We start from the raw sequence: 167,555 nt of genomic DNA on the forward strand, positions 1-167,555 counted from the left end.
CCGCAGCGCGGGTTGGTGTGATCGGCGGCGGGGCTGCGGGTGCCGAACTGGTGCTGGCGCTGGCGCATCGCTGGCGTGACAGCCGCCCTGCCCCGATCCTGATCGAACGCTCGGGCCTGCGGCTTGACCGGATTGCAGCCGCCGCGCGCAGGCCGTTGCGCCGCCATCTGGCGCGCGCGGGCATTGCCGTGCATACCCCCGACACGGCACCCGATCTGGCGCTGGCGATCAATGCGGCGGGTGCGGCACCGCCGGGCTGGTTGGCGCAGACCGGCCTTGCGCGCAATGCGCTTGGCTATCTGGCGATCGGCCCGAGCTTGCAGGTCACGGGGCAGGATCGCATCTTTGCCAGCGGCGATGTGGCCAGCATGGCCGATCATCCGCGCGCCAAGGCCGGTGTTTTCGCCGTCCGGCAGGGACCGGTGCTGTTTGCGAACCTGCAACGCGCGCTGGCGGGGGAACCCTTGCTGGCGCATCGCCCGCAGACCGACTGGCTGAGCCTGATCGGCACCGGCCCCAAACATGCCATCGCCACGCGCAACGGGATCGCGCTGCAAGGGCGCTGGGTCTGGCGGATCAAGGATATCAACGACCGCAGCTATCTGGCGCGCTACCGCGACATTGTGGAAAAGGACAGCCCATGACCACCCCAGACCCCGCCCCGCCCCGCAAAAACCGGTTGCTGCGCTTTGCGCCCGTTGCGGCGATCCTTGCAGCCCTTGGCGCGATGTATGCGGCAGGCTTGCAGGATATCTTCAACCTTGACTGGCTGGCTGCCCAGCGCGACACCCTGCGCGCGCTGATCGCAGATCATTATGCGCTCAGCCTGATCAGTTTCGCGCTGATCTATGTGCTGGCGGTGGCCACGGCGTTTCCGGCGGCATCCATGTTGACGATCAGCGGCGGGTTTTTGTTTGGCTGGCTGGTGGGCGGCAGCGTTGTGGTTATCAGCGCGACCTGTGGTGCGTCGCTGTTGTTTCTGGCGGCGCGCACTTCCTTTGGGGCGGGCCTGCGCGCGATCGCGGGGCCACGGGTGAACCGTCTGGCAGAGGCGTTCGAGAACAACGCCTTTTCCACGCTGATCGTGCTGCGGCTTGCGCCGGTCTTTCCGTTCTTTGCGATGAATATCGCGCCTGCGCTGTTTCGTGTACCGCTATCGACCTATGTGCCTGCGACGCTGATCGGCATCGCACCCGGCACCTTTGCCTTTGCCTATCTGGGGTCGGGCATCGACAGCGTGCTGGCCAGCGCCGAGGCCGCGGGCCAAAGCGTGCAGATCGGTGATCTGGTCACGCCCGAACTGACCATCGCCTTTGGTGCGCTGGCGCTGGTCGCGGCGATCCCGCCGGTGATCCGCAAGCTGTATCCAAAGCGCACGCCAAAGGCGTGACGCTAGCTGATCCGCCCTTCTTGCACGGCATGACAGGCAACACCGCCCAGAACCTGCGGCACGTCACGCTTGCAGCGGTCATTGGCAAAAGGACAGCGCGGATGGAACGCACAGCCAGACGGCGGATCAATGGGCGATGGAATCTCGCCTTCGACCTGTTTGCGCCGCCGGCCCGTCATTTCGATATCGGGCACCGCATCCAGCAACATGCGGGTATAGGGGTGTTTGGGCGCATCGAACAGCGCGCCCGCCTCGGCCACTTCGGCCAGACGGCCCAAGTAGAGCACGCCGATATCATTGGCCATGTGCCGCACGACCTGCAGGTTATGCGAGATGAACACATAGGTCAGGCCAAAATCTTTTTGCAAATCCTTCATCAGGTTCAGGATCTGCGCCTGCACCGACACATCCAGCGCCGAAGTCGGTTCGTCACAGACGATGAAATCAGGGTTGGCAGCCAGCGCGCGCGCGATGGCGATCCGCTGGCGCTGGCCACCCGAAAACTGATGCGGGAATTTCACGCCGTCTTCGGGGGCAAGGCCCACAAGCGTCAGCAACTCGCCCACGCGCAACCGCTGGTCACGGTTGCTCATCGCGCGTTCGAACACGCGCAGCGGTTCGGCCACGATATCAACCACCCGCCAGCGCGGGTTCAGGCTGGCCAGAGGGTCTTGAAAGATCATCTGGAACCGGCGGCGCAAGGCCCGCGCCTTGGCCCCGTTCAACCCATCCTTAAGAGAGGTGCCGTCAAACACGATATCGCCGCCGCTGGGTTTGAGCAGGCCCACAATCAGCCGCGCGATGGTGGATTTGCCCGACCCGCTTTCGCCGACAAGGGCAAAGGTTTCGCCCTGTTTGACGGTAAAGCTGACGTCATCGACGGCATTGACATAAAGCTTGCCGGTGCCTTCGATCTTGCGGTTCAGCCAGGGCTGCGACACGTCAAAGCGGCGCGACAGGCCGCGGACATCAAGAAGAACCTTGGTCATTGCGCGCTCTGCCTTTCTGTATTTGCGCCGGTGCCATCCTGCGGCGGATAAAGCCAGCAGGCCACACGGCGGCCAGGGGCGGTTTGTACGGCCTGCGGCTGGTCGATGTGGCATTTGTCCATCACATGCGGGCAACGCGGGTTAAAGGCGCAACCGCGCGGAATGGCCGACAGGCGCGGCATTGATCCGGGGATCTGGGTCAGACGGTCAAGGTTCGCACCCAGACGCGGGATCGCGCCCATCAGCCCCGATGAATAGGGATGTTGCGCATCCTTGATCACATCGCGCACGGGGCCGATTTCCGCGATACGGCCCGCATACATCACGGCTACACGGTCGGCGGTTTCAGCGATCACGCCCATGTCATGCGTGACCAGCATGATCGAGGCGCCATTTTCCGCGCAAAGCCGTTTCATGACATCAATGATCTGCGCCTGCACCGAGACATCAAGCGCGGTCGTCGGTTCATCCGCGATCACCAGATCAGGCCCCGCGCAAAGTGCCAGCGCGATCACCACGCGCTGGCGCATCCCGCCCGAAAACTGGTGCGGATAATCGTCGATCCGGCGGCTGGCATCGGGGATGCCCACGTCATCGAGCAGGCCAATGGCCTTTTTGCGAGCCTGTGCTTCGGACAGCGGCAGATGGGTGCGGATCGTCTCGATCAGCTGTTCGGAAATCCGGTACAGCGGGTTCAGCGATGTCAGCGGGTCCTGAAAGATCATCCCGATCTTGCGGCCCCGGATCTTGCGCATCTCGGCATCGGGCAAATTGTCGATGCGGCGGCCTTGCAAGATCACCTCGCCCTGCGCGATCCGGCCGGGGCGGTCGATCAGCCCCATGATGGCAGACCCGGTCATCGACTTGCCAGCGCCGGATTCTCCCACAACGCCCAGCACTTCGCCGGGCATGATGTCGAATGAGATATCCTGCACGGCGGTCAGGACGCCGCGGCGCGTGGGGAATTCTACCGTCAGGTTGCGGACGGACAAAAGCGGTTCGGTCATAAAACGTCCTATCGCAATTTGGGGTTCAGCGCATCGCGCAGCCAGTCACCCAACAGGTTGACCGACAGCGCCAGCGCGATCAGCGTGACGGCGGGAAAGAACAAGATCCACCATTCGCCGGAAAACAGGAATTGCTGCCCGATCCGGATCAGCGTGCCCAGGCTTGGCTGCGTCGGCGGCACACCCACGCCAAGAAATGACAAGGTCGCCTCTTCGATAATGGCCAAAGCCAGCGAAATCGTCCCGATCACAAGCACCGGACCCAGCACATTGGGCAGCACATGGCGCAAAAGGATCAGGATCGGATGCACGCCCATGATGCGCGCGGCGGAAACGTAATCTTTCTGCCGTTCGACCATCGTGGCCCCCCGCACTGTGCGCGCAAACTGCGCCCAATTCGACAGGCCGATGGCCAGAATCAACACCCAGACCGCCATGCTTTCCTGCTGGTTGGCAGGGATCAGGCCCCGCGCAATCCCGAAGATCAGCAGCGCGATCAGGATCGCGGGAAACGACAGCTGGATATCGGTGACGCGCATGATGACAGCATCAATCGTGCCACCATTATAGCCCGCGATCAGCCCCAGCGACACACCCAGCGTCATCGCGAACAGCGTGGCAAGGATACCCACGAACAGCGACACGCGGCTGCCGTACATGATCGTGGAAAGCACATCGCGGCCCTGATTATCGGCGCCCATCAGGAAATAATTGTCGGTGAATGCCCCTGTGCTGGCGGGCGGCGTGAACCCGTCCATCAGGTTCAAACTGGCAGGGTTGAACGGGTTATAGGGCGCGATCAGCGGCGCAAAGACCGCCAACAGGATCAGCGACAGGGCAACAAAAGTCGCCACAACCGTCACCGGCGATGTGCGCCAGGAATAGAAAATATCGCTATCCAGCGCGCGGGCCAGCCGCCCTTGGGCGCGGACCGGCACGATCAGATCCTCGGCGGGGATGTCTTTGACGAGTTTGCGGTTTTCCATGGTTTACTTCCCTGCCCCGCCATCAACGCGCAGGCGCGGATCGACGACGTAATACAGAATATCGACGACAAGATTGATCAGCACGAACACCAGCGCGATGAACATCAGATACGCGGCCATCACAGGCACATCCACGACCTGCACCGACACGATGAAAAGCGAGCCGACACCCGGCCATTGGAACACGGTTTCCGTCACGATGGCAAAGGCGATGACCGAGCCGAGTTGCAAGCCCGTGATCGTGATCACCGGCACCATGGTGTTTTTCAGCGCATGGCCGAAATTGATCGCACGCTGGCTTAGCCCGCGGGCCTTGGCGAAACGGATATATTCGGTGCGCAACACTTCGAGCATTTCCGCGCGCACCAGCCGCATGATCAGCGTCAACTGGAACAGCGACAGCGTGATCGCGGGCAGGATCAGCGATTTCAGCCCGCTTTCGGTCAGAAACCCCGTGCGCCACCAACCCAGATCGACGACATCACCCCGCCCGAAGGACGGCAGCCAGCCCAATTCGACCGCGAAAATATAGATCAGCCCGATCCCGATCAGGAATGTCGGCAGGCTGACACCCACCAGCGACAGCGCCATGATCCCCGCCGAAGACCATGCCTTGGGCCGCAGCGCGGTATAGACGCCAAAGATCACGCCAAAGACCAGCGCGATCGTGGCCGACACCAGCGCCAGTTCGATGGTCGCGGGCAGACGGCTGAGGATCAATTCGGTCACAGGTTGTTGCAGACGGTAGGAAATGCCGAATTCGCCCTGCATCGCATTGCCGATAAAGCGCAGGAACTGCACGATCACGCTGTCGTTCAGCCCAAGCCTTTCGCGCATGATTTCCTGATCTTCCAGCCGCGTGTCGACACCGACCATGCTGGCGATCGGATCACCCACATAGCGGAATACGACAAACGCGATCAGCGCCACAAACAGCATGACGACAACAGATTGCGCAAGCCGTCGGATGATGAAGGCCAGCATCAGGCGACCCTTTCGTGAATAAAAGAACCGCCTTGCGTCGGTAACCCGAGACAAGGCGGTTCATGGTAACGTAACGGATCAGTCTGCGAAAGTGACGCTGGTCATCAGCGGCTGGTTCTCAGGGTGAACCGGCAGGGTGATACGGTCGTTCATCGCATATGCCAAAACCTGATTGTGGATTGGCAGCAGCACGCGGTCCGCCTTGACCACCTCCCAGATTTCCGCAACCGTCGCAGCGCGGGCCTCAAGGTCGGTCTCGGTGCCCAGCGATTTGATCATCGCGTCAAGTGCGGGGTTGGAATAAAGCCCGCCGTTATAGGCACCATAGCTGCCTTCTTTCGAATGCACCAAGTCATTGAAAACATAGGCAGAATCAAAAGTAGGCACACCCCAGCCCAGCATGTAGAAATCGGTTTCGTTGGCGGTCACCAATGGCGAATGCTGTGCGACAGGGCGCGACGCCAGGGTCACGTTGATCCCGATCCGGCCCAGCATCCCGACAACGGCCTGGCTGATCGCCTCGTCGTTGACATAGCGGTTGTTGGGTGTGTCCAGCGTGACGCTGAACCCGTCGGGGTAACCTGCCTCGGCCAAGAGCGCCTTTGCACGGTCCAGATCGACGGCAGGATAGGCATCCAGCTCTGGGGTCCAGCCTGCGACGAAAGGCGGGTTGGGAATGCCGGTCGGGAACGACTGGCCGCGCATCACGACCGCCTTGATCGCATCACGGTCGATGGCCAATTCCATTGCTTCACGCACAGCGGGGTGGTTGAACGGGTTGCTATCCGTGATGTTGGACGAGGCCAAAGGTGCATCGCCGAACTTGTAGCCGAAATAGATCACACGGTTTTCTGCACCCGTTTCGACCTTGATCCCGTCGGTTCCGCTCAGGCGTTCGATATCCTGCACCGGCACGTCCTGCACGACGTCCACTTCACCCGACAGCAGGGCTGCAACGCGGGTCGCGGCATCGGAAATCGGCAGATAGATGATCTCGGTCACTTCAGGCTTTGTTTCGGCCCAATGGTTGTCGTTCACCGTCAGCACAGAGCGCACATCGACTTCACGCGATTGCAGGATATACGGGCCGGTGCCGTTGGTGTTGCGCACGGCGAAATTGTCTTCACCTGCGGCGTAATCCTGCACTTCGACGACGTTGTTCGCCTCGGACCAATCCTTGTCCATCATGAAGGTGTTGGTCAGGTTGTTGGGATAAAGCGGCGACGGGCCGGTCATGCGGACTTCGACGGTGTAATCATCCACGGCTGTGACTTCGGCCACATCGACATGCAACTGACGCATGTTGGATTTTTCCGACCGCGCACGGTCGAGCGAGAATACAACGTCTTCGGCGGTAAAGGCCGCACCATCATGGAAGGTCACACCTTCGCGCAGGGTGAATACCCAAGTGTCCGGCGCACCGTCCTTGATCGCCCATGATGTCGCCAGACGTGGCGTCAACGTGCCTTCAGCGTCGCGATCCATCAGCGTTTCATAGACATGATGGGCAAAGTTGTGGGTCACGCCCTGGTTTTGCGAATGCGGGTCCAGCGTCAGCGCATCGGACGCACGCGCCCAGCGGATCGTTTCTGCCGATGCCTGCGACACGATCAATGTCGAAGACAGCAGCATCGCAGAAAGACTAAGAATTTGTCGGGTCATTTGGGGAACTCCATTACTTGTTTTCCGGGCATGCATCTTTGGTGCATGGCGTCCTGCAGCGTAAAAGAAATGATTCATCCGCCTTTTGCAATGGCCAAGACGTGGACCGCCCGACATCGGGGCGATCCGGGGCCGTGCCTTTGAAGGAGCGGCGCTATTGCACAAAACCTGTGCGCTGTGTGGATGATCTTGCCTGATCCGCCGTGTCAGGGACGCCCCAAGAATTCAAAGCTGAATGCCATCTGCGCCCCTGCGGGCGGGGCGGGAAAGGGGGCGGCGCGGCGGATATGGTCCAGCGCCAGCCGGTCCAGCGCCGCTGAGCCGGAGGATTGCGCCACGCTCAGATCGGCCAGCGCGCCCGATGCGGCAATCGCAAAGCGCACAAGCACAGAGCCCCGCGCCGGTGCGCGTTGCGCGCGCAGCCGCGTGATCTGGCGCAGTACCTGACCGGGATAGGCCGCTGCCGCCGCCTGCCCGCCCGTGCTGTCGGGGGCCGCTGCCGCCCCCGCCGCCGCGGCCTGCCCCTGCGCCTGCGCCTGCGTGCTGCCGCGCGCGGCGTCCGTGTCGGCATTGCCTGCGGGGCGCGGCGGGGCTGCGGGTTGCGCAGTTTGGGACGCGGGTCTTGCTATGGGGCGCAGCGATGTCGCGGGCGCGGTGTCAGGCAAGGCGCTGGTTGTGTCGGGGGCGGGCTGCGGCGTGGTTTCCCGCGCAGTCACCGGGGTCGCGCCTGTGGCGACAGGGGCGCTGGCGGATGGGTCCGGCGTCACCGGCACCGCCAGATCGGCCACCGCAGATGCGGGCAGCGCAAGGCTGCGCTGTGCGGGCGCGGGTGCGACGGCGGGCTGTGCGGCGGGACTGACAGGTGACGCGCCTGCGACGAAATCCGCGAAGGCGGCGCCAATCGCGGCGATATCGGGCGTGCCGCCGCCTGCGACCTCGATGCGCTGCGGCGGCGCTGCGACAATCAGCAGGCCCGCCGCATGCAAGGCCCCCGACAGCGCCAGCGCCGCAATCGCGCCGCCACAGGCCCGCAGGCGGGTCATGGCGCAAGCCCCTGTCGGGTGACCAGCCGCACATCCTGACCGGTTTGCGCGCGCAGGGCGGCGGCAACGGCGATCAGGTCGCGCGCAGGCAGATAACGGTCCGGCAGGATGCGTAAGGCCCCCGTTTGATCCGGTTGGGCCGCGACGAAATCGGTTAGTGTTGTTGCCAGACCGTGCCAGATCAGCGTGCCATCCGCGCGCATCACCAGCGCATCGTCAGGCACCCGTGCCGCCATGCTATCGGCATCGACCAGCTGCACATCGCGGTCAAGCGGCTGGGCCACCTGCCCCGCGATCAGGAAAAACACCAGCATCAGAAAAACCACGTTGATCAGCGTAATCGTGGGTTCGGGCTTGGCGCGCGGAGATGGGGCAAGGCGCATCCGGTCACCCCCCGATCAGGCGCAGGCGAATGCCCGGCACGGTTTGGGCGGCGACCAGCACATCGACCAGCCGTTGCGCTGTCACCGCCTCGGACGGGGCGACCAGCACCAGCGCGCCATCCAGCGCGGCAATCGCATCCGGCAAAGTGGCCAAGCTTACCTCGGCCACGTTCAGCGTGATCGCATCGGCACTGATGCGCAAAAAGGCGGGCGGCGTGCCAGCCTGCGTCGCCCCGCCGGTGGCCGCGATGAACGGCAGATCCCCGAAACGGGTAAAGGTCGATGACAGCATGAAAAACAACAACAGCAGAAAGATCACATCGATCAGCGATGTCAGCGACAGCCGCCGTTTGCGCAGCGCGGGTCTAGCCATGGGCCAGACCGGGGCGCAGCGCGCCTTCGATCAACGCCTCGGCCATGCGCCGTTCATGCGCCATCCGGCCTTCAAGCCACGACAGGATCGCGCTTAGCGGCATCGCCACGGCCAGACCCGCCGCGGTGGTCATCAAGGCCACCCAGATCCCCCCCGCCAGCACGGATGGATCCACGCTTTGCCCTGCATCCTGCATCGCGCGAAACGCCGCGATCATGCCCAGCACGGTACCAAACAGCCCCAACAGCGGCGCGGTCTGCGCCACACCATCAAGCAGGCGAAACCCGGCCTCGAGCCGCGCCAGCCGCGCCTCGGCCAAGGTATAAAGCCGGTCACGCGCGTCGCGCGCCTGCAAGGCCAGCGCCAGAACCGGCGCCAGATGCGATGGTGCGGCTTCGGCCAAGGCCAGCGCGCGGGCCTGTTGGCCCGCATCGGACGCCGCCAAGGCTGCCAGCAAGGGCGCATGCCGCCCGACGCCTGCGGTATAAAACTGCGCCAGTTTCCACAGCACCACAGCCCCCGACAGCACCGACAGCGCGATGATCAGCGCCACAACCCAGCCACCAAGGTCGATAAAGGCGGCCAGCGCATCGCGCGCCTGATAAAGATGGATCATTGCAGCACCTCGACATCGTCAACCGACCCCGTGACGCGCAACGCCTGCGCACAGGTCGCGGGGGTGGTGCTGTCGCCTGTGCAGGCAGCGACACCATTGATCAGCACCTGTGCGACATCCGCGCAGGCAACCCCCGCCACATCGAATTGCCGCACGCGGCGCGACCCCTGCGGCAGGTCTGCGAAATCGAACAGGGTCAGCGCGGCAACCCGCCCCGCCTGATCGAACAGCACCGTTTCCAGCGCCAGCGCGGTCAAGGGGGCCAGCGCGTTCTGCGCGACAAAGGTCAGCCGGCAGGCATTGTCCGCAGGATCAAGCCGGTTCAGATCCACCGCGATCCCGCCGGTATCCTGTGCCGCCGCAGACCCTGCGACGACAAGCGCAAAAAGACTGGTCCTTACCATGTCAGCGTCCGCGCAAGGCTGACCTTGAAGCTGCGCCCGCGGCCTTGGTCCAGCGACAGGTTGTTGCGGTAGTCCGTGTCGAACAGGTTTTCGACCCCCAGCTGCACATCGAACCCGTCCAGCGCGCCGTTCTCGGGCCGCCAGGTCACAAACACATCCTGCGTGGTGTAGCCGTCAAAGGCAGTGTCGGTGACAACGCCGCTGGTCACGTTGCGGGTCGATGTCGTGATGTCATCGACAAAAGTACCGCGCCAGCCGAATTCCAGCCCCCGGCCGGGCAACCGCGCGCCCAAGGTCAGTGCCGCCTGATCTGCCGGTGTCGTCGACAAGGTATAGCCGAAATTACCGTCGGTGCCGCGCACGCGGGACAGGGCCAGCCGCGCGAACCAGCTTTCGGCTTCATAGCCGCCCTCGATCTCGGCGCCCTCGAAATCGGCCCGCGCCAGATTGCGGAAAAACACCGTATCGGTGGTGGGTGTCACCGTAACATAGCCGTCAATCCGGTTGCGAAACGCGGTCAGTTTCAGTTGCAGATTGTCAGCCGCCGCAAACAGGCCATCACGGTTATAAGTCAGCCCCAGTTCGATATTGGTGGCTTCTTCCTTGTCCAGATCAAGTGCTGCCGCCTTTGTCCCCGAGGTGGAATAAAGCTCGTCCAATGTCGGCAGCCGTTCGGTCCGCGCGACCGAGCCAAAGACCGACAGATCATCGGTGACGTCGTAAAGTGCCGCCAGCGTCAGCGCGGTGGCCTCATCGGTGACCGTCGCGCCGTTTGGCACGTCAGACCCCGGTTCACGTTCGGCAAAGTCGATGCGCGCGCCGGGGATGACCGTCAGCCGGTCGCCGATCACGACTTCGGATTGCGCATACAGGCCGATCTTGCGGTCGCTGCCTTCGGGGTGGAACCCAAGCGGACCGGCGCTGTCAGCCACGCGGTCCTGATAGGTTGTCTGCGCCCCGAAGGTCAGGAAATGGTTCCAGCCCGCGCCGCTGAAATCGGCGGTGTTTTCGGCCTTCAGCATCGTTGTGCTGTAGGCATAGGTCACATCGCAGAACACGTTGGCATTGGACGCTGTCGGCAGACAGGCTTGCGCCGCACCCGATGTGCTGCGCGCATTGGATTGGTCGACCGTCGTGTCGGAATAGGACAATTGCACGCGCGGATTGAACCAGCCACCACCGGCATGGTCCCATGTGACGTTGAACGTGTCATCCGTGACCGACCGGTCCACATTCCCAAAGGCGTTGGCGATCGCATCACCGCCCCCGGTTTGCGCCAGCGTCGTGTTATCGGCGTCCGACGAAAACCGTTGCGCCGACAGCCGCAGGGTCTGTGTGTCATTGATCTGGAACGTGCCTTTGAGCAGGGCAGAGGGTGCCTCGAACCCGCTGCCGGTCACCGCAGCACCTGCACCAGTTTCAAAGTCGTCGGACCGACGATAGCCCAGCGCAGCAAGGAATTCTGCCCCTTCGGCGGGGCGCGCGGCATAGATCACCGAGCCAAGCTGGCCGTTGCCATTGCTCTCATAGCCGTATTTCAGCCGCAGCGCGCCAGTGCCGCCATCGGGAATGAAATCGCCTGCATCCTTGGTTTCAAAACTGACCACACCGCCAATCGCACCCGAGCCATAAAGCGTGGCCGACCCCGGCCCGCGCAACACCTCGACCCGGCGGTAAAGTTCGGGGTCCGAAAAGAACGACCCCATGCGATATTGTTCATAGAATTTCGGCACGCCATCGACGTTGACGATGATCCGCGCTTCTGATGCGGATTGTTCGGTCGCCCCGATCCCGCGGATGTTGAACGCGAACCCAAATGGCCGGTCCGATCCAGCGGTCTGTACGCCCGGCACGTTGCGCAGGATCTGACCCACGTTCGCCGCCTGTTCACGGTCGATATCATCCTGATCCAGCACACTGACCGCCTGGGGTGTGTCGATGGCCACCTTTTGCTGGCCTGCGCCAAAGATCAGCCGCCCCAGAAAGGTGCTGCTGTCCAGTTGCGTCTGTTGGGCGCTGGCCATGCCTGCGGCAAGGATCGCTGTTGTTGTAAAAAGGCAGGCCAGGCCCAGCCTGCGGGGGCGCATGCGTAGCGTCATGTCCGATTCTCCATCCGGTTTTAAGGTTTCGGCTGGCTATACGGCTGGCATGCATCAAGGTGTCTTGACCCCCGACGAGCGGCGTTCTAGTTATTCCGACACAAACAGTCAAGTACTGCGCCTGATCTTCCAGCCATGCCCTTTGCGGCAACGCTAGATCCGGGACCTCGCGCGTCAACGCCCGCCAAAAGCAGGCCCAACGGAGGTCAACCTCATGATTCTATCCCCCGACCGCGTAGCGGCGATTGCGACCGCCCGCGCCGACAAACCCAAAATGCGCGAACGCGATCTGGCCAATGTGCTGAACATCCGCGAGGCCGAGATTCTGGCCGCCGAGCTTGGCCATGGCGTGCGCCGGATCGCGGCAGACCCTGACAGGCTGTTGGCGCGCATCCCGGCGCTTGGCGATGTGATGGCGCTGACGCGCAACGATTTTTGCGTACATGAACGGCGTGGGCAATATCTTGACTATCGCGCTGACGCGCATGCCGGCATGGTGCTGGGGCCGGATATCGACCTGCGCATTTTCCCCAGCCACTGGGTCCATGGTTTCGCGGTGGAACGCAGCGGGCCGGATGGCACAAGGCGCAGCTTGCAGGTGTTCGATGCCGCAGGCGATGCAGTTCACAAGATCTATCTGCAACCAGAGTCAGACCTTGCGGCCTATGACGCGCTGGTCGCCGATCTGGCCGTGGCCGATGACGCGCCTTTCGATCTTGCCCCGCGCGCCGTGCCAGAGCCTATCCGCGTGAACGAAGCCAAGTTTGACGAATTGCGCAGCGCCTGGCCAAAGATGACCGATACCCACCAGTTCCTTGCCATGACCAGCCGGTTGAAATTCGACCGTCTGGGGGCCTATCTGTCGATCGGGGCGCCTTGGGCGGTGCCGCTGCCGGTCAATGCGGTCGAACAGGCGCTGCGGCAGGCCGGCGCGCAGGCTGTGCCGATCATGGTCTTTGTCGGCAATCGCGGCTGCATCCAGATCCATTCGGGGCCTGTCGCACGGCTGGAACCGATGGGGCCGTGGTTCAACGTGCTGGACCCATATTTCAACCTGCATCTGCGCGCAGACAAGGTGGCGCAGGTCTGGTTGGTGCGCAAACCCACAAAACGCGGCGATGCGATCTCGGTCGAGGCGTTTGACAGGGACGGTCACCTGATCCTGCAGATTTTCGGCAAACGCGCCGAGGCCGCGACCGATACAGGTGCTTGGGATGCGATCGCCACAGGATTGGCTGCCGAGGTGATGGCATGATCCGCCAGATTGCAGCGGGCCTTGTTGTGGCGGTGGCACTTGCCCCCACAGCCTTTGCCGACACCCCGTCGCGTGTGATCGCGGCGGGCGGGTCTGTCGCGGAAATCATCCATGCTTTGGGGGCCGGTGACCGCCTGATCGCGCGCGATACCACGTCAACCTTTCCCCCCGCGCTCGAATCCTTGCCCGATATCGGCTATGTCCGCGCGCTGTCATCGGAAAACCTGATCGCGATGGCCCCCGACATTGTGATCGCCGAACATGACGCTGGCCCGCCCGAAGTGCTGGACGTGTTGCAGCGGTCGGGCATCGCGCTGGTGATGGCGCCACAAGCGCTCGACCCTGACGGTGTCGCCGCCAAGATCGACGCGGTGGCCACGGCGCTGAACCTGCCAGACGCCGGTGCCGCCCTGCAAGCCCGCGTGGCGGCACAGCTTGAACAGGCACGGATCGCAGGCGATGCTTTGCCCCGTTCCCCGCGGGTGATGTTTATCCTGTCGATGCAGGGCGGCCGGTTGCTGGTCGGCGGCGCAGGCACCTCTGCCGAGGCGATGATCCTGCTGGCCGGTGGCACCAATGCGGTGACTGCGCTGGACGGCTACAAGCCCCTGACCGACGAGGCCGCGATTGCTGCCGATCCCGATCTGATCCTGATGATGGACCGGGGCGGTGATCATGCCGTGGTCCTGGCCGATATCATCGCCCATCCGGCGCTGCGCCTGACCCGCGCGGCCATTGACCAGCGGATTGTCAGCATGGACGGGCTCTATCTGCTGGGCTTTGGCCCGCGCACCGGCGCTGCGGCGCTGGAGCTGAACACCCATCTGCGCCGCCTGACCGACGAGGTCAAAGGCTGATGGTCGCCCTTGCCGATACCCCCGTGCTGGCGGGCGACAGGTCGATCCGCGCGCGGCGCGTGGCCTTTGGGTTGGCGGGGCTTTTGCTGCTGACCAGCCTGCTGAGCCTGTCGCATGGCGCATCGGGCGTGCGGCTGGATCTTGTGCTGCAAAGCTGGCTGGCGGGACATGATGTTCCCGCGCGCGACTGGCTGATCTTGTGGGAAATCCGGCTGCCACGGATGCTGACCGGCGTGCTGGTCGGGGCATCGCTGGCCGTGGGGGGTGCGGTGATGCAGGGGCTGTTCCGCAATCCGCTGGCCGATCCGGGGCTGGTCGGGGTTGGCGCGGGGGCCGGTCTGGGCGCGGTGCTGGCCATCGTGCTGGGCGGACAGGCCCCAGCCTGGGTCGCGGCTTGGCTGGGCTGGAACATGGTGCCGGTTGCGGCCTTTATGGGGGGGTGGCTGTCCACCATGGTGCTTTACCGCGTCTCGACCCGCGCGGGGCGGACATCTACCGCGACAATGCTGCTGGCGGGGATCGCGCTTGGCGCGCTGGCGGGGGCGGCAACGGGGATTCTGGTCTATGTCGCCGATGATCGGCAATTGCGCGATCTGACCTTTTGGGGGCTGGGATCGCTGGGCGGGGCATCCTGGCCCAAGATCGCGGCGGCAGGCCCTGTGATGCTGCTTGCGCTGCTGGCCGCACCCTTTCTGGCGCGCGGGCTGAACGGGCTGTCGCTGGGCGAGGCTGCGGCCCATCACATCGGGCTGCCGGTACAAAGGGTCAAACATGTGGCCATCCTGACGGTCGCTGCTGCCACGGGGGCCGCTGTCGCGGTATCGGGCGGCATCGGGTTTATCGGGATCGTGGTGCCGCATCTGCTGCGGCTGGCGACGGGGCCGGACCACCGCTATCTGCTGGTGAATGCCGCCCTTTTGGGGGCGACGCTGTTGTTGCTGGCCGATCTGATCGCGCGCAGCATCATCGCCCCCGCCGAATTGCCGATCGGCATTGTCACGGCGGTGATCGGCGCGCCGGTGTTTCTCTGGATCCTGTTGCGCCGCCGTGGATTGGTGGATTTGTGATGCTGACCAATCGTTCCTTGCATGCGTCTTTGGGGCGCACCGCCGTGCTACACGGGATCACCACCAGTGCCGCCCCCGGCCGGATCGTCGCGGTGATCGGGCCGAACGGGTCTGGCAAAACCACGCTGTTGCGCGCCATTTCCGGCGATGTCGCCTATGACGGGCGGATCGCGCTGGACGGGGCCGATCTGGCCGATCTCAAACCATGGGAATTGGCGGCGCGGCGCGGCGTGCTGCCACAGGCCGCAACGCTGGCCTTTCCGTTCACCGTGGCCGAGGTCGTGCGCCTTGGGCTGACGTCGGGCACGCAGGCTGACCGGTCAGACCTGATCGGGCGCGCCTTGGCCGAGGTTGATCTGACCGGCTTTTCCGGGCGGTATTATCAGGAATTGTCAGGTGGTCAGCAAGCGCGGGTGCAACTGGCCCGCGTGCGCGCGCAGGTCTGGGACCCTGTCGTCGCGGGCCGCCCGCGCTGGCTGTTTCTGGACGAACCGGTGGCGGCACTGGATATCGCGCATCAGATCGGCGTGATGCGGGTGCTGCGCCGCTTTGCCGATGCCGGTGGCGGGGTAGTGATCGTGCTGCATGATCTGAACCTTGCCGCGATGGTGGCCGATGATGTCTGGCTGATCCATGACGGCCTGCTGTTGGATGCCGGATCGCCCGCGCGCGTCATCGGCGGGTCTGCCCTGGCCGAGGCTTATGGCTGCCCCATCGTGGCCAATCGGTTGCCCGGGCCGCAGGCGACCTTTGTGTTGCCGCATGGGTTATGGGCGGCGGCAGGATAAATTGTGCGCTAACGCTCTGTCAGGTAATCGGCCGAGACATAGCCCGTCACCCCCGGCGCATCGGCCAGCGTCACGCGGCACCAGCGCTGCCCCAGTTCGGTCACGCAATCCTGCCGCGTCAAGGCGGTGCCATCGGGCAGGCCCATGATGACATTGAACTCCAGCCCCGGCCCCGCCCGCAGTTTCAGCAGATCGTCAGGCCCCGCCCCGCTGACAAAAACATTGCCGCCGGTGCATCCGGCGATCAGGGTCAGGGCGATGACGGCAAGGGCGCTTGTGCGGGGCATGATCTGACCTTTATTGCGGGCGGTTGGCCTGTTTATGGCACCCGCATCTGCAGGGGTGAACCCCCAAAAACCCACGTGCTTACCAGCGCAGCACCCTTGGGCCACAAATGGCACCGGCCAGCGCGACCGACAGGATCGCCGTCCCGTAGGCGGGCAGCACGAAAAGCGCGGCATCCTGATCGCAATAAAACGCATAGATGGCGGCCGACGCCCCGCCTGCCGCCAGCCCCGCCACCGCCCCCGCCAGCCGTGGGCGCAGCACCGCCCCCGTTGAAAGCGACCACAAGATCGCCGCCAGAAACGGCAGGCCAAGCGCCGGCACGCTGGTCAGGCAGACCCAGAGGCTCGATATCGACAAAGCCTCGACCAGCCCTGACAGCCCGCCGCGCTGCAAATGAAAAACAAAGGTTGCGACCAACACTGCCGCAAAGACCGCAAGCACCGCCCAGCGCCTGCCCGCCATTTCCACCGGATGGGCCAAGGCGATAGCAACGGCACCGGCCAGACCGGCCAGCAGCACAGGCAGGATCATTTTCAGCACGGCCAGCGACGCAAGCGCCGCCCCAAGGTCCGGGCGCACCCCCCAAAAGGCGACAAAAGCCGCCACGCAGACCGCCAGCGCCACGGGCAGCGACCAGACAAGCCGCTGCGCGATGCCCGGTTGCGGCAATGTATCGGCGGCAAGCGCCGCGATCAGGTCGTCGGTGTTCATTCGATCATCCTTTCACGCAAGCGCGCCAGCGTCCGCAACGCGCGGTGCAAAGCCACGCGTACCGCCCCTTCGGTCATGCCCAGACGCGCCGCCGTATCCGCCGTGGTTTCACCGCGCAGACCAAAGCCGCGCACAATATCGGCAGCACGCGGATCAAGCGCGCCCAAAAGCTTTTCCATATCGCGCCCGTCCAGCGGGTCAGGCCCCTGGGGTGCTGCCAGCGCATCTGCAAAATCGTCAATCGCCAGCTCGATGCGCCGTCCACGGGCGCGGAATGCATCCACCACCTTGTGCCGCGCGATGGCATAAAGCCAGGGGCGCAGCGGCGCGTCCTGCCGCCATGTATGGCGTTTGGTGTGGATCGCCAGCAGCACATCCTGCAAGACATCCTCGCAGCTGTCCTGCCCCAGCCCGCCGCCCCGCGCCTGCACGACGCGGCGCAAAACAGGCTGATCGCCTGCAACAATTGGCGGTAGGCCGCCGTATCGCCGCCATTCGCTGCGCGCATCAGGTCATCCCAAGGGTCAATTATGTCCAAGTTCTGATCCCTGTTCGTCCCGTGTCGGGCAAATGTTACAGCTACAACCCCCGACTTGCCCAGAAACAAATGCGCTCGCCTTCAGCGGTTCACATGGGCGTGACCTGCGTAACACAAAGGCGCGGTGGCACGACCTGCTTGGCGGGACTGCACTGACGCAGCCCGCCACTAGGAGTGACCTTCATGACGACCAAAACGCTTTCGCTTACTCTTGCCGCTTCGCTGGCTTCTGCGCTGACCCTGTCCGCCGGGCAGATGCATGCACAAGAGGCCACGATGGAAAAATGTTTCGGCATTTCGCTGGCTGGTGCCAATGATTGCGCCGCCGGTCCCGGCACCACCTGCGCCGGCACATCCACCGTCGATTACCAGGGCAACGCCTGGACGCTGGTCGCCACCGGCACCTGCGCCGACATCGCACTGCCTGCCATGGCCGACGGCTCCGCGCGCATGGGCTCGCTGGCAGAACTGGACCGCGATCTGCCCCCTGCATGATCTGACATCAAGGGGCGGGGGTATCCCCCGCCCTCTATCCAAAAGGATTTTGCCATGCCCGCACTTCCCCGCACGACCGGTCTGGGTTTCAAGCCACAGCATTTCACCGATATGATGGCCACCGACACCATCGGGTTCATCGAGGTCCATGCCGAGAATTACATGGGCGATGGCGGCGCGCCGCACGCGATGCTGGCAGCTTTGCACGAGTGCCATGCCCTGTCGATCCACGGGGTCGGCCTGTCGATCGGCAGCGCGGGCGGGCTGGACCGCGACCACCTTGCGCGGCTGCGCAGATTGATTGACCGCTACCAACCCGAAAGCTTTTCCGAACATCTGGCCTGGTCCAGCCATGGGGCGGCCTGGCTGAATGATCTTTTGCCCCTGCCCTATACGCCCGAGACATTGGCCACGATCTGCGCCCATGTCGATCAGGTACAAGATACCTTGGGCCGCCGGATGCTGCTGGAAAATCCAGCGACCTATGTGACCTTCGCCAGCTCCACCCTGTCGGAAACCGATTTCCTGACCGAACTGGTCCAGCGCACGGGCTGCGGGCTGCTGTTGGATGTCAACAATGTCTTTGTTTCTGCCACCAACCACCGGTTCGATGCCCGTGCCTATCTGGCCGATTTCCCGCTGTTTGCTGTGGGTGAAATCCATCTGGCGGGGCATGATACCGAAGATTTGCCATCCGGTCCGCTGCTGATCGACAGCCATGGCGCGCCGGTGGCGGACCCTGTCTGGGCGCTCTACGCTGAGGTGCTGGCGCGTACCGGCCCCTTGCCCACGCTGATCGAATGGGACACTGACGTGCCGGATTTCGCCACCCTGCTGGCCGAGGCTGCCCGCGCAAACGCCATCCTGCGTGATGTGCAAAGGCCGCAGACCGATGCAGCCTGACAGCCACGCCGCCCAGCAACAGGCGTTTGAAGCCGCGCTTTGGCAGCAAGACCCGCCCGCAGGGCTGAGCGCGCCCGTGATGGCAGAGGTCGCACAGCGGTTTGCCGTTTACCGCAACAATGTGCAGCACAGCCTGACCCGCGCGCTGGCGGGGCGGTTTGCCGTCGTGGAACAATTGGTCGGCCCCACCTTTTTTACCGCCATGGCGCGGGTCCATATCGCGCAAGACCCGCCGCAAAGCCCGGTTTTGCTGGGCTGGGGCGCGACATTCGCGGATTTTCTGGATGGTTTCGCCCCGGTGGCGCATCTGCCGTTTCTGGGCGATGTGGCGCGGCTGGAATATGCGCGCGGGCTGGCCTATCACGCCGCCGACGCCATGCCGGTCGCAGCCGATGCGCTGGCCGTGGACGACCCCGCGACGCTGCGGCTCGGTCTGCACCCGTCGGTGCAGCTGTTCACATCACCGCACCCGGCGCTGCAAATCTGGCAAGCGCATCAGACAGGTGGCACGCGCGCCCCGCTGCGTGCCGGACCCGACCATGCGCTGATCGCGCGCGCGCCCGATTTCAGCATCGTGACGGCCCCGCTGGACGAAGACACATATGCCGTGCTGCGCGCCTTGGTGGCTGGCGACAGGCTGGGTGACGCTGCAACCCATGCCGAACCCACCACCGCCCTGGTGCTGCTTTTGCGCCACGGGCTGATCACCACGATAGATACAGGAGTTTCCCCATGACCCCCACCATAGACCTGCGCAACCGGATCGGGCAGATCAACAGGCTTGCCGATCATCTGCCCCACGATGTCGTGGCCTTTGCCGCGCGGCTTTTTCCGGCGATCGTGTTCTGGCAATCGGCGCGCACCAAGGTTGATGGGTTCACGATCAAGGATTCCACTTATTTCTTGTTCGAACAGGTCTATGCCTTGCCGGTCATCCCACCCGCAACCGCCGCCCAGCTTGCGACATTGGCTGAACATCTGCTGCCGGTCCTGCTGGTGCTTGGCCTGTTTGCGCGATTTTCCGCGCTGGGGCTGCTTGTCATGACAGCCGTGATACAAACCTTCGTGTTTCCAGAGGCTTGGGTCACCCATGGGCTTTGGGCCACGGCGCTGCTGGTGGTACTGGCGCAAGGGCCGGGGCGGGTGTCGCTGGATCACCTGATGGGGCTGGATCATGGCGGCGCGCGGCACAAACGGCGGCCCTGAGGTCAAAGCCGCACCATGCCCCAGGGGATTGACAGACAAGGGCAGATAGCACCTACGCTTGCAGCTGGACAACGGTCAGGGCGGGCGACGGAAAATGGCGATTTGGCAAAATAGTGCAGATCAGGCAAGGCCGCGCGCCGCGCCATGACCAGTTATCTGCACGAAGACCGCCTGCAGGCCGTGCTGGCCGCGATCAGCGCCAGCGGCGCGCGGCGCGTACTGGATCTGGGCTGCGGCGATGGCGATCTGTTCGTGCGGCTGGCCACGATGCCCGCGCTTGACGATCTGGTCGGGATCGACATCTGCGCCGCCTCGCTTGACCGGCTGCGCGCGCGATTGGCGCGGATCACCGTGACCGCAGGCAAGGTCGATGTGCGCCACGGGTCGATGACCGACCCCGCACGCGATCTGGCAGGCTATGATTGCGCGGTGCTGCTGGAAACCATCGAACATATCGACCCCGATCAATTGTCGCGGCTGGAACGCGCGCTGTTCACCGTGCTGCGTGCAAGCACTACTATCATCACGACCCCCAATGCCGAATTCAATCCGCTGTTGGGCGTGCCGGCACACCGGATGCGCCACCCCGACCACCGTTTCGAATGGGACCGCGCGCGATTTCGCACATGGTGCGCGCGCGCGGCCAAGACGGCCGGCTATGCCGCCGCCTTTCATGATATAGCGGGCACGCATCCCACCTTGGGCGGTGCCAGCCAGATGGCAGTTTTCACCCTACCTGCGGGCTAGGCAAGGGCTGCGCGCACCGCTTCCGCCAGCGGCGTGGTCGGACGGCCCAGCAACTGGCGCAGGGTGCCGGAATTGTCGGCCAGCCAACCTTCGCCCGCCTGCTGGTCCACATCGACCAGCACAGCGGCGAAACCGGCAGGCAGGCCAAAGCTTTCCAGAATGCCCTGATACACATCGGCGGGCAGATCGTTGTAGGGAATGTCCTTGCCGGTCTGGCGCGACACTTCGGCGGCGATATCAGCCAACGTGATGGCCGTATCGCCCCCCAGTTCATAGACCTGCCCCGCATGGGCATCGTCCGCCGCGACCACCGCCAGCGCCTGCGCGTAATCGGCGCGGGTTGCGGGGGTAAAGCGCGCATCGCCCGCAGCCCCGATCATCGCACCGGCGCTGATTGCTCCGGCAAGGCTGCTGGTCCAGTTTTCAGTATACCAGCCATTGCGCAGGATCGTAGCCGTCAGGCCCGCGTCATTGATCGCGGCTTCGGTGGCGCGGTGATCAAAGGCGATCAACATTGGCGAGCGATCGGCCTGCTGGATCGAGGTATAGACGATCCGGCCCACTCCCGCCGCCTTGGCTGCCGCAATCACATTGCGGTGCTGGCCGACGCGGTCGTTGAAATCGCTCGACGAAATCAGCACCAGCACATCGACGCCCTGCAATGCGGGGGCCATGGCCTGTGGCGCAGTATAGTCAAAGGCGCGGGCGGCAACGCCAAGATCAGCCGCCTTGGCCGGATCGCGCACAAGCGCAATGATTTGGGCAGGATCGGTCAGGGTCTTGAGATGGGCAATGGCCAGACGGCCCAGTTGGCCGGTGGCACCGGTGATGGCAATGGTCATGAAACGCTCCGTTCGTTGATGTTGACGGGGCACAGATAACGCTATACGCACGAAACGGAAGTACACACATTTTTGTAAGTATGAAAAAGATGGCGCATGATCTGACCCCCGATGTTCTGAACGACCGCTGCCCGTCGCGCGCGGTGCTGAACCATGTGACCAGCCGCTGGGGCGTGCTGATCCTGATCGCGTTGCAGGACGGCACTTTGCGGTTCAGCGCGCTGCGCCGTCGGATCGGCGGGGTGTCTGAGCGGATGCTGGCGCAATCTTTGCGCCTGCTGGAGGATGACGGCTTTGTCCGCCGCACGGCGCACCCCGTGGTGCCGCCGCATGTGGATTACGATCTGACGCCACTGGGCTATGAGGTCGCGGCAAAGGTGCATGCCCTGGCCAGCCTGATCGAAGGCAATCTGGGCCAGATCATCGCCCAGCGCAAAACCTAGTCTGATCCGGCGGTCAGCTGCGTTTGAGGATCAACAGCGCCAATAAGGCCGCCATCCCGATCCCCGCCGTCAGCCAGACCGCGTTGACGCCCCAGCCGGTCAGTGCCGCGCCAAAGATGAGCGGTGCCGCCGCCTGACTGACCCGCGCGGGCGCATTCAGCCAGCCCAGCCGCTGACCGTACCCTGCCGGACCAAACAGCGACAAAGGCAGCGTGCCTTTGGCGATGGTCATGATCCCGTTGCCCGCCCCGTGCAACAGCGCAAAAACATAGGCCGCAGGCCCGCCAAAGCCGATCAGCGCGACCGCCGCCACCGGATGCGCCGCCGCCGCCAGCCGGGTCGAAACCAGCGGATGAAACCGCTGCAACAGGCCGAATTCCAGCACCCGCGCCGCGACCTGCGCAGGCCCGATCAGCGCGCCTGCCGCGATGGCGACAGCGGTGCTGGCCCCCGCCGCCTGCAACAGCCCCGGCAGATGCGCGGCCATGGCGGTGGCGTTGAACCATGCCGCGGCAAAGACAAAGGCCAGCAGCCACAGCGCGCGGCGCGATGGCGGCGGGCCGACAGGCTCGGGGGTAGCGGGTTTGGGCAAAGCCTCGTTGCCGCTCGGCAGCCATGCGTTCAGCGGCAATGCCACCAGCAGATGGATCAGCGCCCAGCCCAGACAGGCCTCGCGCCAGCCCCATGTCGCCAGCATGATCCCCGACAAGGGCCACCCCAATGTGCTGGCAAAGCCCGCGATCAACGTGATGCCGGTGATCGGGCCACGCGCATCTTTGCCATAAATTCCCGCCAGCGTGGCGAACCCGGCCTCGTACAGTCCGATCCCCATGCCAAAGCCCACGACGGCCCAGCCAAGATAGAGCACCGCCGGCACCGGTGCCGCCGCCAGCAGGCACAGCCCCAGCGCAAAGACGATATTCGACAGCATCAGCACCCCGCGCCCGCCGAACCCGTCGATTCGCGCGCCCGCCCAAGGCCCGACGATGGCCGACACCACCAGCGCCATCGAAAACGCGCCGAACACCCAGACCGGCGACAGCCCGAAACTGTCCGCCATCGGGACCGCCAGCACCGCGGGGATGTAATAGCTTGACGCCCAGCCAACGGTCTGGGACGTGCCAAGGGCTGCAATGGTCAGGCCCCGCTTGCTGGCCGACAGTCTGGCGATCACGGGCCGACCCCTGTGCAACAATGTGATGTCAGAAACCCGACCAGCCGGTGCATGGCATCGAAATCGGCTCGATTGAACACCTCGCGCCCTTGCTTGTCCTGCACCACCAGCCCTGCATCCACCAAGGCCGACAGATGATGCGCCAAAGTCGACGGCGCAATCCCCAGATGATCGCCAATCTCGCCCACGCGCAGCCCGTCATGCCCCGCTTTCACCAGCAGGCGAAAGATCGACAGGCGAGCGTCATGGCCAAGGGCAGCCAGCGCACGGGCATGGAGATTCGTGTCGGACATGCAGGCAAAATAACTATAAAATTAGTTTTATAAAGATATATTTCCCGATGACAGCGCCCGCTATTACCGGGCCGCGAAAGGGATGTAGCGCTGTGCGCTCAATAAAGCGGTTTGGGTTTGTGCCATTGCTGCATCGTCTGTCGGGTAGCGATCAGACGACTATCGAGCACTGGGCAGAGATGGCCAATGCAAGGCAGCGAAAGCACAAGGGACATCAATTGCGCCGCAAAAATGTTGCAAGAAACATGTCGCGCCGCAGCGCCAAGCGCGTTAGGTTTGGACAAAATGCACCCAAAACCGACAGGCAAAGATTTGACGATCGAGACACGCCACGTCCATGAGCTGGCCGAGATGCTGCTGCAACGGGATGCGCCGCGCGTGATCATCGCGGTTGCCGGCGCGCCGGGATCGGGCAAATCGACCTTTGCCGCCGAATTGGCCCGCAGGCTTTCGGCGCGCGGCAAGCGCGGTGTCGTTGTGCCAATGGATGGCTTTCATCTGGATAATGCCGTGCTGGAGGCGCGCAGCCTGCTGCCGCGCAAAGGCGCGCCCGAAACCTTCGACGCGCAGGGTTTTGTCCGGCTGATCCGCGCAATCAAGGCGCAAGAGGATGTTTTCGCACCCAGCTTTGACCGCATGCGCGATCTGTCCGTCGCGGGGGCAATCGCTGTGCCTGCCGACGCTTCGTATGTCATTGCCGAAGGCAATTACCTGATGTTCGATGAAAGCCCGTGGTCGGAGCTTGCGGGCCTGTGGGATGTCTCGATCCGGCTGGACGTGCCGATGCCCGAACTGCGCGCGCGGCTGATCCAGCGGTGGCTGAGCCAGAACCTGTCACGCGCCGTCGCCACACGCCGCGCCGAAGGCAACGACATCCCCAATGCACAGCGTGTCATCGCCAAGGCGCTGCCTTGTGATTTCACCTTTGATGGACAACAAGCGCGGGCCTGACCCGCCGCCAAGAGGTATCCCATGCAAATCCGCGACATTGCCACAGCACCCATCCGTGGGCAGGCTCCGGGTACCTCTGGTCTGCGGCGCAAGACCCGCGCCTATATGGCGCCGCTGTTTTTGGAAAATTATGTGCAGGCTATTCTGGATGGCACCGGCGGGGCGGCGGGCAAGACCTATGTGCTAGGCGGCGACGGGCGCTATTTTAACGCCGCGGCGATCCAGATCATCCTGCGCATTCTGGCGGGCAATGGGGCGGCGCGGGTGATGGTCGGGCAAGGCGGGATTCTTTCCACCCCCGCCGCATCGCATCTGATCCGCAAGACCGGCGCGGATGGCGGGTTCATCCTGTCGGCCAGCCATAATCCGGGCGGTATCGACGCGGATTTCGGCCTGAAATACAATATGGGGAATGGCGGGCCTGCGACCGAAACCATGACCGCTGCCATCGTCGTCGCCAGCGAGTCCATCACCCGCATCCGCATGGCCGACAGCGCCGACATCAATCTTGACGCCTTGGGCGCGGCGGCGATCGGCCCGATGCAGGTTCAGATCATCGACCCTGTCACGGATTATCTGGCGCTGATGGAAGATCTGTTCGACCTTGACGCCATCGCCGCGCTGATCGCGGGCGGTTTCACCCTGCGGTTCGATGCGATGCATGCCGTGACCGGCCCCTATGCGCGCGCGCTGCTGGTGGACCGCTGCGGTGCCAGCCCCGACAGCGTGATGAATGCCATCCCCCTGCCCGATTTCGGCGGCGGCCATCCCGACCCCAACCCCGTCTGGGCGGCAGAGCTGATGGGGCTGATGATGAGCCCCGACGCCCCCGATTTCGGTGCCGCCAGCGATGGTGACGGGGACCGCAACATGATTGTCGGGCGCGGCTGCTATGTGACACCTTCCGACAGTCTGGCACTGATTGCGGACCGCGCGGATCTGGCCAAAGGCTATCGCCGCGGGCTGGCGGGGGTGGCGCGTTCGATGCCGACGTCGGGCGCGGTGGACAGGGTGGCAGCGGCCAAGGGGATCGCTTGTCACGAGACGCCGACAGGCTGGAAATTCTTTGGCAACCTGCTGGATACTGGCCAGATCACGCTGTGCGGCGAAGAAAGTGCCGGCACCGGATCGGACCATATCCGTGAAAAAGACGGGCTCTGGGCGGTGTTGATGTGGTTGAACATCATCGCCGTATCAGGGCAAAGCGTGGCCGATCTGATGGCCGCGCATTGGCGAAGCTATGGGCGCAATTATTATTCTCGGCACGATTACGAAGACGTGGACAGCGCTGTTGCCACCTTGCTGATGGCCGATCTGCGCGGGCGGCTGGACCGCTTGCCAGCGCAAAGCTTTGCAGGGCTGCGCGTCACAGCGGCGGATGATTTTGCCTATACCGATCCTGTGGATGGCAGCGTCAGCACCGGCCAAGGTCTGCGGCTGTTTTTCGAAGGCGGTGCGCGCGCGGTCCTGCGCCTGTCGGGCACCGGCACCAGCGGGGCGACCTTGCGGGTCTATCTCGAACAGCTGGTGACGGACGGGGACCTGCATCACGATGCCGGTGACGTGCTGGCCCCGCTGGCAGCGGCTGTCGATGCTATCGCGGGGATTTCGGCGCGGACGGGACGTACAGCGCCGGATGTGAAGACCTGAAAACTTTTATGCCTCCGGCGGGGATATTTGGGCTCCAACGATGATCAGATCAGGATCAGCGTGATGATCGGGAACATGAGCAGGATCACCACGCGGATGATGTCGGAGGCGACGAAAAACACGACGGCACGGTAGGTCGCAGTGATCTTGGTTTCGCGGTCCATGCTGTTGATGATGAAAAGATTCATCCCCACGGGTGGCGTGATCAGCCCAACCTCGACCACGATCAGCACGAGGATGCCGAACCAGATTGCAAGCTCGTCCGGCGTCATCCCGAAATCGAGGGTGGAGATCACCGGCCAGAAGATCGGCACCGTCAGCAGGATCATCGACAAGCTGTCCATCAAACAGCCGAGAATCAGATAGAAGACCAAAATAAGCACGATGATCATCATCGGGCTGAACCCCTGCCCCGCGACCCAGGTTGAGAGTTCTTGCGGCACCTGCGTCAGCGCGAGAAAACCGTTGTAAAAGGCCGCCCCGAGCACGATGAAAAAGATCATCCCCGTGCCGGTTGCGGTTTGCATCAGGCTGTCGCGTAAAGCCCCCCAGCCAAGCTTGCCCGCCGCCAGCGCGATCACCCCCGTGCCTGCCGCGCCCACCGCAGCCCCTTCGGTGGGCGTGAACCAGCCGCTATAGATGCCGCCGACCACCAGCCCAAAGACCAAGAGCACCGGCCAGACCGGCAGCAGGGCCTGCAAGCGGTCGCGCATCGGCAGGCGGTCTTGTGTGCCGGCCTGATCGGGGTAGAGCCGCACATAGATGGCAATGGTCAGCATATAGCCCAAGGCCGCCAGCAGGCCGGGGATGATGGCTGCGGCGAAAAGCTTGGCGATGTTTTGTTCGGTCAGGATCGCATAGATCACCAAGATCACCGAAGGCGGGATCAGGATGCCGAGCGTGCCACCCGCCGCCAGTGTCGCCGTGGCAAAGCCGCCCGCATAGCCCGACCGGCGCAATTCAGGCAGCGCGACCTTGCTCATCGTCGCGGCTGTCGCAAGCGATGAGCCGCAGATCGCCCCGAACCCCGCGCAGGCCCCGACAGCGGCCATGGCCATCCCGCCTTTGCGATGCCCCAGAAAGGCACCTGCTGCGCGAAACAAGGCCTGCGACATGCCCGAATGGGTGGCGAATTGCCCCATCAGCAAAAACAGCGGAATGATCGACAGGCTATAGCTGGAAAAGGTGGAATAGGTCTCGGACTTTAGCCGCGCCATGAAGACGGTTGTCCCGTCAGTGGCCAGCCACAGCCCGCCGATCCCGCAAATGAGCATGGCAAGGCCAATCGGCGCGCGCAGAAAGATAAGCCCCAGCAGGACAGGAAACGACAAAAACCCGAGGGCAAGATCGCTCATCCCGCGCGCTTTCCGCTCAGCCGCAGGGCCGCACAATAGAGGCTGACGATACAGGCGACGCAGGCGGCGGCAAGGCAGGCCGCATAGCCCCACCAGACCGGAAACTGCAACATAAAGGTGGTTTCGCCATAGCGCAATTTATCCTGCATCCCTGCGAACAGCCGCCATGTGATCAGCACGATCACCAGCGCCATCACCACCGACCAAAAGGCAGACAACGCTGCATTGATGCGCGCGCCCAGCCCGGCGGTAAAGATATCGACCCGCGCATGCGACTGCGTCAGCTGCGTCAACGGCAAAAAGCTGAACACGGCAAAGGCCATGCCCGCCTCGACCAGTTCGTAATCGCCCGTCACAGGGCCAAGACCCGCCCCGCGCACCAGATCGCCAAAACCCGCCATGATCGCCAGCGCGCCCAATTCGCGCCCCGCGATGCTGGCACAGACAAGACAGACCAGCCCGATCAAGACGGAGCCGCCCAGCAATGCCGTACCTTGGGCCAAACGCGTGATTAGCAGATGCAACAAAAGGCAACCTCGGGGATAAACGCCCCCGCTGTCTAGTCCTTGCCCGCGTGCTTGGCAATCAAGGCGGTAGCGGCAGCATAAAGCCCGGTGCCGTCGATGCCTGCGGCGTCAGCTTCGGCAATCCAGGCGGCGGTGGTGGCGGCGGCGGCCTCGCGCCAGGGGGCGGTCTGATCGGGCGTCAGGGTGATGATGCTATTGCCGGCAGCAACCGCCAGTGCGCGAGCATCCGCGTCACCGGCCTGCTGGGTGCGTCCGGCAAAGGCGGAAAACTCCAGGCCCGAATTGGCGTCGATCACAGCTTTCAGATCATCCGGCAAGGCGTTGTAACTGTTTGTATTCATCGCCAGAATAAAGGTTGCAGCATAAAGCGCGGCACCGTCGAATTCGGTATGGTTGGTGACCAGTTCCTGCACGCGGATCGAAGGGGCAACCTCCCACGGAATAACGGCACCATCAATCACGCCGCGCGACAAAGCCTCTGGCACGGCAGGCACGGGCATGCCGACAGCGGTGGCACCCAGATCGGTCAGCAGGTTGGTGATCACCCGGGTGGGTCCGCGCAGTTTCAGCCCTTCGAGGTCCGTGATCGCGGCGACGGGGCGGTTGGCGTGGATGATCCCAGGGCCATGCACCCACAGGCCCAAGGGCTTGAACGCAGCGAAATCGCTGTCCATCATTCGCGCTTCGGCCAGGTCCCAAAAGGCCCGCGATGTGACCTCGGCATCCGGCGAGATAAAGGGCAGCTCGAACACTTCAAGCTGCGGGAACCGGCCCGGCGTATAGCCCGGCAGCGTCCAGACAATATCGGCCACGCCGTCGATCACCTGATCAATCAGCTGCGGCGGTGTGCCACCCAACTGCATCGACGGAAACCGGTCGATCTTGATACGCCCGTTGCTGTCGGCCTCGACCCTGTCGGCCCAGACATCAAGGATATTGGCAGGCACATTGGCCTGCGCGGGCAGGAATTGGTGCAAGCGCAGCGTCACTTCCTGCGCGCTCGCGGCGGTCCCGATGGCAAAGGCCACAAGGCCAGCGAACAAAGTGCGGGTGATGATCATGGAAGCCTCCCTCGAAAAACTCACCGCAGCTTTGCGCCAACGCCCGTTGCGGCGCAAGGGCAATGACGCCACATCACCCGCGCCACCCCGAGGGCAGGACCACCGCATTGACGACATAATGGCAATGCCGCTTCACGCTTCGCCCAAGACTGGCGCGCGCCCCGCCCCGTTCACCCTTATCATCCTCCAAGCCCAAATATCCCCGCCGGAGGCCGCAACTGCGTCGCAGACGCAGGCAGCGCTGAAACCGACGGCCACAGGCAGACGACCCCAATAGGGCATGCGGGCTGTCCGGCATGTGCCGGACAAACCTTCAACCCACTTTCCACAAATTGCCGCAAGCGACATCAGCACGCACAATGATTGCGCTTTTAGGGTCTGTTTGCGCAACATGTCGGTTTTGTCTGAAAAAGGTGCCCTTTCGCGTTGCATCTCGGGGCTTGCGGCGCTTTAGTCATGGAAAATAAATAACCAAAACCGGGGAGGTTTGGGATTGCAACAAGTCAAGAACGACGAAGCTTTCGTCGCGTTCGAACGCGTGCAAAAAAGTTACGACGGTGAAACACTGGTCGTCAAAGATCTTAATCTGGCGATACCCAAGGGCGAATTTCTGACCCTGCTTGGCCCGTCGGGATCGGGCAAGACGACCTGCCTGATGATGCTGGCCGGGTTCGAAACCGCAACGCATGGCGATATCCGGCTCGACGGTGTCTCGGTCAACAACATCCCCCCACACAAGCGCGGGATCGGCATGGTGTTCCAGAATTACGCGTTGTTTCCGCATATGACGGTGGGGGAAAACCTGTCGTTTCCGCTCGAAGTCCGCAAGATGGGCAAATCCGAACGCGAGGCTAAGGTCAAACGCGCGCTGGACATGGTGCAGATGGGCGATTTCGCCGCCCGCCGTCCGGCACAGATGTCCGGCGGACAGCAGCAGCGGGTGGCACTCGCACGGGCGCTGGTGTTTGAACCCGAACTGGTGCTGATGGATGAACCCTTGGGCGCGCTGGACAAGCAATTGCGCGAAACCCTGCAATTCGAGATCACCAATCTGGCGCATCAACTGGGCATTACCGTGGTCTATGTGACCCATGACCAGACCGAGGCGCTGACAATGTCGGACCGCGTCGCGGTGTTCAACGATGGCCGCATCCAGCAACTGGCCACGCCCGACGATCTGTACGAGCGTCCGCAAAACAGTTTCGTGGCGCAATTCATCGGCGAAAACAACACGTTGACCGGTGTGGTGCAGGATATATCTGACAAAAGCTGCACCGTGCGGCTGGACAGCGGCGATGTGATCGACGCGATGCCGGTCAATGTTGGCGCCGTCGGCGACCGCACCAAAGTTTCGATCCGCCCCGAACGGGTCGAGATCGACAAGACCCGCCTGCAACCCGGCGCGCATACGCTCAAGGCCGAAGTGCTGGAATTCATCTATATGGGTGATATTTTCCGCACCCGTCTGCGTGTCGCGGGGATGGATGATTTCGTCATCAAGACCCGCAACGCCCCCGATCAGGTCCGGCTGACACCCGGCACCAAGATCGACATCGGCTGGTTGGCACAGGATTGCCGCGCGCTCGACGCGTGACGGCTTTTGCAGGGTCACCGCCGCCCGGTGGGTGACCCTCATGACAAGACGAACCGGGCGTGACAACGGGAGAAAAATAATGAAACTGACCAAAGCAATGATGGCAACGACAGCGCTGACGCTGGCCGGAACCTCCGCCTTTGCTGGCGGCCATATGGCCAATGACATGACAATCGTCAGCTGGGGCGGCGCCTATCAGGCGAGCCAGGATTCTGCCTATCTGCAACCCTATCTGGCGGCCAACCCTGACGTCCGCGCGTCTTGGGACGAAAGCTCGCCCGAGGCCGTGGCAAAGCTGCGCGCGATGGACGAAGCCGGCAACCTGACTTGGGACCTTGTCGATGTGGTGGCCGCCGATGCGATCCGCCTGTGCGACGAAGGTCTGGCGATGGAAATCGACCATGACGCCCTTCTGGCCGCTGCCCCTGATGGCACATCAGCGTCCGAGGATTTCGGCGACCTGATCGTGTCGGATTGTTTTATTCCGCAGATCGCCTATTCCACAACCAACGCGTATCGCACCGATGTGACCGCCTGGAACGGCGCAACACCCGGCGATATCTGCGCCTTGTTCGATCTGGAAACCTTCCCCGGCACCCGGACCCTGCAGCGTGTGCCGCTTGATAACCTTGAATGGGCGCTGATCTGTGATGGCGTGCCTTTCGTAGATGTTTATGACACGCTGGAAACGACAGAAGGTCAGGACCGCGCCTTTGCCAAGCTGGACACGATCAAGGACAGCACGATCTGGTGGACATCTGCCGCCGAAAGCATCCAGTCGCTGGCCGATGGCGAAGCCGTGATGGGCTCGTCCTACAATGGCCGCTTCTTCTCGGCGATCGTGGAACAGGACCAGCCATTGGCAATGCTCTGGGATGCACAGGTCTATGACCTTGACGGCTGGATCATCCCCACCGGCCTGCCCGAGGATCGTCTGGCCCGCGTGCTGGATTTCGTCTTCTTCGCGACAGACACACAGCGTCTGGCGGATCAGTCCAAGTTCATCTCTTATGGCCCAGCACGTGCATCATCGGCACCGCTGGTATCCACCCATGCAACTTTGGGCATCGAAATGGCACCACATATGCCAACCGATCCGGCAAACTCATCCAATGCCTTCGTGCAAAATTACATGTGGTGGGCGGATTACCGCGACGACCTGGATGCACGTTTCCAGGCCTGGCTGGCCCAGTAAATCACTGATTGCAGGGCGGGGATATCCCCGCCCTACGCCTGACACAAAGGCGCGGCCGCAGCGGTCGTGCTGAAAGGTAGGGCGGGGTTAACCCCGCCTTACGCCCCCAACCAAAGGTCCCGTCCCATGGCAGAACAGATGATGGCCGCCGATGGCCGCACGCTCAAATCAAGCTTGAACCGTGCCTTGCGCCGCCAGAAACTGCGCGCGCTGTTGCTGATCACGCCGCTGTTGCTGTTCATCCTGATCACCTTTGTCGTCCCCATCGGACAGATGTTGTTCCGGTCGGTGGAAAACCAGATTGTCGGCGACACCATCCCGCGCACCGTCGAGGCCCTTGCCGATTGGGACGCCGCGACCGACCCCGTGCCGGACGAAGACGTGTTCCGCGCCTTTGCCGCCGATATGATGGTTGCCGTCGAAGAACGCATTCACACCCGCCTTGGCTCACGGCTGAATTACGAAACCGCGGGGATCTCGTCGCAATTCCGCCGGTCTGGCCGCGATGTCGAGGATATGGGCGAAGAGCTGACCGCCCAGTTCACAGCCCTTGATCCGGCATGGCAAGATCCTGCGACATGGGTCGCGCTGATGGCCGACCCAGACTGGATTGCTGACAGCGCAACAGCGCAAACAGAACCCGCCTTCATTATCTCTGACGCCGCGCGCGACGCCCTGCCCCGCACCGCCGATATCTATGCCGATTTCGCCCGTGTGACACAGGTGATCAACACCGACAGCCCCACCGAAGAACAACCCTGGAACGTCGTCTATATCGCGCTGTACCAGGATCTGATCGCCAACCCCGCACCGCAGATCGCGGGCGCGCCCGATGGGTTACTGGGTGCCGCAGGCGCTGCGGTGGCTGGCTTTGTCGCCCCCGATATGCGGGCCGCCTTTGTCGACAGCGACGCTGGCTGGGGCAGCACAGCGACATGGCAGACGATCCAGACCTACAGCCCGGCCTATACCAGCAGCTATTTCTTGAATTCGGTCGACCTCAAACAGACCCCCGATGGCATCGAAATTGCCCCCGAGAACCAGCAGATCTATGTGAAATTGTTCATTCGCACGCTGATCATGTCGCTGACGATCATGGTGTCGTGCATTCTGCTGGGCTATCCTGTCGCCTGGATGCTGGCGAACCTGCCATCACGGCAGGCCAATCTGATGCTGATCCTCGTGCTGCTGCCATTCTGGACATCGCTTCTGGTGCGGACATCGGCGTGGAAGGTGCTGCTGCAACAGCAAGGCGTGATCAACGACCTGCTGGTCTGGGTCGGCTTGGTGGGCGATGAAAGCCGATTGACGATGATCAACAATGCCACCGGCACGATCATTGCGATGACGCATATCCTGCTGCCCTTCATGATCCTGCCGCTGTATTCGGTGATGAAAACCATCCCGCCGAGCTATCTGCGCGCAGCAAAATCCTTGGGCGCGACCAATTGGACCGCGTTCTGGCGGGTCTATTTCCCGCAATCGGTGCCTGGGATCGGGGCGGGGTCGATCCTCGTGTTCATCCTGTCGATCGGCTATTACATCACACCCGAAATCGTGGGTGGTACATCGGGGATCTTTATCTCGAACCGCATCGCCTATCACATTTCCAGCTCGCTGAACTGGGGGTTGGCGGCCGCGCTGGGGACAATCCTGCTGGCCGTCGTGCTGGCGCTCTACTGGGCCTATGACCGGATCGTCGGCATCGACAACGTGAAACTCGGAGGATAACGCCATGACGTCGCTGCCCATCTACGCCACCACGGGCCAGAAGATCTGGCATTACACCTTCCGCGTCATTGTCGGGTTGATCCTGTTCTTTCTGATCGCCCCGATCATCATCATCATCCCGCTGTCGTTCAATGCCGAAAGCTTTTTCACCTTCACGCCGGAAATGTTGGCGCTGGACCCCGCAGGCTATTCGCTGCGCCATTACCGCGACTTCTTTACCAATCCTGACTGGATCAGACCGCTGCAGAATTCGCTGATCATCGCGCCCTTTGCGACCGTCCTGTCGGTCAGTCTGGGCACGCTGGCCGCGATCGGGCTGTCGCAATCGCATGTGCCCTACCGGCGCGCGATCATGGCGATCCTGATTTCGCCGATGATCGTGCCATTGATCATTTCGGCCACCGGCATGTTCTTCTTCTACAGCCAGATGGGGCTGTGGATGGAAAACACGCTGGGGTTCTCGCGGTCGTTCACCGGCTATGTCAAGGTGATCCTGGCCCATGCGGCCCTTGGTATTCCCTTCGTGATCATCACGGTCACGGCGACGCTGGTAGGGTTTGACCATTCACTGACGCGCGCGGCCGCCAATATGGGGGCCACACCGACACAGACGTTTTTCAAGGTGCAGATGCCGCTGATCCTGCCCGGTGTGGTGTCAGGCGGGCTGTTTGCCTTTATCACATCTTTTGACGAGGTGGTCGTGGTCCTGTTCGTCGGTGCCGCCGCCCAGAAAACCCTGCCTTGGCAGATGTTTACCGGCCTGCGCGAACAGATCAGCCCGACGATCCTTGCGGCGGCGACGGTGCTTGTGGCTATCTCGATCGTGCTCTTGGCCACGGTGGAAATGCTGCGCCGCCGGTCCGAACGGCTGCGCGGCCTGTCGCCCAACTGACCACCGCATCGTCGCTTTGTTCAAAATACTCCCGCCAGAGGCGGACGGCCCGCATGGGCCGTTCCAGCTAAGGCAACACCGCAAGCCAGCCCCAGACCGTCAGTATCGACAGCCCCGTCGCCAACAAGACTGAGGATGCTGCGACCCGGCGCGCGCGGCCATACATATTGGCAAAGATATAGGCATTCACCCCGGGCGCCATTGCCGCTGTCAGCATGGCGGATCGCGTGCCGGCAATGCCCAGGCCACCCGCTTGCGCAAGCGCCCAAACCACCGCCGGATGCACCACCAACGACACCGCGACAACATAGATGATCGTGCGCATGTCGCCTTCAGGGCGGTAGCGATACAGCACCCCACCCAGCCCGAACAAGGCGGCAGGCAAAGCCGCGCGCGCAATCAGGTCGAGCGCATCCGTCAGCACCGCCGGCGCAGGAACCCCCGACAGGTTGACGACGAACCCCAAGGCGATCCCGATGATCAGCGCATTCTGAAACATCGCCCGCAGCACCTTGGCCGGCAAGGCGGTCAGCGCCGCACCCCGATTGCGTGCGATTTCCATCGCGGTGATACCGATACCATAGCAAAACGGCGAATGGATCGCGATAATCGCATAATTGGATTCCAATGCCGTGGCGCCGTAGGCGCGTTCGGTGATCGGCAGCCCCAGCAGCAAAGAGTTCGAGAACAGACAGCAAAACCCGATGGCGACGCTATCTTCCCAATCACGCCCGAAAATATACCGCGCGCCCAAAAGCCCGGCCAGAAACCCCGTGAAAGCCCCGGCATAGAAACTGCCCAGCAGCAACAAATCAAAATTCTGTTGCAGATCCAACGTCGAGATGGCGCGGAACAGCAGGCAGGGAATGGCGAAATTCTGGGTGAATTTCATCAGCCCGTCCACGCCGGCATCGCTGAAATAGCCTTTCCAGACCGCCAGATAGCCAAAGCCGATCACGAAGAAAACGGGCAGGATGACGTCGATCAGCGCGGCCATTGGCGGATTCCTTGGAAAACTTCTATGCCTCCGGCGGGGATATTCAGGCTCGGAAGCAGGGGAAAGTCAGCGTCAGCCCGTCATAGGCGGGCAGAACATGAGCGGGGGTTTCGGCGGCAATGGTGGCGTAGTCCAGATCGACATGCATATTGGTCAGAACGGCCTGACGCGGCGCGACCTTGGTGATCCAGCCCAGCGTCTTTTCCAGATGCGCATGGCTGGGGTGCGGTTTGCGGCGCAAGGCATCGACGATCCAGCAATCCAGCCCGGCAAGCGCAGGCCAGACAGCATCGGGGATGTCAGAGACGTCAGGCAGATAGGCCACAGCGCCAATCCGGAACCCCAGCGCGTCAATATTGCCATGCGCCACTTTGAAAGGTGTCAAGGTTACCGGCCCGCCTGCGCCCTCGATGGTCACATCGCCGTCGATCAGGTTCAAATCGCAGATCGGCGGATAATCCGATCCTGCGGGCTGCACAAAGGCATAGCCGAACCGCGCCAGCAAGGCATCACAGGTATCGCCATCAGCCCAGACCGGCAGCCTTTGCCGCGTCTGGAACACGATCATCCGCAGATCGTCGATCCCGTGGACATGATCGGCATGGGCATGGGTGTAAACGACAGCATCAACCGTGCTGACGCCTGCATCCAGCAACTGGCTGCGCATGTCGGGCGACGTGTCGATCAGCACGCGGGTCGTGCCATCCTTGCCCTGCCGCGTGATCAACAGTGAACAGCGCCGCCGTGCGTTGCGCGGATCGGTGGGATCGCAATCACCCCAATCATTGCCCAGCCGTGGCACCCCGCCGGACGACCCGCAGCCAAGGATGGTAAAGCTGATTGTGTCGCTCATGCTGCTGCTTTCCAGAAAAGCCGGTCGAAATTGGCATTGGTCGCGGCGGCGAAAGCGGCATAGTCGAGACCGAAAAGCGCCGCCCCCACAGCCGCGGTATGGGCGGTATAGGCCGGCTCGTTGCGCCGCCCGCGGTGCGGTGGCGGGGCCAGATAGGGGCTGTCGGTTTCCAGCAGCACCCGCTCTAGCGGCACATTGGCAAAGATGTCGCGCAATTGCTGGCTTTTGGGAAAGGCCGCAATACCCGACATCGACAGGTAGAACCCCAGATCAAGCGCCGCCTTGCCCAATGCCGCAGAGCTGGAAAAGCAATGCATCACGCAAGTGTACGCGCCGTTGCGGTATTCCTCGGCCAAGATCCGCGCCATGTCGTCATCGGCGTCGCGGGCATGGATGATCAACGGCAGGCCGGTTTCACGCGCCGCCGCGATATGGATGCGCAGGCTGGATTGCTGGATCGCCTTGCTGTCGGCGGTGTAATGGTAATCAAGGCCGGTTTCCCCGATGCCTACGAATTTTGGGTGCTGTGCCAGCGCGACAAGGTCATCCACCGTCACCGGCGGATGGTCTGCTGCCGACATCGGATGCACACCGGCGGCATAGAAAACCGAGGGATATTTTTCCGCGATAGCCCGCACAGCCGGTTCATTGTGCAGCTTTGTGCAGATCGTCACCATCCGCGTCACCCCTGCGGCCAGCGCGCGCGCGATCACTGCGTCGCGTTCACCCTCGAAATCGGGGAAATCAAGGTGGCAGTGGCTGTCGGTAATTGGGGTGGCGGCGATCGGGCTTTGGGTCATGGCGCGGCTTTCAGGCTGCGGCGACGCCTTGCGCCGTCTCTTCAATCTTGAAGATCATATCAAGGATCAGCGCGGCAGGGTCAAGGTTCACCGCGCGCCCGTGGCGCGACCTTTCGGACAGGTCCTGCTGCAATTGCGCCCACGCCTGTGCGGCGCGCGGGTCGGGGGCAAGTTTTGCAAGCAACAAAGCCTCGCCCGCAGCCCCTTGGGTGTCGGGTGCGCCCAGCAGGCCGGCACGCGCCACACGCGCCACAAACAAATCGATCAGGTCAAGCGTCAGTCCGAACCGCGCCTCGGCCCCGCGCCCGCTGCAGGCTTCGGCCAAGGCCAGCGCGGCCTGCCGGTCGATCCGTGGCAGCGCGCCGAACAGCCGGACCAGATCGGCGTAGAGCGCAAGGCCGCCACTGCCCAACAGCCGGATCGCATCCCCGACCGACCCGCCGGCAAGGGCGGCAAGGCCCGCTGCATTGTCGCTGCGATGCCCAGCTTGGGCCAGCGCGCGGGCCAGATCCTCGGGCGACAGCGGGCCACAGCGCAATTCGCGGCAGCGCGACCGGATCGTGGGCAACAGCCGTGACGGTTGATGCGCCACCAAAAGGATCACAGCACCTGCGGGCGGTTCTTCCAATTCCTTGAGGATGGCATTGGCGGCGTTGCGGTTCATTTCATCCGCGGCATCGACGATCACGACACGCCGCCCGCCATCGGTGGCTGACATCTGGAAGAAATGCTTGAGATTGCGCACCGCATCCACGGTGATTTCGCCGCGCAGCTTGGCTGTCTTTTCGTCCCAAGGGCGGCGGATCAGTGCAAGGCGCGGATGCGCGCCCGATTGCACCAGACGCGCATCAGGGTGATCGGGGGACACATTCAGCGTGACCTCGCCCAGCATGTCGGGCGGCGCATCGGCCAGCAGGAAGGTCGCGATTTTCCAGGCCAGCGTCGCCTTGCCCACGCCGCGCGGGCCGGTGATCAGCCAGCCTGAATGCATACGGCCTGCGGTGAAGGCGTCCAGAAACGCGGCTTCGGCGGCGTGTTGGCCGTAAAGCACGGGCGTTTCACGCGGATGCGGCGCGCCGTCCAGCCGGTCCGGTTCTGGGATGGTGTCATCGCTCATAGATGCGCCGCCACATCGCTGGCGATCTGGTCTGGCGTGCGGTTGCCGTCAATCAGCACGCAGCGTTGCGCTTCGGCGCGCGCGAGCGCCAGAAAACCGTGGCGCAGGGTTTCCTGAAACGGCAGGCCGAAATCCTCGAACCGGTCTTCGCCCGACCGGCGGGCAAGGCCGCGCTCAAGGGCGGTGGCGGGGTCCATGTCGATGACAAAGGTCAGATCGGGTTCACGCCCGATCATCAGCGCATGAAGTGCGTCAACCTTGGCGCGCAGATCGCCACGGGTGGCCCCTTGATAGACGCGGGTGCTGTCGGCGAAACGGTCGGACACCACAGTTTTTCCGGCGGCAAGCGCAGGCAGGATCGTTTTTTCCAGATGGTCACGGCGCGCGGCGGTGAACAGAAGGATTTCGGTTTCCGCCGACCAGCGGTCAGTATCGCCAGTCAGCAAAAGCTGGCGAATTTCCTCGGCGCCTTGGCTGCCGCCCGGTTCGCGGGTGAGGATCACGTCATGGCCCTGATCGCCCAGCCATTGCGCCAAGCGGCGCGCCTGTGTCGATTTGCCCGATCCGTCGATGCCTTCGAAGGTGATGAACCTTGGTCTGGTCATGCGCCGTCAGGCTCTGCGCCCGAGGTCAGGCCGTATTTGGCCCACAATACCTGTGCTGCGGTGCGCATCCTTATGCCGAACCCGCCCAAGGGCACATCGGCCTGCGTGACCAGCGGCACACGCTTTTCCGGCAGACCGTCAAGCGTGATAATCAGCTCGCCCACCTGTTGGCCCGCGCTCACCGGCGCTTGCAACGGGCCGTCAAAGATCACCTGCGCGTCAAGCGCGCCGTCATGCAGGACCGGCACCAGCAGGCGCAGGTCTTCGGCCACGGTCAGCCCCACGCTTGGCGCAGCCCCCATCCAGACATCGGCACTGGCGATCTGGGTTCCGGCCACAGCGAGATCGCGTTCGGCAAACTGGCGAAACGCCCAATTGACGATGCGTTCGGATTCCTCGGCCCTGTCGCGGGCCGTCTGCAGCCCGGTGACCACAAAGATCACACGGCGGTTGCCTTGCATGGCAGACCCCACCAGCCCATAGCCCGCCTCTTGGGTATGGCCGGTCTTGAGCCCGTCCGCCCCGATCCCCATCGCCAGGATCGGGTTGCGGTTTTGCGAATTGGACGGCACGCGGTTGTCAAAGGCGAATTCGGTTTCCGAAAACAGCGGATAGAAGGTCGGGAAATCGCTGATCAGGCGGCTGGACAGGATGCCCAGATCCTTGACCGACATCCGGTGCTCGGCCGCAGGCCAACCGCTGGCGTTGACAAAAAACGACTGCGTCATGCCCAGTTGGCGGGCGCGGTCGGTCATCATACGGCCAAATCCCGCCTCGGTGCCATCGGGCGACAAAGCCTCGGCCAGAACCACGCTGGCGTCATTGCCGGACAGAACGATCACACCGCGCAGCAAATCTTCGACGCGCACACGGTCGGTGGTGTCCAGAAACATCGACGAGCCGCCAAAACTGGCGGCATGGGCAGACACTGGCAGGACATCGTCTATCGACAGCCGGCCATCGGCGATCGCCTCGAAGGCCATGTAGATCGTCATCAGCTTCGACATAGAGGCCGGCGGCAGCGGTAGATCGGCATCCTTGGCCAGCAGGACCGTGCCGGTGGTCTGGTCATAGACATAAGCGGCGCGTGCGCTGGTTTCCAGCGCCTGCGCCTGCGCCGCGGTGGCGCAGATCATGATCAGACCGGCAATCAGGCCACGTGCTGTGTATTTCATCGGCTATCCTTTTGTCATTCGTCTGCCAGCACGAAGGCATCCACGAAGCCGAGCGCCCTGACCCGCGCCAGCGCCTGTTGATCCGCAACCGACCCCGCCACGACGCGCCAGACGCTGCGGCCACCGGCCTGCTGCTCGGTCACGCTCACCCCGAAACCCGCGGTTGTCAATGTGGCGGCGGCGGCATCGGCATTGGCGCGCACGCTGAACACGCCGATCTGCGCCAGAGGGCGTGCAGGCAGGGCTGTCGCGCCCGCCGGTGGCAAGGCAGCGACAGTGACCGGTGCGACAGCGGCGTCAGTGGTCATATCAGCGGTGGGTGCCACGGTGGTATCGGCGGCGGTTTCGGCAGCGGGATCAGCGGGCAGATCCGCGGGTGCGATAACGATCTCTTCGCGGCGTAACACGACGACGTTCAGATCGGTCGGCGCGCCTGCGAGAACGCCAAGTTCTTCGGCCGCGTCAGAGGATAATTGCAGCACCGGACCGGGATTTGCGCGTTCGCGCCGAAATAATGCACCGACCGTGGATTGTCCGTTCGTGGCATTGCGGATCACCACACGTTCAGGATCACGCACATCGGGATGCGCCACCCAGATCCCGCCCAACGATGGCCGGCCATCCCACAGGCCAGTGTCCGTCACCTCGAAGATATCTGGCCGTTCGACATCCTGTTCGGTGCGCAGAACGCCGGGCGCTGCGGCGGTTGCCAGCGCCCCGTCGCTTGCGCTGCCCGCCCGCTCCGGCGCGCAAGCAGCGAGCAGCAAGGCACAGCACAGCGCGCAAGACAGCCGTGACCCACGCCCGTATCCGTCAGGTTTGCCTGTCATGTTCAGCCCTCTCTTATCCACCTCTTGCGAGCAGATATCAGCCCCGATGCGGTATTCTGTGCGGATGGGTTGCGCGGTGCGGACCAGCCCCCGGCCCCGCGACACAACCCCCGCACGATTTTGCCGAAGGATAGCGGCCTGCGGCGGACAATGAAAGTGTCTAGGCCGGACGACACAATTTTTTCACCCCCACGGATCGCGCTTTTCGAATCGTTGCGCAGTCGCTAACAGGGCCAGGTCGGAGGAGTGGCAGAGTGGTTGAATGCACCGGTCTTGAAAACCGACGTAGGTGAAAGTCTACCGTGGGTTCGAATCCCACCTCCTCCGCCAGAATGACCACATCGAGACGAGTCTCATGGTCAGCATCTCGTTGATAAACCTTGGTAATTCCTGTCTCGTTTCTATGCGGGCTGCCAAATGGGTAGACTAAATTGCTGACCAATTCACCTCCCTTCACCTTCGTTCGTCGCGGCTATTTCTACTTCTCACGGCGTGTTCCTTTGTCCCTCCGGGGAAAGGGGGGGGGCGCTTGTCACCTGATTTGTGCAACAGGGCCAAGCGGCGGTGTCAGGTGCGCAAATAGGCTTGCGTGTGATCGAAAATAGCCTGCGCCACCGCTTGCGCGGATAATCCGGCCCTGTGTTCCAGCGGCACTTCGACCGCGATGGCGATATCTTGGGGCAATTGCGCCAGAATATCGCGCAGCGCGATCGCACCTTGGCCCGCGATCAAACGCGCCCCGCGCGCGGTGTGCAACAGCGCCTCTTGCGTATAGGGCGGATGCACCGGCGCATCGCACAAATGAATAAACGGCAGCAACGCCGGATCCGTCGCCGCCAGATCCGACAACAAACTGCCCGAGCGATCAAAATGCAGCGTATCCACCAGCACGCCGATATTGCTGGCCCCGCTGGCCTGCACAATCTGCAACGCGGTTTGAAAATCCGGCACATTGGTCCAAGGAAAGAACTCAAGCACCGGTTTTAGCCCGAAACCAGCCGCCAGATCGGCAAAGCCCGCCAGATTATCCGCCAATCGCCCCAGATCAGGGTCATAAGGTGCGGTGACGATATATTTCGCGCCCAATTCCGCCCCTGTTTGCAGAAAACCAATCAGCTTTTGGGGATCAAACGCTGGGGTCAGCCGGACAAATTCAATGTCATTGACCCGCAGTCCGGTTTGTTTGAGGGCGCGCAATGTGTCGCGCAGCATCTGTGGATCATCCATCAACGCATAGCCAGCAGTTGTCTCCGTCACCGCAATCAAACGCAGCCCGACCGCGTCAAACCCCGCCTGTGCCGCAACGCTAATGAACTCCGGCGGTGGCAATTCCAACAGCGTCAGATGCGCCAAGGATAACGCGCGCGTCATATCTGCCCCGCTGCATGTTTCGCCGCGACATACCCAAATGTCATGGCAGGGCCAATGTTGATCCCGCCCGCAGGATAATACCCGCCAAACACGCTCTTCATATCGGCACCAACGGCATAAAGCCCGTCAATCACGCGACCATCTTTGCATAGGGCTTGGGCATGGGCATTGGTCTTGATCCCCGCAAAGCTGCCAAAACTCCCCGGCACGACCCTGATCGCCAAAAAAGGCCCGCGCATGATCGGCGCAACACACGGGTTGGGCGTGATATTTGCGTCACCTTGCAGCCGGTTATAGGCGCTGCTGCCACGACCAAAGGCAGGGTCGTCGCCGCGCAGTGCAGCGGCGTTATAATCGCGCAAGCTGCGTTCCAGCCCCTCGGGATCAATGCCGCAAACCTGCGCCAAGGCGCGTATGCTGCGCGCTTGTTTGACATAGCCAGACCGCAGATGCGGCCCAAGCGGCAGAGGATTAGGCCGTGCATAACCGAACCCGTATTTGCGTTGAAAATCGCGGGTCGCAATCAGCCAAGATTCCGCAACATCGCCCTGTGGTGTCGCCGCAAGCAAGGCTGTGACGTAATCGTGGTATCCATTGCCTTCGTTGCAAAACCGTTTGCCATTTTTCAAAACCCCGATAATTCCGGGCTTGCCGCGTTCGATGATATGGGGAAACAGACTGGTCGTGCCATCGCGATGGGGGATTTCCGACACCGGACAATAGGCAAATGGGGCCGCCGCCGATCTGTCAAAGTCCGCGCCCGCAGCTTCGGCCAGTCGCGCGCCCGCGCCATCGCTGAACGTGGTCGCCAATGATCGTGGCGCTTGGGCTGGACCATCCGCAAACCGTGCCACATCATGCGATGCCCCGCCCGTGGCCAAGATCACACCGCAACGCGCGCCCAAAACGGCGGTCCCATCCGCTGTCTGCAAGGTGACACCCACAACCCTTTGGCCATCGCGCTGCAACGCGGTGACATTGGCCGATGTAACGATCTCGACCTGCGCATCAAGCGCCGAGCGCATCAACCGCGCGATCAGCGCATTGCCATTGCGCAGCTGCATCCCGCGCTGATGCCGGACCAAATCCCACAGATGCCGCCCGAAACGCCGCGCGACATAAACAAACGCCGAAGCCGATTTTGTCATCGCCATGAAGGCGCGCAAATCAGCGCCCGCTTGGATCGTCATGCCCATGAATGTCGTCGCAGGCAAAGGCAGGCGCAAGCGCGCGATCTGATCGCCCAAGGCGCGCCCGTCATAAGGGGCCGCAATCACCGACCGCCCGCCCTGCCCTGCACCAACCACATCGCTATACGTATCAGGAATGGCGCTGCCGCTTTGAAATGCCAGCGCCGTCTTGGTCGCAAAAAAGCCGACCATCTGTGGCGCATATGTCAAAAACGCATCCACCTTGCTTTCATCAAAATGATTGCCCAGAACATGACTAAGGTATTGTTTCGGCGCGTCTTTATCTTCGACAATCCCGTCAGCAATGGCCAAAGGATTGCACGGCGCCCAAATCCACCCCCCCGACCAAGCGGTCGTGCCGCCGATCACGGGGGCTTTTTCCACGACCATCACCGTCAGACCTGCATGCGCGGCTGTCACCGCCGCACTTAGCCCCGCAGCCCCAGACCCGATCACGACAAGATCATACTGCCTAGTCACTTTGGTCCGCGCCCCATGCAACAGGATCATAGCCAATCACCACCGCCGCCAAAACCATATCCGCGACCTGCGCCTTCAGCTGCTCTTGCGCGGGCCTGCCAAAAAGTGCGCCGCCAAAAGATGCTGAAAACGTCGCCTTATTGGACACGTTGTAAAAGCTGAACGCGCTGATCAACCAATGCAACTGCAACGCATTTGCGCCTTCGCGAAACTGCCCCGCCGCTTTGCCGCGCGCGCAGACTTCTTCCAGTTTGACAATGATCGACCGGTTTAATTGCGGCACGATTTCGGATTTGCGCAGGTAATCGGCGTTGTGGATGTTTTCGATCATCACCAGCCGGATGAAATGCGGCGCATTGGAATGGGCATCAAACGTCGCATGTACCAACCGCCGCAGCGCCGCGACAGGGTCCAGCCCTGCGACATTCAGCTTGTCTTCGCTGCTGCGCAACGACGCATAGACACGTTCTAGAACCTGACAATAAAGCCCCTCTTTATCGCCGAAGTAATAATAAATCATCCGCTTTGAGGTCTCGGTTTTCGCCGCGATCTCATTGATATTCGCCCCCGACAAGCCATGCGCAGCAAAGGCGATTGTCGCGACCTCTAAGATGTCTTCTTTGACCGCAGCGGGGTCTTTCTTCCAAGATGTCTTGCGCGTCTTGGGCGCGGGTTTTCCGCCTACATCCATGCACTTACCCTCCCTTATTGACGCTTCGATTCGCTGACTGATAGCATGAATTTAACCCACCGGTACATTTTCTTTGACAAATTAACCCCAAGGTACATACAACAGGGCGTGACCGACGATGCGAGGAGCGAATCGTTGGCTAAAAAACACCTAGGGAGGATACAGATGTCTTTTAAACTGATGGGCGCAGTCATGGCGCTGGGACTAAGCGCGACCATTGCCACCGCGCAGGATTACCCAAGCAAGGAAATTCAAGGCATCATCCAATGGGGTGCTGGCGGGTCGACCGATACGGTGATGCGCTCCGTGACCCCACATGCCGAAGCCGCCCTTGGTGGCACCGTGGTCATGCAAAACATGACCGGCGCTGTCGGCGCGATTGCGCTGAACTATGTCGTTGATGCCGATGCTGATGGCTATACCCTGTTGATGGGCGCCGAAAACCCGATGATTTATAAGGTGATGGGCCTTGGCGAAGAAGATTATTCCGCCTTCACACCGATCAACCTGCTGGCGCGCGGCACGGCGATGCTGGTGGCCAATAATGACGCCCCATTTGATGATTACGCCGGCATGTTGGCCTATATCGCCGCAAACCCTGGTGAATTAAAGCTGGGTGCCACAGGTCCTGGCGGTCTGCCATCGGTGATCACCGCGATGATGAACGCCGTCGAAGGCGATCTGGACGTCATCGCCGTGCCTTATGATGGCGACGGCCCTGCCCTGACCGCGTTGCAAGGCGGCGCAATTGACGTGATGCCCGCCGTGCTTGGCGCCGCAGTCGAGGCGATCCGCGCTGGCAGCATCAAGCCGATCCTGATTTTCGACACCCAGACCAATGCAACACTGCCCGATGTGCAGATCGCAACAGACGCCAATGCGGCCTATGCGACCTATCTGCCATGGGGTCCGTTCTTTGGCGTGTTTGCGAAAAATGGCACACCTGATGATGTGATCGCAAAATTGACGGCGGCTTATGCCACCGCTGCCGAACATCCTGATTTTGTTGCCTTGATGGACAGCCGCGGCTTTACCATGATGAACATCAGCGGTGCCGAAGCCGATGCTTTCTTGACCAAATGGCAGCAAGGCACCGCATGGTTGCTTGATGATGCCGGTCTGACCCAAGCATCGCCAACCGCGTTTGGCATCGCCCGTCCAAGCAACTAAGGTCCGACAGTGTCGGATGGCGGGTATCATGCCCGCCGGATCTTGGCGCCGCCCGCGCCGATACAGGCTGGGCGGCGCTTTGCGTTCCAAGACAGGCGCGCAATCTTTTCAGATGGAAAAGGGGGGGACAGATGATGCAACCTGATGTCACAGGCACGACAGATCACAACAGCAGCACAGCCCATGTGCAGCAAACCAATCATCCACTACAACGCAGACCAGGTGAATTGGGTTTTGCCATTTTCCTGACCCTTGCCAGCGTATTCCTGCTTTATAACGCTTACGGGATATCGGGGTTTCGGGCCTTGTCGGGTGCAGGCTCGGTCCCGATGGCCACAACATTGGTCATGACAATCACCGCCTTGATCGTCACCTTGCGCACCGCCCGCCTTGGCAGAATCGCGGGTGAAACGCTGGCCAAAGACATCCTGCCTGTCATGGTCATCGCCTTTATCGGGCTGTTGATCGTGTTTGGGCTGTTGTTGAAACCTTTGGGCTTTGTGCTGACAGCCGCGCTGTTTTTGATCTGCGCGATCAAGCTTTTATCACGCAAAGGCTGGGTCTACACCATTTCCATCGCGTTTTTATCCTTGGTGATCATCTGGGTGGTGTTCCGCGTCGTCTTTACCGTGCTGTTACCCGCAGGCATCCTGCCCGAGGCCGAATTCATCCAGTTTTTCCGTAACCTTTTCGCGGGGGGCGCATCGTAATGGACACCGTTTTGGCGATCCTGACCGTCTTTACCCAGCCACAGTTGTTGCTGTTGGTCGCTCTTGGGACATTTGCAGGCATTTATATCGGCGCGATCCCGGGTTTATCGGTGACAATGGCGGTGTCGATCCTGATCTCGTTCACCTTTTCATGGGATGTCTATCCGGCGATTTCGCTGATGGTGGGGATTTATATGGGCGGGGTCTATGGCGGGTCGCGCACGGCAATCTTGCTGAATATCCCCGGTTCTCCGTCTGCGATTGCCACCGCGATGGATGGCTATCCGATGGCGCAAAAAGGCCAAGCCGGCCAAGCCATTGGCGTCACCACCGTGATGTCGTTCTTTGGCGGGTTGATCGGCATTGTGGTGCTGGCACTTGCCGCCCCTTTCGTGTCGGCCTTTGCACTCAGCTTTCAGCCGCGTGATTATATGCTGCTGGCGATCTTGGGCATTTTGCTGGTCGGCTCTTTATCCAGCGGATCGCTGGTCAAAGGCATCTTTGCAGGCGCGTTTGGCATTGCCATTGGCGCGGTGGGCCGCGACCCATTGACCTTCGCGGAACGTTTCACCTTTGATCTGCGCCTGATGGAAGGCGGCATTTCCTTTATCGCCGTCATGATCGGCATGTTCGGCGTGTCCGAGGCGCTGCAACAATTGCATAATGTCGACAAACGCGCCGTGCGCCAAAAGATCGACAAGATCATTCCATCATTTAGCACGATCAAAACCTATCTGCCGTTATCGCTGCAAACCTCGTCAATCGGTGTGATCATCGGCGCTTTGCCCGGAACGGGCGGGGATATCGCGGCCTTGATGGCCTATGACCATGCCAAACGCGTTACCAAGAACCCCGAAATCCCCTTTGGCCAAGGTGCAATGGAAGGGCTGGTCGCCCCCGAAACCGCCAATAACGCCGCCGTCGGCGGGGCGTTCATCCCGATGATGACCTTGGGCATTCCCGGCGATGCGGTGACCGCGATCATGATCGGGGCTTTGTTTATTCACGGCCTGAACCCCGGCCCGATGCTGATGATCGATCAGCCCGATATGTTCTGGTTTATCGTCGGCGCTTTGTTGACGGCCAATGTGTTCATGCTGATCTTTGGCCTGACCGGTATCAAGATCTTTACCAAGATCGTCGAGATGCCGCGCTCTATCATCATTCCCCTGATCTTGCTGTTGTCGATTGTCGGGGCCTATGCGGTCAATAATGCGATCACCGATGTCTATTGGATGCTGGGCTTTGGGATCTTTGGCTATTTCATGCGCCATTACGGCTATCCGCTGGGGCCGGTGATTTTGGGCATCATCCTTTCGCGGATGCTGGATGATAACTGGCGCCGCGCGATCATTTCCGAACGCGAAGACCTTGGCCGCTTTTTCGAAGGCATCCTGACCAGCCCATTGTCCCTGACGCTGTTTGTGGCCGTGATCTTGATCTTTGTCAGCCAGACCCCGATCTGGCGCGCCGCAAAAACCCGCTTGCTTGGAAAGGCAACATCATGACCGCGCCCGTACCAGATGTGATCAAACTGGGCCTGATCGGCGATAATATTTCACGCTCCAAATCGCCCAAACTGCATCGCACGGCGGGGCAATTGGTCGGGCGAAATGTCACCTATGACCGGCTGATCCCCAAAGACCTGGCCCTGACCTTCGACCAGACCTTTGAAAAGGCACGCCTTGCCGGATTTCGCGGCATCAACGTGACCTATCCTTACAAAGAACTGGTTACCGCCAAAGTTACGGTGGATGATCCGTTGGTCGCGGCGATCGGGGCGGTCAACACGGTTGTTTTCACGCCCCAAGGGCCACGAGGCTATAACACTGATTACAGCGGGTTTATGGCGGCGTATCGCAGCGTGATGGGCGAAAAATCCCCCGGAACCGTGTGCCTGATCGGCACCGGCGGCGTTGGCAAGGCGGTGGCCTTTGGCTTGCTCGGGCTCAAGGCCGCGACCATTCGCTGTGTCGATCTGGATGCTGCCAAGGCCGCAGATCTGGCACAATCGCTGCGCGATGCGGGCACCGCGACCCAGATCGAAACTGCCACTGATGCGATTGCCGCCGCCCAAGGCGCAGATGGTATCATCAATTGCACCCCTTTGGGCATGGTCGGCATCGGCGGCACGCCGCTGCCGCAATCGGCCATGACAGGCGCGCAATGGGCGTTTGATGCCGTCTATACGCCCGTCCACACGCAATTTTTACAAGACGCCACCGCCGCAGGTCTTACTGTGATTTCAGGTTATGAATTGTTCTTTGGTCAAGGCATTGATGCATGGCGCATCTTTACCGGCCTTGATCTTGACACCACAGCCCTGCGCGCCGCCATCCAAGAGGATCAGCCATGAAAACCTCGATCGCGACTGTGTCGATTTCAGGAAACCTGCCTGAAAAGCTGGCGGCAATTGCTGCGGCAGGTTTTGACGGGATCGAAATCTTTGAACAAGATTTCATCGCCCATGACGGCAACCCGCGCGATGTCGGCGATCTGATCCGCGCCATGGGCTTGCAAATCACCCTGTTCCAGCCATTTCGCGATTTCGAAGGCTTGCCCGCCCCTTTGCGCGCCAAAGCCTTTGACCGCGCCGAACGCAAATTCGATCTGATGCAGGAACTTGGCACCGATCTGGTGCTGGTCTGTTCATCCTGCCACCCCGCAGCCCTTGGCGGCATCGACCGCGCCGCCGATGATTTTGCCGCTTTGGGTGAACGCGCGGCCAAACGCGGCTTGCGCGTCGGATACGAGGCGCTGGCATGGGGTCGTCACGTCAATGACCACCGCGACGCATGGGAAATCGTGCGCCGCGCCGATCACGCCAATGTCGGGCTGATCCTTGATAGCTTTCACACTTTGGCGCGCAAGATCGACCCTGACACCATCCGCCGCATCCCCGGTGACAAGATTTTCTTTGTGCAACTGGCCGATGCACCGCAGATCGACATGGACCTGTTGTATTGGTCACGCCATTTCCGCAACATGCCCGGCGAAGGCGACCTTGCCGTCACCGATTTCATGCGCGCCGTTGTGGCGACCGGATATGCCGGACCTGTCTCGCTTGAAATTTTCAACGACCAGTTTCGCGGCGGCAGCCCCAAAACAATCGCGCAAGACGGGCATCGCGCGCTGATTGCGCTGATGGATGACGTCAAGCGCCAAGAACCCGTCGCACGGCTGGACCTGCCCGTCATGCCCTCACGCGCCAGTGTCGCCGGTGTCGCCTTTGTCGAATTCGCAACCAAGGGCGATGATGCCACGACATTGGAAACCCTGCTTGCCACGATGGGTTTTGCCCGCGCCGGCCAGCATATTGCCAAAAAGCTCACCCTATGGACCCAAGGCGATATCCGCATCGTGGTGAACCGCGAAACCACCGGCTATGCCAGCAATGCCTATACGATGCATGGCACCACAGTCTGCGATATCGGGCTGGATGTGGATGATGCCGCCGCTGCGCTTGCCCGCGCCACAGCCTTGGGCGCGCAACCTTTTGCCCAACCCATCGGGCCGGGTGAAATCGACATCCCCGCCATTCGCGGCCTTAGCGGCAGTGTGCTGCATTTTCTTGATCAAACCAGTGGCCTGAACGATGTGTGGTCGGTGGAGTTCAAAGGCGCTGTCACCCCGCCGCAAAATGCCGGATTGCTGCGCATTGACCACCTTGCCCAAACCATGAGCTATGACGCCATGCTGAGCTGGTCGTTGTTTTACACAACGCTGTTTGACATGCAGAAATCACCGATGGTCGATGTTGTCGACCCTGACGGATTGGTGCGCAGCCAAGCGCTTGAAACCGCCGATGGCGCGTTTCGGATCACGTTGAACGGGGCCGAAACCCACCGCACGATGGCGGGGCATTTTCTGGCAGATAGTTTTGGTGCCTCGGTGCAGCATATCGCATTTGCCAGCGACGATATTTTCGCCACTGCCGATGCGATGGCCCAGCGCGGGTTTCAGCCTTTGGCGATGTCGGATAATTACTATGCCGATCTGACCGCGCGTTTCGATCTTGCGCCGGAATTTCTGGCGCAATTAAAGCGCGGCAATATTTTGTATGACGAAGATGCGCAGGGGGTTTTCTTACAATTTTACTCCCAGCCTTATGCGGGCGGGATGTTCTTTGAAATCGTCCAGCGCCGCAACACATACACAGGTTACGGCGCAGCCAATGCACCTTTCCGGATTGCTGCGCAAAAACGCCTGATGCGGCCCAAGGGTATGCCAAAATCATAAATTCCGCGCCAACGCGGCCAATCATGCAATACCGCAACCTACCGACAAAATGCGGTGCCGTGACAATAAAAACTTTTTGCCTCCGGCGGGGATATTTAGGCTCCAACGATGGGGGCAAATCAGCAAACGATGCGCGTGGACACGGTGTGGCCCTTTGCTCTGGCGTATACCTTTGGATTATCCCGCTACATTGCCAAATTTTACGACGCACATAATCCGTAGGCCAATAGCCAGTATCCATCGCAAGACCTTATTGAACGGCCATGACCAGCAGATCGCTGGCCTAACACATATAAGGAACGACCCGATGAAAAAGACCTTGCTTGCGGCAATCATGATGCTTGCTGCTGTTCCCGCCTTTGCAGAACCTTCCTGCAATCCTGGCGCAGAGCTTACGCCGATCTGGCAATCAATCAAAACGTTCGAAGACGAAGGCGGCGAAGTGATGTCGTTCAAAATCAACGGCGGTGGCTGCTATGAAATCTACGGCAAAGTCGATGGCGCCAATATGGAAGTCTTCTTTGACCCAAACACTGGTGAAGAGCTGGATCGCATCGAAGCCTAAGCCATAGAACAGGAGGCGCACCATGCAACATCACGCGAATATATCATCAACCGATCGTGTCAAAGTTTGGGATATCGGGGTGCGCCTTTTCCATTGGTCATTGGTTGGCACGGTTGTGTTGACCTATTTTCTGATTGATCCCCGACAAGTGCATCGGACCCTTGGCTATATCGTCATCGGGCTGATCGGATTTCGTCTTGTCTGGGGGTTGATCGGAACCCGCCATGCCCGATTTATCAATTTCATTCCTGCGCCAATGCGGCTGTTAAGCTATTTGCGGGATATGTTGCAGCGCCGTGAAGCGCGTTACCTGGGCCATAACCCTGCCGGATCAGTGATGGTGATCGTGTTGCTGATCACATTGTGCGCGGTGGGTGTCACGGGTTACATGATGGGTATGGATGCCTATTTCGGGCAGTCTTGGGTTGAAGACACACATAAACGGCTGGTGAACATTTTGATTATCTGTGTCCTGCTGCATTTGGCAGGGGTCATTTATGCAAGCTGGCGTCACCGTGAAAACCTTGTGCTGTCAATGATTACGGGTAAAAAAGATGGTGATTAAGAAAAGTCGCGCTGTTGAACAAACGACGATGGCGTGGCGTCGGAAACTTTTTGTTCTCGCAGCCGCGCTCCAAACGGGGTGCGGCATCATTTTCGCGATCGACGTTTTTAACGAACGCACTGAATTTACGACGCAGACATTGCTTGAACTTGTGGCGGTCATTGCCTTGTCGATCGGTGCGACGCTTTCGATCAGCCAGTATCGGGCGCTTTTGCGCCGCAATTCCAAGGTTCAGCGCGAACTTGATGCTGCAAGCGGCGCATTCCAAGACGTGATCGAACAATATTTCAAGATGTGGGGCCTGACCGAGGCGGAATGCGATGTCGCGCTATTGTCAATCAAGGGCGTTTCGATTGCCGATATTGCCGTCATGCGCAACACGCGTCAGGGGACTATCAAAGCGCAAAATTCTGCCATCTACCGCAAGGCTGGTATTTCGAGCCGCGCTGAACTGCTAGCGGTGATGGTTGAAGAGCTGATTGAAGGTTTAGAGGTCAAGTCACCGATCACAAGTCATTGAACTTTTTTATGGCGAGGTGTTTCGTCCGGCTTCTGGTAGATCGGATTTAAGATGGCCCTGCAATTGTTCGTGGTTGTCGTCGTGAAAGCGTTTGACGGTCGCGTCTTTGATCGTGCGGTTCATGCGCCCGACCTGGCCGTTGGTCCATGGGTGATCAGGTTTTGTGAGGCGATGATCGATACCGTTGGCCGCGCAGCTCAGAACCTTGCGAAACATCACCCAGGTAAAGCGAAAACAATGCGGGTGGAGATGATGTTGCCCTTTACGCCACAGCCCTGACACCGTGGCAGCCTCCGGCAGGGTCTTCAAGAGGTTCGCCACTGGAAGGCCAGCACAATGGCCGCCTATGGCTGATCGCTTGCTCATGGCGTCACCAGTGGATGGTAGGTCACCGTCCTGACGACACAACAAGAAATCAGCGATACCACTTAGGGCGGGTGCTTCGTGTCTGGGTGGGTGACACTCGTTCAGATCACTTTGTAAGTGTTGTTGCCAACCATCAGGCACTTCGGGCAGGTCGCTCTGGTACGGATCTCATGTGTGGTGGTGTTACCGTCAACTACCAGCAGCAGGTTTGCCACTTCATGTACAACCGTGTGCTGACATCCACCGCAGGTGATGCTGATCCTGGAATTGGGTATTGTTTCTAGCCTGCTAACCATAAACTTCGCGCACTCTCCAAAACGCCTATGACGCTAAAATGACGTATGCTTTGGCGATCAATGCAAACGCAATAACCGCGACAAATATTTTGTTGATATGCTTGTCCACGGTGCAGATTAATCCACGCTTATTTCGATAGGGAATTGTTGTCAGTATGGCAAAAACAAGGCGTCGGTACCAGTATATCAGATGAAATCGACCTCGAAAGTCTGGACGCCTGCCTGTCGTTTAAGGCACGCCATGTGAGAGCTTTATGGATGGCTGTTGCCCGACGCCCCCAAAAGTGGCTCAGGTTGATAGTGACCGGTATCTTTCAGTTTTGGCGTTCTCTTGGTCAGCCCACAGCCTGATGCACTTTTATGACATTGCCCTCAGGATCATGAAAGAACACCTGATGCCATTCGTTCGCAAAGGCTGAAGTATTGATCTGGTCCAGCGTGCTCGCGAAAGATCACAGAGCTAGCGCGGGCAAACGATTTTGTAATCTCTGCTTGACCTATCCTGTTTCGCGCGTTCAAGCTTGCACATGCGTCGTTTTCTTCCTCTACTGATAGCCTTTTTGGCTCAAAATGCTGCGGCTGACGGATGTCCCGTGGCGCCAGACCATTCGGTAGCGGTCGATAACATTTATACAGAGCTGCAACTTGCACCTAATCAGATGGTGGCCAGACCATATTCCAATCAATTGTGGGAGCTATGGCTGGAAGCACCCGACATGCCGTCACAGATGATGCTAGATGAGGGCCTGCGTGCAATGCGTGGTGGTGACTTGATAAGAGCTGTTGATCGGCTCAATGCGCTTGTGTCGTACTGCCCGTTCTATGCAGAGGGCTATAATCAGCGCGCTTTTGCGAATTTTCTACGCGAGGATTATCAGGCTGCCTTGCCCGACCTCGATCAGGCAATTTCATTGAACCCACGCCACACGGGAGCTTTGACTGGAAAGGCGCGGACCCTCATCGAACTTGGCGAAGATGATGAGGCGCAGGTCATACTTAAAAAGGCACTTGCCCTAAACCCATGGCTCGGTGAACGCGCACTTCTTAGATAAGTGACGCGAAAATACTGGAAGATGCGCAATCAGGACTGTTGCGCGTCAATAAAGCACGGTGAATCTGGGAATTACGAACCCCTTGACCGATTGGTATTGATCATAATTGAGAACTGACTTGCAATTTTCATGCAGATTTGACCCACCCAGTCGATATGAAAGAAGCCTATTGGCGTCGTCCAAATGTTGGCGCATGCCGTGGCTTTTGCGCCTCAGATGATTGAACTTGTTAAGTCGGGTCGATTCTATAGCCTGATCTTGGGAAATGGACGCAGACAATGCCCACGTCCGCAGCAACGCGTTCTATCACGACTGTTTCGGCATCTGCATAACGTATCTTACCTGCGACAGGCTGCTCGCCGCCATTGACGTCAGGTTTGATCGCCACGGATTGCCCAACCAAGAGCCCCTGCGGTTCATGCGCGGCCACACCAGCCACGGCCGTTGGCTCGCTATTTCTTGCAAGCATTATGGCGTCTTGCGGGTCCATGATGCGCGAAGTGCCATGACCGATCTCGCGGACATTATCCTCCCAACGGACAAGGTCTTCAAACTCGGACAGAAACGATGGACCATCGGCCCACCGCCCCCGCAAGAACCAGACAACATGGTAGAATTGTGCGTCTATCGCAGCCGGCTGGGGACCGAGCAAAAATGCACGCCCATCAGACAGTTGGGCGTTCAACCATGACAGGGGCGCGCGCAATTGTGACACAAGATGGGGCAGGTCGGCGTTCGCCTGTTTCAGCCCTGCGGCCCAGTCTTCCCCAAGGTAGAGCCGCCCACGGTCTGCGGCAAAGTCCTTGTCCAAACTATCACCTGCCGTACCCAAAACGAGCCGCACTGTTTGGTCAAACAAGGCCCCGTCCGTCCACCTACTCAGGCACCACATGAGACCCTGTTCGTTCGTGGGCATGACGGTCGGAGAAGGGTAACGCCTTTCGAGCTCGCGGATGATACATTGGCTGTCACAATAAATGTCCGCACCAATCTGCATCACTGGTGTGCGCCGGTACCCGCCGGTAAGCGCGGTGAGCATTGGTTTGGGTGGCAGGCGCGGAATTTCTACGCTGCGCCAAGCAAGTCCTTTGATGCCGAACACGACCCTGACTTTTTCTGCAACAGGGGATTGCGGGTAGGCATGGAAGATCACTTCGGACGTTGGATCAGACAAGTTACGTTCCTTTTCGAGCATTCGGCCCGTACATGGATGTTTCGTTTGGATATCACACCAAAAAAATCAGGTGGCGGCAATATTCTAGGGTGTCTGACTTTCACACTTATTCAACGACATCACAATTAGATATTGATCAAAACTGAACCGCTAAAATTGTCCGCCGTCATATAAAATCAGACATCAGAGCGGCTTGCGCATTGGACCCTGTGATTCGTCTGTGTCATTGATTATGCAGCGCGCGCGCTCGCAGCTGGCACCAGGACTTGCATCGGTCTTGCGTGATGATTGTATGAACACCAGCCAACAAATTGGCAGGTCTCGGCTTGCAGGTCATACCCCCCCCGGACGTGTATCAACCGCCTTTGCAGGACTTGCGCAAAGCGACTCTTCCCTCAACGAACCCTCTATGTTACGCCTGTCAGATTGAACGATCTGTAGTAACGATAGCACATTAGACAACTAGTTTGTTTCCATCATTAAGATATTAAGGCACCTTTAATTACAATGATAAAAAAATTACAGCTCTCTAATTTATTTTGGATTTCCTTGGCAATAAATTATCTGTTTGCCATTATGGTGGTATATGCTTTTCTGACTGTTCCTGATACCATTTTCGATATTGAAAATCCAGAACATGCGCTAGCAGCTTTCAAGTTAACATATGTTAGAGCTGTGATTGTCACATTTGTATTGATTGCGTATCCAATTGTTCTGTTCAAATCACGGAAATATATCACTTTGTTTACATTTGGATTAACTGCCTGGGTTGTTGCATTATACATTGATGATAACTTAGTTTTATATAGACTGATAGAATATCCTAGTCGAGGATTAGTCGTGTTCCTACAGGCCGTTCGTCCAATTGTGATTGCCTGCTTGATCTGGATGAGCTTTGAACTGACATTCAAGAATTACAAAAAACATTAGCATCATGTCAGACAACAGACTAAATGATAATGAAATCAGCGCATTGCTTCAAGCCTTTGATGAGGTCAACGAGACTAATGCATCCTCTCTCAAGCAAAGCACCACGTTCAAGGCGTTGCTGATCTCTATCAACATATACTTTTTTTCCTTCGTATCGATTTACTTTTTATCAGTAAACGGTCTGATCGATACGCCTGGTCAAGCATTGGAGAATGAAGGACTTCGCAGCGCTTTAAGTGCTCGGTCTCATGTAATTTTCTGGATTTTATCCATCCTAAATATAAGTGCATACTTTAACATTGGGTTCAGGACAGTTTGCCTGACAATGTTTATCTATGTGCTGAATACTGTGATTGATAATATAGTTCTTTTTTATGAATTATTAAGCTTTGAACACCGCCCATATGTCACAAGTTTCGTGTTTTCTTTACCACTGACTCTTGTTGGGGTCGTATGGATGGGAATAGTATTCCAAAATGGCGTTGATCGTGAGGAGACATAGATACTGAAATTGGGAATATCACAGGCTAATCAAGGGTCGGAACTGCTGATCAAAGCATGACGGTCGCGGCGCCGGGAATGTCGCCAGTCTTACGTGATGACCTTGCAGCAGAATTTTCAAACCGCAGTGCAGCGCTTTGTCCGCCTGTTTGGCAAGCTTTCTCGAACCCAATCAGGATATCTTAAACCGCTCGTAAAGACATGCCGCCGATCCAATCACTGAGCTTACAATGTTGCGGGGCGTCAGCAGCCTTTATCAGCCCCTAGGGCGCAGCAGATCCATAGCATTGTTCATATCGGTATCTTCTCTTGCAGCGCCCATCGCCGCATGAATTGCAAAAATCCAATGTCGATCATGCCACGCGCCCGCAGCTTATTCAGGCCGGGGCAAGGTTGCACAAAGGTCAATTTTCAATGACAATTTTTACTCTGGTCGGGTCGGTCCTCAGTCGCAATCAGCATCCGACACCCGCCCCTGCCATCACAAACACGCTGGCACGATGCGTCCTTCAGTGGCGCATTGTGCAGCACTTGGCTATTGGCTGACATAATAGGCAGCAAATGCGGAGCAACACACCATGACGGCGACGAACGAAGACAGCCCACGCGGCCTTGCTCTCGCTGTGACGGCCTATGTCATGTGGGGGTTCCTGCCGCTGTATATGAAAGCGCTGGCCCATGTGCCCCCGACCGAGGTGATTGCGCATCGCGTGATCTGGTCAGTGCCGATTGCCGCAGTGATCCTGCTTGCCATGGGGCGAACGGCCGATATTCGCGCGGCTGTCAGCAGCCCACGCACGCTGGGCATGGCGGCCGTGACAGCGGCACTGATCTCGGTCAATTGGGGGATTTACGTCTGGGCGATCGGGTCGGGGCATGCGCTTGATGCCGCACTTGGCTATTACATCAATCCGCTTTTCAGCGTCGCACTTGGCGCGCTGCTGCTTGGCGAAAGGCCGCGTGGGGCGCAGCTTTTTGCGATCGCGCTGGCGGCAATTGCCGTCGTGGTGCTGACGGTCGCCGCGGGCAAGATACCAATCGCGGCACTGGGGCTGACATTCAGTTGGGGCTTTTATGCCTATTTCAAGAAAAGCCTGCCTGTCGGCCCGGCACAGGGATTTTTCCTTGAGGTGCTGCTATTGACGCCGCTGGCGCTCGCGATCATCGCCTGGACGTTTGTGAATGGTCAAAGCCATTTCGCCAACGGATCAGCACCCGATACCTGGCTATTGCTCAGTGCGGGGCTGGTGACGGCGCTCCCGTTGATCATCTATGCCACGGGGGCCAAGCTGTTGCGCCTTTCGACCATCGGAGTCCTGCAATATATCGCGCCGACCATGATTTTTCTGACCGCGGTTTTTATCTTTGACGAACCCTTTGGCACTGCGCGGATGATCGCCTTTCCAATGATCTGGGCAGCACTTGTTATCTATACTGTTTCGCTCATTCGCCAGTCGCGCCGCAAACGCCACGCTGAAATCGCCGTACCTCATTCGGTCTAACGATGGGGTGACAGATTTCATCGTTAGACGACAAAGCGGCGTGATCACCGACAGCACTGCAAGACGTTCAATTGATATCGGACCACCAAATTCAACGCTTTGATGAATTGCATTGGCCTACGGCTCGGGTCACGGCCCATTCATCAGCCTAATCGGACCGACCATTGTACGCACCGCAAAGGTGCAAGCCTGCGGATGCCGGTTGGGTTTGCAAAGCCATACCAAACGGGAACCCAAGCCCTGCATCCTAGGTCGCAAATCCCGCAAAACGGGCGTCAGTGACGAAAAACGCCGTTTCGAATGCGCCTGACACCATCAAGGGTCGCGCGCAGGTCAGCAACGCGCAGGCCGACATCGTGCTTGCACCTCTGGGCATCGGCCCGCCCAATCCGAGACGCAAGATAGATCATGCCATAAACCAAAGCAGGTTGCGCGAACAAGATTTTCCAATATAGATAGGAGATGGTACGGCAAGTTCATGTTGAATTTTTCTAAGCATCATAGCAACTTATGCTTTTTAAGCGGCGATTTGATAGGCAACATGAATAAGGCGATACCGATAGATTGAATATGCCGTTTCACGGTTAAACGTTTTTGTACAAGCAACTAACAGTTTCCTAATTTAGCGCGGTATTGCGCATTGGCGACATCTGACTTATTGATGCCGCGTTATGAAAAACGATTGAAGATCCAATGATGTTAGAGATGACAAAACCAAAGATGTCTCGACCCTTTTGGGTGTCATTTTTCTTGGTTTATGCTATTGGATTTTTGGCTTTATATAGCATATTATTTACGCCAACAGGCTGGTTTGATACTGAAAATAGCATTGAGTATATAGCGGCACTCAAATTATCGACGATCCGCACTTTCGTGATTTCATTTTCTATGTTTACCTTCCCAATATTGCTTTTTACTTCGTTAAAATGGAGCAAGTATTTTGTTATTTCTGTCACCGCCTGGACCCTGGCAACATATATTGATGATTACTTGGTTCTGTATAGAATAATTGAATATCCTGAGAGAGGGCTGGTCGCGCTCCTTGTAGCAGTGCGGCCCCTGGGGGTTCTTGCGATGATATGGATGAGCTTTGAGTTGACTATGAAGCTAGCGGTAAAGGCGTGATATATGAAGCGCAGTAATATAACAAACGAGGAAATAGGCGCGCTTTTAGGGTCCTTTTCCGACCTGCGCAAAGAATTGTCTGCTGGCATCACGCAAGCTACCTCGTTCAAAGTAGCGCTAGCTATTTCCAACATTTATATCTTTATGTTTACTTGTTTGTTCTTTCTTATTCGCGGAAATATCGTACCTACGTTCACCCCAAATTTGATGGCCGAAGATTTTCTGGCTATCTTTGGTGGCAAAGCGATCGCTGCTTTCTGGATTTTTACCATTTTGAACATATCGCTGTATTTTAATTTCAGCTTCAATATCGTGTCATTATGTGCCACAATCTATATTGCTAGTAGTGTTTTCGATTTAGTAGCCTTGTTTCACGAAAGGATTTCTTTTCAAGAAACATTTTATTTAACACTTCTTATCACGACAAGCCCCGTGCTTATCTTTTCCATGGTGTTTATGGTTTTCACCCACAAAGCCTCTGTTGAAACTTTATAGATATTGTTATCGATTACACCGCCCCCTTGCGTGCCGACAGCACTGGCGAAATGAGCTTTTTACATCAATGATGGTGTAGTTGCCCCATCATTTGGACATATGCGTTGGCCTTCATCCAATGTGGATGGGACCTTTGGCTGTCATGTGCTGGATGGCTTTTGTCTTTTGACAACTCTGACCTGCCGCTAAGAATACGGGCCAGTCAAACGGATACCTTGTTCTCGTGACGTTGCCGTCGGTCGGAATTGTCAGATCAGAACACCCGCCGTCCCGCGCTATAGGTCTGTTGCACCATTGCGGTATCAGCAAGCAGGCTGAACACGACCAGATCGGCCCGTTGTCCGAGGGCCAGCCTGCCACGGTCCTGCAATCCGGCGGCCTGTGCGGGGGCGGTGGTAACGGTCGCCATCCCGCGCGCCAGATCGTCCCAGATCAGCCCCAACCGGACCGCTGCCAGCAACAGCGATGCAGGCACGTAATCGGATGATAAAATATCCAGCCGGTCGCGCGCCGCCAGATCAGAGGCCGCCACATTGCCCGAATGCGACCCGCCCCGGATCAGATTGGGCGCGCCCATGATCGTCGCGATACCATGCCCGTGGCAAGCCTCTGCCGCCGCCACGCTGGTGGGAAATTCCGCCAGCGTCACGCCGTGGCCATGGCTGGTTGCGACCTGAGCGGGGGTCGTGTCGTCATGGCTGGCCAGGACCGCGCCAAGCCGGTTTGCTGAGGCGACCGTCGCCGCCTCATGCGCCGCCCCGTATTGCGCCTGCAACCCGTAAAGAAAATCGACATAACCTGCGAATTCATCCGCGCTCAGGTTGTTCTTGCCGCGCACATAGGCCTCAAACTTGGTGATATCGGCAAATTGGCGTTGCCCCGGCGTGTGATCCATCATCGAAATGATGCCGATCCCGTCGCTGTCGCTGAATTCATCCAGTTCTGCAATCAGGGTTTCGGAACAGATTTCAGCCCGCAGATGCAGGTGGTGGCTGATCCGCAGATGGCCTGCCGCGCGCATCGCCAAAATCTCATCCGCCATCTGGCGCGCATATTTGCCGTATCGTTTGCCGCCGCCCGATATGATCGACCCGACCCTGATCGCGTCATAGACGGTGGTGATCCCGCAGCCCGCCAATTCGCGGTCATGCGCCATGATCGCGGCACGATAGGGCCAGTCGACCTTTGGCCGTGGCGACAGATGCCGCTCCAGATTGTCGGTATGCAATTCCACTAGACCGGGGGCCAGATAATCGCCCCCCAGATCAACCGCGCCCTTGGGCACGTCCGCCCCTTGGGCCATATCTGCGATGACACCATCCTTGATGGTCAGTGATCCGGTAACCACCTCGCCGTCAAGGATCAGGCGGGCGTTGGCAAGAATGATAGGCTCTGTCATGTCGGTGTCACGATACTTTTGCTAAAGGATTGGCATGTTCGAAAGATTTGCAATTTTTTACACAGCGACCGGCCCACTGGCCGATTTCGGCGCGGCGTGGCTGGGCTGGGACAATGCGGCAGGCCGGGTGGTGGCGCATCCCGATATTGCAGGGATCGACGTGGCACAGGTCACGGCGACACCGCGAAAATACGGGCTGCACGCCACGATGAAAGCGCCGTTCCGCCTGTCCGCCGACAGCGGCCCCGCCAGATTGCAAAGGGCGGTGGCCGATTTCGCCACCCGTCATGCGGCGGTGGATATCGGGCCTCTGGCCTTGGGGCATGATCATGGTTTTGTCGCCTTGCGCCCTGTCGCGCCGCCCGCGGCCCTGCACGATCTGGAACGCGCCATCGTGACCGAACTGGACGCCCACCGTGCGCCACTGACCCCGGCAGATATCGCCCGGCGTCGTAAGGCCCCGCTGACGCGCAGGCAGGACCAGCAGATGCTGGACTGGGGCTATCCTTACATCTTTGACGATTTCCATCTGCACCTGACGCTGAGCGGGCCATTGCCCGATGTGCAGGCCGCACGGGTCGTGGCGGGGTTGCAGCCGCTGGTCGCGCCGCTGATCGCAGCGCCCTGCACCATCGACGCGGTCACGCTGATGGGGCAGGATGGGGGCGGCATGTTTCACCAGATCCACCGTTATCCCCTGACCGGATAAAGCAGGCGCAGCACCGACCCTACAGTGGCGTCCAGATCGCCGCTATTGTCGATGCTCACGGCCGCAATCCCCGCAGGCAAGCCATGATCCGCACGATCAAGCCTGCGCGCGATGTCATCGGCCGCCTCGCGCCCGCGCGCGGCAAGGCGGGCGGCCAGCACATCGCGCCGCGCGGTCAATTGGATCACCATGAACGGGTCAAACTGCGCCTTGGCCGCAGGCAAGGCCGCGCGCGACAGGTTCGCCAGCATATCCCGCCCTGCCGCCAGATCAGCCAGCACAGTCGCAGGGATAGCATAATGCAGGCCATGCGCAGGCCAATGCAGCGCGAAATCGCCCTGTGCCGCGCGGGCGTGAAACGCATCCTCGGTGACGCCGTCAAAATCCTCGCCCCCCGCTGCGCTGGGGCGCGTAATGACACGGCGCACCAAGCGAAGGCGCGGATCACTGGCCGCCAGCGCGGCCATCACCGAATCCTTGCCGACGCCAGAGGCCCCGACAATGGCGATAAACCGGCCTGTCATGCGGCAAGACCGGGGGTAAAGCCGGTCACATCCACCTGCCGGTCGCACAAGGCCTCGCGCGCGGCATGGTCGTGGAAAATCCCGATGATCGCGGCACCGCGCGCCTTGGCCTCTTGCACCATCGCCAGCACGGTGGCGCGGTTGGTGGGGTCAAGGCTGGCCGTGGGTTCATCCAGCAACAGCGCGGGGTAAGCAAAGGCAAAGCCGCGCGCGATATTGACCCGCTGCTGTTCGCCACCCGAAAAGGTCGTGGGGCTAAGCCCCCACAGCCGTTCGGGGATGTTCAGCCGTGCCAGCAGTGTGGCGGCCTGCGCGCGGGCCTCATCCGCCCCCGTGCCGGTCAGCAGCAAAGGTTCGGCCACGACGTCGATCGTCGGCACCCGTGGCACCACCCGCAAGAACTGGCTGACATAGCCAAGCGTGCGGCGGCGCAGCGCGATCACCTCGCGCGGGGCGGCGCTGGCGACATCGGTATCACCCACCATGATCCGGCCCGATGCTGTCAGGTAATTGCCATAGATCATCCGCATGAGCGTGGATTTCCCCGCCCCCGATGCGCCGACCAACGCCACACATTCGCCCGCAGCCACATGCAGGCTGGCCCCCGCCATGACGGGAATGACGGTGCTGCCCTGATTGTGCAGGGTAAAGCTTTTCGACACGTTTTCGACAGAGATCATTTTCACACCTGCAAGACAGAGGACACGAGGAGTTGGGTATAGCCGTGCTGCGGATCATCCAGCACCTGATCGGTCAGGCCGGTTTCAACGACATGGCCGTCTTTCATCACCATCAGCCGGTCGGCCAACAGCCGCACGACGGCCAGATCATGGGTGACGATGATCGCACTTAGCCCCATGTCACGCACCAACCCGCGCAAAAGGTCCAGCAAACGCGCCTGCACCGACACATCCAGCCCCCCTGTCGGTTCATCCATGAACACCAGACGCGGCCCCGTGACCAGATTGCGCGCGATCTGCAAACGTTGCTGCATCCCGCCGGAAAAGGCGGTGGGGCGGTCGTCGATCCTGTCTTGGGTAATCTCGACCCGGCCCAGCCAATCAATGGCCTGATCGCGGATATCGCCGTAATGGCGCGCATTCACTGCCATCAGGCGTTCACCCACATTGCCGCCCGCGCTGACATTCATGCGCAGCCCGTCGCGGGCATGTTGATGCACAAAGGCCCAATCGGTACGCCCCAGCATCCGGCGTTCGGGTTCTGACATGGTGACGGTGTCACGCAACCCGTCACTGCGGGTGGCAAAGCGCACCGCGCCATGATCCGGTTTTAGATGGCCTGCCAGACAGTTCAGCAAGGTGGATTTACCCGACCCGCTTTCGCCGACGATGCCCATGACCTCGCCGGGGTAAAGATCAAAGGACACATCGGTGCAGCCGATGCGCGCCCCGTAATATTTGGCAAGGTTTTCGACCTGTAGCAGCGGGGTCATGCGGCATCCTCCACGCGGGTCGCGCAATAATCGGTATCTGAGCAGATGAACATACGCCCGCCCGCGTCATCGGTGATCAATTCATCCAGATAGCTGGTGGTCGATCCGCAAAGCGCGCAGGCGTGGTCGGCCTTGGTGGGCTGGAACGGATAATCGTCGAAATCAAGGCTGACGACCTTTGTATAGGGCGGCAGCGCATAAATGCGCTGTTCGCGGCCCGCGCCGAACAGCTGGATCGCCGCCATGTCGAGTTTGGGATTGTCGAATTTCGGGATCGGGGACGGGTCCATGACATAGCGCCCCTCGACCTTGACCGGATAGGCATAGGCGGTAGCGATATCGCCGTGCTGGCTGATATCCTCGTAAAGCTTTACATGCATCAGCCCGTAATCTTCCAGCGCGTGCATCTTGCGGGTTTCCACCTCAGAGGGTTCCAGAAACCGCAGGGGTTCGGGGATCGGCACCTGATAGACGATGATCTGCCCCTCGCGCAGCGCCTGTTCGGGAATCCGGTGGCGGGTCTGGATCACGCTGGCCTCGCCCGTTTTCTCGGTCACGTCGACACCGGCGGTGCGCTGGAAAAACCGGCGGATCGACACGGCATTTGTCGTATCATCCGCGCCCTGGTCGATCACCTTGAGCGTATCATCCGGCGTCAGTACGGCGGCTGACACCTGCACGCCGCCGGTCCCCCAGCCATAAGGCATCGGCATTTCGCGGCTGGCAAAAGGCACCTGATAGCCCGGGATGGCAAGGCCTTTCAGGATCGCGCGACGGATCATCCGTTTGGTCTGTTCATCCAGATAGGCGAAATTATACTCTTTCATTCTGCGGCCTCCTGCATTTGCTGCGCATCGCGGCGCAATTTGCGGATCAGTTCCAGTTCGGACTGGAAATCGACGTAATGCGGCAGCTTGATATGCTCCAGAAACCCCGTCGCCTGAATGTTGTCGCAATGATACAGCACGAATTCTTCGTCCTGCGCCGGCGCGCCAAGGTTATCCTCGCCCAGTTCTGCCCAACGCAACGCGCGGTCCACCAGCGCCATGGAAATCGCCTTGCGTTCGGTCATACCGAACACCAGCCCGTAACCGCGGGTGAATTGCGGGGGCTGGGTTTTCGACCCTTGAAACTGGTTGACGGTTTCGCATTCGGTCAGGGTGATTTCACCGATTTCGATACTGAACCCCAGTTCGGGGATCTCCATTTCCACGGCCACCGCCCCGATCCGCAGCTCTGCGACAAAGGCGTGGTTGCGCGCATAACCGCGCTGGGTGGAATAGGCCATGCCAAGGGTGAAGCCTTCGTCCGCACGGGTCAGCGCCTGCAAGCGCAGTGCGCGGCTGGCGGGCAGTTCCAGCGGTTCGCGGGTCAGATCAGGGGGCGTCGTCTCGCCCGCAGGTTCCGGCTGGATCAGGTTTTCACGGTCCAGAAACCCCATGATATGCGGGGTCGGGCCGTGCAGCGGGGCGGCCTCGGCCACCTGCCCTGCCTCGCCATCAGCGGCGAGCTTGAAATCCAGCAAACGATGCGTGTAATCAAAGGTCGGCCCCAGAACCTGCCCGCCCGGCGCATCCTTGAAGGTCGCCGATACCCGCCGGTCGCAGGCCATCGCCCCGGTATCCACAGGCAGCGATGCGCCGAAACGCGGCAGGGTGGTGCGATAGGCACGGATCAGGAAAATCGCCTCGATCAGATCGCCGCGCGCCTGTTTGATCGCCAGAGCAGCCAGATCAGGATCATAAAGCGAGCCTTCGGCCATCACGCGGTTGACGGCCAGCGCCATCTGTTCGCGGATTTGCGCGACAGTCAGTTCCGGCACCGCCAGATCGCCGCGCCGTTCCTCGGCCAGCCAGGCATGGGCATTGTCGATGGCTCGTTCGCCACCCTTGACGGCAACATACATTAGCCAACCCTCGTGCTGCGCGGCAAGGCAGCCAGCCGGTCGCCGCAAGTGAAGATAAAATCAAGCCCGCGCGGGAAAAGTGCCGCATTGCGCTGGAACATCGCAACATCTGGCAAGGACAGATGCGCCTGATCCTTGATCCCCGGTCCGCGCAACACAGCACCCGAATTGGTCAGTTCCGGCAATTCAACGATCAATGTGGCGGATCTATCGGGATATTCCGATGACCCCAGCGCAAAGCCGTCCAGCGGCAGGGCATCCCAAGTGCCATAGGCGAAATGGGCCAGACCGGCCGTCACGAAAGGTGCGCCACAGTGAAAGGTGATCCAGTCGCGAAAGCCCGGATTGTCCTGCGCCGCGCCCAGAAAAAGCGGCGTTTCGGGATCACACAAGGTCAACAGCGCGACACCGGCCGCGACGGATACCGGCGCAGGCGGCACCGCGCCCGCCAATGTGACAATCGTGCCGGGCTGCGCCATCGCCGTCATGATCGCGCGAAAGGCGTGGGCGGCATCTACGGGCGGCGTGGCGAACCCGCCATCTAGCGTCTGGATTTGCATCAATCCTCTCCTCTGACCATGGTGAAAAAATCGACCTTGGTGGCGGCGGCCTTGGCGGCGCGGGCTGTCTGGCGGTCGGCGGCGGCTGCGCGCAAAGGGGACAATATGGCGCGGTCAACCTGCCCTGCGGCATCGGTCTGCATCAGCGCGTCGATCAAGGCCGCGTGCAGCGCATGGGTCCGGTCGCGGCCCTGCACATAGCCATGCCCGATTGTCCCATCGGCCAGCCGGACCGAGGCACGTGTGACCGACATTTCGCCCAGATTGAACGCAGCCCCCACGGCACCTGCCCGCCCGCGCACCATGACTGCGCCGATTTCGGGCGCGCGCAGCACATGATGCGTGGGGGTAATGTTTGCTGCTGCCCAAAGCTGTGCCAGCTTTGCCGCCGGCGCCTTGGCCAGCAGGCCAAGCCAGCCCTTACGCGCCGCTTGAGAATCGATTGTCGCCTGCATCTAGACACCTGCCGTGCTTTACTATACAACTAGACAAATCATAGCTGAACCGCCCCGCCCTGCCAATCCCTACAAATGTGAAACTTCCATGACACGCACCCCGATCTGGCAAGCCATCGCCACCCGCCTGCGCGACGAAATCGCCGATGGCATCCACCGCCCGGGCGACAAACTCCCGACCGAGGCGGCGCTTGCCACACGCTTTGGCGTGAACCGGCACACGGTGCGGCAGGCGCTGGCGGCACTGGCGACCGAAGCTCTGGTGCGGCCACGGCGCGGAGCGGGCGTTTTCGTGACGGCGACCCCCACCGATTACCCCATCGGAGCGCGCGTGCGGTTTCACCAGAACCTGCGCGCCGCCGGTCGCAGCCCCGCAAAACAGGTGCTGGCGCTGGAAACCCGCGCGCCCAGCCCTGCGGAACGGGATGCGCTGGGGCTGACCGAAGGCCATGTCCATGTCTACGAAGGGCTGTCGCTGGCCGACGGGCAGGTGATTGCCTTGTTTCGCTCGGTGTTTCCAGCGGCGCGGTTTCCCGCGCTTTTGACCCATTTGCACAATGATCCATCCGTCACCGCCGCCCTGCGCACCTGCGGGATCAGCGATTACACCCGCGCCAGCACGCGCATCACCGCGAAACTGGCCAGTGTCACGCAGGCACTGCACCTGCAAATCAGCGAAGGCGCGCCGATCCTGCGCACCAGCAGCATCAACGTCGATGCAGACGGCACCCCCGTCGAAGCCGGGCTGACATGGTTCGCTGGCGATAAGGTCACGCTGACGTTATCGGATCATGAGACGTCATAAGCCTGACATACTCAGCCTGTATCGACAGCGAAACATTTCAGATTGAGCAGTAATATGGCACCCACGCACATGATGCGCCTTACCGGCGCGCAGGTTCTTTCCGACGGCGATTTTGCGCAAGACGATCTGTGGATCGACGGGACGCAGATCGCGCAACCCGCCGGTGCCGCCGACCGGCAGATCGACCTGTCGGGCTATCTGGTCCTGCCCGGCATCATCGACCTGCATGGCGATGCGTTTGAACGGCATCTGGCGCCACGCCCCTCTGCCCCGTTTCCGGCCGCGATTGGCTTGCAATCGGTGGACCGCGATGCCGCGTCCAGCGGTGTGACCACCGCCTGGATGGCGCAAAGCTGGGGTTGGGAAGGCGGCGCGCGCAGCCCCGATTTCGCGGTGCAATTCATGCGCGATCTGGCCGCTTACAAGCCCCGCGCGCTGACCGACCTGCGCATCCAGCTACGCTGCGAGACCTATACCGTCGATACCGCCGACCAGCTGATCGCTGCCGTACGCGACCACGGGATCGATTATGTCATCTTCAACGACCACCTTGGCGAAGCATTGGACATGATCAAGACCGATCCCGAGGCGCTGTCGGTCTGGGGCAAACGCGGTGGCCGCGATCTGGCGGAGTTCATCCGACTATTGCAAGACACCAAGGCCCTGTCGGCCCGCGTGCCACGCTATCTTTGCACGTTGGCGGCGGCCTTTGATGAACTGGGTGTCAAATATGGCAGCCATGACGACCATGACGCCGCAACCCGCGATTATTACGGCATGATCGGAGCCAAGGTCTGCGAATTCCCGACCCGTCATGCGCCCGCCAGCGTGGCAAGGGCCAACGGCGATCCGGTGCTGATGGGCGCGCCCAATGTCGTGCGCGGCGGGTCGCAATCGGGCAATATCGCCGCGACCGACCTGATCCGCGCGGGGCTGTGCGATGCGCTGGTGTCCGATTACCATTACCCGTCGCTGGCCAATGCAGCCTTTACGATGGCAGATACCGATATTCTGCCCCTGGGCCGCGCATGGGAGATGATTTCGACCAATCCGGCGCGGATCATGGGGCTGGACGATCGCGGCGTCATCGCGCCCGGCAAACGCGCCGATCTGGTGATCTGCAACGCCCAAACCCGCGCCATCGAAGGCACGCTGGCCGCAGGGCGCTGGTCGCATCTATGCGGTGATCTGGCCGACCGGATCAGCGCCGCCCCAATGCGCATGGCCCATGCGGCGGAATAACTATTCGTAACGTTCCAGGAAATCTTCGGCGCGCAGCTTGCGGAAATCATCCAAGGCTGCGCGCAACTGGTCGTGCGGCCAATCCCACCATGCCAGCGCCATCATCCGGTCCGCGACCGGTTCGCTGAACCGTGCGCGCAATGGCACCGCAGGAATGCCCGCGACAATCATGTAGGGGGCCACATCCTTGGTCACGATGGCTCCGCCCGCAACGACCGCGCCATGCCCGATGGTCACCTCTGGCCGGACCTGCGCGCCGTGGCCGATCCATGTGTCATGGCCGATCATTGTGCGGCGGGTGCGCCTGTGCATGAACCAGTCGGCATCATCAGCCGCATCGTCAAAATAGGACGCGGACCGATAGTGAAAGTGATGCAGGCTGGCCTTTTCCATCGGGTGGTCGGTGGCGCCGATCCGCACAAAGGCCGCGATATTGGCGAATTTGCCCACGGTGGTATTGGCAATGTCGGCAAAGCGGTCGCAATAGCTGTAGTCGCCGATGGTGCTATGGGCGATGCGGCTTCCCTGCCCGATCTCGACATAGGCCCCGAAATTGGCATCATCAATGCTGCACCCGTCATGGATGAACGGCGCATCTGCTGTCAGCCTTGCCATCAATGTCCCTCTCCGTCGCCCTTGATCAGCTTGCGCCGCAGCCAGCCGGACACCGTGTCCATCACCATCACCATGATCACGATCAGAATGATGTAATAGGTCACCTTTTCCCAATCGTTCTGGGTCTGCATCGCCTGCGTCAGAAACAACCCGATCCCGCCGCCCGTGATCGCGCCGATGATCGTCGCACTGCGGGTGTTGGATTCAAAGTAATAAAGAATCTGGGACAACAGGATCGGCGTGACTTGCGGGATCACCCCGAAACGGTAGCGCTGGATCGGTTTCGCCCCAGTCGATTGCACGCCTTCGATCTGCTTTTCATCCACGTTTTCCAAAGCCTCGGAAAAGCTTTTGCCAAAGCCGCCGACATCGGTGACCAAGATCGCCAAAGCGCCGGTCAAGGGGCCAGGCCCGAATGCGCGGCTCAGGATGATCGTCCAGATCAGCCCATCCACCCCGCGTACAAAGTCGAACACACGGCGCACGGCAAAGCGGACAGCCACAACAGGCGCAAAGTTCTTGGCGGCCAGAAAGGCCAGCGGCAAGGCAATGATCGCCGCACCAAAGGTGCCCAGAAACGCCATCAGCACGGTTTCGCCCAGCGCCCACATCACATCCGTATGCCGCCAGAGCGTATTGCCCCAGAAATCCTGCCAAGCGCCCACGATATTGCTGCGGCTGTCATCAAGCTGCGGACCAGCCAGGATATCGACCAGACCGGCCCCGTGATAGGGGCTGGCAAGGGTGAAAAAGAACAGCTCCCAGCCATTGGAATAACGGAACACCTCGGCCTTGGACCTTGTATAGGTCAGACGGCCCGCATCGGTGGTAATCGACACCCGCGTATCCGATGCATTGACCCAAGAAGGTGCAGGATCGGGCAGATTGGTGACGACGACATCATCGACCAATTGCAGGGTGATCGTGTCGAAATCGGGGCTTTCAAAGGTGACCAGCGTATCATCCAGATAGCGGACAAAGTTCCCGCCACCCAGATCGACCACCATATTGGTGCCATCAACGCTGACCCATTCAGGATATTCCCCTGCCGGATAGGTGCCGGCGCGCGACCCTTCGATGGCAAACAACAATTCCGCATCGCGGTTGTCGCGGGCGACATGGGTTTTATAGCTATAGGCATCGGCCACCAGCGTGCGCGCATTGTCCATCCGCGCGCGATCGGCCAGACCAGCCACATCAAAAGCGATGAAGACATAGACAAAATAGGCAAAGATCACGGCAGGGACGGCAAGTGCGATACGTTTCTTGCGGGTGAACATATCGGCGGTTTGCTGACGCAGATCACCGTTTGTCGATAGCATGGTCATGCGTGATACCCCTTGACCAGTTTGTTGCGGTAAAAGCTTGAAATCTGGTCGAAAAACACGATCGTCAGGAACAGCAGCACAAAGATCGCGGCGGCCAGATCGAACCGGCCCATGCCGAATGTCATCGCATTGCGCAATTCATAGCCGATACCGCCTGCGCCGACGAAGCCAAGGATGGCCGAGGCGCGGATGTTGATTTCAAACCGCATCAATGTGTAGCTCAGGTAATTTGGTGCCACCTGCGGGATCACCCCCAGCAGCATCCGCTGCGACCAGTTCGCCCCGACCGAGGCCAGACCTTCGACGGGTTTCAGGTCGGCGTTTTCGGCGACTTCGGAAAAGAGTTTGCCCAAGGCACCCGCGGTGTGGAACGCAATCGCGATCATCGCGGGGATCGGCCCGCCGCCAAGGATAAAGATCAGCACCAGCGCGATCACGATTTCGGGCAGCGCGCGCATGATATCCATGATCCGCCGGAACACCGGGATCAGGCGAGGCCATTTCGCAAGACCGCGTGTGGACAGCAGCGACAGCACCAGCCCCAGCAAAGCCCCGACAAGCGTAGATACCGCCGCGATATTGATCGTCTCGATCAGCGCGGGGAAAAACTGTGCCAGATTGGCGGGCATCCGGTCGATCCGGTCCCACGCTTCGGTGACGACACCGGCAGGAAAGTCAAAAATACGCGGCAGACCTTCCCAGAACCCGCCCGCGCTGCGCGCATCGACGGTCTGAAAGCCGGTTACCATCAAGACGACAAAGACCCCAAGGATGATGCCGCCATAAGCACGCTTGCGGCGTGTCATCGCCATATAGCTGTCGTGCATCGATTGCGTGCCGGTTCTGCCCGATACTGATAAATCCACCATTGCCCTGCCCTGTCACAAAAGAAATCGGGCCCGGCGTTTGCCGGACCCAATGTTTGGCTGAAATCGCCTTAGTTCATCTGGCTGCGGCGCACCGCGATGATGGTTTCATAAGCCTCGTGGCCGATGGGTGAAAAGCCAGCTGTTTCGCCAGCGGCCACACCATAGGCGCAATCGGCGTCAACGTTGATCAGGTTGGCAGTCAGGTCGATCATCGTCTGTTTGACATCAGCTGGCAGGGCTGTGCGCAGCACCACAGGGCCTTCGGGGATCGGCTTGGATTTCCAGATTTCGACCAGATCGTTCATATCGACCAGACCGGCGTCAGCGGCACGGCGCAAAGCACCTGAATTATAGCCGTCTTCCCAATCGCCCAAACCATCGGCCCATGTCACGCCACCGGCGATATCGCCATTGGCCACCGCCACGATGGTTTGCTCATGTCCGCCGGTGAACACCACGTCCGAAAAGAACGTACCTGGTTCCATCGAATAGCCTTCGGCAGGGATTTCAACCAGCGGGATCAGATAGCCCGAGGTGGAATTCGGATCGCCAAAGCCGAACACTTTGCCTGCCATATCATCCAGCGATGTGATGCCGCTGTCAGCGCGGGCAAAGCCGATGGAATGATAGGTGAATGACCCGTCAAGGTTGGTCTTGACCAGCACCGGCTCAACGACGGTCGGGTCTTCGACATAAACGGCAGCATAGGACGACGCGCCCAGCCAAGCCATATCCAGCGTGCCACCGATCAGGCCCTGAATGACGCCGTTGTAATCAGCGGCGGTGAACAGGCGGGTGAGGACGCCCAATGCTTCTTCGGTATAGGCGCGGAAACATTCGTTCTTTGCCATACGGTCCTGTGCGTTTTCGCCGCCCAACAGGCCGATGCGGAATTCAGTGATGCTGTCCTGCGCAAAGGCAGGGGCCACAAGGGCGGTCGTCATCAATGCGGTCGCGATGATCTTTTTCATGTCAGTCTCTCTTGGTTGAATGCTCCCCAGACGGGGCGCGGGGGAAAGGGTCAAAGGGCGGCGGCTTTTTCCATCATGGCGACAGCAGCGGCGCTTTGTTCGATCTGGGTCGATGTCATGCTTTCGGAAAAGCTGTCGTCGGCACCGTAAATGTCGCGGGCCACACCGGTGGTCAGCTGGTCGGGCGTGCCATCGAACACGATGCGCCCGTCGCGCATCCCGATCACGCGGTCGCAATAGCGGCGCGCCGTGTCCAGCGTGTGCAGGTTGGCAATCACCATGCGCCCGTCTTCTTCGTGGATGTCGCGCAGCGCCTGCATCACGACCTGCGCATTCATCGGGTCAAGCGACGCGATAGGCTCGTCCGCCAGAATGATGCGCGGGTCCTGCATCAGCGCGCGCGCAATCGCCACACGCTGTTGCTGGCCACCAGACAAGGCCTCGGCCCGTTTGGGGGCGTGAGCGGCCATGCCAAGACGGTCAAGGATGTCGATCGCCTTGTGAATATCGGGGGTTGGATAAAGGTTGAACATGGTGGCCAGCGTGGACTGGCGGTTCAGCGTGCCATGCAGCACGTTGGACACGACATCCATGCGCGGGACCAGATTGAACTGTTGGAAAATCATCGCGCATTGCGATTGCCAGCTGCGCTTGGCCGCGCCGCGCAGGGCGGTCACATCCAGCCCGTCAAAGGTGATCTGCCCCGATGTCGCATCCGACAGCCGGTTCAGGATACGCAATAGCGTTGATTTTCCCGCACCTGACCGGCCGATGATGCCGATCATCATGGGCTTGTCCACGGTGAAACTGGCCGCGCTGACAGCCGTGTTCGCACCAAAAGTTTTTGTGACTTTATCAAATTTCAGCATGGCCAACCCCTTGTGTCTGCGGGTCAGATAGCGGTGCTGAGATTCACATTTGTGTCGCTTTCACGAAGTTTATGTAACGCGGCATGCGTGTGCCTTTTGCAAAGAACGTTGCCCTTGGCGCGGCTTTGCCCGATGCTGCGGCCAGCAACCGCAGGTAAGCCCCGATGAAACGTATCACGATGACCCTGGACGACGATCTTTTGGCGGCGGTCGATGCGCATATGGATGCCTCTGGTGCCACCAACCGGTCAGAGGCGATCCGCGATCTGGTCGCGCGCGCGCTGGCACCACAGGCACCGTCCGATGCCGCCTGCTTTGGCATTGCCAGCTATACGGTCGAACCCGATATCCGCGATCTGGCCCGCAAGGTGCCACAGGTCCGGCAGGACCATCACGACCAGTTCGCCGCTGCCCTGTCGGTGCCGGTGGATCATGCCACATCGCTCGAAGTGGCTGTGCTGAAAGGATCAGTGGCCGAGGTGGAAACCATCGCCAATGCGCTGTTTCTGGAACGCGGTGTGCGGCATGGCCGTCTGGCGCTGGTGCCGGTGGTGGTCGAGGATCACAGCCACGCCCATGGCAACGGCGCACCGCACCGGCACGCCCGCGTCGTCAACCGGTTTGCGTGACCGACCGCTCCAGCCTGCCTGCAGCCAGCGCCGACAATGCCACCATCAACGTTGCTGCGCCCAGCATCAGCGCCAGCCCGCCCGCCTGATAGGTCAGCCCCGACAGCAAGGTGCCTGACAGCCGCCCCGCCGCATTGGCCATGTAATAAAACCCCACATCCATCGTGACCCGTTCGGCCTTGCTGAAGGACAGGATCAGATAGGAATGCAGCGCCGAATTGACCGCAAAGATCGCGCCGAACACCAACAGCCCCAGCACCAGCGTGACCGTCAGCCACAGCTGCGGACCCGTGGACAGCACCACCGCCGAGGTCAAGATCGCAGGCACCGCTGCAAGCCCCCAAGCCCATTGCCGCGCCGCCCCGATCAGCTCTGCCGCGGGCCGCGTGTCCGCGCGCAACAGCTTGGGCGCGGCCGCCTGCACGGCACCATAAAGGATGATCCAGACCGCCATAAAGGTCCCGATCATGAAAAACGCGGTCCGGTTGCCCGCGACGGTGCCATCCGACAGCACCGCATAGAAATAGATCGGGATGCCCACGACAAACCAGATGTCACGCGCACCGAACAGAAACACGCGCGCCGCACTTAGCCAGTTGACGTTATGGGATTTGGAAAAGACTTCGGTGAATTTGGCACCCTTGCGCCCTTTGGGCAGACCGGCGGGCATGAAGGCCAGCACCGCCAGCAAGATCACGGCCAGCACCGCAGCCATGGCCAGCACCGCCGCCGTGAAACCCAATGTCGCCAGCAGCACCGCCCCCAGCAAAAACCCAAGACCCTTGACCGCGTTTTTTGATCCGGTCAGCAAAGCCACCCAGCGGAACAGACCACCATCGGGGGCCAGTATCTTGACCGCGGATTTGGACGCCATCTTGGCCAGATCCTTGGCCACACCGCTGGCCCCCTGCACCAGCATGACGAAAACAACCGATGTACCGATGGCCCAAGTCGGGTCAAGCTGCGCCAGCGCCAGCAACGCCAGCACCTGCAACCCCAGCCCCAGATAAAGCGTCAGGGTCAACCCGAACCGTGCCGCGATCCAGCCTGCGGACAGGTTCGTCACGATCCCTGCGATTTCATACAGCACGAACAGATAGGCCAACTGCACCGGCGAAAAGCCCAAGCTGTGAAAGTGCAACAACACCAGCATCCGCAGCGCGCCATCGGTCAGCATGAACGCCCAATAGGATGCGGTGACCGCGATATAGGCGTTCATCCCTGCGGCGCGGGCCGTCACAGCGACGCCCCGACCATCAAGGCCACATCGACCAGCCGGTGCGCATAGCCCATTTCATTGTCATACCAGACGTAAAGCTTCACCTGCGTGCCGTTGACCACCATGGTGGACGGCGCATCCACGATCCCTGACCGCGTGTCATTGGTATAATCAGCGGAGACCAGCGGCCGTTCCTCATAGCCAAGGATGCCTTTCAGCGGGCCGTCGGCGGCGGCCTTCATCAACGCGTTGATTTCTTGCGCCGTGGTCGGACGTGGGACCTCGAACACGCAATCGGTCAATGATCCGTTCAGCAAGGGAACGCGCACGGCATGGCCGTTCAGCCTGCCGGCCAGTTCGGGATAGATCAGCGTGATCGCGGTCGCGCTGCCCGTGGTCGTCGGGATCAGCGAATTGAGCGCAGAGCGCGCACGGCGCAAATCCTTGGCAGGCCGGTCGACGATGGTCTGGGTGTTGGTGACGTTATGGATCGTCGTGATCGACCCATGCGTGATGCCGATCCCGTCCAGCAGCACCTTGACCACCGGCGCAAGGCAGTTCGTCGTACAGGACGCAGCCGTAACGATCTGGTGCAATTTCGGATCATAAGTCTCTGAATTGACGCCATAAACGATATTTGCTGTCGGCCCGTCCTTGACGGGTGCGGACACCACGACCTTTTTCACCCCCGCCGCGAAATAGGGAGCGAGTTTCGCTGCCGTCTTGAACACGCCGGTGCAGTCGATCACCACATCGACACCGTCCAGCGGCAAGGCGGCAATGTCCTTGGTCCCGATGAACGGCAGCCGCGTGCCATTGATCGTCAGGCTATCCGCGTCATGGGCGAAATCGGCATCCCAGCGGCCATGCACCGTGTCGAATTCCAGCAGATGCGCCTGCATCGCAGGATCGCCCACAGCATCATTGATCCATGCAATCCGCGCACCTTTTTCCAACAATGGTCTGAGCGCGAGCTTGCCAATCCGGCCAAGGCCGTTGATCGCATAGGTGGTCATGATCATATCTCCGACGGGGATTGCGCGATCTGATCGACCGCTTTTTGCAGCGACAACCGGTCAAGGCTGGCGATGGGCAGGGCTGTGAACAGCTTGATCCGGTTGGCCAAGGCCCCGTAGGCGCGCTGGAAGGCAAGGCTTTTCTCGGCATCCGTGCCGGTGGCCTTGACCGGATCGGGCATGCCCCAATGCGCGCTGACGGGCTGGCCGGACCATGCAGGGCATTCCTCGTTCGCGGCTTGGTCGCAGACGGTAAAGACAAAATCGAACACCGGTGCATCCAGCCCCATGAAGGCTCCGACATTCTTGGATTGCAGCAGGGTCACATCGTGGCCTTTTTGCTGCAAGACTGCCAGCGCGAAGGGGTTCAGTTCTGACCGGGGCAAAGTGCCTGCTGAATGGGCGATGAAACGATCACCCGCCTCTTTGCGCAGGATCGATTCGGCAAAGATCGAGCGGGCGGAATTCCCGGTGCAGATGAAAAGCACGTCATACTTTGTCCGTGTCATGCGATCATGTCCAAGTGGCGCGGGTGCGCAAAGGTCGGGCCTGCCCCGACAACAATCATTGAAAAGGTAATCAAAGGTCTGGTTCACCGCTGCCATAGCGATGGAATATTGCAGCGATGTGGCAGCTCGGTCCTGTGTAACAAGACCGGCCTGCATCAGCGCGGACAGATAGGCCGACAGGGTCGATGGCTTGATATCCAGTGCCTGCGCCAACTCGCCCGCTGGCACGCGGTCGGGATAGCGCCGCATCAACAGGCGGAACACGGCCAGCCGCTGGGGATGGCCAAGGGTCGTCAGGCGGGTGCTGATTTCTTTTTCCATATTTCACAAATATACGAAATATAAAACGCAGCAAGCCGCTTTGCGCGGTTTTACAAAAACTTCACAGGGCGGGCCTGTCAGGCGCGGTCCAGCACCCAATCGGCCATGGCGGGCAGCAGCGCATCCACCAGTGCCTGAAACCCCGCGACGATGGCGGCAGGGCTGTCACCGGCGACAGGCACCGACTGGCTGAACCGGCGCGAGCCGATCACCCGCTGGTCGCGGTCATTCAGCACGGTCAGGGTGATATCGATCGCAGCCACAGGCATGCGATCTGCACCAATGGTCACGTCGAACGCATCGACGCGGGTCAACAGCGCGCTGTCTGGCACAGGCCCGCCTTCCGCTGGTCCGACATAGCCGATCCGGCCCGTGCCAGAGATCGCCCGCACCAAAAGCGACTGCACCACACGGGGCAGTTCAGACGTCCAGCGCCCATCGGGCAGATAGGTGATCGCAGCCGCATCGGGCCGGACCAAGATCCGGTCCGTGCTGATCGCCGCGGTCGCATCTGGCAAGGCGACCAACAAGGTCCGCCGCGTCTGGCGCCCTGTCGTGCCGCCGCTGGGCGGGATCAGGTCATAGGTGTCCAGCGCGGTACCCGCCGCATTCAGCGCCGACACGGCACTGCATCCGCCCAGGGCCATAGCCCCACCGAACATGGCCAGTCTACGTGTCAGTTGGATTGGGGTCATGATGTCATCTCCGGTATTCGGGAACGCGGTTGTCGAGGATGAAGCCCGCAGGATCGTTTCCGATCCGCCGCGTCAGCGTGTTCAGCGTTGCAACAAGCCCGCGCGCCTCGGTGGCAAGGCGGCTGAGTTCGGTCAAGCCGCCAGTCGAGAAATCGCTGATCCCCGGCGCCGCTTGGGCGACGGCATCCTGCACCTGCACCATCACTTGATCGGCCCGCGCGATCAAGGCGCGCAGATCGGCAGCGATGGCCGGCACGTCGGCGGTCACATCCTCGACCGCGGTGCTGATCCGTTCGGCGGAGACGCGCAGATCGGACAGAACCGGCCCAAGGTCGGTCTGCAACACGTCATTGGCGGTATCAAAGGTTGTCTGCGCCGACCCCAGCGCGCCGTCCACCACGCCCAGCGTGGTATTCAGCGCCGCAAGGGATGTCTGCGCCTGCGCGATCAGATCGGTGGCGGCGGTCAATGCAGCCTGACCATCATCGGCCAAGGGCGTCAGCCGCCCGGTGAAACCTGTCACATCGGCGGCCACATCCTCGACCGCGACAGAGGCTGTCTGCACCGCGCGGCGCACATCGGCCACGATCAACGGCAGGTCGGTATTGACCACGGTTTCCACGGTGGCCACGGCGGCGCGCACTTCGGCGATCAAGGCGGCACCGTCGCCTTCGACCAGCACCTCCAGGCTTTCGGACGCAGTTGTGACGGCGTCAAAAGCAATCGTCGCATCGGCCAGCGTTGTTTCCAGCTCGACCAAGCGCGCGTTCAGCAGCGCCGCCGTTTCCCCAAACCCGTCCAGCGTCCGGCCCGTGCGGGTCTGAATATCCTGCACCGCCGCATTCGTTTGCAGCACAGTCTCGGACACCTGCGCAAGGATCATCGGGATCTGCTCACGCAGCAAGTTTTCCGCCAGCGTAAATGCCCCATCCGCACGGTCCAGCATCGGGCCGGTCGTGTTCAGCACCACATCGGCGGATACAAACGCCTGTTGCACGGCAACCAGCGCGCTGTCGGTGCTGCGCAAGGTGATTTCCACCGCCTCGCCGATTGTGTCCAGCCGTTCGGTGAACTGGGTGATCTGCGCGGTCGCATCCCGTACCGTGCCGCTGATTTCGGAAAAATCGCTGAGCGCCTGATCCAGCCGGCCCGTGGTGCGCGACAGGTTGCGCAGGATATCCGCGACCAACGCCTGATTTTCTGCACCCGCAAAGCCCTGCACCTGCTGCAACAAAAGCCGCGCCTCGGCCAGAAGGTTCGGCGCATCCTCGACCAGCGCCTGCACCGTGGACCGTTTGGAATCGATGATCGGCAGCCCGCCTGCGAATGTATCGATCGGCGCAGCCACGCCATCGGTCGCCGAAAGCGAAATAAAGGCGACCCCTGTCACCCCCTGCGATTGCAGCTGCGCGATCGTGGCGGTGCTGACCGGCGTGGCTGCGTCAACCTGAATGATGGTGAAAACCTTGGACGGATCATCCTCGAAGATGCGCAACCCGATCACAGACCCGACCGCGATCCCGTTATAGGTGACCGCACCCGCAGCATCCAGCCCGCTGACATCATCAAGCAAGATGCCATACGTCACGTATTGCCGGTCCAGCTGGACCGAGGCGAGCCAGATAAAAAACCCCAGCGTGCCAAGCATGGCCGCCAGCGTGAAAATCCCGATCAGGATGAAATTGGCACGGGTTTCCATCACTCAGTCTCTTTCGGCTTGGCCACCGGGGTGGCGGCCCTTGCGCGCGGGCCGTGGAAATATTCATGCACCCAAGGATGATCAAGGGCCAGCATCTCTTGCATCGTGCCGACGGCAAGCACTTTTTTATCGGCCAGCACCGCGATCCGGTCGCAGATCGCGTGCAGACTGTCCAGATCATGGGTCACCAGAAACACCGTCAGCCCCAGTGATAGCTGCAATTGCTTGATCAAGGTATCGAAAGCCGCGGCGCCAATCGGGTCAAGCCCCGCCGTCGGTTCATCCAGAAACACAATTTCGGGATCAAGTGCGATGGCGCGGGCAAAACCCGCCCTTTTGCGCATCCCCCCTGACAATTCAGACGGGTAATTGTCCTGCGCCTTGTTCGGTAGCCCGACCATCCGCACCTTGATGCCCGCCAGCAAGGCGCGCAGATCGTCATCAAGGTCCAGTTGTTCGCGCATCGGCGCTTCGACGTTCTGGCGCACGCTCAGCGATGAAAACAGCGCGCCATCCTGAAACATGACACCCCAGCGCCGCCGCAGCGCGCGGTAATCATCGGCATCGGTGTCGCGCACATTCTGGCCGAACACCTCGATCTGGCCTTCGGCGGGTTTGAGCAGCCCGACGATGGACCGCAACAGCACCGATTTGCCGGTCCCCGACCCGCCCACGACGCCGATAATCTCGCCGCGTTTGACATCAAGGTCCAGCCCGTCATGCACCACGGTCGTGCCAAAGCGCGTCACCAGCCCCCGCACACGGATGATCGGATCAATGTTGGGATCGCTTGGCATCACACCCCCACAATCGCGAAAAAGATCGAAAACAGCGCATCCGCCACGATCACCATGAAAATCGCCATGACCACTGATGCAGATGTCTGCCGCCCCAGGCTTTCGGCGTCGCCGCCCACCTTCATGCCTTGGTAACAGCCGATGATCCCGATGATGAGCGCAAAGACCGGCGCCTTGATCATGCCGACATTGAAGTGCCAGACATCGGTATTGCTGACCAAGCGTGCCTGAAACACCGCGGGCGACACGTCAAGTTCGATCCACGACATCAACGCGCCACCAAACAGCCCCGATACATTGGCGATCAGCCCCAGCGCGGGCAACATCAGCACCAGCGCCAAAACGCGCGGCACAACCAGAATCGCGACCGGATCAAGCCCGAGCGTGCGCATGGCGTCGATTTCCTCGCGCATTTTCATTGACCCGATGGCGGCGGTAAAGGCCGACCCCGACCGCCCCGCCACAATGATCGCGGTCAGCAGGATGCCCAATTCGCGCAGGATCGAAATGGCGATCAGGTCTACCACGAACACCTCGGCCCCGAACTGGCGCAATTGCGCAGAACCCTGGAACGCCAGCACGACCCCGATCAAAAACGCCATCAGCGCCACAATCGGCACAGCCTGCAGGCCGACCTGCTGGCAATGATGCACGACAGAGGTCAGCCGCAATGCGCGCGGATGCCGGATTACCCGCGCCATGGCGGCGATGACCTGGCCAAGAAACGACAGCATCTCCAGTGCGTGACTGCCCGCCAGCGCAACACGGCGCCCCAGCGTTTCAAAATGGTCCACCAGCCGCACCGCCGGCTTTGCGCCTGCAGCTTTCGGTGGCAGGTTGGTGCGCACGGCTTCGATCAGCAGGGTCTGCGCATCACTGGCCCCGGTGATCACCGACGCCGCACCGGCAGATGTCCGGCCTGCGAGATCCAGCAAGAACCACGCACCAGCCGTATCCATATGCGACAGCTGCGCGATATCGACCACCTCGGCCCGTGATGCCTGCTGCGCGATGACGTCGCGGTCCAGATGCTCAAAGCTGTCGATTGTCAGCCGCCCCTGCACCGACAGCCGCGCGCCATCGCTGTCAAAGCGGACTTGGCCGGACATATCCGGTGCGGTTTGCAATCGGGTGGCGGACATGTTTTCCTTGGATCACGGGGCGGGCGGCACTGCCCTTGGGTCGCATATCGCCACGAGCTGGGCAAGCGCGGGCTGCACTGCTGGTTGATTTGCGTCAAGGCAGCATCCCCGCCGATCTGCGATGCATAAAGAACGTGCGATAGTGTCGCGCGCTGCAACATAAAGGAAATCACCATGGACCGTTTGACAGCCCTGATCGTCGTCGATGCCACCTGTTCCGACGACCGCATCCGCCATTATATCACCAGCCTGCCCGCAGATGGCGTGCATCTGTCGGTGCTGGTGGTCGGTGCCGCCCCGTCCCTGCCGATGTGGGCCTATGGGTCCGCGCCTTACGGGCCGATCATCTTTCCCGAAAACTGGCACGAAACCTATCAGGCCGGCGGCAGCGAAGTCGCTGATCGCGCCGATGTGATCGAAAAACTGTTGCAGACGGCGGGTGTCGCCGGTGATGTCACGTCTGCCTATGGCGAAGCCTCGGTGTTGGATGACCAGATCGCGGCCCGCGCGGCGCTGTGCGATGTCGTGCTGATCGATCCGGCGCTGGCAGATGCAAGCCTGACATTCCAGCAAGCGCTGGAAGGGGTGCTGTTCAAAACGCCGGTTGCTGTCGCGCTGAACGCGGCGGGGGTCGATCGGGTGCTGCAGGCCAAGCACCCGATGCTGGCGTGGGACGGCAGCCTGCCTGCGCTGCGCGCATTGCACCGCGCCTTGCCGATCCTGCGGCAGGCCGCACAGGTCACCATCCTTGTCGTTGATCCCAACCCACATGGACCCGAAGGCCAGAACCCCGGCAGCGATGTCGCCACTTGGCTGACGCGGCATGGCTGCACCGTCACCTTGCAACAATCGCCCAGCGCGGGGCAGGATACCGGCAGCTGCATTCTGGCCCGCGCGGGTGAAATCGGCGCAGACCTGATCGTGATGGGCGCCTATGTCCATTCGCGCGCGCGCCAGCGTATTCTGGGTGGCACCACGCAGATCGTGATCAGCCAGACAGATCACGCCGTCCTGCTGTCGCATTGAGCGGGCAGCGCCGGGTCTTGGCGTCCGGCGCTGGTCCTTGGCAGGTCAGTCAGCGACGGGGTGCTGTTCTGCCGCCATTTTGCCGGTGATCGTGATCAGCTTGCCGGTTTCGGCCTGATACTGGTTAATCGCTTTTTGGATGAACGCGGCCTGCACATGCTGGGCCTCGGCCAGCGATTTGCAACGCAACAGGGCCTGCTGCAAGTCAAGATCTTCTTTGAAACGGGCCGTGACGAAGGTCGCAAGCGCGGTGCTGACCTGTGTCATGATCGCGATCCATGCGGGGTGCATCCAGGTTGCGGCAGGTGCCACGGCTGCCAGCGTGTCCAGCACGTCGGGCGCAAATCCGTCTTTGTTGGTGTCTTTGGTCATCGCGGGTCCTCCTTGGCGGTTGGGATGCGCGATGATGCCATGTATCGCGCGCCCTGCCCTTGACCTGCGTCAATCAGGAGGCGCGGGTGATCAGCACATCACCCCAGATCGGCAGATGGTCCGAGGCACGCAGGCTTTGCCGTGTCTGCACGACGCCACCATCGGTCAGCGTCAGGCCACGGCCCAGCGCGATCCGGTCCAATGCGGCCATCGGCATGGCGGCATGAAACGATTTGCCCGGCGCATGGACGGTAAAGTCGGCGCGCAACGGGTCCAACCCGCGCGTGGCCGACCATTCGTTGAAATCCCCCAAAACCGCCGTGGGCCGCCCGTCAGGGGCGACCGCGGCGCTGATCGCGGCCAGCTGGCGCTGGCGATGAAACCGGGTCAGGCCCAGATGGGTGGCGATCACGCTGAACGGCCCACCTGCATCCATGTCGATGCGCAAGGCCCCGCGCGGTTCCAACCCCGGCAGAATCAGGCGTTTGACATCCGTCACAAGACTGCCGCGCCGGACCAGCACCGCATTGCCGTGCCAGCCCAGACTGTCGCCCTGCGTGGTGACCGGAACCAGATCGTAATCCGTGTGTTGCCTGATCATATCAGGCGACAAGGCCCCGGGCCTCCCACGCCATCTGAAATCCGCCTCTTGCAAGGCGATGACATCGGCGTCGAGGCCCGCCAGAATATCTACGATCCGGCCCGGATCATAGCGCCCATCAACGCCTTTGGCCTTGCGGATGTTATAAGATGCCAGCCGCAAGGGGCGTGACTTGTGAGTGACGGGTAACATACCCATGATATAGGCACGCCCTGCGCGGATGAAAGAGACAGCAAAATGACCCAAGCGTCAGAGCATAACAACACACGCATGCGGCTGATGGCCCCGATCTGGGTCGCGCTGGCGCTGGCCGCGGTCTGGGCGGCATCGCAAGGCTGGTGGCCGCTGGCGGCGATGTCGACGCTGGCATTTTTCCTGTCGATGGCGCCGATCCTGCTGGCGTCGCAGTACAATATCGCGCTGCCGCTGCCGTTTCTGGTCGCCACGGTTGCTTTTATCATCGCCTCGCTGATCTTTGGCGAGGTTTTCGACATCTATTACCGGATTTGGTGGTGGGATATGGCGCTGCATGGGTCGTCCGCAGTGGCGCTGGGGATGATCGGCTTTTTGTTCATCTATATGCTGTTCGCCGGTGACAGGTTCGCCGCGCCGCCCGGTGCCATCGCCTTTTTGTCCTTTACCTTTGCGCTAAGCATCGGTGCGGTCTGGGAGATTTTCGAATATGGGATGGACCAATTATTTGGCATGAGCATGCAGAAAAGCGTCGATGACACGATGATTGACCTCATCACCGATGCCATCGGCGCGGTGATGAGCGCGCTGGCGGGCTATGCCTATCTCAAAGGGCGGTCAGCCGGCGTATTGGGGCGGCTGATCCGCGATTTTATCAAGCTGAACAGGCATCTTTATGCAAAAGGCCGGTCGCGCAACGACAAATAGACCCTTGCGCTAGATGTTGCTGCGATCCGCCCATCCTGCAAAGGTTTTTTCCAGCGCGACCACGATATAATACAGCAAGATCCCCAACAGCGCCAAGGCGATCAGCACAGCAAACATCAACGGATAGTCCGAATTGGTCTTGCCGCTGTCGAACAGCGCCCCCAGACCGCGCCCATGCGGCGACACGATTTCCATCAAATTGGTGCCAATAAAGGCCAGTGTGACCGATACTTTCAACGCGCCAAAGAATTCGGGCAGCGTCTTGGGCAGCGCAATTTTCCAGAAAATCGTCGATTGCGATGCACCCAAGGACCGCAGGATATCGCGGTATTCGGGTTCCAGCGTGGACAGCCCGATCGAGACCGACACCGCGATCGGGAAGAAACTGATCATGAAGGCGATCAGCACCGTGTTGAAATCGTGCCAGCCCACGAACATCAGCGCCACGATCGGCACCACAGTCGCCTTTGGCACCGCGTTGAAACCGACCAACAGCGGATAAAGCGCATCGCGCATGGTGCGTGAAAAGCCCATGACCATGCCCAGCGCCGTGCCGAACACGACCGCCAGCAACAACCCCGCCACCGTACGCCACAGGGTCTGCCAGCCCATCGTCAGGAACAATTCCCAATATTTGGCATAGGCGGGGGGCAGATCGCTGGGCGCGGCCATCTTGAACGTGGGCCAGCCCATGACCCAGACCAAAGCTTCCCATGCTGCCAAAAAGATCAGCAGCGCCGCGACCGGCACATAGACCTGCCGCGCGGTCATGCCGATGCCTCGGCGGGGACGCGGCCTTGGGCGACCTCGATCTGGTGGCGCAGGGTGTTGAGCATGGTTGCAGCCTCGGGGGTATAAAGGTGGTCCAGCGTGCGCAGGCCGGTATCGGGGATATCCAGCACATATTGCGTGCGTGCAGGCCGGCCCGACAAGACCACGACCTGATCGGCCAGAAAGATGGATTCGCGCAGATCATGGGTGATCAGCACGCCGGTAAAGGGTTCTTCGGCCTTCACGCGGTGCATGATCTGCCACAGGTCTTCGCGGGTAAAAGCATCGAGCGCGCCGAAAGGTTCGTCCAGGATCAGCACCTCTGGCGCATGGATCAGCGCACGGCACAGCGACGCGCGCTGTTTCATGCCGCCGGACAATTCGGACGGGCGCTTGTTTTCGAACCCTTCCAGACCCACCAACGCCAGCAATTTGCGCGCGCGGTCTTCGCCCTGCGCGCGGCTCAGCTTGGTTGGCACGATTTCCAGCGGCAGCAGCACGTTTTGCAGGATCGTGCGCCATTCCAACAGCACGGGATTCTGGAACGCCATGCCAACATTCGACCGCGGGGCGGTGATGCGGGTGCCATGCACCCGCACCTCGCCCTGATCGGGGATCAAAAGGCCTGCGATCAGCCGCGTCAGGGTGGATTTCCCACAGCCCGACGGGCCAACAACGGCGACAAAGCCCCCTTCCGGCACGGACAATTCAAGCCCGTCCAGCACCGGCAAAGGGCCAGAGGCGGTGCGATACGCATGCCGCACCCCCGTGATGTCAATCAGGTTATCCAAGGTCATTCGGCCAGTGAGAATCCGCCCTCGGGCAGATAGGCGCTGGTGAAATACATGGATGCATCTGGCGTGTTGACGAACGCATAGGTCGTGGCGATCTGCTCTATCGCATTGGCCATACGTGCGTCATCAATGATGCCGAACCCGTTGGCCATGACCCAATCGGTCGCCACATTGTCCTGAATGGACAATTGCAGGCGGCGCAGTTCCAACGCTGCATCAGCAGCTGGGTTACGTTCGATCAGCATCGGGATCACGGCTTCGGGGTCTGCGATGGCGGTGGCCCAGCCTTCGGCGACACCTTGCAGAAAGTTGGCGACCACCTCGGCGTTGGATGCGGCGAAATCGGTGTTCACGATGATCACATTGCCATAAAGATCGACACCGTGATCGGCCATCAGCAGCGTGACCAGATCATCCTCTGGCACGCCCAGACGGGCGGTGTTCAGGTAGGATGTGAACGAAAATCCGGTGATCGCGGCCACATTGCCTTCGGCCAGCATCGGTTCGCGCGTTGGAAAGCCCACGGGTTCCACGGTGATTGCCGCGGTGTCCAACCCATTTTCAGCCGCAAAGATCGGGAATTGCGCCCAGGCACCATCAGGTGGCGGCGCGCCCAAAATCTTGCCTTCAAGGCTTTGGGGCGTGTCGTCGATCCCGAGCGAGCGCCGCCCGATCACCGCGAAAGGGGGTTTGTCATAGATCATCATCGCGCCGATCACGGGCGCGCCGGGGTTCTGGTCCAGAAACTTGATCAGGCTGTTGATATCGGCCATGCCAACAGGAAATGCACCTGTCGCCACCTTTGGAATCGCGTCAAGCGACCCGTCACCGGCGGAGACCGTGACATTCAGGTCAAGGGCCGCGAAATTGCCATTATCGATGGCCGCAAAATAGGGCGCGGCCGGCCCTTCGAAACGCCAGTCGAGCGTGAAAGGCAGATCAGTCTGTGCGTGAACGGCCGATGCCCCCGTCAGCGCGACAACCAAAAAAGTACGATTGAACATCTTTTTTCCCCGTTGATGGTTTAATCCTAACAGACACAGACTTTCTTGCGCCCGACAAAGACACCAGCCGCCGTGGCGCATGCTGGTCAAGCCCACGCCATGTCGAACATGATTTGCCTGATTGTTGTGCAGTTTGCCACAAAAGCAAGCAAAAACTATACGGACGATCAAACCACGCCCTGACAGAAAAAATAAAGATGTTGCGCGCCCACTGTTGCGCATTGGCAAAGGTGGTGCCACTCACGCGACAGCCAAAGGGTCTTTGGCCAAGCATAACTGGAGGATACAGATGAATATTCGGTCAAAACTGCTGCTGTTGGCAGGCATGTCACTGGCAGCCTGCACCGAAATGGCAACGACCGGCACTGCATCGAACGGGTCACGCTTTCTGCCCGACCTGCCCGAAAGCGTGCGTGCGATTGCGGCACCGGGACAGAACCTCGACCAGGTCGTGTTTCTGGAAGACGACAATTGCTATTGGTATGAACATGCAGGCCCGGTCGAGACCACCTTGCTGCCGTTGCGCACCGCGCGGGGCAACGCGATCTGCGCCGAACAACCCACAGCGCCGGCAGCACCCGCCGCGACCTGACCCCTTTGGCTGCGCCGCAACGGGCGCAGCCGCCTAGCTGCGGGCGGTGATGTCGTTTTCGGTGGGATAGAGAATGGCGCTGACGCCGGTGTTCACCTCTTCATACAGCCCGATGATATGGGCCATCACCATGCGCACACAGCCCGAACTGGCCCGCCCGCCAATCGACCGCGGGCTGGGGGTGCCATGGATGCGCAGATAGGTGTCGCGGTTGCCATCAAATAGATAGAGCGCCCGCGACCCCAAGGGGTTATCCGGCCCGCCGTCCATCCCGTTGGCATGCTGGGCATAGGTTTCAGGGTCACGTTCAATCATCGCATCGGTCGGCCGCCATGTCGGCCATTTCGCCTTGCGGCGGATCGTATAGGTGCCGGGTTCGTACAGATTGCCCCGCGCGATCGCCACGCCATAGCGCATCGCCGTCCCGTCACCGCGCACATGATACAGATAGCGCGCAACCGCATCGACGTGGATGTCACCGGCGCGCAAGCCGTCATTGGCCTGCACCAGCGTTGGCAGGAAACGCGGATGAAACCCCCAGGGGTTCGACGTCATCGGATCGTAATTCGCAGGTATGACGCGCCGGTCCCAGCCCGCCCACATTTCTGGCGGGGATACTGGCGGCGGCGGTGGCGGCAGGTCAGCGAATTCCGGCAGATCGGCTGCGATCTCGCCCTGTGTCAGCGTGTCGATGGCCGGCGCAGCCAAGGTTTGCGCCGCAATCGGCTGTGAAAACAGGGCAGCGCCTGTCACGATGAAATGGCGGCGGTTCAGCATGGTTTAGGTCCAACTCTGGCGTCAAAAATCAATTTATGTCTAGGCACGGCCCAAGACCCTGACAAGGGTTTTAGGGTACAAGTCTTTACACAGCCTTGCGACGTGGTCTTGATGGAACACTGCGCAATCAGGATTGTTCCAGCACGATCTTGCCCTTGGCGGTGCCGGTTTCGATCATCGCATGGGCCTTGCGCAGGTTTTCGGCGTTGATCGGGCGCAGGACGGTATCAAGCGTGGTCCGCAACCGGCCCGCGTCGATTTCATCCGCGACATAGGTCAGCAAATGATGCTGCGCGATCATGTCGGGGGTCTGGAACATCGCGCGGGCGAACATGAATTCCCAATGCAGGCTGGCAGCCTTGGTTTTCATCGCGGCCATAGGCAGCGGCACATCGGTGTTGTCGATGGACACGATCCCGCCTTGCGGGCGGATCAGTTCGACCGCAGCCTCCCAATGGCGCATGTCGTTGAACACGGCGATATGATCGACATGATGCAGCCCCAGCGCGCGGACCTGTGCCACCATATCGGCGCGATGGTCGATCACATGATCAGCCCCCAGTGCGGTGACCCAAGCGGCGGTTTCAGGCCGTGACGCAGTGGCGATCACGACCAGCCCTGCCGCCTTGGCCAGCTGGATGCCGATAGACCCGACGCCGCCCCCTGCCCCGATGATCAGGATGCTTTGGCCCGCATCCGCCCCGTCACGGTCGATGCCCAGCCGGTCGAAGAAAGATTCGTAAGCGGTGATCGTCGTCAGCGGCAAGGCCGCAGCCTGCGCAAAGCCCAAGGTCGCAGGCTTGCGCCCGACGATACGTTCATCAACCAGCTGGAATTCCGCGTTCGAGCCTGACCGCGTGATGTCGCCGGAATAATAGACCTCGTCGCCCACAGCGAACAGCTTCACATCCGGCCCCACGGCCGCAACAACGCCTGCGGCATCATAGCCCAGCACGCGCGGCGGGTTCTCAACCACGTCAGCCCCCTTGGATTTGCGCACCTTGGTATCGACCGGATTGACCGACACCGCCTTGACCGCGACCAGAATGTCGCGCCCGGTTGGCACGGATTGGGGCAGATCGACATCGACAAAACAGGCCGGATCGCTCACCGGCAGGTAACGGGTCAGGGCGACGGCTTTCATGGTTTTATCCTTTGGTCAGTCATCAAGGCTCAGTTGGGCGAGTATCTCTTCGCTGTCCTGACCGCAATGCGGCGGCGGCAAACGGTATGTCACAGGCGTGCGCGACAGTTTCAGCGGATTGCCCAACAGCCGGACCTGGCCTTTTTGTACATCCACGCGCGGCATCGCCACGACCATGTCGCGCGCTTGAGCCTGATCCGACCCAAGAGCCAGATCAATGGTGTTGACGGGGCCGACGGGCACCTTGCGCGCCTCCAGCCCTGCGATCACCGCAGCCAGCGGGCGCGCAGCCAGCCGTGGGCCGATCACTGCAAGCAAGGCATCGCGGTTCTGCGTGCGCGCCAGATTGGTGGCAAAACGCGCATCAGTGACAATATCCGCACAGCCCAGAAAATCGCAAAACCGCGCGAACTGGCTGTCATTGCCGACCGCGATGATCGCATGGCCATCGGCCACGGCAAAAACGTGGTAGGGGACAATATTGGGATGCCCGTTGCCACGGCGCTGCGGCAGATCGCCCGATTCAAGGTAATTGGTGCCTTCGTTGATCAGCCAAGCCAATTGGCTGTCCACCAAGGCGATGTCGATATGCTGGCCTTCGCCGGTGTGTTCCTTGTGGCGCAAGGCGGCCAGAATGCCCACAGTCGCATACATGCCGCACATCACATCGGCGACACCGACGCCGACCTTCATCGGGGCGCCGTCAGGTTCACCGGTTAGGCTCATGATACCGCCAAAGCCTTGGGCCATCAGGTCATAGCCCGGTTTGTCGCGGTTCGGGCCGGTCTGCCCAAATCCCGAGATCGAACAATAGATAAGCCCCGGCTGGCGCGTCAGCAAATCGTCCGGCCCCAGACCGTATTTCGCCAATCCGCCGGGTTTGAAGTTTTCGACCACGACATCGGCAGACCGCGCCAGCGCACGGACCTGCTGCTGGCCAAGCTCTGTGCTGATGTCGATGCTGACGGATTTCTTGTTGCGATTGGCGGCCATGAAATAGGCCGACAGATCGGTCGGTTGCCCGTTTGTGTCACAGACATTGGGCGGGCCCCATCCGCGCGTGTCGTCGCCCCCTGTCGCGGGGTTTTCGATCTTGATCACCTCGGCCCCCAGATCGCCGAGCAACTGGGTGCAGGTCGGCCCCGCCAGAATGCGGGTCAGGTCCAGAACCCTGATCCCGTCGAGTGCGCCCGCCATGCCTGCTGTCTCCCCTGATCGTACCTGCGTGACTGTCTTTGGCCGCTGCAGCTTCGTCAAGGGCTGGCCAAGGCGGCGGGCGGTGGCGGGGTGTCGTTTACACCTTAAGCGTGTATTTTTTCCACAACAGGCGCATCCGGATCAAGCGCAGGACGGATCATGGGCCAAGGCCGGATCACGCAGGCGGCGGGCAGGCGCAAGCGTCTCTCGAGGCGGCGCAAGGCCGTTGAAAACACGCCACAGATTCGTCACAATTCGCCTTATTTTTACCATATTTTAAGGCTTTACCGCGTGAAACTCATGTAATGTATTCCGTGACACAACGTCACTTTGGTGAAACCTGTCCTTTAGGTAAGGTTTCCGGCAAGGCATGCATGAAAGGCATTGACCGACTGAAAATGGATGCCGTAAAACACAACCAAGCCGCGTGTATGAGTAAATTTTGTATTAAGTTTTGCGGATTGCGGACGCCGGATCGGTGGCTGCTGATTTGCTGGCAGGACCTGGTCTTGCCAGCAAAGTTTTTTCCCTCAAATCCGCTATAGCCCGGCCACCTGCGCCGTCGTGACCGGCGATTGCGGCAGGCCGACCGCCTGCCCTGTGCGCGCGCTTTGCTGTGCGGCCATGCCGATGGCGACAGCCGCTGCCCCGTCCTGCACCGTCACCTCGACCACGCCTTCACCGCGCACGACAGCATTGAACCGCTGGTGCTGATAAAACGTCGATCCATTGTGATCGCCTGCCTCCAGCAAGGTGGGATCGACCGGAATTTCGGATATGAACGGGCCTTTGGGGTCACGCGGGCTGATGATCAGCTGCGGCACGGGAGGCTCCCCCAGCGCCAGCGGCCAGAACCGGCCAGGCCCCGGCACAAGCGCCTCGATCTTGCCGAGGGGGCCGACGGCGCTGATTTCTTCTTGATAGCGTGATCCTTCGGCGAACATGCACAATTCCAGCATCGCACGCGACCCACGCGCGAAATCGACGATCACATAGGCATTGTCCCAAATATCCGGCGCCTGCCCGTCATAGCGTTCGTCAATATGGTTCACCGCCTGCCCCGCGCTCGCCATGACGCGGACGGGTTCGTCCTGCATGATCAGGCGCATCAGGTCGAAGAAATGACAGCATTTTTCAACCAAGGTGCCGCCGGTCTTGGCGTTGAACCGGTTCCAGTCGCCGACCTTGGGCAGGAACGGAAAGCGGTGTTCGCGGATCGTCAGCATCCGCACACCGCCCGTGACAGCCTCGGCCTGCGCGACCAGCGCGGCAACGGGCGGCATATAGCGGTATTCCATCGCCACCCAGACAGGGTGCGGGTAAGCGGCGAACAGATCATCCACCAGCGCCGCATCAGACGGATTGGTGAACAGCGGCTTTTCACACAGGATCGGCAAAGGCCGCGTCGCGACGATCTGCTGCAATTGCGGGACATGCAGGTAATTGGGGCTGACGATGACCACGGCATCCAGATCGGCAAAGGCCAGCAACGCATCAAGGCTGTCCGCGACATGCGCGCCGCCCGCCAACACCGCCGCCGCCTGCGCGAGCTCTGGCACAGGATCATAGACCACGCAAACCCGCCCATGCGGCAACAGGTTGATATTCATGATATGTTCGCGGGCCATCATGCCGCAGCCGACCAGCCCGTAGTTCACCATTTGCACGTCGTTCACCCTTTTCCCATGCGCGAGATATATTGCGCCCGGTCCGCATCGAACCAGGTGCGCGAAAATTCGACAGGCACGCGGCCTGCCAGATATGAATTGCGTTCGATGTAACCGGCCACTGCCCCTGGCGGCAGATGAAAATCGGGCGGCGTCCAGTCGGGCAAAGGCGCGACACCAATCCGGTCCTCGGCCGCCGCGATCACCAACCCCAGCCGGTCGCGGTAAAACAGATACAGCGAATCGATCAGGTCCTGTGGCCCGATGGCGGGCGCATAGCCCCCGTCGAGCCAGATTTCCTCCAGCCCGACCAGCACGCCCCCCAACCAGCGCAAGCGCCTGATCCGGTGCCCTTGCGCATGTTCGCCGAATGGCCGTGCATCCGCAGGTTTTGCCAACAGATCGACCGACAGCACCTGCGCCGTGGGCAAACCGCCGCCGCGTTTCAGCTCTAGCCGGAAAAAGGCGTAAACGGAATCGACCGCCTCGAGCTTGCGCACATAATTGCCAGACCCTTGAACGCGCTGGAGTAACCCCTTGGCCGCGACATCGGCCAGCGCCTTGCGCAATGTGCCGACAGCAACGCCCAAAGTCTCTGCCATCTCGCGTTCGGGGGGCAGGCGCGCGCCATCGGCCAGATGTCCGGCGGCGATTTCGCGGATCAGCATTTCGCTCAGCTGCACGAATTTCGGCAAGGCAGAGGGTGTCGCCATGGCCCTGCCCCTCCCCGGCGCGCCAGCTAATTGATACACTATTGTTGCACATATCTGGCCATGCTACGCAAGTGCAAAGACAACGTCCTTGGGAGGGGAATCAATGAGCGTCGTGCCCGTCACCAGCGCCGATCTTGATGCGGCAGAGGTGTCCTGGTTTTCCGCCCTTTGTTCGGATGATTACCAGTTTCTGGGCGTGCCGGACGGCGATCTGCGGTCGTCATGGGACCATTGCCGCGACATCGCCCTGACCGCCGAGGCGCAGGGGTTCCGCAACATCCTTGCCCCATCGTCCTATCAGGTCGGGCAAGACACGCTGTCTTTCGTGGCCGGCATGGCGCCCTTGACCGACAAGATCAATTTCCTTGCCGCGATCCGCTGTGGCGAGGTGCAGCCGATCATGCTGGCGCGCACGATTGCCACGCTGGACCATATGCTGCAGGGGCGGCTGACGCTGAACGTCATCAGCTCCGATTTCCCCGGTGAAGTGGCCGACAGCAAATACCGCTACAGGCGCAGCCACGAGGTCGTGGAAATCCTGCGTAAATGCTGGACGCAGGACGAGGTCAGCCATGACGGCGAAATCTACCAGATCAGCAAACTACCTACCGACCCCGCCCGCCCCTATCAGCAAAACGGCGGTCCGCTGCTTTACTTTGGCGGCTATTCGCCCGATGCCTTGGAACTTTGCGGCGCGCAATGCGATGTCTATCTGATGTGGCCCGAAACCCGCGATGTGCTGGCGCAAAGGATGAAGGATGTCCATGCAAGGGCCGCCGCCCATGGGCGCACGCTGGATTACGGGCTGCGCGTGCATATGATCGTGCGCGATACCGAGGCCGAGGCCAAGGACTATGCCGATTATATCGCCAGCAAGCTTGACGACGAATATGGCAAGCTGATCCGCGACCGCGCCCACGACAGCATCAGCCTTGGGGTGGCGCATCAATCGCGCGCGCGCGAACTGGCGGATCAATTCGGTTATACCGAACCAGGGCTCTGGACTGGCATTGGCCGCGCGCGGTCGGGCTGCGGGGCGGCTTTGGTCGGATCAACCGACCAGATCCTGTCCAAGATCGAAGACTACCAGAAAATGGGCATCCGTGCTTTCATCTTTTCAGGCTATCCGCATATCGCCGAGGCCGAACATTTCGGCGCACGGGTGATGCCACATCTGAAAACCTGCTCGCTGCCGCATGCCTATGGGCGCGTGCCAACCGCAACACCAGCCACGCCCTTGGGCATAGGACAACGCCGCTAATGCAACGCATCCAGATCACCAATGACCTTTCCTTCAGCCGCATCATCTATGGCATGTGGCGGCTGGGCGATGATACCGACACCAGCCCCAAACATGTGCAGGCCAAGATCGAAACCTGCCTGGCCCAGGGCATCACCACGATGGATCAGGCCGATATCTATGGCGGCTATATGGCCGAAGAAATCATGGGCCATGCGCTGCGCGCAGCCCCCGCGCTGAAACACCAGATCGAGATTGTCACCAAATGCGATATCATCGTCTCTGCCGGGCGCTATGCCGGGGCGGGGGTGAAACATTATGACACGTCAGCGGCGCATGTGACGGCGTCGGTCGATCATTCGCTGCGGCTGATGGGGGTGGACCGGATCGACACGCTTTTGATCCACCGGCCCGACCCGCTGATGGACCATCACGACACAGGGGCGGCACTGGATGCGCTGGTCGCATCCGGCAAGGTGCGCAGTGTCGGCGTGTCCAATTTCAAACAGCATGACTGGACCCTGCTGCAATCGGCGATGCAAACGCCGCTGATCACCAACCAGATCGAATTGTCGCTGACGGCCCATCAAGGGTTCACCAATGGCGATGTCGCCTATCTGCAAGAACGCAGCGTGCCGATCATGGCGTGGTCGCCCCTTGGCGGCGGCGCGCTGATGACCGGCACCGGGGCTGTGCAGGACGCACTTGCCGCCGTGGCCGCTGAACAAGCTGTGGACAGCGCAGCCGTTGCCGTCGCATGGTTGCTGGCGCATCCCGCCCGGATCATGCCTGTGATGGGCACCAATGCGATTGGCCGGATCAAAACCCTATCTGACGCATTGAAAGTCACGATGGACCGTGAGACCTGGTTCAAACTTTATACCGCAGCCCTTGGCCAGGAAGTCCCCTAATGCCCCAGACATTCGACCCGCAGACCGACAGCACCCGTTTTCGTACGGCCCTCGGGTCCTTTACGACCGGCGTGACCGTCATCACCACAGATAGCCCCGAAGGCGCGATCGGGATCGTCGCAAACAGCTTTGCCAGCGTCTCGCTCGACCCGCCGCTGGTGTTATGGTCGCCGGCGAAATCCTCCAAGCGCTTTGAGCATTTTGCAGGCGCGCGGCGCTTTGCGATCCATGTCATGGCCGCCGACCAGCGCGATATCTGCGCGGCCATCCTCGAGTCAAAGACAGCAATCCGCAATGTGCCAACGCATCTGTCGCATTGCGGCATGCCGATCATCGCAGGCGCACTTGCCACGTTCGAATGCAATCTCGAAACCAGCCATGATGCAGGCGATCACGTCATCATCGTCGGCCGCGTGACCAAAGCCCATCACACCGAAGGCCAGCCCCTGACCTTTCATGGCGGCCAATACGGAACCTTCGCACCACACCATCCACCATCTTCAGAGTAAAAATATCCCGGGGGAATTGCCCCGCAGGGGCAAGGGGGCAGCGCCCCGAAAGCGTAACAAAACAGGGGAGGAGCCGATGTCGGTCCTGTTTGGTATCTTGTGGCCGCTCGAGCGGTTCAACACCGCGGTACTTGCCATAGGCAAGCTGATCGCGGTGGTGGCGCTTGCCGTGATGGTGGCCTTGATCCTCGGACAGGTATTTTTCCGCTATGTGCTCAGCGATGCACCAAACTGGACCGAAGAAGGCGCGCGGTTCGGGATGCTCTGGATGACAGGGCTGATGGCGCCGCTGGCCTACCGGATCGGCGGCTTCGTGGCGATCGACATGCTCGAACGCGCCCTGCCCCGTTTGCTGGCGGGTCTTTTGGGCTTGCTGCTGCTGGCGATTTCACTCTGGGTGTTGGTGATCGCCTGGGAACGCGGGCTTAACAATCATCTGCTGACGCTCTCGGGGCGCGGCTGTTCGTCGTCGCTGCAATGGCCCTTCGGGATCGAAATCGGCAAATGCGGCGCGCGGTTCCAGAATAATTACCAATATGCCTCGCTCTGGGTCGGGGTCAGCCTGCTGATTGCAGTCAATGTCGAACTGATGCTGCGGCAGGTCATCACGCTTTTGGGGCAAGGTGACCGGCTGACATCGTTCAAACAGACCGAGATCGCGGGGGCTGAATAATGCTGATCCTGTTTTTGCCACTGTTCCTGATGCTGATCCTGATCGGCCTTCCGGTGGTTTTTGCGCTTATGGCCGCCCCTTTTGCCATGATCATGGCCGAAGGCGACACCCGCAACGTGGTGGCAGGGCTTTACCGCAACCTTTACAACGGTATGGACAGTTTCCCGCTAATGGCGCTGCCGTTCTTCATGCTGGCGGGCGAGATCATGAACCGTGGCGGCATCACCATGCGGTTGGTGGAATTCGCCCAAGCCTTTATGGGCCATATGCGCGGCGGGCTGGCGCATGTGAACATCCTGTCCTCGATGCTGTTCGCGGGCCTGTCAGGGTCGGCTGTGGCCGATACATCCGCGATCGGGTCCACCATGATCCCCGCGATGGAAAAGAACGGCTATACCCGCCGCTTTGCCGCCGCGATCACTGCGGCCAGTTCAGTCATCGGGCCGATCATCCCGCCATCAGGCATCATGATCATCTATGCCTATGTGATGGGCGAAAGCGTCGCGTCCCTGTTTCTGGCAGGCATCGTGCCGGGGATTCTCGTGGGTGTCGGGCTGATGGTCATGGTCCGGTTGATGGCCGACCGGTACGACCTGCCCAAGGCCGAACGGATCGTCCATAAAAACCAGACCATCACGCCGGTGGAATATTGGGTCAGCTTTGCCCTGCTGCGGATCAATTTCGCGGGGCTTTTGATGGCGCTCTATTCCTTCATCGCTGGCCCTGTCGGGCTGGCGCGTGTGAATGATGCGGGCGACACCGTGCATGCGCTGAACCTTTGGGTCGTGTTCGCCGCCCTGCTGGTCGCGTCACATTTCATCCTGATGGGCTATCGCAAGCGGGTCACATCCGATTTCCGCATCGTCTGCAAAAAGGCGGTCGCACCGCTGCAAACGCCGATCATCATTCTGGGTGGCATCCTTGTGGGTGTCTTCACCCCGACGGAAGCCTCGGCCATTGCTGTCGCCTATGCGCTGATCGTGTCGTTCTTTGTGCTGCGGTCGATGAAATTCAGCGATCTGTCCGGCGTGCTGACACGCTCGGCCATCGCCACATCGGCGGTGCTGTTGCTGGTCGGGGCCGCTGTCGCGTTCAAGACTGTCGTGGCCTTGTCATATGCACCGCAGATATTGTCGGATTATATCTTGTCGCTGTCCGAGAATCCGCTTGTCCTTCTGTTTCTCATCAACGTGTTGTTGTTCGTCGTCGGCATGTTCCTTGATGCGGGGCCGGCGATCATCATTCTGGGGCCGATCCTTGGACCAATCTTTGTCGATATGGGCGTGCATCCGGTGCATTTCGCCATCATCATGAGCGTGAACCTGACCGTGGGGCTGGCCACACCACCCATGGGGCTGGTGCTGTTCGTGGCTTCGACCGTGTCGGGCGAACGGGTGGAAACTATCGCCCGCGCCATTCTGCCGTTTCTGGCGGTGGAAATCGCCGTCATTTTCCTGATTACCTATGTCCCCGCCATTTCGATGACGGTGCCATATCTGGCCGGATTTCTGGGCTGTGCCCCGGATGTCGGCTTTTCCGCCTGTATCAGCCCCGTGCCGATACAGTAATCACCAGCATCCACAGGGAGGATACCATGCTGAAAAAACTGACCCAACTTGCCATGACCGCCGCCGTGCTTGTCACGCCGATGGCCCTGGCCGCACAGGATTTCACAATCCGCGCGACCGCCAATTCCAACACCGATGACGAAGATTATGACGGTCTGGTCGTGTTCAAGGATTATGTCGAAGCGGCCTCCAACGGACGCATCGCGGTGGAATTGTTCATCGGCACGCAGCTTTGCGCCACGGGCGAGGAATGTCTCGAAGGCGTGTCCGAGGGTTCTATCGACGTCTATATCTCGACTTCGGGCGGGGCAGCGGGGATTTTCCCTTATGTGCAGGTGCTTGACCTGCCCTATCTGATGTCCTCTGATCGCGTGGCCGAGGCTGTGCTGCAAGGCGATTTCGTGCGCACCATGCGCGATATGGCGCTGGCTGACAGCGACAACACGATCCGCCTGATGACCATCGGCAATACCGGCGGCTGGCGCAACTTTGCCAATACCGAACGCCGCGTCCAAACCCCTGCCGATCTGCAAGGGCTGAAGCTGCGCACGGTCGTGGCCGACCTGCCGATCCAGCTGGTCGAGGCGATGGGCGCATCCGCGACCCCGATCCAGTGGCCAGAGCTGTTCACATCGCTGCAAACCGGCGTGGTCGAAGGCACCGCCAACGGCATTACCGACATCATGAACATGAAATTCCCCGATGCCGGTCTGCAATACCTGACACTGGACGGTCATTCCTACATGGGTGCGCTGTGGTGGATGAACAACGACGCTTTCCTTGCAATGCCAGAGGATCTGCGCCGCGTCGTGGTTGACGGCTTTGCAGCACTTCAGCAGGCGACCTTCGCCTCGCCCAAGCGTAAATCCATTGCCGCTTATGAGGCGTTTCTAGCCGGTGGCGGCGATCTCTACGTGCCGACCCCCGAAGAAAAGGCGATGTTCGCCGAAGCCGCACAGCCGGTCTATGAGTGGTTCAGCGCGAACGTTCAGGGCGGCCCCGATATGCTGACCGCCCTGCAAGAGGCTGTCGCACAGGTCGAGACCGAGATGGCTGCAGGCTATGCATCCGATCTGAACTGATCACGACTGTAGGTCGGGGTTCTCCCCGACCTACCTTTCGTAGCGGCGGGATGAACCCCGCCCTACGCCAACACCCCTTGGACCGCCTCATATTGCGACAAGAACACGCGGCCCGTCAGCTGATCCAGGAAATGCTGTTCGGCCAGCCTGTCCATCACAGGGCCTTTCACCTCTGATAGATGCAGTTTCACGTCCATCTCGCGCAGACGGTCGTTGATCGCCTCCAGCGATTCCAGCGCGCTGAAATCAATCTCGTTGATCGCCGAACATTGCAGGATGACGTGGCGCACTTCTTTGTCACCGGCAACGCGGGCCTGAATCCGGTCTTCCAGATAACGGGCATTGGCGAAATAGAGGCTTTCATCCACCCGCAAAGTCACGATGCTGGGATGGGTAATGACCTTGTGGCGCAGGATATTGCGGAAATGCTCGGTCCCCGGCATTTGGCCCACTTCTGCGATATGCGGCTTGGACGACCGGTACAGATGCAACAGCACCGACAGCAAGACACCAGCGGAAATCCCCGCCTCGACCCCCAGCGCAAGGGTCAGCAGGATCGTCGTGGCGACAGCCGCGAAATCACCGCGGTTATAGGCCCAGCTGCGTTTCAGGATCGAGAAATCCACAAGGCTCAGCACCGCCACGATGATCGTCGCGGCCAGCGTCGCAGTGGGCAGAAAATAGATCAGCGGCGTCAGCGCGAGAGCCGCAATCGCTAGCCCGACGGCGGTAAACGCCCCCGCAGCCGGTGTTGCAGCCCCTGCGTCAAAGTTCACGACAGAGCGCGAAAATCCGCCCGTCACCGGAAAGCCACCCGTGAGCGATGCGCCGATATTGGCGACCCCCAGACCGATCAGTTCCTGATCGGGGTCGATCCGCTGGCGCTTTTTGGCGGCCAGTGTCTGGGCGACGGAAATCGATTCCACGAAGCCGATGATCGAGATCAGAAAGGCCGGCAGCAGCAATTGCTGCAGCAAAGCTGGCGAAAAGGATGGCAGCGTGAACGGCGGCAGGCTTTGTGGTACAGCGCCCACGATCTTGACGCCGCGCGCGTCCAGCCCCCAGTACCAGACCGCCGCCGTGGTCGCCACGACCACAACAATCGGTCCCAGTTTGACCAGAAACCCCGTCAGCCCCGCACCAAGGCCCAGCTTGGTCAGCACAGGTTTCAACCCCTTGCGCACCCAGAACAAAAACCCCGTCGCCAGCACGCCGATCAGCGCGGTGATCCAGTTGATCCCCCCCAGATTACGGCCCAGCGACACCACCAGTTCGGCCAGGTTATGCCCCTCCGCACTGATCCCAAGGATATGTTTCAACTGGCTGGCCGCGATGATGATGCCCGAGGCAGTGATGAACCCCGCAATCACCGGATGCGACAGGAAATTCGCCACAAACCCCAGCCGGAACAGCCCCATCGCGACCAGAATGACCCCCGACAACCCCGCCAGCGACAGGGCGGCCACAGCATAGCCCATGGTGCCTTGCTCGACGATATTGCTCAGGGCGGCCGCCGTCATCAGCGACACCACTGCAACCGGCCCCACGGCCAGGCTGCGGCTGGTGCCGAACACGGCATAGAGCATGATCGGCACGATCGAGGCATAAAGCCCCGCCTCGGCCGGCAACCCCGCCAACAGCGCATAGGCAAGCGATTGCGGGATCAGCATGATCGTCACGATAAAGGCGGCGGTCAGGTCATTGCCAAGGTCGGAACGGGTATAGTGCCGCCCCCATGACAGAATGGGCAGGTAGCGGATCAAACGGGTATTCATGAATTTCTGGCCAGTTGGGCCGCTTGCAAGCGCAGCAAGCGGAAAGGTGAGCGCAAGATCAGACCTTGCAGGTACGCATGCCAAGAACGGTGTAGAGCGGGCAAGACCGCGTTACGGCGACCCCCAGCATCACCAAGCCTACCACGACAGATAGGATCGTTGCGAGCAGGCTGTCAAACACTGCCATGCCACCGATGAATGGCAGCGCCAGCAGGACAATGCCCAGGGTGCTACGGATCATCCGGTCGATATCGCCAACATTGACGGTCATTTCAAAGGCTCCTTGTTCAAGCTGCCAAAGGTCTAGCGCAATCGCCCCACCTGTGTCAGTGATATTGTCACAGACCCAATGGTCAGCCGTGATGCCGCGCCACATCTTGCAATCCTGCACGATCTGCAATCATGATGACCCCGCGCGCCTGCGCGATCCAGCCGCGGCGCTGGAATTCCTGCAATTGGCGCGACACGACTTCGCGCGCGGTGCCCAATTCGACGGCCAGTTTCTGATGCGTGGTGGCGATCCGGTCATCCCCATGCGACAATTTCAACAGCTTGTCGGCAAGCCGCACATCAATCCGCTGAAACGCAACCTCGTCGATCATCAAGAACAGATCGGTGATCCGCTTGGAAAAGGCGGCAAAAACAAAATTGCGAAAGGATTTCGACTGCGCGACCAGATCGTCGAACACATCGCGCGGCACGGCGGCAGCCCGCACATCGGTTTCGGCAATGCCCGTGGCGGCATAATCATCATAGGCCAGCAAACAGGCCGTGGTCAGCACGCAGCTTTCGCCAGCCTCGATCCGGTACAGCACGATCTCATGGCCGGTGTCAGACACTTGCTGGACACGCACCGTGCCCGCAAGCAAGAACAGCATGTTTTCCGGCGATTTGCCGGGACCAAAAATCACCGTGCCTGCAGGTGCCACCACAACCGCGCTGCGCGCCAAAAGCTGCGCCTTGATCGTGGGCTCCAGCCGCGCCAGCCCGGCAAACCTGTCCAGCCACGTGTCGTCCTGCGCCATTCTTTCCGCCTCGCTTTGTTGCAAATACTCCCCGCGCGGCGCGCGTCACCCACGCCGGATCAGCACACCCAGATCGGCAACATTGGTGCCGGTCGCGCCGGTCAGCAACAGACCATCCACCTGCGCCAAGGCAGCATAGCTGTCATTATTGGCCAAAAGCGCTGCCAGACCCGCAATCTTGCCCAGACTGTCCTGATCCACAATCCCGCCAGCGGCATCGGTTGGCCCGTCGCGCCCGTCACTGCCTGCTTGCAGACAGGTCCAGTCACCCCAGCCGCGGTCTGCAGCGACGATCGCGATGCGCAGCGCCAGTTCCTGATTGCGCCCACCACGGCCAGTACCTTGCAGCATGACCGTCGTCTCGCCACCCCAAAGCGTGATACCCGGGCGCGCCTGATCGCAGATCAGTTTCGCGGCATCGGCCACGTCGCCGGTGACGGGTGCGGCGATCACATGCGCCACGCCCGCCGCCTGCGCCATGGCGGCAACGCTTTGCCTGTTCGATCCGATCAGGATGTTGCGTGCGGCAGGCAGGTCCGGCGCGGGGCGCGCCTGCGCCAGATGATCACGCACCGATGGCGGCACGCGGTCCCACAGGTTTGCATCGCGCAACATTGTCACCGCCTGTGCCGCTGTGCCAATGGGCGGCGCAGTCGGCCCGCTGGCAATCGCGCTCAGATCGTCGCCCACGACATCGGACAGGATCAATGCGGTGACGTTGTTGGGGGCCGCATGGCGCAGGAACCCGCCGCCTTTGATATCGGACAATTGCTGGCGGATCAGGTTCATGGCGCGGATGTCCAGCCCCGAGGCCAGCAACAGCCTGTTCACCGCGATCTTGTCGGCCAATGTCAGCGCGCCTGCGGGGGCGGGCAGCAAGGCTGATCCACCGCCCGAAATCAGCGCCAGCACCGGGCCTTGGGCCGCGCGCAAGGCCGCGATCACCGCCAGCGCCGCTTTTGCGCCGCTTTCATCCGGCACCGGATGACCCGCGGCAAACACCGCTGCCCCGTCCAGCGGCTGGGCGTTTTCGTAATTGGTCACGACGATAGCTGGCACACCGGCAAAGCGCGACAAGGCTGCGTGCGCCATACCGCGCGCGGCCTTGCCTACGGCCACGATCAGCGCCGGCGCGGGTAGATCATCCAGATGGCGCGTCACCGCCGCCACCGGATCAGCGGCCTGCACACCAGCGTCAAACAGCCGCCGCGCAGTGCTGCGCATATCGTTCATATCGGACCTCTTTTCGGCCTGCGTAAGGTGGATCATGATCCACCTTACCTGCCGGATTTACAAGGTCACAGGTAGCGGTTCACCAGATTTTCCAGCCGTTCCTGACGGCCCGACCGTGGCGCGGGGTTGATCGCTTGCGCCATCACCTTGGCGGTGATCGCATCCAGATCGCTGGCCAGCAACGCGCGGCCAGCCTCTGTGTCCCAGCCAGCGTAACGGGCATCGCGCGCGGATTCGAGCTTGCCATCCGCCAGCATCGCCGCTGCCGCCTTCAGCCCCGCAGCGCAGGCATCCATGCCGCCCACATGCGCAAGAATCAGATCCTCTGCATCAAGGCTCTGGCGGCGCAATTTGGCGTCGAAATTGGTCCCACCCGTGGTGAAACCACCGGCGCGCAGCACCTCGTAATAGGCCAGCGCCATTTCCGGCACATTGTTGGGAAACTGGTCGGTATCCCAACCGGATTGATAATCGTTGCGGTTCATGTCGATGGACCCGAAAATCCCCAATTCGCGCGCCATCGCCAGTTCATGTTCGAACGAATGGCCGGCCAGAATGGCATGACCCTGTTCGATGTTCATCTTGACCTCGCCTTCAAGGCCAAACTCCTTGAGGAACCCGTAAACCGTGGCGACATCGTAATCATATTGATGCTTGGTCGGCTCCTGCGGCTTTGGTTCGATCAGGATCGCGCCTTTGAAGCCCATCTTGTGCTTGTAATCGACGACCATCTGCAACATCCGGCCCGCCTGCGCACGTTCGCGGCCCATGTCGGTGTTGAGCAGGGTTTCATAGCCTTCGCGCCCGCCCCACAGGACATAGTTTTCGCCGCCCAGTTTCATGGTTGCATCCATGCAGGTCTTGATCGTGGCAGCAGAAAACGCGAATACATCAGGGTCAGGGTTCGTCGCCGCACCCGCCATGAACCGGCGATGCGAAAACAGGTTCGCCGTACCCCAGAGCAGTTTGACGCCGGTCGCTTCCATCTTGGCTGCGAAATAATCGACGATCTCTTCCAGATTGCGGGTGTTTTGCGCGAAACTATTTCCTTCAGGGCGCACATCGGCGTCGTGGAAACAGAAATAGGGCACGCCCAAGATCTGGAACATCTCGAACGCGGCATCGGCCTTCATGCGGGCTGCATCCATGCTGTCGCCGAACCACGGACGGTCGAATGTCTGCCCGCCGAACGGATCACCACCCGGCCATGCAAAAGAATGCCAATAGGCAGCGGCAAAGCGCAAATGATCCTTCAGCGTCTTGCCCATCACCACCTCATCAGGGTTGTAATGGCGGAAGGCGAAGTCATTGTCGCTGTCCGGCCCCTGATAGGTGATGGCAGGGATGCCTTTGAAGAAATCGGTCATGATAGTCCTTTCAGAGCGGTATAGCTCGCGCGATAGCGCGCATGGGCCTGCGAAAAGGCCGCGGTCAATTTGGTGTCGGGTTCAATCATGCGGGCGATTTTCGGGGCGGTTGCCACTTCGGCCCCTGCCCCCGTCGCGGCCATCAGTCCAAGACGGGCGGCACCGAAGGCCCCGCCGAAATCACCTGCGACAGGCAGGGCGATGGGCAGGTCCAGCGATGTGGCAATCGCCTGCACCCAGTAATCGGACTTGGACCCGCCACCCACGGCGATCAGGCGGGTGATCCGGGTGCCGGTGCTGGTCAGCGCGTCATGGCAATCGCGGATCGCATGGGTGACACCTTCCAACACGGCACGCGCCATGGCCGCGCTGTCAGTCGCGTGATCCAGATGCAAAAACGCGCCACGGATGGCGGCATCATTATGCGGGGTCCGTTCACCGCCCAGATATGGCAGAAACAACGGCTTGCCCGGCGCCTGCAAGGCACCAAGATCAGCGGTCAGCGTGGCGGCGGGTTTGTCCGCCACACGCGCAAACCAGTTCAGCGCATCGGCCGCGGCAAGGATCACGCCCATCTGGTGCCATGTGTCGGGCAAAGCGTGGCAGAAGGTATGCACAGCAGATGCAGCATCGGGGTTATAGGCATCGCTGGCCGCAAACAGCACGCCGGATGTGCCAAGCGAGACAAAGGCATCGCCTGCCTTGACCACACCGACACCTACGGCGCTGGCGGCATTGTCACCACCGCCGCCTGCAACGACCACCCCCTTGGGCAATCCCCAACGGCTTGCAAGCGCATCACGGATATGACCCGAGACCTTGGACCCTTCGACCAATCGCGGCATCTGGGCGCGGGTCATGCCTGTCGCTGCAAGCAAATCATCGGACCAATCGCGCTTGCCCACATCCAGCCAGCTGGTGCCAGCGGCATCCGACATTTCCGCGACAGCCTCGCCGGTCAGCCACAAGCGCAGGTAATCTTTTGGCAGCAGCACACGGGCGACGCGGGCAAAGATCGCGGGTTCATGCTTGGCCACCCAGGCAAGTTTTGGTGCCGTGAAGCCCGCAAAGACGATATTGCCCGTCAATGCGCGGAACTTTGGATCGGCATCCAGTTCAGCCGCTTCAACGGCAGAACGTGTGTCATTCCACAAGATACACGGGCGAAGCACCTCGTCACTTGAATCCAGCAAGGTCGCCCCGTGCATATGCCCCGACAGGCCAATACCGCGGACAGCACCCAGCGAAACCTGCGCCGCCAAAGACTGCATCACGGCATCTGCCGCATCTAACCAACTGGACGGTGCCTGCTCGGACCAACCCTGCGCCAGGCGTGCGACCTGCAATGGGGCCGTCGCCTCGGCCAAGATGGCCTGCGCGTCGTCGATCAGAACAGCCTTGAGACCCGAGGTTCCCAGATCAAGACCAATATACATATCAGTTCTGGTAGTTTTGTTGTTTTTTGGGGTTTTTCCCCATGATGATCATCGACAGAATATCGTCTTCAGTCACATCCTCGACACGTTCGTTGCCGATCAACTGACCGTTTTTCATCACGGCCACACGGTCACACAAGTCCATCATTTCGCGGGTGTCGTGACTGATCAGGAATATCCCAAGCCCTTGGTTCTTCAGCTCTTTGATAAGATCAGCAACCATTTCTGTTTCGTGGACGCCCAAAGCCGCTGTCGGTTCATCCATAATCAGGATGCGTGCGTTGAAATAGACCGCGCGCGCAATTGCCACCGATTGACGCTGGCCACCCGACAGTGCGCTGACAGGCTCTTTGAACTTTTTGAAGTTCGGATTGAGCTGCGCCATGATCCTGCGGGTTTCAGCTTCCATGCGGGCATCATCCAGAAACCCAAACCGGGTCGTCAATTCGCGCCCCAGAAACAGATTGCTTGCGGCGTCCAGATTATCGGCCAAGGCCAAGGTCTGATAGATCGTCTCGATATTCAAATTCCGGCTATCGCGCGGGCTGGCAATCTGGGCTTTCTTGCCCTCGATCCAGAACTCGCCGCTATCGGCCTGATAGGCGCCAGACAGGCACTTGATCAGCGTGGATTTGCCCGCTCCGTTGTGGCCTAGAAGGCCAACAACTTCACCTGCATAAAGATCGAGCGACACCCCATCGACAGCACGGATGCCGCCAAAGGCAATCGAGATATTCCGCATTTCAACCAGCGGGGTCCCTGAACGTAAATCAGTCATCAAAAGATCCCCTTACTTGACGTTTTTGCGGTAAAGATTGTCGAGGTAGACAGCGAGCACAAGGACCGAACCAACGACGATCTGCTGCACGGATGTATCAAAACCGATCAAGACCATGCCCGATTGCAGACTTTGCATCACCAAGGCACCCAGAATTGCGCCATAGATCGTACCAATGCCACCTGCCAGTGATGTACCGCCGATCACCGCTGCGGCGATCACATAGAGTTCGTCCAACAGGCCCAAGGCGTTTGTCGCAGAATTCAGACGCGCGGAGGCCACAACAGCGGCCAGTCCCGCCAATGACCCCATCAACATGAAGATGCGCATCGTCATCCATTTGACGTTAATGCCTGCCAGCTCTGCCGCTTCGGGGTTTCCACCGATGGCAAACACATTGCGGCCAAACCGCGTGCGCTTGACCAGAATGGTCATCAATATCCCGACAACCACAAGGATCAGAACAGGAATGGCAAAGCCATGACTGATGAAAAGACCTTCGGGCGGAACGGTGATGTTATTCGCAGCGGCATATTGGTTCACGATGCCGCGTGGCCACGGATAGGAATTCACCAACAGGACAGATCCGATGACAAGCGCACATGACGTGCCGCCGACGGTCAGTTCACCCCAGATCGGGCGCTGAGCAAAGCCGTGTCTCTGGCGACTGCGACGGCTTGAAACCATCATCCAGACGATGGCAATGCAAACGATAATCCCTACAACCCAACTGCCCGTCGCGCCAATCGTGCCATATGGACCGCCACCCAAAAGCTGGAAGGTCGAATCCACAGGCGAAATCGTTTTGCCGTTATTCGCCAGAAATGCCGCGCCGCGCCACACCAAAAGCCCGCCCAGCGTGACGATAAAGGCCGGGATCCCGCGATAGGCAATCAACCAGCCGTGAAATGCACCAATCGTCATCCCCATCAGAATGCCGATGGTCGCGGTGACGATCCAGATCAACGGATGACCCAGGCCCAGATATTGCGGCAAGATTTCAACCTGAACGATCCCCATCGTCATGCCGGTCACGCCCAACAGCGCGCCCACAGACAAATCAATGTGGCGGGTCACAATCACCAGCACCATCCCTGTCGCCATGATGCCAATCGACGAGGTTTGCACCGACAGGTTCCACAGATTGCGCGGCGTCAACATGGCGCCGAACCCGTTAAAAACCGCGCCGTAGATATGAAAACCGAACCAGATCAAGGCAAGCGCGCCAAACATCCCCAACAGGCGGGTATCAATTTCCGTTCCTTTGAGAAACTTGCCTATCAGCCCTAGGTCTTGCTGGCCGCTTTTGGTTTCAGCAGAGGCGTCAGAGGCCTCGGTCGTATCAGTCATACTCTTGTTCCCATGTTGCATTGGCCAAGCAACCGCAACTCTATCCGGCAATGAAAATGCGGCGGCTGTCACTGCGTCTGGACGTGGCTGTTGGCCAGACTGACATGCAGGCAAATAAAAGACCGGCGCCCGGTTTGTGCCGGGCGCCGGTCAATTCACAGCTTATTCGCAGCCGGCAACGCCAGCGATTGCGCCTTCACAAGCTTGCGCTTTCGAGATGTGGCCTGCGTCGATTGCAACATTCAGGTTGTCGCGTGTCAAAGGTGTCGGGTCCAACAGGATCGCGTTCACAGGGATCCCCTTCTCACCATTCGAGAAGACACCAGCACCGTCGATGGCCGCCATAGCTGTCCCGCTTGCAAGATCAGACGCGATCTGACCGGCAGCGGCACCCAATGCACGGGCGTCTTTCCAGACAGACACTGTCTGCAAACCACGTGCAACGCGGTTGATCGCAGCCAAATCACCGTCTTGACCGCCAACCGGGATCACAAGGCCCTGCGCGCTCAGCGCTGCAACAACACCGCCGGCCATGCCGTCGTTCTGGGACAGAACCGCATCAACGTTGTTGTTGTTGGCGGTCAGGATCTGCTCCATGTTGCGCTGCGCACTTTCTGGCTTCCACGCGTCAGAGAAGGCTTCGCCCACGATGGTGATCGCACCCGAATTCACGCTGTCGCCGATGACTTCCATCATGCCCTGCAACAAGAAACCGGCATTCGGGTCACCTGGGTCACCTTTGATGATGGCGTAATTGCCTTCAGGCTGCACATCCAGAACGGATTGCGCGATGATCCGGCCAACGCCGACGTTGTCGAATGTCAGATAAAATGTGCGGTCATCTTCGATCAGACGGTCATAACCGATGACAGGGATGCCTTCGTTGGCGGCTGCGTCGATAGCAGGCCCGATCGCATCTTTGTCCCAGGCGTTAATGATCAGGACATCAACACCTTGGCTCATCAGTGCTTCGATGTCTGTCAGCTGCTTTGCCGCAGAAGACTGCGCATCGGCGGACACATAGGTGTTGCCGTTGGCTTCGATCGCAGCGACCATGGCAGCTTCATCGATTTTCCAGCGCTCTTCTTGAAAGCTGGCCCAGGATACGCCAACGCGCATACCCTCTGCCAGAGCAGCCGAGTTGAAACCGACCACGGCAATTGCCGCGACGAGAATGGATTTATGCATGTTTTCCTCCCAATGATGTGCCCCCATGCACTGAGGGCGCGGGTTTTTGACCCCACGAAAGCCAAAATGCCAAATTTAATTCAGTTGTCAAAATAAAAATTGCCGAAAATTAGAAAATTTCGCTTTTCGACCGCGGAAAAATTGGGCAGACTTTGAAAATACCCGTAAACCACTCGGTCTCTGGTCATTAATAATTCAGGCCGTAAATTATGTACGACGTTATCTCATCGCAAAGCGACGAATCGCCCGCCCCAGCTGGGTGCGGCCCGCTGCTGCCAGCCACTCATGGTGAAAGCAAACCGTTGCGCCAGCAGATTTTTGAACATGTCCGCGCAGAAGGCCGTGCGGCCCGTACAGATGTGACCCGCGCCTTGGGAATCAGTGCCGGATCGGCGACGACACTGACCGCTGACCTGATCACCGCCGGCCTGCTGCGCGAGGTCGAGGGGCTGACGCGCGAATTGGGCCGTGGACGCCCGCCGGTCGCGTTGGAAGTGGTCCCAGAAGGCCGCTACGTCATCGGAATTAAACTGTCAGACGAGGTTCATTCCGCCGTTTTGACAGATTTCGCGGGCCAGATGCTGGCCGATGCATCCTTGGCGACCCTGCCTACGCGCAAATCCATGGATGCGATTCTGGAAGAAATCGACGCCTTGATGGATCTGGTACTGAAAGCGGCGGGCAAGTCGCTGTCGGATATTTCTGCGGTCGGTGTCGGGTTGTCGGGTCTGGTTGACCACAGCTCAGGCATGGTCGCGTGGTCCCCTTTGCTGAGCGGACGGGATACGGATTTCCAGACCGCCTTTGTCGGGCGTTTTGGTGTGCCGCTGCTGGTGGACAATGATTCCAACGTCCTGACCCTTGCCGAACTGTGGTTTGGCGCGGGGCGGTCGATGTCGGATTTCGCGGTCGTCACGATCGAACATGGTGTCGGTATGGGGCTGGTGCTGGATAACCGGCTGTTTCGGGGATCGCGCGGGATGGGGCTCGAGTTGGGCCATACAAAGGTGCAGCTTGACGGCGCGCTGTGTCGGTGTGGCCAGCGTGGGTGTCTTGAAGCGTATCTGGCCGATTATGCCCTTGCCCGCGAAGCCGCGACCGCCCTGCACCGCAATCCGCGCAATCAGCAAAGCGCGCATGCGATGCTTGATGCCTTGTTCTCGCAGGCGAAATCCGGGAACGAGGCTGCGCGCACGATCTTTCGCCGCGCGGGGCGATATCTTTCGGTGGGTCTGTCGAATGTCATCCAGCTTTTCGATCCTGAATTGATCATTCTGTCTGGCGAGCGGATGCAATACGATTACCTGTACGCCGACGAGGTGATTGCCGAAATGCAAAAACTGACGCTGACATCGGGGCGCGCGCCGTGCCGTATTGAAACCCATGCATGGGGTGATCTGGTGTGGGCGCGGGGTGCCACTGCTTTAGCATTGGCGGCCGTCACGGACGCAGCTTTGGGTGAAGCGCGGGCATGATCCGGTTTGTGGTCCTGTGCCTGATGGCCATGCCTGCAACGGCACAACCTGTGTTCGAAAATCGGTCGGACGCCCTGCCCGCCCATGTCTATGGCGGCGGATGGGAACATTTTGTCGGCGGCGGTGTCGCTGTCTTCGACTGCAACGGCGACACATTGCCCGATATTTTTGCAGCCGGCGGCGAAAACCCCGCATCCCTTTTCATTAACGCTGGCGACTTTCGCTTTCAACCTGTCAGCTTGCCGGACATGTCCGGCGTGACAGGTGCGTATCCTGTGGACATCAACGCCGATGGACATATGGATCTATTCGTGTTGCGGGTCGGGCAAAATCAGGTGCTTTTGGGCAGCGGGGCCTGTGGCTTCGAGACCGGTTTCCCGCTGCCTGCGGATGACGCATGGTCCACAGCTTTTTCGGCATGGTGGGAAGATGACAGCTATCCTGTCATGGCCGTCGGCAATTATGTGGACCGCGCCAATCCCGACGGCCCGTTCCAGGCCTGCGACGCCAACCAGATTTTGCGCCCCTCGCCGCAAGGCAGCTACCAAAGCACGGCGCTGACGCCCGGCTTTTGCCCCTTGTCGATCCTTGCCGCCAGGGATGCGCGTAAGCGATCCACTTTGCGGATATCGAACGACCGCCAATATTATGTGCGCGGTGGCTATGAACAGATGTGGGATATCGAGGACCAACGCTTTCTCGGGCCTGAAGATAACTGGAAACAGGTCTCGCTCTGGGGGATGGGGATCGCCAGCCGCGACCTGACCGGAGACGGGCGCGACGAGGTCATGCTGACTTCGATGGGGGATCAACTGATGCAGGTGGCCCAGCCTGACGGCACCTATGCCAATGCGCCCTTTAGTATCGGGACCTATGCCCATCGCCCGCATACCGGCGATGACGGGCGGCCATCCACCGGCTGGCACGCGGAATTTGCCGATGTGGATAATGACGGCCGCGCCGATCTGTTCATCGCCAAGGGAAATGTGGACCAGATGCCGGGGCTGGCGATGGCGGACCCCAACAATCTGTTGATGCAACAGCCAGATGGCACCTTTGTCGAGGCAGCCCAGACCGCAGGCGTCGCCACAACGGCGCGGTCACGGGGTGCGGCTTTGGCAGATTTCGACGGTGACGGGCGGTTGGACCTGATCGTCGTGAACCGCCGCGCACCGTTAGAGATTTACCGCAACGTCACGACAGACACCGGCAATTGGCTGACCGTGGCGCTGACGCAATCAGGCGGCAACCGGCATGCCATTGGCGCTGTGGTCACGGTCGTGACCGACGCTACAACGCAGAGCCAGCAAAACACCATCGGCGGCGGCCATGCGGGCGGCAAGGCACTGCCACTGCATTTCGGTCTGGGCGATGCGGATAGCGCGACAGTGACCGTGACATGGCCCGACGGGGCGCAAAGCACGCATCAGGTGCAGGCGAATGCACCCCTAACCTTCGGGCATCCGCGCGACAGTTAGGCCGCTTGGCACCGCATCGGGGATACCCAGAACGCCTGCCTGCGCATCAGGATCGGTCAGACTGTCCAAAAAGGCCAGCAAGGCATCAACGGCGGCATCGTCCACCGTGACCGGCGCAACCGTCACCGCCGCGGCAATCGCGGCACTATCGGCCAGCCCACGGCTGTCATCGACCGGCAGGTCGGGCAACAACGCACGGTCAAGATCATAGACCTGCAATGCCGCCACCGGATCAAGATGCGCGACCAGAAAATCGCGCAGATCGGCATAGGCCCCCGAATGGCCATAAGGGCCGGTCTGCGCCACATTGCGCAGGCTGGGTGTGCGAAAGGCATACATATCCGCCGGATCACCCGTGACACGGAACCGGCCCAGATCGCTGGCGTGACTTTCGAACCGCTCGGCCTTGCCCGGCCCGATCTGCGGCACGCCCATCGCGTGAAACTGGTGGTCGGTCAGAAAAGGGCCGGCATGGCAGGACACGCAGCCCGCCTCCCCATAAAACAGCGCCATGCCGGTGGCGGCGGGTTCGGGCAATGTCGCCTCGCCGCGCAGGACCGCGTCAAAGGGCGCGTTATCGGAGCGCCATTCCAGTTCCATGAAAGCCGCGACAGCGTTGGATATATCGGTGAACCCGATCTGGTCGGGGCTGTCGATATGGTCATAAACGGCAATGAAGGCATCGCCATAGGCTGGTATATCCGCGACGCGTTTGGCGATAATGTCCCAGGCCCCGCCCTGCCCCGTGATCATGCCGCGCCGCACAGCTTGGGCCACGTCGTTTTCGCTGTAATGGCCGGCCATCTCATCGGCGGACAGCACCGGAAACATCGTTTGCGCCGACAAAAGCGACGCAAAACCCACCACCATGTCATCGGCCAGCGGTGTGCGCAGGCCGCCGGGACGGGCGGGGTCCACCTCGATCCGGCCATCGGCAAACAACACGCTGAATTCGTGCGCGCCCAGATTGAACAAGGCGGGTGAATTGCGCGGAATCCGCTGTTCGGGCATATTGGCCGCATCGGCCACACGGTTGGGGCCAAGCCCCATGCCGCCATCGCCCATACCAAGAGACAGCCCGTCGCTCGTGCCAAAAGCCGGGTGGTGACAGGTTGCACAAGAGACATCGCGGTTGCCTGACAGGATCGGGTCGTAGAACAACAGCTGACCCAGCTCTGCCTCGATCAGGTCGACTGGCTTGAAATCCGTATCCGTCAGCGGCGGCGGCACATCCTGCGCGGCCGCACTGCCCGCCATCACAGCAAAACCCAAAACCAGACGCATGTGATCCCCCCCCGTGTTGAGCGGATCGTATCACTTGCCAAGGCTCTGGCAAGCCTGCGTCATTCCATCCGCTTGCGAATCCGGCTGACCAGGGTCCAGACCAGCAGCAACACGATTGGCGTGGCAACGGCTGTCATCACTGGTTTGGTAATACCGAACGCTGCTTCAAGCGGGGCGGCCATGTAAAGCGCCAGATTGACCGCGTAATAGCTGATCGCGACGACAGACAGCCCTTCGACGGTGCGTTGCAGGCGCAGTTGCAGATCGGCGCGTTTGTCCATGCTGGTCAGCAATTCCTGATTCTGCGCCGAGCGTTCCACATCGACCCGCGTACGCAACAGATCGCCCGCACGCAGCGCGCGTTCGGACATTGCGTAAAGCCGTGCCTCGGTGGATTTGACGGTGCGCATCGCGGGGTCGAAACGGCGCATCATGAATTCACCGAATGTCTGGCGACCGGCAAAGCGTTCCTCGCGCAGGATTGAAATGCGCTGGTTGACGATGGTTTCATAGGCCCCCGCCGCCCCGAACCGGAATGTGGTCTGCGCGATCGTATTTTCGATCTCGGCCGAGACCTGCAACAGCGATTGCAGCACCTTGGCGGCGTCGGCCATCGGCAGGCGCATGTCTTCCAGCAGGCTGGTCAGGATCTGGTCGAATTCCGCCATCTTCGGCCCAAGCGAGCGCGCCTTGGACAAGGCCAGCATCGACATCGCCTTGTAGGTTTCGATTTCACACAGGCGCTGGACAACACGGCCGATCCGGCGGTCATCGACATGCGGGCGCGCGAAAACCGCAAAGCGCATATGCCCTGCGGTATCGATGCGGAAATCGCCCGCGATCACCAGATCGTTTTCCACGACCCGGCTGATCGCAAGACTTTCCGGCACGAACCAATCCTTCGCTTTTTCAACGATGCCGTCATCACCATCGACAACCTCGATCCGGATCAGGGCGGATGTCACACGTGTGCCTGGCGCCTTGGACAGCCAATCGTCGGGAAAGACGTCAAAGGTGGCGGCTTCAAACGGGCGCGCGGCAACGCCGTCACCAAAGACCGTGTAGGTCACGAATTCGGTATGGCTTTCCCATTTCAGCTGATGCTTGCCGATGGTGCCAAAATAATGCGTGGCATCGGGTTGCGGATGCTGCGCGCCGAACCGGTCCAGCAGGTCGATCAGATGCGCGCGGTCCGCTGCACGGTCACGGCCCGCCGCGTTGCTGGCGGGCTTGATCGCAAGATAGGCCGCACGACTGGGCGCGCCCACTGCCGGAAATGGCCGCGCATGCAATTCATTCGCCATAGTATAGCGCAGGGGATGGTCGGCAATCGGCGGCATGGTCAGGCGCTTTCACAATAAGATCCTATGTACACTAGCGCAGCAATTCAGAGTGTAAATATAAAATCGTTGATTTATAAATACTTAGTAGCACACAAAGGTATACGGTGGACGGCACGGGGCAGCGCAGGCTAGAAAACGCCATGTCGCGCATCTTGTTGTTGAACAAACCTTATGGCGTGCTGTCGCAATTCACCGATGCGCGCAGCCCGTCGCCGCGCCCGACGCTGTCGGGCTTTGTCACGGTGCCCGGCGTTTATCCCGCAGGGCGCCTGGACCGCGACAGCGAAGGATTGCTGGTCCTGACAGATGACGGGGCCTTGCAGGCGCGGATCGCCGATCCACGCCACAAACTGCCAAAAACCTATCTGGTGCAGGTCGAAGGCGCACCTACCGACGCCGATCTGGCACTGCTGCGGCATGGCGTGACACTGAATGATGGACCAACGCGGCCTGCGCAGGTGCAGCGCATTGCGCCCCCTGCCTTATGGGAGCGCGACCCGCCTGTCCGGTTTCGCAAATCGGTGCCAGATCAGTGGATCGAGATCACGATCCACGAAGGTCGCAACCGGCAGGTGCGCAGGATGACCGCGCATATCGGATTTCCGACGTTGCGGCTGGTACGCTGGCAGATCGGGGATTGGACATTGGACGGGCTGGCGCCCGGTGCCTGGCGGGATAGCGCGCTGCGGTGATGTGGCGGCGGGGGGCGCAAGGTTTTTTGGGCCAAAAAACCTTCAGCACGCGGACCGGTCTGTTGGGGTGACACGCCAGACAATGGTGCGGTCGGGGGGACTCGAACCCCCACGAATGTTACTTCACAGCGACCTCAACGCTGCGCGTCTACCAATTCCGCCACGACCGCAAGTCCATAGGCTGGTAAGTGCCGTTCTCATAGACGAGGCGATTTGCGATGCCAAGAGGGAAATCAAGTCCCTTCCCATCGCCCATCTGGGCGTTTATCTCCAACGCATGGTAGAATGGATCATCACCGAAGGGCTGACAGCGTATGACGACGCGTTGGCCTTTATGGAGGCCCGCGTGAACGCGATCATCGCGGGCGAGGCGGCGGAATGTATCTGGTTGCTGGAACATCCGCCACTTTACACCGCAGGGACCTCTGCCAAAGCGGCGGACCTGATCGCGCCTGACCGGTTTCCAGTGCATGACGCACGGCGCGGCGGCGAATACACCTATCACGGGCCGGGGCAGCGGGTTGTCTATGTCATGCTCGATGTGGGCAAGCGCGGACACGACCTGCGCCGCTTTGTGCAAGATCTGGAAAACTGGGTCATTGGCACGCTGGACGCCTTCAACATCAAGGGCGAGATCCGGCCGGGCCGTGTCGGCGTCTGGGTGCAGCGCCCGGACAAGCCGCGCAATGCGGACGGCGCGCTGGCCGAGGACAAGATCGCCGCAATCGGGATTCGCATGCGTAAATGGGTGTCGTTCCATGGCCTTGCGATCAATGTGGACCCAGACCTGTCGCATTTCGACGGCATTGTGCCCTGCGGTATCCGCGATCATGGCGTGACGTCGCTGGTGGACCTTGGCCTGCCTGTCAGCATGGCCGATCTGGACGTCGCCCTGCGGCAGCGTTTCGCGGATGTCATGTAGGGTCGATTTCAATCCACCTTACGCGGTCAGCCGATCCCCAGCCTGCGCCAATTTTACCCAGCATCCCCGCCGCATCCGCAGTTGCCCATACCGGTGCAAGCGACTAGAACATCCGACAACGACCGCCGTATATTGAATCGGCGGCGTCGATCTGTAGCCAAAACGAGGAGAGCCACATGGCGGACGCAGCCATCCACGGCGACGCACATCAGGACAACCGGAGTGCCTTTACACGGTGGTTCATGTCCACCAACCACAAGGACATCGGGATCCTGTATCTGTTCACAGCAGGTGTTCTAGGGTTCATTTCGGTGGCGTTCACCGTTTATATGCGCCTCGAGCTCATGTATCCGGGTGTACAATACATGTGCCTAGAAGGGTTCATGACCGATCCCTGCACACCCAACGGCCATCTATGGAACGTCCTGATCACCTATCATGGTGTTCTTATGATGTTCTTTGTCGTGATTCCGGCCCTGTTCGGGGGCTTTGGCAATTACTTCATGCCACTGCAGATCGGCGCGCCCGATATGGCGTTTCCGCGGTTGAACAACCTGTCTTTCTGGATGTTCGTGGCCGGTGGTGCGATGGGTGTGGCTTCGATGCTGGCACCGGGTGGCAATGGCCAGCTTGGGTCGGGCGTTGGTTGGGTCATGTACCCGCCGCTGTCGACCAATGAAGCAGGCATGTCGATGGATCTGGCGATCTTCGCCGTGCACCTGTCGGGGGCCTCGTCGATCCTGGGCGCGATCAACATCATCACGACCTTTCTGAACATGCGTGCGCCGGGCATGACCCTGCACAAAGTGCCGCTGTTTGCCTGGTCGATCTTTGTGACCGCCTGGATGATCCTGCTGGCGCTGCCGGTTCTGGCGGGTGCAATCACCATGCTGCTGACCGACCGCAATTTCGGCACGACCTTTTTCCAGCCTGAAGGCGGCGGTGATCCGGTCCTGTACCAGCACATCCTGTGGTTCTTTGGCCATCCCGAAGTCTATATCATCATTATCCCCGGCTTTGGCATCATCAGCCACGTCATCGCCACCTTCAGCCGCAAGCCGATCTTCGGCTATCTGCCCATGGTCTATGCGATGGTCGCGATTGCGGTTCTGGGCTTTGTTGTCTGGGCGCACCACATGTATACCGTGGGCATGTCCCTGACCCAGCAAAGCTATTTCATGCTGGCGACAATGGTCATCGCGGTGCCGACCGGCGTCAAGATCTTCTCTTGGATCGCGACGATGTGGGGTGGCTCGATCGAGTTCAAGACACCGATGCTTTGGGCGTTTGGTTTCTTGTTCCTGTTCACCGTCGGTGGTGTGACCGGCATCGTGCTGTCACAGGCCGCCGTGGACCGTGTGTATCATGACACCTATTATGTCGTGGCGCATTTCCACTATGTGATGAGTCTTGGTGCGGTGTTCGCCATCTTTGCGGGGATCTATTTCTACCTGCCAAAGATGTCCGGCCGTATGTATCCCGAATGGGCTGGCAAGCTGCATTTCTGGGCCATGTTCATCGGTGCAAACCTGACATTCTTCCCACAGCACTTTCTGGGCCGTCAGGGCATGCCACGCCGCTACATCGACTATCCCGACGCCTTTGCGCTGTGGAACCTGGTGTCGTCATGGGGTGCGTTCCTGTCGTTTGCATCTTTCGTGTTCTTTATCGGTGTGATCGCCTGGACATTGCTGCGCGGCCGCGTTGTGACGGAAAACAACCCGTGGAACGAATATGCTGATACGCTGGAATGGACCCTGCCCTGCCCACCGCCTGAGCATACGTTCGAGACGCTGCCCAAGCGCGAAGACTGGGACAAGCAACACGCCCACTAGCGGCGTCACAAATCAAAAGCCCCCGCGTTGCGGGGGCTTTTTTCGTTTTGGGCTGTGGCAAAACGCCTGACCGGCGCAAGACACCAGTGACAGTTTCACGCATGGCTCTAGGTTTGTGCAAAGACCAGACTGCACGCCGAGGAAACGACATGCCCTATCAGTGGACACCCGATCAGCCCGACAGACAAACCGACTGGCAATTGAGCCTGTGGCCTTACCGGTCGCTGTTGCGCAAGGATTTCGTGCTGTTCATGGGGGCGACAGCGGCGCTGGTGGCGCTGCCGCTGATCTCGCTTTTGGGGACGGTGGTTGTCTGGGCCTTGCTGCCGTTTTTCGGGCTGATGTTCTGGGGGCTGTGGACCGCGATCAACATCAGTTACAAACGCGGTGAGGTGTTGGAAGAACTGGCCGTGGATGACACAACCGCGCATCTGATCCGCCATAACCCCAAGGGCGAAAAGCTGGAATGGCACGCCAACCGCTATTGGGTGACGGTGCATCTGCATCCCAAGGGCGGGCCGGTCGAAAATTACATCACCCTGCGCGGCGGCGACCGCGAGGTTGAAATCGGGGCCTTTCTGGATGTGTCAGAACGGCTGGCGCTCTATGGTGATCTCAAACGTGCCTTGCGCAGCGATCAAGCAACCTGACGCGGAACAGAAACTTTGATGCCTCCGGCGGGGATATTGAGGCTCGGAAGATGATGAAAGACGCTATCCCAGCCGCGATTTGACCATCGGTCCGGCCTTGGCGAAATCCATCTGGCCGGTGTATTTGGTTTTCAGTTCCGCCATCACCTTGCCCATGTCGCGGATGCTGGTGGCCCCGACAGCGGCGATGGCCGCATCCACGGCGGATTCGGCTTCGGACAAGGACAGCTGGCGGGGCAGGAATTCCTCGATCACCTTGATCTCGGCCAGTTCCTTTTCAGCGAGTTCCAATCGGCCGCCTTCTTCATAGGCGCGCGCGCTTTCCTGGCGTTGCTTGACCATCCGGCCCATGATCGCAAGGACATCAGCATCCGACAGGCCTGCGGCTTCGTCAGCGGTGCCGCGCATGGCGATGTCACGGTCCTTGATCGCTGCGTTGATCAGGCGCAATGTGGACAGCCTGTCGGCTTCTTTCGCTCTCATCGCATCGGTCAGTGCCGTCGTGATCCGGTCGCGCAGCTGCATGGAAAATCCTGTTCTTTTGCCGATAACGAAAGTGCATGCTACCCCTTTGCGCCAGCGGTGACAAGCAGACTGACGCCATGGTATCCCTTATTTGCAAGGCGGCACTCCGGCCTTGACCCTGTGGCTGTGCACCCGTAAACCCGCACCAATTTGACCAATGGAGATCCGCTCATGACGCAGAAACCGACGGCTTGCCTTGCACTGGCGGATGGGACGATCTTTTACGGCATGGGCTTTGGCGCTGTGGGGGAAACTGTCGCCGAGCTGTGTTTCAACACCGCGATGACGGGCTATCAGGAAATCATGACAGACCCGTCCTATGCCGGGCAGATCATCACCTTTACCTTTCCCCATATCGGCAACACTGGCGTCAATACCGACGATGATGAAACCGCTGATCCGGTCGCGGCGGGAATGGTTGTCAAATGGGACCCGACCGAGGCATCCAACTGGCGCGCCACAGGAGAGCTGAAAAGCTGGCTGGCCGCGCGCAACCGGATTGGCATGGGAGGCGTCGACACCCGCCGCCTGACCCGTGCGATCCGCCAGCAGGGTGCGCCGCATGTCGCCTTGGCCCATCATCCAGACGGCGTATTCGATCTGGAAAAACTGGTCGCCAAGGCCCGCGCCTTTGCCGGTCTGGAAGGACTAGATCTGGCAAAGGATGTGACCTGCGCGCAATCTTATCACTGGAATGAAATGCGGTGGGCCTGGCCCGAAGGCCATCAGCCACAGACGCAAGCCCGCCACAAGGTTGTTGCGGTCGATTTCGGCGCCAAGCGCAATATCCTGCGTTGTCTGGCATCGGCTGGTTGCGATGTGACCGTCCTGCCCGCCAGCGCCAGCGCCGAGGATGTGCTGGCCCTGAACCCCGATGGCGTGTTCCTGTCCAATGGTCCGGGCGATCCTGCGGCCACCGGTGTTTATGCCGTGCCGATGATCCAGGGTGTGCTGGCAACCGATATTCCGGTCTTTGGCATCTGTCTGGGGCATCAGATGCTGGCGCTGGCCTTGGGCGCGCGCACCATCAAGATGAACCACGGTCATCACGGGGCCAACCATCCGGTCAAAGATATGCAGACCGGCAAGGTAGAGATCACATCGATGAACCACGGCTTTACCGTGGACAGCCAGACCCTGCCTGCGGGTGTCATCGAAACCCATGTGTCGCTGTTTGACGGGTCCAATTGCGGTATCCGCCTTGATGGCCGCCCGGTGTTCAGCGTGCAATACCACCCAGAGGCCAGCCCCGGCCCGCAGGACAGCTATTACCTGTTCGAACGCTTTGCCGAGGCGATGGATACCCGCGCCGCGCGCTGAGGACGCATTAACCAGTCCTTAACCATGTGGCGCGATACCTGATCCGGTCACGGGACAGGTGCCATATGCTTGATTTCATCACCGATTCCGCTGTTGCCGCCCGCCTGACCGATACGGATGTGGCGCTGTTGCAATCCTTGTTGGCCAGGCATCTGTTGGATCAGGGACAGGCCGACCGTGCCGCTGCCGCGGCGCTGCGTCTGGATGTGCCGCTGAGCGATATATTGCTGCGCGATTACAACCTGCCATCGCGGACAATCGCCCGCTATCTGGCAAAAGCCCATGGCGCGCAGGTTGTTGATCCGACCCGCCGCCCAGCGGATGCAACGCTGATCGCCCGCTGGGGCGCACGGGATTGCCTGCGCCGCGGGGTGCTGCCATGGCGCGCTGCGCAGGGTACGGTCACGGTCCTGACCACCTGCCCCACCCGTTTCGCCGCTGCGCGCCCCGATCTGGAACAGGTCTTTGGCCGCATCCGCATGGCGATCACCACCGAGGCCAAGCTGACCGATGCCATCGCCACCCTGCATGGCCCCATCTTTGCGGCGGATGCGGAGACTTGCGTGCCTGCCACCGAAAGCTGCCGGACATGGGACGCGGCCCGCGCCGCGCGGCTGGCGCTGGCCATGGCGGTGGCCATCATGGCCTGTGCGGTCCTTGATCTGGGTGCGCTGATCATCGCAGTCACGCTTTGGGCGATGGTCGTGCTGATCGCTACGACGCTGCTGAAAGCGGCCGCCGTGATCATCGGGATGCGCGCGCGCGCCCACGACCCCCGCCCCGTGGCCGAGGCCGATCTGCCGGTGATCACGATGCTGATCCCGCTTTACCGCGAAACGGCGATTGCGTCGCATCTGCTGGTGCGGCTGGCGGCGCTGCGCTATCCGCGCGCCTTGCTTGATGTCTGTCTTGTGCTGGAACAGGATGACGCGACCACCCGCGCGACGCTGGCGCGCACCCAGCTACCGGGCTGGATCAGGGCCATCATCGTCCCGCCCGGTCAGGTCAAGACCAAGCCACGCGCGCTGAATTATGCGCTGCCCTTCGCGCGGGGCAGCATCATCGGCGTCTGGGATGCCGAAGACGCACCCGCCCCCGACCAATTGCACGTCGTGGCCCGCCATTTCGCCGCCGCTGGGGCGCATGTCGCATGCCTGCAAGGGGTGCTGGATTATTACAATGCCGGCACCAACTGGCTGACCCGCTGTTTCACCATCGAATATGCGGCATGGTTCCGTGTCGTCCTGCCGGGGCTGGCGCGGTTGGGACTGGTGGTGCCTTTGGGCGGCACGACGCTGTTTTTCCGGCGCAGCGTGCTGGAAACCTTGGGCGCATGGGACGCGCATAACGTGACCGAGGATGCGGATCTGGGCCTGCGTCTGGCGCGGCGCGGCTATGTGACCGCGCTGATCCCGACCCTGACGATGGAAGAGGCCAATGGCCGCGCCTGGCCTTGGGTCAAGCAACGCGCGCGCTGGCTGAAAGGTTACGCCATCACCTATGGCGTCCATATGCGCAGCCCCGTGCGCCTGTTGCGCGATCTGGGGCTGTGGCAATTCATCGGGGTGCAGGTGTTGTTTCTAGGCACGCTGAGCCTGTTTGCCCTGATGCCCTTGTTCTGGTCGCTCTGGCTGATCCCGCTGGGGGTGGCGCATCCGCTGCATGGCTGGCTGTCGGCAGGGGCGTTCTGGGCGATGACCTATGCGTTTATCGCGGCCGAGGCGCTGGCCTTGCTGGTCAATCTTGTGGGGCTACACAAGGCGGGCCGTCTGCGGCTGTGGGGCTGGGCGCTGACGCTGCCGGCTTATTTCCCGCTGGGTACGCTGGCGGCCTATCGCGGGCTGGCCGAACTGGCCACAAGGCCGTTCTATTGGGACAAGACCGCGCATGGCGTGGTGCTGACGGGGCTGAAACCGCCCGCTAATCTGCCGCCTCGACCTTTGCCGCATCCAGTTTCAGCCGCGTAACAAACGCAGCAGAGATGTGATCGCGCAGCGCCTTATAAGCAGCGTCACCATCACCCGCCGCGATCGCTGCGACAATGGCGGCATGTTCCTCCAAGGTCTGCGCGCCGCGCCCTTCGGCGGCCAGCGACGTTGTGGCCAGCAAGGCCATCGACCGATGCACAAGGTCCAGCTGCTGCACCAGATAGCGGTTATGTGACGCCAGATGGATCTGCTTGTGAAACCGCCGGTTCGCACGGCTCAGCGCGGATGGATCATTGATCAGCCTTTTGTCGGCCTCCAGCATGTCCTGCAAAACCCGCACCTCTTCGGGGGCGGCGTGGCGCGCGGCCAGACGGGCGGCCAGCCCTTCCAACTCGCCGCGCACGACGTAAAGTTCCGACAATTGCGAATGATCCAGCGAGGCCACGATCAGCGACCGCCCGTCGCGGGTCAGCAAGGATTGCGTTTCCAGCCGCTGCAACGCCTCGCGAATCGGGGTGCGCGACACGCCGAACCGTTCGGCCAATTCGCTTTCGACCAACCTGTCACCCGGTTTATAAAGGTGGCTGTCGATCGCCTCCAGTATCAGGGCATAGGCGTCTTTCTGGGCATGTCGCGGGTCTTGCATAAGTGAACCTGTCGTTGTTCCCAAAACATTACGCCGCATGCGCCGCCGCAGGCAAGCCCAAGCGGTTGCACCCCGACAAGGGGCAGATTACCAAAGCCGCATGGTTGCGCAGCATTTTGCACATGTCGATACGTGGGTCTTTGACCTCGACAACACGCTTTATCACCCGTCGGCGGGGCTGTTCGCGCAGATGGATGTGCGTTTTGCGGCCTATGTGATGCGGATCACAGGGCTGGATCAGGCGCGCGCGCTGCGGTTGGCGCATGACTATTGGATCAGCCACGGGTCTACCCTCGCGGGGCTGATGGCCGAACATCACATCGACCCCGATGATTTTCTGGCCGATGTGCATGACATCGACATCACGCATCTGGCGCCTGATCCGCTGCTGGGGGCGGCCATCGCGGGGCTGCAGGGGCGCAAGGTCGTCTATACCAACGGGTCGGAAAACCATGCCAAACGCGTGCTGGCCGCGCGCGGCCTGACCCGGCATTTCGATGCGGTTTACGGCGTTGAACACGCCAATTACCGCCCCAAACCCACAGCCGAGGCTTTTGCGGCGATCTTTACCCGTGACGGGATCACCCCCACCAAAGCCGCGATGTTCGAGGATGAAGCCCGCAATCTGGCTGTGCCGCATGACGTCGGCATGCGGACGGTACATGTGCATGAAACCCCCGAAAGCGCGCTGCATATCCACCATGGCGCGCCGGACCTTGCGGCTTTCTTGTCGCAGCTTGCGCGCTGATCCTTCTCAAGCCCGCATCGGCGGACTATGTCCGTGTCATGGAACGCAAAGAAACTGATATTCTGATCGCCGGTGGCGGTGTCGCGGGGCTGGTGGCGGCTGCCGCCTTTGGCACGGCCGGTTTTTCGGTGGTGATCGTCGATCCTACACCGCCCGTGACCGATGCCGACAGCGACGGGGCCGATCTGCGCACCACGGCGTTCCTGCAACCGGCACAGGCGTTTCTGGAGACAGCGGGCATCTGGCCACACCTTGCGGATTACGCGACCCCCTTGCAGATCATGCGCATCGTCGATGCCGCAGCCAGCCCCCATGTTATGCGTGATTTCGACGCCAGCGATATTTCTGACCAGCCCTTCGGCTGGAACCTGCCCAATTGGCTGCTCCGGCGCGAAATCGTCGCGCGCCTGCAAGACCTGCCAAACGTTGATTTCCGCCCGGGCATCAGTTTTGGCAACATGGTGCCGCGCCTGAACGCGGCCTTGGTCAATCTGACCGACGGCACACAGGTCGCAGCCTCGCTGGTTATCGGGGCCGACGGGCGCAATTCCGCCGTGCGCCGCGCCTTGGGGATCAGCGCGACAACCACGCGTTACGGCCAAAAGGCCATGACCTTTGCTGTCACGCATGACGCACCGCATGACAATATTTCGACCGAGATTCATCGCGCAGGCGGGCCTTTCACGCTTGTCCCGCTGCCCGATCATGCGGGCCTGCCCTGCTCTGCCGTGGTCTGGATGGATCATGGCGCGCAAACCCTGCGCCGCGCGGCGCTGGATGCTACCGATTTCGAGGCCGAGGCGAATGACCGGTCAGCATGGCATTACGGCCCGCTCAAGCTCGCCTCCAAACGCATGGTCTGGCCGATCATTAGCCAGATAGCCGACCAGATCACCGGCCCGCGCACAGCACTGGTGGCCGAGGCCGCGCATGTCATGCCGCCTATCGGCGCGCAGGGGCTGAACATGTCGCTGCGCGATCTGGCATGCTTGCTGGATCTTGCCACAGCCGATCCTGCCAGCCTTGGCAGCCCCGCGATGCTGGACAGCTACGCCCGCCAGCGGCACCCCGATATCAAGCTGCGGGTCGCGGGTATCGACGCGCTGAACAAGGCGTCGATGCTGGGCAATAGCGTGGCGCAGGATTTGCGCGCGCGCGGGATCGCGGCACTTTACGGGATCACGCCGGTCCGGCGCACGCTGATGCAACTGGGTCTGGGCGCGCGTTAGAGGACGCGATCCAGCACCGGTATCAGTCGCGCGAGCGTGCCTTGCACATCATAAAGCTTGTCCAACCCGAACAGCCCCAGCCGGAAGGTGCGGAAATCTGCAGGCTCGTCGCATTGCAGCGGCACGCCCGCAGCGATCTGCATGCCTTCGGCCATGAATTTGGACCCGTTCTGGATAGCCGGATCATCGGTATAGCTGACAACAACACCGGGCGCGGCAAAGCCATCCGCCGCGACAGAACGCAGCCCCTTGTCCGCTAGCACGCGGCGCACGGCATTGCCGAGCTCCCATTGCGCGGCCTTCAACTTGTCAAAGCCATACTGCCTGGTTTCCAGCATCGTGTCGCGGAACGCGCGCAGCCCGTCGGTGGGCATGGTCGCATGATAGGCATGACCACCATTTTCATAGGCCTGCATGATTGCATGCCATTTCTTCAGATCAACGGCAAAGGAATTGGACGTCGTCGCTGCCATCCGGTCCGCCGCGCGCTGGGACAACATCACAAGGCCCGCTGACGGGGTGGACGACCAGCCCTTTTGCGGCGCGGAAATCAGCACATCAACACCGGTCGCCTTCATATCGACCCAGACACAGCCCGAGGCGATACAATCCAGCACCATGATCGCGCCCACCTCATGCGCCACATCAGCAAGGGCCGTCAGGTAATCGTCAGGCAGGATGATGCCTGCTGATGTTTCCACATGCGGGGCAAAGACGACATCGGGGCGCGCGTCGCGGATCGCGGCGACCACGTCAGCGATGGGTGCAGGCGCAAAAGGCGCGCGGCTGTCGTTCCCTGCCTGCCGGGCCTTCATCACCGTGGTCTGGGCGGTAAACTGGCCCGCATCGAAAATCTGGGACCAGCGATAGGAAAACCAGCCGTTGCGCAGAACAAAGGCATGCGCCCCGCTGCCGAACTGGCGCGCCACGGCCTCCATGCCATAGGTGCCGCCACCCGGTACGATGGCTACGTGGTCGGCAGCATAGACCTCTTTCAGCATGGCCGAAATATCGGTCATTACGCCCTGAAATGTCTTGGACATATGGTTCAGCGACCGGTCGGTGAAAACGACCGAAAACTCCATCAACCCGTCCGGGTCCACTCCACGCGCTGCACCGTCCATCGCCATTCTCCTCGATTGTTGCCCCACAGCTAAGGCGCAGGCGACCCGAAATCAAAGCCTATCTGGGCATACCAAGGGCATTGTCACAATTCTGCGTTTCCGATCGGCGTCACAGCGACCTCACAATGGCCCGGGACGGCGCTCTTCGGACAAAAGCACATTGGCCTCGACATTGCCGACACCGGGCAAGGTCATCAGCCGGCGGCGCAGCACGCGCTCGAAATCCGCCAGATCGCGCGCCACCACGCGCAGGCGGTAGTCATACAGCCCCAGCACATGATCAACCGTCTGCACCTCGGGGACCGCCCCCACCGCACGTTCGAAATCCTCCAGGCTGACGCGGCCCTTGGTGGCCAGCTTCACCCCCAAAAACACTGTCACCCCGAACCCGGCCTTGGCAGCATCCAGCTGCAACCGGCGCCCCGCGATCACGCCAGCCTCCTGCAACCGCTTGATCCGGCGCCAGGTGGCAGGCTGGCTCAGCCCCAGCTTGGTGGCCAGCTGCGTGGTGGATTGATCGGCATTCACGCTCAGCGCGCGCAAGATCATGCGGTCAAGGTCATCCAATGTCATAGCGGAAGGCTTTCGTCGCCCTTGACAGTGGCGACGGTCATCAGCGCCTCGATATCCGCGATATGCGGCAATTCGAGAACCTGTTCACGGTAAATGCGCTGGTAATCTGCCAGATCGCGCGCGATCAGCGACAAGCGCACATCCACGCGCCCCAGAAAGGTCTGGATCTCGATCACCTCCGGCACCTGCCGTGCTGCCGCCAGAAAATCGTCAAAGGCGCGCGATTGCGTCTTGTCGAGCGTGATGCGCAGACTGACAGCCACTGCATAGCCCAGCGCACGCCAGTCAATCACGATCCGGCTGCCCAGCAAAACGCCCGCCGCGCGCAGCTGGTCCAGCCTGCGGGTCACGCGCGCCGGCGTGCTGCTCACAGCCTCCGCCAGATCCGGCACACCGCGGCTAGGGTCAGCCTGCAACAGGCGCAACAAACGGCGATCAAGCTCATCTAACATGAAATCCGCTATATTCGACAAAATTACGCATAACAATCTTCTTATTTCTAAAAATACTCAAAGAACTGCGCTCACAAAACGGCGGGACGTCGCTATAAGCGTTGCAGCTTCAACAAAGGAATACGAAAATGCGCGTTTATTACGACCGTGACTGCGATGTGAACCTGATCAAGGACAAGAAAGTCGCCATTCTGGGCTACGGCTCCCAAGGCCATGCGCATGCGCTGAACCTGCGCGACTCTGGCGCCAAAAACCTCGTCGTCGCCCTGCGCGAAGGCTCGCCATCCGCGAAAAAAGCCGAAGGTGAAGGCCTGAAAGTCATGGGCATCGCCGAAGCCGCCGCATGGTGCGATGTCATCATGTTCACCATGCCCGACGAATTGCAGGCCGAGACCTACAAAAAATACGTCCATGACAACCTCAAAGAAGGCTCCGCCATCGCTTTCGCCCATGGCCTGAACGTGCATTTCGGCCTGATCGAACCCAAAGCCGGCGTTGACGTGATCATGATGGCCCCCAAAGGCCCCGGTCACACTGTGCGCGGCGAATATACCAAAGGCGGCGGCGTGCCTTGCCTTGTGGCGGTCCACCAAGACGCGACCGGCAAAGCCATGGAAATCGGCCTGTCCTATTGCTCGGCCATCGGTGGCGGGCGTTCGGGCATCATCGAAACCAACTTCCGCCAGGAATGTGAAACCGATCTGTTCGGCGAACAGGCCGTGCTGTGTGGCGGTCTGGTCGAATTGATCCGTATGGGCTTTGAAACACTGGTCGAGGCCGGATACGAGCCTGAAATGGCCTATTTCGAATGTCTGCACGAGGTCAAACTGATCGTCGATCTGATCTATGAAGGCGGTATCGCCAACATGAACTATTCGATCTCCAACACCGCCGAATATGGCGAATATGTCTCTGGTCCGCGCATCCTGCCTTACGAGGAAACCAAAAAGCGGATGAAAGAGGTGCTGACCGACATCCAGACCGGCAAATTCGTGCGTGATTTCATGCAGGAAAATTCCGTGGGCCAGCCTTATTTCAAGGCAACCCGCCGGATCAACGACGAGCACCAGATCGAAAAGGTCGGCGAAAAACTGCGCGCGATGATGCCGTGGATTTCCGCAGGCCGCATGGTGGACAAAGACAAGAACTAAACACTTTCGGCGTAAGGTGGGTCAAGACCCACCCTACCCCTGCAAGGCCCGGACACGCTCCGGGCCTTTTTGCCCTTTGGACAGCACCCCATGCCACAGCAGCCCACGCCATTGAACTGGATCTCGATCGCCCTTCTCGGGCTGATCTGGGGGGCGACCTTCATGGTCGTGGCCACCGCCCTCGAAGGCTATGGCCCGCTGACCGTCGCCTGCGCACGCACCACGCTGGGGGCAGGCGCGATGCTGGCGCTGATGGTGGTCCTGCGCCGCCCCTTGCCTGATTTCACGCCGCAGATGCGGGCCTATCTGCTGGCCATCGGGATTTTCAACACCGCGGTACCTTTTGCCTTGCTCAGCTGGGGGCAACAATATGTGCCCTCTGCCTTTGCGGGGATTTCCATGGCGGCGCTGCCTTTGTTCGTGCTGCCGCTGGCGCATCTGTTTTCGGATGAAAAGCTGCGCCTGCGCAGCGCGCTGGGGGTCGTGATCGGCTTTTGCGGCGCGGTCGTCCTGATCGGCCCCGGTGTGTTGCGGATCGGGACGGGGTGGGAGCCGTTGGGCCAGTTGGCCTGCCTTGCCGCCGCCATGTCCTATGCGGTGTCCAGCGTCATGACGCGGCGTTGCCCGCCCATCGACCCGATCACGATGACAGCCCTGCTTCTGAGCGTTGGTGCTGCCGCGCTGATCCCCGCGATGCTGATCGTCGAAGGCATCCCCGGCGCGGCCGCCCCCCGCCCGATGCTTGCGATTGTCTTTCTGGGCGTGATACCCACGGCGCTTGCCGCGGTTTTGCGCGTGGCGACGATCCGCAGCGCGGGGGCGGTCTTCATGACCTTGGTGAATTATCAGGTACCAGTCTGGTCGATGCTGTTCGGCGTGCTGGTTCTGAACGAGGTCCTGCCATTGCGGTTCTTTGCCGCCCTTGCCCTGATCCTGCTGGGTCTGGCGATCAGCCAGTGGGCGGGGCTGAAGCGGCTGTTCGCCGCTGCAAGAGCCTCTGGCGGGGATACTTAGGTCAAATCGCGCTTCGCACGAATTGACCGGAGCGGAAGATGGGCAGGATCAGGACGCTGCCGCAACCTCGGCTATGATCTGGTCCACGACCTGTGCAAGAAGCGTGTCATCCTCGCATTCAGCCATGACGCGGATCAGCGGTTCGGTGCCGGATTTGCGGATCAGCAGCCGGCCTTTGCCGTTCAGCTTGATTTCGGCATCCGCAATTGAGGCCGCGACACGCTTGGTCGCCAGAGGATCGGTGCCAGCGGTGAAGCGTACGTTTTTCAGCATCTGCGGCACGGTGTCGAAATTGCGCGCAAGCACGCTCGCCTTATGCCCCGTGTCGATCATCGCGGCCAGAAATTGCAACCCGGCCAGCAAACCGTCGCCGGTGGTCGCGTAATCGGTCATCACGATATGGCCCGATTGTTCGCCGCCAAGGTTGAACCCGCCTGCGCGCATCGCCTCGACCACATAGCGGTCGCCTACGGCGGTGCGTTTGAGATGCAACCCCTTGGCGTCAAGGAACCGTTCCAACCCCAGATTGGACATGACCGTCGCGACCAGAGTGTCACCCTGTAACCGCCCCACTGCGGCCCAGCGCGCAGCCATCAGCGCCATGATCTGGTCGCCATCGGCCACGGCACCAGTTTCATCAAGGATCATCACACGGTCGGCGTCGCCATCCAGACAGATGCCCACATCGGCGCCTGTGTCGCGGATCACCTGTGCGGCGCGTTCGGGATGGGTCGAACCGCAACCGTCGTTGATGTTGAACCCGTCAGGGTCCACGCCGACCTTGATGACGGTGGCGCCCAGTTCCCACAACACCTCGGGGGCGACCTTGTAGGCCGCACCATTGGCGCAATCCACCACGACCTTCAGACCGTCGAGCCGCATACCTGCGGGAAAGGTCGCTTTCAGCCGTTCGGCATAGCGGAACCGCCCGTCGTCGATCCGCTTGGCCCGCCCGATATTGGCGGCCTTGGCAGGCTCCACATCGGATGCGATCAGCGCCTCGATCTGTTCCTCGGCGGCATCGGACAGTTTGAAGCCGTCAGGGCCAAAAAACTTGATCCCGTTGTCGTGATGCGGATTGTGGCTGGCGGAAATCATGATGCCGACATCGGCACGCATCGAGGTGGTCAGCAACCCCACCGCCGGCGTCGGAACCGGCCCCAAAAGCAGCACATTCATGCCGGTGCTGGTCAGCCCCGCCGTCAGCGCGTTTTCGAACATATAGCCTGACAGCCGCGTATCCTTGCCGATCACCACACGGTGGCCGTTCGATCCGTCATTGCGAAAATACCGCCCCGCCGCCGCCCCGATCCGCAGCGCCATATCGGCGGTCATCGGATATATATTCGCCGTGCCGCGCACCCCGTCGGTGCCAAAGAACTTGCGTGTCATCTGCTGTCTGTCCCGTTGATCGCCGACCAGAGTGCCAGCGCCTGTTTTGTAGCAAAGGTATCATGCACCCGCAGGATCTGCACCCCCTGCGATAGGCCATGCAGCGCCACTGCGACAGAACCCGCCATGCGGTCCTTGGCATCCTGTCCGCCGCCGATGGTGCCGATGAACCGCTTGCGCGAGGCCCCCAGCAGGATCGGGCAGCCAAGAGCATGGAACAGCGACACATTCCGCAGCAGGGTCAGGTTGTGATCCTGCGTTTTGCCAAAACCGATGCCAGGGTCAATGATGATCGCGGTGCGCGCGATGCCCGCCGCCTCGGCCTGCGCGATACGGGCGGCCAGAAAATCATAGACGTCCAGCAGGACATCGTCATAGCGCGGGTCGTTTTGCATTGTGGCGGGATCGCCCTGCGCATGCATCAGGCAGACAGGCAGACCCGCATCCGCCGTGACCTGCGCCAAGGCGGGATCATGGCTGAAGGCGGCGACATCGTTGACCAGACTGGCGCCCGCCGCGATGGCGGCTTTTGCCACATCAGCCTTGCGCGTGTCGATCGAGATGGCGATTGCAGATTGCGCCCTGATCGCGGCGATAACCGGGGCGGTGCGGCTGATTTCTGCGGCATTGGCGACGGTCACGGCACCGGGCCGCGTGCTTTCGCCGCCGATGTCGATGATCTCGGCCCCCTCTGCCTGCATCGCCAAGGCGCGGGCCGTGGCGCTGACCAGATCAGCGTGATCGCCGCCGTCAGAAAAACTGTCCGGCGTCACGTTCAGGATGCCCATGATGCGCGGCCGGTCCATCGCCAGCCCCGCAACAGGCGCGCGCGGCGCGGTCAGATGGGCAAGAATTGTTGCGGGGACATCGCGCGCGGGAATGACGTGCGATGGCTGCCCCCGTTCCAAAACTGCGACATCGCGAAACAGGCACGCACCCCCCGCCAGTGGCAGCGTGTCGCTGGCAGGTTCCGCCACCACAAGGGGCCGGTAATAAAGCGTCATGCCAAGACCGCCTGATCGACCGGCAGCACACGCAGGGCAATATCGGTGACAGGGGCGGCATGACCGACAAACACCAGTTCTGCCGCCTGCATCTGGCCTGCGAACCACGCGATCAGCGCCGCTGCATCCGCAGGGCTGGCAGACGGGCCATCCACCGCATCCAGCACGATCTTGGACGGCGCCCAGACGCTGACCTGCCCGTTCTTCATCGCCCAGTCGAGCTCGGTGCGGGTCTGCACCACAACGCAGCGCGCATCGCGCACGGCCAGCCGCCACGCATTTTGTTCGATGGCCAACAGGTCGATCCGGCGCTGTGCCAGCCGGTTGGGGACTTGTGGCGCACTTGTCTCGCCCGCACCGACGCAGATGATCACGGGGGCCGGCATCGCGGCAAGCTGATCAATCCACCCCCCCAACAGCGGCGAGGCGATGGCCGCGTTCGACAGGAACACGACGCGCGGATGCGGCACGGGGATATGGGCCTGCCCGCCGGGGGTCTGGCCATCGCGGGCGCGCACGATCTCGACACCCAAGGCAAAGGGGCCGCGATCCAGCTTTTCGATGCGCACGAAGACCCGATGCGCCTGCGGTTCCAGCAGAATCCTATCCGCGACACGCGCGGCAAGGGTTTCCAACAGGTTCAGGCGTTCGGCGTGCAGTTCGATCCCGATCGCTTCGGTCACGCGGTCATAAGACAAGATGCGGTCAACGTCATCGTCTATCGGGCCGGACAGGCGCGGCACCTCGACCACCACGTTAAAGCGTACGCGCTGCAATGTGCCGCGTTCCTGCTGGAACGCCCCGATTTCCACGCTGACAATATAGTCGCGCAAGGAAATCCGGTCGCAGGGGGTGGTCGTACTCGCCTCGGCCCGTTCGCTGGGATGGGCAAAGGCAAGGCGGATGTCATCTGTCATCAGGTCGTCCAGTCAACTGGCGGCGTTACCCCCAGCGATACCGCGCCCCCGCCCGCAGGACAAGGACAGCCGCGACAGCGCGGCCACCGGTTGCGACCTCAGTTCGCGGCAGTGCGAACAGGTTCGCGGTAGAAATGATGCGCGCCGATCGTGGTCGTGCGCGTGAAACTGCGCGACCAGGACGGGTTGACGGCGCGGGTATGGAAATGCGTCGCACCCCCCGTCAGGTCACGCGGCATGCCAGCAAGCAGGACAGAGGCAATCTTGCCCACACGTTCCCAAGCGACTTGCTCGTTGATCACCTCAGGATTGCCGTCGCAATTATAGCTGAACTGGCAGGCGTATTTGCGCCCGGTGCCCTGTTTGACCACACCGCACAAAGATTGCGGGTAAGCGGCACTTTCGACGCGGTTCAAAATCACCTCGCCAACGGCGAATTGACCGCGCACGGATTCGCCACGCGCCTCGAAATACAGCGCCTCGGCCAGACATTCCCATTGCGCATCACCAGAAGCGACGGGCAGGCTGTCAAGAAAATCGGTATCATAAATCACGACGGGTGCCGTCGGAATGCCGCGTTCGCTGGCGGGGGGCAGGCTGGTCAATTGCGCCATGCGCGCTTCGGACAGCACGGAAAGCGCGGACCGCTCCTCTCCCAGAAGACCGGCCAGTCGGCTGGCCATGTCGGTATCAGCACTGTCGGTATCAGCACTGGCGTAAACGCCACCGAAGGCAAGTTGTGCGACGACAAAAGCGGCCGCGATTTTCTTCAAAGGCGTCATTCTTCAAACCAAAGAAACCACGCGGTCAGCCCCGCGGAAGCAGCGCCGTGGTTAGGGCAATACAGACCGAACGTCTACCCCTAGTGGCCATAGCGGCGGAACAACGCCGTTATCGCGTCAAAATATGATAAAATCGCACCACATAATGCCCGTCGCGGAAAATGCTCCACTATATCTAGTGGCTCACGCTTTGGTGATTTTGTCCTTCAGGGCCAGTTGCGCCGCCATCAGCCGCGCCCCCGGCACCCGGAACGGCGAACAAGAGACGTAATCGAACTTGTGATCGCGGCAGAATGCGATGGCGCTGCGGCTGCCGCCATGTTCGCCGCAGATCGACAACACGACATCGGGCCGGCCACGCCGCCCGCGTTCGGCACCCATCGCCACCAATTCGCCCACACCTTCGATGTCGAGCGTGTGAAACGGGTCTTCGGCATAGACGCCCTGCTGCACATAGGTGGACATGAACCGCCCCGCATCATCGCGCGACAACCCATAAGTCATCTGCGTCAGGTCATTGGTACCAAAAGACAAAAATTCTGCATGGGCGGCAATATCCTGCGCGCGCAGGGCCGCACGCGGGGTTTCGACCATCACGCCCAAGCGGTAATTCAGCGTCGCTCGCGCCCGTCCAGCCACCAGATTGGCGACGCTTTCGATGCGGGATTTCATCAGCTCGACTTCGCGCATCGCCGAGACGAGCGGAATCATGATATCGACGGCGGGCGCGATGCCCTTGGCCCCAACGGCCACCATCGCCTCGAAGATCGCCTGCGCCTGCATGTCGTAAATCTCGGGGATGGCAATTCCCAGCCGAACGCCGCGCATCCCCAACATCGGGTTATATTCGCTCAGGGCGGCCACCCGTTCGGCCACTTCGGGCAAAGGCAGCGCCAGTTGTTCGGCCAGATCGCGCATTCCGGCCTTGTCGGATGGCAGGAATTCATGCAGCGGCGGGTCGAACAGGCGTACGCAGACGCTGCGCCCTTCCATGATGCTGAACAATTCGGCGAAATCCGCGCGCTGCATTGGCAGCAGACGGTCGAGCACGGCGCGCCGGTCTTTGCTGCTTTCGGCAAAAATCATCTCGCGCATCACACCCAGACGGTCGCCTTCGAAAAACATATGTTCGGTGCGGCACAGCCCGATGCCTTCGGCGGCGAAATTGCGCGCGGTCTGCGCATCGGCGGGCGTGTCGGCATTGGCGCGCACGCCGATATCACGGAACGTGTCGGCCCATTCCAGCAGGGTCTGGAACGCACCATCGAGCGACGCCTCCAGCATCGGCGGCGCACCGGCCAGCACCTGCCCCGTGGTGCCATCGACGGTGATGATGTCACCGGCGGCAAAGGTCCGCCCGTCGGGGGCGACAACGCGGCCCGACTTGCGGTCGATCAGCAGGTCAGACGCCCCCACGACGCAAGGCACGCCCAGCCCCCGCCCGATCACGGCAGCATGGCTGGTGATGCCACCGCGCATCGTCAGCACGGCGGATGCGGCATGCATCCCGCGGATATCCTCGGGCGTGGTTTCGCGGCGGACCAGCACACACGCCTCGCCCCGCGCAGCACTGGCCTGCGCCTCGTTCGCGGTCAGCACGATCCGGCCGCTGGCCGCACCGGGGCTGGCGGCGATCCCTGTCACCAGCACGTTGCGCGGCGCGCTAGGGTCTACCTGCCGGTGCAGCAGTTCCGACAAGGCGACGGGTTCGACACGCAACACCGCATCCTGCCGGGTGATCACGCCGTCTTCGGCCAAGGCCACGGCGATCCGCACCGAGGCCCGCGACGACCGCTGCACGCGCACGGCATCAAGGATATAAAGCTTGCCCGCGTCGATGGTGAATTTCACCTGCATTTCCTCGCGCAGATGCTGGCGGCACAGCGCGCCACAATCAAGCAGCTGCGCAAAAGTCTGCGGGCAGCGGTCCTGCAAGGATGCGCCACGCGGATCACGGGTCAGATAGAGCGCGCCTTCGGCATCGGTCTTGTCCATCTGCGGCACGTTCTGCGCGACATAGCGGCCCGTGATCCGCGGCGCGCCTGTCGTGCTATCGACGAATTGCACGGTGCCGGTGCCGCATTCGCCCTGCCCCAGCCCCAGCGCCATGGCCTGCACCACCAAACCCAGCCCCGCATCGACGGGCGCGCCCTTGGCCTGGCGCAACAACCGCGCAGAGGTGCCATCCCAGGCACGTGCCATGGACCGCAACACCTCGGCCAGTTGGACGGCGGGGTCTTGCGGGAAAGGCTCATCCGTTTCGGCCTCATAGGCGGCTAGCATCACGCGCAGGGCGCTGGCATCAGCGATATCGGGCAGGTGGAATTCGTCAGGGTCCAGCCGCGCCACATGCACCGCGTAGGACTGCACGAAACGCAGGTAAAGCCGCGCCGCCGCAGCCTCGCCCATGACCTGCGACATGCTGACAAAGCGTGCATCATTCATGCCCACATTCAGGATCGCGGATGGCCCGCCCCAATCGGCGCTCTCGCTGGATGGGCGCACGGACAAAAGCGGCTGCGGGTCGAACGGCGCCATCAAGGCCGCCATATCGGGCAGATTGCCAAGCGCTGCATCGCGCACCGCATCAAAGGACAAGGCCACGGTGACAGGCACCGGCATCGCGAGCCGGATCAGCCGTTGGAGGCATTTTGCGCGACCGCCATGCGCCGCGACCGAGACCGGCGCGGTCGGCGTGATCAGCGTCACGCGGTCCTGTTTGATCTGTTGCTGCACTGCGGCACCGCCTTATTGCGTAGGCGCAGCATAGAACAGGAAATGGCCATGCGTAAAGCCAAGTTGACAGCCAAGGTGTCTAGCCTTCAATTTTTGTCAGATCAGCCACGGACAGACAGATTTTCCTGATCCGTGACAACAGGTTAAGCCTGTTGCGGCGGATCACTTGCCGGTCGTCGTTGACCTGTACAGCGGTGAAAAATGCATCAATCGGGCCGCGAAGTGCCGCCATAGCGGTCATCGCGGTGCTGAAATCTTCGTCTTTCATCGCCGGCGCGATCTTTGCATCTGCAGCATCGAGCGCGGCAAACAGCGCCTTTTCGGCACCGTCTTCGGCGAATTTCAGGTCCGCGCCATAGGAATATTCGACCCCGTCCTTGGCCTCGGCCTGCGTCAGGATGTTATTGGCGCGCTTGAACCCTTGGATCAGGTTTTCGCCATCATCCGTGGCCAGCACATCGGCCAAGGCGCGGGCGCGTTTGACCAACAGGGTCAGATCGTCGTTGTTCGGCATGGCGATGCAGGCGTCGATGATGTCGTGGCGGATGCCTTGGTCCTTGAGATAGACCTTGAGGCGGTCGTGGAAAAAGGCGAGCAGGCTGTCGTAATTTGCACCCGCATCATCTGGCACAGTTTCACCAGACTTGAACTCATCAGGAATACGCATCTCGGCAGATACCCGAATATCACGCAAATTAATCCGCGCCCCATTCTCCAACACCAACCGTATAACGCCCAGCGCCGCGCGGCGCAGCGCAAAGGGGTCCTTGCTCCCCGTCGGCTTTTCGTCAATCGCCCAGAACCCCGTCAGCGTGTCGATCTTGTCGGCCAGCGCCACGGCCACCGATACGGGTGCAGTCGGCACGGCGTCCGATGGACCCAGCGGCGAATAATGGTCTTGGCAGGCGGCCGCCACCGCCGGATTCAATCCGGCGGCTGTCGCATAATAGCGGCCCATCAGCCCCTGCAATTCAGGAAATTCCCCGACCATTTCTGATTGCAGATCAGCCTTGGCCACGATTGCTGCCTGTTCGGCCAGATCAGGATCAGCCCCCACATGCGGCGCAATTTCACGCGCGAGGGCTGCGATCCGCGCGATGCGGTCGGCCTGTGATCCAAGCTTGTTGTGGAAGGTCACATTGGCCAGCCCCGCGCCCATGCCTTCCAGCCCATCGGCCTTGACCGTGCGCAGGTCGTTTTCCCAAAAGAATTTCGCATCCGACAGCCGCGCCGCCAGCACCTTTTGATTGCCCGCCAGAATGGTCGCACCATGATCGGCGGTGGCCATGTTGGCCACGGTCACAAAGCGTTCGATCCGGCCCGTTTTCGGATTGCGGACCGAAAAGAATTTCTGGTGTTCCTTCATCGAGGTCTGCAACACCTCGGGCGGCAGGCCCAGAAAGGCATCGTCAATCCGGCCCAGCAGCACGACAGGCCATTCGACCAGCCCTGCCACCTCGGCCAGCAACCCGCGATCCTCGACCAGTTCCAGACCCGATGCAAAGGCCTGCTGGGTCGCGTCGTTCCAGATCACCTCGGCGCGTTCATCGGCGCGCAGGATCACATGGGCGCGTTTCAGTTTCGCCTCGTAATCGTCAAAGCCGTTCACGGTGAAGGCATCAGGCGACAGGAACCGGTGGCCGCGCGTGCTGCGCCCTGCGGTGATCGCGTCGATGGTCAGCGGCACAACCTCGGCGCCTGCTTCATCCGACAACAGGCAGATGATGGATTGCAGCGGGCGCACCCATTTCAGCGCGCCTGTGCCCCAGCGCATGGATTTGGGCCACGGGAAATTGCGCACGGTGGCGTCAAGCACTTCTGCGATGATGTCGGCGGCTTTGCGAGGTGGATACTCCAGAACAGCCATCAAGACCCGTTTGCCCTTAAGCTCTTGCGTCGTAACGAAGCTATCGCCAAATGAAATAACTTCGCCGGCCTTCAGTGCTTCAATCTGCTCATCGTACCATTTGTCCGGGGCCTCCATGCCCAGCCCCTGAAGATAGCCCTTCAATGCCCTTGGATTAGCATCAATCGGCGGACCCTTCTTTTCTTCCCTAAAAATTGTGCTTTCGGCCGTCAGCCCGTCAATCGCCAGCGTCAGACGGCGCGGCGTGGCAAAGGCGGCGGCACCGGCATAGGTCAGCCCCGCCTCGACCAGACCGTCCGTGACGAGCTTGCGCAGGTCATCGGCGGCGCGCGCCTGCATCCGGGCCGGAATTTCCTCGGAGAAAAGTTCAATCAGAAGATCAGGCATTATTGCAGGCTTTCGGGTGCTGGGGGGCAGGTGTCAGGGGCGGGATAGCGGTTGAACACGGCTTCGCCGCAGGCGTTGATCTCGTGCCAGATATAGGCACGCCCGTCAGGGTAAACCGCGATAACGCGGTCGATACCATATTGCAGATTGGCGGTCCCAAGATAGGCGGTGGCCAGCCCATCCTGCAGGTCCGCGCCGATCTGGCGGGCGTCGAAACAATCAAACCAGCGCGGCGCGATGCGCGGTTCGGCAAAGGGCAAGGGGACAGCGGTCGCCAATGTCGCCGTGTCGATGTCCGTGCTCAGGCAGGCGCGATACCGCAGCGGGCTGGACACCGCGTCAATGCCAGTGAAATCGCTGAATGGCAGGGTGATCGGCGCGCTGCTATCGGTGGCGGTCAGGGTAATGTCGCCTTGGGCGGCAACAACATCTTCGTAATAGGCATAGACCTGCAGGTAATACATCGCCCCACCAAAGACGGCGGCCACCACCAACATCCCCACGATCAATATGCGTGCCATCAGGCGCTGGCCCCCGCAGCTTCGGTCTGCATGAAAGCATCCGCGCAGGCCTTGGCCAGCGCGCGCACCCGCCCGATATAGGCCTGCCGTTCGGTGACGGAAATCACGCCGCGCGCGTCCAGCAGGTTGAACAGATGGCTGGCCTTGATGCACTGGTCATAGGCGGGGTGGGCCATGATGATGGCCATGTCCTTTTTGGGGTCATGCGCGGGGGTGGACAGGATGCGGTGGCATTCAGCCTCGGCATCCTTGAAATGCTGCAGCAGCATGTCGGTGTCGGCCACATCGAAGTTCCAGCGCGCATATTCCTGTTCGGTCTGGCAAAAGATGTCGCCATAGCGCAGCGCAATAGGCGCGTCAGGATCGTTGAACGGCATGTCCATCACATGATCCACGCCCAGCACATACATCGCCAGCCGTTCCAGCCCATAGGTCAATTCGCCCGAGACGGGACGGCAATCATGCCCGCCGACCTGTTGAAAATAGGTGAACTGGCTGACTTCCATCCCGTCGCACCAAACCTCCCAGCCCAGCCCCCAAGCGCCAAGCGTCGGGCTTTCCCAATCATCCTCGACAAAGCGGATGTCGTGCAGATGCGCATCGATCCCGATGGCGGCCAGCGACCCCAGATAAAGCTCCTGCAAATCCGGCGGGCTGGGTTTGATCAGCACCTGATATTGGTAATAATGCTGCAACCGGTTGGGGTTTTCACCATAGCGCCCGTCGGTCGGGCGGCGGGACGGTTGCACATAAGCGGCAGCCCAGGGTTTGGACCCCAGCGCGCGCAGGGTCGTGGCGGGGTGAAAGGTACCTGCACCGACTTCGATGTCATAGGGTTGCAGGATCGCACAGCCCTTGGCCGCCCAATAGGACTGTAGCCGCAGGATGATTTCCTGAAAACTGCGCGGTTTGTCGGACATGGGCACCCTCGTTTGCATCTTGGGCGTCACATAGGCCCCGCTGCGGCAAGGGTCAATCAGTTGCGCCAGAAGCGGACCGAGATGATGGTCAGCACGACCATCACTTCGAGCCTGCCGATGAACATCGCGATCGCCAATATCCATTTGGCGGGATCGTTGATATTTGCGAAATTGCCCGCCGGTCCAATCTCTGACCCAAGGCCGGGGCCGATATTGGCAATCGCCGTCGCCGCCCCTGACAGCGAGGTGATAAAATCCAGCCCGGTCAGCCCCAGCAGTACCGTGATGATCCCCAACAGCGACACGAAGGCCACGAAAAAGGCGATGACCGAATTGATGACATCATCCCCGATCGGGCGGCCTTCGAACCGCGGGGCGAAAACGCCATGCGGGCTGTGGATCTGGCGGACCTGGCTTTTGATCGCAGCAAACAGGATCTGGTAGCGGAACACCTTGACCGAACAGGCGGTGGACCCGGCACAGCCACCGATCAGCCCGATGAAGAAAAAGGCGACGACAGGAAACGTGCCCCATGTCATGTAATCCGCGCTGGCATAGCCGGTGCCGGACATGATCGACACGATATTGAACATCGCCTCGCGAAAGGCCAGCTCGGTCCAAGCGCCTTCGCGCGCCCAAAGCCAGGCCGTCATCAACATGATGAACAAGCCCAGCAGGGCAAAGAAAACCCTGATCTGGCTGTCGCGCCACAATGGCACGGCCGTGCCGGCCAATAATTGTACATAGCGCACAAAGGGCAATGCCGCGAGGATCATGAACACCACTGCGGTGTAATGGATGCCCGCGTTGAACGCGCCAAAGGAAGTGTCGGTTGTCGCCATGCCACCCGTCGAAACCGTCGTCAACGCATGCACGAACGCATCGAAAGGCGTCATGCCCAAGGCTGCATAGATCAGCCCGCAGGCCATTGTCAGCACCAGATAGATCACCGAAATCTGGCTTGCGATCTGGCCTGCACGCGGCAGGATTTTTCCCATGGTTTCAAAAGCTTCTGAACGGAAAATCTGCATCCCGCCGACCCGCAATTCGGGCAGGAACACCATCGCAACCACAATAATCCCGATCCCGCCCAGCCATTGCAGCAGCCCGCGCCACAACAGTAAGCCAGCAGGCAAAGTTTCGAGCTGGGTAAAGGTCGTGGCTCCGGTCGTTGTCAGCGCGGACATGGCCTCGAAAAAGGCATCGGTCAGGGATGCCTCGGTCGCCCCCAGAATGAACGGGATCGCCCCGAACAATGGCAAGGTCAGCCAGACAAGCGAGGTCAGCAGAAACGTCTGACGCAGGCTTAGCCCCGCCGTCACGCCATTGGCGCAGGCCAGCGCCAGCAAGCCCCCCGTCAGGATCGTCACGATCGCGCTTTCAAAAAAGACGAACCAATGCCGGTCACCTGCCAGCAGGTCGGCCGCCAGCGGCACCAGCATCGTCACCCCGAGCGAGGCAATCAACAGGCCGATCACATATCCAACAGGGCGCAGATCAAACATGCCGCAGCGTTGGACCGCGCCTGCGCCGCTGTCAAGAACGGGCGCCATTGAAACCCGCAAGGCGCGGGTTAATTGGCACGCATGTTTACACCAACCTACACCGACGCTGTAACGCGTCTTGCCGCTTTCACCCCGCATGCGGGCCGCGATTACGCGGCAATGCGCAACCATGATGACATCGCCCATGTCTCGGCGCTGTCGCCCTATATTCGCCACCGGATCATCACCGAAGCAGATGTGCTGCGCGCCGTGCTGGCCCGCCACAGCCCGCAAGCGGCCGAAAAATTTGTGCAAGAGGTGTTCTGGCGCACCTATTGGAAAGGCTGGCTGGAACTGCGCCCCACCGTCTGGGCCAACTACCAGCGCGATCTGGCCGCGGCTATGAACCAGATCCAGACACAGGCGGGCCTGCGCGCGCAATGGGAAACCGCCTGTCTGGGGCAGACCGGGATCGACGGTTTTGACCATTGGGCGCGGCAATTGGCAGATACTGGCTATCTGCACAATCACGCGCGGATGTGGTTCGCATCAATCTGGATTCATACGCTGAAACTACCCTGGGTGTTGGGCGCGGATTTCTTTTTGCGGCATTTGCTGGACGGTGATGCAGCGTCCAACACGCTGTCATGGCGCTGGGTCGGCGGCATCCAGACGCAGGGCAAAGCCTATCTGGCGCAGCCCGACAATATCGCCAAATACACGCAAGGCCGGTTCCGGCCCGAGGGGCTGGCACAGGTTGCCGCCGCCCTGCCCTGCCCGCCGCATCCCGACCGCGGGCCAATGCCTGTCAGCGCCATCATCGACCCGGCCAAACCCACCGGATTGATCGTGACCGAGGATGATTTGTCGCCCGGCTGGTTGCTGGACAAGGTTGCGCCGGTTGCCACCGCCTTTGTACAAACAACCGATCGGCGCAGCCCGTTGCAGGTGGCCCCGATGGTGACAGATTTCGTCGCAGCCGCGATGCGCGATTGTCACACAAGGTTTGCGGACAGGTTGGGCCGCGTCAGCGTGATCAGCGCCGATGCCCTGCCCGATTGGCGCAAGGCCGAAGGATTGGATCAGGTGGTGCTGGCCCATCCCCCTGCCGGCCCGACCGCCGATGCCCTGCGCCATATTGATGCGCTGCGGGTGCTGCGCGCCTATGATCTGGACGCGTGGCCGCATGCCACGCATGGTTTTTTCCGGTTCAAGGATGCGATCCCCAAACTGTTGGGCGGGATCAAGGGCTGGCGGTGCTGTGACCGCAGCGCGCTGCGGTCGCCTCTGGCGGGGATTGCATAAAATCGCGCATCGCGCGAATTGACGATCTGGAAAGATGATGCAGGCTTGATATCAACACGCGCGCTTGGTAAACTAAACATATCAGTTTAGTATATGGGTGCAAGATGGCGATATCTGTGACGATCAATGGCACGGCGCACAGCGTCGATCTGCCGGATAATGTGCCGCTGCTGTGGGTGCTGCGCGACGCAATCGGGCTGACCGGCACCAAATTTGGCTGTGGTATCGCCGCCTGTGGGGCCTGCACCGTGCAGATCGACGGCGTGGCGGTACGGTCCTGTCAGGTGGCGCTCGCCGATGTCTGGGGCGAGGTCACGACGATCGAGGGGCTGGGCCAGCCCGACAATCTGGCGGTGATCCAGCAGGCCTGGATCGACCATCAGGTCGCGCAATGCGGGTATTGCCAGTCGGGCCAGATCATGAACGCCGCCGCCCTGCTGGCCGAGACCCCCACCCCCACGGATGACGATATCGATGCCGCCATGCAGGGCAACCTGTGCCGCTGCGGAACCTACCCGCGCATCCGTGCCGCAATCAAGGACGCGGCGCAGCGTCTGACAGAGGTGTAATCATGGCCAGTCTCCGCAAAATCGCCCGCCGGACGTTCTTGATCGGCTCTGCCGCTATCGCGGGCGGTGTCGCCTTTGGTGTTTATCAGCTTCGCAAGGATGCCCCTAACCCATTGGTCGCAGGCGCAGGCGAGGCGGTGCTGACGCCTTTTGTGCTGCTCAATCAGGACGGCGTGACCGTCATCGCGCCGCGTGCCGAAATGGGCCAAGGTGTGCAGACCACGCTGGCGGCCCTTGTCGCCGAAGAAATGGATGTCGCCTGGGAGGATATCACCGTTCTGCACGGCCCGCCCGCGCAGGCCTATTACAATCAGGCGCTGTTGGGCCTTGCCCTGCCGTTTCGCCATTATGCCGACACCGATTTCCGCCACAGCCTGCGGCAGGGGATCGGGCAGATCGGCAAGTTGCTGCATCTGCAGGTGACGGGGGGATCAACCTCGATCAAGGACGGGTATGAGCGGATGCGCCATGCCGGTGCCAGCGCGCGCGAGGCGCTGAAACTGGCGGCGGCGGCGCAATTGGGCGTTGCAGCCAGCGACCTGCGCACCCAGGACAGCCATGTCATCGCCCCCGACGGCACCCGCATCGCCTATACCGCGCTGGCCGAGGCGGTGCGTGACATTGACCTGCCTGATGTGGAATTGCGGCCCCGATCGGAATGGAAATACCTCGGCAAATCCATGCCGCGCGTCGATATGCGCGCCAAGGCGACAGGCACCGCGCAATTCGCGGGCGATGTGCAGTTGGAGGGGATGCAATTCGCCACCGTGCGCATCAACCCCAAGCGGGCGGGCATGGTATCATATGACGACACTGTGGCGCGCACGATGGATGGCGTCGCCACGGTGATCGACCTTGGCGATGGCATCGCTGTCGTGGCATCGAACACATGGTTGGCCATGCAGGCAGCTCAGGCTGTGGATATCGTCTGGCAAGACGCGGCCTATCCGGCCGATACTGCGGGCATGATGGCCGCGATTGCCGCAGCCTTTGAGACCGAGCCGAACAGCACCGTGCGTGACGATGGTGATGTGAATGCCGCGATTGAAGGCACTGAAATCGTCGCAGAATATACCGTGCCTTTCCTTGCCCATGCCACGATGGAACCGATGAATGCCACAGCCCTGTTCACTGGCGACAGGTTGGAGATCTGGACAGGCAACCAAGCCCCGGTGATCACGCGCGACAAATGCGCAGCGGTCGCGGGGATCGCCCCCGAGGCTGTCACCGTGCATACGACGCTGATGGGCGGCGGTTTCGGGCGGCGCGCCGAGACGGATTATTCGGTGCAGGCGGCCCGCATTGCCACAGCCCTGCCCGGCACGCCGATCCGCATGACATGGACCCGTGAAGAGGATATGCGCCACGATTTCTATCGCCCCGCTGCCATGGCACGGTTTCGCGGTGTGGTCGCGGATGGCGCGGCGCAATTGATCGACGGCCAGATCGCAGCACCTTCGGTGTTTCAGCAATCCAGCTTTCGCCAGATGGGGCAGGTTCCCCCCGGCCCTGACCGCGCCCATGTCGAAGGGGCAGCAGACCAACCCTACGACGTGCCGCATTTCCGCATCACAGGCCATCTGGCCGATCTGGCCGTGCCGGTCGGGTTCTGGCGGTCGGTGGCGGCGTCGTTCAACGGGTTCTTTCTGGATACCTTCATCGACGAGATGGCCCATGCCGCAGGCACTGATCCATTGCAATTCCGGCTGGCACTGGCGGAACGTGAACATGCGCCATCTGCCGGCGTGATCCGTGCCGTGGGTGAAATGTGCGGCTGGACGGGCGAAACACCTGCCAATATCGGGCGCGGCGTGGCGTTTTGTCATTCCTTCGGGACCGCCACCGCACAGGTGGTCGAGGTCGAGGATACCGGGCGCGGCATCCGCATTAACCATTGCTGGATCGCCTGCGACCCAGGCATCGCATTGGACCCTGCGATTATCGAGGCGCAGATGATTTCAGGCGCGATCTATGGTCTGTCGGCCGCCATGCAGGAAGAGGTGACCTTCACCGACGGCGCCGCCGATCAGGGCAATTTCACCGATTACGATGCGCTTCGGATGCATACGGCGCCGCGTTTCGATGTGCGTATCCTGGAAACCAGCGCACATCTGGGCGGCATCGGTGAACCCGGCACACCGCCTGCGATGCCGGCACTTGGCAATGCCTTGTTCGATCTGACAGGCGTGCGCGCGCGGGAATTACCGCTGATCAAGACCTTTGATCTGATCCTTTAGGGGTCAGATCGCCAACCAATCGCGATAGTCGCTGACCAGCAGGTGGGTGGGGGCGACATCTTCCTCGATCTGCGCAAAACGGCCGATCGGCTCGCGGAAGATGTTGTCCGTCTCATCGTCGTTGACGGTCGACACCTCGCCGATCAGCACATCGCCCCCCTCGCCCCAAAAGGCGTGCCAGTCACCGGGCATCAATGTCACGCTTTCACCGGGGGCAAGGCGCAGCTTGTCTGCGGGGGCGAAAGCCCGCGTGATCCCGTCGCACCTGACCACGCCACCGACCGTTTCGTCGAACGCGCCGTCAGGGTCTGAGCCGTAAAGTTCCACCACCAGCGTCGCACCGCCACGGTTGATGATATCCTCGGCCTTGATGACATGGGTATGCATCGGCGACAGCTGGTCCTGTTTGGAAATCAACAGCTTTTCCGCATAACACATGCCGCCGCCGCGCCGCAGGTCGGCCAGCCGCCCATTGCGCAGGGTGAACAGGAACAGCCCCATTTGATCGTAACGCCCTGCGCCGTAATCGGTGATGTCCCAGCCGCAGCGCGCGTCAATGACAGCGCGGGCATCGCTGGCGCGGGCTTTGAACTGGTCGGGTGACCAATAGGCCCAAGGCGGCAGGGTAAAGCCGTGCGACCGGATCATCTGGTCGGCCTCGGCCATGATCGCATTGATGCGTGACCGTTTCATACAGGCAGGGTCATGCGTCATGATACCTTGCGCAAGGCCCCTGCCGCCCAGTCACGGCAGGCATCACCAAAGGCGGTGAACAGCGGGCGCGACACCGGATCGGCATCGGCGTTCCATTCGGGATGCCATTGCACCGACATGGTGAAACCGGGAGCGTCGGCAATGTAAATCGCCTCTGGCGTGCCATCGGGGGCATGGCCATCGACGATAACGCGGGGGCCAGCCTGCTTGATACCTTGGCCATGCAGCGTGTTGGTCATCACGCTGGGCGCGCCCATCAGCTTGTGAAACACCCCACCGGGGCGAAAGGTGACGGTATGGCGCAGGGCAAATTTTTCCTCAAGTGACCCATCGGGGGGCATCCGGTGATTGTCGCGCCCGGGCAGATCGCGGATTTCAGGGAACAGCGTGCCGCCCATGGCGACATTTACCTCTTGAAAGCCGCGGCAGATGCCAAGGATCGGCTGGCCGCGTGCCACGCAAGCGCGGATCAGCGGCAGGGTCAGTCGGTCACGGTCACGGTCGAATGTGCCATGGGCGGGGGTTTCTTGTTCGCCATATTCTTCGGGGTGGACGTTGGCGCGCGCGCCGGGGAATACAAAACCGTCACAAATATCCAGCAAGGTATCAATACAGACCAGCCCCGGATGCGAGGGGACGATCAAGGGCTGGCAGCCCGACACCTCGGCCAAGGCTTGCGCATTCATGGTGCCGGCGGCATGGGCAGGATATTCGTCGTTGATCAGATAGCTGTTGCCGATAATTCCGATCACTGGCCGGCGCATGTCATTCTCCTGCAGATTTATCCGAACGATAGCCGTGGCAGGACCAAAGCGGAAGGGATGTCATGCGCACAAGGGGGCATGCGCTGGCGCACATGCCCGTCAATGCGGCATTTGCAGGGTCTGACGCGCGAAAATCGCGCTTAGGCTTCGCCGATCAGCCCCGCGGCCTCGATCCCTGCCATGGCGGCGATGACGTCATTGTCGGATGTGTCACCCGTCACGCCGACAGCACCGATCACGCCGCCCTTTTTGTCGCGCAGCAACACACCGCCCGGCACCGGCACGACCTGCCCGCCATAGACGCCATTGATCGCGGCCATGAAATAGGCCTGGCTTTCCGCCCGCGCCATCTGTGCCTTGCCTGCCATGCCCAGCATGACGGACCCGTAAGCCTTGCCATGGGCAATGCCGAACCGGCCGGGCGATGCGCCGTCTTCACGCTCGAACGCCTTCACATGGCCGCCCGCGTCCAGCACGACAACAGACAGCGGTTTCAGCCCCAGTTCGCGGCCTGTCGCCAGCGCCTTGCGGATGATCATGCGGGCTTTGGTGATCGAAATATCTGACATTCTCGTCTCCTTATCAGGCGTCGCCGCCTTAGTGATTGCGTTGCGCTTTCAGTTCCAGACGCCGCCGGTGCAGCACGGGTTCGGTATAGCCGGACGGCTGTTCACGCCCCAGAAACACCAGATCGCAGGCCGCCTGAAAGGCGATGCCACTGAAATCGGGGGCCATCGGACGATAGGCCGGATCACCCGCATTCTGGTCATCCACCACGCGGGCCATTTTCTGCATTGCCGCCATCACCTGATCGCGGCCGACCACGTCATGGTGCAGCCAATTGGCCAAGGCTTGCGACGAAATCCGGCAGGTAGCGCGGTCTTCCATCAAAGCCACGTTGTTGATGTCGGGCACTTTGGAACAGCCGACACCCTGATCGATCCAGCGCACCACATAGCCCAGGATACCTTGGGCGTTGTTTTCCACCTCGCGCATTTTCTGCGCATCGGTCCAGCGCTGATATTGTGCCAGCGGAATATCAAGGATCGAGGACACATAGGCCCGACGCCCGCCTTTGCGCAGACGTGCCTGCACCGCCATCACGTCGATCTTGTGGTAATGCAGCGCGTGCAATGTCGCGGCTGTCGGGCTTGGCACCCAGGCACAATTGGCACCCGATTGCGGATGGCCGATTTTCTGTTCCAGCATCGCGGCCATCAGGTCGGGCATCGCCCACATCCCCTTGCCGATCTGCGCGCGCCCCGAAAAGCCGCATTCCAGACCGATATCGACGTTCTGATCCTCGTAGGCGCCGATCCACTGCTTGCGCTTGATGAAATCCTTGCGGCTGAATGGCCCTGCTTCCATCGAAGTGTGGATTTCATCGCCGGTGCGGTCCAGAAAACCTGTGTTGATGAATGCGACACGGGATTTCGCGGCGCGGATACATTCCTTGAGGTTGACAGTCGTGCGCCGTTCCTCATCCATGATGCCGATCTTGACGGTGTTTCGCGGCAGGCCCAGCGCATCCTCGACCGCGGCAAAGATATCATTGGTAAAGGCGACCTCTTCAGGGCCGTGCATTTTGGGTTTGACCACATAGACAGACCCGCGCGCGGAATTGCCGCCCTCGTGTTTCAGGTCATGCAGCGCGATCAGCGTGGTGATCATCGCATCCATCAGACCTTCGAACACCTCTGCGCCATCCGCATCAAGGATCGCGGGGTTCGTCATCAGATGGCCAACGTTCCTGATCCACAAAAGCGCACGCCCTTTGAGCGTGACCTTGCCACCGGTGGCGGTCGTGTATTCACGGTCGGCGGCCAGTTTGCGGGTCATCGTCTTGCCGTTCTTGACCATCTCGGCGCTCAGATCGCCTTTCATCAAGCCAAGCCAGTTGCCGTAGGCCAAGACCTTATCTTCGGCATCGACGCAGGCGACTGAATCTTCGCAATCCATGATCGCGGAAACAGCACTTTCCAGCCGCACATCTGCCAGCAAAGCCTGATCGCGGCTGCCGATGGGATGGGCGCGGTCGAACACCAGTTCGACATGCAGCCCGTTGTTCACCAGCACCACCGCATCGGGCGCCTTGGCATTGCCGCGATAGCCGACGAATTTCGCAGGGTCGCGCAGGGGGGCATCATCGACCAACAATTGGCCGTCCTGCACATGATAGCGCGCGACATCGGCGTGGCTTTTGCCTTCGATCGGGAAAGCCTCGTCCAGAAACACGCGCACGCGGGCAACGACACGCGCGCCATGGCCACGGTCATAGCCGCCAGCGGGGGGCAGTGTGCCCATCGCATCGGTGCCATAAAACGCGTCATAAAGACTGCCCCAACGCGCATTTGCCGCATTCAGCGCAAAACGGGCATTGGTGATCGGCACAACCAGCTGTGGCCCGGGAATCGTGGCAATTTCGGGGTCCACATTGGCGGTGTCGATTTCGAAATCATCGCCCTCGGGGACAAGATAGCCGATGTCCTTGAGAAAATGTTCATAGGCCACGCGGTCATGCGGTTTGCCGCGCTGGGCCACATGCCAAGCGTCGATGGCCGATTGCAGATCGTCACGTTTTTGCAGCAAGGCGCGGTTGCGCGGTGTCATCTTGGCCAGCAGCCCGGCAAAACCGGCCCAAAAAGCATCAGGGCTGATGCCGGTTCCCGGCAAGGCGCTTGTATCAATAAAGCTAGCCAATTCATTGGCGACCTGAAGCCCGTGTTTTGTGACGCGATCTGTCATGTCTGTTCTTCCTTATGTCCTTGGCATGCAGCGGCATACCTTTTCTTCGGGTCACGAATTAGAACACTAGTTTCCGATAGGCAACACGGGCGGGCAGATTCAATTGCGCGTCCCGCGGCACTTGTCCGAACAATACCGCACGGCATCCCAGACCTTCGCCCATTTCTTGCGCCAAGTGAAAGGCCTGCCGCAGGTGGCACAGGTTTTTTGGGGCAGGTCGGATTTTTTGCGCATTTTGGCCATGGCCGCCAGCTAGGTCAGCACAGGGTGAAATCCACAGGCAATCGTCAATATAGTCAGACGCGCGGGATCTCGCTGGTCTGAGGTTGTACAAAGCAGCCGATTTGCAATCTATAGGAAAAAATCGTAATGTCGTGGAACCGTTACAAAAGTCTGGTGTTTGATATCCTATGGAAGAGCGTATCACGCCATTGATAGCAGAACGTGCACCGTGGCTTTATGCGGACAGGCCCGGCACGGCCTATGTCCGGCGGGCGCTGCACACGATGCTGGGGTATGAAAAAACGCTCAAGATCGCACGCAATCTCGAACATGCCGACCCCGCCCAGATCATGCGCGACATGGCAGACCGGCTGGCGCTGATGGTGTCCAGCAGGGGGTTTGGGCATCTGCCCGTGCATGGCCCCGCGCTGATCGTGGCGAATCATCCCACGGGAATCGCGGATGGGATCATCCTGAACCACCTGATCGCACGCAGCCGGCCTGACGCCTATTTCTTTGCCAACCGCGATATCCTGCGGGTGTTTCCGCAGATGGACAGCATGATCGCCCCCGTCGAATGGCGCAAACCATTGCGCAGCCATGCCAAGACCCGCGAAACCATGGCATTTGTGCGCCAAGCGACCGAGGCAGGGCGGCTTGGCGTGATCTTTCCATCAGGACGGCTGGCCAAACGGCGCTGGCTGTCGCTGCATGAACGGCCATGGATGGCATCGGCGGCGATGCTGGCGCGTAAATTCGACCTGCCGGTGATTCCCGTGAACATTCAGGCCCGCAATTCGGCGCTGTTTTACCTGTTCGACCGCATCCACCCAACGCTGCGCGACATCACCCTGTTTCACGAGACGCTCAATAAGGACCGCCAGCCTTTCGTCGTGACCATGGGCGAGCCGATTTCCGCCGCGGCCATTCCGCGCGACCCCGAACAGGGCATCGCTCTGCTGCGCGCGGCCACGCTGGCCTTGGGCGGGGAACATGCACCAGTGGTCAATCTGATCGCCACAACGCGGCCTTGGCTGTCCAAAGGCGCGCCCAGCGCATCTTGAAGCGGGGGCCGCGTTCTTTTAAAGATCGCGCAAAGCTGCGCGGTTCGCTAAAGATCGCGCATACCTGCGCGTTTCGCTGTTGATCGTGCAGACCTGAACCAAGGATGCCCGCGATGCTTGACCTGACGTATGACGCCCCCACCCCCAAAGTGATTTCCGGTGCGACCGGCGATTGGGAATTGGTCATCGGGCTGGAAGTCCATGCACAGGTCGCCACCAACGCCAAATTGTTTTCCGGGGCCTCCACCTTGTTTGGGGCCGAACCCAACAGCAATGTGGCCTTTGTTGATGCTGGCATGCCCGGTATGTTGCCCGTGATCAACGAAGCCTGCGTGGCGCAGGCCGTGCGCACCGGGCTAGGGCTGAAGGCGCAGATCAACCTGACATCGGCCTTTGACCGCAAGAATTATTTCTATCCCGACCTGCCGCAGGGCTATCAGATCAGCCAGCTCTATCACCCTATCGTGGGCGAAGGCGAAGTGCTGGTCGAAATGGGCAATGGCACCGCGCGTCTGGTGCGGATCGAACGCATCCACCTTGAACAGGACGCGGGCAAGTCGATCCATGATATGGACCCTACGATGTCGTTTGTGGATCTCAACCGCACCGGTGTCGCGCTGATGGAAATCGTCAGCCGCCCCGATATTCGCGGGCCAGAGGAAGCGGCCGCCTATGTGCTCAAACTGCGCCAGATCATGCGGTATCTGGGCACCTGCGATGGCAATATGCAAAACGGCAACCTGCGCGCCGATGTGAACGTGTCGGTCTGCCGTCCGGGGGATTACGAACGCTATCAGGCGACACAGGATTTCAGCCACCTTGGCACGCGCTGCGAGATCAAGAACATGAACTCGATGCGATTCATCCAGATGGCCATTGATTTCGAGGCGCGTCGCCAGATTGCGCTGCTTGAGGATGGTAAATCGGTCACGCAGGAAACCCGTCTTTATGATCCGGACCGGAATGAAACCCGCTCGATGCGGTCCAAGGAAGAGGCGCATGATTACCGCTATTTCCCCGACCCGGACCTTTTGCCTTTGGAAATAGAACAAGCTTGGGTCGATGATATTGCGGCCCATTTGCCCGAATTGCCCGATACCAAAAAGGCACGGTTTATTGCCGATTACGGCCTGTCGGATTATGATGCTTCTGTGCTGACCGCCGAAGGTGAAAATGCGGCGTTTTTTGAAAAAGCCGCCGAAGGCCGCGATGGAAAACTGGCGGCGAATTGGGTGATTAACGAATTGTTTGGACGTCTGAAAAAGGACGACCGCGATATCGCCGACAGCCCGATTTCTGCGCAGCGGCTGGGCCAGATCATCGGGCTGATCAAATCCGACACGATTTCGGGCAAGATCGCCAAGGATGTGTTCGACATCGCCTATACCCAAGACCGCGACCCCGAAGAAATCGTTGCCACCGAAGGGATGACCCAAGTCACCGATACCGGCGCGATCGAAGAGGCGGTGGATGCGATCATCGCCGCCAATCCCGATCAGGTCGAAAAGGCCAAGGCCAATCCGAAACTGGCGGGCTGGTTCGTCGGTCAGGTGATGAAGGCCACAGGCGGAAAGGCCAATCCGGCCGCCGTCAACCAGATCGTCGCCGCGCGGTTGGGTCTTTAGGACGGTTGGACATCGGCGGCAGGCTTGGTATGGTCCGGCAGGTCGGTCCAAGGGAAAACGCGATGACATATGAATACAAGGTCGTACCGGCCCCCCTGCGCGGCACCAAGGCCCCCGGCGTCAAGACGAACGAGGATCGCTTTGCCCTGTCGCTGGAAACCGTGATGAATGATCTTGCCGCCGATGGCTGGGAATACCTGCGCGCCGACACCCTGCCCTGCGACCAGCGCGAAGGCTTGATGAGCCGGACAACGGTCTATCAGAACATGCTGGTGTTCCGCCGGACCAAGGTTGCCAACACCGCACCCAAGATGAAACAGCAACGCGCGGTGCCAACCATGACAGCCCCTGCCCCGCAGGTGCCGAAAAAACCCGTGACGCCAGACACCCGTACTGCGCCGGACGTGGCCGGGGGCGACTGATCAGCGCAGATCAATCGCCAGCGCGTGAATCCGTCCCATCAGGTCCGGACCAATGGCTGTATGGATCGCGCGGTGGCGCGCGATGCGCGACATATCGTCCAATGCGGCGGCCTTGATCACTACCCGCCAATGGCTTTCGCCTGACCCGTCGTCACCGGCATGGCCCGCGTGTTTGTGGCTTTCGTTGATCACATCGAGCATCTGGGGATCGAGCGTCATCAGTCTTGTATGAATTTCAGCCTGCAATGCCATTATTTTCCCTCTACCCTCTTCTCTCTGTCGCTCAGGGGTCTACAGTCTGTCGTCCGAGTCGGAAAGATGAGATGCACAATGAAAAAAGATGATCCCTTTGGTTTCGATATGTCTGTATCGGGATCCAAGAAAAAGAATCCACGCGGCCGGCGTGGCATGTCGGGGGCATCCGAAACTTCTACGCGTGTCTGCGATCACGACGGCTGCGAACTTGCCGCGCCATTCCGCGCGCCGAAATCACCCGATGTGCTGGATGATTATTTCTGGTTCTGTCAGGAACATGTCCGCGAATACAATCTGAAATGGAATTTCTTTGACACCACGTCAGAGGCCGAATTGGCCGCGCTGATGGACAAGGACCGCGTCTGGGACCGCCCGACAAAGCCGTTCAAACGCTCGGTCGAGGAACGTGCCTGGGCGCGTCTGGGCGTCGATGACCCGCATCAGGTACTGGGGGCCAATGCCACCCGCAATCCGGGCCGTGGTGCCGCTGTCGGGCGCAAGCTGCCACCGACCGAACGGCGCGCCATCGACATTCTGGACGCCAAGGACAATTGGTCCAAGCCGCAAATCCGCAAAGCCTATAAATCGCTGATCAAGGTGCTGCACCCCGATATGAACGGTGGCGACCGCAGCCAGGAAGAACAATTGTCCGAGGTCGTCTGGGCCTGGGACCAGATCAAGGTCAGCCGGAACTTTCGCGATACCGATTGATCTTGTGCTCGCAGCACCGGCGGGCCGCGCAATGCGGTCAGACGGGGTGGCGCTTGCTGCTGGCTGCGTTATGTTACACCCGACACCCGATTGCGACATCTTAACGAAAAGGCAAGGCACATGGCCGACGGCACCACAGACATGCACGCGAAACCGACCGAGGATATTTCGGTCAGGGACGTGTTTGGCATCGACAGCGACATGAAGATCAAGGGCTTCGCCGACCGCACCGACCGCGTGCCAGAGATCGACACCACTTATAAATTCGACCCCGACACGACTTTGGCAATCCTTGCTGGCTTTGGTTATAACCGGCGCGTGATGATCCAAGGCTATCACGGCACCGGCAAATCGACGCATATCGAACAGGTGGCGGCGCGGTTGAACTGGCCTGCGGTGCGGGTCAATCTTGACAGCCATATCAGCCGGATCGACCTGATCGGCAAAGACGCGATCAAGCTGCGCGACGGCGTGCAGGTCACCGAATTCCACGAAGGCATCCTGCCTTGGGCCTTGCGCAACCCTGTCGCCATCGTATTCGACGAATATGACGCGGGGCGCGCGGATGTGATGTTCGTGATCCAGCGCGTGCTGGAAACCGATGGCAAGCTGACGCTGATGGACCAGAACGAAATCATCACCCCCAACCCCTATTTCCGCCTGTTCGCAACGGCCAACACGGTCGGTCTGGGCGATACGACGGGGCTGTATCACGGCACCCAGCAGATCAACCAAGCGCAGATGGACCGCTGGTCGATGGTGGTGACACTGAACTATCTGTCGCATGATGCCGAGGCCGCGATCGTGCTGTCGAAATCACCGCATTACAACAATGAAAAAGGCCGCCGCACGATCAGCCAGATGGTCACCGTCGCAGACCTGACGCGCACGGCATTCATGAATGGCGATCTCAGCACGGTGATGTCGCCGCGCACAGTGCTGGCATGGGCAGAAAACGCGCGGATTTTCAGCAATGTGGGCTATGCGTTCCGGCTGTCATTCCTGAACAAATGCGACGAACTGGAACGCCAGACGGTGGCGGAATTCTATCAGCGCTGTTTTGACGAAGAATTGCCGGAAAGTGCAGCGAGCTTGAGCCTGCGATAGTTTGCAGACGTAAGGTGGACTTAAGTCCACCTTACGTCATGGTCATTCAACCACGAGCGGCCTTGGTCGCATTCGCCCACCAGACGATATCGTCCAGCGTTGCATTGACCGAAGGCATCAGGTGATCGGCGATCGTGTCGATCTCTGCATTGGCCCCCAAGGGATGCACGCCAAAGAAATCACCGCCGCCGATATGCACGGCATTGCGCGTTGGCACCATTTGCAGTTCCACCGCGATATTGCGCAGATGTTCCAGCGCGCGTGTGCCGCCAACCGACCCGTAAGCGATGGCCGACATCGGTTTGCGGTTCCATTCGTTATAGGCCTGATCCAGCGCGTTCTTCAGCGCGCCGGTGATCGAGCGGTTATATTCGGCGACAACAAAGATGTAGCCGTCGAATTCACCGATCTTTTGCTGCCATTTCACGGCGCGCGCATCAGAGGATGGCATCCACAGGTTGCTGGCCATCTCGTCGAACAGCGGCAGGTCGAAATCGCGCAGATCGACCAGTTCAACATCCATGTCGTCACGAGCCTGCGCCTGTTTCAGCATCCAGGCGGCGGGTTTGTCGGCAAAGCGGGTGGCGCGGGTCGATCCGATGATCAGGGCGATCTTTGGTTTCGTGGTCATGTTGTCTCTCCAGACTTGTATGTGATGGGCCTTACATGCGGCAGGCCACGCTGTCTGGCTACAAGCGCCACGGCGCAGGCCCTGTGCAAAAATACGCAGGGCGCGCAGCACCCCTTGCCCCTGCCCTGATCCGGTGGTTTATCTTTCGCATGCAAAAACCATCCGACAACCCCGCCGATCCGTTCAAAAAGGCCCTGGCCGAGGCGACCAAGGTCATGGCCAACGACCCCGAATTGTCGGTGACCTTTTCAGTCGATCCGTCCGGCCAGACGGCGGACAGCATGCGCCTGCCGCAGGTGTCGCGCCGCATGACCCGCGACGAGGTGTTGCTGGCGCGTGGCACGGCCGACAGTTTCGCGCTGCGCCACAGGTTCCACGATACCGCCACCGCCGCGCGCTATATGCCGCAAGGCCAGATGGCGCGTGATCTTTATGACGCGATGGAAACCGCCCGGATCGAAGCCGTAGGCGCGCAATACATGCCCGGCACCGCCGGCAATATCGACGCCAAGATCGGCAATGACGCGCGGCGCAAAGGCTATGACCAGATCACCCAAGCCGCGGATGCGCCTTTGCCCATCGCAGCGGGCTATCTGATCCGGCATCTGGCGACCGGGCGCGCCCTGCCTGCGGGGGCGGATAATGTCATGCAACTCTGGCGCGGGTTCATCGAGGATCATTGCGGCGGCACGCTCGAAAACCTGAGCGCCACGCTGAACGACCAGAAAGAATTCGCCCGTTTTGCACGCCAGTTGATTGCCGATCTGGGCTATGGTGACCAGCTGGGCGATGATCCTGACCAGTTGGACGATGATCAGGATGACGCAGCCGAAGATGGCGGCGATGATCAGAACGAACCTGACAGCACCGGCGACGACGAAGGCGACAGCGAAGAGGCCGAAGCCAGCCCCGAACAAAGCCAGCAAAGCCAGCAAGACGCCAAACAGGCGCAGGTCAGCATGGATGACCAGGCCGATGCCGAGATGGGCGAAGAGGTCGACATGCCCGAGGGCGAGGCCCCGATGGACCCGCCGCAGCCTGCCCCCGTGTCCGATGCCGACCCCGATTACAAGGTCGCCTATACCGCCTTTGACGAGGAAATCGGCGCGCAGGATCTGGCCGAGCCGGTGGAACTGGACCGCTTGCGCGCCTATCTGGACCAGCAGCTGGACCCGCTGAAAGGGGCCGTGTCGCGGCTGGCCAACAAGCTGCAGCGCCGGTTGCAGGCGCAGCAGAACCGGTCTTGGGAATTCGACCGCGAAGAAGGTATCCTCGATGCCGGACGGCTTGCGCGGGTTGTGGCCTCGCCCACCACACCGCTGAGTTTCAAGGTCGAAAAGGACACCGAATTCCGCGACACCGTGGTCACGCTATTGCTGGACAATTCCGGCTCGATGCGCGGCCGTCCGATTTCCATTGCTGCGATCTGCGCCGATGTGATGGCGCGCACGCTGGAACGCTGCGACGTGAAGGTCGAGATTCTGGGCTTTACCACCAAGGCATGGAAAGGCGGCCAAAGCCGCGAGAAATGGCTGGCCGATGGCCGCCCTGCCACCCCCGGCCGTCTGAATGATCTGCGCCATATCATCTATAAATCGGCCGATGCGCCGTGGCGGCGGACCCGCCCCAATCTGGGGTTGATGATGAAAGAAGGCTTGCTGAAGGAAAATATCGACGGCGAGGCGCTGGAATGGGCGCATCGCCGGATCACCGCGCGGCATGAGCAGCGCAAGGTCTTGATGGTGATTTCCGATGGGGCGCCGGTCGATGACAGCACCTTGTCGGTGAATCCGGCAAATTATCTCGAAAAGCATCTGCGCGACGTGATCGCGATGATCGAAAAGCGCCGCGCGGTCGAGCTGATCGCCATCGGGATCGGCCATGATGTGACCCGCTATTACGAACGCGCGGTCACCATTACCGATGTCGAGCAATTGGCAGGGGCCATGACAGAGCAGTTGGCCAGCTTGTTCGACAATGATCCGCGCAAAAGGGCGCGCGTCTTGGGAATGCGCAGGGTCGGCTGATCCGGTTTTTCAAACCGGAGGCCTTCGGCGAGAGTATTTTTGGAAAAGAGAAGGGGCGCGCGATGTTCCAGAGTTTCAAAGCCCAATCCAACCCTGACCAGGGGCCAGCGCGCCTGAATGATTTGCGGGCCGAGATGCTGGCGGCGGGGGTGGATGCCTTTGTCGTGCCACGCGCCGATGCGCATCAGGGCGAATATGTCGCCGCCCGCGATGCACGGCTGCGCTGGCTGACGGGGTTCTCCGGCTCGGCGGGGTTTTGCGTTGTCTTGCAAGACCGTGCAGGCGTGTTCATCGACGGGCGCTACCGCGTGCAGGTGTTGGCAGAGGTGGCGGATTGTTACGCACCGGTCCATTGGCCCGAGGTGCAGCTGGCTGACTGGCTGAAAGAGGCGCGCCCTGCCGGCGGTGTGCTGGGCTATGATCCCTGGCTGCATAGTGTGGACGAGATCGCAAAGCTGCGCGCTGCCCTGCCTGCATTCGATCTGCGTGCGGGGGACAATCTGGTGGACCGGATCTGGCAAGACCAGCCTGCCCCGCCGGCTGCGCCTTTTGCGGTGCAGCCGCTGGATCTTGCTGGCGAGGATCATGCTGCCAAACGCGCGCGGCTGGCGGCGGCGCTGGGGGCGGATGCCTGCGTGCTGACCTTGCCTGATTCTATCGCCTGGCTGCTGAACATCCGTGGCAACGACATTCCGCGCAATCCGGTGCCGCAGGGTTTTGCCATTTTGTACCGCAACGGGGCTGTCAGCTTGTTCGCGGGGGCGGGCAAGGCAGACGGGATTGCCGATCATCTGGGACCAGACGTCAGCCTGCGCGATGTCGCGGATTTCCTGCCTGAATTGCAGGGGCTGACCGGCACCGTGCAGATCGACCCCAAGACCTGCCCCGATCTGGTGGCCAGCATGCTGGCTGTGGCAAGGCAGGTCCATGCGCCTGACCCCTGCATCCTGCCCAAGGCCTGCAAGAACGCTACCGAGATCGCGGGCGCGCGCGCCGCCCATGACCGCGATGCCGTGGCGATGGTGCGGTTTCTGGCATGGCTGGATACCACTGCCCCAACAGGCGGGTTAAGCGAGATTGACGTCGTGCGCGCGCTCGAAGCATTCCGCCGCGAGACCAATGCCCTGTGCGACATCAGTTTCGAGACGATCTGCGGGTCCGGCCCCAATGCCGCCATCGTGCATTACCGTGTCAGCGAGGCCAGCAACCGCCCGCTGGGGCAGGACGCCTTGCTGCTGGTGGACAGTGGCGGGCAATATCAGGACGGCACCACCGATATCACCCGCACCATCGCCATCGGCACGCCGACCGCGACGCACAGCACCTGTTACACCCGCGTCTTGCAGGGGATGATCGCGATCAGCCGTATCCGGTTTCCGCGTGGTGTGGGCGGGCAGCATCTGGATGCGCTGGCGCGCGCGCCTTTGTGGTTGGCGGGGATGGATTACGACCATGGCACCGGCCACGGTGTCGGCAGTTATCTGAGCGTGCATGAAGGCCCGCAGGGGATTTCGCGCCGGTCCGAGGTGGCCTTGCACGAGGGGATGATCCTGTCGAACGAACCGGGCTATTACCGCGCGGGCGATTTCGGCATCCGGATCGAGAACCTGATCGTCACGTGCAAGGCCCCGCCCCTGCAAGGTGGCGACGGGCGCGACATGCTGGCCTTTGAGACGCTGACGCATGTCCCGTTTGAGCGACGCCTGATTGATGTGGATTTGTTAAGCGACGCAGAACGGGACTGGATTGATCGCTATCATGCCGATACGTTAACAAGTATTGGCCCGCGCGTTGATCAAGCTACATATGAATGGTTGGTCGCTGCTTGCGCCCCCCTATAATCCAGAATCTTGGAACCAGAAATCTTGACCCGAAGGATCTTTCATGCCTGATCACATTACAATTCGCCCTGCGACGGGCACATGGGTCGTGCGCGCTGGTGGCGCTGTTCTGGGCGAATCCACCCAGGCGCTGGAACTGACCGAAGGCGATTATCCGCCTGTGATCTATTTCCCGCGCGCCGATATCGCCATGGCGTTTCTGGAACCGTCGGACACGACATCGACCTGCCCGCACAAGGGCGGTGCCACCTATTACGGGATCGCCGCGAAAAGCGGGCTGATCGCGGATGCGGTCTGGTCCTATGAAGACCCCAAACCTGCCGTGGCCGAGATAAAGGGCTATCTGGCGTTTTACAAAAGCAAGGTCACCGTCGAAGAAATCTAGGAATGTTCTTCGGCTGCTGTGTCCGATAGCGCGCGGTTCATCGCACGCAGGGCATCGAGCTGATACAGCACGCCCAGCACTGTGGGCGTGTCTGAACCTTTGTCCAAGAACACGATTGGCAAAAACGCCGCGCCGCTGCGATCGAACAGGGGCATCGCCTGTTCCAGCGTCGCTTTGCGGTCAAGAAAAAGTCCCTGCTGGATCAATGATTTGCAGCCATCGTCTGGCGCGGGGCGCAGATGGGCTATGACGGGGATCGTGGCCAGCAGATAGGCCTGCGGCCCTGCCGCCAGATGTACGCCGCGCCGTTCCAGCTGGGTCAGGAAAAACGACCGGTCCACCAGCCGTGATGCCAAGGCGGTGGACAAAGACACCGCAACCATCACCGCCAGCCCGGTCTGCCAGTCGCCCGTCAGCTCGAACACGATCAGCGTCGTGGATATCGGCGCGCCCAGCACGGCGGCGGCCACCGCCCCCATGCCCGCCAGCGCATAAAGCGACCCTTCACCCGAGACATTGGGAAAGACTGCCGTCGCGATCAGGCCAAAGGCCAGCCCGGTCAGCGCCCCGATCATCAAGGATGGTGAAAACACGCCACCCCCCATCCGCCCGCCGATGGTGATCGCGACGGCCAGCACCTTGAGCGCGACAAGAACGATCGCCTCGTGCAGCAGCAGCGATCCGGTCAGCGCGGCGGTCGTGGTTTCATAGCCGACCCCGATGATATGCGGAAACCAGATCGCCAGCCCGCCCAGCATGGCCCCTGCCACCGCAGGCCGCAGATAGCGCGGCAGGCGGGTCAGGTTTTGCACAAAATTCGCAAAATCATCGGCCCAGAAGATGGATTTCATCAGCACCACCGCGACCAGCCCGCAGACCAGCCCCAACAGCAAAAAGGCCGGCAGTTCGACATAAAACGCCAGCGCATTCTGCACCGGCAGCACGAATTCGGCCACATCGCCAAATACCGTACGGTTGATGATCGTGCCAACCACCGACGCGATCACGATGGGTGCAAAGGCATGAACCGCAAAATGCCGCAGAACGACTTCCAGCGCGAACAAGGCCCCGGCGATCGGCGCGTTGAAACTGGCCGATACGGCGGCGGCGACGGCACAGCCCAGCAGATCGCGCCCCGTGATCCCGTTGGCCTTGATCCAGCGACACACGATGGTGGACAGCACGGCGGCCAGATGCACCACCGGGCCTTCGCGCCCGCTGGACCCGCCGGTAGACAAGGTGATCAGCGACGCAGCGGCCGAGGCCAGACCGCGCCGCACCTCGACCCGCCCGCGCGACAGTGCCGCGCCTTCAATGACATCCGCCACCGACCGCACACGGCCATCATCGGTGAAACGGTGCAGAATCACCCCAACGATCAACCCGCCGCAGATCGGCACGACCAGCACATGATACCACGCCAGACTGGCCGCCAGCGTCTGCAACATCACGACATCTTCGGTGCCGTAAACGGCAGATTGAATCACTGAAATCCCCAGCCGGAACAGCACCGCAGCCCCCGCCGCCGCGATGCCGATGACCAATGCGATAAACCAGAACTGAATCTGGGTCGGTCCATGGGTTTTCATCACCTGCAGCGCATCAAATCGGGCGCGCCGCAGATAGGCGGCACCTTTTTGCAGGGTCGATCTGACAGCTGCGCGCATCCGTCTCCGCCGTGATTGCACTCTGCCCGCAGGCCGGATGTGCGGGTGAGTGCCTTGATAACGGGACCGTAAGGCAGGTCCAAGCCCTGATATCGGGCGCGCTTTCCGTTTAGGCCTTGATCAGCGCCTTGGCGGCTTCGCGTGCGGCATCTGTCACCGTGTCGCCCGACAGCATCCGCGCGATTTCGTCGATCCGCGCGGCGGCATCCAGCCGCACGACGGTGGACAGGGTCGCATCCGCGCGCTGGTGTTTTTCGACCCGCCAGTGGTGCCCGCCCAAGGCCGCGACCTGCGGCGAATGGGTCACGACCAGCACCTGCCCGCCCTGCGCCAGTTCCGCCAGCCGCCGCCCAACGGCATCCGCCGTCGCCCCGCCGACACCACGGTCGATTTCATCAAAAATCATGGTCAGCCCGTCGGCCTCTTGGGTCAGGCAGACCTTGAGCGCCAGCAAAAACCGGCTGAGTTCGCCGCCAGAGGCGATCTTGTTGATCGGGCCGGTCGGCGCACCGGGGTTGGTCGCCACGGTAAAGGCCACAGCATCGCCACCATCGGGGCCAGAATCGGCATCGGTGATTTCGGTCGTGAATACGGCGCGTTCCATTTTCAGCGGGGCAAGCTCTGCCGCCATCGCAAGGTCGAGCTTGCGCGCCGCGCCCTGCCGTTTGGCGCGCAGATTGGCCGCTGCAGCATCATAGGCGGCCTGCGCGCCCTGCACCTGCGCGGCCAGCGCCTGCAGATCGCCGGAGGATCCGTCCAGCACGGCAAGACGGCCGCGCAAATCATCGGCAAAACCGCGTAAATCGTCGGGCAGCACGTCATGTTTGCGCGCCAGTCCACGGATCGCGAATAGCCGTTCTTCGGCCTGTTCCAGCGCGAAGGGATCGAATGTCAGCGCGTCCAGACAGGTTTCAATAGCGCGTTGGGCATCGTCCAGCGACAGCATCATCGCCTCGATCGCCGTCAGAGCGGGGTCAAGCTGGCCTTCGGCCTTGTCGGCAGCGCCTTGCAGCCAGCGGGACGCATCATTGACCAGCCCTTCGGCGCCTTGCAGGCCCAAGGCTTCATGCGCGCGGACGATATCGGTGCGGATTTTCTCGGCGGATTGCATCAGGCGGCGCTGTGCGTCCAATGTCGCCTCTTCGCCCGCCTCGGGGGACAGCGCGTCAAGCTCGGCCACGGCATGGCGCAGATAATCTTCCTCGGCGCGGGTTTCGGCAACCTTGGCTTCGGCTGCGGCCAGCGCCTTGCGCGCAGCGGACAGCGCACGCCAAGCGGCCTGCGTGGTGGCCAGCTCACCTTCAGCGCCGGCGAAGGCATCAAGCATCTGGCGGTGACCACGCGGGTTCAGCAGGCCGCGATCATCATGCTGGCCATGCAATTCGACCAATGTATCCGACAGCGCGCGCAGCACGTCACCGCTGACGCGGCGGTCATTGACCCAAGCGGTCTTGCGCCCGTCGCGGGTGTTGATCCGGCGCAGGATCAGCTCATCCTCGACCTCCAGCCCCGCATCTTGCAGGATCGCGCGGGCGGGATGATCGGTGGACAGGTCGAACCATGCCGTAACCTCGCCCTGTTCGGCGCCTTGGCGGACCAGTTCGGCACGCCCGCGCCATCCCAGCACGAACCCCAACGAATCAAGCAGGATGGATTTGCCTGCGCCGGTTTCGCCTGTCAGCACGTTCAGCCCGGGCTGGAACGCTAATTCCAGCCGGTCGATGATCAGCATGTCCCTGATGTCTAAGCCGCGCAGCATGTCGCACCCCGAAGGGCGGGAAAACCCCCGCCGTGGTTAAAGCCACTCACCCCGGATCACCTGCCGATAAATCGACGCCAGCCAATTGTCGCCGGCCGCCTCGGCCGCCAGACCGCGTCCTGTCAGCAAGGCGAAACTGGCCGCGTACCAGTCACTGGACTGGTAATTATAGCCAAGGATCGCGCCTGCGGTCTGCGCCTCATCGGTCAGGCCCAGCGACAGATAGGCTTCCACCAGACGGTGCAGCGCCTCTGGCGTATGGGTCGTGGTCTGGAAATCTTCGACAACGGTGCGGAACCGGTTGGCGGCAGCGGCGTAATTGGCACGCTTGAGGTAATAGCGCCCGACTTCCATTTCCTTGGCCGCCAGCTGGTCAAAGGCCAGATCGAATTTCGCCACAGAGGCCGCGGCATATTCGCTGTCGGGATAGGTTTCGATCACGCGGCGCAAGGCTTGCAGCGCCTCAAACGTCAGCCCCTGATCGCGGCCGATATCGGAAATCTGGTCGTAATAGGACAGGGCCAAAAGATAGGCGGCATAGGGCGCATCCTGTTCGGCGGGATAGAAATCGACGAACCGCTGGGCCGCGGCGCGACTGTTGGGATAATCGCCATCGCGGTGATAGGCAAAAGCCTGCATGATCAACGCGCGCTGCGCGAATTCTGAATAATGATAGAGGCGTTCAATCTCACCAAAGGTGAAGGCCGCGTCATCGGCATTGCCGGCCTCGATCTGGCGTTCGCCCAGCTCGAATATCTGCTGCGCGCTCAGGTCTTCCATCGCGACATTGCTGCCCGCGCCACTGCAAGCCACCAGCAACATCAAGCGGCAACGCGCCCAGAACGCGTTTGTTTTTCATGTTGCTTGTCACGTCTGCTGTCCTCTTGCCTGACTGCGGCCGCAAAGCACGCAGCGCTATGCGGTCTGTATCGGTCTAGCATACAAAATTGAGGGGCAAAATGCCTTTTGATCCAGTGGCGATCAACAGGGCGATACCGGATATCAGGCGACCGCGACCAGATCGGCCTGGCTGACGCCGACACCGGGCAAACGGGCTGCGATATTGCTGTCACAACGCACCATGCGCCACGCATCAGGCTGGGCGAAAAGCGCGCGCAGCAACAGGTTGGTCATCGCATGCCCGGCGCGTGATCCGGTATAGCGCCCCAGAATGGGCGCACCGGCGGTGTAAAGATCACCCAAGGCATCCAGCATCTTGTGGCGCACAGCCTCGTCCGTATGGCGCAAACCGCCCGGCGTCAGGATCTTGTCGCCATCCACCACAACCGCGTTATCAATGCTCCCGCCGAGGGCAAGCCCCTGCGCGCGCATCGCATCCACGTCAGCAGACCGGCAGAATGTCCGGCTGTCGCACAATTCGCGCACGAAAGCGCCGTTTGCCATGTTCAGCGTCTTGTGCTGCCGGCCAATGGCGGCATCGACGAAATCAATTGCAAAGTCGATCTGCAAGGTCGTCGCGGGGCTGAGCGTCGCGGTCGCCTCCCCTTGGGTCACTGTCACATCGCGCAGGATTTCTATGGCCTGCAGGGGCGCTGTGTCGGTTTGCAGACCGGTCGCTACGATCCCGCGCACAAAAGCTGCCGCGCTGCCGTCAAGAATAGGGACTTCGGCGGCGTCGATGTCGATCAGCGCGTTATGCACGCCACAGCCTGCCAGGGCGGCCATCAGATGTTCGATGGTCGAAACGGACACGCCATCGGCATTGGCCAGACGTGTGTTCAGCGGTGAAACAATCACGTTTTGCCACAAAGCGGCGATCACCGGCATTCCCGCAAGGTCCACACGGCGAAACGCAATCCCCGCCCCCGCAGATGCAGGGCGCAGAACAACCCGCGCGGGAACACCCGTGTGCAGGCCGACACCTTCAAAAACGATGGGAGATTTAACGCTGTTCTGCACGAGGCGGGACCAAACTTGTAAGGAAAGATGTGTTCCGACCTTGGTACTGTGCAGGTGCAGCATGCTCAATTCACTCTTTGCGACGGACTGAAACATCAAGTTTCAAACCCGTTAAAAAGCGCAAGTCATTGATAAAAATGAAAAAGGCCGCATCGCTGCGGCCCTTTGTCAGTCTTGTCACACCCGTGGACCCCCACGGGGCCTGCGATCAGTTCGCCTGACGGCGCAGGAAAGCAGGAATTTCGATTCGATCCTGATCGTCTTCGGCCTCTTGTTCGGGCCGCAGGGCGGTGACCTGCGGCTGCGTGCGCGCGGGCTGTTGTGCAGGTGAGGCATCGGCCTGCGCGCCGGTCATGCGGTTGATCAACGAGTTGATCCCGAAACGCGGCTTTTCTGCTTCGGCGGCTCGTGGCGCGGGGCGCTGTTGCTGATCCGCAGGCTTTGGCACGCGGTTGACGGCGGCCTGCAAACGGGCCAGCGCCTCTGGCGAGGGGGTGCCGGGGGCCGGTGCGCGGGGGGCCACGAATGCATCGGCATCCGACAAGGTCGGCTCAGGGCGCGGCGTATAGGCAGGCGGCGGCAGATCATCAGCACGGCTCTGCGCAACGGGTGCTTCGTGGCGGGGCGCCATGATGGGGGCGTGATCGGTTTCCAGATCCTCGAACAAGCTGGGCTCCAGACGCGCATCGGCTTGGGCCGCCACGTGCTCGGCGGCAACTGGCACGGGGGCTGCTGCGACAGGTGCAGGGGCCTGATGGGCCTGCGGCAATGGCGCGGACATCGACCGGCGCGGGGTTGCATCCTCGGCACGCTTGGCCTTGGCGTCGATGCCGGTGGCAACAACGGAGACACGCATCCGGCCTTCCATGCTGGTGTCCAGCGTGGAACCAACAATGATATTTGCCTCTGGATCGACCTTTTCGCGGATCTTGTTGGCGGCCTCGTCCAATTCGAACAGCGTCAGGTCATAGCCGCCGGTGATGTTGATCAGCACGCCGCGCGCACCTTCGAGGCTGATTTCGTCCAGCAGCGGGTTGGCGATGGCCTTTTCGGCGGCCTGAATGGCGCGGTTTTCGCCCTCGGCCTCGCCGGTGCCCATCATGGCCTTGCCCATCTCGTCCATCACGGCGCGCACATCGGCGAAATCGAGGTTGATCAGGCCGGGGCGGACCATCAGATCGGTCACACCTTTCACGCCCTGATACAGCACGTCGTCGGCAAGCGCGAAAGCTTCGGTAAAGGTGGTGTTTTCATTGGCCAGACGGAACAGATTCTGGTTGGGAATGATGATCAGCGTATCGACGACCTTTTGCAGGGCTTCGATGCCTTCATCGGCCTGACGCATCCGCTTGCCGCCCTCAAACTGGAACGGCTTGGTCACGACACCCACGGTCAGCACGCCCAATTCACGCGCGGCCTGCGCGATGATCGGGGCCGCACCGGTGCCGGTGCCGCCGCCCATGCCCGCGGTGATGAAACACATATGCGCGCCGGCCAGATGATCGACGATCTGTTCGATGCTTTCCTCGGCCGCAGCCGCCCCGACGCTGGCGCGCGCACCGGCACCCAGACCTTCGGTCACTTTCAGACCCATCTGGATTTTCGAGGTCGCGCGCGATTGCTGCAACGCCTGCGCATCGGTGTTGGCCACAACGAATTCAACGCCGTCGAGTTGCTTTTCGATCATGTTGTTGACCGCGTTACCACCAGCGCCGCCCACGCCAAAAACGGTGATGCGCGGCTTCAGTTCATCGTGCCCGGGAAGGGAAAGGTTCAGTGTCATAACTCTGTCCGCCTGTTTTTGTTTTAGCCCGTCCCACCGGGCGACTGCTGCCTATTATCCCCCAGCATAGCCCTATGGTGCCGAAAGGTCACGGAAAAAACACAAACCGACCACCAAATCTTGACCTATATTCGTCTTTTCTGCTCGATATCGTCAGATC

At 60.9% G+C, this 167,555-nt stretch carries 167 protein-coding genes, 2 tRNA genes and 1 pseudogene (1 of these 170 running past the window's edge); 69 read left to right on the forward strand and 101 right to left on the reverse strand.

Annotated elements, in window-relative coordinates; translation table 11 throughout:
- A protein-coding gene (locus SKA53_RS06145; protein ID WP_007205224.1) for an FAD-dependent oxidoreductase crosses the window boundary here: on the forward strand, positions 1-644 show its 3' portion. Its footprint begins 424 nt before the window's first position; only the last 644 of its 1,068 coding nucleotides appear in the window; its start codon lies off the left edge, out of view; its stop codon occupies positions 642-644.
- Positions 641-1,390, forward strand: coding sequence for a TVP38/TMEM64 family protein (locus SKA53_RS06150; protein ID WP_007205225.1), 750 nt, complete (start codon positions 641-643; stop codon positions 1,388-1,390). Before SKA53_RS06145 ends, SKA53_RS06150 begins: the two co-directional genes overlap by 4 nt.
- A 2-nt stretch (positions 1,391-1,392) precedes the next feature.
- Here the strand turns inward: SKA53_RS06150 and SKA53_RS06155 are convergent, their stop codons facing one another.
- The 11 genes from SKA53_RS06155 to SKA53_RS06205 form a co-directional block, all read right to left on the reverse strand.
- Entirely contained in the window at positions 1,393-2,379 is a 987-nt protein-coding gene (locus SKA53_RS06155) for an ABC transporter ATP-binding protein (protein WP_007205226.1), read from the reverse strand.
- Positions 2,376-3,386: an ABC transporter ATP-binding protein gene (locus tag SKA53_RS06160; RefSeq protein WP_007205227.1), complete on the reverse strand. Its 1,011-nt coding sequence runs from the start codon at positions 3,384-3,386 to the stop codon at positions 2,376-2,378. Before SKA53_RS06160 ends, SKA53_RS06155 begins: the two co-directional genes overlap by 4 nt.
- An 8-nt stretch (positions 3,387-3,394) precedes the next feature.
- Entirely contained in the window at positions 3,395-4,372 is a 978-nt protein-coding gene (locus tag SKA53_RS06165) for an ABC transporter permease (RefSeq protein WP_007205228.1), read from the reverse strand.
- 3 nt (positions 4,373-4,375) lie between these two features.
- Entirely contained in the window at positions 4,376-5,356 is a 981-nt protein-coding gene (locus tag SKA53_RS06170; RefSeq protein WP_007205229.1) for an ABC transporter permease, read from the reverse strand.
- A 78-nt stretch (positions 5,357-5,434) separates the two neighbouring features.
- A complete protein-coding gene (locus SKA53_RS06175; protein WP_110549011.1) occupies positions 5,435-7,018 on the reverse strand; it encodes an ABC transporter substrate-binding protein in 1,584 nt (527 codons plus the stop codon).
- Between the two features lie 206 nt (positions 7,019-7,224).
- Positions 7,225-8,061: an energy transducer TonB family protein gene (locus tag SKA53_RS06180; RefSeq protein WP_007205231.1), complete on the reverse strand. Its 837-nt coding sequence runs from the start codon at positions 8,059-8,061 to the stop codon at positions 7,225-7,227.
- Positions 8,058-8,444, reverse strand: coding sequence for an ExbD/TolR family protein (locus SKA53_RS06185; RefSeq protein WP_007205232.1), 387 nt, complete (start codon positions 8,442-8,444; stop codon positions 8,058-8,060). The genes SKA53_RS06180 and SKA53_RS06185 overlap by 4 nt, the downstream gene beginning before the upstream one ends.
- 4 nt (positions 8,445-8,448) lie before the next feature.
- Complete coding sequence (locus SKA53_RS06190; RefSeq protein WP_007205233.1) at positions 8,449-8,817, reverse strand: ExbD/TolR family protein; 369 nt, start codon at positions 8,815-8,817, stop codon at positions 8,449-8,451.
- Positions 8,810-9,433, reverse strand: coding sequence for a MotA/TolQ/ExbB proton channel family protein (locus tag SKA53_RS06195; protein ID WP_007205234.1), 624 nt, complete (start codon positions 9,431-9,433; stop codon positions 8,810-8,812). Before SKA53_RS06195 ends, SKA53_RS06190 begins: the two co-directional genes overlap by 8 nt.
- Positions 9,430-9,837: a hypothetical protein gene (locus SKA53_RS06200; RefSeq protein WP_007205235.1), complete on the reverse strand. Its 408-nt coding sequence runs from the start codon at positions 9,835-9,837 to the stop codon at positions 9,430-9,432. The genes SKA53_RS06195 and SKA53_RS06200 overlap by 4 nt, the downstream gene beginning before the upstream one ends.
- On the reverse strand, positions 9,831-11,936 hold the full coding sequence (locus tag SKA53_RS06205; protein ID WP_007205236.1) for a TonB-dependent receptor domain-containing protein: 2,106 nt from the start codon (positions 11,934-11,936) through the stop codon (positions 9,831-9,833). The genes SKA53_RS06200 and SKA53_RS06205 overlap by 7 nt, the downstream gene beginning before the upstream one ends.
- Before the next feature lie 214 nt (positions 11,937-12,150).
- Here SKA53_RS06205 and SKA53_RS06210 point away from each other — a divergent pair, with 214 nt between their 5' ends.
- Genes SKA53_RS06210 through SKA53_RS06225 form a run of 4 tightly spaced genes read left to right on the forward strand, consistent with a single transcriptional unit; the run spans position 12,151 to position 15,903 of the window.
- Positions 12,151-13,191 (forward strand): hemin-degrading factor, encoded by a 1,041-nt coding sequence (locus SKA53_RS06210; RefSeq protein ID WP_007205237.1) that lies wholly within the window; start codon positions 12,151-12,153, stop codon positions 13,189-13,191.
- Complete coding sequence (locus SKA53_RS06215; protein ID WP_007205238.1) at positions 13,188-14,048, forward strand: heme/hemin ABC transporter substrate-binding protein; 861 nt, start codon at positions 13,188-13,190, stop codon at positions 14,046-14,048. Before SKA53_RS06210 ends, SKA53_RS06215 begins: the two co-directional genes overlap by 4 nt.
- Positions 14,048-15,115: a FecCD family ABC transporter permease gene (locus SKA53_RS06220; RefSeq protein ID WP_007205239.1), complete on the forward strand. Its 1,068-nt coding sequence runs from the start codon at positions 14,048-14,050 to the stop codon at positions 15,113-15,115. Before SKA53_RS06215 ends, SKA53_RS06220 begins: the two co-directional genes overlap by 1 nt.
- Positions 15,115-15,903: a heme ABC transporter ATP-binding protein gene (locus SKA53_RS06225; protein WP_007205240.1), complete on the forward strand. Its 789-nt coding sequence runs from the start codon at positions 15,115-15,117 to the stop codon at positions 15,901-15,903. The genes SKA53_RS06220 and SKA53_RS06225 overlap by 1 nt, the downstream gene beginning before the upstream one ends.
- Positions 15,904-15,911: 8 nt before the next feature.
- Here SKA53_RS06225 and SKA53_RS06230 read toward each other — a convergent pair whose 3' ends face one another.
- The 3 genes from SKA53_RS06230 to SKA53_RS06240 form a co-directional block, all read right to left on the reverse strand.
- The gene (locus SKA53_RS06230; RefSeq protein WP_040483171.1) at positions 15,912-16,190 is read right to left on the reverse strand and encodes an SH3 domain-containing protein; all 279 of its coding nucleotides are present in this window, start codon (positions 16,188-16,190) and stop codon (positions 15,912-15,914) included.
- Between the two features lie 79 nt (positions 16,191-16,269).
- Positions 16,270-16,902: an NrsF family protein gene (locus SKA53_RS06235; RefSeq protein WP_007205242.1), complete on the reverse strand. Its 633-nt coding sequence runs from the start codon at positions 16,900-16,902 to the stop codon at positions 16,270-16,272.
- A complete protein-coding gene (locus SKA53_RS06240) occupies positions 16,899-17,333 on the reverse strand; it encodes a sigma-70 family RNA polymerase sigma factor (RefSeq protein ID WP_242601245.1) in 435 nt (144 codons plus the stop codon). The genes SKA53_RS06235 and SKA53_RS06240 overlap by 4 nt, the downstream gene beginning before the upstream one ends.
- 290 nt (positions 17,334-17,623) lie before the next feature.
- Between SKA53_RS06240 and SKA53_RS06245 the strand changes: the two genes are divergently transcribed.
- From SKA53_RS06245 to SKA53_RS06265, 5 genes are all read left to right on the forward strand, one after another.
- Positions 17,624-17,935, forward strand: a complete 312-nt coding sequence (locus tag SKA53_RS06245) for a BufA1 family periplasmic bufferin-type metallophore (protein WP_007205244.1) — start codon at positions 17,624-17,626, stop codon at positions 17,933-17,935.
- 54 nt (positions 17,936-17,989) lie between these two features.
- The gene (gene bufB, locus SKA53_RS06250) at positions 17,990-18,838 is read left to right on the forward strand and encodes an MNIO family bufferin maturase (protein WP_007205245.1); all 849 of its coding nucleotides are present in this window, start codon (positions 17,990-17,992) and stop codon (positions 18,836-18,838) included.
- Positions 18,828-19,574 carry an HvfC/BufC N-terminal domain-containing protein gene (locus SKA53_RS06255; protein ID WP_040482823.1) on the forward strand — a complete coding sequence of 249 codons (747 nt, stop codon included), beginning with the start codon at positions 18,828-18,830 and terminating at the stop codon, positions 19,572-19,574. The genes bufB and SKA53_RS06255 overlap by 11 nt, the downstream gene beginning before the upstream one ends.
- Positions 19,571-20,044, forward strand: coding sequence for a DoxX family protein (locus SKA53_RS06260; protein ID WP_007205247.1), 474 nt, complete (start codon positions 19,571-19,573; stop codon positions 20,042-20,044). The genes SKA53_RS06255 and SKA53_RS06260 overlap by 4 nt, the downstream gene beginning before the upstream one ends.
- A 144-nt stretch (positions 20,045-20,188) precedes the next feature.
- Positions 20,189-20,791, forward strand: a complete 603-nt coding sequence (locus SKA53_RS06265) for a methyltransferase domain-containing protein (protein WP_007205248.1) — start codon at positions 20,189-20,191, stop codon at positions 20,789-20,791.
- On the opposite strand, the gene SKA53_RS06270 is transcribed toward SKA53_RS06265, so the two are convergent.
- Positions 20,788-21,633, reverse strand: coding sequence for an SDR family oxidoreductase (locus SKA53_RS06270; RefSeq protein ID WP_007205249.1), 846 nt, complete (start codon positions 21,631-21,633; stop codon positions 20,788-20,790). The genes SKA53_RS06265 and SKA53_RS06270 overlap by 4 nt on opposite strands.
- An 80-nt stretch (positions 21,634-21,713) precedes the next feature.
- Here SKA53_RS06270 and SKA53_RS06275 point away from each other — a divergent pair, with 80 nt between their 5' ends.
- Positions 21,714-22,076 (forward strand): winged helix-turn-helix transcriptional regulator, encoded by a 363-nt coding sequence (locus tag SKA53_RS06275; protein ID WP_007205250.1) that lies wholly within the window; start codon positions 21,714-21,716, stop codon positions 22,074-22,076.
- 13 nt (positions 22,077-22,089) lie between these two features.
- Here SKA53_RS06275 and SKA53_RS06280 read toward each other — a convergent pair whose 3' ends face one another.
- Positions 22,090-23,250 (reverse strand): MFS transporter, encoded by a 1,161-nt coding sequence (locus SKA53_RS06280; RefSeq protein ID WP_007205251.1) that lies wholly within the window; start codon positions 23,248-23,250, stop codon positions 22,090-22,092.
- Complete coding sequence (locus SKA53_RS06285; protein WP_007205252.1) at positions 23,247-23,543, reverse strand: ArsR/SmtB family transcription factor; 297 nt, start codon at positions 23,541-23,543, stop codon at positions 23,247-23,249. Before SKA53_RS06285 ends, SKA53_RS06280 begins: the two co-directional genes overlap by 4 nt.
- Before the next feature lie 285 nt (positions 23,544-23,828).
- On the opposite strand from SKA53_RS06285, the gene SKA53_RS06290 reads away from it, so the two are divergent.
- Both SKA53_RS06290 and SKA53_RS06295 read left to right on the forward strand, forming a co-directional pair.
- On the forward strand, positions 23,829-24,494 hold the full coding sequence (locus SKA53_RS06290; protein ID WP_110549077.1) for an AAA family ATPase: 666 nt from the start codon (positions 23,829-23,831) through the stop codon (positions 24,492-24,494).
- Between the two features lie 21 nt (positions 24,495-24,515).
- The gene (locus SKA53_RS06295) at positions 24,516-26,144 is read left to right on the forward strand and encodes an alpha-D-glucose phosphate-specific phosphoglucomutase (protein WP_007205254.1); all 1,629 of its coding nucleotides are present in this window, start codon (positions 24,516-24,518) and stop codon (positions 26,142-26,144) included.
- A gap of 44 nt (positions 26,145-26,188) precedes the next feature.
- Here SKA53_RS06295 and SKA53_RS06300 read toward each other — a convergent pair whose 3' ends face one another.
- The 3 genes from SKA53_RS06300 to SKA53_RS06310 are packed head-to-tail and all read right to left on the reverse strand — an operon-like array spanning position 26,189 to position 29,087.
- Positions 26,189-27,499, reverse strand: a complete 1,311-nt coding sequence (locus tag SKA53_RS06300; RefSeq protein ID WP_007205255.1) for a TRAP transporter large permease — start codon at positions 27,497-27,499, stop codon at positions 26,189-26,191.
- Positions 27,496-28,026 (reverse strand): TRAP transporter small permease, encoded by a 531-nt coding sequence (locus SKA53_RS06305; RefSeq protein WP_007205256.1) that lies wholly within the window; start codon positions 28,024-28,026, stop codon positions 27,496-27,498. Before SKA53_RS06305 ends, SKA53_RS06300 begins: the two co-directional genes overlap by 4 nt.
- Positions 28,027-28,058: 32 nt before the next feature.
- Entirely contained in the window at positions 28,059-29,087 is a 1,029-nt protein-coding gene (locus SKA53_RS06310; protein WP_007205257.1) for a TRAP transporter substrate-binding protein, read from the reverse strand.
- Positions 29,088-29,580: 493 nt separating this feature from the next.
- Here SKA53_RS06310 and SKA53_RS06320 point away from each other — a divergent pair, with 493 nt between their 5' ends.
- The 4 genes from SKA53_RS06320 to SKA53_RS06335 all read left to right on the forward strand — a co-directional run bounded on the left by SKA53_RS06320 (position 29,581) and on the right by SKA53_RS06335 (position 34,499).
- Positions 29,581-30,681: an ABC transporter ATP-binding protein gene (locus tag SKA53_RS06320; RefSeq protein ID WP_007205259.1), complete on the forward strand. Its 1,101-nt coding sequence runs from the start codon at positions 29,581-29,583 to the stop codon at positions 30,679-30,681.
- 79 nt (positions 30,682-30,760) lie between these two features.
- Positions 30,761-31,876, forward strand: a complete 1,116-nt coding sequence (locus tag SKA53_RS06325; protein WP_007205260.1) for an extracellular solute-binding protein — start codon at positions 30,761-30,763, stop codon at positions 31,874-31,876.
- A gap of 126 nt (positions 31,877-32,002) precedes the next feature.
- The gene (locus SKA53_RS06330; RefSeq protein ID WP_007205261.1) at positions 32,003-33,607 is read left to right on the forward strand and encodes an ABC transporter permease; all 1,605 of its coding nucleotides are present in this window, start codon (positions 32,003-32,005) and stop codon (positions 33,605-33,607) included.
- A gap of 4 nt (positions 33,608-33,611) precedes the next feature.
- Positions 33,612-34,499, forward strand: coding sequence for an ABC transporter permease (locus SKA53_RS06335; RefSeq protein ID WP_007205262.1), 888 nt, complete (start codon positions 33,612-33,614; stop codon positions 34,497-34,499).
- 67 nt (positions 34,500-34,566) lie between these two features.
- Here the strand turns inward: SKA53_RS06335 and SKA53_RS06340 are convergent, their stop codons facing one another.
- From SKA53_RS06340 to SKA53_RS06370, 7 genes are read right to left on the reverse strand one after another with little or no spacing between them, the layout of a single operon-like run.
- Entirely contained in the window at positions 34,567-35,496 is a 930-nt protein-coding gene (locus SKA53_RS06340; protein WP_007205263.1) for an AEC family transporter, read from the reverse strand.
- Positions 35,497-35,539: 43 nt separating this feature from the next.
- Positions 35,540-36,349: an MBL fold metallo-hydrolase gene (locus tag SKA53_RS06345; RefSeq protein ID WP_007205264.1), complete on the reverse strand. Its 810-nt coding sequence runs from the start codon at positions 36,347-36,349 to the stop codon at positions 35,540-35,542.
- On the reverse strand, positions 36,346-37,149 hold the full coding sequence (locus SKA53_RS06350; RefSeq protein WP_007205265.1) for a TatD family hydrolase: 804 nt from the start codon (positions 37,147-37,149) through the stop codon (positions 36,346-36,348). Before SKA53_RS06350 ends, SKA53_RS06345 begins: the two co-directional genes overlap by 4 nt.
- A gap of 10 nt (positions 37,150-37,159) precedes the next feature.
- Positions 37,160-38,266, reverse strand: a complete 1,107-nt coding sequence (locus tag SKA53_RS06355; protein ID WP_007205266.1) for a DNA polymerase III subunit delta' — start codon at positions 38,264-38,266, stop codon at positions 37,160-37,162.
- On the reverse strand, positions 38,263-38,871 hold the full coding sequence (gene tmk, locus SKA53_RS06360) for a dTMP kinase (protein ID WP_007205267.1): 609 nt from the start codon (positions 38,869-38,871) through the stop codon (positions 38,263-38,265). Before tmk ends, SKA53_RS06355 begins: the two co-directional genes overlap by 4 nt.
- Positions 38,868-40,046, reverse strand: a complete 1,179-nt coding sequence (locus SKA53_RS06365; protein WP_007205268.1) for a D-alanyl-D-alanine carboxypeptidase family protein — start codon at positions 40,044-40,046, stop codon at positions 38,868-38,870. The genes tmk and SKA53_RS06365 overlap by 4 nt, the downstream gene beginning before the upstream one ends.
- A gap of 14 nt (positions 40,047-40,060) precedes the next feature.
- On the reverse strand, positions 40,061-40,876 hold the full coding sequence (locus tag SKA53_RS06370; RefSeq protein WP_040483174.1) for an SPOR domain-containing protein: 816 nt from the start codon (positions 40,874-40,876) through the stop codon (positions 40,061-40,063).
- A 240-nt stretch (positions 40,877-41,116) separates the two neighbouring features.
- Between SKA53_RS06370 and SKA53_RS06375 the strand changes: the two genes are divergently transcribed.
- A tRNA-Ser gene (locus SKA53_RS06375) sits at positions 41,117-41,206 on the forward strand.
- Between the two features lie 237 nt (positions 41,207-41,443).
- Here SKA53_RS06375 and SKA53_RS06380 read toward each other — a convergent pair.
- From SKA53_RS06380 to SKA53_RS06390, 3 genes are read right to left on the reverse strand one after another with little or no spacing between them, the layout of a single operon-like run.
- Positions 41,444-42,247, reverse strand: a complete 804-nt coding sequence (locus tag SKA53_RS06380) for a sugar phosphate isomerase/epimerase family protein (protein WP_007205270.1) — start codon at positions 42,245-42,247, stop codon at positions 41,444-41,446.
- Positions 42,244-43,917, reverse strand: a complete 1,674-nt coding sequence (locus SKA53_RS06385) for an FAD-dependent oxidoreductase (protein WP_040483175.1) — start codon at positions 43,915-43,917, stop codon at positions 42,244-42,246. Before SKA53_RS06385 ends, SKA53_RS06380 begins: the two co-directional genes overlap by 4 nt.
- Positions 43,910-44,608 carry a TetR/AcrR family transcriptional regulator gene (locus SKA53_RS06390; RefSeq protein ID WP_007205272.1) on the reverse strand — a complete coding sequence of 233 codons (699 nt, stop codon included), beginning with the start codon at positions 44,606-44,608 and terminating at the stop codon, positions 43,910-43,912. Before SKA53_RS06390 ends, SKA53_RS06385 begins: the two co-directional genes overlap by 8 nt.
- Positions 44,609-44,773: 165 nt before the next feature.
- Here SKA53_RS06390 and SKA53_RS06395 point away from each other — a divergent pair, with 165 nt between their 5' ends.
- The 8 genes from SKA53_RS06395 (at position 44,774) to SKA53_RS06430 (ending at position 52,377) form a co-directional block, all read left to right on the forward strand.
- Positions 44,774-45,778, forward strand: coding sequence for a Bug family tripartite tricarboxylate transporter substrate binding protein (locus tag SKA53_RS06395; protein WP_007205273.1), 1,005 nt, complete (start codon positions 44,774-44,776; stop codon positions 45,776-45,778).
- A 131-nt stretch (positions 45,779-45,909) separates the two neighbouring features.
- Positions 45,910-46,488 carry a tripartite tricarboxylate transporter TctB family protein gene (locus tag SKA53_RS06400; RefSeq protein ID WP_007205275.1) on the forward strand — a complete coding sequence of 193 codons (579 nt, stop codon included), beginning with the start codon at positions 45,910-45,912 and terminating at the stop codon, positions 46,486-46,488.
- Positions 46,488-47,996, forward strand: a complete 1,509-nt coding sequence (locus SKA53_RS06405) for a tripartite tricarboxylate transporter permease (RefSeq protein ID WP_007205276.1) — start codon at positions 46,488-46,490, stop codon at positions 47,994-47,996. The genes SKA53_RS06400 and SKA53_RS06405 overlap by 1 nt, the downstream gene beginning before the upstream one ends.
- Entirely contained in the window at positions 47,993-48,844 is an 852-nt protein-coding gene (locus SKA53_RS06410) for a shikimate dehydrogenase family protein (RefSeq protein WP_007205277.1), read from the forward strand. The genes SKA53_RS06405 and SKA53_RS06410 overlap by 4 nt, the downstream gene beginning before the upstream one ends.
- Entirely contained in the window at positions 48,841-50,727 is a 1,887-nt protein-coding gene (locus SKA53_RS06415; protein ID WP_007205278.1) for a bifunctional sugar phosphate isomerase/epimerase/4-hydroxyphenylpyruvate dioxygenase family protein, read from the forward strand. The genes SKA53_RS06410 and SKA53_RS06415 overlap by 4 nt, the downstream gene beginning before the upstream one ends.
- A 307-nt stretch (positions 50,728-51,034) precedes the next feature.
- Positions 51,035-51,292 carry a PepSY domain-containing protein gene (locus tag SKA53_RS06420; RefSeq protein ID WP_007205279.1) on the forward strand — a complete coding sequence of 86 codons (258 nt, stop codon included), beginning with the start codon at positions 51,035-51,037 and terminating at the stop codon, positions 51,290-51,292.
- 22 nt (positions 51,293-51,314) lie between these two features.
- On the forward strand, positions 51,315-51,857 hold the full coding sequence (locus tag SKA53_RS06425) for a cytochrome b/b6 domain-containing protein (protein ID WP_007205280.1): 543 nt from the start codon (positions 51,315-51,317) through the stop codon (positions 51,855-51,857).
- Positions 51,847-52,377: a helix-turn-helix transcriptional regulator gene (locus SKA53_RS06430; RefSeq protein WP_007205281.1), complete on the forward strand. Its 531-nt coding sequence runs from the start codon at positions 51,847-51,849 to the stop codon at positions 52,375-52,377. The genes SKA53_RS06425 and SKA53_RS06430 overlap by 11 nt, the downstream gene beginning before the upstream one ends.
- Positions 52,378-52,425: 48 nt before the next feature.
- On the opposite strand, the pseudogene SKA53_RS15185 reads toward SKA53_RS06430, so the two are convergent.
- A pseudogene (locus tag SKA53_RS15185) lies at positions 52,426-52,572 on the reverse strand (integrase core domain-containing protein); the annotation flags it as partial.
- Between the two features lie 994 nt (positions 52,573-53,566).
- On the opposite strand from SKA53_RS15185, the gene SKA53_RS06440 reads away from it, so the two are divergent.
- The gene (locus SKA53_RS06440) at positions 53,567-54,091 is read left to right on the forward strand and encodes a tetratricopeptide repeat protein (protein ID WP_007205284.1); all 525 of its coding nucleotides are present in this window, start codon (positions 53,567-53,569) and stop codon (positions 54,089-54,091) included.
- A gap of 229 nt (positions 54,092-54,320) precedes the next feature.
- On the opposite strand, the gene SKA53_RS06445 is transcribed toward SKA53_RS06440, so the two are convergent.
- Positions 54,321-55,265: a glutathione S-transferase family protein gene (locus SKA53_RS06445; protein WP_040483178.1), complete on the reverse strand. Its 945-nt coding sequence runs from the start codon at positions 55,263-55,265 to the stop codon at positions 54,321-54,323.
- A gap of 507 nt (positions 55,266-55,772) precedes the next feature.
- On the opposite strand from SKA53_RS06445, the gene SKA53_RS15410 reads away from it, so the two are divergent.
- The 3 genes from SKA53_RS15410 (at position 55,773) to rarD (ending at position 58,198) form a co-directional block, all read left to right on the forward strand.
- Positions 55,773-56,195: a hypothetical protein gene (locus tag SKA53_RS15410; protein ID WP_007205286.1), complete on the forward strand. Its 423-nt coding sequence runs from the start codon at positions 55,773-55,775 to the stop codon at positions 56,193-56,195.
- Positions 56,196-56,199: 4 nt separating this feature from the next.
- Positions 56,200-56,697 (forward strand): hypothetical protein, encoded by a 498-nt coding sequence (locus SKA53_RS06450; protein WP_007205287.1) that lies wholly within the window; start codon positions 56,200-56,202, stop codon positions 56,695-56,697.
- Positions 56,698-57,274: 577 nt separating this feature from the next.
- Positions 57,275-58,198, forward strand: coding sequence for an EamA family transporter RarD (gene rarD / locus SKA53_RS06455; RefSeq protein ID WP_007205288.1), 924 nt, complete (start codon positions 57,275-57,277; stop codon positions 58,196-58,198).
- 247 nt (positions 58,199-58,445) lie between these two features.
- Here rarD and SKA53_RS15780 read toward each other — a convergent pair whose 3' ends face one another.
- Complete coding sequence (locus SKA53_RS15780; protein WP_278007857.1) at positions 58,446-58,574, reverse strand: hypothetical protein; 129 nt, start codon at positions 58,572-58,574, stop codon at positions 58,446-58,448.
- 320 nt (positions 58,575-58,894) lie between these two features.
- Between SKA53_RS15780 and SKA53_RS06460 the strand changes: the two genes are divergently transcribed.
- Together SKA53_RS06460 and SKA53_RS06465 are read left to right on the forward strand one after the other, a co-directional pair.
- The gene (locus SKA53_RS06460) at positions 58,895-59,323 is read left to right on the forward strand and encodes a hypothetical protein (RefSeq protein WP_131494583.1); all 429 of its coding nucleotides are present in this window, start codon (positions 58,895-58,897) and stop codon (positions 59,321-59,323) included.
- A gap of 3 nt (positions 59,324-59,326) precedes the next feature.
- Entirely contained in the window at positions 59,327-59,818 is a 492-nt protein-coding gene (locus tag SKA53_RS06465; protein ID WP_007205291.1) for a hypothetical protein, read from the forward strand.
- A gap of 253 nt (positions 59,819-60,071) precedes the next feature.
- On the opposite strand, the gene SKA53_RS06470 is transcribed toward SKA53_RS06465, so the two are convergent.
- Positions 60,072-61,217, reverse strand: a complete 1,146-nt coding sequence (locus SKA53_RS06470; protein ID WP_007205292.1) for an alpha-D-ribose 1-methylphosphonate 5-triphosphate diphosphatase — start codon at positions 61,215-61,217, stop codon at positions 60,072-60,074.
- Positions 61,218-61,251: 34 nt separating this feature from the next.
- Between SKA53_RS06470 and SKA53_RS06475 the strand changes: the two genes are divergently transcribed.
- Positions 61,252-61,926, forward strand: coding sequence for a DUF1045 domain-containing protein (locus tag SKA53_RS06475; protein ID WP_007205293.1), 675 nt, complete (start codon positions 61,252-61,254; stop codon positions 61,924-61,926).
- Here SKA53_RS06475 and phnN read toward each other — a convergent pair.
- The 7 genes from phnN to phnG are packed head-to-tail and all read right to left on the reverse strand — an operon-like array spanning position 61,908 to position 66,824.
- Positions 61,908-62,450 (reverse strand): phosphonate metabolism protein/1,5-bisphosphokinase (PRPP-forming) PhnN, encoded by a 543-nt coding sequence (gene phnN / locus SKA53_RS06480; RefSeq protein WP_007205294.1) that lies wholly within the window; start codon positions 62,448-62,450, stop codon positions 61,908-61,910. The genes SKA53_RS06475 and phnN overlap by 19 nt on opposite strands.
- Entirely contained in the window at positions 62,447-63,130 is a 684-nt protein-coding gene (phnL, locus tag SKA53_RS06485) for a phosphonate C-P lyase system protein PhnL (protein WP_007205295.1), read from the reverse strand. The genes phnN and phnL overlap by 4 nt, the downstream gene beginning before the upstream one ends.
- 2 nt (positions 63,131-63,132) lie before the next feature.
- The gene (gene phnK, locus SKA53_RS06490) at positions 63,133-63,903 is read right to left on the reverse strand and encodes a phosphonate C-P lyase system protein PhnK (protein WP_007205296.1); all 771 of its coding nucleotides are present in this window, start codon (positions 63,901-63,903) and stop codon (positions 63,133-63,135) included.
- Positions 63,900-64,730, reverse strand: a complete 831-nt coding sequence (locus SKA53_RS06495) for an alpha-D-ribose 1-methylphosphonate 5-phosphate C-P-lyase PhnJ (protein WP_007205297.1) — start codon at positions 64,728-64,730, stop codon at positions 63,900-63,902. The genes phnK and SKA53_RS06495 overlap by 4 nt, the downstream gene beginning before the upstream one ends.
- Complete coding sequence (locus SKA53_RS06500) at positions 64,727-65,809, reverse strand: carbon-phosphorus lyase complex subunit PhnI (RefSeq protein WP_007205298.1); 1,083 nt, start codon at positions 65,807-65,809, stop codon at positions 64,727-64,729. Before SKA53_RS06500 ends, SKA53_RS06495 begins: the two co-directional genes overlap by 4 nt.
- Complete coding sequence (gene phnH, locus SKA53_RS06505) at positions 65,809-66,369, reverse strand: phosphonate C-P lyase system protein PhnH (RefSeq protein WP_007205299.1); 561 nt, start codon at positions 66,367-66,369, stop codon at positions 65,809-65,811. The genes SKA53_RS06500 and phnH overlap by 1 nt, the downstream gene beginning before the upstream one ends.
- The gene (gene phnG / locus SKA53_RS06510; RefSeq protein WP_007205300.1) at positions 66,369-66,824 is read right to left on the reverse strand and encodes a phosphonate C-P lyase system protein PhnG; all 456 of its coding nucleotides are present in this window, start codon (positions 66,822-66,824) and stop codon (positions 66,369-66,371) included. The genes phnH and phnG overlap by 1 nt, the downstream gene beginning before the upstream one ends.
- Positions 66,825-66,912: 88 nt before the next feature.
- On the opposite strand from phnG, the gene phnF reads away from it, so the two are divergent.
- Both phnF and SKA53_RS06520 read left to right on the forward strand, forming a co-directional pair.
- Positions 66,913-67,629 carry a phosphonate metabolism transcriptional regulator PhnF gene (gene phnF / locus SKA53_RS06515; RefSeq protein WP_007205301.1) on the forward strand — a complete coding sequence of 239 codons (717 nt, stop codon included), beginning with the start codon at positions 66,913-66,915 and terminating at the stop codon, positions 67,627-67,629.
- 54 nt (positions 67,630-67,683) lie between these two features.
- Positions 67,684-68,871, forward strand: coding sequence for an alpha-D-ribose 1-methylphosphonate 5-triphosphate diphosphatase (locus SKA53_RS06520; protein WP_040482825.1), 1,188 nt, complete (start codon positions 67,684-67,686; stop codon positions 68,869-68,871).
- Here SKA53_RS06520 and SKA53_RS06525 read toward each other — a convergent pair whose 3' ends face one another.
- The 5 genes from SKA53_RS06525 to phnC form a co-directional block, all read right to left on the reverse strand.
- On the reverse strand, positions 68,872-69,486 hold the full coding sequence (locus SKA53_RS06525) for a chloramphenicol acetyltransferase (protein ID WP_007205303.1): 615 nt from the start codon (positions 69,484-69,486) through the stop codon (positions 68,872-68,874).
- On the reverse strand, positions 69,486-70,814 hold the full coding sequence (gene phnE / locus SKA53_RS06530) for a phosphonate ABC transporter, permease protein PhnE (protein ID WP_007205304.1): 1,329 nt from the start codon (positions 70,812-70,814) through the stop codon (positions 69,486-69,488). Before phnE (SKA53_RS06530) ends, SKA53_RS06525 begins: the two co-directional genes overlap by 1 nt.
- Entirely contained in the window at positions 70,811-71,683 is an 873-nt protein-coding gene (phnE, locus tag SKA53_RS06535) for a phosphonate ABC transporter, permease protein PhnE (protein ID WP_007205305.1), read from the reverse strand. Before phnE (SKA53_RS06535) ends, phnE (SKA53_RS06530) begins: the two co-directional genes overlap by 4 nt.
- Before the next feature lie 68 nt (positions 71,684-71,751).
- Positions 71,752-72,654 carry a phosphonate ABC transporter substrate-binding protein gene (gene phnD / locus SKA53_RS06540; RefSeq protein ID WP_007205306.1) on the reverse strand — a complete coding sequence of 301 codons (903 nt, stop codon included), beginning with the start codon at positions 72,652-72,654 and terminating at the stop codon, positions 71,752-71,754.
- 50 nt (positions 72,655-72,704) lie between these two features.
- Positions 72,705-73,523 (reverse strand): phosphonate ABC transporter ATP-binding protein, encoded by an 819-nt coding sequence (gene phnC, locus SKA53_RS06545; RefSeq protein ID WP_007205307.1) that lies wholly within the window; start codon positions 73,521-73,523, stop codon positions 72,705-72,707.
- 164 nt (positions 73,524-73,687) lie between these two features.
- Here phnC and nikR point away from each other — a divergent pair, with 164 nt between their 5' ends.
- Positions 73,688-74,152 carry a nickel-responsive transcriptional regulator NikR gene (nikR, locus tag SKA53_RS06550; protein ID WP_007205308.1) on the forward strand — a complete coding sequence of 155 codons (465 nt, stop codon included), beginning with the start codon at positions 73,688-73,690 and terminating at the stop codon, positions 74,150-74,152.
- Here nikR and arsJ read toward each other — a convergent pair.
- From arsJ to SKA53_RS06585, 7 genes are all read right to left on the reverse strand, one after another.
- Positions 74,136-75,371: an organoarsenical effux MFS transporter ArsJ gene (gene arsJ, locus SKA53_RS06555; protein ID WP_007205309.1), complete on the reverse strand. Its 1,236-nt coding sequence runs from the start codon at positions 75,369-75,371 to the stop codon at positions 74,136-74,138. The genes nikR and arsJ overlap by 17 nt on opposite strands.
- Positions 75,372-75,388: 17 nt before the next feature.
- Positions 75,389-76,387 (reverse strand): ArsJ-associated glyceraldehyde-3-phosphate dehydrogenase, encoded by a 999-nt coding sequence (locus tag SKA53_RS06560; protein WP_040483179.1) that lies wholly within the window; start codon positions 76,385-76,387, stop codon positions 75,389-75,391.
- Positions 76,388-76,389: 2 nt separating this feature from the next.
- Positions 76,390-77,217, reverse strand: a complete 828-nt coding sequence (locus SKA53_RS06565) for a helix-turn-helix domain-containing protein (RefSeq protein WP_007205311.1) — start codon at positions 77,215-77,217, stop codon at positions 76,390-76,392.
- A gap of 77 nt (positions 77,218-77,294) precedes the next feature.
- Positions 77,295-77,912: an ABC-type transport auxiliary lipoprotein family protein gene (locus tag SKA53_RS06570; protein WP_040482826.1), complete on the reverse strand. Its 618-nt coding sequence runs from the start codon at positions 77,910-77,912 to the stop codon at positions 77,295-77,297.
- Positions 77,913-77,916: 4 nt separating this feature from the next.
- The gene (locus SKA53_RS06575; RefSeq protein ID WP_007205313.1) at positions 77,917-79,611 is read right to left on the reverse strand and encodes an MlaD family protein; all 1,695 of its coding nucleotides are present in this window, start codon (positions 79,609-79,611) and stop codon (positions 77,917-77,919) included.
- Positions 79,611-80,408, reverse strand: coding sequence for an ABC transporter ATP-binding protein (locus SKA53_RS06580; RefSeq protein ID WP_007205314.1), 798 nt, complete (start codon positions 80,406-80,408; stop codon positions 79,611-79,613). The genes SKA53_RS06575 and SKA53_RS06580 overlap by 1 nt, the downstream gene beginning before the upstream one ends.
- Entirely contained in the window at positions 80,408-81,550 is a 1,143-nt protein-coding gene (locus SKA53_RS06585) for an ABC transporter permease (protein ID WP_007205315.1), read from the reverse strand. The genes SKA53_RS06580 and SKA53_RS06585 overlap by 1 nt, the downstream gene beginning before the upstream one ends.
- 174 nt (positions 81,551-81,724) lie before the next feature.
- On the opposite strand from SKA53_RS06585, the gene SKA53_RS06590 reads away from it, so the two are divergent.
- On the forward strand, positions 81,725-82,576 hold the full coding sequence (locus tag SKA53_RS06590) for a universal stress protein (RefSeq protein ID WP_007205316.1): 852 nt from the start codon (positions 81,725-81,727) through the stop codon (positions 82,574-82,576).
- Positions 82,577-82,621: 45 nt separating this feature from the next.
- Here the strand turns inward: SKA53_RS06590 and SKA53_RS06595 are convergent, their stop codons facing one another.
- Both SKA53_RS06595 and SKA53_RS06600 read right to left on the reverse strand, forming a co-directional pair.
- Positions 82,622-82,948 (reverse strand): phasin family protein, encoded by a 327-nt coding sequence (locus tag SKA53_RS06595; protein WP_007205317.1) that lies wholly within the window; start codon positions 82,946-82,948, stop codon positions 82,622-82,624.
- Positions 82,949-83,021: 73 nt separating this feature from the next.
- A complete protein-coding gene (locus SKA53_RS06600) occupies positions 83,022-83,747 on the reverse strand; it encodes an endonuclease/exonuclease/phosphatase family protein (RefSeq protein WP_347360059.1) in 726 nt (241 codons plus the stop codon).
- 39 nt (positions 83,748-83,786) lie between these two features.
- Here SKA53_RS06600 and SKA53_RS06605 point away from each other — a divergent pair, with 39 nt between their 5' ends.
- A complete protein-coding gene (locus SKA53_RS06605) occupies positions 83,787-84,449 on the forward strand; it encodes a hypothetical protein (RefSeq protein WP_007205319.1) in 663 nt (220 codons plus the stop codon).
- 9 nt (positions 84,450-84,458) lie between these two features.
- On the opposite strand, the gene SKA53_RS06610 is transcribed toward SKA53_RS06605, so the two are convergent.
- From SKA53_RS06610 to SKA53_RS06620, 3 genes are read right to left on the reverse strand one after another with little or no spacing between them, the layout of a single operon-like run.
- Positions 84,459-85,220, reverse strand: a complete 762-nt coding sequence (locus SKA53_RS06610) for an ABC transporter permease (protein WP_007205320.1) — start codon at positions 85,218-85,220, stop codon at positions 84,459-84,461.
- Entirely contained in the window at positions 85,217-86,017 is an 801-nt protein-coding gene (locus SKA53_RS06615) for an ABC transporter ATP-binding protein (protein ID WP_007205321.1), read from the reverse strand. The genes SKA53_RS06610 and SKA53_RS06615 overlap by 4 nt, the downstream gene beginning before the upstream one ends.
- Positions 86,014-87,018, reverse strand: coding sequence for an ABC transporter substrate-binding protein (locus tag SKA53_RS06620; protein WP_007205322.1), 1,005 nt, complete (start codon positions 87,016-87,018; stop codon positions 86,014-86,016). The genes SKA53_RS06615 and SKA53_RS06620 overlap by 4 nt, the downstream gene beginning before the upstream one ends.
- 289 nt (positions 87,019-87,307) lie before the next feature.
- On the opposite strand from SKA53_RS06620, the gene SKA53_RS06625 reads away from it, so the two are divergent.
- Positions 87,308-87,610, forward strand: a complete 303-nt coding sequence (locus SKA53_RS06625; protein ID WP_007205324.1) for a hypothetical protein — start codon at positions 87,308-87,310, stop codon at positions 87,608-87,610.
- A 33-nt stretch (positions 87,611-87,643) separates the two neighbouring features.
- Here SKA53_RS06625 and SKA53_RS06630 read toward each other — a convergent pair whose 3' ends face one another.
- The 5 genes from SKA53_RS06630 to SKA53_RS06650 all read right to left on the reverse strand — a co-directional run bounded on the left by SKA53_RS06630 (position 87,644) and on the right by SKA53_RS06650 (position 93,108).
- Complete coding sequence (locus SKA53_RS06630; protein ID WP_007205325.1) at positions 87,644-88,387, reverse strand: L,D-transpeptidase; 744 nt, start codon at positions 88,385-88,387, stop codon at positions 87,644-87,646.
- Positions 88,388-88,514: 127 nt separating this feature from the next.
- Entirely contained in the window at positions 88,515-89,531 is a 1,017-nt protein-coding gene (locus SKA53_RS06635) for a zinc-binding alcohol dehydrogenase family protein (RefSeq protein ID WP_007205326.1), read from the reverse strand.
- A gap of 15 nt (positions 89,532-89,546) precedes the next feature.
- On the reverse strand, positions 89,547-90,728 hold the full coding sequence (locus SKA53_RS06640; RefSeq protein WP_007205327.1) for a CaiB/BaiF CoA transferase family protein: 1,182 nt from the start codon (positions 90,726-90,728) through the stop codon (positions 89,547-89,549).
- A 539-nt stretch (positions 90,729-91,267) separates the two neighbouring features.
- Positions 91,268-92,389, reverse strand: coding sequence for a Gfo/Idh/MocA family protein (locus SKA53_RS06645; protein ID WP_007205328.1), 1,122 nt, complete (start codon positions 92,387-92,389; stop codon positions 91,268-91,270).
- An 11-nt stretch (positions 92,390-92,400) separates the two neighbouring features.
- Positions 92,401-93,108, reverse strand: a complete 708-nt coding sequence (locus tag SKA53_RS06650; protein WP_007205329.1) for a GntR family transcriptional regulator — start codon at positions 93,106-93,108, stop codon at positions 92,401-92,403.
- Positions 93,109-93,211: 103 nt separating this feature from the next.
- Here SKA53_RS06650 and SKA53_RS06655 point away from each other — a divergent pair, with 103 nt between their 5' ends.
- From SKA53_RS06655 to dctP, 6 genes are all read left to right on the forward strand, one after another.
- Entirely contained in the window at positions 93,212-94,369 is a 1,158-nt protein-coding gene (locus SKA53_RS06655; protein ID WP_007205330.1) for an LLM class flavin-dependent oxidoreductase, read from the forward strand.
- Positions 94,369-95,259 (forward strand): aldo/keto reductase, encoded by an 891-nt coding sequence (locus tag SKA53_RS06660; RefSeq protein WP_007205331.1) that lies wholly within the window; start codon positions 94,369-94,371, stop codon positions 95,257-95,259. Before SKA53_RS06655 ends, SKA53_RS06660 begins: the two co-directional genes overlap by 1 nt.
- Positions 95,259-95,768, forward strand: a complete 510-nt coding sequence (locus tag SKA53_RS06665; protein ID WP_007205332.1) for a flavin reductase family protein — start codon at positions 95,259-95,261, stop codon at positions 95,766-95,768. The genes SKA53_RS06660 and SKA53_RS06665 overlap by 1 nt, the downstream gene beginning before the upstream one ends.
- A 76-nt stretch (positions 95,769-95,844) precedes the next feature.
- Positions 95,845-96,441 carry a TRAP transporter small permease gene (locus SKA53_RS06670; RefSeq protein ID WP_007205333.1) on the forward strand — a complete coding sequence of 199 codons (597 nt, stop codon included), beginning with the start codon at positions 95,845-95,847 and terminating at the stop codon, positions 96,439-96,441.
- Positions 96,441-98,009: a TRAP transporter large permease gene (locus SKA53_RS06675; RefSeq protein ID WP_007205334.1), complete on the forward strand. Its 1,569-nt coding sequence runs from the start codon at positions 96,441-96,443 to the stop codon at positions 98,007-98,009. Before SKA53_RS06670 ends, SKA53_RS06675 begins: the two co-directional genes overlap by 1 nt.
- Positions 98,010-98,035: 26 nt before the next feature.
- Complete coding sequence (dctP, locus tag SKA53_RS06680) at positions 98,036-99,091, forward strand: TRAP transporter substrate-binding protein DctP (RefSeq protein ID WP_007205335.1); 1,056 nt, start codon at positions 98,036-98,038, stop codon at positions 99,089-99,091.
- 62 nt (positions 99,092-99,153) lie between these two features.
- Here dctP and SKA53_RS06685 read toward each other — a convergent pair whose 3' ends face one another.
- The 9 genes from SKA53_RS06685 to SKA53_RS06725 form a co-directional block, all read right to left on the reverse strand.
- The gene (locus SKA53_RS06685; RefSeq protein ID WP_007205336.1) at positions 99,154-100,866 is read right to left on the reverse strand and encodes a SulP family inorganic anion transporter; all 1,713 of its coding nucleotides are present in this window, start codon (positions 100,864-100,866) and stop codon (positions 99,154-99,156) included.
- Between the two features lie 58 nt (positions 100,867-100,924).
- Positions 100,925-101,137, reverse strand: coding sequence for a YgaP family membrane protein (locus SKA53_RS06690; RefSeq protein ID WP_040483181.1), 213 nt, complete (start codon positions 101,135-101,137; stop codon positions 100,925-100,927).
- Between the two features lie 82 nt (positions 101,138-101,219).
- Entirely contained in the window at positions 101,220-101,891 is a 672-nt protein-coding gene (locus SKA53_RS06695; RefSeq protein WP_007205338.1) for a Crp/Fnr family transcriptional regulator, read from the reverse strand.
- A 45-nt stretch (positions 101,892-101,936) separates the two neighbouring features.
- The gene (locus SKA53_RS06700) at positions 101,937-103,160 is read right to left on the reverse strand and encodes a glycerate kinase type-2 family protein (protein WP_007205339.1); all 1,224 of its coding nucleotides are present in this window, start codon (positions 103,158-103,160) and stop codon (positions 101,937-101,939) included.
- A 29-nt stretch (positions 103,161-103,189) separates the two neighbouring features.
- On the reverse strand, positions 103,190-104,491 hold the full coding sequence (gene xylA, locus SKA53_RS06705; RefSeq protein WP_007205340.1) for a xylose isomerase: 1,302 nt from the start codon (positions 104,489-104,491) through the stop codon (positions 103,190-103,192).
- A complete protein-coding gene (xylB, locus tag SKA53_RS06710; protein WP_007205341.1) occupies positions 104,488-105,927 on the reverse strand; it encodes a xylulokinase in 1,440 nt (479 codons plus the stop codon). The genes xylA and xylB overlap by 4 nt, the downstream gene beginning before the upstream one ends.
- Before the next feature lies 1 nt (position 105,928).
- Positions 105,929-106,705: an ATP-binding cassette domain-containing protein gene (locus SKA53_RS06715; RefSeq protein WP_040482828.1), complete on the reverse strand. Its 777-nt coding sequence runs from the start codon at positions 106,703-106,705 to the stop codon at positions 105,929-105,931.
- A gap of 12 nt (positions 106,706-106,717) precedes the next feature.
- A complete protein-coding gene (locus SKA53_RS06720) occupies positions 106,718-108,055 on the reverse strand; it encodes a sugar ABC transporter permease (protein ID WP_007205343.1) in 1,338 nt (445 codons plus the stop codon).
- A 162-nt stretch (positions 108,056-108,217) separates the two neighbouring features.
- Complete coding sequence (locus SKA53_RS06725; protein WP_040483182.1) at positions 108,218-109,243, reverse strand: substrate-binding domain-containing protein; 1,026 nt, start codon at positions 109,241-109,243, stop codon at positions 108,218-108,220.
- A gap of 209 nt (positions 109,244-109,452) precedes the next feature.
- Between SKA53_RS06725 and SKA53_RS06730 the strand changes: the two genes are divergently transcribed.
- Together SKA53_RS06730 and SKA53_RS06735 are read left to right on the forward strand one after the other, a co-directional pair.
- A complete protein-coding gene (locus tag SKA53_RS06730) occupies positions 109,453-110,718 on the forward strand; it encodes an ROK family protein (RefSeq protein ID WP_007205345.1) in 1,266 nt (421 codons plus the stop codon).
- Positions 110,715-112,196: a CRTAC1 family protein gene (locus tag SKA53_RS06735; protein WP_007205346.1), complete on the forward strand. Its 1,482-nt coding sequence runs from the start codon at positions 110,715-110,717 to the stop codon at positions 112,194-112,196. The genes SKA53_RS06730 and SKA53_RS06735 overlap by 4 nt, the downstream gene beginning before the upstream one ends.
- Here the strand turns inward: SKA53_RS06735 and SKA53_RS06740 are convergent.
- Positions 112,167-113,480: a cytochrome-c peroxidase gene (locus SKA53_RS06740; RefSeq protein WP_007205347.1), complete on the reverse strand. Its 1,314-nt coding sequence runs from the start codon at positions 113,478-113,480 to the stop codon at positions 112,167-112,169. The two genes, SKA53_RS06735 and SKA53_RS06740, sit on opposite strands and share 30 nt — an antisense overlap.
- Positions 113,481-113,539: 59 nt before the next feature.
- On the reverse strand, positions 113,540-114,820 hold the full coding sequence (locus SKA53_RS06745) for a DUF3422 family protein (protein WP_007205348.1): 1,281 nt from the start codon (positions 114,818-114,820) through the stop codon (positions 113,540-113,542).
- Between the two features lie 143 nt (positions 114,821-114,963).
- Here SKA53_RS06745 and SKA53_RS06750 point away from each other — a divergent pair, with 143 nt between their 5' ends.
- Positions 114,964-115,515, forward strand: a complete 552-nt coding sequence (locus SKA53_RS06750; protein ID WP_007205349.1) for a pseudouridine synthase — start codon at positions 114,964-114,966, stop codon at positions 115,513-115,515.
- Positions 115,516-115,598: 83 nt separating this feature from the next.
- Here SKA53_RS06750 and SKA53_RS06755 read toward each other — a convergent pair.
- Positions 115,599-115,685, reverse strand: a tRNA-Leu gene (locus tag SKA53_RS06755).
- A gap of 107 nt (positions 115,686-115,792) precedes the next feature.
- Here SKA53_RS06755 and lipB point away from each other — a divergent pair.
- The 3 genes from lipB (at position 115,793) to SKA53_RS06770 (ending at position 118,922) form a co-directional block, all read left to right on the forward strand.
- The gene (gene lipB / locus SKA53_RS06760; RefSeq protein ID WP_007205350.1) at positions 115,793-116,437 is read left to right on the forward strand and encodes a lipoyl(octanoyl) transferase LipB; all 645 of its coding nucleotides are present in this window, start codon (positions 115,793-115,795) and stop codon (positions 116,435-116,437) included.
- Between the two features lie 176 nt (positions 116,438-116,613).
- Entirely contained in the window at positions 116,614-118,272 is a 1,659-nt protein-coding gene (ctaD, locus tag SKA53_RS06765; RefSeq protein ID WP_007205351.1) for a cytochrome c oxidase subunit I, read from the forward strand.
- Between the two features lie 149 nt (positions 118,273-118,421).
- Positions 118,422-118,922, forward strand: a complete 501-nt coding sequence (locus SKA53_RS06770; RefSeq protein WP_007205352.1) for a DUF2244 domain-containing protein — start codon at positions 118,422-118,424, stop codon at positions 118,920-118,922.
- A gap of 63 nt (positions 118,923-118,985) precedes the next feature.
- Here the strand turns inward: SKA53_RS06770 and SKA53_RS06775 are convergent, their stop codons facing one another.
- The gene (locus SKA53_RS06775) at positions 118,986-119,447 is read right to left on the reverse strand and encodes a GatB/YqeY domain-containing protein (protein ID WP_007205353.1); all 462 of its coding nucleotides are present in this window, start codon (positions 119,445-119,447) and stop codon (positions 118,986-118,988) included.
- Positions 119,448-119,618: 171 nt separating this feature from the next.
- Here SKA53_RS06775 and carA point away from each other — a divergent pair, with 171 nt between their 5' ends.
- Both carA and SKA53_RS06785 read left to right on the forward strand, forming a co-directional pair.
- Complete coding sequence (gene carA / locus SKA53_RS06780) at positions 119,619-120,767, forward strand: glutamine-hydrolyzing carbamoyl-phosphate synthase small subunit (RefSeq protein WP_007205354.1); 1,149 nt, start codon at positions 119,619-119,621, stop codon at positions 120,765-120,767.
- Positions 120,768-120,832: 65 nt separating this feature from the next.
- Complete coding sequence (locus tag SKA53_RS06785) at positions 120,833-122,734, forward strand: glycosyltransferase (RefSeq protein ID WP_007205355.1); 1,902 nt, start codon at positions 120,833-120,835, stop codon at positions 122,732-122,734.
- Here SKA53_RS06785 and SKA53_RS06790 read toward each other — a convergent pair.
- Entirely contained in the window at positions 122,688-123,341 is a 654-nt protein-coding gene (locus tag SKA53_RS06790; RefSeq protein WP_007205356.1) for a GntR family transcriptional regulator, read from the reverse strand. The two genes, SKA53_RS06785 and SKA53_RS06790, sit on opposite strands and share 47 nt — an antisense overlap.
- 100 nt (positions 123,342-123,441) lie before the next feature.
- Here SKA53_RS06790 and SKA53_RS06795 point away from each other — a divergent pair, with 100 nt between their 5' ends.
- The gene (locus SKA53_RS06795; protein WP_007205357.1) at positions 123,442-124,089 is read left to right on the forward strand and encodes a pyrimidine 5'-nucleotidase; all 648 of its coding nucleotides are present in this window, start codon (positions 123,442-123,444) and stop codon (positions 124,087-124,089) included.
- A 38-nt stretch (positions 124,090-124,127) separates the two neighbouring features.
- On the forward strand, positions 124,128-125,318 hold the full coding sequence (locus tag SKA53_RS06800) for a UbiH/UbiF family hydroxylase (protein WP_007205358.1): 1,191 nt from the start codon (positions 124,128-124,130) through the stop codon (positions 125,316-125,318).
- Here the strand turns inward: SKA53_RS06800 and SKA53_RS06805 are convergent.
- The 3 genes from SKA53_RS06805 to SKA53_RS06815 all read right to left on the reverse strand — a co-directional run bounded on the left by SKA53_RS06805 (position 125,315) and on the right by SKA53_RS06815 (position 127,467).
- Positions 125,315-126,442, reverse strand: coding sequence for an aminotransferase class V-fold PLP-dependent enzyme (locus SKA53_RS06805; protein ID WP_110549079.1), 1,128 nt, complete (start codon positions 126,440-126,442; stop codon positions 125,315-125,317). The genes SKA53_RS06800 and SKA53_RS06805 overlap by 4 nt on opposite strands.
- A 120-nt stretch (positions 126,443-126,562) precedes the next feature.
- Positions 126,563-127,015 (reverse strand): Lrp/AsnC family transcriptional regulator, encoded by a 453-nt coding sequence (locus SKA53_RS06810; protein WP_007205360.1) that lies wholly within the window; start codon positions 127,013-127,015, stop codon positions 126,563-126,565.
- Entirely contained in the window at positions 127,012-127,467 is a 456-nt protein-coding gene (locus SKA53_RS06815; protein WP_007205361.1) for an Lrp/AsnC family transcriptional regulator, read from the reverse strand. The genes SKA53_RS06810 and SKA53_RS06815 overlap by 4 nt, the downstream gene beginning before the upstream one ends.
- 128 nt (positions 127,468-127,595) lie before the next feature.
- Between SKA53_RS06815 and ilvC the strand changes: the two genes are divergently transcribed.
- Positions 127,596-128,618, forward strand: a complete 1,023-nt coding sequence (gene ilvC, locus SKA53_RS06820) for a ketol-acid reductoisomerase (RefSeq protein WP_007205362.1) — start codon at positions 127,596-127,598, stop codon at positions 128,616-128,618.
- 90 nt (positions 128,619-128,708) lie between these two features.
- Positions 128,709-129,632 (forward strand): DMT family transporter, encoded by a 924-nt coding sequence (locus tag SKA53_RS06825; RefSeq protein WP_007205363.1) that lies wholly within the window; start codon positions 128,709-128,711, stop codon positions 129,630-129,632.
- Between the two features lie 48 nt (positions 129,633-129,680).
- On the opposite strand, the gene glmM is transcribed toward SKA53_RS06825, so the two are convergent.
- The 9 genes from glmM to SKA53_RS06870 form a co-directional block, all read right to left on the reverse strand.
- Positions 129,681-131,024: a phosphoglucosamine mutase gene (gene glmM, locus SKA53_RS06830; protein WP_007205364.1), complete on the reverse strand. Its 1,344-nt coding sequence runs from the start codon at positions 131,022-131,024 to the stop codon at positions 129,681-129,683.
- A complete protein-coding gene (folP, locus tag SKA53_RS06835) occupies positions 131,021-132,028 on the reverse strand; it encodes a dihydropteroate synthase (RefSeq protein WP_007205365.1) in 1,008 nt (335 codons plus the stop codon). Before folP ends, glmM begins: the two co-directional genes overlap by 4 nt.
- Entirely contained in the window at positions 132,025-132,945 is a 921-nt protein-coding gene (locus SKA53_RS06840) for a dihydroneopterin aldolase (protein WP_007205366.1), read from the reverse strand. Before SKA53_RS06840 ends, folP begins: the two co-directional genes overlap by 4 nt.
- A 98-nt stretch (positions 132,946-133,043) precedes the next feature.
- Positions 133,044-133,727 carry a cell wall hydrolase gene (locus SKA53_RS06845; protein WP_007205367.1) on the reverse strand — a complete coding sequence of 228 codons (684 nt, stop codon included), beginning with the start codon at positions 133,725-133,727 and terminating at the stop codon, positions 133,044-133,046.
- A gap of 183 nt (positions 133,728-133,910) precedes the next feature.
- Positions 133,911-136,463 carry a putative PEP-binding protein gene (locus tag SKA53_RS06850; protein ID WP_007205368.1) on the reverse strand — a complete coding sequence of 851 codons (2,553 nt, stop codon included), beginning with the start codon at positions 136,461-136,463 and terminating at the stop codon, positions 133,911-133,913.
- A 79-nt stretch (positions 136,464-136,542) separates the two neighbouring features.
- On the reverse strand, positions 136,543-138,717 hold the full coding sequence (gene glyS / locus SKA53_RS06855) for a glycine--tRNA ligase subunit beta (protein ID WP_007205369.1): 2,175 nt from the start codon (positions 138,715-138,717) through the stop codon (positions 136,543-136,545).
- Positions 138,717-139,238 (reverse strand): DUF6446 family protein, encoded by a 522-nt coding sequence (locus tag SKA53_RS06860; RefSeq protein ID WP_007205370.1) that lies wholly within the window; start codon positions 139,236-139,238, stop codon positions 138,717-138,719. The genes glyS and SKA53_RS06860 overlap by 1 nt, the downstream gene beginning before the upstream one ends.
- Complete coding sequence (locus SKA53_RS06865; protein ID WP_007205371.1) at positions 139,238-140,158, reverse strand: glycine--tRNA ligase subunit alpha; 921 nt, start codon at positions 140,156-140,158, stop codon at positions 139,238-139,240. Before SKA53_RS06865 ends, SKA53_RS06860 begins: the two co-directional genes overlap by 1 nt.
- 56 nt (positions 140,159-140,214) lie before the next feature.
- Positions 140,215-141,663 (reverse strand): TrkH family potassium uptake protein, encoded by a 1,449-nt coding sequence (locus tag SKA53_RS06870; protein WP_040483184.1) that lies wholly within the window; start codon positions 141,661-141,663, stop codon positions 140,215-140,217.
- Positions 141,664-141,744: 81 nt separating this feature from the next.
- Between SKA53_RS06870 and SKA53_RS06875 the strand changes: the two genes are divergently transcribed.
- The 3 genes from SKA53_RS06875 (at position 141,745) to SKA53_RS06885 (ending at position 145,753) form a co-directional block, all read left to right on the forward strand.
- Positions 141,745-142,947, forward strand: coding sequence for an FAD-binding domain-containing protein (locus tag SKA53_RS06875; RefSeq protein WP_007205373.1), 1,203 nt, complete (start codon positions 141,745-141,747; stop codon positions 142,945-142,947).
- 104 nt (positions 142,948-143,051) lie between these two features.
- Positions 143,052-143,516, forward strand: a complete 465-nt coding sequence (locus SKA53_RS06880) for a (2Fe-2S)-binding protein (protein ID WP_007205374.1) — start codon at positions 143,052-143,054, stop codon at positions 143,514-143,516.
- Between the two features lie 2 nt (positions 143,517-143,518).
- The gene (locus SKA53_RS06885) at positions 143,519-145,753 is read left to right on the forward strand and encodes a xanthine dehydrogenase family protein molybdopterin-binding subunit (RefSeq protein ID WP_007205375.1); all 2,235 of its coding nucleotides are present in this window, start codon (positions 143,519-143,521) and stop codon (positions 145,751-145,753) included.
- A 3-nt stretch (positions 145,754-145,756) separates the two neighbouring features.
- Here the strand turns inward: SKA53_RS06885 and SKA53_RS06890 are convergent, their stop codons facing one another.
- From SKA53_RS06890 to SKA53_RS15200, 5 genes are all read right to left on the reverse strand, one after another.
- On the reverse strand, positions 145,757-146,446 hold the full coding sequence (locus SKA53_RS06890; RefSeq protein WP_040483186.1) for a D-lyxose/D-mannose family sugar isomerase: 690 nt from the start codon (positions 146,444-146,446) through the stop codon (positions 145,757-145,759).
- Positions 146,447-146,463: 17 nt separating this feature from the next.
- Complete coding sequence (locus tag SKA53_RS06895; RefSeq protein WP_007205377.1) at positions 146,464-147,231, reverse strand: gamma-glutamyl-gamma-aminobutyrate hydrolase family protein; 768 nt, start codon at positions 147,229-147,231, stop codon at positions 146,464-146,466.
- Between the two features lie 140 nt (positions 147,232-147,371).
- Positions 147,372-147,800 (reverse strand): GlcG/HbpS family heme-binding protein, encoded by a 429-nt coding sequence (locus tag SKA53_RS06900; RefSeq protein ID WP_007205378.1) that lies wholly within the window; start codon positions 147,798-147,800, stop codon positions 147,372-147,374.
- A 28-nt stretch (positions 147,801-147,828) separates the two neighbouring features.
- Positions 147,829-149,976, reverse strand: coding sequence for a malate synthase G (locus SKA53_RS06905; RefSeq protein WP_007205379.1), 2,148 nt, complete (start codon positions 149,974-149,976; stop codon positions 147,829-147,831).
- A 99-nt stretch (positions 149,977-150,075) separates the two neighbouring features.
- Positions 150,076-150,219 carry a DUF2256 domain-containing protein gene (locus SKA53_RS15200; RefSeq protein ID WP_081440123.1) on the reverse strand — a complete coding sequence of 48 codons (144 nt, stop codon included), beginning with the start codon at positions 150,217-150,219 and terminating at the stop codon, positions 150,076-150,078.
- Between the two features lie 167 nt (positions 150,220-150,386).
- Here SKA53_RS15200 and SKA53_RS06910 point away from each other — a divergent pair, with 167 nt between their 5' ends.
- The 3 genes from SKA53_RS06910 to SKA53_RS15035 all read left to right on the forward strand — a co-directional run bounded on the left by SKA53_RS06910 (position 150,387) and on the right by SKA53_RS15035 (position 153,309).
- Positions 150,387-151,262: a 1-acyl-sn-glycerol-3-phosphate acyltransferase gene (locus SKA53_RS06910; protein WP_007205382.1), complete on the forward strand. Its 876-nt coding sequence runs from the start codon at positions 150,387-150,389 to the stop codon at positions 151,260-151,262.
- A 113-nt stretch (positions 151,263-151,375) separates the two neighbouring features.
- Positions 151,376-152,887 carry an Asp-tRNA(Asn)/Glu-tRNA(Gln) amidotransferase subunit GatB gene (gene gatB, locus SKA53_RS06915; RefSeq protein ID WP_040483187.1) on the forward strand — a complete coding sequence of 504 codons (1,512 nt, stop codon included), beginning with the start codon at positions 151,376-151,378 and terminating at the stop codon, positions 152,885-152,887.
- A gap of 62 nt (positions 152,888-152,949) precedes the next feature.
- A complete protein-coding gene (locus SKA53_RS15035; protein ID WP_110549013.1) occupies positions 152,950-153,309 on the forward strand; it encodes a DUF4177 domain-containing protein in 360 nt (119 codons plus the stop codon).
- Here SKA53_RS15035 and SKA53_RS06925 read toward each other — a convergent pair whose 3' ends face one another.
- On the reverse strand, positions 153,310-153,528 hold the full coding sequence (locus tag SKA53_RS06925; protein WP_007205385.1) for a BolA family protein: 219 nt from the start codon (positions 153,526-153,528) through the stop codon (positions 153,310-153,312). It lies immediately after the preceding gene.
- A gap of 111 nt (positions 153,529-153,639) precedes the next feature.
- On the opposite strand from SKA53_RS06925, the gene SKA53_RS06930 reads away from it, so the two are divergent.
- Positions 153,640-154,275 carry a J domain-containing protein gene (locus tag SKA53_RS06930; protein WP_007205386.1) on the forward strand — a complete coding sequence of 212 codons (636 nt, stop codon included), beginning with the start codon at positions 153,640-153,642 and terminating at the stop codon, positions 154,273-154,275.
- 120 nt (positions 154,276-154,395) lie between these two features.
- Positions 154,396-155,382: a cobaltochelatase subunit CobS gene (gene cobS, locus SKA53_RS06935; RefSeq protein ID WP_007205387.1), complete on the forward strand. Its 987-nt coding sequence runs from the start codon at positions 154,396-154,398 to the stop codon at positions 155,380-155,382.
- A gap of 46 nt (positions 155,383-155,428) precedes the next feature.
- On the opposite strand, the gene SKA53_RS06940 is transcribed toward cobS, so the two are convergent.
- Complete coding sequence (locus tag SKA53_RS06940) at positions 155,429-156,013, reverse strand: NADPH-dependent FMN reductase (protein WP_007205388.1); 585 nt, start codon at positions 156,011-156,013, stop codon at positions 155,429-155,431.
- A 149-nt stretch (positions 156,014-156,162) separates the two neighbouring features.
- On the opposite strand from SKA53_RS06940, the gene cobT reads away from it, so the two are divergent.
- The 3 genes from cobT (at position 156,163) to SKA53_RS06955 (ending at position 160,266) form a co-directional block, all read left to right on the forward strand.
- A complete protein-coding gene (gene cobT, locus SKA53_RS06945; RefSeq protein WP_040483189.1) occupies positions 156,163-158,040 on the forward strand; it encodes a cobaltochelatase subunit CobT in 1,878 nt (625 codons plus the stop codon).
- Between the two features lie 62 nt (positions 158,041-158,102).
- Positions 158,103-159,881 (forward strand): aminopeptidase P family protein, encoded by a 1,779-nt coding sequence (locus SKA53_RS06950; RefSeq protein WP_007205390.1) that lies wholly within the window; start codon positions 158,103-158,105, stop codon positions 159,879-159,881.
- A gap of 43 nt (positions 159,882-159,924) precedes the next feature.
- On the forward strand, positions 159,925-160,266 hold the full coding sequence (locus SKA53_RS06955; protein ID WP_007205391.1) for a DUF427 domain-containing protein: 342 nt from the start codon (positions 159,925-159,927) through the stop codon (positions 160,264-160,266).
- Here SKA53_RS06955 and SKA53_RS06960 read toward each other — a convergent pair.
- From SKA53_RS06960 to ftsZ, 5 genes are all read right to left on the reverse strand, one after another.
- Complete coding sequence (locus tag SKA53_RS06960; RefSeq protein WP_007205392.1) at positions 160,263-161,933, reverse strand: chloride channel protein; 1,671 nt, start codon at positions 161,931-161,933, stop codon at positions 160,263-160,265. The two genes, SKA53_RS06955 and SKA53_RS06960, sit on opposite strands and share 4 nt — an antisense overlap.
- Positions 161,934-162,042: 109 nt before the next feature.
- Positions 162,043-163,692 (reverse strand): DNA repair protein RecN, encoded by a 1,650-nt coding sequence (recN, locus tag SKA53_RS06965; RefSeq protein WP_040482829.1) that lies wholly within the window; start codon positions 163,690-163,692, stop codon positions 162,043-162,045.
- Positions 163,693-163,728: 36 nt separating this feature from the next.
- Entirely contained in the window at positions 163,729-164,514 is a 786-nt protein-coding gene (locus tag SKA53_RS06970) for an outer membrane protein assembly factor BamD (RefSeq protein WP_007205394.1), read from the reverse strand.
- 180 nt (positions 164,515-164,694) lie between these two features.
- Entirely contained in the window at positions 164,695-165,612 is a 918-nt protein-coding gene (gene lpxC, locus SKA53_RS06975) for a UDP-3-O-acyl-N-acetylglucosamine deacetylase (RefSeq protein ID WP_007205395.1), read from the reverse strand.
- Between the two features lie 208 nt (positions 165,613-165,820).
- A complete protein-coding gene (ftsZ, locus tag SKA53_RS06980) occupies positions 165,821-167,395 on the reverse strand; it encodes a cell division protein FtsZ (protein ID WP_007205396.1) in 1,575 nt (524 codons plus the stop codon).
- Positions 167,396-167,555 lie beyond the last annotated feature (160 nt).

The sequence above is a fragment of the Yoonia vestfoldensis SKA53 genome (assembly GCF_000152785.1).
Lineage (GTDB): Bacteria > Pseudomonadota > Alphaproteobacteria > Rhodobacterales > Rhodobacteraceae > Yoonia > Yoonia vestfoldensis_A.

Excerpts from the sequence above, each read along its gene's own strand:
- SKA53_RS06150 (WP_007205225.1), top strand. The coding sequence starts at position 641 with ATGACCACCCCAGACCCCGCCCCGCCCCGCAAAAACCGGTTGCTGCGC.
- SKA53_RS06155 (WP_007205226.1), bottom strand. The coding sequence starts at position 2,379 with ATGACCAAGGTTCTTCTTGATGTCCGCGGCCTGTCGCGCCGCTTTGAC.
- SKA53_RS06160 (WP_007205227.1), bottom strand. The coding sequence starts at position 3,386 with ATGACCGAACCGCTTTTGTCCGTCCGCAACCTGACGGTAGAATTCCCC.
- SKA53_RS06165 (WP_007205228.1), bottom strand. The coding sequence starts at position 4,372 with ATGGAAAACCGCAAACTCGTCAAAGACATCCCCGCCGAGGATCTGATC.
- SKA53_RS06170 (WP_007205229.1), bottom strand. The coding sequence starts at position 5,356 with ATGCTGGCCTTCATCATCCGACGGCTTGCGCAATCTGTTGTCGTCATG.
- SKA53_RS06175 (WP_110549011.1), bottom strand. The coding sequence starts at position 7,018 with ATGACCCGACAAATTCTTAGTCTTTCTGCGATGCTGCTGTCTTCGACA.
- SKA53_RS06180 (WP_007205231.1), bottom strand. The coding sequence starts at position 8,061 with ATGACCCGCCTGCGGGCCTGTGGCGGCGCGATTGCGGCGCTGGCGCTG.
- SKA53_RS06185 (WP_007205232.1), bottom strand. The coding sequence starts at position 8,444 with ATGCGCCTTGCCCCATCTCCGCGCGCCAAGCCCGAACCCACGATTACG.
- SKA53_RS06190 (WP_007205233.1), bottom strand. The coding sequence starts at position 8,817 with ATGGCTAGACCCGCGCTGCGCAAACGGCGGCTGTCGCTGACATCGCTG.
- SKA53_RS06195 (WP_007205234.1), bottom strand. The coding sequence starts at position 9,433 with ATGATCCATCTTTATCAGGCGCGCGATGCGCTGGCCGCCTTTATCGAC.
- SKA53_RS06200 (WP_007205235.1), bottom strand. The coding sequence starts at position 9,837 with ATGGTAAGGACCAGTCTTTTTGCGCTTGTCGTCGCAGGGTCTGCGGCG.
- SKA53_RS06205 (WP_007205236.1), bottom strand. The coding sequence starts at position 11,936 with ATGACGCTACGCATGCGCCCCCGCAGGCTGGGCCTGGCCTGCCTTTTT.
- SKA53_RS06210 (WP_007205237.1), top strand. The coding sequence starts at position 12,151 with ATGATTCTATCCCCCGACCGCGTAGCGGCGATTGCGACCGCCCGCGCC.
- SKA53_RS06215 (WP_007205238.1), top strand. The coding sequence starts at position 13,188 with ATGATCCGCCAGATTGCAGCGGGCCTTGTTGTGGCGGTGGCACTTGCC.
- SKA53_RS06220 (WP_007205239.1), top strand. The coding sequence starts at position 14,048 with ATGGTCGCCCTTGCCGATACCCCCGTGCTGGCGGGCGACAGGTCGATC.
- SKA53_RS06225 (WP_007205240.1), top strand. The coding sequence starts at position 15,115 with ATGCTGACCAATCGTTCCTTGCATGCGTCTTTGGGGCGCACCGCCGTG.
- SKA53_RS06230 (WP_040483171.1), bottom strand. The coding sequence starts at position 16,190 with ATGCCCCGCACAAGCGCCCTTGCCGTCATCGCCCTGACCCTGATCGCC.
- SKA53_RS06235 (WP_007205242.1), bottom strand. The coding sequence starts at position 16,902 with ATGAACACCGACGACCTGATCGCGGCGCTTGCCGCCGATACATTGCCG.
- SKA53_RS06245 (WP_007205244.1), top strand. The coding sequence starts at position 17,624 with ATGACGACCAAAACGCTTTCGCTTACTCTTGCCGCTTCGCTGGCTTCT.
- bufB (WP_007205245.1), top strand. The coding sequence starts at position 17,990 with ATGCCCGCACTTCCCCGCACGACCGGTCTGGGTTTCAAGCCACAGCAT.
- SKA53_RS06255 (WP_040482823.1), top strand. The coding sequence starts at position 18,828 with ATGCAGCCTGACAGCCACGCCGCCCAGCAACAGGCGTTTGAAGCCGCG.
- SKA53_RS06260 (WP_007205247.1), top strand. The coding sequence starts at position 19,571 with ATGACCCCCACCATAGACCTGCGCAACCGGATCGGGCAGATCAACAGG.
- SKA53_RS06265 (WP_007205248.1), top strand. The coding sequence starts at position 20,189 with ATGACCAGTTATCTGCACGAAGACCGCCTGCAGGCCGTGCTGGCCGCG.
- SKA53_RS06270 (WP_007205249.1), bottom strand. The coding sequence starts at position 21,633 with ATGACCATTGCCATCACCGGTGCCACCGGCCAACTGGGCCGTCTGGCC.
- SKA53_RS06275 (WP_007205250.1), top strand. The coding sequence starts at position 21,714 with ATGAAAAAGATGGCGCATGATCTGACCCCCGATGTTCTGAACGACCGC.
- SKA53_RS06285 (WP_007205252.1), bottom strand. The coding sequence starts at position 23,543 with ATGTCCGACACGAATCTCCATGCCCGTGCGCTGGCTGCCCTTGGCCAT.
- SKA53_RS06290 (WP_110549077.1), top strand. The coding sequence starts at position 23,829 with ATGCACCCAAAACCGACAGGCAAAGATTTGACGATCGAGACACGCCAC.
- SKA53_RS06295 (WP_007205254.1), top strand. The coding sequence starts at position 24,516 with ATGCAAATCCGCGACATTGCCACAGCACCCATCCGTGGGCAGGCTCCG.
- SKA53_RS06300 (WP_007205255.1), bottom strand. The coding sequence starts at position 27,499 with ATGAGCGATCTTGCCCTCGGGTTTTTGTCGTTTCCTGTCCTGCTGGGG.
- SKA53_RS06310 (WP_007205257.1), bottom strand. The coding sequence starts at position 29,087 with ATGATCATCACCCGCACTTTGTTCGCTGGCCTTGTGGCCTTTGCCATC.
- SKA53_RS06325 (WP_007205260.1), top strand. The coding sequence starts at position 30,761 with ATGAAACTGACCAAAGCAATGATGGCAACGACAGCGCTGACGCTGGCC.
- SKA53_RS06330 (WP_007205261.1), top strand. The coding sequence starts at position 32,003 with ATGGCAGAACAGATGATGGCCGCCGATGGCCGCACGCTCAAATCAAGC.
- SKA53_RS06335 (WP_007205262.1), top strand. The coding sequence starts at position 33,612 with ATGACGTCGCTGCCCATCTACGCCACCACGGGCCAGAAGATCTGGCAT.
- SKA53_RS06340 (WP_007205263.1), bottom strand. The coding sequence starts at position 35,496 with ATGGCCGCGCTGATCGACGTCATCCTGCCCGTTTTCTTCGTGATCGGC.
- SKA53_RS06345 (WP_007205264.1), bottom strand. The coding sequence starts at position 36,349 with ATGAGCGACACAATCAGCTTTACCATCCTTGGCTGCGGGTCGTCCGGC.
- SKA53_RS06350 (WP_007205265.1), bottom strand. The coding sequence starts at position 37,149 with ATGACCCAAAGCCCGATCGCCGCCACCCCAATTACCGACAGCCACTGC.
- SKA53_RS06355 (WP_007205266.1), bottom strand. The coding sequence starts at position 38,266 with ATGAGCGATGACACCATCCCAGAACCGGACCGGCTGGACGGCGCGCCG.
- tmk (WP_007205267.1), bottom strand. The coding sequence starts at position 38,871 with ATGACCAGACCAAGGTTCATCACCTTCGAAGGCATCGACGGATCGGGC.
- SKA53_RS06365 (WP_007205268.1), bottom strand. The coding sequence starts at position 40,046 with ATGAAATACACAGCACGTGGCCTGATTGCCGGTCTGATCATGATCTGC.
- SKA53_RS06370 (WP_040483174.1), bottom strand. The coding sequence starts at position 40,876 with ATGACAGGCAAACCTGACGGATACGGGCGTGGGTCACGGCTGTCTTGC.
- SKA53_RS06380 (WP_007205270.1), bottom strand. The coding sequence starts at position 42,247 with ATGACGCGCGCGTTATCCTTGGCGCATCTGACGCTGTTGGAATTGCCA.
- SKA53_RS06390 (WP_007205272.1), bottom strand. The coding sequence starts at position 44,608 with ATGGATGTAGGCGGAAAACCCGCGCCCAAGACGCGCAAGACATCTTGG.
- SKA53_RS06395 (WP_007205273.1), top strand. The coding sequence starts at position 44,774 with ATGTCTTTTAAACTGATGGGCGCAGTCATGGCGCTGGGACTAAGCGCG.
- SKA53_RS06400 (WP_007205275.1), top strand. The coding sequence starts at position 45,910 with ATGATGCAACCTGATGTCACAGGCACGACAGATCACAACAGCAGCACA.
- SKA53_RS06405 (WP_007205276.1), top strand. The coding sequence starts at position 46,488 with ATGGACACCGTTTTGGCGATCCTGACCGTCTTTACCCAGCCACAGTTG.
- SKA53_RS06410 (WP_007205277.1), top strand. The coding sequence starts at position 47,993 with ATGACCGCGCCCGTACCAGATGTGATCAAACTGGGCCTGATCGGCGAT.
- SKA53_RS06415 (WP_007205278.1), top strand. The coding sequence starts at position 48,841 with ATGAAAACCTCGATCGCGACTGTGTCGATTTCAGGAAACCTGCCTGAA.
- SKA53_RS06420 (WP_007205279.1), top strand. The coding sequence starts at position 51,035 with ATGAAAAAGACCTTGCTTGCGGCAATCATGATGCTTGCTGCTGTTCCC.
- SKA53_RS06425 (WP_007205280.1), top strand. The coding sequence starts at position 51,315 with ATGCAACATCACGCGAATATATCATCAACCGATCGTGTCAAAGTTTGG.
- SKA53_RS06430 (WP_007205281.1), top strand. The coding sequence starts at position 51,847 with ATGGTGATTAAGAAAAGTCGCGCTGTTGAACAAACGACGATGGCGTGG.
- SKA53_RS06440 (WP_007205284.1), top strand. The coding sequence starts at position 53,567 with ATGCGTCGTTTTCTTCCTCTACTGATAGCCTTTTTGGCTCAAAATGCT.
- SKA53_RS15410 (WP_007205286.1), top strand. The coding sequence starts at position 55,773 with ATGATAAAAAAATTACAGCTCTCTAATTTATTTTGGATTTCCTTGGCA.
- SKA53_RS06450 (WP_007205287.1), top strand. The coding sequence starts at position 56,200 with ATGTCAGACAACAGACTAAATGATAATGAAATCAGCGCATTGCTTCAA.
- rarD (WP_007205288.1), top strand. The coding sequence starts at position 57,275 with ATGACGGCGACGAACGAAGACAGCCCACGCGGCCTTGCTCTCGCTGTG.
- SKA53_RS15780 (WP_278007857.1), bottom strand. The coding sequence starts at position 58,574 with ATGCCCAGAGGTGCAAGCACGATGTCGGCCTGCGCGTTGCTGACCTGC.
- SKA53_RS06460 (WP_131494583.1), top strand. The coding sequence starts at position 58,895 with ATGTTAGAGATGACAAAACCAAAGATGTCTCGACCCTTTTGGGTGTCA.
- SKA53_RS06465 (WP_007205291.1), top strand. The coding sequence starts at position 59,327 with ATGAAGCGCAGTAATATAACAAACGAGGAAATAGGCGCGCTTTTAGGG.
- SKA53_RS06470 (WP_007205292.1), bottom strand. The coding sequence starts at position 61,217 with ATGACAGAGCCTATCATTCTTGCCAACGCCCGCCTGATCCTTGACGGC.
- SKA53_RS06475 (WP_007205293.1), top strand. The coding sequence starts at position 61,252 with ATGTTCGAAAGATTTGCAATTTTTTACACAGCGACCGGCCCACTGGCC.
- phnN (WP_007205294.1), bottom strand. The coding sequence starts at position 62,450 with ATGACAGGCCGGTTTATCGCCATTGTCGGGGCCTCTGGCGTCGGCAAG.
- phnL (WP_007205295.1), bottom strand. The coding sequence starts at position 63,130 with ATGATCTCTGTCGAAAACGTGTCGAAAAGCTTTACCCTGCACAATCAG.
- phnK (WP_007205296.1), bottom strand. The coding sequence starts at position 63,903 with ATGACCCCGCTGCTACAGGTCGAAAACCTTGCCAAATATTACGGGGCG.
- SKA53_RS06495 (WP_007205297.1), bottom strand. The coding sequence starts at position 64,730 with ATGAAAGAGTATAATTTCGCCTATCTGGATGAACAGACCAAACGGATG.
- SKA53_RS06500 (WP_007205298.1), bottom strand. The coding sequence starts at position 65,809 with ATGTATGTTGCCGTCAAGGGTGGCGAACGAGCCATCGACAATGCCCAT.
- phnH (WP_007205299.1), bottom strand. The coding sequence starts at position 66,369 with ATGCAAATCCAGACGCTAGATGGCGGGTTCGCCACGCCGCCCGTAGAT.
- phnG (WP_007205300.1), bottom strand. The coding sequence starts at position 66,824 with ATGCAGGCGACAATCGATTCTCAAGCGGCGCGTAAGGGCTGGCTTGGC.
- phnF (WP_007205301.1), top strand. The coding sequence starts at position 66,913 with ATGACACGCACCCCGATCTGGCAAGCCATCGCCACCCGCCTGCGCGAC.
- SKA53_RS06520 (WP_040482825.1), top strand. The coding sequence starts at position 67,684 with ATGGCACCCACGCACATGATGCGCCTTACCGGCGCGCAGGTTCTTTCC.
- SKA53_RS06525 (WP_007205303.1), bottom strand. The coding sequence starts at position 69,486 with ATGGCAAGGCTGACAGCAGATGCGCCGTTCATCCATGACGGGTGCAGC.
- phnE (WP_007205304.1), bottom strand. The coding sequence starts at position 70,814 with ATGACCATGCTATCGACAAACGGTGATCTGCGTCAGCAAACCGCCGAT.
- phnE (WP_007205305.1), bottom strand. The coding sequence starts at position 71,683 with ATGGTGGATTTATCAGTATCGGGCAGAACCGGCACGCAATCGATGCAC.
- phnD (WP_007205306.1), bottom strand. The coding sequence starts at position 72,654 with ATGAAAAAGATCATCGCGACCGCATTGATGACGACCGCCCTTGTGGCC.
- phnC (WP_007205307.1), bottom strand. The coding sequence starts at position 73,523 with ATGCTGAAATTTGATAAAGTCACAAAAACTTTTGGTGCGAACACGGCT.
- nikR (WP_007205308.1), top strand. The coding sequence starts at position 73,688 with ATGAAACGTATCACGATGACCCTGGACGACGATCTTTTGGCGGCGGTC.
- arsJ (WP_007205309.1), bottom strand. The coding sequence starts at position 75,371 with ATGAACGCCTATATCGCGGTCACCGCATCCTATTGGGCGTTCATGCTG.
- SKA53_RS06560 (WP_040483179.1), bottom strand. The coding sequence starts at position 76,387 with ATGACCACCTATGCGATCAACGGCCTTGGCCGGATTGGCAAGCTCGCG.
- SKA53_RS06565 (WP_007205311.1), bottom strand. The coding sequence starts at position 77,217 with ATGGAAAAAGAAATCAGCACCCGCCTGACGACCCTTGGCCATCCCCAG.
- SKA53_RS06570 (WP_040482826.1), bottom strand. The coding sequence starts at position 77,912 with ATGACCCCAATCCAACTGACACGTAGACTGGCCATGTTCGGTGGGGCT.
- SKA53_RS06575 (WP_007205313.1), bottom strand. The coding sequence starts at position 79,611 with ATGGAAACCCGTGCCAATTTCATCCTGATCGGGATTTTCACGCTGGCG.
- SKA53_RS06580 (WP_007205314.1), bottom strand. The coding sequence starts at position 80,408 with ATGCCAAGCGATCCCAACATTGATCCGATCATCCGTGTGCGGGGGCTG.
- SKA53_RS06585 (WP_007205315.1), bottom strand. The coding sequence starts at position 81,550 with ATGTCCGCCACCCGATTGCAAACCGCACCGGATATGTCCGGCCAAGTC.
- SKA53_RS06590 (WP_007205316.1), top strand. The coding sequence starts at position 81,725 with ATGGACCGTTTGACAGCCCTGATCGTCGTCGATGCCACCTGTTCCGAC.
- SKA53_RS06595 (WP_007205317.1), bottom strand. The coding sequence starts at position 82,948 with ATGACCAAAGACACCAACAAAGACGGATTTGCGCCCGACGTGCTGGAC.
- SKA53_RS06600 (WP_347360059.1), bottom strand. The coding sequence starts at position 83,747 with ATGGGTATGTTACCCGTCACTCACAAGTCACGCCCCTTGCGGCTGGCA.
- SKA53_RS06605 (WP_007205319.1), top strand. The coding sequence starts at position 83,787 with ATGACCCAAGCGTCAGAGCATAACAACACACGCATGCGGCTGATGGCC.
- SKA53_RS06610 (WP_007205320.1), bottom strand. The coding sequence starts at position 85,220 with ATGACCGCGCGGCAGGTCTATGTGCCGGTCGCGGCGCTGCTGATCTTT.
- SKA53_RS06615 (WP_007205321.1), bottom strand. The coding sequence starts at position 86,017 with ATGACCTTGGATAACCTGATTGACATCACGGGGGTGCGGCATGCGTAT.
- SKA53_RS06620 (WP_007205322.1), bottom strand. The coding sequence starts at position 87,018 with ATGTTCAATCGTACTTTTTTGGTTGTCGCGCTGACGGGGGCATCGGCC.
- SKA53_RS06625 (WP_007205324.1), top strand. The coding sequence starts at position 87,308 with ATGAATATTCGGTCAAAACTGCTGCTGTTGGCAGGCATGTCACTGGCA.
- SKA53_RS06630 (WP_007205325.1), bottom strand. The coding sequence starts at position 88,387 with ATGCTGAACCGCCGCCATTTCATCGTGACAGGCGCTGCCCTGTTTTCA.
- SKA53_RS06635 (WP_007205326.1), bottom strand. The coding sequence starts at position 89,531 with ATGAAAGCCGTCGCCCTGACCCGTTACCTGCCGGTGAGCGATCCGGCC.
- SKA53_RS06640 (WP_007205327.1), bottom strand. The coding sequence starts at position 90,728 with ATGGCGGGCGCACTCGACGGGATCAGGGTTCTGGACCTGACCCGCATT.
- SKA53_RS06645 (WP_007205328.1), bottom strand. The coding sequence starts at position 92,389 with ATGGTGAACTACGGGCTGGTCGGCTGCGGCATGATGGCCCGCGAACAT.
- SKA53_RS06650 (WP_007205329.1), bottom strand. The coding sequence starts at position 93,108 with ATGGCGACACCCTCTGCCTTGCCGAAATTCGTGCAGCTGAGCGAAATG.
- SKA53_RS06655 (WP_007205330.1), top strand. The coding sequence starts at position 93,212 with ATGAGCGTCGTGCCCGTCACCAGCGCCGATCTTGATGCGGCAGAGGTG.
- SKA53_RS06660 (WP_007205331.1), top strand. The coding sequence starts at position 94,369 with ATGCAACGCATCCAGATCACCAATGACCTTTCCTTCAGCCGCATCATC.
- SKA53_RS06665 (WP_007205332.1), top strand. The coding sequence starts at position 95,259 with ATGCCCCAGACATTCGACCCGCAGACCGACAGCACCCGTTTTCGTACG.
- SKA53_RS06670 (WP_007205333.1), top strand. The coding sequence starts at position 95,845 with ATGTCGGTCCTGTTTGGTATCTTGTGGCCGCTCGAGCGGTTCAACACC.
- SKA53_RS06675 (WP_007205334.1), top strand. The coding sequence starts at position 96,441 with ATGCTGATCCTGTTTTTGCCACTGTTCCTGATGCTGATCCTGATCGGC.
- dctP (WP_007205335.1), top strand. The coding sequence starts at position 98,036 with ATGCTGAAAAAACTGACCCAACTTGCCATGACCGCCGCCGTGCTTGTC.
- SKA53_RS06685 (WP_007205336.1), bottom strand. The coding sequence starts at position 100,866 with ATGAATACCCGTTTGATCCGCTACCTGCCCATTCTGTCATGGGGGCGG.
- SKA53_RS06690 (WP_040483181.1), bottom strand. The coding sequence starts at position 101,137 with ATGACCGTCAATGTTGGCGATATCGACCGGATGATCCGTAGCACCCTG.
- SKA53_RS06695 (WP_007205338.1), bottom strand. The coding sequence starts at position 101,891 with ATGGCGCAGGACGACACGTGGCTGGACAGGTTTGCCGGGCTGGCGCGG.
- SKA53_RS06700 (WP_007205339.1), bottom strand. The coding sequence starts at position 103,160 with ATGATCCACCTTACGCAGGCCGAAAAGAGGTCCGATATGAACGATATG.
- xylA (WP_007205340.1), bottom strand. The coding sequence starts at position 104,491 with ATGACCGATTTCTTCAAAGGCATCCCTGCCATCACCTATCAGGGGCCG.
- xylB (WP_007205341.1), bottom strand. The coding sequence starts at position 105,927 with ATGTATATTGGTCTTGATCTGGGAACCTCGGGTCTCAAGGCTGTTCTG.
- SKA53_RS06715 (WP_040482828.1), bottom strand. The coding sequence starts at position 106,705 with ATGACTGATTTACGTTCAGGGACCCCGCTGGTTGAAATGCGGAATATC.
- SKA53_RS06720 (WP_007205343.1), bottom strand. The coding sequence starts at position 108,055 with ATGACTGATACGACCGAGGCCTCTGACGCCTCTGCTGAAACCAAAAGC.
- SKA53_RS06725 (WP_040483182.1), bottom strand. The coding sequence starts at position 109,243 with ATGCATAAATCCATTCTCGTCGCGGCAATTGCCGTGGTCGGTTTCAAC.
- SKA53_RS06730 (WP_007205345.1), top strand. The coding sequence starts at position 109,453 with ATGTACGACGTTATCTCATCGCAAAGCGACGAATCGCCCGCCCCAGCT.
- SKA53_RS06735 (WP_007205346.1), top strand. The coding sequence starts at position 110,715 with ATGATCCGGTTTGTGGTCCTGTGCCTGATGGCCATGCCTGCAACGGCA.
- SKA53_RS06740 (WP_007205347.1), bottom strand. The coding sequence starts at position 113,480 with ATGCGTCTGGTTTTGGGTTTTGCTGTGATGGCGGGCAGTGCGGCCGCG.
- SKA53_RS06745 (WP_007205348.1), bottom strand. The coding sequence starts at position 114,820 with ATGCCGCCGATTGCCGACCATCCCCTGCGCTATACTATGGCGAATGAA.
- SKA53_RS06750 (WP_007205349.1), top strand. The coding sequence starts at position 114,964 with ATGTCGCGCATCTTGTTGTTGAACAAACCTTATGGCGTGCTGTCGCAA.
- lipB (WP_007205350.1), top strand. The coding sequence starts at position 115,793 with ATGGTAGAATGGATCATCACCGAAGGGCTGACAGCGTATGACGACGCG.
- ctaD (WP_007205351.1), top strand. The coding sequence starts at position 116,614 with ATGGCGGACGCAGCCATCCACGGCGACGCACATCAGGACAACCGGAGT.
- SKA53_RS06770 (WP_007205352.1), top strand. The coding sequence starts at position 118,422 with ATGCCCTATCAGTGGACACCCGATCAGCCCGACAGACAAACCGACTGG.
- SKA53_RS06775 (WP_007205353.1), bottom strand. The coding sequence starts at position 119,447 with ATGCAGCTGCGCGACCGGATCACGACGGCACTGACCGATGCGATGAGA.
- carA (WP_007205354.1), top strand. The coding sequence starts at position 119,619 with ATGACGCAGAAACCGACGGCTTGCCTTGCACTGGCGGATGGGACGATC.
- SKA53_RS06785 (WP_007205355.1), top strand. The coding sequence starts at position 120,833 with ATGCTTGATTTCATCACCGATTCCGCTGTTGCCGCCCGCCTGACCGAT.
- SKA53_RS06790 (WP_007205356.1), bottom strand. The coding sequence starts at position 123,341 with ATGCAAGACCCGCGACATGCCCAGAAAGACGCCTATGCCCTGATACTG.
- SKA53_RS06795 (WP_007205357.1), top strand. The coding sequence starts at position 123,442 with ATGGTTGCGCAGCATTTTGCACATGTCGATACGTGGGTCTTTGACCTC.
- SKA53_RS06800 (WP_007205358.1), top strand. The coding sequence starts at position 124,128 with ATGGAACGCAAAGAAACTGATATTCTGATCGCCGGTGGCGGTGTCGCG.
- SKA53_RS06805 (WP_110549079.1), bottom strand. The coding sequence starts at position 126,442 with ATGGACGGTGCAGCGCGTGGAGTGGACCCGGACGGGTTGATGGAGTTT.
- SKA53_RS06810 (WP_007205360.1), bottom strand. The coding sequence starts at position 127,015 with ATGACATTGGATGACCTTGACCGCATGATCTTGCGCGCGCTGAGCGTG.
- SKA53_RS06815 (WP_007205361.1), bottom strand. The coding sequence starts at position 127,467 with ATGTTAGATGAGCTTGATCGCCGTTTGTTGCGCCTGTTGCAGGCTGAC.
- ilvC (WP_007205362.1), top strand. The coding sequence starts at position 127,596 with ATGCGCGTTTATTACGACCGTGACTGCGATGTGAACCTGATCAAGGAC.
- SKA53_RS06825 (WP_007205363.1), top strand. The coding sequence starts at position 128,709 with ATGCCACAGCAGCCCACGCCATTGAACTGGATCTCGATCGCCCTTCTC.
- glmM (WP_007205364.1), bottom strand. The coding sequence starts at position 131,024 with ATGACACGCAAGTTCTTTGGCACCGACGGGGTGCGCGGCACGGCGAAT.
- folP (WP_007205365.1), bottom strand. The coding sequence starts at position 132,028 with ATGACGCTTTATTACCGGCCCCTTGTGGTGGCGGAACCTGCCAGCGAC.
- SKA53_RS06840 (WP_007205366.1), bottom strand. The coding sequence starts at position 132,945 with ATGACAGATGACATCCGCCTTGCCTTTGCCCATCCCAGCGAACGGGCC.
- SKA53_RS06845 (WP_007205367.1), bottom strand. The coding sequence starts at position 133,727 with ATGACGCCTTTGAAGAAAATCGCGGCCGCTTTTGTCGTCGCACAACTT.
- glyS (WP_007205369.1), bottom strand. The coding sequence starts at position 138,717 with ATGCCTGATCTTCTGATTGAACTTTTCTCCGAGGAAATTCCGGCCCGG.
- SKA53_RS06860 (WP_007205370.1), bottom strand. The coding sequence starts at position 139,238 with ATGGCACGCATATTGATCGTGGGGATGTTGGTGGTGGCCGCCGTCTTT.
- SKA53_RS06865 (WP_007205371.1), bottom strand. The coding sequence starts at position 140,158 with ATGTCCGACAAACCGCGCAGTTTTCAGGAAATCATCCTGCGGCTACAG.
- SKA53_RS06870 (WP_040483184.1), bottom strand. The coding sequence starts at position 141,663 with ATGTTTGATCTGCGCCCTGTTGGATATGTGATCGGCCTGTTGATTGCC.
- SKA53_RS06875 (WP_007205373.1), top strand. The coding sequence starts at position 141,745 with ATGTTTACACCAACCTACACCGACGCTGTAACGCGTCTTGCCGCTTTC.
- SKA53_RS06880 (WP_007205374.1), top strand. The coding sequence starts at position 143,052 with ATGGCGATATCTGTGACGATCAATGGCACGGCGCACAGCGTCGATCTG.
- SKA53_RS06885 (WP_007205375.1), top strand. The coding sequence starts at position 143,519 with ATGGCCAGTCTCCGCAAAATCGCCCGCCGGACGTTCTTGATCGGCTCT.
- SKA53_RS06890 (WP_040483186.1), bottom strand. The coding sequence starts at position 146,446 with ATGAAACGGTCACGCATCAATGCGATCATGGCCGAGGCCGACCAGATG.
- SKA53_RS06895 (WP_007205377.1), bottom strand. The coding sequence starts at position 147,231 with ATGCGCCGGCCAGTGATCGGAATTATCGGCAACAGCTATCTGATCAAC.
- SKA53_RS06900 (WP_007205378.1), bottom strand. The coding sequence starts at position 147,800 with ATGTCAGATATTTCGATCACCAAAGCCCGCATGATCATCCGCAAGGCG.
- SKA53_RS06905 (WP_007205379.1), bottom strand. The coding sequence starts at position 149,976 with ATGACAGATCGCGTCACAAAACACGGGCTTCAGGTCGCCAATGAATTG.
- SKA53_RS15200 (WP_081440123.1), bottom strand. The coding sequence starts at position 150,219 with ATGGCCAAAATGCGCAAAAAATCCGACCTGCCCCAAAAAACCTGTGCC.
- SKA53_RS06910 (WP_007205382.1), top strand. The coding sequence starts at position 150,387 with ATGGAAGAGCGTATCACGCCATTGATAGCAGAACGTGCACCGTGGCTT.
- gatB (WP_040483187.1), top strand. The coding sequence starts at position 151,376 with ATGCTTGACCTGACGTATGACGCCCCCACCCCCAAAGTGATTTCCGGT.
- SKA53_RS15035 (WP_110549013.1), top strand. The coding sequence starts at position 152,950 with ATGACATATGAATACAAGGTCGTACCGGCCCCCCTGCGCGGCACCAAG.
- SKA53_RS06925 (WP_007205385.1), bottom strand. The coding sequence starts at position 153,528 with ATGACGCTCGATCCCCAGATGCTCGATGTGATCAACGAAAGCCACAAA.
- SKA53_RS06930 (WP_007205386.1), top strand. The coding sequence starts at position 153,640 with ATGAAAAAAGATGATCCCTTTGGTTTCGATATGTCTGTATCGGGATCC.
- cobS (WP_007205387.1), top strand. The coding sequence starts at position 154,396 with ATGGCCGACGGCACCACAGACATGCACGCGAAACCGACCGAGGATATT.
- SKA53_RS06940 (WP_007205388.1), bottom strand. The coding sequence starts at position 156,013 with ATGACCACGAAACCAAAGATCGCCCTGATCATCGGATCGACCCGCGCC.
- cobT (WP_040483189.1), top strand. The coding sequence starts at position 156,163 with ATGCAAAAACCATCCGACAACCCCGCCGATCCGTTCAAAAAGGCCCTG.
- SKA53_RS06950 (WP_007205390.1), top strand. The coding sequence starts at position 158,103 with ATGTTCCAGAGTTTCAAAGCCCAATCCAACCCTGACCAGGGGCCAGCG.
- SKA53_RS06955 (WP_007205391.1), top strand. The coding sequence starts at position 159,925 with ATGCCTGATCACATTACAATTCGCCCTGCGACGGGCACATGGGTCGTG.
- SKA53_RS06960 (WP_007205392.1), bottom strand. The coding sequence starts at position 161,933 with ATGCGCGCAGCTGTCAGATCGACCCTGCAAAAAGGTGCCGCCTATCTG.
- recN (WP_040482829.1), bottom strand. The coding sequence starts at position 163,692 with ATGCTGCGCGGCTTAGACATCAGGGACATGCTGATCATCGACCGGCTG.
- SKA53_RS06970 (WP_007205394.1), bottom strand. The coding sequence starts at position 164,514 with ATGTTGCTGGTGGCTTGCAGTGGCGCGGGCAGCAATGTCGCGATGGAA.
- ftsZ (WP_007205396.1), bottom strand. The coding sequence starts at position 167,395 with ATGACACTGAACCTTTCCCTTCCCGGGCACGATGAACTGAAGCCGCGC.